This window comes from uncultured Fluviicola sp. (assembly GCF_902168135.1).
Lineage (GTDB): Bacteria > Bacteroidota > Bacteroidia > Flavobacteriales_D > Crocinitomicaceae > Fluviicola.
Genome location: NZ_CABHOL010000024.1, coordinates 1 through 230686 on the forward strand (window position 1 = coordinate 1; position 230686 = coordinate 230686).

The following is a 230686-nucleotide window of genomic DNA, read 5'->3' on the forward strand; positions in this document are numbered from 1 at the left end:
GTGTAAACACGATCGATTGGGAATATTGGATATCCATATTGTGTACATTCGGAAGGTTTCCTACGCTTCCGGCAATGGCAACGTAACATTCGTTCTCGATAGCACGTGCCTGGGCACAATGCCTCACGCGGGAATATCCGTTCTGGGTATCTGTCAGGAAAGGAACAAACAAGATATCCATTCCGTCAGCGGCAAGCAAACGGCTCAATTCCGGGAATTCCACATCGTAACAGATCAAAATGCCGATCTTTCCGCAGTCTGTATCAAAAACCTGGAGATGACTTCCGCCTTCCATTCCCCAGATCTTCACTTCATCGGGGGTGACGTGAATTTTTTCAAAGCGTTCGATACGCCCGTCACGGTGGCACAAATACCCCACGTTATACAATCGGTCGTTCTGTATTTCAGGCATGCTTCCCGTAATGATATTGATGTTGTAACTGATTGCCAGTTTGGAGAAGTGCTGCGCGATTTCCTGTGTGTATTTCGCCAGTTCGCGGATAGCCTGCGGTTCCGACAAATGATTGTTTTCCGCCATCAGCGGGGCATTGAAAAACTCCGGGAACAAGGCAAAATCCGAGCGGTACCCGGAAACAGCATCCACGAAATACTCTGCTTGCTGCATCAAATCATCAAGGTTGGAGTAGGGCCGCATCTGCCATTGAATCAATCCCAAACGGACAACGGTCTTAATCGCACTGGGAGCTTCGCTTTTTACTTCGTAATACAAGTTGTCCCATTCCAGCAAAACGGCGTAATCTTTTGAGTGTGAATCGCCTTCCAGGTAGTTTTTCAGGATCTTGGAAGGGTGAAAATCGTTCGACATCTGGAAATCAAGTACCGGATCGTGGATCTCTTTGCGCTTCACTTTTTCAATGTACTCACGCGGAGTCATTTCAGATGCATATTTGTGGTAATTCGGGATGCGTCCGCCAAAAGCAATGCCCTTGAGGTTCAGTTTTTCGCACAATTCCTTGCGGTAATCATACAAACGCCGTCCCAACCGCAAGCCACGGAATTCCCTTTTGATAAAGACATCGATTCCGTAAAGGATATTCCCGTCCGGACGGTGTGTTTTGAAAGTATAATTTCCTGTAATTTGTTTGTAAGTATGTAAATGCTCGTATTTGGAAGAATCCACAATAATGGAAAGCGCCACGCCGGCAATCTGTCCGTTTACTTTAATGGCAACCTGCCCTTCTGGGAATTGATTGATTAGCGTTTCTATCTGTTTGCGCGTCCAGTAAGGATTCGCCAAACCGGTATAAGATTCAACCATGGCTTCCTTCAGCGCTTCGTAATCGGTAATACTTAAATAGGTGAGCTCAATATTGTCAACGTCTTCCATTCAATCTGTTTTTCTTTGAAGATACCTAAAAATCAAAGATACCACTCACGTGTTTGCAGAGAATTAAGGAATTTTTAGAGAATTACGAATCTGTCATGCTATATTCCTCCAGTTCTCTTTCCAACCGCTTTACCCGTTTAGTTTTGCCCATTTTCTGTGAACATTCGATCATTTGCTTGTACAGGTTTCTTTCCCGGAGATGTCTTCCGGTTCCGCATGTCATGTAATAAAATCTTCGTTTGATCCGTGAAAGGTGGTAGTATTCTTTCCGGTAATTCTCTTTTTCATGGTAATATTCAACCAGTTTGTAGCTGAGATTCCGATAGCGTATGTTCTTGTTCGCTCCCTCTCTTGTTTTCCAAAAAATGTAGAAAGTCGGAAGCACCTTTTTGGACTCTTTAACCGCTAGTCCGTAGTCTTTCGCCTGGAATGCAGCGTAAGCAAGTTTATAATTCAAATGATATTCCCTTGCAATCTTTCTGTCAATCCTGATCAATTGCTGACATGCAATAACTACCGAATCGTACTTTTTCTCATCCTCGAAACGCTCATAAAGTTCCAGGTACTTTTTAGTTTCTGTCTGTTGGGCCAGGAAACTAAAAGGATAAAGAAAACAAACCAAAAACAGGTGTTTCATGTTAGACTTAGTTTTGTAAACGAAATTTACTAAAAAATACCATTGATTAAATAAAAGTTCTTGAATCCCGAAACTATGGGGAAGTGCCTTTTATCTGCGGTTTCAATTCGTAATTCGGCATTCGTAATTCGTAATTATGAAATATTGTTTACCTTTTCACTTTCCCGACATTAGCTTGAAAACGCCTCCATGATTGGAACCATCAATATGCAGCAGGAATTGAAACAGCTTTACAGGAAATGGCCGGATATCCGCCGTTACCTGAAGACTTTGGGCTGCGATCCGGTGAGCGGGGAGGATATTTTCCAGGAAGCCCTGCTGATCTATGTTCGTAAGCGCGAATCTTCGGATTTTGAATTGACTGTTGAACCTTTTTTCTATGTGCGGAATACCTGTAAACTGCTTTGGTACAATCAGGCCCGCAAGGAACAAAAACAAATTTCTACGGAATTACATGAAAACATCGAAGCAACGGAAGATGCCTGGTTCGAAAAAGAACTGAAGATCCGGGAAGTGGAATCAACACTGGCAAAACTGGGAGCCCAATGCCAGGAATTGCTGCAGTTGTTTTACGGATTGGGATGGAACATGGTGGATATTGCAAAGAAAATCGGCCTGCGGAACGATAAAGTCGCGAAAGCACAGAAATACAGATGCCTGCAGAAGGCAAAGGAATTGATTCAGGAACAGGAATTAGTAGTTGAACCGATTAAAGCTTAAGACATGGAAACGAATTGGAATCAACTCATAGAGCGTTACCTGCAGCATGAACTTTCGGAAGAGGGAAGAAGTGCTTTCGAACAGGAACTTGAGATCAATCCCGAACTCCGGGAAGAAATGGAAATGCACCAGCTTATCCGGTCGGCTGCCAAACGGGCTTCACAACGTGCGCTGATTCAGCAGACCGGGAAATTATACCTGCGGAATCTGCGTATCAAACAGTTTGCGCTCGGTATTGCAGGAACAGTAATTGTTGTTGCCGGAATTATTTACTGGATAAATTCCAAAAACAATCAAACGAAACAAATGACCGAAAATGCTTCTTTGAAATCTTCTCCGAAGAATCCTTCCGAATCAGCATTCCGGACGGATCAGATCAGCCAGCAATCAAACCAGCCAGGAGGCAAAAGTTCGCTTATTCAACCTACTGATTGGCATGAAACGGGTGAAACCAATCCGAAATACGCCGCTGCAGCCGCGAAATATAAGATGCATTCCCGGGATCATGCCTACTATGGTTTGGTGAAAAATTCCGCGGAAGCTTCAGCTGATACATTGCCGGCTCCAAGACCTACTGTGGCAGTTCTCGGCTATACGAATGAAAAGAAATTCGATGCGGATCCTGAAAATCAGGTGAATAATCAGACAGGTAGAAATGTACTTTGGGTACAGAAATACGACAGCGTAGGGAAATTCAACGATTTGTACTGCGGTTATGCCCTGGTTATGGATAACTCTAAATTTGGTTTCGTAGACCCGGATGGAAAAATCTTTATTCCTTTGATTTATGACCAGCTGGTGGTGACAACGAACATCAAATCTTCCAAGCAGAAAAATAAGCGCCAGAAGAAAAAAGTGCTGTACATTCCGAAACGTTCCGGAAAGGATGTCAAAGATTGTGATGAACAGATCAAGAAGGTTTCCTATGAAATTTATCCCGCAGAAAACAGTAAATAGCTTGTGAATCCCTACCAGGATTCTCCTTGATAATTAACAGCTGATAATCATTGTTGACCGACAAAAAAGATTTGTCTTTCTTCCTTTTCAATATTTTAGGAGGTTTTTAATCCATTCAAAATAATAAGGAGGGTGATTTTTGAAAAAAGAATCTAATCTTTTTTGGCTGATTACAATTAGTTGCCAAAACGCACAATTACACGGCCTGTAGAACTACAGCAGAATCTACCAATAATTACCCGTCCTTCAGATCTTTTGAAGAAACGGCAACCGGCCGATTTGGTTATCAATCCCGGAAAGTGCTAATTCTGTAGTGTTTGTAAAACAACTACAGAATTGCATTTTGGATCCTGATCCCGCCTTTTCGTGGATTGATCAAAATCGGCAGGTTGGCTGAAAGTTGTAATTGTGCAAAGGCATTTTTTGCCTACTTTTTTTGCCTCGGAAAAAAGTAGGAAGACAAAGTGGATTATTAGAGGGGGTGGAGATTTAATTGGATAATAATATGGTTGATAATCAGTTATTTGTGACACTCAATCACCACCGTTTTTTGATCCCCGGGTTTGGTTTGTTCTTCCATTTTAGGGCTTAGAACAGGAATTCCAAGGTTTGCTCCCCGGAGAATGATCATCAATCCGATGACGGACAAGATATAGGGGAATGCACTTGTAAGTTTTGCCCGGAAAGCCTGGTTGATCCGTTGGGCAAAAAATCCAACTCCGAGCAGTGCCGGAAGTGTTCCCAAACCGAATGCGGCCATAGCCGCGGCACTTCCGATCGGATTTGCGGCAAGTAAGGCATTTGCCAATGCCAGGAAAATCATTCCGCAGGGCAGAAGGCCGTTCAACAATCCGATTCCGAAGAGCTTAGAAGCACCTTTTTGACGAAGTAAAAGGCTCATTTTTTTTGAAATCCAGTTTTGAAATCCCGGTGTTCGAAGTTCTATGCGCTTGAGCCAGTGCTTCCTCCAGGCAATGAGTATCAGTCCGATTCCGAACAAGACACTTAGCACCTGGAAAATCCGGAATAATTGTATGGAATAACCAATACTACCGATCACGAATCCTAAAAGCATATAGGTAATGATCCGTCCCAGGTTTGCAGCCAGGATTCCCAGCAGCATGGTTCCGGAAGACTGCCTGTTCAACGGTAGTGCGAGCGCAATCGGCCCGCACATTCCGATGCAGTGAAACGAACCCGCAAGTCCCAGTATAAATGATCCAATCAGGAAAATCATCTGAATGTTACTTGCTGAGACATTTCATAGGGTTGGTCTTTTATTTTCCCGTTAATGGTGCAAGTGAAAACACCTTTTGGGAATTTCGCTGTTTGGATCACGATCCGGCTCAAAGGTTTTGCAGTCAGCACAAAGTCCAGGTTCTTATCATCCGGACGCTGTAAACTAATCGTTACATCATCTGTTTGAAAGACAGCAGGAAAATACAAGTACAGACTGTCTTTTCCGGTCTTCATACTGATCTTTTCATTGGCTGAAACATAGACTTTCTGTGCATTGATCTGCGTTTCATAATTCAATTCCTTTTTGTAGTAATCTTCTTCCACCAAATCAATTTTCTGGCGCATCATAATTACTACCATTGTAAGGATGAACCCCATAAAGAGTCCCATTCCCAGAATAATTCTTTTTCCCCAGTTCATAGCTCATAATTTATAATTGAAAATGGATAAAGTCTTTTCAATTTTACATTTTACATTTTCAATTTTTAAAAAGATGGTCCGATCAGTTTGATCTTCACCCGGTCTATTTCTTTTCCGTTCCCCATGACTATTACTTCCATTTTTTGTGTCCCATTTTGAATGACGGAATAGGGGAAGCGTGCCAAAAAGCGTTCACGTACCCGTTTTTCACCTTTCAATTCCAGTGAATCGTTGGCAAGTTCCAGTTTGACTTTCGGATCGGAAGGAATCAGTTTGACGTGAAAATTGTTCTTTGTTTTGTTAGTCAGATCAATCTCGAAAATATTGCTGATATCGTTTTCACGAGTTACCTGGAATGTCGAGCCGCGCTGACGGATAATGGTTGTGGAAAAATCATCCCTCATAACAAGCATAGTAGCCCAAACGGCAACCAGTATAACCAGTAGAACGGTATATGAAATAACGCGTCTTGTCCATTGAAAGCGGGTGCGGTTCTTTATCCCGTTTTCGGAAACAAAACGAATCAGGCCTTTTTCCAATCCAACGCCATCCATCATGGTGTCGCAGGCATCAATGCAGGCTGTACAATTCACGCATTCCAGCTGTGTCCCATTCCGGATGTCAATCCCTGTGGGGCATACGCGTACACATTGTGCGCAATCGATACAATCTCCTTTCTGGGCTGCCGGACGATCTTCTCCCTTACGGAATTTTGCCCGGCCTTCTCCACGAACATAATCATAGGCAACCACCATGGAGTTTGGATCGAGCAGCACACCCTGAAGCCTTCCATAAGGACAAATGGTAGTACAAACCTGCTCACGTAATCGGGAGAATACGAAATAAAAGATGGTTGTAAAGATCCCGATTGAAATCAATCCGCCGATATGCAGTTTAACCGGCTCCGTAATAATCTTCAACAGGGTATCGCTTCCAATGATGTAGGCCAGGAAGATATTGGCGATCACAAAGGAAACGAGCCAGAAAAGGGTGTGCTTCAGGATACGTTTGATCCACTTTTGTGCATTCCAGGCCTGTTTGTCGAGGGCAATTTGTTGCGGGCGGTCTCCGTCTATCCAATATTCGATCTGTCGAAAAACAAACTCCATGAATATTGTTTGCGGACAGAACCATCCGCAGAACAAGCGGCCGTAAATGATGGTAAACAAGATAACAAAGACGATCAGGATGACCAGCATCAAAGCGAAAAGGTACAAGTCCTGGGGCCAGAATGTAGCACCGAACAATGAAAATTTACGCTCAAGGATGTTTATTTCTATAAGCTGATCCCCGTTTATTTTAATAAATGGAGCGCTTAATAAGAAAAGCAGGAGGGAGTAACTTACCAATTTTCTGCGGTTGGTAAACTTTCCTTTTGGTTTCTTTGGATAGACCCAAACACGTTTTCCGTCTTCGTTAACGGTTGCGATATGGTCTCTGAATTCTTCTTCCATGATTGTTTTGTACAGAAAATGCCCGCTAAGCAGGCATTCTCGGGTTATTTTTTCGGATATTCTTTTCCCTGCGGTTCTTTGCCGGGTTTATATTTTAAGCTTAATACATAAGAAGCAACCTGCTGCAATTGAACCGGATTCAATTTGGAAGCATGTTCGGGCATTCCGTTAGGAGTACCGTTTTTAATGGTTCCGAATACATCTTTGATATCGTTTCCGTACAGCCAGTAATTGTCTGTTAAGTTCGGTCCGATATCACCGCTTCCGTCTTTGTGGCAAGCCGTACAGTTGGCTTCAAAGAGTGGTTTTCCTGCAGCAATTCCTTCAGGTTCAGTCAGCAATGTTACGTTTGTTTCGTCTACATTCATAGCTGCATCTTTCAAATAGGCATCAATCTCTTTTTGGGCACGGAGTACGGATATTTTGTATTCGGTTTCCTGATTGTTTCCATTGAATACATGGTAGTATAGAATGTAGGCAAAAGCGAAGAAAATAGTCAGGTAGAATCCCCAAACCCACCACGGTGGTAAATTGTTATCAAGCTCTCTGATACCATCGTATTCATGATCCATCAGAATGCTGTTTTCTTCCTCGACGGGAACGGCATCCGTTAAAATCTTTGCAGCACGTTTTTGTCTGGTTTTGGTCGCTTTTACTTTTCGTGGATAGACCATGTAATAGAAGTCGTTGAAAAGTCCGCGCAGGTAAATAACCACCAGCAACAAAACGATATCAATTGCAATAACGACATACAGGTCTGTTCTTGTAACTAATAACCACGGAAGATTCTCCTGTACCGTTTCTTCCGGAACAACGCTCATTCCGTAAGAATATCCGGGAATACAGAGCGCTCCGATACTGATAAGAAGAACTAGTATTTTGTTCATATTTTCCTGTTCTCTCAGCTTCTTTTTGAAAACATCGGATTTTACGAAAGTCAGGATAGAATTGCTCATCAGGATAATAGCAAGCAATAATACCAGCATCAATCCGCCCAGGGCATACATGATCTTTAGGTTTTCCTTGTAATTCGGGACAACTTTGACTTCTTTTTCTTCACCGGGATTTGTAACCCCTGGGGTTGTAACAGGAGGCGTGTAATTATCTATATAATCCAAAATCTGGTCAATTTCCTCATTACTTGCCTGCTGAGGCGGCATTTCCGAACCCGAGAAGTCTTTGATGGCCAGCGCCATTTTACTTTTCCCGCCCGCGATCAGTTTCGGGGAGTTTTTGACCCAGTCATAAATCAGTTCACCTTCTCCGGCATCTGTCCATTTTGTTTTTACACCCTTCAACAATGGACCTGTAGAGTTTTTGTCTACCATGTGACAGGTGTTGCACTTGGCCTTAAATAGCGCTTCTCCCTGGCCGTATGTAAGTGTTGTAAGGAATAATGAAGCAAAAGTAAGTATGTTCAAGATTTTCATGGTCGTTCATTTTGATGGATTGGCTCCTCAGAAAGAAGAGGAATGTTACTGAGTTCTTCGATAGAAGTTTTCTTCATTTTCCAGATTCGGATCAATACAACCAGGAAGAAGATCACAAAGACCATCAGGGAAAATATACCGTAGAATTCTACCCCGGACTCGGTTGCCAAATGATGTTTAATAAATCGTAACATAATTTCTTATTTAGCTTGTTTCACTTTGATATCTGTTCCCAATCGTTGTAAGTAGGCAATCAGGGCAATGATTTCTTTTTGCTTCAATTCGTCGATCTTGGCATTTTTATTCACCCCGTTCAATGCGATTTTCGGCATGTTATCTACGATATCAGTTGCAATTTCTTCTGCCTGTTTGTCCAGGTCTGCCTTCGCTTTTTGAGCGTATCCTTTCGGATATGGAACTCCAAGTGTCTGCATAGCTTCAATCTTTTTACTCAAAAGACTGGTATTCAGGTTGTCTTCTTTCAACCAGGAGTATGCGGGCATAATGGACCCTGGTGATAAAGCTTTCGGATCGATCATGTGTTTGTAATGCCACATGTTTCCGCGTAAACCTCCTTCCCGTGCAACGTCCGGACCGGTGCGTTTAGAACCCCAAAGGAATGGGTGGTCGTAAACATGTTCTCCGGCTTTCGTGTAACCGCCGCTTTCGGGAGTTGGTGCATAACGTGCTGTTTCAAAACGAAGCGGGCGTATCATTTGAGAGTGACAGTTGTTACAGCCTTCACGGATGTAAATGTCGCGGCCTTCCAATTCAAGCGGAGTATAAGGTTTCACACTGCTGATGGTCGGTACATTTGATTTCACTGCAATGGTTGGAATAATCTCTGCTAAACCACCGATTGCAACAACGATGATACTGATGACCATGAAGCGAACTGGTTTTCCTTCGATTCCACGATGCCAATACTCTTTTTTCGTAGAAACATGAGCTCTCTCAACAGCTACTTCAACCGTTTCGTCTGCCTGGAAAGATCCGGCTTTGACTGTTTTGTAAACGTTATACACGAGCATCAATGCACCTATGATGTAAAGAAGTCCTCCGATAGATCTTAGAATGTAGTAAGGTTTCATATCGATCACGATTTCCAGGAAGTCCTTGTAAGCTAATGTTCCGTCCGGATTAAATTGCTGCCAGTTCAATCCTTGTGCGAAACCTGCAATGTACATCGGAACAGCGTAAAGAATGATTCCCAGTGTAGCGATCCAGAAATGTCTGTTTGCCAGTTTGATGGAATAAAGCTGTGTTTTAAACATTTTAGGTATCAGCCAGTAAATCAAACCGAAAGTCATCATTCCGTTCCAGCCAAGTCCGCCAACATGTACGTGAGCAATGGTCCAGTCTGTAAAGTGTGAGATCATATTCACGGATTTCAGGGACAAAAGCGGACCTTCGAATGTTGCCATTCCATAACAGGTCAAAGCAACCACCATGAATTTCAGCATGACATCGTCACGAACGCGGTCCCAGGCTCCTCTCAAGGTTAACAGACCATTCAGCATTCCTCCCCATGACGGAGCAATCAGCATGACCGAAAACACGACTCCGAGACTTTGTGCCCAATCAGGCAGGGAACTATAGAGCAAATGGTGAGGTCCGGCCCAGATATAGATGAAAATAAGCGCCCAAAAGTGAATGATGGATAAGCGGTAGGAGTAAACCGGTCTGTTTGCTGCTTTCGGCACAAAATAGTACATCAAACCTAAATAAGGTGTTGTCAGGAAGAAAGCTACCGCATTATGCCCGTACCACCACTGAACCAATGCATCCTGAACCCCTGCATACCAGGAATAACTCTTCAGGAATGAGATCGGTAATTCAAAGGAGTTGAAAATGTGTAAAATGGCAACCGTTACGAATGTTGCAATGTAGAACCAGATAGCTACATACAAGTGTTTCACGCGTCTGTTCAGGATGGTAGCGAACATGTTCCAGCCGAATACTACCCAAATCAGTGCAATCAGGATATCGATCCACCATTCCAGCTCTGCATATTCTTTACTCGAAGTGATTCCGAAAGGAAGGGTTAAAACGGCACAGACAATGATGAACTGCCAGCCCCAAAAATTGAGGTAGCTCATTTTGTCACTCCACATCCGGGTTTTGAGAAGTCGCTGCAGGGAATAATAAACTCCCATGAAAATCCCGTTTCCAACAAATGCAAAGATTACTGCGTTGGTGTGTAATGGTCTGATCCGCCCGAACGAAATGTATCTGAAACTCAGATAATCGTTAAAGAATTCGGGAAAAGCCAGCTGCAGAGCGGCAATTAATCCGACCAGCATTCCAATGACTGCCCACAGGATGGTGGCAAATGCGAAATATTTGACAATTTTATTGTCGTACTTAACCGTTTGTATTTCCATTGTTGTTTTGATTTGATTCGTTCTGGTCTGGTTCGTCCTCGTAAAGGATCCGAACGCTGGGGGAGTAGTCGTCATCGTATTGTCCCGTTTTCGTCGCCCAAAGGAAAATTCCTAAGAAAAAGACGGCCAGACAAAGACTTACGATAAGCATTATGTAGATCATTCCCATGGTACAAAGAACAGGACGAAACAGAAGATAAAACATGACTTATGTAACTGAAAAAAGTGATTTATATCATGTTTTTGATGAACAATCAGGCATTCGTAATTCGTAATTCGCAATTCCCGAAGGGTAATGCTTACTTTTGTAGTATGAAGACAAATTCACCGATTAATCCGAAAATCTTAAGCCGCCTGGCGGAATTGGGTTTTACGAATCCAACACCCATCCAGGAACATGCATGGAAGCATTTGATCGAAAAGCACCAGGATTATGTAGGGCAGGCTCATACAGGGTCCGGGAAAACAATTGCTTACGGTGTTCCGCTTTTGCAGCGCATCGATGCAAAGGATAAAGATGTACAGGCAGTGGTTTTGGTTCCTACGCGTGAATTGGTTGTTCAAACCTCAAAAACCTTGTTCAAACTTTCCAAGAACATGGACAAATTCTTCATTCAATCGATTGTGAAAGGGGATGATCTTGAACAGCAGAAGCGGGATCTTCAGCGTCCCACCCAGGTATTGGTGGCAACTCCGGGAAGGTTACTGGAATTGATGCGCATGAAAGCTGTTTCTCTCAGAAGGGTAAAAACCATTGTACTGGATGAAGCGGATGAGCTGTATGCGAAAGGTTTTATGAAGGAAATCGATAAGATCCTGGGTGAAACCAACGATTTTCACAAGAAATGGCTTTTTTCTGCTACGATTCACGGTGAATTAACGAAATGGATCAGGCAAACCCTGCACATGGATGCTCCGAAGGCAGTTATTGCTACTAAAGAAGTGATGAATCCGCGGATTGAGCATCAATACGTAGAATGCCAGAAAGAAGACAAACCGATGCTGCTGCTTGAATTCCTGACAACCATGAAAAAAGGCCGCGGGATTATTTTTTGCAGAACAAAAGGGGATGTGGAACATGTGGCCCGGTTTCTAAGAGGACATGAGAAGAAAGTGACCGAAATTTATGGAGAAATGTTCCCTAAAGAACGCGAAAAAGCGATGCGGATGTTTTCGCAGGAACACACCCAGTATTTGGTAGCTTCCGATATTGCAGCCCGTGGAATGGATTTCCCGGACCTGGCCTTCGTGGTGCATTATCAATTGCCGGATGATCCGGATTATTACACACACCGCAGCGGAAGAACCGCAAGGGCAGGGAAGCGGGGAATTTCTTTAAGCCTGGTGGAATCGGTAGAACGCAAAAAGCTGCGTTACATCCAGGATTTGCTGCATGTGGATTTTATCCAGTTGTAATCTGTCAGCAGAAAAAGAGATTAAACAATCGTTTCCTGAAATGGAGGTAATTTCTTTCTTAAAGTAAGAAAAGTAGCCAACCCGACAACGGTAATGGAACTCAGCGGCATCAATATGGTTGCAACAAAAGGTGTTAATGCCCCGCTGACCGCAAAACCGACACCCGTGAGGTTGTACATCAATGAAAAAGCAAAACTAATCTTCAAAAAACCTTTTCCCTGCTGGATGTACCGAATATATTCCGGAAGGAATTGCAGGTTTTCGGCTTTCAAAATAGCGTCGGAGGAAGGTGTGAAGCGCACCAGGTCTTCGGATAGTGCTAATCCCACAAATGCGCTGTTGAGTGCTCCGGCATCATTCAGTCCGTCTCCGATCATCAATACACGCTCTCCGGATTCCTGCAGTTTATCGATGTATTTTTTCTTGGCTACAGGAGTTTGTTCGAAGTGAAAATCCGAACCTGAAGGGAAAAAAGGGCGGATCAGCTCCAAATCACGTCCCGTATCTCCGGAAACAACGGATAATTTGTGTGCGCAGCCTAAAGCTGTAACGGCATTCGAAACACCTTTTCTCAAACTGGACTTGAATACGAATTTCCCCAAAACATGTTCCTGTATGGCCAGGTAAGAACAGGATTCCAGATGTTTCGACTCATCCATTCCCACAAAGCTTGCTGAGCCGAGTTTCAATCCGTTTTCGGAAGCGATTCCCAATCCGGCATACTCAATAGCTTTTAAATCCATTTCTTTAGGGCGTAATGTCTGCCTGATCCATTGATGGATTGCCAAGGCATAAGGGTGTGTTGCGTGTTTGGTGATTGCATAGACTTCGTCCAGTTGCTCCAGTGTCAGCGGTTCACCGATGTATTCAACGGATTTGGTATCCTGTTCGGTCAAAGTACCGGTTTTATCGAAAACGATGTGTGTACACTGCTGGATACGTTCAATGATAGTGGTGTTGCGGAGATAGAATCCTTTTCTTCCGAGTTTACGCATCATATTTCCATAAGTAAACGGAACGGAAAGTGCCAATGCACAAGGACAAGCTACAATGAGAACTGCAGTAACAATTTCCGGGATTTGTACCGGATCAACGAAGCTCCATCCAATTGCCGCCCCGGTTGCAATCAATAGAACAGCTGCTATGAAATAGCGTGAAATGCGGTCCTGTCGCGATTGGAAACCATCGTTTTCCTGTTTGGAATGCTGTTCGTTCCAAAGCTGGGTAAGTTCGCTCCTGGAACTTGTTTTCAAAACGGAAAGTTCAACGGTTTCACCGCAGATCTTTCCTCCCGCATAGATCATGTCGCCCTGGTTCTTTTCTACCCAGTCGGATTCACCGGTAACAAAACTATAATCGATGGTGGCCTTTTCCGAAAGCAGTAAACTGTCGCAGGGAATGATTTCTTCGTTGCGGATCCGGACCTGGTCACCGACTTTTAGTTCGTCTATCGGGCAAAGTTCTGTTTGGTCTCCCTGTTTGCGGATGACTGCAATCGGGAAATAAGCTGTGAAATCGCGTTCGAAGGAAAGCCATTGATAGGTTTTATTCTGGAACCATTTCCCGATCAGGAGGAAAAAAATGAAAGCCGCAAAAGAGTCCATGTATCCGGGACCTTCATTGGAGAAGATGGCATAACAACTTCTCAGGTACAGCGCGATAATTCCTATTGTTATGGGAATATCAAGGTTCAAAGTTTTTGCTCGCAGTGCACCAAAGGCCGATTTGAAGAAATCCTGTGCGGAAAAGAACAGTACGGGCAAAGAAACCACAAAAGACAGGTAGGCGCTCAGATCACGGAAACCTTTGTAGGTTTGATCGATTCCCAAATATTCGGGAAAACTCCACAGCATAATACTTCCGAAAGCAAATCCTGCAAACCCCAGCTGAAAAAGCAAGCGTTTGTTTACCGTTGATTTACGTGCTTCGACTTTGGTGAAATTGGGTTCGTACCCGATCTTAGTAAGCAGGTGTGCTAATTCGGATAAAGCTATTTGGGACTCATCAACGATAATGGAGCACTGTCTTTTCGGGAAATTCACCAGCGAATGGATAACACCCGGATTGAGCTTTGATAAATGTTCCAATAAGTAAATGCAGCTCGCACAATGGATTTGCGGGAGATGCAGGGTGATTTTTACCGTGTTTCCTTCCTGGAAATCAATGTAGGATTGCCGGATTGCCGGATCATCCAGTATGTCGAATCTTTTTTTGGAGTATTTGTTCGGACGGATCCCGGTAAGTGTTTGGTCGGAATAATAAGCGCCCAAATCATGTTCGGAGAGCAATTGATAGACTTGTTTGCACCCGTTGCAGCAAAAATCGTGGGCTTCAAAACGAATGATTTCTTCCGTAGCCGGTTCATGGCAATGGAAGCAAATAACCGTGTCAGTTTGGGGGTTTTTCATCGTTTTCGGATTAAATCGTCATGCTGAAAGTTGGCTTCGAAGCAGGAATTTCCAGATATGGATCGAAAGCCATACAGACATTCCGTACAAATGGTTTTCCTTTTTCCGTAACGGTGATTTTCCGGATTGCAATTTCAACCAGTTTGTCCTTGATCATCGGTATAAGTTTATCTGTAATGTCTGTGATATCAATCTCTTCGTCTTCATGGATTTCCGTTCCAAAGTTGCACATGAGCTGATTGATGTGTTCTCTTCGTTCTAGGTCCGTTTCCGTCAGTTGATGTCCTTTTTCCCAGGCAAAGCTATTTTCTTCGATGCGTTTGAGGTAATTTTTCAGGTCTTTTTCGTTTTGTGCATAGCCAAACCAGGAATCGGATATGGCCGACATACCAAGTCCGATAAGTACTTTGGTATTATTGGTCGTATATCCCATAAAATTCCGGTGTAGTTTTTTTGAACGGTATGCCTGTGCCAATTTATCTTCTGCCAGTGCAAAATGGTCCATGGCTATTTCCTGGTAACCGGCCTGAAGGAACCGTTCTTTTGCCAACTCGTATAATTCTCTTTTCAATGAAGGAGAGGGAAGATCACTTTCGTCAAATCCGCGCTGTCCCGTACCTTTGATCCAGGGAACATGTGCATAGGAGTAAAGTGAAAGTCGTTCCGGTCTGAAAGCAATGGTTTGTTCTACCGTTTTTTGGAATCCTTTAAGTGTTTGTTTGGGCAGTCCAAATACCAGGTCGTGAGAAATACTTGTGTAGCCTATCCTTTGCGCCGCTCTGTGACATTTTTCAACCTGTTCTTTCGGTTGGATCCGGTGAATGGCCTGCTGTACAATTTTATTGTAATCCTGTATTCCAAAGCTGATGCGTCTAAAACCCAATTGGTAAAGTACCTGCAAGTGTTCCTCGGTAGTTGAATTCGGATGTGCTTCAAAACCAAACTCAAAGTCGTCGGAAACAGGAAATAGCTTTTTTAAACCCTCAATCAGGCGTTTTAATTCGCCGGGAGCGAAGAAAGTGGGAGTGCCTCCGCCCAAATGAATCTCGGCAATGCGTGTCTGGGGTGAAAGATGAGAAGCGATGTTGTTCCATTCCTTCAATACCGCATCAATATACCTGCTTTCAACCTGGTGATTGGTCGTTATATACTTGTGACATCCGCAAAAAGTGCAGAGAGAATCGCAGTACGGCAAGTGAACGTAAATCGAAATGTCCTGTCCATCGGGAAGCTGCTGCCCCTTTTTTAGTGTCTCAATCCAGTCGGCAGCATTCCAGCGGTCAATTTTCCAGAAAGGTACCGGTGGATAGGAAGTATACCTGGGTCCCGGTTGATTGTATTTTCGGATCAGTTCGTCTTTTCCCATGTTGCAATCCTTTTTGCAAAAGTAGAAGGGCTGTTTTCTTTAAAAAATGATGTGGATCAGTTTTCTGAAAATCGGTAAAAAGAGTACATTTGTCGAACAATCAGTAACGAGGAACTAATTTAATGATAGAGAAGTCACATAAACATGTGAATTGTGAAGCATGTGCTGTTCGCTCCAACAGTATTTTCGCTCATTTAACGGGTGAAGATGTGGCTAACCTGGATCATCACAAATCCTGTCAGTTCTACAAGAAAAATCAAACCATTTTTGTGGAGGGAAGCTATCCGCGCGGAGTTTACTGTGTAAATCATGGAAAGGTTAAGATTTATGCCCTGGGTGATGAAGGCAAAGAACAGATCGTTCACATTGCCAAAGCGGGCGAAGTTATTGGTTTTCGCGCCATGCTTAGCGGTGAATCTTACAAATTGTCTGCGTCTACACTGGAAGATTCCAATATCTGCTTTGTTTCCAAGGATGATTTCCTGAATATGATGGATACACTTCCGAGCCTGAGAAATTCATTGATCCAGGAGTTATCCAAAGAATTGGGCGAACGTGCTATTTTCATTACGAACCTGGCCCAGAAAACGGTTCGTGAGCGTTTGGCTTATTCCCTGATGATCCTGGCAGATATTTACGGTGATGAACCAATCAATCTCTCTCGTGAAGATTTGGCTAATTTCGTAGGAACAGCAACAGAAACTTTGATCCGTTTGCTCAAAGAGCTCAAAGAAGAAGGATTGATCGATACACAGACACGCAAGATATTTATCACTAAGAAAGAAGAATTGATCCAGCTTGCCGGCGGGCATCGTTAACCCTTTATTAGAGAATTCCAGTTTGCCTTTATGAATTCCTGTATCTCTTCCGGTAATTCGCTGAATACGCCTTTTGTACTTGCATCCCCGCCACGTTCTTCCTGGGTAGGTTGTTTATCTTCAATGTCTTCACCTGTTCCTTTGAAAAAATAGTGATTCTTAGGCGAAGCTTCTTCCGTGACATGATAAGTTGCAGTACTAACGTTTATATGATACCTGGTACTGCCAAAATCCCATGAAATACAACTGGTTGCCGTCACACAGGTTGCTAGTACGTCATCCCATTTTTTTTGTTTATCCTTTTTTGCTTTTTCTGCGTTCCAGTTTTTTTTGATTTCACCTTTTTCTGCACGGGTATAATCGGATGTTTCCAAAGCTTCTTCAAGATCTTCCAATGTATCGTAATCGACCCACATATCCAGTTCATCTTGATCTAATGCTCTTTGAATGACAACTTGTCTCTGAGTTACCGGGTTATTAATGCCATTCTGCAATTTTCGCTGCGCAACTGCCTCCGGACGGTTATCGACAAACTGGAAAGCGGATTCTTCGTTGTTCTTCTTTTGCGAATGTTTATTCGGGTGAGAATTGTCCGTGTTTTTGGAGGTTTTTTGTGAATATGTGTTCATAGTGTTTGGTTTCAGTTATTGCGGTTAAATAACTTGATACTGATGAAATTAACGATTACCATTAAATAACATGCCGTTTTTGACAAAAATAATTTCAGTTTGTTATTTCCTTTGAAACTAATGATAGTTTTCAACAATGGCGATGGGTACATCGATAAACTTCTAATTTTAAGGAAAAATTAGAATCACATGAAAAATGCCCCATATTCGGTAGAAGAGCGTTTTGTGCGCTATGTACAAATTGACACAACTGCAGACCCAAACTCCACTTCCTTTCCTTCCAGTGAAAAACAAAAAGACCTTTCACATTTATTGGTGAAAGAATTGAAGGAATTGGGTATCGAAGATGCAGAAGCTGATAAGTGGGGATATGTGTACGCAACCATTCCGGCAACATCATCTAAAGAAAATATTCCAACTATTTGTTTCTGCTCACATATGGACACAGCTCCGGATTGCTCGGGAACGAATGTAAAACCGATCATACACCGCAATTATACAGGCGCTCCGATCACGCTTCCGGATGATCCGACCCAGGTTATAACAACCGGGAAACATGCTTACCTGAAAGAGAAAATCGGGGATGACCTCATTACAGCTTCAGGTTTGACTTTGTTGGGAGCAGATGACAAAGCCGGCGTTGCCATTATCATGGATTTGGCTCAGCAGCTGATGAAGAAAAAAGAAATCCCGCATGGAAAGATCCGTATTCTATTTACGCCTGATGAAGAAGTTGGAAGAGGAGTGGAGCAGCTGGATATGGAAAAATTGGGTGCAGATTTCGGATATACGCTGGATTCAGGAGAATTGGGAGCTATTGAAGACGAATCTTTTTCTGCTGATGCCATGACTTTCGTGATTACGGGAGTAAGCGCGCATCCGGGATACGCAAAAGGAAAAATGGTACACGCTATGAAAGTTGCCAGTGCCTTTATTGACGCGTTGCCAAAAGATGAATGGTCGCCGGAAAGTACCAAAGACCGCGAAGGATTTGTTCACCCGACTTCCATTTCCGGTGGATTGGAAGAAGTAACGGTAAGTTTTATAATCCGCGATCACATTACAGCGAAATTAGCTGAGTACGAAACGCGCCTGGAAGGAATTCTGAAAGAGACAATCGCTCAATTCCCAGGAGCGACTTATACATCAAAAGTAACGGAGCAATACCGCAATATGAAGGAAATCATCAAAGATGTTCCTTTTGTGACTGATTATGCCATCGAGGCAATGAAAAAGGCAGGGATCACTCCAAAACCAACCATTATTCGTGGTGGAACGGATGGTTCACGCATGTCATTCATGGGCTTGCCTTGTCCGAATATCTTTACGGGAGAAATGGCCATTCACAGCCGTCACGAGTATGTGAGCATCCAGGATATGCAAAAAGCGGTAGACACGCTGGTGGAATTGGTGCAGATTTGGGAAAAACATTAATTGATTTACGAATTTGTCTTTTTTGGTAATGGAATAAAAAGATTATGGCAGTAGGGTCGGAAAATTTTCCGACCCTACCAATACGAAACCGGTATCAATATGGAAGAAAATAACATCCTTTACAGCAATCTAAAAGAAGCATTTCTGCTTCGTGAAGATATTACATTCTTAAACTTCGGTTCGTTCGGTGCAACTCCCAAACCGATTTTTGATGCTTATCAGCGTTTCCAGCGTGAACTGGAATATGAACCGGTGCAGTTTATCATCCATAAAGGGCCTGAATATTTGAAAGAAAGCCGGATACGTTTGGCTGAATTCCTTGGCTGTAAGTCTGATGATATGGTATATGTTCCAAATCCGACTTATGCCGTGAATATTGTTGCAAATGCCCTGGATTTAAAACCGGGAGATGAGGTTTTGAGTACGAACATCGAATATGGAGCCTGTGACCGGACCTGGGATTTTTATTGTAGTGAAAAAGGAGCAAAATACATCAAACAGGAAATAACACTGCCCATTGAATCAAAAGAAGCGTTTTTAGCTGATTTCTGGAAAGGTTTTAGTGAAAAGACGAGAATGGTGTTCATTTCGCAAATAACTTCCGCTACAGGCTTAATATTGCCTGTAAAAGAGATTTGTGAAGAAGCTAAGCGAAGAAACCTGCTGGTTTTTGTGGACGGAGCACATGTTCCGGCACATATTCACCTGAACCTGACAGCACTGAATGCGGATTTCTATACCGGAGCTTGTCATAAATGGATGATGACCCCGAAAGGCTCGAGTTTTCTTCATGTGAAACCGGAGCACCAGGAGCAGCTGGACCCATTGGTAATAAGTTGGGGGTACAAAGCAGATTTCCCGGGTGATTCACAATTCCTGGATTATCATCAATTTAATGGAACCCGCGATTTTTCGGCTTATCTGACCATTCCCGAAGCTATTGATTTTATGAAGTGGAATGATTGGTGGGGAGTAGCAGAAGACTGCAGAAAGCTGGTACAAAAATGGCTTCCTAAATTGTGTGACCTGGTTGGTTCCAAGCCTTTGGCACCGGTTACGGATGAATTCATCGGTCAATTGGGAAGCATTCCTGTTCGTTGCGAAAATCCGATAGAACTCAAACAGATACTTTACAACGAGTTCAAACTTGAAATTCCGGTAATGGTACAGAACGGGAAGGTTTATGTGCGCTATTCCATCAATGCTTTCAATTCGGAGGAAGATTTAGTCAAATTGGAAGCTGCCCTGAAAGAACTGAAGGAACGGAAACTGATTTTTTAATTTGACAACAGAAATCAATTGGCGTTCTTGGCGCTATTTGCGCGGTTAAAAATACAATTATGCAGAAACACATCTTTTTGATAGGCTTTATGGGAAGCGGTAAATCGACCGTTGGTGCTTTGCTTGCTGAACGCTTGAACCTTCCTTTTTTGGATTCTGATAAGGAGATCGAGAAGAGAGCAGGAAAAAGCATTACCGAGATCTTTTCACAGGATGGAGAAGCCGTTTTTCGTGAAATGGAAATGAATTTCCTCCGGGAATTAAAATCTATAGAACCTTCCATAGTTGCGGTAGGTGGAGGACTTCCAACCATAGAAAATGCACTTCCATTGATGCATGAAATGGGTTTGGTTATTTATTTAAATACCAGCTTGTTAACTTTGATTAAACGTTTAAGGGAAGAAAAGGAACAAAGACCTTTGCTGAGAGAATTGAGTGATTCGGAATTTCATCCTTTTGTAGAGGCTTTATTAAGTGAACGGGTTCATTTTTACAAGCAGGCAAAACTTATTATGCCGAACGAGCGAAATTCACCTAATGAATTAGTTTTAAAACTTGAAAAAGAATTAAATAAACTTAATTTTTAGTTTTAAATTCAATCCGTTCCCATTTTTCTAATCAAACTCTTCGTCGATTCCGAAAAAGTTGGTCTTTTCTCCGTTTAGTTCTTTGTTTAGAAAATAATAATGTAAACTGGAATGGCCAATAAACAGGAAAAAAGTGATTTTATCGAAAGTAGTGGTGTCGTGGTACCAATACGAAAAACCTAGTAGGAACCACATAGTTAGCAGGTACAATGCCCCACCTCCCCAGATGAAATAGATAAACCAGGGATGTTTCCGCCATTGAAGCACCAGTCCGATAAAAAGTCCGGCCCAGGAAACCAAAGCAACATTGTAGAAAGTAATCAGACTGTCCTGGAATTTTGTTCCGGTAAACCCAAGTGCCTGTCCGCGCTGTTCTATGAGGGTATGTACATTCAATCCTTTTTCCTGTTCAATCCATTCTGTGCTGGTTAATACGACGTATCCGAGAATTATCCATACTAAAAATATAGCCCAAATAAGTAATCCCAGGTAAAAACTTATTTGAGTATAGGTATCGGGAGATTCTTTTCCGAAAATCACATTGCGTAATCGGGATAATAGGGGAATCGGGCTTTCCAAATGAGCCTCAAATTCTTCGCGAAATGAATGTTTTTTATCAGAATCCGTCACTCAACGAATTTAGTTAATTTCGCAGAATGAACGCACAAAATACAGGGTTAAAATGGGAGCAATACCTGGCAGAAACTCCACAAATGGATTATTCAAGCCGGGAGGTACAACAGTTTATCCAAACAATTCCTGTTCATACTGAACGGGTTAAACAGGCAATATCTATTTATGAAATTGTGCGTGATTCCTTTTTATATGACCCGTATCACCTGGATTTGCGTCCGGAATTCCTGAAAGCGAGTGTGATTGCATCAAAAAAACGCGCATGGTGTGTAGAGAAATCTTTACTGGCTTGTACCTGTTTTCGCGCTTTTGGCTTTCCTGCTCGATTGGGATTTGGCATTGTGAAGAACCACATAGGAGTGGAAAAATTGAAAACATATTTGAAACGCGATGAAATTGTGTTTCATGGATATGTTGAGGTTTATCTTCAAGACAAATGGAGTAAATGTACTCCGGCTTTTGATCCGCGCATTTGCAAACTAAGCGGTGTTCCGCTGCTGGAATGGGACGGAAGTGAAGATTCACTTTTCCAGGCTTTTGTGGAAAATCAGCAGTTCATGGAATACCTGCATTTTTATGGTGAGTTTGAAGATGTTCCGTTTGAACTCATGCACCGGGAAATGGCTGCCTACTATCCGGATCTGTTCGAAAATCCGGTTGACACAAGGGCATTTTCGTTTCATTTTGATTCGAAGTTGGTATCCATTTGATTCCCGGTTGAGAATTTTCAAATTTTAGAATTTATAAATTCATGTCTTCATAAATTTGTGAACAGATTTGCTGTTAAGAATTTGTTTTTCAGCAACTTAATTTTTAAACTATTTAATTAGTCTGTTTGATTTTGGCAATCAAACACCCGCTTTCTCATTTGAGATCGGAACTTCAACTTTCAGGTTTCTCGTACGCACAAACTTGGGTTCTAAAATCATAAACGTGCAATCATCTGTTTGTTCACGTTCTCCCTTCCAGAATGAAAATTGGTTCATCAGTCGGTTGTACAGCACACTGCTGTTTTGATTGGAAGAACGGGACAATAAATAACGCAGCTGTTTTTTTCCAAATTTTTTATTTGATTCCATACCAAACTGGTCCACCATTCCATCTGTAAAAACGATCAGTTTGTCGTCCTCTTCGAGGATGAGTCCCTGAGACATGAATTCCAGGTGATTCATATAGGTAAAACCTATCGGAACACGTTCTCCGTTGAGTTCAATGACTTCTGAGTTACGCAAGATCCACAGCGGCATTTGAGCACCTGAAAAGGACAATTCCCGTGTGCGTTTATCCAGGCAGAAAATGGCAATATCCATACCGTCCATACGTTGTTCTTCATCTGAGCTGATTCTTCTTAGAATAGTTCTGCGCAAAGCATCCAATAATTCGTTTGGCTTGCGGATTCCATCGGCGAACAATTCATCCAGGGTGTTCATTCCTAGTACGCTTAATAACGCTCCGGGAACGCCATGTCCGGTACAGTCAGCAAGTGCGAAAAGGATTTTCTCGGAGCCATTTTCACGAAAACTTTTCATCCAGTAGAAATCACCTCCCACCAGATTTTTCGGAGTATAGTGAATATGTGCCTGTTCGAAATGCAGGGCAAGCTGTTTTCGTGATACTAGCAATGATTCCTGTAGTTTTTGAGCATAGCGCAGACTGTCCATCATCTCCGAATGCTGTTTTTCCAATTGAAGGTTTTTCTCGTGAAGCGCGGTTGTTCGTCTTAAAACACGGTCTTCCAGTAAATGCACATCCCATTTGATCTTGCGAGCCATTTTCAGGAACTGAATACTGATCTGCCCGATTTCGTTTTTTGGAAGCTGGTGTGAAATGCTTTCATATGCCTGGTAATTGGAAGAAATAAACTCGTTCATACTGCGTTGAAGCCGGCTTACCTGGATGGTGATGTTGCGTACAATGTAAACACTTCCGAAGATTAATGCTAAAAACGCGATTCCCGAAATGATGTACTGCATTTTTAGTGAATCATTTGACAAAGCATATGACTCCCGGATAAATTCGCCCCTGATTCTGCGCAGATTGGATTGAATACTGGACATGCTTAATGACCAGCTAGCATAGTGATTCCTGTTGGGGACTACAAACAGAAGTTGCAAGCGGTTTTTTACCGAATCAAAATATTGAAGGTATTTGGACAACTCTACCGGGCAATTTCCGCGAGCCTGCCAGCTCTCAATTTCTTGATGGAGCAATTCTGCATAGTTTTCATCGTTCCGCATGATGTAATCCTTTTCATGCCTGCGCAGACTTAGGATTTGTTCATCAAACTGTGGGAATTTTTCCTCGACCTCATGAATAACTTCCCGCATTTTTCCGATATAACCGAATTCCTTGAACCCAATCTTTGCAATATCATTTAAAATACGGTCTTCTGTCAGAAGAATATCATCTAAGGTAACCAGCAGCTCTTTTTCTATATTTTTATCGCTGGCAAAAACATCCATCAGGTCCTGGTGGATCAATTCATGGGTAAAGCTGTTCTTCCGGCGGTATTCCTGTTCGTTACTGGCGATCGAGTCGTACCAAAACCGCTGATTGGTTAAATGTTCCATCCAATCTTTGTGATCTTGTATCTTGGTAGAGAGATTATCCAGTTTTACGAGCAGGGCTTGTTTTTCGTGCATTTTCTGATTAAAGTACCAGGACATCGAAGCGAAAACCAACAACACCAAGCCAAATCCTCCCAGGACTACCACTAACGATTTTTTCATGGTGCAAAATTCAGTTCTTCCTTTTGCTACAATATAAATTGCATGTCAAATTGCTGTTAACAAGGATTAGAAAATGATGAATTTCTTTTGAAACAACTATATTTGGCTAAATTAAAATCGAGCAATGAGATCAGCATTACTAGCAATATCACTCAGCCTTGCAGGAATCATCCATGCGCAGAAAATCCAATATGCGCTGCGAATGACCAAGCCGCAGAATCATTATTTTGAAGTTGAAATGGAAGTTTCCGAGTTTAAAGCGGGAGATTTAACTGTTAAAATGCCTGTTTGGGCACCAGGATCCTACCTGGTAAGGGAATTTTCCAAAAATGTGAACCTGGTTCGTGCTTACGATGAAAAAGGAGCGGAGCTGAAAGTAGGTAAGACTGCGAAAAATGCCTGGAAAGTAACTGCCGGAAAATCAAAGAAAGTACGTGTTCAGTACGAAGTATATGCTTTTGAATTGTCTGTAAGAACCAGTTTCCTGGATTTGACGCATGGCTTTGTTTCCAGTTCGGGAGTTTTCTGTTATTTGGATGGCCACAAAGACAAACCGGGAACCGTAACGGTTTATCCATATAAAGATTTTAAAGTGATTACTACGCCGCTGGAGAAAGCTTCTGAACAAAAGTCGGGTGAACGGTCAGAAACTTTCCAATTCCCCAATTACGATGTGTTGGTTGATTCACCTTTTGAAATTGGTAACCAGGAAGTATTTGATTTCACGGTTGCTGACACGAAACACAAGGTAGCTGTTTATGGGGCAGGAAACTACGATGTGGATGAATTGAAAGTGGATATGGCCCGCATTATTAAAGCTGAGAATGAAGTTTTTGCCGGTAAAAACCCGAATAAGAATTACACTTTTATCATTCATAATGTTGTAAATGGACAGGGTGGACTGGAACATGCAAATTCATGTGTTTTAAGCGTAAATCGCTGGACATATGGAGGAGGTTACAAAGATTTTCTGTCATTGGTTGCGCATGAGTATTTCCATTTGTGGAATGTAAAACGTATTCGTCCGATCCAGTTAGGGCCGTTTAACTACGATGAAGAAAATTACACTTCCTTGCTTTGGGTAATGGAAGGGTTTACTTCGTATTACGATGAATTACTATTGGTAAGAGCAGGATACTATACCAAAGAAGAATACCTGAGAAAACTGCAGGGAACATTGAACTACGTGGAAGGTTCGGTCGGATCCCGCGTTCAGCCGGTTGCTCATTCCAGTTATGACGCATGGATCAAAGGATACCGTCCAAATGAGAATAGTGCGAATACCGGGATGACTTATTATTCACGTGGAGCTGTTTTAGCTGCTTACCTGGATGCAGTGATCATTGATAAGTTCAACGGGGCAAAATGCCTGGATCATTTTATGCAGTACCTGTACGAAGAATTCTACCTCAAAAAAAACCGCGGATTTACGGAAATTGAATTCCAGGATGCTTTGGAAAAATTCCTGGGCCAGGATATGGACTATTTCTTTGATAAATATGTCAACGGAACGGAAATTCCGAATTACAAAGAAGTATTTGGCAAGATTGGGGTTGACGTGACCTATACTGGGAAAGCATCCACTTCATTCGGGGCATCTTTATCACAGGAAGGCGGGAATTGTATCGTAAAAGGAATACGCGCCGGAAGTGCTGCCGAAACTGCCGGGTTGAGTGTTGGCGATGAAATCATTGCAGCAGACGGAATTCGTGTTGACAATAGTTCGGTTGAAAGTTATGTAGGAAGTTTGGGTGAAGGTGAGACTTGTAGTTTATTGATTGCCCGTGATGAGGTAATGATGGAGTTAACCGTTCAAATGACCCTTTATGAAAGACCATCTTTCAAATTGGAACCGAACGGAACTGCAAAGAATAAATTGGATTATTGGTTAAGAACCACGAATTAATAGTTTCTTGAAATAGGAGAGACGGGGCATTCGAAAGTTTGTCCCGTTTTTGATTGAACCGCAAGGACGCAGAGATCGCTAAGATATTCACACTAAACTTTGCGCTCTTCCACTCTTTGCGGTTAACATATAGAAGAGCTATTCCGAAGTTGTAGATCGAATATAAAACTCATGTAATCTGCGTGATCAGCGGGCAACAAAAAAAGGTAAAGGATTTATCTTTTTCCGCGCGAATTTGATGATTTCTTTCCTCTAAAATTGCCCGATTTCCCGCTGTTTCCACCTGGCTTACTGCCAAAAGGACGCGATTTTTGTCCGTTGTTGTTCTTTTTTTGTTGAACAGGTGCTTTTTTCTTTGCAGGATTTGGGTTGTTTGCTTCTCCGGAAGAATCTTTCAGCAGGTCATGCATGATTTTCATTTCAGCATCGGTGAGTTCGCGCCATTCACCCAATGGAAGTCCTTTTAGTTCGATGTTCATAATACGCGTTCGTTCCAGTTTCGTCACGTTATAACCGAAGTACTCGCACATGCGGCGGATCTGGCGGTTTAATCCCTGGACCAGGATTATTTTGAAAACGTTGGATGAAAGCTGTTCTACAACGCATTTTTTAGTTACCACGCCCAGGATAGGAACTCCGGCTGCCATGCGTGCTACAAAGTCACCTGTAATTGGCTTGTCAACGGTAACAATGTATTCCTTTTGGTGCTGGTTTCCCGCGCGGAGGATTTTGTTTACGATATCTCCGTTTGTGGTCAGGAAAATAAGTCCCTGCGAGTCTTTGTCGAGCCTGCCGATCGGGAAAATCCGTCTTGGATGACCAATGTAATCGATGATGTTGTCTTCCACACCTTTTTCAGTGGTGGATGTAATACCTCTTGGTTTGTTCAGCGCGATGTACAATTCATCTTCCTGAACTTTTCGTTGAACAGTATGTCCATTTACAACAACAGTGTCTCCGGGACCTACCTGCGTACCTACTTTTGCCCGAACTCCGTTAATGAAAACAGATCCCTGTTCAATGTATTTGTCGGCTTCCCTGCGGGAACAGTAGCCGCTGTCACTGATGAATTTGTTTAACCGGATCGATTCGTGCATAACTCTATATTGAAACAAACTAGAAGGGTGCGAAGGTAGTTTATTCTATCCGATTCTGGGCTATATCTGGATACTGATGGTATATTGGTCCTTGTTTTCGCAGGATTTCAATTCCTTGTTCAGACTGTGCTGCATACAGTTGTTTACACATTCCATAATACTGTTTAGTTCTGTTTCAGATAATTCCTTTTTAGAATTGATTTGGTATACTTCATCTTGTGGTTGAGGTTGAAGTTTCAAAACCAATACAGAAAGTGTTTCCGCGCTTACTTTTTTGGAATAGGTCGCAAATCCGTCAACAGCAAATTCGATAACGATCTCTTTTTGATCGGTTGCGAACTCAAAGTCCAGATCCGGACCCAGTTCTTTTTCAAACAATTTTTTTCCTTTTGTATCTGAAATGACAACTAATCCGCTTTTCTTGTTCCCGCTGATTTTTCCGTTCAGTTTATTGATATTACCTCCCAAATGTGCAATTTCGATCGCATAATTCATGGGTTTTTGGTACTGGTCCAGAGAGAACCAATATTCGTGTGTTTTGTCCTCACGAACAGTTTGGTGCATGATCTGTCCGTGTATGAAGGAATAGCACGTGATTGCAAGAAGTGTAATGATAGCTTTCATAAGTTTTAATTTTCCGGTAGCACTGTAAAAGTAATGCCAAAATTTGGTTGAGCACAAAAAAGCCGTCAATCTTTATCAGACAGACGGCTTCAGTGATTGAATCTCTTCTTATTTAATAGCTCCTGCGCACAATTTCATGCGCAACACGCGTTTTGCCGCTGCATCTACAGTTGCTTTAAATGCAGCATCCGAGCGGTATTTTGCAAGGATTTCACCGTGCGATCTCATGCAGTCCAAAGGCATCAGTAAAATATCTACTCCGGCTTCAATGGCTTTTACGCTGTTTCCTTTTACAGCAGTTACTCCACCCATATTCATAGCATCGGTGACAACCAATCCTTTGAATCCAAGTTCTTTGCGTAGCAGATCGGTAACGATTACTTTCGAGCAGGTAGCAGGAAGTCCGTTGGTATTGTATTTCGGGTTATTTACAACTGCCAGGTGGCCGATCATAACGCTCAGTACTCCTTTTTCAATCAATTCCGGATATGTTTTTACTTCTTTCAATTCTCCGTCAATTGCCTGAAGGGCTTTGTGTGTATCACCTGAAACAAGTCCGTGTCCCGGGAAATGTTTGGCTGTAGCAATAATCCCGTTTTCCTGCATGCGAGCAATAAATGCATTTGACCAGGGAACATTGTTTGCTTCTACTTTGGCAAAACCTCTGTAACCCACAGTTCCATTTTTTGCCAAATCCACAACCGGTGCAAAATTGTAATTGATCCCGATAGCTTTTAAAGTAGCGGCAATGGTATCTGCGCATTGGTTTACTTCAGCGAGAGAGGTTATTTCATTTGCTTTTTTAACCGGGGAAGAACCGGAAATCTTACGGTTGAACAAACTTGGTTCGGCATCAGCACTGTATAGGAATCCCGGATTTCCGTTTTTCGTGTTCAGTTCATTGAATTCTTTGATCCAGGAAGTGAACTCGGTTTTCGTGCCGTTCAGCATCAATACTCCGCCAATTACGCGTTTGTTAATCAATGCTTTAATCGAATTCGGTGTGTTGCCAAGTCTGCCTGCAGCCGGCATGATCAATTGAGCTACGATAGCAGTATCGTCCAAAGTTTTGAAAAGTTCCTCTACATCCGTATCCAGGTCTTTGTTTTCGCTTAGATAATCTGCGAGCTTGAATGTGTGCTTGATTGGAGGCAGTTGAGGAACTTTACGTTCTTCTTTCGGAGTTTCAGTTTTTGTTCCTTCTGTGTTTTGTCCACAAGCCTGAAGTAATAATACCGAACAAGCGCAAATCGTAATCCAATGTTTCATTTCTACTTTTATCATAGTTCCTGCAAATGTAAGTCGAAAGTTCCTTTTGTTTGCTTTTTGAAGAGCCACTTATAAACAATTAACAGGTGAATTATGATGTATACAAAAACAAAATTGCCGATCCAAAAGTATGAACCGGCAATTAAGATCTCTTAATTTACTATTGTTTTATGACACGCAATACATGACCTTTGCCCGAATCCGTCCCAATAGTTAAGAAGTAAATTCCGGCAGGTAAAGTGCTCATGTATAGTTGTTTGTCCGAAAGGGAAACCAGTTGTTTTTTACCGTAGACATCAATCACATCAATCGAACGAATAGATTCTTCTGTACGGATAGTCAAAACATCTGTTACGGGATTAGGAGCGGCTGAAATAATTGCATTCTCAGTTTCCGTTAACCCCAAGGTAGAATAAGCAATGCAGGATGAAGTGTCCGTGCAGTTATTCATGGTAACAGCTACTGCATAAGAACCATCGGCAGTTGGTGCGAAAATTTGTCCTGTTGCTCCCGGAATGACAGCATTTCCGGCGTTACAGTCCAGCCATTGATATTGGCCCCCGCTCGCTGATGTGCTTAACAGCTGCCCGGAAATAGTTACGTTGTTGGTGATGCTTGATACCGAGAGAACTGTTGTAACAACACTGTCACATCCCATAGAAGCAGTTAGTGTGTCATTGAAAGTTCCGGGAGTTGTATGCGTGAATGAACCAACTGTAAAGCTTTCTCCATTGCAGATGGTAGCAGTTTGACTTGACGAGATCGCTGCCGGTTCTGTAAGCACCTGGTTTAGCAGAGCAGTACATCCGGTGGCATCGGTAATGGTACAGGTGTAATTTCCTGCCTCAACTGAATTCAGGTTTTGTGTAGTTGTAACAGGAGTTGTGTTCCAGGAGAAACTTAAGGGAGTTAACCCGGAAGGAGTGATCTGAATTGAACCATCATTGCTGCTATTACAGGTCAAATTCTGGAAACTCACAATACTGCTTAAACTTACAACCGGAGCTCCTGACACGGCAAAAATGGCAGTTTTCATTGTTGGATCAGGAGTTGTGTTGATGATCATAATCGATTGAATGAGCTTAGCCTGGTCTGTGCAGGATAGGTTTACATCCATCCGGTATAAATGAGGTGCAGATGTATTGAAATCCATGAAGTCATCCGGTCGGTATGTTCTGTCAAATCCGCTAAGAACTGCTCCCGTGCCGTTGTACCAATCGGGAAGGTTGTTATTTGGTATAACTGCTGCCGTTCCATCCGTAAATTTGATCACCAATAAGATAGTTCCATCGATTTCTGTTGATAATCCTAGTAAACTCAAGGAGGAATACGATGCCGGGGTGGTTAATACAAGCGAATCGGATTGACCGGTACGAAGTAATATGCAGTTTTCAGCTGTATACGGATTTAATTGGTAGCTGCTGCTTCCCGAAGTGATCAATCCGTTATCCGGCAAACCTGTGCCATTTCCTGATAAGTCATAACTTTGACTGTAAAGGACATTGTTAATATTATCCAGGGTTGAGTCTGTGGTTGATATTGCAGGAATTGTTTCTGCAATAACATCAGAGTTGTATCCTGTAACAGCAACTGGAGTGTGATTCTGGCCAAAGGATAATGAGGATGCAATTAAAAGCATCGAAAAAGTAAGCCTTTTCATAATGTGTTTGTTTTTAAGTTTATGAATAGATCCAGCTTTGATAGTGGTGTATTACATGTAAAGAGATAAGCTAGCGTTTGCATAACAAATTTAAATGGGGTGTTATGCAAAGCTATTTCAAACACTTGATTGGCCTGTTATGGAAAAGCCCTAAATACTTTTGAATTTGCTGCTGCTGCGTCTTTAACCGACTTATACCTGAAAGCCGTTCTTTGATACAACAAAGAACAGGAATTAATTTATTTGGGTTTCGTATTTCCGCGTCCGCTCGTTTTTGGAGCTGAATTTCGCGTAGAAGATTTGCTGGCTGTTTGTTTTTTGGGAGTTGTCTTTTTTGACACTGAGGTATATTTTTCCTTGTGGGTCTCATTTGCTTCTTCAATAGAATGAGAAGTTTGAAGCGGTTCATGTTTGTCGGACAATTCACTTAGCTTCTGATAGTATTTTTGAACGATCATCATTTCTTCTTCGGTCATGCTTTCAATGTCGACCAGGCGGTTACTGGATTTTTCACTGGAAGCCACCAGTTCATTCAATTTGAGCTGAATGGCAAGTGAATCCTTATTCTGCGATTTTTGGATAAGGAAAACCATCAGGAAGGTAATAATAGTGGTGCCTGTATTGATTACCAGCTGCCAGGTCTCAGAGAAGTCGAAAAACGGACCGCAGATTGCCCAAACAATGACGAGTGAAAGTGCAGTAACAAATGCATACGGACTTCCAACAGCTTTTGATGCTTTTGAAGCAAAGTTCTCAAAGAATTGTTTTTTAGATTTCTTACGTACCATACTACTAGTTTTAAATTAGTTTCCAACTATTTCGCCGCCATTTACATGAATGAACTGCCCGGTAATATAACTACTGTCAGAAGAAGCCAGGAAAACATAAGCCGGACCAACTTCTGAGGGTTGTCCTGCCCGTCCCATTGGTGTATCTTTCCCGAATTTTTCCAGTTTATCAAAACTTGAGACAATCAAAGGTGTCCAAATCGGGCCGGGGGCGACTCCATTCACACGGATCCCTTTTTTTGCAAGCATGGCAGACAGCGATTTGGTGAAAGTAGAAATGGCCCCTTTCGTGCTGGAGTAGTCCAGCAAATGATCGCTACCACGATATGCCGTAACAGAAGATGTGTTAATGATACAATCTCCCTTGGAAAGATGTGGAATAGCTTCATTTGTTAAATGAAACAGCGGGTATATGTTCGTTTCAAAAGTCTTTTTCAGGTTTTCCGAAGTAATTTCTGTCGGAGTATCCGCGTTGAAATGTGTTCCGGCATTATTCACCAGGATATTCAGTTTTTTGAATTCCTTTAAAACTTCCTTCACGCATTTCTTACAGAATTTTTCATCCGTAAGATCACCTTTGATCAGCAGGCATTTCCGGTTTTGCGCTTCCACCAGTTTTTTGGTTTCCTGTGCGTCTTTGCTTTCTGACAGGTAAACAATTGCTACATCAGCACCCTCATGAGCATAATGTACGGCCACACTTCTCCCGATTCCGCTATCACCACCGGTTATGAGGGCTACTTTATTAATAAGCTTTCCGCTCGCTTTGTATTTTTTGCTGATGTATTCCGGTTTCGGGGTCATTTTTGACTCGGAACCCGGCTTTTTCTGTTTTTGTGTTTTGAAATTTTTCGATTTCATGAATAGAAGTTTTACTGTTCTATTCTAAAAATTACTGGAAGCGGGTTTATTTTCCAAAAACTTTATCCCAATAAACGCTAAAGTTTATTTTACTGAAATCGCGCGTGCGGTTTGTAAATAATTTTTCAGGTTTACGATCCTTCAATTTGAAACCGTATCCCATTATGGGGGTAGTGATTGTTCCATTACTAATAGTTGTTGTGGTTCCGAAGCGCAGATCGTGTATGATTAAACTGTCTTTTCTTCGTTCCACAGCATAAAATCCGTTGGTGATATGTTCGATTTCTGCTATGCGGGAGTTTCCCTGCCAATTGACCTGTTTCAATAAGTGATGATTCTTCGGATGAATTTCAATCTGCCCGGGATCGAAAGGGGCAAAGAGCGATTTGTAGCCGATGTAATAATTCGAATCGTCCTCTGCGATCAAATCCCAGTAAAAAGAAGTTAATGGCATAGGAGTTACCATTGCTCTTTTGGGGGTAATGCCTGCCTGTTTAAAATAGGAATCCGTATTGCTGTAAACAAACAATTTAATGCAAACTCCCCATAGTAAGTATAAAGACGAATAGATAATCCCTGTCCAGTTCCAGATTCTTCTTCTTTTTGATCCCCGTTTCATTAACAAAGCACCGATTAGTAAAACCATAAACGGAACCGTGTAAAGCGGATCAATTACAAAAACAGAATTGAAAGTCAGGCGCCAATCGAAGGGCCAGAAAAACTGCGTTCCATAATTAGTGAAAATATCCAAAAGCGGATGTGTAACGATGGAAAGGAACCATAACAGAAACCAAGTTCTGAGGTCGTAGTTTTTCTTACTGAGCTTCATAGAGATTGCAGTTAAAACAACTCCGCCAAGAATTGCAAACAGCAGTGAGTGGGAAAATCCGCGGTGAACCAATGCGGCATCCAATGGATCATAAAAGAAATGCAAAAACACATCCAGATCAGGGATTGTTCCTCCGATTGCTCCCCAAAGCGCAGCTCTTCCGCCCATTTTTCTTCCTGCAACAGCTTCTCCAACTGCCGCCCCTAATACGATTTGAGTCAACGAATCCATGTTCTAAAAGTAAGAGTTATTCTTAGAAAAGCAGCGTTTATCTATCCTGATTAAAAAAGTGGATAAAATTGTTTAAAAAACTGGAATAATGAATTCTTTTCCCAAAACTATTTTTGTAACTTCATGGAAAATAGAAAACTATGCAAGTGCAAAAAACAACTATTCCCCACTGGTCAGAAGAAGACAGGCCACGTGAAAAAATGATCCTTAAAGGAAGAAATTCACTTTCAGACGCCGAGCTGTTGGCAATCCTGATTGGAACAGGATCAGGAAATAAATCTGCAGTTGATTTGGGTAGGGAAGTCCTTTTATTAGCTAAAGGAGATCTTTACGAATTCGGTAAGTTGAGACTTTCTCAGCTTTGTGAGGTCAAAGGCATTGGTCAGTCAAAAGCTATTTCTATTTTAGCAGCTTTAGAACTTGGTAGAAGAAGGAAAGGGACCAAGGTTCAAAAACGTCGAAAAATAACCAGTTCTGAGCGCGCTTTTGAAGAGTTGAAGCCTTATTTTACTGATTTGAGCCATGAAGAGTTCTTTGTGATGTATTTGAATCGTGCTAATGAACTTATACAGGTAAAACAATTATCCATTGGTGGTGTTTCAGGAACTTATGTGGATTCCAAAATCATTTTTAAGTACGGAATTGATATGGGGGCATCGGCAATTATACTTTCTCACAATCATCCCAGTAGAAATCTCAAACCCAGTGAAGCGGACCGAAAACTCACCAAAAAGATCCAGCAATTCGGGGAGCTGATCGAAATGCCTGTTTTGGATCACCTCATTATCGCGGATAATGGCTATTTTAGCTTTTCAGATCAAGAATTGCTCTAAAAAAATGTTGTTTTACGTTGATGAAATCTCCATAAGATTAATTTATACCCTGGATTTTGTATTCAAGGAACACGGGTTGGAATATCAGCTTACAAATGACAAACATGTTTTTGATTCGTTCAAAGGAACCAAACTTTCTTATTCTCGTTTCGAATTTGACCATTCCCCGGTTTTAACTCCTGCAAGTTTATTGTTTGAAGAAACTTTCCGGGTATCTGTTCTGACTGAAAAAGGAAGTTGGAATGGGGTAGAATGCCTGAAATTGGATTCGGTTGTTGATCCCCTGGCAGCTATATTCTATGTACTTTCCAGGTATGAAGAATACCATTCATCGTTTCCGGATGATCATGGGCGTTTTACTGCGAAGGAAAGCATTCAAAGCAAGCTGGGCTGGCTCCATCTTCAAATTGTGGAGCACTGGATCGAAGTTTTTCTAAAGACATACGCTCCGGAACTCCTGGAAAAACTGGAATTACAAAAACACGTCCGCGTTATTCCTTCGTTTGATATTGACAATACTTTTGCCTATAAATGGAAAGAAGGCTGGCGCTCCTGGCTGTCTAACGGAAAAGATACGCTGCAGAATAACAAGGAGCGTTTGAGAACCCGGAAACTGGTGCAAAAAGGAGAATTGGCTGATCCCTTTGATTCTTTTGAAACCATTCGTTCTGTTTTTCAAAACTACCCGGAAACGCGTGTTTTTTGGCAGTTGGGAAATTACGCTAAATACGATACCAATATTGCCTGGAATCATCCGCAGCACCAGGAGCTGATCTTCCAATTGAGTGAACAGGGAAACGTAGGTCTGCATCCAAGTTATGCAAGTAACCATTCGGATGAAAAATTGAACCAGGAAGTGCTCCGATTGGAGAAAATTACTTCAAAACCGGTTTTGGAATCCAGGCAGCATTTTTTGAAGTTAAATCTGCCGGGAACTTATCTTCGAATGATCGAACGGGGTTTTGAAAAAGACTTCACCATGGGATATGCCGATGATTACGGATTTAGGGCAGGAACAGCCTATGAGCATGCTTTTTTTGATTTGTTGTCCAATCGCTATTACCCCGAATACCGAATAGTACCTTTTGCGTATATGGACGGAACGCTGCTGGAATATAAGAAGCTGACTATTGACCAAAGTTTAGAAGCTGTAAAGCAATCAATTGATGAGGTGAAAAAGTACGGTGGAACTTTCTGTTTTATCTGGCACAACGAAACATTGGCTGAAGCCGGGAAGTGGAAAGGATGGAGAAAAGTGTTTGATTATACGTTAGATGAATTGAGAGTTTAGATTTGATTTAGTAAAAAACGATAGATCTTTAAAGCTAATTTTCGAATGTCTGCTTTATTGGTCGGATGAATGGTTTTTCCTTGTTTTAAAAGTTCAAAATACCTTTTGTAAAGTTCTTCAGTACGGAGATGTTTTTTGATGCCTATATTTTTGAAAATTAGTGCTTCAATGTTCAATGAATAATGACTCAAATCTATACTTAAATCATTTAGTCCGCTAATTAGTTTCATGTTCAAAATATCAGCTTCAATTAATTCTATAATTTCTTGCTTTTCCATGTGTCTAATGTGCATATTCTATTTCGAAAAACAGGTATTTGTTGCGATTTGACAACTTAAAGAATACATTTGTCATTAATAAGTTGACAAAATTATAATTAGCGACTTGATTGGTTAACTCAATAGTATGCTCATTTCCACAACCAGTTTAATCCAAAAAGATTTCCCGAAAATCCGGCACGGAGATTCCATTGTGCAATTGGGTTCCTGTTTTTCTACCAATATGACCTACTGGTTTAAAAGAGCTGGTTTCCGGGTGCTGGATAATCCGTTGGGCGTTATTTTTCATCCGGTTCCTTTGGCGAAGCAAATCTTATTGGCTTTCGGAAAAGCAGAACCTGGTGAGTTTGTTCAAAAAGAAGATGTGTTTGTAAGCTATGATGCGAGCAGTTCGCTTTACTCCATGAGTTCGGCAGGATTGGAGGAATTGATGAAGGACCAGCTGCAGGTTTTGAGAACTTCCTTGGAAGAAGCTAAATTGTTGATAGTGACACTCGGTTCAGCTCACGGTTATCGGTTGAAAGAATCCGGAAAATTGACTGCGAACTGCCACCAACAACCGCAAACTTTGTTCGATAAGGAACTAACTCCGGCAGAAGAAATGACTGCTGAATGGGATTTGGCTCTAAAAGAAATACGAAAGGTAAATCCGGAAATTCAAATTGTTTTTACTGTAAGCCCTGTGCGCTATATCCGTGATGGACTGATGGAGAACTCATTGTCTAAATCAGAGTTATTCCGCTTGGTTTCTCTGTTAAAGCGTAACTCAGTAAATTATTTCCCGGCCTTTGAATTAATCAATGATGTATTGAGAGATTACCGGTATTTTGAAACGGATGGTGTTCATCCTTCAGAACCTGCAACAGCATTCGTTTGGGATTTTCTCAAAGAGGAACTTTTCTCGATTCAAACACTTGAGCTAATAGACGAAGTGATGAAACTTCGCAAGATGGAAGAGCACCGTTTGTTGTACCCGGAATCTAAGAAAGCAGAGGAGTACTGCAATTTAGTGAAACAAAAAAGGGAAAGTTTCCTTTCCCAAAATCCAGTAGTAGCCTGGTAGAACTATCTTTATTTTAGTTATTCAGTAATACTATTGTTCCGTTATATACTTTCGGTTCACCCGGAAGTGGATTTTTCATCATTACTCTCCAAATGTATGTCGAGTTTACCTGGGCTAATGAACCAGTCTGCATATCTGTACCATCCCAACCATTAGAGGCGTCGTTTGTTTTGTAAAGTACACGCCCTGATTTCGCATCCAGGATTGTTAATTCAAACGCTGTATTTCGCTCAGTCAATGCGTATGGCATAAACCGGTTGTTGCGCGAATCGCTGGAGTTGATATTGAATGAGTTGGCTGCCTGTAAGTTGTATTCTTCCTTAATGGAGATTGTTTTGGTTTCCGAAACCGTACAGCCGTTCAAATCTTTGGAAGTTGCTTTTACGGTAATTTCTTTTCCGGTATAAGGATGAACGATCAGGTTTTCGTCCTGAATTTCACTGTGGTATTTTTCAACGCTCCACTGAACCGGATTCTCTGCCCCGGAAATAGCGAATTCTACAGAAGGCACACCATTGTTGTAAAGGATAGTCTGATCTGCGCTGATGTAAAGCTTATTATTTGGTTTGTTAACCGTGATTGTTTGGGAATTTTTCCCGGATACAACCTCAATTCCACCTTCTGAAGTGGCAGTGAAAGTTCTTTTTGAACCTCCTTTGATCAATTGTGTTCTGTTGTTCTGAATGACCGAAATTGTCAATGTTTCATTCGGATTCGTAATCTCTATCTCATCACCGATACACAAGTTTGTTTGTTCTAAGTGAACAGGCAGGTATGTGACTTTCGGATTGTTATTGTTTTCTTCTGTCGGAGTTTTTACTACGTATGGGATGCTTTGGTTGGAAGCATTCTTCTGAGAAGAGACCTCTTTTGAACTTTGAGTAATGTGATTTACTTCAGAATTCTGATAATTGGTGTGTTCAATTGGTGTTGACTGAGTAACGGCTTCCGCTTGTTTTTCAGCCTGTGGAGTGTTTGTCTGAGGGTTGGGATTATTTGTTGTGTTCAAACGGTCTTCATTGGATGAACCTGTTTGAGGAGTGGTCGTATTTTGACTAACTACCGGAGTGGTTTCCTTGGTCTTTTCGGTTGATTCCGATTGGGAATTCAAGGTGAAAAACAGGGCAGAACCAACCAGTACAGTACCAATTGAAGCTGCAACCCACCATTTACGATAGAATGGAGAAGGAGTAGAGCCGTCTAAACGCTTAGACAAGGATTCCCACGCTGCCTCATTGTAAGGCAATTCATGGTTCTCGAGTGACTCTTTTAATATCTGTTCAATGTTTTTCATTGAGCGATTTTTGTAAATTTCTGTTTCAAATAATTCTGAAGGTTCATTTTGGCTTTTGCCAGGTTCGACTTCGACGTTCCTTCACTGATTTCCAATATTTCCGCAATTTCTTTGTGCGTAAATTCTTCCATCACATACAAGTTGAATACTGCTTTGTAGGCCGGTGAAAGCTTGTTGATGGCTTCCATTGCTAATTCTGCCTTTAACGTGGTGATCTCCCAATCTTCCCCGAATTCATCTTCTTCGGGAATGTATTTGAAATCATTGTCGTTATCGCTCAGCATCCAGTCTTTTTTAGACTTTCGGATCGAATCAATGGCACAGTTCACTATGATTCTTCTCATCCAGCCTTCAAAGGACCCTTTCTTGTCGTAACCTTTAATATGTTCAAAGACCTTTATAAAACCTTCTTGTAAAACTTCCTGGGCCGAGTCTTTATCGCGAATATACCGTTGACAAACCACCAGCATTTTCCCGTAAAACCTCTTAAATAATTGTTCCTGAGCCCTCCTGTCGGATGACTTACAGCCTTCAATTATATCTTCTAATTCCCAATTCTGCTTCACTGTATCAACTCAATAACGAAGGATGGATTGCATGGTTGCCTTCCAATCGGGTTCAAATGTTGAAAAGTTCAAAAAAATTCCAAAATTTAAACCCTGCGCCGATGCTAAAGCTTTAGCGCAAGCATTTTGAACCTTTTGAACACATTTTGAACCTGTCTGTTTACAAATAACGTCATTTTACTGCTCAAAATTTGCAACACGGGCAAAGTTTTATTCTTAAATTCGTTGCGATTTATAGCAATTAGTTATCATTTTAATCATAAAACAATGAAAGTAACGGTAGTAGGTGCAGGAGCTGTTGGAGCAAGCTGTGCGGAATACATCGCAATGAAGAACTTCTGTTCGGAAGTAGTTTTGGTAGATATCAAAGAAGGATTTGCCGAAGGAAAAGCAATGGACTTAATGCAGACTGCATCTCTTAATGGGTTCGATACTAAAATTACAGGTACAACAGGAGATTACAGTAAAACTGCTGGTTCTCATGTAGCAGTTATCACTTCTGGTATTCCAAGAAAACCGGGAATGACTCGTGAGGAATTGATCGGAATTAACGCAGGTATCGTGAAGGATGTTACTGCGAACCTGGTAAAACATTCTCCGGAAGTAATTATTATCGTTGTTTCCAATCCGATGGATACAATGGCGTACCTGGTGCACAAAACTTCAGGTCTTCCTAAGAACAAGATCATCGGAATGGGTGGTGCATTGGATTCAGCACGTTTCAAATACAGATTGGCTGAGGCATTGGGAAGCCCTATTTCTGATGTAGACGGAATGGTAATCGCTGCACACAGTGATACAGGAATGCTTCCGTTATTGAGCAAAGCAACAAGAAACGGTGTTCCTGTAACAGAATTCTTATCTACCGAAAAGCAAAATTATGTAGTGGAAGAAACGAAGGTAGGTGGTGCTACATTGACTAAATTATTGGGTACTTCGGCTTGGTATGCACCGGGAGCGGCAGTTTCTGTAATGGTTCAGGCAATTGCTTGTGACCAGAAGAAAATGATTCCTTGCTCTTTGATGCTGGACGGTGAGTACGGACAAAGCGATATCTGCTTAGGTGTTCCTGCAATTATCGGGAAGAACGGAGTAGAGCAGATCGTAACCGTAACACTTACTGATGAAGAAAAAGTGAAGTTTGCTGAGGCTGCGAATGCTGTAAGAGAAATCAATGGAGATTTGAAATACTAATCAGATCAGATTATAAACGAAGGGGCGTATCGGTTTAACCGATACGCCCCTATTTGTTTGAATTACTAGTTGAATCAAGGTCCTTCAATAGCTCCTATATCCGGAGGAGAACCTCGAAAGACTCCATTAATATCTTGTGCAGTCGTATATGCAGGATTTGTATTTCCGGTGTTGTTTATACTTGAAGAACTTAGGAAATTGAAATCATCCCCGTTAGGATCCACAAAATTGGGGTTCGAATTGTTGCAGAAGATAAACATGGGATTGCTCAGGTTGTTCTTCAGGATAACCGAATTCCTAAACTTAAAATTCAGCACTAACCCGCCTGGCTGTATCGTATCGATAGCCAAATGTTCGCCGCTGCTTCCGTAGATCACACAGTTGTTGAAATTGGCATTGGGTATTTGTGCTACAAAAGTTCCTTGTGAGTTGCTGTAATAATTCGAGATTCCCACAGCCGGAGTAGTACCTTCACCCGTTCCATACCCCAGGAAATCACATTGGTTAAAGGTGAAATCCGCTCCTTGCAGTACTAATAAGGAATGAACACCGGTACTGTGAACGAGCACATTTTCCCCGTATACTTTTGGACCGTCAAACAGGAACAATCCATAACTGGCGGCATTGAAAATCTCCGTATTCGAAATCGTTAAGGTGTTTTGATTGAATGCCTGATCACGTGAATCCATATGAATACCTGCAATGGAGTTTTTAATGACTGCATTATCGATCATGGAAGGACGTGCCTGATGCATATAGATTCCATAGTATTGACCCGGAACATCTTTGTAAGAAGCTTCCAGGCGGTCTCCCTGGAAAGTTACTTTATTATTATAATCGCCGTCGATATTCAACGTTCCTTTATAATTGAAAAGCATCGCACCTTTGTGCAGGTAAACATTTGTTCCGCCTACGATGTTGAGTGTTTTTGCCGAATCTATATAAGCACGGTTGAAGATCACATGCGGCTTGTCATTTGGCCAGGTTCCTTCATTGATATCCAGGTTGCCCGGGGCGGAATAATGGTAGTACATATCTTGTCCCCAGACCACTAAATTCACATATTGATCTTCTCCGTTGGTAGTAAATCGTACGGAATCCTCTACGATCACCGGAAGGTTTTGACCGTTGACGCTCAATTTTACTTCCACAAAACAGAATAAACTGTCACCGGAAGGAATCTCTACATCTGTAAAAGTTGTTCCCTGAACTCCGTCGAGATTTAATTTGAACTTGGAAGCAGAACCGCCCATCAATTGAACGTTGCTGATTTTTAAAGCTTTGCTTTGAAAATTATAAATTTTGAAATACTTGGTAGTAGAGCCTATTGTTGTGAAAACAGTGTCAAAAACAACGGTGTCCCTGGAAAAGGCCAAATTGCCATCCCCGAACAGGTTTTTCTTTTTACACGAAGAATTGCTCAGCGAAAGAGCGGCTAAAATTGCGATTCCAAAAAAGAGATTGAGTAATTTCATCATGACAAAAATAACGAAAGTGCAATACATTTATTTTTTTTGTTGTGAATTAAAAAGTTTGATTATCTTTGCAAACCATTTTTGAATAAGAATAATTAAGATTAACAACATATGAAAGCAGGTATTCACCCGGAAGATTATAGATTAGTAGTGTTTAAGGACATGACGAATGAGTATGCATTTTTGTGTCATTCTTCTGCAAATACTTCAGAAACAATTACTTGGGAGGATGGAAATGAGTATCCATTGGTAAAATTAGATATCTCTCACAAGTCTCACCCGTTCTTTACAGGGATTGTTCAGTTCGTGGATACTGCAGGTCGTATCGATAAATTCAACAATCGTTACGCGAAATACAAAAAGTAATTTCACACTCGAAATAATAGCCCCGACATTTATCGTCGGGGTTTTTTTATGTCTTTTTTTTAGAATGCAGCAATTATTTGCGACAGATACGCTGCTGTTTTAAACCTTTTTTAAGGATTTAAGGCTCTTTTGGTATACCTTTAAATCGTTAGATGGTTATATTTGTATCATGAGTTCACTGCAGGTTAAAGTTTTAGTTCTATTTATTGTTTGTGCTTTTAATTACGTCCGTGCCGGTTCGATTGATGATGCATTTAAAGCCCTGAGCCAATTCAATTATTTCGAAGCGAAAAAGCAATTTGAAAAATCATTGAAGTCCAATGAATCTGCAGCAAACTATGGATTAGCAGTTATTTATTACCGTACAGATAATCCATTTCACCAGCTTGATTCTGCGTATGCAACAATTGTGCGTTCCGAAAAGGCTTATGGTGCCATGAAGGATAAGCAGAAGGAAGCGCTTAAAAAACACAACTTCGACTATGCGGCGATTGAAAACCTGCGTAAAGATATTTCCAGCGGACTTTATAAAGAGGTGTTGAAAAATCCTTCGGAAGAAGCATACGATTTGTACCAAAAAAACAATCCCTGGGCTGCCGAATACCAGAAAGCCGTCTTTTCCCGGGATTCAATAGGGTACGTAAAGGCTAAGAATGCCAACACCTCTGCTGCTTTTGACTTGTTCCTGAAAAAGTACCCGGAATCTGATTTTAAAAAAGAAGCACTCAATAATTTTTACCGTTTGCAGTATAAGGAAAATACAGATGGAAAGACAATTTCTTCTTTTTTAAGTTTTGAAAAACAATTTCCGGAGAATCCGTATGTTGCTGATGCACAGGATCAGGTCTATAACTTAAGTACCGCAAGGAACCAGGTGAAAGATTATGATCTGTTTATCAAAACGTTTCCGAAAAACAGGAACGTTGAAAATGCCTGGAGAAAATTATACCAGTTGTACATGTCCGATTATTCGATGGAGCGATTGGAGAAATTCCAAATGGAATACCCGAATTATCCCTACAAGGATGAGATTACGAAAGATAAGAAATTGGGATCTCAGCAAATCATTCCCTATAAAAATGCAGGACAGTTCGGTTGGATGGACCTGAACGGGAATATTGTTATTCCGGCCCAGTACAGTACCGTTGGTTTCTTCAAGGAAGGATTGGCATGGGCTGAGAAAAGCGGGAAATACGGATTCGTCAATAAAGCAAATGAAATCGTTATTCCTTTCAAATTTTCCAGTGCGAATGATTTTGATAAAGGAAGAGCGATTGTGCGGGTTGATGAATTGTTTGGAATTATCGATCGTTCGGGGGCTTACATTGTCGAACCGCAATACAAGGATATCGGTCAGTTCTCAGAAGGATTGATCTATGCTTTGAAAGACAGTTTATACGGTTATTTTGACGGTTTGGGGTATCCGCGGATTCCGGAGCAGTACGAAGAAGCTTTCTCTTTTTCCGGGGGAATGGCAAAGGTTACCTTTAAAGGGCTGGAAGGATATATTGATGCATTCGGTTCATTCAAAGTAAAACCTTTGTACGAATCTATCAATCTGTTTGGTGATTCTGCAATTGTTGTTGAAGGGGATGAGTCTGCAAAACTGGCTACTTTCCAGGGAAATGAGATCAAAACCATTCCGATTGAAGAAATCGGACCTCTGGTTTCTGACAGGGCGTTGGTGATTTCTGAAGACAAGATCGGTTATCTCGATAAAAGAGGTCAGACAATGATACCCGCTACTTTGGATTACTTTACGAATGCACGATCGGAAGGAGAATTCTCCGGAATGTATGCGAAAGCTTCGAAGGCTGGTAAGTTTGGGGTCATAGATCGATTCGGGAAACCGGTTATTCCGTTTACCTATTCCAAATTGGGAGCCGTTTCCAATTTAATTGCCTTCGAAAAAGCCGGAAAATGGGGGTTCATCGATTTACAGAACAAACCGGTTATTCCGCCAATGTATGAAGCAGCAGAAAGTTTCAAATCAGGACTTGGTGTTGTTCAAATGCTTACCCTCAAAGGAGCGATCAATGCCAAAGGAGAAACAGTTATTCCGGTTGAGCATACAACGATCAAACCACTGGACGATACTCATTTCATCGTTTCGTTGGGGGCTTTTTACGGAATCTACACCAATAAAGGAAAGTTGGTTGTTCCTCTGGAATATGTCAATATCCGAAAAGTACAGGACGATTTCTACATCCTGACAAAGGGTACGGAGCTGCATTATTTTTACGTTCCGGAAAATAAATTGATCAAACCAAACCTGGAATAAATGTCGGGGTTGAGGAACTTTATTCGCTCGCTGGTTCCGCAAAGGATTCTGAATGCTTATCGTGAAAGAAAGAAAGATAAGCAGCGTAAGCTGATCCGTGAACAGGAGTTGAAAGGAGAAGGATGGACGTTTACACAGTTGTTCCAACAAATTCAGGCTTGTGGGATAAAATCAGGAGATTCCGTGTTGGTTCACAGCAGTTTTTCAAAGATCGGTTTTGTAGCAGGCGGCCCGCGAATCATTGTTGATGCACTTTTGGAAGCCATTGGTGCGGAAGGCAACTTGCTCATGCCTAGTTCCCCTAATCCCGGATACCAATTGGATTATATCCGAAATTTAAACCAATTTGATGTTCTGAACGATCCGTCCAAAATGGGGGCGATCACCGAATATTTCAGGAAACTTCCCGGAGTGAGACGTTCCGAAAGTCCCACAGAACCGGTTTGCTGCTACGGACCGAAAGCGGAATGGTTTACGAGCGGACATTTGGGAGAAGAAACACCGTATACCAGGAACAGCCCTTTTGCACGATTAGCAGAAGCAAACGGCAAAATCCTATACATCGGAGTCACTTTGGACAATGCGGGAACATCCCTGCATGTATTGGAAGATGCCGTTCCTGATTTTAAATACCCGGTTTATTACCCGGAAGTATTTCATGTTTCGGTAAAGCGGGAAGACGGGGAAGTTGTTCCCGTTTCGGTGAAAGTCCACAACCCGGAACAATCGGCAAAGCGCAAGTGTGATGGATTATTGCCGATGTTTGAGGCAAAAGGAGTGATGAAGCGTGCAGTTATCGGAAATGCGCCGACCCTGGTATTTGATGCTTCCAAAATGCTGGAAACCATGATGGATGAATATCAGCAAAACGGAGTAACCATGTATACTCCCTCCGGATCATAAGATTTATTGATCTCTAATTCGCATCCCGATAATTATCGGGACGGCATTAGTAATTATATGCAGGCATTGCTATTTTTGTAAAACCAAAAACAAAAGAACATGTCAAACAGAAACTGGACAAGTATCAAGTCTTATACAGATATCAAATTCGAATTCTTTGAAGGAATCGGAAAAATCACGATTAACCGTCCGAAAGTGTACAATGCCTTCCGTCCGGAAACGAACATGGAGATGCTGGATGCGTTGGAAATTTGTCGTGAAAGACAAGATATCGGTGTGGTTGTTTTAACCGGAGAAGGCGATAAAGCATTTTGTTCCGGAGGTGATCAGAACGTGAAGGGAGTAGGAGGCTACATTTCTGAAAATGGAGTTCCGCGTTTGAACGTACTGGATGTACACAAATCAATCCGGGCTTTGCCAAAGCCGGTAATCGCTATGGTGAACGGTTATGCAATCGGAGGAGGTCACGTACTTCACGTAGTTTGTGATTTAACGATTGCTTCAGATAACGCACGATTCGGGCAGACGGGCCCTAAAGTAGGAAGTTTTGATGCCGGTTTCGGTTCGTCTTTCCTTGCAAGTCATGTCGGACAGAAGAAAGCGCGTGAGATTTGGTTCTTGTGTGAGCAGTATACGGCAGATGAAGCGGAAAAAATGGGAATGGTCAATAAGGTTGTTCCATTGAAAGATTTGGAAGATACAACTGTGCAGTGGTGCCAGACTATCATGAAGCGTTCTCCGTTGGCAGTGCGTATGATCAAAAGAGGTTTGAATGCGGAATTAGACGGACAGAGAGGTTTGATGGAATTCGCTGGAGATGCTACTTTGATGTACTATTTAATGGAAGAAGCACAGGAAGGAAAACGTGCATTCTTAGAAAAAAGAGAGCCGAATTTCCAGCAATTTCCTAAATTTCCTTAACAAGTTCAAACGATCAAAGAGTTCGAAAAGTTCAAAGAGTTCAATGGGTTTAACCTTTTCAACTTTTGAACATTTGAACCTTTAATAATGAAATTATTAAAGAATGGCACTTTTAGACATCGAAGCTGATTTTCAGCGCATTTTTGGATTTAGTTTAGCAGAAGGCAAGCAGTGGCTGGTGAAATCCGGAACGAACCTGATTTTCGCTGTGATTATCCTGTTGGCCGGTTTTTGGATTGCTAAGTGGGTTGGGCGTTTGGTGGTGAAAATACTGACGCGGGGGAAGGTAGATGCCGGTTTGGTAACCTTCCTGTCGAGCTTGTCCACCATTGTGTTGAAGATCCTGGTGATTGTGACGGCAATTACCCAGCTGGGAATCGAAATGACTTCTTTTGTAGCAATCCTTGGAGCTGCAGGTTTGGCAATCGGTATGGCGTTCTCGGGAACACTTTCCAATTTTGCCGGAGGAGTGATGATCTTGTTGTTCAAACCATTTAAGGTCGGTGATGTGATCTTAACCCAGACTCTGCAGGGAACTGTAAAGGAAATTCAGATTTTCTATACTTATCTGCATACTTCGGATAACAAGGTGATTGTAATCCCGAATGGTCCGATTGCAAACGGTCCGCTTACTAACTTTACGAAAGCCAATGTGCGAAGGGTTGACTGGTCCATTCCGATTTCATACGGAGATGATTTTGTAAAAGCACATCAATTAATCCTGAAATACTTGTCGGAGGATAAGCGCGTGAAGAAAGATCCGGCACCTTTTGTTGCTTTGGGAGAACTGGGGGCTTCTGTAATGATCACCGTTCGTGCCTGGGCCAAAACAAATGATTACTGGGATGTTTACTATGAGTTGAACAGAAGGGTTTACGAAGAGTTTTCCAAAGAAGGGTTGAATCTGACTTCCCCGCAGGAACACGTGGTTCAAATGCAACAAGCAAAAGCATGACAGATTTAAAGCAACATCCGATCATTCAGCAATATATCATCTGGAATCGCTTCGGAGATCTACTGGGGATGGATTTTGAAGTCGTCGAAAAGGGACATGTGATCTACAAAATGGCGATTACAAAGGATCATTTGGCGACCCCATTTGCTGCTCACGGCGGTTCTGTAGCGGCACTGATTGATGCTGCGCTTGGAGTAGCGTGTTTGACGGAAGTTTGTGAAGACATGAAAGTGGTTTCGACTGTTAATCTGACGATCTCTTATTTAAATCCGGCTCACAAAGATGATTTGCTGACTGCCGACGCAAAGGTCACAAAATCCGGGAAGCGTATTTTGTTCGTGGAAGGAAAAGTGAAAAACCATAAAGGAGAATTGGTAGCTACGGCTTCGGCTACTATGAACGCATATCCGGTTTCGAAGATCAGCGAGAAAGTGTTTTGAAAATTATGAATTATCAATAAAAAAGACTTGATAATTGAGTCATTTATAATTGATGATTTCCCAAAGTTTCACCGTCTCAACAGCTTCTTTCACATCGTGTACGCGCAGAATATCTGCTCCTTTATTGAGAGCAATGGTGTTTAAAACAGTGGTTCCGTTCAATGAATCCGCTGGATCTGTTTCAAGGGTCTTATAGATCATTGATTTCCGCGAGATACCAACTAAAATAGGACATTCGAACAGTTGAAAAGCTTCAAGGAATGAAAATAGTTCGAGATTTTGTTCGCTGTTCTTGGCAAAGCCAAAGCCAGGATCAATAATAATATCGTTAAGTCCGGCCGATCTTGCTCTTTCAAGCTGTGTTCCCAATTCAACGATTACATCACGAAGAATGTTGTCGTAGCGGTTCAATTTAGCCATGGTTTGCGGTGTTCCGCGCATGTGCATCAATACATACGGAGCCCTGTGTTCTGCTGTAATCGAAAATAACTCCGGGTTGATCAGTCCGCCGCTGATGTCATTGATCAGATGAATACCTTGTTCAAGGGCATAAGAAGCAACCCCGGATTGAAAAGTATCAACACTGATTTTTACTTCCGGGTAGGTTTCCAGCGCATAGGCTATTGCGAATTTAATCCGCTCAATTTCCCCCTGTTCGGAAATGTGCTCAGCACCCGGCCGGCTCGAGTAACCTCCTATATCTAACCAAGTTGCACCGTTCTTCACATGCAGGTCTATGAGTTTTTGCTGTTTTTCAATGGTCGTACTTCTGCTGTCCGGGTAGAAAGAATCCGGCGTACAATTGACGATTCCCATCACCTGCGGGGTGGAAATAGTGAATAACTTACCGCGGATGTTTAGAACCCGTTCTCGTGAAAAAGTTGTATTTTCAGACCTTAAAAATTCCATACTTGCATAGATGATACAAACATCGGAACAATATCAACACATCGTACAGGGTTGTAGAGAAATTTTCCTTAAAAAAACCATCGATTACGGAACTTCCTGGCGGATTGCGCGAGCGAGCAGTTTAACGGACCAGATCTTCATAAAGGCAAACCGAATCCGGACCATACAGGAAACAGGAGAGAATAAAGTAGGGGAAAGTATCGAAGGTGAATTCGGAGCAATGGTGAATTACTGTATCATGGCAATTATTCAGTCCCGTTCAACAGATAAAATGGGGCTTGAACTAAGTGCCGAGCAAGCGGAAATCTTGTACGACCAGGTTGCTTTGGAAGCTTTTCAGCTGATGGAGAAAAAGAACCACGATTACGGGGAGGCATGGAGGGATATGCGGGTAAGCTCGTTGACCGATATGATCCTTATGAAGCTGTTGCGAATCAAGCAGATTGAGGATAATGGAGGGAAAACGATCGCATCGGAGGGAATTGAATCGAACTATTTTGATATTCTGAACTATTCTATTTTTGCTTTAATACACCTCACCCTTTAAACTTTTGGTTTCTATGAAAACTACACGAACCATTTCAGGACATTCACTACCACTCAATGTCCTGTTTGTTATCTTAAACCTTGCCGGATTAACACTTACAACAATGGGCTTTCACGATCATTTTGAAGCTCAGAAATTGTTATTCGTAAGCATCGGTCTTGTCTTGATGCTGTTTTCTGCAGTAGCTTTGATCTTCTTCAAGGGGAAATTGATGATTGCTACTGTTTCCCGCGTTATTGTTGGAAGTTTGTTTCTCGTTTCCGGATTGATCAAGGCAAATGACCCGCTTGGATTTTCCTATAAGCTGGAAGAATATTTTGAAGACGGTGCATTGGCTTACCGGATCAAAGAGTTTTTTGGTACTCCCGGCTTCTCCCTGGAATATTTTATTCAGCATGCGCTGGTACTTTCGGTGATCATCTGCATTGCTGAGATCGTGTTGGGAGTTTTGGTATTGATAGGAGGGAAAATGCGCCTGGTGAGCTGGTCATTGGTGATCCTGATGCTGTTCTTTACATTCCTTACCTGGCACACGTCTACCTGTGATTCAAAAACGAAATTTACAGACCGCGATACCTATTCATTGGCTAATGCTAAAGAAGCATCACTTGCAGATACAAAAATCGAGGAAGCCAAAACGAATAAGGATATTAAGATCATTTCAAAGAATGCCAATGAAGTGGTCGTTGAGGAACTAAAAGCGCCTCAGTGTGTAACGGATTGCGGCTGTTTCGGAGATGCAATGAAAGGTTCCGTCGGAAGATCCTTAACTCCGAAAGAATCCCTCTGGAAAGACATCGTATTGCTTTACCTGGTTATCTGGATCTTTGTCGCTCAGGGAATCATCAAACCGAATAATGTGCGCCAAAACTGGATTTATGTTCCGGTTTCAATGCTGTTGATTGCCGCATTATCCTGGGTATTCGATTGGTATTTCCCGATAATCTTCTCATTGATAGCTATATTGGCTGCTTTATGGATTTACCGTTTCCGGAATAAACGGATCGGGAACCATTACAGCTCGGCACTGATTGTTACATGCTTATGCGGAATTTTCATTTGGTATGTCCTGAAATATGATCCGTTGCGCGATTACCGATCATACGCAGTTGGGAATTACCTGCCTGATTTGACTAAAAACGGAGATCCCGGTAAATACCAAAGCCTGCTGGTTTACAAAAACATCAAAACCGGCGAGAAAAAGGAGTACGACGGTTCTAGCAAAGAATTTATGGCTTCCAAGATTTGGGAAAAGACGAATGAATGGAAATACCTGGAAATGATCAACAAGGAAATCATCCCGATGAGGCTTCCTTCCATTGATACGGCGCAATTCAATCCGTCGAGAAGCATTAAAGCCTTGTCGGAAGACGAGCTGCAGCTGGATGCAGTGAAAAAACAACTGAAGAATACCCGAGTAACCGGACTTCGTTTGGAAGATAAAGTGACTATGGAACGAACAGAGATTCCGGAGATAGAATACAACGTGGAGTCCTATCCGCCTGATACCTATACAATCCTGGATACCATTGAGGTGGAAAACCCGGAATTGTCCGATGTAAGTATCCGTAAGTTCTTGTTTACCGCACCAAAAGTGATTGTTGTTTTCTCCAAAAACCTGAAAGAGTTTGATTTGGCGCATCTGAACGAAATCAAGTCTATAGCAGCGTCTGCTAAAAAAGCGGGTGTTCCTTTCGTAATGGTAGTTGGTTCGGGAGATGAGGAGATTGCCGCATTTAAAAAGAAACACAACCTGCATGTACCTTTCTTTATCAATGACGGAATAGAATTAAAAGCCGTTTCACGTGCAAACCCGGCATTGATGGTATTGAAACACGGACGTGTAAAAGGAAAATATACCGGTAATTCGTTACCGACATTTAATTGGATTCAAAGTAATTTATTAGCAAAATAACATGCGCTCAAAAATTGTAGCCGGAAATTGGAAGATGAATTTGTCTCAAAGCGAGGCAAAAGAATTGTGCAAAGAAGTAAACAACATGAACATTGGTTCGGAGATAGAAGTCTATATTTTTCCGCCGATGTTGTATGTGAGTGACTGTAAAGCACTTTCTACGAATATAAAAGTAGGAGCTCAGAATGCATACCCGAAAGATACCGGTGCTTTTACCGGTGAGGTAAGCATGTGGCAGTTGAAAGAAGCCGGTATTGAAGCGGTTTTGATAGGTCACTCCGAAAGAAGGGAATATTTCAACGAAGACCATGCATTTCTAAAACAAAAACTGGATGCGGCGTTGGTTCACGGCATCAGGCCTTTCTTTTGCTGTGGCGAACCTCTTGAAATCCGTGAAAACGGTTCTTTTTTGGACTATGTTAAAAAACAACTGGAAGAAAGCGTGTTCCACCTTTCCGCAGCTGATTTTGCAAAAGTAGTACTCGCATATGAACCTATCTGGGCAATTGGAACGGGTAAAACAGCAAGTACAGAGCAGGCAGAAGAAATGCATGCAGCTATTAGATCGTGGATCGAAGAGCGCTACGGAAAAGAAATTGCGGTTAATTCTGCTATTTTATACGGTGGAAGTTGTAACCCTGGCAATGCTCAGGCGTTATTTGCATGCGAAAATGTAGATGGAGGATTGATCGGAGGGGCGTCTTTGAAAGCTGCTGATTTTTCCGTTTTAGTAGCTGAAGGAACATGGACTATTTTGAATTAACAGTTAATATTGAACCCAGAGATCCCTGGTCGGATATTCTTGTAGCCGAGTTGGCCGAATTCGGATTTGAAAGTTTTGTGGAAACAGAAACCGGAATCCAGGCATATGCTCCTGTTCAAATTGGCGATGTTTCCTCCATTTTGGAAGAAACCTGTATCCATAACAATGCAGAAATTAAAGTCGACTGGAAATTGGAAGAAATTCCTCACCAAAACTGGAATGCAACCTGGGAAGAATCATTTGATCCGGTCCTGGTGGATTCGCGCCTGGCAATTATTGCACCTTTTCACGATGCGAAAGACTTTCCAAACAGGGAGTTGATCGTGATCCAGCCGCAAATGTCTTTTGGTACCGGACATCACCAAACTACTTACCTGATGTCACAATTCCTGCTTGATTTACACTTACTTCCTGAAAGAGTATTGGACATGGGAACAGGAACAGGGGTATTGGCGATTTTGGCAGAGAAACTGGGAGCGAAAGATATTTTGGCCGTTGATATAGAACCCTGGTCGGTGGAAAATACGCTTGAAAATGCCGAACGCAACGGCTGCAGTAAGATCCGCGGGCTTTTGGGTGATATCGATTCCATCGCTGAAAATGATTTTGGTGTGATCCTTGCTAACATCAACAAAAATGTTTTGAAAAGGCATTTATCGGATTACGCAAAACTATGTTCAGATAACGGTTTGCTTTATTTAAGCGGTTTCTTCACATCCGATGTGCCGGAGCTGGAAGATGCAGCCAAAAAAGCAGGTTTTGAATTAGTAGAAGTAAGAGATAAAGAAACGTGGGCTTCCATGAAACTTAAAAAAAAGTAGAACTATGAAAAAATGGGGATTCATTTTAATTGTACTGGTGTGCGCTGTAAATTCATTTTCTCAGTCCTATCCTGAAGACAGAGAGAAATTTGTAAAAACGATCAGTTCACTCACCAGTGATTATTTGGATAAAGAACAGAAGGACTTCCTGAAAGATGAGTTTTCTGTTGCGCTGCTTAAATCAACGGATTTTCCGGATCAGTATTTCACAAAGATGGTTGCAACAGCCAATCTAATGGAAAGCAAGCGTTTAAAAGTTTATCCGGAGATTTACAATTATGTGTTTTCCGTTTATTCATTCGTAAAGAACAAACAGCCCGAATCTTCATTTACTGCCTGGCACAGTTCGGTAGATAAGCTGCTGGATGCTAAGAATATTAATAAATTCAAGGATTTTATTGAGACATCTGCCGGATTTTTCTCCAAAGGAATGCTTGCAAGTTCGTCCAATGAAGAATGGTACTTCTACGGTTCCTATGTTTTTGAATTTACCGATAAACCGATTATTAAATTTACGAACGGACGCCTGGTTTGCGGTTTCCCGAATAGAGGAGCGAAAAGAGATGAACCCCGTTTTATAGACTCGCTGGTGGTTTACAATACCAACGGAACATATGATCCGGCGTTGAAAAAATGGATCGGACAGGGTGGAAAAATCGATTGGGTGAAAGTCGGGTTAAAAAGCAATGAAACCTTCGCTGAATTAGGAAATTACGACGCCTCGCTGAAATCTAATTTTATTAAAGCTGATACGGTTTCATTAACCAGTCCGTTCTTCCCCGGAAAAAAGGTAAAAGGAACTTTGAATGAACGTGCTTTCCGCGTCATCCGTGAAGCAGACCGCAATTATCCGCAATTTATTTCATTTGAGAAAAAGCTTTCCATTAATAATGTTCTTCCGGATATGGATTATGTGGGTGGTTTCTCCTTACAGGGAGCAAGTGTCGTAGGGCTTGGAAATGCTACCGAACTCGCGCAGCTGACCATTAAAAAAAACGGAAAGAAATTCATGGTGGCAAAAACACAATACATTGCCATTGAACCCGCGAGAATTGTTTCGAATATTACCCAAACGACCTTGTACGTCGGGGAAAAAGATTCGATTACGCACCCGGGAGTAGGATTCGTTTATACGAAAGATTCGAATATGGTGGAGTTATCGCGTGGGAAATCAGGCGTACTGCAATCTCCTTTTACGGATTCTTATCACCAATTGGAATGGTATGTTCAGAAAGTAGTGTGGAAGCGCACAGGAACAGATTTACTATTTACCTATGAATTCGGAACAAGCCAGGAACAACGGATTGCGCGTTTTGAATCCATGAATTTCTACGATGGAAGATTATATGATCGTCTTCAGGGAATGGAACAAGTGCATCCGCTTGCTTCTTTGTACAATTACTGTTATAAATACGATGAATTTACACTGACGGAAGGAAAAGCTGCAACTGCTCTCGGTAAGACTGTGGACCAGGTGAAAACACAGCTTCTGGATTTGGCATCTTATGGGTTTATCAGCTATGATACGGAAAATAAAATTGTTAAAGTCAACCAGAAAACAAAGGTGTTTATTGAGTCGCGGGCGGGTAAACGTGATTATGACAACCTGATCTTTGTTTCCGATATGCGTCCGAAACCGAAATTCTCACCGGAGCAGCTGAAAGATAACCCGGCGCTTCAGAAAGTTGCGTCACAGGATTCCGTTTTGGCAATCAAAAGAAGAACCATGCCGAATTTCGGTTCCATGAACCTGGGTACAATGGAAATTGCCCTGGAAGCAGTGGACCGCGTTACCATTTCGGATGCTCAGGGATCATTTGTTTTGCCGGATAGAGCACAGGTGAAAATCAATAAGAACAGAGACTTTAAGTTTTCCGGGTGGGCCTCGTCCGGTAAATTCGAGATCCATACCCTGGAGGCAAATTATGCATACGATGCGAATAAGATCAACCTGATCAGAACAGACAAAAGTTATTTCCGTGCAAAACCACTTTCCCAGGCAGACGGGAACAGATCAATTGCGTTGGGATCTGCATTAAATGGAATTGTGGGAGAAATTATTGTGGATGACCCGACGAACCGTTCCGGAATGAAAAAGGAAATCACGAAATACCCGATCTTAAAATCCACGAAACCGTCGAAAGTGTATTACAACCAGGAAGAATTGTTTAAAGGAGCTTACGATTCCGCACGCTTCTACTATACCTGTATTCCTTTTGAAATGGATAGTTTGGATAATTTCTCCGAAAAAGCGTTCCGTTTGAAAGGAGAATTGGTTTCCGCTGGCATTTTCCCGGTGATCAAGGAAGATTTGAAGATTATGCCGGATTACTCACTCGGATTCAGTACAGTAGCTCCCCCGGAAGGACATGTCTTCTACGGGACAAAAGCAATGTATAAGAACAAGATCGTTCTGTCCAATAACGGGTTACAGGGAGCCGGAGTCATTAATTTCGTTCATTCCATTTCCGATTCTAAAGCATTTACCTTCTTACCCGATTCAACCCTGGGTTATGCCAAGTTTGAGAACAAACCGGTGGAAGCAGGTGTCCAATTCCCGGATGTAAAATCTCCGGATGCATTTATTACCTATGTTCCAAGACAAAACGTATTGAAAGCTTCTTCTACGCAGGAAAACGAATTGGTTTTCTTTAACGGTGAAGCGAAAATGAAAGGAACAGCAATTGTTCAGCCTACCGGAATGACCGGGTACGGAATTATTTCCATGCAGAAAGCAAACCTGGGATCTGATAACTTTAAATTCAAGCGCTACGATATTGATTCGGATACTTCTGTCTTTCAGTTGAAAAACCCTTACCCGGAAGAGGGGGAAAGCCCGCTGGCATTCTCTTCCAACAATGTCAACGCTCACATTTCCTTCAAGGATAGAAAAGGGGACTTTAAATCGAATGACGGGGAAGAACTGAAAGTTTTCCCGGTAATCAAATACGCAGCGAAAGTAGATTTATTTACCTGGCTGATGGATCAGGACGAAATGGAATTGTCTAAAAAAGGCGGTGGAAACAGTTCAGGGGATATCAATATCAATACCGATCTGAATCTTGCACAGCCGAATATGTTCTCCATCCATCCGGACCAGGATTCCCTGCAGTTTGCAGCTCCGAAGGTGAAATTCTCCATGAAGAAAAAAGTATTGTATTGTTCCAATACAACTTTTATTGATGTAGCGGATGCACGTATTTACCCGGACAGCGCAAAAGTGACAATTCACAAGAATGCAGTGATGGATCCGCTTTTGAATTCGAAGATCGTAGCCAACTACGTAACGAAGTACCACACCTTCTTAAATGCAAATACGACCATTTCCGCACGTAGAAAATATACTTCGGAAGGAGATTACCCGTATTACGATGCAGATTCGGTTAAAACACTCATTCATATGGATAAGATTACCGTTGATTCAACATCACAGACAGTTGCAACAGGAACGGTAAAAAGTGAAGCCGGATTTAAGTTGAACAAGTATTTTGATTACTACGGGCCGATGAAGATTAAAGCGGCAAATCCATTGATCAGCTTTACCGGAGCAACTCGTATTAACCACAACTGTGAGAAATTTGCGAAGAGCTGGATGTCGTTCTCAGCAGAAATTGATCCGAAGAATATCCAGATCCCGGTTACACCGAATATGAAAACGTTGGACGGACAGGCAATTGCCGCGGGTATCGTTTGGAGAGACTCCCGTCAGAAAGACTCAATTCGTTTGTACCCGACATTCCTTTCTTCGCTGGAAGATCCGAATGATCCGATCTTTATTACAGCTACCGGTGTGCTTCAATACGATTTCACATCCAAAGAATTCCAGATCGGACCGAAGGAGAAGTTGTTGAACCGCAATGAGCCGGGGAATTTCATTTCCCTGCATACGGAAAGCTGCTCCATGAACGGGGAAGGAAAAATCAATATGGGAATGGATTACGGTGATGTCACGGTAGACGCCATCGGAACGGTTTCTTATAACCAGCAGAGCGGACAAACGGAAGTAAATGCTACATTGAAATTGAATTTGCCGATGGACAAGGGCGTTTGGGAAAGTGTAGGCCAGCGCATTGTGGATTACGAAGGATCAAAACCATTGTCGTTCGAAACAACCAACATCGAGCAGGCCCTGCTAATGTGGAGCGACCGTAAAACGGCAGATAAGATCAAATCCGATTATACCCTTTCCGAGGATAAGAAAGTGAAGCGTTTGCCGGATGAACTGGAAAAATCGATCGTGATTACGGGTGTTCGTTTGAAAAACATCCCGATGACTAAAGATGTGCGCGGTTTGATGTCGAGCCTGGAAGGAGCAGCAATTGTGAACTTCTACGGGAAACCGGTGATGAGACAAGTAGTATTCCGCGGTGCATTTGAGCAGATCTATTCTCAAAACGGTGACCATTTCACGATGATGATGCAGGTTCCGGGCGGACCGGATTACCTGTTTGATTACTCCATGTTGAAACGTGACGGTACCTTGAATATCATCACCAGTGATTCCGAATTGGCTAATTCGATCAATGCAATTAAAGAAGACAAGCGCAAATCAAAAGGATTCTTGTATCAAATCTCAACAAATAGCGTGTATTTAGGCAAACTAAATGCTATTTTTGAATAATGAACTGGACTGATTTTTTATGGGCTATACCTGCATATTTTTTAGGATCGATACCAACCGCAGTTTGGGTAGGTCGTGCAAAATATGATTTAGATGTAAGAGAACACGGAAGTAAGAATGCAGGAGCAACGAATACTTTTCGCGTACTTGGAAAAAAAGCAGGTAGAGTCGTTCTTACTATAGATATCTTAAAAGGAATGCTGGCAGTACTGTTACCATATTTTGTACTGCCAGTTGAATTTTCCGATCCGCATTTAACACACATTCAGCTGGTCGCTTCTTTCATGGCTGTTTTGGGGCATGTTTTTCCCGTTTTTGCAGGATTTAAGGGCGGAAAAGGGGTGGCAACTTCTTTGGGAGTGATCGTCGGGTTACAGCCTGCTGCCGCAGCTATCTGCCTGGTTGTTTTTTTAATTGTCTTTATTACATCTCACTATGTTTCTTTGGGATCAATCAGTGCAGCCATAGTCTTTTCAGGTTGTTTGTGGTTATTTCCCATAAATACGTACGCTTTGCCTATCTTTGGGTCATTGTTGGCGTTCATTGTGATTTTTGCCCATCGTAAAAATATCAAGCGATTATTGGATGGAACAGAAAGTAAAATGAACCTTTTTAAGAAATAAGCGTATTGCCTCTAAAACAATAAGTTGAGCTTGAAGTCATTTAAACGAATAAATGGTTGGATCCTACTATTACTGTTAATCCTGACAGCTCATCTTTCTTTTGCCCAGGAAGCCGAAGCCGATTTAAAGCTAAAAGCCGATAAACTCTTCGATGCAGAGCAATTTGTAGAAGCAACTCCGCAGTTTTTGCACCTCATTGCACTCAATCCAAGATCGCCCGAATACAATTACAAATACGGGACCTGTCTCTTATTCAATTCCTATAAAAAGCAGGATGCATTCAAATATTTGAATTATAGCATTACGGATCCGAACATTGCTCCGGAAGCTTATTTCTACCTGGGAAAAGCATTTCACTTAAATTTCCAGTTCAACGAAGCCATTAAGAACTATAACATCTACATTCAAAAAAGCGGCGGGAAACCGAATCCGAACTTTGATATCAATCACCAGATCGAGATGTGCCAGAATGGGAAAAAATTATTGACAACTATTACGGATTTGGTGGTGCTGGAAAAAAAGGAGATCGAGTATGCTTCTTTCTTCCGCTTGTATAACCTGGCAGATATCGGCGGTGTAATGCTGATTACTGCAGAATATCAGTCGAAGATCGACAAAAAGAAAAATCATACGCCTTTAATCCATTTCCCGGATCAGGCGCAAACAATCTATTATTCTTCTTACGGTGATTCGGAGAAAGGAAGCAAGGATATTTATTCAAGAAAACGGCTCCCGGATGGAAAATGGGGATTGCCGGCACCGGTTGCAGGGAATGTAAATACCACTTTTGATGAAGACTTTCCATACCTGAGTCCGAATGGAGAATACCTGTATTTCTGTTCCAAAGGCCACAATTCCATGGGTGGATTTGATGTCTTCCGTTCTAAGTTTGACCCGGAAAACAATTCCTTCGGTCAGCCGGAAAACATGGATTTTGCTATTTCTTCCCCGGACAATGATCTGTTCTACGTGGTGGATTCCCTGGAAAAGAACGCTTATTTTGCTTCGTCGCGCCAAAGCCAGAACGGGAAAATACATGTTTATAAAGTGCGTGTAGATCGTGTACCGCTTCAATTGGCAATTATCAAAGGAGAATTTGCTTCAACTGTAAAACCGGAAAACAAGAAAATTGCCATTAAAGTAACCGACTTTGCTTCCGGAAACGAGATAGGGACCTTTAAATCAAATGATAAGGGAAGTTATCTGATTACCCTTCCAAAAGGCGGAAAATACACCTATGAAATGACCGTTGATGGAGGCACAGAAGTATACAAAGCCCAGGTGAATGTTCCTTTCCTGAAAGAATTCAAGCCGCTGAAACAGAAGATCCAGGAGGAAGCTACCGGAACGGACGGAAAAGTGGTGCGTGTTGTGGACCAATTTAACGAGTTTGTAGACGATGCTGCGGGCATTTTGGCTGAAGTGATCCGTACGCGTGCAGAACTAAATGTGAATTCGGGGAATTTTGACATCCATGCATTGGATGCTCAGAAAGAGAACAAGAAAGTATTGGCCGATATCGGTTTGGAAGGTGCATCGAACCAGGAAATCATTACGAAGTTTGAGTCCATTCAGCAGAAACAGGAGCAAAAAACGGATGCATTAACACGTTTGGAAACCGGTTCGCTGGTTGCCATTGTGGAGAAAGCAGAACAGGTGGAAGCCCTGCAGGCAGAAGTGAAAAAAGACGTCGCAAAAGCAAATGCCGCCGGAACAAATACTGAAAAGAACGATATTTTATTGGCAGCCAATGATAAAGTGGCGAAGATCATTGAATTGAAAGAAGAAATTCAGCACATCAATGCCTTTGCTGACAGTATTTCCAAACTCATCCCCGAAGAACAGGAAAAATTGAAATCCATTACCGAACTGAAAGAAACGGTTAGTAAGTCCGTGGTGGAAGAAAAATACGATCAGTTGAAAGATGCTGTCATTGCAAAAGCTGAGCTTGTAAAAAACATTGAAAGCGAAAAGGAATCTCATCCGGTAGATCATTTGTTGGCACAGAACGAAAGTTTGGGAAAACAATCCGAACAGTTGAAGAAACAGCTTGATTCTTACAAGAAAAGTGAATTACAATTGGATCAGGAAATTAGTGCCCTTAAAGCCGAATTGGCAGCTGCGAAAGCCAAAGACCAACCGGCTGTTCAGTCTAAAATTGATTCCAAAGAATCCGAAAAACAACTGGTTTCCGAAGAAACGAAGCGTTTGGAAAGTAAAGCTGCCGACCTGGAAAAGAAAGAGCTTGGGAATACCAAACAAATCACTTTTATCAACAACCTGCAGCATACCAACGATAATAAAACGGCAACCAAAGCTGAGGCCGATGCGAAACTGGAAGCAATCAATACAAACAATGTACGCGCACTGGAAGCATATGTGAAGGAACAGCTTAAGAATATCGATACCACGCAAATCACAGCAAGAACCAATGATGCACTTGCCCAGGAATCCAAAATGCGGGTCGACGAGTTTGAGAAAGATTATGCTGTTTCCCAGGATGCTGTTGATAAGCAGACGAACCTGACCCACGAAGAAAAAGTGGCGCTGAAAGTAAAGAATAACGAACAGCTGGATAAAAAACTGGCCCAGGAATTAGCCAAAATCGATGAAGGACTGGCTAAGAATCCGGAAGACACGAAACTGGTTGAGCAGAAAAAAGAAGTGTTGGCGCTTAAAACGGAAAATGCGAAGAATAAAGAAACCATTCTGTCTGAATCGCAGCTTCCTGTTAATACCTCAACAACTCCCGAAAAAGAATTGGCAGTTTTGATGCCGAATTACGATACTGACCTGAAAAACGCCGGAAATAATTCAAATTTGGAAGAACGTCTGGCAGATCAGAATAAGGTAGACGAAGCTTTATTGGAACAGGTAGACCAGGAATTGGACAAGGTTTACGAATCATTGACCAAAGACCCTTTGGACCAAAAACTGCAGGACAAAAAAGATGCCCTGACCAGGCTTAAAAAAGATAAGGAAGCCGCTGTGAAAGACCGCCAGGAAAAACTGGATGAGATCGAAGCCGGCAGGAACGAACAGTTGGCTGCCGTGACCATTGAAAAGGAACTGTTGCAGGTTGCTCCGAATTACGAAGAAGAGAAGAAAGCCATCGGTGATAAGAACGGTTTGGGGGAGTTGAAAGCCCTGAACCAGCTGGAAAGCAATACCATTGATGCAATCGATAAGGAATTGACCACCTTAAATCCAAAGACAGATGCTTTAAGTACCAAGCGCAAAGAAGTATTGCTTGATCTAAAAAAACAGTTTGACGAGAACATAGCTTCCCGAAACGAAGAGATCAAAGCTTTGAGCAGTACCGCTATGGTTGATCCGAAGAATACGGAAACGGACCTGGTGAAAGAAATTAGTCCGACCTACGAAGAGAACTTAGCTAAGATTGAAGCCGGGAATACTTCTCCTTCGGAGAAAACCGAAGCACTGATTAACGAAGAAGCAAAACTGCTTTCGGTCATTAAAGACCAGCAGGATAAAACGAAGAAGATTATTGCAAAAAATCCGGCGGATTCAACCGCTATCAATAAGCTGATTAATCTGAATCGATTGGAAGCCATTCATGAAGCGAAATTGGAGGAACAGAAACAAACCGCTGTTTCGCAGGTAAAAGCAAAATTGAATGAGGAGCAGGTACGCCAGGAAATCATGCCGGAGTACCAGGTCTTGAATACAGATGAAATTCAGAACCTGGACAGGGAAGAAGCTGCCAGGAAACTAGAGCAGGAACTGAAATTGCAGACTGCGATCGGGAAACAAATTCAGGCTAACAACAAATCGATCGAAAAAGGTTTTTCAGCGGAGAAAATTGCAGAAAACCAGGTGCTGACCGATCTTTTGCAGCAATCCAAAGAAACGGAAGAAGAGTTGAAAGCTTCTGCCAATAAAACACCGATCGATACCAATCCTACCGCTGATGTAGCGAGTTTGGAAACGGTTTTAGGAAACGAATACAACTTCGCGATGACGCAGAAACCTTCCAGCAAGGAAGAAGCGGCTAAGCAAATTCAACTCCTGGATAAAACTTCTAAAACAATTGCTTCTAAAATAGCGGAGGAGAAAAATGCTGCGAATCCGGATGCGAAAAAGATTGGGAAACTGGAAAATCAGCTGGAAGACATCAGGATCCGAAAAGAAATTGTGGAAGTTGACCGCGTGTCGCTGGAAGCTTTAGCGGAGAGACAAACTCCGGTTGCTGTTACCAATACGACTCCGGAAGTTGCGAGCCTTGAAAAAGTATTGGGAAGCGAGTATGATTTTGCCATGACGCAGAAACCTTCCAGTAAGGAAGAAGCTGAGAAACAAACTCAGATCCTGAATGAGTTATCGGAAAGTATCGAATCCAGGATCGATGAAGAAAAACGTTCCGAATCTCCGGATGCGAAGAAAATCGACTTATTGGAGCAGCAGTTGCAGGAGATCCGCGAACGCAAAGGAGTGATTGAAGCAGACCGCGTGTCGCTAGAAGCTTTAGCGGAGAGACAAACTCCGGTTGCCGTTAAAACAGTTGTTTCCGGGAATCCGCAGGCAGACCTCGCTAAGCTGAAAGAAGAAGAGAGGCAGTTGAAAGAACAATTGAACACAGCGGCATCTGCGAAGGACAAAACGGAGATCGAAAATAAATTAACGGTAAACAAAGAAGCACAGCAAAAAGCAGAAACTGCAATCCAGGAGCGTACAGTCCTTGCTTTGGGAAATACCGCTGCCGAAAAGAAACAAACCCTGGAAGCCGTGTCGACTTCCGATCCGTTGAAAAACGTTGTAATTGAGCGTACTTCGGTGACTGCTCAAGCAACAGATCCGGTATTGGAAAAAACGAGCCAGGTTACTTTATTGGAAGCTGCAGCCGAATACCTGAACGGTCAGAAGATATTTGATGAAAGCAGGCAAATCGTTCAATCAGAAACAGCTTTAAAAGAACAGAAAAGACGCTTTTCCATTGAGATCGGGGAAATCGAAAGCCAGCTGAAAAGGGCAACAACCGACCCGAAACAGGCTGAAGATTTAAAGAAACAGGAACAGGTATTTGTCAACGCTGTTGCTAAGATCGATGAACAGCTAGCTGCGCTGAGTGCTGAAAAGAGGTATGATCTGATCAATGATCCGGCTTTGGCGAAAACCGTTTCCGTGGAAGAAGAACAGGCTATTGCTTCAAACAAGGACTACCCGCAATTGCGCGAGCAGCAGCAGGAGATCAACCGCTTAAAAGAAGCGGTGAACCAGCTGAAGACCCAATTGGAAGAGAAACGAAAAGAATATGTTACAGCGAAAGATCCGGTCGATCGCACTGAACTGCAAACACAGATACAGCAGTTGTCCAGTGAATTGACAGCTAAGAACCAGCAGATTACTGAGAAGGAAAGCATCCTGAATACAACCCTGAACACCGTAGAAGGAGACAAGCAGTCCTGGAAAAACGTCTTAACACGTGAAGTACAGCCGAAAGCAGCTGTTTCAACAACCATTGCTGCGGTTCTTGCTCCGGAAGTAGGAAGTGGATTTGAGATCAAAAAAGATCCGGAACTGGCACCTTCAGTGATTAAGAAAGCCATTCCGGTAGGAGTAAAGGCACCGACAGGATTGGTTTACCGTGTTCAGGTCGGGGCGTTCGCAAAACCAATTCCGGAAGCCTTGTTTAAGGAGTTCAGTCCGGTAACCGGGGAAAAACTCGATAACGGAATTACGCGCTATTTGGCTGGTTATTTCGGCAATCGTCAGAAAGTACTGGACGCACAAAAGGATATTCGTGCCCTGGGATATAACGACGCATTCGTAGTAGCTTATTGTGACGGAAAACGCATCAGCCTGGCGGAAGCGAGACAATTGGAGGAACAAGGTTTGTGTAAACCGATGCGCCAGGATTCGATCGTAATGGAAGTGATCCAGAATACGATTGCACAGCTTCCGGCAGATACCATTGCGAAATACAAACCGGAACCGAAAATCAGCGATTACAACAGGGCTCCGGGAGCCGTTGCTGCAATAGCGATAGAAGAGATCAAAGGATTATTCTATACCGTTCAGGTTGGGGTTTATAACCGTCCGGCAACCAAAGAACAATTGCACGATATCAATCCGCTGGTAACCCGCCGTTTGGAGAACGGGCAGATCCGCTATTCCACGGGAACTTTCCGTTCGATAGACGAAGCACGTCCGAAGAAAGCAGAAGCGGTTGAGAAAGGAGTTTCAGATGCTTTTATCACTGCTTATTTTAACGGAGAGCGCATTTCCTTACAGGAAGCGAAGAACCTGCTTGCAGAGCGAGGAGAAGAGATCTTGTTTAAAGAACAGGAACTACCGAGAGTGCCCGAAACACCTGTTAACGAGCAGGTAGCAAAAGAATATGCCAAGGAGAACCCGGTGATCGAAAAACCGGTATTGAACCAATATTCCCTGGCTTCCAGAGAAATATATTCCGAATATCCGCGTAAGCTGATGAACCAGCTGCGGGTTCAGGGCGATTTCTATTTCGATCAGACAGATTTGCGTATCAAATCCCAACCAGGCAGGGAATTACCGCGTTTGGTAAACAATACAGTGCTATTCGATACTTTGGTGCGTATTCCATCAAAACAACCGGAATCAGTTGCGGCGGATGAACTAAATAAAAAGTTAGTTGTAGGAGTATGGGACTTTAAGGATATTCCGGGTTCGTGGGCAAACTGGCTGCTGCGCTTGACGCTTCCTTACGAAATAAAGACCAACGCTTTCACCATCGAAATCTCGATGAACGTAAGCGGGGAAGAGGAGCGAAAGGAAGCAGAGGGCATTTTGACAACTCACGGAGCCCGGTTGAAGTCAGAATGAGAAACAGAAACAGAATGAGGATTTAATCATCATTCTCGCTCTCATTCTCCTTCTGCTATCTCAGAAAGTACTAACTTTGTAAAACAAACAAAACAGATGCAAACGCTTGAACAGAACGAAACGGAGGTCTTAGAATTACTCACAGAAAAGAAAGACCTGGTGGTATACAACGATGATTTCAATACCTTCGATCACGTGATCGAATCCTTGATCAAAGTATGTAAGCACGAAGTAGAACAGGCAGAACAATGTACCTGGATTATCCATTTTAATGGTAAATGCCAGGTAAAACGCGGCGACTATGAAAAATTAGAGCCGATGTGTACTGCGCTGTTAGAAAGAGGAATAACGGCTGAGATCCAATAAGAAATCACATTTTAAAGAAAAAAGCGCAAAGATTGCTTGCAAAAACGAAAAAAGCACCTATCTTTGCACCCGCAATACAGTAGTAATACCAACGCAAAAAAGGCCTCGTAGCTCAATTGAATAGAGCATCAGATTACGGCTCTGAAGGTTTCAGGTTTGACTCCTGACGAGGTCACAAAAAGAAAAAGGATAATGGCGATAGCTATTGTCCTTTTTCTTTTTACTTCATTCTCATTTTCATTCTGTCCTCATCCTGGATCCTTTTTCTTTCAGAGCGAGAGCGGAGAGTGAGAATTGAGGAAGGAATTATGCTAAGGAATCTAAATCTTCCACCTGGTTCGCTTTTTCTTTTTGCCCTCAAAACTCACGCTCACACTTTTGTGTAGCTTTGGATTACAAATATTTTCACGAAGAAGACCAAAACATGGCAATACCTAAGAAAAAATCAAGAATAATAACAATTGATGATATCCAATACAGATGGATTGTTGGACCAAATGATGGATACAATGTTTTTGTAGCTGAAAAAGAAAATGTAAAAGGTAGTAAAATTGAAGTGTTTTTTGAAACAGATATAAATAGTTATTGGGTTGAATTTCCAAATGTGGAAAGTTTGAATTTAAAGATATTGAAACCTAAAGATGCAGAGACCATCATTAAGCAAGCTATAAAGATGGGTTGGAATCCTGATGAAAAAGGAGCGTCATTAATATTTGATTGGATTGAAGAAAAATTAATTAAAAGAAGCCAGCAGGTAACATCAATTAAAAGCCACGGCTAAACAACCATATCCTTGAGGCCCGCGCCTCCCATTTGGAACACGTTATGCTTCAAATATTTTTGAAACTGTTCATTAATAGATCGCATCAAGTTGCAAAACCAACTCCAAATCCTCCCACAAAAAGTTTGACATTTCCGCGCTTGAGATAAAAAAAGGGAAACAGCAATGTTTCCCTTTTTTTATCTCAATAAGTTAAATCCCATATTTTTTCTAAAATTCTATCTTTGAAAGGAAGTGTAACAATATGGAAATCCCAATACGGCAAATTTCAGATACGAAGGAAAATCCAACAGATAGATTCAATATAAGAACGATTGAATCTTTGTTGAATGGGCATCCTATGGTACATGATTTACATAGACACACCTATTTTTTTATTCTTGCTGTCAAAAATGGTCGAGGAGAACACGAAATCGACTTTATAAATTATCCTGTTGGTGATTATTCGATCTTCATTCTTCGCCCGGGACAAGTACACAAGCTTCATTTGGATAAAGAGAGTGATGGTTTTTTGATGGAATTCAATTCAGAGTTTTATAGTCCAAAAGATAGCGACAGTAAACAACGGTTGAGAAGAGTTGCCTCTAAAAGTTTTTGTGCTGTTACTCGAGATCGATTTGAACGGTTATATAATACTCTAACAACTATTTATATGGAATATGCCAATAAGCAAATGGGATATGCCGATTTGATCAAAGCTAATCTTGAAATCTTTTTTATTGAGTATTTAAGACAAAGTCTTTCTCCTAGCCAAAATTCAACGATAGAACTTTCCTATGAGCAAGAACGTTTTGAAGAGTTTCAGGAATTGTTAGAATTGCATCTAACAGAGCATAAGACGGTAATTCAATATGCCGAGCTAATGGGCATTTCTGTATATCAACTGAATCGAATCACGAAAGAAGTGATGGGCAAAACGGTTTCTGACTTAATTAATGATCAATTGATCTTAGAATCAAAAAGACTTTTACTTGCAACATTGAACCAAGTAAAAGAGATTGCATATTCTCTCGGTTTCGAAGATGTGTCCTACTTTATTCGCTTTTTCAAAAAACATACTGGTTCTTCACCAGAAGCATTCCGACAAAACTTCAAATAAGGCCTATTCTTCTTGAAGCTTTTCCTCTTTTAAAGGATTGACCCTCAAATACTTTTGTAGTGTTTGATTTTTACACACTTCAAAAACGTATTGATATGAAAAGAGGTCATTTATTAATTGTTTTATCTTTTGCATTGTTCGCTGTGTCGCTGTTACGTGCTCAGGATGCTGCACGAATTTCCACTCCCAAATCGGTCACTGTAGAAGAAATGATCGGTGATCAACGGCAGTTCTTGCAACTCTTGGTAAACAAAACTATTACAGAAACAAAGAAAACAGGAATGTTATCCATTACGGCCTATGCAGCAGATTATAGCGATCTCAGTAATAATGAGTTTCAAAACACTACTCTTCTTTATCAGCGTTTATTCAAAGGTCTAAGCATCAACTCGGGAGTCAGTTTTACTTCTGTAGATGGAATGAAAAATTTTGTGGGCCTGCAATATGTATCAGACTAGATTATTTTCTGCGGTGTACCTGCCGAGTTACTATTTTTCTCATGGACAAAAGATCTCCAATACCGCACTAAGAATACAAGCCCGAAATCACTGAGAAATGGTCGTTGTATTCCCGTTTGCAGATTCACTACAATCATGATCTGGAAACTGGCAATCACTATAGAAGCTACGTATATAGTCGTTTGGGTTTAACCTACAAGCATTTCAGATTTGGACTTGCGACTTGCACATAATTACGACTGTTACGGAGCCACCAAACACACCAAAACAATTATGGGGTATTTCTAAAATTGACCCTGTAAACCACAGGGTTAAAAATTTCAAAACAATCCTATTGAACTTATTAATTGTCCTATAACAAAGGCTTTTGGGCAAGGTAATTTTACATTGTAACAATTTATACCATAAAAATGAATACAAAACAAAAAATCGTAATCGTTGGTGCAACAGGTACCATGGGGCAGTTTTTGGCCAACTTACTGGAAAAGGAAAATCACGAAGTAATCAGAGTAAGTCGTAATTCCGAAGATGTGAAAGTAGATACTTCATCCATCCAATCAATACAGGAAATGTTCGAAAAAATAGGCCCTTTTGATGCGTTGATTTCTACGGCAGGTCCAACGTTTGTTGGTCCATGGAAAAATCTCAATGATCAAACATTTAGAGCAGGTGTAGAAGGTAAAATGATGGGGCAAATCAATTTAGTGCTCATTGGTCAACATTATATCAATCCAAAAGGATCGTTTACATTGATAACTGGAGCTTTAACACATGAACCTCAAATCAATTTCGCAAATGCGTCTGCGGCAAACGGGGCAGTTGAAGGATTCGTTCGAGCTGCCGCAATTGAGCTCCAAAATGGAATCCGTATCAACGCGGTAAGTCCTACGGTAATTGAAGATTCTCCACAGTACTTCCCGTATTTCCCTGGTGAAATTCCTACAACTATGAGACAATTGGAATTTGGTTTCAAGAAAAGTTTGTTCGGAGCTATAACGGGACAAATTATTCAACCTTAAAACAAGAGTAATGAGCACAAAAACAAAAGTCATTCAAGCAATCAAAGTATGGATTGTGATCTATCCATCGATTACGCTCTTTAATCTATTGTTTGGGAGCTATTTGGTGAATCTTCCACTGCCAGTGAAGACACTCATTCTAACAATGGTGCTGGTTCCATGGATGGTATTTATCGGGTTACCGATTGTAAACAAGATTCAGCAAAAGATTTCTCAAAATGACAAACTTCAGTAGACGAAGATTTATTAAACAAACGGGGATCGTATCAACAGCTTTCTTCTTGCCGTTGCGCTTCAATCCTTTTTTTAAGGAAAAAGAAATGATGAATAAAAAACACGTTGAAGTAATCATTGTTGGAGGCAGTTATTCAGGACTTGCAGCCGCAATGGCATTAGGAAGGGCTTTGAGAAAAGTTTTGGTAATTGATAGTAAGAAACCCTGCAACAGACAAACTCCGTATTCACATAATTTTCTGACACAAGACGGAAAAACGCCAACGGAAATCTCAGAACTTGCAAAGCAACAAGTCTCTTCATACAATACCATTGAATTTTTCGATGGCATAGTCACGAAAGCGAGTAAAGCCGATAACTTTTTTGAGGTTCAAACAGCTTCAGGAAATGTCGTTTACGCAAATAAGCTCATTTTCGCAACTGGTATAAAAGACGTAATGCCAGATATAAAAGGGTTTTCAGAATGTTGGGGAATTTCCGTCTTGCATTGCCCATATTGTCATGGATACGAAGTAAAGAGCGAAATTACAGGTGTTTTGGGTAATGGTGAATATGGATTTGAATTTTCCAAACTCATTTCAAATTGGACAAAAGAGTTGACATTATTCACCAACGGGAAATCAACATTGACACCCGAACAAACAAAAATACTCGAAAGACACAGCATTCGTATTGAAGAGAAAGAAGTTCAGGAATTAGAACACGTCCACGGAAAACTTCAATCCATCATTTTTAATGACGGTACAAAGCAATCGCTTCAGGCAGTCTATTCACGACTTCCGTTTAATCAACATTGTACCTTACCAGAAGAATTAGGATGTGAGATAACGGTTGAAGGATACTTAAAAGCAGATGCTTTGCAGAGAACAACAATTGACGGTGTTTTTGCCTGTGGCGATAATGTGAATCGAATGCGAACTGTTGCGAGCGCTGTTGCGATGGGAACAACGGCTGGAATGACAGTAAATAAAGAACTTGTAGAAGAAAAATTTATCATAGAACGTAGATAAAATGAAAGCAGTTATTTATGAAAAATATGGTGACGCAGATGTTTTGAATCTAACTGACATCGAAAAGCCCGTTCCGAAAAAAGATGAAATTTTAATAAAGATCATCGCAACTTCTGTATCAGCAGCCGATTGGCGATTGAGAAAAGCAGACCCTTTTTTGGCAAGACTCTTTAATGGTTTGTTTAAACCCAGAAGAATAAAAGTCTTAGGCTACGAGTTAGCTGGAATTGTTGAAGAAGGCGGAAGCGATGTACGTGAGTTTAATGTGGGAGATCCCGTTTTTGCCTATTGCATGCTCAAATTTGGAGGATATGCTGAATACACCTGTTTAAAAGAAACTGACATTATATCACTCAAGCCAGAAAACATGTCTTTTGAAGAGGCAGCAACAACCCCTTTGGGTGCATTAACTGCTTTCTCTTTATTGAAAAAAGCGAAAGTGACCTCTGGTCAGAAAATATTGATTTACGGAGCTTCTGGAAGTGTAGGTACCTATGCAATACAGTTTGCCAAGTATTTTGGTGCCGAAGTTACGTCGGTATGCAGTAGTAAGAACATTGAACTCGTCAAATCACTCGGGTCTGATTACACCGTTGATTATACCCAGACAGAAATAACATCCTTGAACGCAACCTTCGATATTGTGTTTGATGCTGTTGGAAAAATAAGCAAGTCTACAATCAGAAAAATTATATCTCAAAATGGAAAGTTTGTGACAGTTAAGAGTCAAACCAAACCTAGTAAGAGAGAATTGCAGTTTGTCAAGGAATTGATCGAATCCAGAAATCTGATTTCAGTAATAGATAAGACTTACAAACTGAAGGATATCAGAGCTGCTCACATGTACGTCGAGCAATTCCGCAAGAGAGGCAATGTTGCAGTGCTAGTGCAAGAGGGATTGATCTGATTGTAATTGAATTTTCAAAAACAAAACTATGAATTTATTTAAGTTAACAACAAGTAGATTGAAGGGGCTGTCTCAAAAGAGACAGCCCCTTTTTTGGTTTTATGGATTTTAAGGCTCTGAAGGTTTCAGGCCCGGACGATGATGACAATTATCATCTTTTGACATCGGGAGCGTCATATGAAAGACCCCATTTTTTAGTGAACTTGTAAAAAAATAAGATCATGAAAGAAAAAATAAAGCAAAATGCACCCAATGGCGCTGTTTATGGTTTGGGAATGATCGGTGCAGCAGTTTACTATATCTCAACAGCAACAGGATTCTGGATGGGAGTGGTTGGTTTTCTAAAAGCCCTGGTTTGGCCTGCTTTTCTTGTTTATGAAATCCTGAAAGCGGTACACGCCGGATGAAAGCTGTAACACGCAGGTATCCAAATCCTCCATCAAAAAGTTTGACGTTTCCCCATAGGGGGTGACGGAGGGAAACATTTTTGTTTCCTTTTTTGTTTGAATATATTTTGGTTTCGTTTACTCAATAAAGGCTGCCCCCGGACAAATAAATATGAGGCTGTTTTTTAGAGTTACTCTGTAATTCAAGTTTTTTGAATCAACTCTGAAAAACAAAAATCATGAGTATATTCGCTAATAATGAAGTTGTATGTCATTTTAAAACAACAACGCAAAAAATGAAGTTGGATTATTACAACCCCAAAAACAACCTGTTAAAAAAGTATATAGAAGGTTATTACTTCATTTCAGAAGACAAAAAGTCGGAGCAGATTAAATACTATACGTTTCCCAATAACTTTTGTATTCTATCTATAAATCAAAAAGCAAAAGTAGAACTTAAAGAGAATTCATATTTGGTAACAAGTGCTAAAACAAATGAAATTTCAACTGACATTGTAATCAGGTATACCGAACCCATTGAAGTAGTTTACAAAAATGCGGTGGATGAAATCACCATTTATTTCAAACCACTTGGGGTCAACCATTTTATAGACAGTCCAACTATTTTTAAGCAACCATCCATGGTTAATGTTATTCCATTTGATGATTTTGAAGAGCAAATGCGAGTAGTTTTTAACCAATCGGACAGAGAAATTCAAATCGAATTATTGGAAAAATATTGGCTGTCAAAATTTGAAATGAAAAATCTGATGCTGATGGAACAAATTCTGGCCGATGTGGAATCCGACTTAAACATGGAAGACATCGCTCTGAAATACAGAGTTTCAAGAAAGCACATCAATAGCCTGTTTTTAAGACATATTGGTAAACCGCCATCAGAATACCGTAAAATTTACCGCTTTAGAAATGCGCTTTTAGAACATAAAAAGAGTAAAAATCTTACGGTACTTTCTCACTCAAGTCTATTTTATGACCAGTCACATTTTATCAAGGATTTTAAAACATTGACAAAAGTAAGCCCCGGTAAATTCTTTAAAACCGTAGATACGGATAAAGAAAATATTTGGCTTTTTGTTTAGTGGTTACATTTTTACAATTCCCAAAAGAAGAGCCTGTCTACTTTTGTATGCTAATAATTTGGATGGGTGATGAAAAAAAGTAGGTTATGCGTTATTATTTTGTTTTTTGGAAATTCTTTGTTCGCACAAAATAATTGCAATTGTGAAGTGGCTATCGAAAAACTAATTACTACAATAGAGAGTAATTATCCGGGATTTAAGGAAAAAACCGTGTTCAATACAGAACTATATAAAAATCACAAAACAGCAGCTCTTGAAAAGTCCGGGATATTTGATAATCAGGAATGTATAAAGGTGCTTAACGAATATGCTTCTTTTTTCAAAGACGAGCATATATACATTGAAGAAAAGGCTGAAAACAACCAGGATACCATTGAAATAGATTATCAAAAACAAGAGAAACCTGAGATTGAAGCAAAAAGGTTGGAGTCAAATATATTCTATATCAGGATTTCCAGTTTTAAATATGAAAATATTGCTCCGGTAAAAGAACTGATAGTCAAAAACAAAAAATACATTGAGAAATCAAAGGCACTGATTATTGATGTAAGGGATAATTTTGGTGGTACCGATGACGTTTACCAACCTTTACTACCTTATATTTTAACCAATCCGTTGCGGATTATGAATGTTGAATTTCTATCAACTCCTACGTTGATCAACGGCTTGCGGAACTATGCCTTGCAAAACGTACCTAAAGATTCGTTGAGAGCTGTACAACAAATCGAAGATGATCTGAAAGAATACAAAGAAAACCTTGGTGAATTTGTGTTATATGACGGTAAAAAAGTAACGGTGGATACCATTCAGCTCTACGTAAAAAGTCCGAAAGAAATTATTGTTTTAGCCAATAAGCATGTAGCCAGTGCAGGGGAAAATTTTTTGTTCTCCGTGCGTCAGAGCAAAAAAGTAAAGATATTGGGAACTCCGTCAATGGGAGTGTTGGACTATGGTTCTATCAGGGAATTTAAACTGGGATGCGACAATTATACGCTCTATCTTCCCACTTATCGCTCGGCAAGACTTCCGCATTATCCGATTGACAATATAGGCATTCAGCCGGATGTGTACTTAGATGATACAGTTGATGATTGGCTGGATTTTGCCATCAAATACATCAAGGGATAAAATTTTTAGAACCAATGATAAATCCGAATAAAAAAATGAAAATAAATCACCTGTTGCTTTTATGCATCAGCATGGTATTCATCACACCGCTGTTTGCCCAACATCAATTAGACGCTTATTTTGAGCATCTTTCTGCAAACCGTAAGTTTATGGGAAGCGTTGCCATTTTTTTTAACGACAGTATTATTTATACAAAATCTGTGGGCTTTGTCAATACCGATACCCAGGTAAAAATCAATAAGGACACCAAAATCAGGATAGGTTCAATAACCAAAACTTATACTGCGGTGCTGGTTTTGAAAGCTGTTGAAGAAGGGTTAATAAAGTTAGATGATAAACTTTGCTCCTTTTATCCTCAGGTAAAAAATGCTAAAAAAATAACCATAGAACAATTGCTGAAACACCGAAGCGGGGTTTTCAACTTTACTGAAATTCCCGACGAAAACCAGTGGGAACAAGCGTTTCATACCGAAGAAGATTTTATCGGTTATTTTGTAAACGAAAAAAGCAATTTTGAACCCGGTACCGATTATGAATACAGTAATACTAATTACGCTTTATTGGGTTTTATACTTCAAAAAATCTATGGGAAATCATTCGCGCAAATTCTGGATGAGAAAATCTGTCGTCCCCTTTATCTGAAAAACACTTATTTCTCAACGGAAACGGACGAAACAAAGAATGAAGCGTTGTCGTATAGCATTCAGGACAAATACATTCGAAATGCTAAAGTTAACTTTTCCAATCACCCTTCCAGCGGCGGAATGGTTTCTACCGCTGTTGAGTTAAATGTTTTTTTATCGGCTTTGTTCAATGGAAAATTGATTTCCAAAAAGAGTTTGGAACAGATGCTTCCCCCAAATAACGGTGAATATGGACTGGGAATTGAGAAACTTTATTTTAAAAGTCCGGAAGGTTACACACATGGAGGAAGGATTGAGAATTACTTTTCAGAGTACTGGTATTTCCCCAAAGAAAAATTAGGAATTGTAACGCTGTCAAATGCAATTAATATCTATACGGAAGACATCCAGACGACCCTGTTACAATTTGCTTACGGAAATGCCCCCGAATTACCCAATTTTAAAAGAACAAATGACCTTTCGGAAAAAGAGTTTGAAGCAATAGCCGGGACCTATATTGAAAAAGAAAAAGGCTACAATTTAACCATTTCTTCAGACGGTCAGAATGCGATGTTTCAGAACGCAGCATCAGGACAAATGTATTTCCCGATTGCCAATAAAGGAAATAATACCTTTGAGTATGAGGACATAAGACTGGAGTTTTTCCCTGTCACAAAAGAATTGAGTTTACAGCAGGGAGCTATTAAGGAACATTACGTAAAACTTGTTAAATGAATTCCATTATATCGGGATAAAACCACCCCGCTTTCTTGAGAAAATGAAACCTGTTTCCGATTATGGTAGCTGCTTAGATTTGGTTAATTCTTAGTGAAAATTTCCGAAGAGAAACGAGAAAAATAGGTGTCTTTAATGCTTTTGCAAGTATCTTTTTCACATAAAAATCTCATGACGAAATCTCCTGTTGATTAAATATTAAACCCTGATTGATCTTGAAAAACAGCTAAAAACAAAACAGAAAAAAATGAGCTGTTTGAAGAAATTAGAGATCGGGGAAACGATTCTGTAAAGTTGTCGGGGCAAAAGTTGCTGTAAATACACCAAAAGCAGAAAAGATCAGAAAATCGTATCGAAACAGCTCAATTCTGTTTATTTTCACGAAGAATCGGTAATCATTATGAAAGGATTCATCTTTTTAGTTCTTCTTATTTCGTTTCGGTTTAGTGTCAGTGGCGCCATCTTCTTGCAGGAAAACCCGCGTTATAACCAGGCGGATCCGGCAAACACTTTTTTGTATCAATTAAAGAAAGCCCGGCATACGCAACAAATTGATTCCTTAGAGGTTGTATTTTCTGCATTCATCAAGGAACAGCTGGCAGGGAATCGGCTGAAAGAAGGGCATGCCATTTTAAATCAGCTCATTGCTGATGTGAATACATCGGATACAATTCGAATACTCGCATACAAGAATAAAGCGATTCTTTACGGGCAGGAAGACCTTTCCAAGAAGCGTAAAGCTTTTGAAGATGCCATTCACTTGATTAAAGAAAAAAAAATAGTAAAATTTTTAATTCCCATTTATCAAGTTGAAATTTCAAAAACGTATTTATCTCAATCGAACTTTTCAAGAGCTACATTCTATTTAAACAAAGTAGATATAGCTAAAATCAGTGATCCCGAAAAAAAAGTAGAAATCCTTGGAGTGATTGGTATTCTGTATGCACAAATGGACGATACCATTCAAGCGGTTAAAGCATTATACGAGGCTGTTTTTCTCTCTGAAAAACACAAAGATTATTTCGGACTGGGAACCATTTACTCTTCACTGGGTAATGTTTATGCAACGAATTACAAGCAGCCTCAGCGGGCAATAGACTGTTTTCGGAAATCAATGAATGCCTTTCGGAAAGCCGGTTATGATCATTATGCATTGGGGAGTCAAACAGATATCGGGGTGACCTATTCGAATTCCGGGAAACTGGATTCGGGGCTGTATTATTTGCAAAAATCCTATCGGGAATCTATTGAAACAGGTTCTGTTTACGACCAGTCTATTTGTGCGAAAGAACTGGGAATCGTTTATAATCGACTGAATCAACCGGAACTGGCACTGAAAATGTGCCGGGAAGCAAAACAATTGATTTGGGATTACAGCAGTGACAAATTTCGCTATACTTGTGCTTCCTGCCTGTCGGAAGCTTATGAGTCCTTAAACGAATACGATTCGTCACTCTACTACTTCAAACTCTACCACGCTTATTTAGATAGTACACTAAACAAGGATGAAACGAAAGCCATTGCTAAGTTCAATGCCGAATTGGAGAAGCAGTCCTATATTGCCAAACAAGAAAAGATCAACCTGGAAAAGGATCATGATTTAGAACAAAGAAACACCGTTATTGCTTTTTTAAGCATCACCGCGTTACTCATTTTAGCCATGTTCCTGTTGATATTACGAGGGGCGAAAAACCGAAAAAAACGGGAACTCATTGCACAACAGGAGCAAGATCAACGCAAATTTTCACAAGACCTTCTTCAATCCCTGGAAGATGAACGCAAACGGGTTTCTATGGAACTGCACGATTCCGTAGGACAAATGCTCGTTGTGGCAGGAAGGAATGTACGTGACAAACAGCTCGATTCGGTAGAACCCATGCTTCAACATGCACTGAACGAAGTCCGATCCATTTCCCAGGGAATGCATCCGTACATCCTGGACAAATTAGGATTGGAAGATGCCATCCTGCACCTGATACAGACAACAGACCAGGGGAGCGATTTATTTATTGAAAGTGAAGTAGATCTTTCGGCAGTTCAGCTTAAAAAAGAGCAGGAAATTCATATTTACCGAATCTTGCAGGAATTGATTTCAAACGCGGTCAAACACTCAGAAAGCCCGTCGCTTTTTATTCAGGTTTTAGCTCGTCCAACAACATTGGAAATCCGGGTTAAGGACCGGGGAAAAGGATTCGATGTGAATCAACAGAAAGCATTGAAAAAACTTTCCTTGGGTTGGAAAACATTGCACGAGCGTGTGGCCCTGTTGCAAGGGTACATACAAATCACATCTACACCGAACCAGGGTACATTCGTTCACATTCAAATTTCTTTATCCACATGAAACTGCTGATTGCCGATGATTATCCACTAATTTTAGAAGGACTGGAGAAATTCCTTCGCGACTCCGGTTTTTCGGATATCCTTTTAGCTACCACCGGAACGGAAGCATTGACGCTTATCAACGACATGCAACCAGATATTGCGCTTTTGGACATGGAAATGCCGCACCTTTCCGGAATCCAGATTGCGCAGTTGTGCCAGCAGAATAAATCACGTACAAAAATTATTTTTTTAACCTATCGTTTAGATTCTTACCTGTTTCAAAAAGGAAAAGAAGCTGGTATTTTCGGATATATGCTGAAAGACGATCCGTTAGAGGAAGTGCTTAAATGCATCAAACAGGTTGAAGTGGGTGAAACTTATTTCAGCCCCAAAATCATACACACGACCGAAAATGATTCTGCAGATGAAGTGCATTATAAGTTATTGACTCCTTCCGAACAAAAAATACTAAAACTGATTGCCAGGGGAGCTTCTTCTGCTGAAATAGCTGATCAACTGTTCATCTCTTTTCGAACCGTTGAAAAACACCGGAGTAACATCATTCAAAAATTAAAAATCGATAGCAGCAGGCAAAAATTGAATGAATGGGTCCTCATTAACTCCCACTTGTTTGATTAAATAATACGTGTTACCACGTAGGTAATTACGTGTCGACTCCCATTTCATAACTCATGATGATGCCTGAACTTTGCGTTGTCTGAAATGATACAGTTATGAAAATGTTCCTTTGTTTTTGTTGTTCTTCTTCTGTTTATACCGAAAAACGGTTATTCGCAGGCAGGTTATCCCTCAAAACAATTCAGATCCATATTTCATCTCCCCAAATACCGTTTGCTTACATGCTGATGGGACTAATAATTCAGCAGATAGCAAAAAATAATTAATTAATACCAACAGGTCATTCATGAAAACAACTTTTTTAATAGTATTCTTTTCAATACATGCAGCCATTTATTCTTTCTCACAATTGGAAGGAAACGCATTGAATTTTAATTCCTCGAACGGATATTGTCAGGCCGATTTACCGACAGTATTCGACAATATTTCCTTAAATGATTTTACACTTGAGTGCTGGGTTAAGCAGGAATCCGGTTCAACCTCCAAACGCATATTCTTTGCTCAGAAAGATGCCAATAATTTTTGTTCAATTCTGGTGAATTCTGGTAATACGCTGTATTTTTTTCTAAACGATAACGGAATATCTTATAGCGTGAATACTCAGGTTAACCTTTCATCTTCGGTATGGACACATCTTGCATTTACCTGGGATGCAAGCAGCAACACCATTACATCCTATATCAATGGGATTCAAATAAACGGAATAAGCGGCGGAGTTTCTTCTGCCGGAACTGACGGAATTATGACAATAGGAGCCAGAACCGACGGGCAGCAAATTTACAAAGGTTCCATCGACGAGTTTCGGGTATGGGATGATATCCGCACCCCATGTGAAATAGTTGCCGGTATGAATAATACCTTTACAGCAGGGCAGCCTAATTTAATTGCGTCTTATGATTTTAATCAGGGAATAGCGGGGGGAACCAATTCGAGTGAAACAACCCTGAATGAACTAACTAATCTTTACGATGCTTCTCTTATAGATTTTACATTAAGCGGTACAACCTCCAATTGGGTAACATCAGGTATTGCTATTTCTCAAACAAATAATAACAGTGAAACGATACATACGATTGATGAAATAGAAACTTGTGATAGTCTGATCTGGGTTGACGGGAATACCTACTATACAAACAATTATACCGCAACACACAGTTATATTAGTACTGTTACGGGTTGTGACAGTATTGTGCACCTGAATCTGAATCTTCATTTTTCAACCACGGGTACAGATGTTCAAACAGCTTGTGACTCCTATACATGGATAGACAATATAACGTATTATGCCTCCAATACAACGGCTACGCATACAATTACAGGCGGAGCGGCAAGTGGCTGCGATTCGGTCGTAACATTACATTTAACACTGAACTCGTCCAGTTCCGGTACAGATGTTCAAACGGCTTGCGGGTCTTATACCTGGATAGATGGAAATACCTATTTTGCGAATAACGATACTTCTACGTTTACTTTAATAAACTCAACAGGTTGTGATAGTATTGTAACATTAAACTTAACTGTTAATTCTCCAAGTACAGGTACAGATATCCAGACGGCTTGCGGGTCATATACCTGGATGGATGGAAACACCTATTTTTCGGACAATGATACTTCCACGTTTACTTTAATGAACTCATTGGGTTGTGATAGTATTGTAACGTTGAACCTGACCATTCATCCTATTCCGGACGTATCAACCAGTATTTCAGGTATAACGATGACTGCTTCTGAAACAGGTTCGGCTTATCAGTGGATAACCTGTCCTGATCACATCCTGATATCAAATGCTATATCCCAAAGTTTTACAGCGGAAGTGAACGGGGAATATGCAGTAATTGTTGATAATGGAACTTGCAGAGATACTTCAGCTTGTATGGTAATCAATACGGTCGGGTTGAATGAATTCGCGAACACTGCTTTCGAACTGTATCCGAATCCAACGAAAAAAGATGTAACGATTAGGTTCAATGATCCGTCAGCCTTATTGGAAGTCCGCGATATAAAAGGAAAATTGTTTGTTTCCGCACAGATTTATCAGGAAAGTACCATTGATATGACTTCTTTTCAATCTGGTGTTTATTTGTTTACATTGAAAAGTATGAGCGGTTTCGAGGTTTTTCGAATAACAAAAGAGTAATACCAAATGGCAATCGAAACAAGAATTGAAAATGCAAAGGGGGTAGAAAACAGGTTGACTTGAATTCTTGAATTGGTCTGTTCTCAAATGATTAGCCTAACCACTCCAAGATCAGATACCCGATCTTGGAGATAATGCATGGCTTCTATTGAGAATATAACAGCGGACGCAAAATAAGAAAGTATGGTCAGGCATACTGTAACTGATACCATTACTTCGCTGATCGTATTAAAAGTACATTATAAGCTCCGGCGACTTCACCGTATATCTTCCGAAACAGGGTAAAAGTGCTAACCAGGCATATTGCCCGGCGCAGAGAATGGTCAGTGGAGAGGCATTCAGGCATGAAGATGTGATATCATTGCCTGGTATTGCAGTTGCTACAGATTGATTAAGTTTTTTTCTATAGCTTTTGAACAGAACACAGGGTCCTCTTACAGATCCTGTGTTCTGTTTAAATTAGTTACTCTTAACAGCAATTCTCAAAGAAAAAGCTAAGAAAATAAGTATCTTTAATGCTTTTACAAATATCTTTTTCACATAAAAAATCTCATGGCAAAATCTCCTATTGATTATATCTTAAGACCAGTTAACCGTTTTATTCATCGGGAGTATACCGGCGGTATTGTTTTGTTTGTCAGTGTTGTTATTGCTATTATTTGGGCGAATTCCTCCTGGGGAGAATCTTACCATGATTTGTGGGAAACTCATTTTGCAGTGAATTTTAACGGGCACGGTTTGGATCAGCCGTTGCACGTATGGATTAATGACGGTTTAATGGCCTTATTCTTCTTTGTCATTGGACTGGAGTTAAAGCGTGAGTTTATGGCAGGTGAACTGTCAACGGCTAAAAAGGCATCACTTCCGATGATTGCTGCTCTTGGGGGAATGATCGTTCCGGCGTTGATCTATTTATTGGTGAATATGGGATCAGACAGTACCAAAGGCTGGGGGATACCAACGGCAACAGATATTGCTTTTGCCCTGGGACTGCTTTCATTAGCCGGACGTCACATTCCGTCTTCGGTAAAAGTTTTTTTATCGGCTCTGGCAGTTGCCGACGACCTGGGCGCGGTTTTAGTCATTGCTTTTTTCTATACCGCTCAAATTGCATGGGCTCCGCTAATCGTTGCCGGAATTTTTTTAGTGGTTCTTGCGGTCGGTAATATTTTGGGAATACGGAGTATTTTTTTCTATTTGATAATCGGCATAGCAGTTTGGGTAGGATTTCTTTTTTCGGGTGTTCACGCTACCATTGCAGGCGTATTGGTTGCTTTTACGATTCCGGCAAGAACCAAAATTAATGAAAGCGAATTCGCTGAAAAAACAAAAATCCATTTGGAAGAATTTGAAGAGCAAATACCGTTGAACAGTTCGCTAACCACACCCGAACAGCACGATATTATTCAGTCTATTAAAGAAAGATGTTTGGATGCCGAAACTCCTTTGCAGAAAATTGAGGATAAACTGCACCCCTGGGTGGCATTTGTGATCATGCCATTGTTTGCCTTATCCAATGCCGGAATTATTATTCAGGGTGACTTTTTTTCATCCTTGGGAAATCCGGTGAGCATCGGTATCATCGCAGGCTTACTTGCAGGAAAGTTCATAGGTGTATTTTCCTTCACCTGGCTGGCAGTAAGGCTCAAACTATCGGAGCTGCCCGAAGGTGCTAACTGGATACATGTTACCGGCGTGGCGGTGTTGGCGGGTGTTGGATTTACCATGTCGCTATTTGTTACGGGACTTGCTTTTACCAATCCACTTTACACAGACCAGGCAAAATACGGTATTTTGACAGCATCATTTGTTGCAGGAGTTGCTGGAATTCTGTTACTTAAATTTTCTAAAAGGAGTAGATCACATATTTTGAAGGATTAATACAGCTGTATGGAAACAGAAAATAATCAGTTATTCAAAGTATTTAAACGAGCTGTTATTCAATGGTTCAATTTACGTCATGACCAGGCTGATGAAGAACAGGTCATAAACTCGATTACCCGGAACTCGGATTTCGTGGGAGCAAATCTCTGGACATTGATCTTTGCCATTTTGATAGCTTCCATCGGTTTGAATATGAATTCAACCGCAGTCGTTATCGGGGCAATGCTTATTTCCCCGCTCATGGGTCCTATCATGGGAGTTGGCCTTGGAATGGGGACCGAAGATTTTGATTTGGTAAAAAAAGGCATTCGTAACCTGCTCATAGCAACCGTTATCAGTATCATCACTTCAGCCATTTATTTTTGGATCACTCCTTTGCACGAAGCCAAAAGTGAATTATTGGCCAGAACAACTCCAACCTTGTGGGACGTACTCATTGCTTTCTTTGGCGGACTTGCCGGAGTTGTTGCCGCTACGCGTAACGAAAAAAGCAATGCAATACCGGGAGTTGCCATCGCAACCGCGTTAATGCCGCCTTTGTGTACTGCCGGTTATGGTTTGGCAACAGCGAATTATTATTATTTCCTGGGAGCATTGTACCTGTACTGCATCAATAGTATTTTCATTTGTATCAGTACCTTCCTGATTATCCGCTTGATGAAATTCAAACGAAGGTCATTTGAAGAGCACGTGCAAGGAAGAAAGGTTTCCCGGTACATTCTGCTTACAATATTTATAACCATTCTTCCAAGTATTTACCTGACATACAAGATTGTCAACAAGAGCCTTTTCGAAAGTAGGGCAAAACAATTTGTGGAAGAGCAGTTCCAATTCGATAATGCTCTTGTTGTATCCAAAAACTTCAGTTATGACGATAATCCTTCGAAAATCAATGTGCTCCTGATTGGAAAACGATTGCCTGAAACCTTGATCGATTCGATAAGACGCAATTTAAAGACTTACGATCTGGGTAATGCTGAGTTACTTGTACGACAAGGTCTTAATTCCAAACAGGAAATAGATATGGAACAGATTAGAGCGAGTATTCTCAACGACGTTTTCAGACATGATTCGCTAAAGGTCCAATCTGTGAACCAAACAAATAAGCTGCATGAAATTCCCGATTTAACAGAAGAATTGAAAGCACTTCTGCCGGGTTTTCGCTCGTATAGTGCGAGCAGGGTTGTTGAGAACTATACAGACAAGAGTACGGATACACTAATATTGGTGGTAATTGGTACAAATAAGCCTGTTAGAGCTTTGCAGCGCACGCAATTGAATACCTGGTTGATAGAAAGAACGAAATCGGATACCATTAAGCTGATCTTTGAATAACTAGTAGAGAAGCTAATTTTTCTAAAGGTTTGTGAAATTGTTTACTTTCAAATCCGGGTAATGAACAACTGCGGCCTGACAAAATTTTCTGACATTTGAAGGATGAATAACAACAATCGAAAAAGACTTTCACGGCTAACACATGTATACTATGAAACATAAAACAATACTTCTCGCACTAACCATTTTTACTTTAACAAGTAACAGTTCGATTGCACAGCAGACTTCCGGCGATGTGAAAATTGTCGGGGAGATGAAAAATGTTATGTGGAACGGACAACTTTCCGGGAACATAGATCTCGACACCCTAACGAACAAAATACATTTATACGGACTTGGACCGGTTGAATACCTGAGAGGCGAAATCTTAATTGTCGATGGTAAATCTTATAAATCCACGGTTGTTTCCGGGAAAACCATGAAAGTGGAAGAAACTTACGACATAAAAGCTCCTTTTTTTGGGTATGCAGTCATTTCAAAATGGACGGAACATGAGCTTCCCGACAGCGTTCAATCCATTCCGCAGCTTGAAACCTATTTGAATCAGACAACTAAAAATGCGCCACGCCCTTTTATGTTTAAACTCACCGGAACAGTCGAACAGGCAACCATACATGTGGTGAATTTGCCCGAAGGTTCAAAAGTAAGCTCGCCGGATGAAGCACATAAAGGACAGAAAAATTATGACCTCAAAAACGAGCAATCAGAAATAATCGGCTTCTTCTCAACGGGGCATAAGGCCATTTTTACACATCACGACACTTTCCTGCATATGCACTTAATAACAAAAGACCGCCTAAAAATGGGACATTTGGACAAAGTGGTATTCAAAAAGGGAACGGTAAAACTCTACTTGCCGACAGAGTGAAAAAACAACTTCCTGTTGACAATTAGAAAGCTGTTTTATTATCGTTGTTGTCTGATATGCTTTTTGAAAATCTAATTTCCAATCTTTGGTGAATTAATACTAGTTGCCAACACGCACAATTACACGACACTTAGAAACATTTCGAAGCTTTCTAATCACTACCCGTCCTTCTGGTCTTCTTAAAGAAACGACAACCAGCCGATTTGGTTATCAATCCCGGAAAGTGCTAATTCTGTAGTGTTTGTAAAACAACTACAGAATTGCATTTTGGATCCTGATCCCGCCTTTTCGTGGATTGATCCGGATCGGCTGGTTGGCCGAAAGCGGTAATTGTGCAAAGGCTACCTCGTATTACGTTTCAAAGAAACTATACTTCGTCTTCAATCCACTTCGTGGCTTTCTTTTGCCTACTTTTTGGGCCTGACAAAAAGTAGGGGGAGGCAAGGAGGATTGTTAGTAGGTGTTGAGAATTTAATGGCGTAACAATTATTTTTTATTTAAACGTATTAAGCCTGAGTGTCACAATGAAATTTCTTCCGGGCGCACTGATATTAGATGAAAACGTTCGGTAATTTTGATCCAATATATTTTCACAGGCAACCTGGGCAGATAATTTAGAACTGAACTGATACCCGATTCTTAAGTTGTAAGTGACCCAGGAGGGCATTCCATCCGCCGTTGCGTAAGCCAGGTTGTCTTCCCCGCTGTCGGAATAATCTGCTAACCTTTTCCAGGCGGAGTATTGACTGAAGAATTCTGCCCGGAACTTTTTCCAGGTAAATTGGAGAGATGTTTTTCCATAAAGAGGTGGTATATGGTCGAGCGGTTTTTCTCCATCCTCCGAATAAAGCCGTCCGTAGGTATAATTAATCGAAGAACTCAAACTCCAGTATTTCAGGAACTGTGCTTTAACACTTCCTTCGGCACCGTAAATAATGCCATAATTTGCATTTTGAGCGGCGTAAATATCTACGTAGTTTTCATTGTAAAAAGCAGTGTCGGAACCATTTAATGTGAAGGGAAGAACCGCAATGACATTTTCTATCCTGGAATAATATCCCAGAGCCGACACCTGGACCTGGTCCTTGTACCGGTAGCTTACCCCCAATTCACCGGTATACACTGTTTCAGGTTTTAAATTGGTGTTCGGAATCACCAGTTTTCCAGTGGTATTGCTTGTTTCTACAACCGACTCAAATACTTTGGCTAAATCGTCAATATTTGGTGCTCTAAACCCGGTTGATCCGCTCAATGAAATCCGGATACTTTTTACCGGTTGCAGAATGATTCCGATATTCCCATTAACTGCGCTATTGTTTTGTTTCGCTTCACTGTATGGGAATGGATAAAAGGTACGGTCATTGAATTTAGCATTTAACATCACGTAATTGGCACGTATCCCGCCGCTTAAAATAACCTTGTCCGAAATCTCTATGGCGTCTGTTAAGTATAAAGCACCGGTAAGCATTGAAGATCCTCCGTCCGGGTAACGGGTATCCAAAGAGCCGGAAGTATCCACTACAATGTTTTGCTTCTCTGCGTTTGATTGGACGCGATCGTATTTCGCAAACAGCCCGTATCTGATTTCATGTTTCCGGGCTTTTTTCTCCAAATCAAGCAGGAAAGTACTAACCATCACTTTTTCAGTCCTGCGATTTAAAAAATCAGATTTATAGGCTCTGTCATGACGGCTCTCCTTAATCCATTGCTGTGAAACATTTGCTTTCACCTGGTCATATAACTTCGATTTTTTTGTGATGGATAAATCATAACTGATTAACGATCTGAATTGAGGTCCGTAATACCATTCCGAAAAGCGGGGAAGGCCGTTCTTTGTCTGGGTAAGCCTGTCATATCGATCAATATCGGAAGAATTTGAAAGCTGTATGTTCAGTGTATGGACCACGAAATTATTTTGTTTGAATGCAATTTTTTGAAGAATGTCGTATTGTGAATAGGCTGATCCTACCTGTTTGTTTTTGTTCGGATTAACCATCATGGAGTCCGTATCATTGATTCGTTCTACATAAAATGTTCTTTCGCCAAAATCCGGGTACTTGCCGGTTCTTACTTTTCCCTGGGTCAGGTCTCCGAAATGAGAATACGTAAAACCGGTAACTGAAGACCAGCGTTTCCAGCCAAGGTTCAATGACGTGTGTCCCGAATAGCCGTTTGCAGCTGAAAAGTACCTTGCGTATGAATTCGTTTTGATCAGTAAGGTATCCGTTTCGGAGAACAGGGGTTTCATCGTGTGGAAATGCATGACTCCTCCAAGGGCATCAGATCCGTATACGACCGAGCCCGGCCCGTAAACAATTTCAACGCTTTCCAAAGATGCCGGATCGATTGTGAGGACATTCTGAAGGTGACCGCCCCTGTAAATGGCATTATTCAACGGAACACCGTCTACTACGAGTAGCACTTTATTGGTTTCAAATCCTCTGATTACGGGTGAACCACCTCCCAATTGGGATTTTTGAACGAAAACGGCTCCGCTGGATGCAAGTACATCGGCGCTGCTGGTTTGATTCATTTGTTGTAGGTCAGAACTCCTGATGGATTCGATGCGTTTCGGAACATCTGATTTCTTTTCTAAAAACCGGCTCGATGAAACGGTTACTTCATCCAGGTCCATATTTTTTTCAAACAGCGAAACAACAGTCAATTCCCGGTTGGAGATTTGGATAGTCATGCTCGCATAATTCGGATGCCGGACGATGACTTCCGAAGGAACAGTAATTCCCGTCAGATCCATTAATCCGGCAGCATTTGAGGTGTAAGTTTTTTGGTTTTGAACAGCAACAGCACCTACAATTGGTTGGTTGGTATAGTTATCGAGAACTTGGATTTTTTGGGAATGGGCAAAAGCGGAAACACAGACAGTAACGACCATTGCTGCAACTATTTTGAGCATAATTGGAAAGAGGTAATAAGGATTTTCACGCAGTAATTAACGATTTGAGTACTAAGTAATCTGTTTTTTTGACGCTGTCAAACAAAATCCTTGTGAAATAGTGTTGCATTCTTGGATTTGAATCGGACAGAAACCGGGAGGTATTAGATGAATCCCGGGTGATATTTAACTTTACGAAGGAATTTCTTTAATAGGTAACCATCTTTCATGAATAGCAATTAACTTTAAACTTCACATTCGGATAATCGTGAATTTGTTTAATTCGTTTTATTTTGCTTCCCGATAACAGATAACTATGATCATTGAGTATATAACAATTTGCTTTTTTTCACTGCTCGGTTCCGGGCTGACATTTTTTTCGGGATTTGGACTGGGAACGATACTTGTTCCTGTTTTTGCCATTTTCTTTCCGCTGGAAATAGCCATATCCCTGACCGCAATTGTTCATTTTCTGAATAATCTTTTCAAGCTTTTCCTGGTGGGGAGAAATGCAAGTAAGAGTGTTATCATTCGCTTCGGGATACCCGCCATTCTTTTTGCATTCCTGGGAGCTTACCTGTTAACCGTAATTTCCGGTGTTCAGCCGCTTTTTTCTTACTCTTTTCTAAATAAAACCGCTGATGTTACATGGGTAAAACTCATCATAGGATTATTGCTGGCATTTTTTGCCTTAGTGGATCTCATTCCATTTTTATCGAAAATAAACTTTAGTCAAAAATACATACCGCTCGGAGGCGTATTGAGCGGTTTTTTCGGTGGACTTTCCGGGAATCAGGGTGCTTTAAGATCCGCCTTTCTAATTCGGGCAAACTTATCTAAAGAGCAATTTATCGCTACCGGAGTAATCATAGCTGTTCTCATTGATCTTTCGCGATTGACTATTTACGCCGCCGATCTTTCAAAACAGTACGATAAACTGGACTATTTGCTCTTAACCCTGGCAGTTCTATCCGCATTCTTAGGAGCCTATGCCGGAAATAAGCTGTTGAAAAAAGTAACGATCGGATTTCTTCAAACCTTCGTCGCAATCATGCTTTTAGTGTTTTCCATGCTTTTAATGACCGGAATTTTGTAAGCAGGTTTTCACTCCTCATGCAGTCTGTCGGATCAATTGGAATTTTCTCTAAGGATCCGGATTAACCAAATAAAGCATTAATTTTTACTTCATTATTTGAATCCTAGATCGTTTTAGTTAAAATTATAACAGCTATAAATTTATTCACATGTATCTCATGGATACTGAATTGACCATTTTCTACATTCTTAAGACTTAAATTGAAGCAGGCTTTTTATTTTGGAAGGTTCGTTGTATGCCTTAATTTTTGGGAAAGGGGGAGTTTTTCGGGTAGAAATGAATCATCAAAAATCCGTTGGGTATGTTTGTAAACAAAATAAGCGGTTAAGTTGGAAATACAACATGCGAACAATTTTTGATGCATTTGTTATTTTTTCAATCTACGAAGGGAAGTTTATTAACTTTCGCTTCGAAAAAATGTTGTTTTTTAGACATTTGGAAAACAACTAAAATAAACCATAAAACTGTATACTTATGAATGGCAAACGGCAAATTGGAATACTACTAACATTCCTGCTCCTGTTTTGTATCAACTTCATCAGTCTCTCCCAGGACTCCGGAAAGAAATACAAACCCAGACAATTTCGAAAAGAACCCATTTGGATTGAAATGATGAATGATCCGAACGCGAACTATTATCTCACAATCAGAGCCTTTAGAGAATTTTGGAAGAGCAGGGTATTACCCGAAGAACCCTTTGAAAATCATGAACTGGACACATTCGAAAGAGAAGTGGGCTTAGAACAGGATGAAGAATCGGAGGAAGAACGCAAAAGGGAGCACGCCCGAAAAGAAAAAAAGCGAAAGCGAAAAGGCAAACCGGACGAAACAATGCTTTATGCGGCTGAGGTTCGCGCATTTAAAGGATGGATGAAAGCTGTAAAGCCCTGGGTTCGTGAGGATGGAAGTATCGTTTCTCCGGAGGAACAGCAAAAAATCATTGATGCTCAATCCGAAGAGCGAAAAAAGATAGAAGAACTCAATACTCCTAAAAAGTAATTTCCGATGAAAAAAATACTACTTATATGTGCAGTTCTGCTGAGTATCTGCTCGTATGCGCAATTAGCCAACTGGACACCGGTTCCGGGTGGGACGAATTTCCCCACAAATATTTCCGGACAAATACACGGTTTCTGCCGGATTAGTCAAATGAAGTTTCACGCTTCAGATACCAATAAATATTATGCGGTTACCGGGGAAGGCGGACTATTCTTCTCAAACGATCAGGGAGCAAACTGGACAGTGGCACCCGGAACAGATGTGCTGACGAATAACTGTGCTTCCATTTGTATCGATTATACCAATGATCAACACTTACTTTTGGGAACCGGAGATGCCAATTACTATTCCAATAGTTCTGCCGGATTAAGAAAATCAAACGATGGGGGAGTAACTTTTACTGCCACTAGCCTTACAAACTGTTTGGTGATCGAAATTATCCAAAATTCAACCAATTCTCTGGAATACATTGCTGCTACCAATAAAGGGATTTATAAGTCAACAGATGGAGGAAACAACTGGACGGCTTCTACCGCTACAAATATTCCTTTTTCAGACATGAAAATGAATACAGCAGCGAATTCCCAAATTGTTTATGCATGTACGGAGGAAGATGTCCCGCGTTTTTACAGATCCACCAATTTCGGTACCAGCTGGACACAAATAACCAGCGGAGTGATTGCTTCAACAGCAAATATCCAGTCGGGATCACGTATTGGTGTAACTCCTGCTAATCCGAATATTGTGTATTTATCCATTGTCGGAGGCGGGGGCATTATCCTCAAATCAGTGGATAGCGGTTTGACTTTCACCACCCAAAAAGCGGAAGGGAGTCCCTACATCACTTTTTACGATGATGATGTAACAGAAGGCGGACAGGGGAATTACAACCACGCCATCACGGTAGATTTGGTGGATCCCACTAAATTATGGCTGCAATCGCATTGTACCTGGTATTCCTCAAACAGCGGCGTTACCTGGACATTGTTAACCCACTGGTGGGAAAAATGCCACACGGATATGCATCAAATTGAGCAGGCACCGTTCAATCGAAACAAATTGTACAGCATGAACGACGGAGGTGTTTGGTTGAGTACCGACGGTGGGAATAACTGGACTCCGGTAAGTAACGGGCTTTATGCTTATGAGATCGGCAACAAGTGCGGGATCGGCAGTCAGGTCGACAAAGATTTTATCTCTATCGGAACACAGGATAACGGACGTGTTATCGCCAATGCAAATGGATGGTTCACTACCGGTGGTGGAGATGATTATGCCAAGCGTCAATGTGACTATAACGGCAATATTTATTTTGACGGTACGGAACGACAACTCAATCACACGGGAGCTACCGGAGATTATGGACTTCCGACAACCAACTGGAATGCATTCGGATTTAACCGCACGAACGTCAATTTAGGATTTGTCGGAGTAACGAATGTTTATAGAACCACGAATCTGACAGCAGGAACACCGACGTGGACCCAAATATCGACATTCAATCAAACAATCGTGGATATTCACAGTAGTATTGCAGATCCGAATCGCTTGTATGTATTGGTATCAAACGGCGATGTCTATGTGTCATCCAATGCTTTAGCTGCAAGTCCGACATTTGTATTGCGTACTCCGCCCGGATCAGCAACTTCCCTCGGAAGTGTTGCAGCCATAGCCAATAATGCGGATATCGTTTATGTATCTGAAAACAATGCGGTTTACAGGTCGGCGGATGCCGGTGCAACCTGGACCAATGTAACTTACAACCTCCCGAATGTGAACCACCGAAGAATTTTGGCAGAACAATTCGGGGGAACGGAAGAATTGGTGTTTATAGCAACAAATAATGCCGTTTATTACAAAAAAGCCGGGGCAGTAAGCTGGACGAATTACAGTACAAACCTGCCTTCGAGAAGATCTCCGACCGAATTTTCGATGTATGACGACGGAACCAATCAATCCCGGATCCGGTACGCGAGTTTTGGAAGAGCTATTTGGGAAAGCGGATTTGATAACCTGCGTCCGTTCAGTGCAAACATTATTGTTGGGGACAGCGTCATTGATTGTGATAACTCTTCGGTGCTTTATACTCAGGGGTGTGTTGGAGCTGTGAATACTCCGATTACCTATTCCTGGAGTTTCCCTGGAGGAACACCTTCCACATCCACGGCTGCAAGTGCAAATGTCACTTATCCGGCTACGGGAACCTATAACGTTACATTAACCGCAACGGATGCACTGAATAATACATCCACGAGAACCATTGCAGTATTTGTGCAGGTAAATACAGAGCTTGACTTGCCATTGACCGAAGGTTTTGTTGCGGCTGCATTCCCGCCTATGGGCTGGAGCCAGGTCAATATAGCTAACATTTCGGAGCAGTGGGAGCGCAACTCAGTTGTAGGATCACAGGGTTCGACAGAAAGTATGCAGTACCGCAATTATGATCACTACAATGGGAACCAGGATGAAATGAGAAGCAGTACTTACGATTTCACAGGAATGTCGAGTGCTACTTTAACTTTTGATGTGGCATTCAGAAGGTATTCTGGAGCCAATTCGGATTCCCTGGCGGTACTTGTTTCAACGGACTGTGGAGCATCATTTACAACGGTTTACTACAAAGGAGGAAACGCCTTGTCGACGGTTCCGGGAGATTATACCCCGGATGGATTCGTGCCTACACCTTCCCAATGGCGTACAGAAACGGTAGATATGACGCCTTATATCGGTAATCAGAGCGTGATGATCAGTTTTCAGAACAGAGGTCATTACGGACAAAATATCTATATCGATAACATTAATTTGACTGGCGTTATCGCGTCTCCCGGCCCTAATTTCGGTGCGGCACCGGCAGCTGTTTGTACAGGAGAAACAGTAACTGTAACAGATGCTTCCGTAGGAACTATTACATCCTGGGATTGGGATTTCGGACCCGGAGCTACACCAGCCACGGCAACGGGCATTGGTCCTCATTCCGTTTCTTATGCTTCGGCAGGAACAAAAACAATTACATTGACGGTTAACGGTGGCGGAACTGTAACACACGATGTGACAGTGACGGGAACACCGGCGGTACCAACCATTACAGCAGACGGACCTACAACATTCTGTGCAGGCAACAGTGTCACTTTGACATCATCTGCTGCAAGCGGTAATACATGGTCGAATGGAGAAACCACATCATCAATAACCGTTTCAAATGCGGGAACGTATACGGTAACAACCTCAAATGGAACTTGTTCTTCGGCGGCTTCTGCAGGGACTATAGTAGCAGTTAACCCGAATCCAACAGTTGCATTTGCTGCGATTGCAGATCTTTGCCTGAATGATCCGGCGTTCTCACTTAACCAGGGAACTCCGGCAGGTGGAACTTACAGCGGGGTAGGTGTCAGCGGCGGTCAATTCAATCCGGCTATTGCAGGAACCGGTGTATCAACCCTGACCTATTCGGTTACAGATGGGAATGGTTGTGCCGGGACAGCATCGATCGATGTACAGGTAGATGACTGTGCGGGAATAAAGGAAAGCGAACTTTCGTTTGTTTCCATTTACCCGAATCCGTCAAACGGATTGTTTACGGTTGATGCTGGGAAGTTGATCATTGAGCATATTGTAGTTTACGACAGCAAAGGAAGAGTCGTACGTGAACTCAAAGATTCCAAAAATACAACTGTAAAGATGAACATTTCAGACCTGGCAAACGGAGCATATACGATTAAAGTAATAGCTGCGGGTGCACGTCAGACAGTTCCGATAGTATTGGAAAAGTAACGATAACTTACAGGATGAAAGCCCCGGTTTTGTGTATGCAGAGCCGGGGTTTTGTTTTAGCTATCCGGTGAGAATAGTTGTCATCCTTTTAAAAGAATTATTCCATATACAAAGTTTAGTTGACAAATAGGATAGAACTTACTTATACTGACAAGTGAAAATGGTGCAGGATTACGAATCCATTTGGTTTGAAATGATGCTGTTGGCGATGAAGGGAGTAGATCTAAACCAGGAAGCGATCCGGAAGATTCCTATATGATGTGCTGCATCAAATTTTCAGCTGTTTTCAAGAAAACATTTGAATACAATCCTTCGGAGCTATAAAGAGAAAGGTACGGAAACAGGACTAAGTCACTTTGTTGTTTTCCCACGGATTCCTATCTTTCTACCGTATTTATAAATGTCACCCATTGGAAAAGCAACCCGAAAACAAGACCTGTTATTACCTCTTACTAAATCCCGATGCGGAATCCATGCAATTCCTGGTCGACCGGAAAGCAGCAGCTGCACGTGCAGGAATTCCCGAAAAGTACACGCAAACCTCGAAACCGCACATCACGCTGGTTTCCTGGGAAGATAAACCGGAGGCCGATGAATGGATGGTAAATGGAATTACTACTGTTCTTCAAAGTCATGAATTGTTGAATGTGCACCTGGGTAAAGCCAGCCTGGTAGGTCCGCAGTGGGGAAAACACCTGGTGATTGAAGCTAATGCTTCCGAGCCTCTTGCCAAACTGATCGCCGATCTGAAAACAGAAGTTCCGAAAGGCAGAAAAGGAAAATGGCATCTGACGCTTGCGTATAAAGTTCCGGGCGATAAAATCCCGCAAACGCTCGTCGTAGATCATTTCGATGTCAACCGCGAACTGGTTTTCGATCAGTTTACCTTATTGAAATACACCTCAGACAGGAAATACGTGGAACTCGGACAGTTTCAGCTAAAAAGAGGCGGTGAATAAAAACCACATAGTTATCATTCAATCCGATAAAACAATTCATTTCTGATTCGCGAAATTCGTGAGATCGCCAACGTTTATGCTTACGCCGGAGCTTGTGCCGCCGCTAAAGCTTTGGCGACATGCGGTCAGCATAGGCGCATAGCCAAGGCGTAAGCGTTCAGCGTGTAAAACAAAAAAGCTCTGTCCGCGGCGTGCAAATCTACCAAACCATTCTCCCTGTTCCAACGACTTCATAAATCACCTGTCTTCCCGTAAAGTTTATTCGATAAATACTTGTGTTACAAGGCATCACGAAACCAAAAAAACCGTATTTTCATCCTGATTTATAAAAACCTCTATTCATGGCAACAATTAAAAACCTGGAGCTCAAAGTAGCTCGCGGGAAAACGAAAAACCGCGCTAAAATTTCATTAAAGTTTGACGTATCATTTACTCAGGCCGAACGGGCACATAGACTTAAATTTGGTATGTATGCAGGAATCCATGAAATTGATTACTCGGAAGATTCCATACTAGCAATCCCGAACGGTTACGAAAGCCTCAGTATTCTGAATCTGAAATATACGGTCAATAAAAGCACCAACAGTGAGGATGATTTTGTGACCTGGCTGAAACCTCAGGTTATTTATCCCAATGGCAGGGCAAAAGTAAGTTATGAAATAGAGGAGGAAATACTCGTGAAGAACAGGGATGTATCCGAAGAAACGTTTAAAGCTTTTGTTTACGTAATTCCGGAGATCTTTGCCGGTTTCGGGTGGAGTGAAAAAGCAACTATTCCAAAAGAAGCTGCACCCGTTACCACACCAACTCCGAAGTCCGAAAGTGGGACAGGAGGGAAGGATGTTTTGGTCACGGAACAAAAAACTCCTCAGCCGGAAGTCAAGCCTAAGCCCGTGGTTGCAGCTAAACCCAAAGCTGTTAAAAAAGCGGCACCGAAAACGGTGAAACCAACGCAGTCGAAAGCATAAAAAAAATGGGGGAAGTCAACTTCCCCCATTTTTAGTTATTACCGGATTCATCAGATCTTGGACTTGATAGCATCGTAAACGGTTTGTCCTTCACCTTCGGTTTTGTAGGATATTTTTTCATGAACATAAATATCCGCATTGGTCAAACTCAATTCCTTCTTCAGTAAATTCACCAAATAGGCCACTGAGTCTGCCTGATCGGCAGGAACAGCATCCCAGGTTTTGGAAGATGCAGTATAAGCACCGACTACTTCAATTCCTATGGAATCTCCATTATATGGATATCTGTCCGGGTAGGATTTACCAAGCTCATGATTATGTACTTTTTCTACCCGATCTCCATAAGAAGTCTTTCCTTCCCAGATCTTTTTAATGGCTTTGCCGTCATCTGCGGAACAGGTTTTTTCCTGTTCACATCGGGAGCGAATCTTTCCGACATGTTGTGCTTTTCTGTCTGTTCCAACCGTTTGAATGATTTCGCCGTCTTTTCCCACTACAAAGTGAGCTGCTATTCCACTTTTAAATCCGCTTACAGTACCGGATGTACTGTTGTTTTCTGTTCGGTGTAATACAATTGCAACCGGTGTTATAGCACCTTTATCGGCTTCACTTACTTTTTGGATTTTTATTTTACTGTCGGTAAACCACCCTTTTGTAAGCGTACTTGTTCCGGCAGCTGCACCTTTCTTTGTGACAGGTATCTGAATCGTTTCATTCAAACCTGGTTCCCAGGAAGCTGATTTGCCATTTTTGGAAGCGGTCATTTCCACAAGCTCTTTTACCTGGTTTGCATTTGATTTATCAGAAGCCGGAAGCTTCCATTTACCACGAATAATGGACCACAAACTTTCTCCGGATTTCACCTTGTAAGTTTCCCAGTTATAATCCGTTGGATTTAAGCTCGCAGAACCCGGAGCGGAGGAACCTTTTTTGGTTGTCGGAATGTAAATGGGATCGTTTAATCCGGGCTGCCACCCATCTGATTTGCCATTTCTCGCAACAGTCATCTCGGCAAGTTCTTTTACCTGCTTCACATTGGATGCATCGGAAGCCGGAAGGTTCCATTTGCCGCGAATAATAGACCACAAGCTTTCACCGCTCTTAACCTTGTATATTTCCCAGGTGTAATCGTCCGGATTCAAACCGAAAGCATGCAGATAGCTTTTCCCTTCAGAGATCCCGTCCGGAGAATAAATAAAACTGTTCGCCCGGGTTTTCCAGCCTTTCAGGAATTGCTCCATTTGAGGTTTCTTTTCTACCAAACGTTCGTAATATTGGATTCTTTTTGCACGGAATGCGTTAAACAGTTGTTCACCATTTACTGCATTGATTGCATCCAATGTGTCCCTATCCATAATTCCTGTTACGGGAACCGGTTTGCCCAAACTGTTCAATACACGCTGCATGGTGCGAATGGCATTCGATCCGGCATTGATATAGAAATCAACGTATTGATAGGCAACCTGAACATCTTTTATTTCCTCACCCGATAATTTGTTCCAGTAAATCTGCTCGTAAATAAGCCCGGCTTGTTCATCAGTCAATTTTTTCAGGTTCTCCAAAGTTGGCTCGACTGCTAAAAGTGATTCACCGTATTTTTGGAAAGTTCCGATGGTGATTCCTTTATTCGTAGCACCACCCGGATCTGCCGGATTGTTTACAAATCCTCCTTCGTGCTTCAAAATAGTTGGTAAAAAGGCTTTGAATTTGGCGCTTTTAATATGAGGGAAAGGATCTGAAAATGATTTAGACTTTGATAATCTCACAGTTGTTTTAAATGTTAAGAACTCGTCCTCATAATTATTGACATCTCCGTAAACACCGTTTTCAAATAAATCATATTCTGCATTTCTACGCTTGAAAAGACCTCTTAATCTTCTGCCTCCTGAAGTAACAATATCCATTTCACGGGCAGCATCAGCGAATCGTCCTGCATTAAGATGCCTTCCAAAATTCCGCGATAAAGTGTTACCAACTCCGGCATTGTATACATAACTTACTGCGGCATCAAATTGATGTTGAGTTAATGTCGGTGTGACAGAATTATTTACTGCATTTTCGGCCCATGCCAGGTCACTTTGCAGCAAAGTTTCTGCCTGTGCTTCTGTAATTCCGCTTTGGAACCGATAGTTTCCTCTTCGGTAAGCCTCAATTTCCGTGTCTGTTAAGCGATGACCATGACCGATGGTTAGGAAACCTGTCCAGGTAGTTGGGTTTCGCACATTCGGGTTTACATCATCATAGACATGATCACGATAGCCTTCACAACGTTTCAGGAAGTCGATACCATTTTGGCTCATGCGCAAAGGAGGATTGGCTAACCCGTCGCTATAGTAGGATTGGCCTTTACTTGTTTTGTTAGTTAGTTGGACATAAGTTGTTCCTTCTATCAAAACACCTTTTTTCACCAATGCCAGTAACTGCCCTTCGCTGTACCCGAATGTCATTTGTAAATGTGGCTTATCCACGAGGTTTTTAAAATCTCCGCCCCATTCAAAGCCCATTGCTTTACCTTCCTTTCCAATTAAGCTCCAGCGGCTTTGGTCATACCCCTTTTCATAACCGAAATACGGTTTAATTTCTACCACGTCAATAGCCAATCCGTAATTGTGATAGCTTTCTCCTGCACGTGCATTGGTTACAATTTTTCCGGGTTTGGTTCTGCCTTGTGCATACAATTCGTCTTGTTCTTTAAAAGTACGGTATGGATTGCCTGTAACCCGCACTTTCATTCCGTGCTTGCTTTCCATCAGGTTGATATATTCCGCAACGGTTATTCGGATGTCGGGATGCAGTTCCAAAATTCTTTTATCGGTATGGGTGTCCCAGGTTTTCGGTATGCTTAAAGCCGACACACGTGCTTTTTGATAAGACAGGCTTAAAGATTGAGATCCTGACCGTGAGGTTACAATAGTTGCATTGTTCCGCACAAAACCAAGATGTCCGTGATCGTTATGTCCATTTTCTCGTGCCACATTGTTCAGATTACCACTATTTCCCTGGAAATTGAGGGTAAAACCGAATAATCGGGCAGTATCGTAAAGTGTCTGGTTATTTTCCTGGCTGAAATTAGGGCTGTTAAAAGCATTTGCAGCCTGGAAACTGGTTCCCTGGCGATTTAAATAGCGAAAATCAATATCTAAACCCGAACGGTTCCCGTTGTGGCCGTGTCCTGCATGATGTGGGAAACCGGCTTGCCACGGATCCCGGCCATTGGAGGAAGACATGTCTCCAAGAGATACCGTGAACTGGTGGTCGGCGTTCAGTCGTCGCATCAAACCGAATAATGCCGCAGCGGTAACAGGAAGTAAAAAATGATCCCCCGGACCGTAAACTACACCATTATCCGTTCCTCCGGCGTCAACAGTTCCATAACGTGCGAAACCGGTTCCTGTATCCGGAATCTGCACCAATCCGCTTGCATTGGCAACCAATGTATAGGAGGGCTGCTGGTTACCTTCGAAAAAGTAACGGTGCGTTGTATTCGTTCCGGCTGTATAAGTAATTGTCCCATTATTTGCGATCACATAATTATGAGGAGTACCTGTCTTTGCCATCGATAAATCTGACAAGGACCTTCCATAACCTAAGTTCTGAGGCAATTTCTTTTGAGCTCGTTCAATTTCAAGTAAAACATTTCTTTTTTGACGTTTCTTTATGAAATTTTCCATAATCTGAGTTTTATTAATTGTGAGTAGTGATTAATCTATTTGAAGGGTTTCAACAGCAATAAATTCAAGCTGTTTGGACTGCAGCAGCTGTTTTTCAGAAGGCAGATGCAAACGATGCAAAACACTGTTGACCGGTTTTTCGTTGAGTATTTTCTTCCATTCGGTATTTCCCTGACTTTCGTACGGCAAAATCGGCAGTTCGAATGCTCCGTCCTGACCTGCAACCAAAACCCTTGCTTTTGCTTGTGACAAACTATTTTTTACATCCATCGGATACGATACCATTAAAACAAAAGAACCTTTGCTGTCTGTTTTAGCTAAATCCACAACCGGTTTTACAGATACTCGTTTGTTTTGAACAAAGATTCCATCCAATTGCACGGACATTCGCGGAAGCGGGGTTTGTGATCCGTTGCGCACCAATTGTCCGACAATAAGCAGGTAAGCCGAAGTGGTATTTTCTCTGGATACCATTACCGGAAGTGAAGGTTGTTTTAATCCGCTTCCGTTGATCTGAAAACCCTCTTTTTGAGGCAGACTGAATCGCTGTACCCGGCTTTGAAGTTTCAGGAGTCTATTCATAATTCAGCTGATTCAGTTGTTTCCTCTTCTTCGACGATTTCGGCATCTTCATAGGCATCCCGTGTTTGGCTGCTTCTTCCGTTATCCGGACTTGATTCGGCCAATGATTCCATATACTCAAAATCTTCAGCCAATTCCATACCATCCAGAGTCATAGCAGCTTCAGTTACGACTTCTTCCAATTTTTGTTTTTTAGCCGTATTCTCATTCAACAAGTCGGCATCTGCACGATCAAAAATTTCTTCCAGGTGTACTTCACCTAATTGGAATGTTTGAAGACGGTTCATATCAAGCGCCAATTGTTCGAAAATAGCTTCGTCTTTCACCATTTTTTCTTCAACCTGTTGCGAAGCATTTTCAGCTGCCGGTTTGGCTTTCTCTTCTTTTAGATAGTCTTGATCAGCATATTCGGATAATTGCGCCAGGCTTTTCTTGCCTGAGAGCACGGCTTGTAAATCACGCGCAAACTGATCGTTGAATTCTTCGTCCTCGTCGGCTGAGTTATTTCCTGAATGCGAGTCTTCATTTTCGAATAAATGGTCATCAACCTGGAAAACATCCGAGAATGGATTGTTTCGATCTTCCGGTTCCTCTTTTGAGTTATTTGAATAATGAATATCATCATCATGATCGTCATCATAGGCTTTGGCAGTCGCATAGTTCTCTTCATCCGAACCATCATAATCATAAGCTTTTGCCATTACCATTTCTTCCTGGTCTTCACCGGAATCCTCAAAATATACAGGATCATTTTGGTCGTCATCTTCATCTGCTTCAAATGCCTGATGCGTATAATCGAAAGCATGAGATTGGATGCTCATTCCATGGTGATAGGACCGCTGGCTTTGCTTCTGGTCATTTTCGGTTACAATTAAGCCATCTTTAAACATCAATTTTATTGGTTTTTTATGATCATAATGGGCTTTTGAAGCTCTTTTATGCATTAATTTCTTAAATTCAGGTACCATAATTTTTTTGTTTTTTTATACCAGCTCATCTGGGTTTAGCAGTAACATTGAGGTTAAAAACCGTATGTTCATCCAGTTGAACAATCAACTGATTATCCTTTTTCGATGGTAATTCGGCCAATTCCAACACGATTTGATCTGCGCCGGCTTGAATAACTCTTGCTTCCTTGCTATTTAGCAATGCTTTGAGCTGATCCGAATTTTTAATGACGAGATTTTCCCCTTTGATTGCCAGGACATTTTTTCCCTGAACAGTTGCCAATTGAGCGGCAAATACTTTGGGAGGCTTCTGTCCCCGTTGAGCTTTATTAATTAAACCTGCTAATTTTTTAAAATCAATGGTGTTTCCGGTTCCTTCATTGGAAGCTCCGGGTTTGCTCACCTTGATATTTTGATTTTGGATTTTTTCGACCTCTTTGGCAGATCTTATTCCCATTCTGTTCAATTGAAGTTTCGTTTCCGGATCGATCTCTTCGATTTCATCCAGAGCAATATCGTCTGCTTCAATGGGTTTTTTAGCTGTTTCACGAATCTGACGATCTGTTATTGAACCCAACGACAGACTGATTTTAGAAGAACCTGATTCCCCCGAACCGGCTGTAACAAAGCGAACGTCTTTTCCATTGTATTCCGGAAATACATGCAGTTCCATTGAAACATCTTTTACAGCATAGGTTAGCGGACTGCTCAATCCCTTGATGGAAAGCGTTTCACGAGCCTTATCGAGCTCGTAAACCAGAGAATCGATAAAATCCTCTAATTGCCAGGATTTATTATTCTTGTTCGCCATTGAGATCTTCTAGTCTTACAATCGTTAATTTCAAATTCTGTATCGTCGGCATAAAACTCGTTTCAATATGTTGAGTCGGAGGAGCCGAACCTAGTGTAATTGTGTTGTCATCATTCACCAAAACATCTATTTCCAAAGGAAGATCAACCAAAATCCTGTCAACCTTCAATGTTTCCCAAAAATCAGATTCCGGGGCAGCATGAGTGATGGCCGACAATGATTCTATCAGTACCGAAAAGGGTTGAAGCTTTTCGTCAATCTGGTCATATATCTTATCCGTTGTTTTCAACTTTTTTTGATGAAATTTTGTAATCGATATCTACAGGAGTTGCGGTTACTTTTTTGTCAAAAATCACCTTCAATCCATCCAGCAATACGGTAGCGTCCTCTGTGCTGAATGCGCCGGAAAAAGACTGCGATGTCGGGAATAATGTTTGCTCTTTCATAGTTACTAATTAGAGGTTACACCTATAAAATGTGCTGAGGCGACAGCGGGGAAGTAAACCATTTCTTCCACCGTGTTTTCAATATTTCCATACTGATTTACAGCTCCCTGCTTTTGCAGGTAAACTTCTGTTGCCTGAACTTCCGGATATACCCAAAGTGCAGCCATTTCGCCGGCTTTTCCTTTATATTCAAGACCTGTCCTTGATGCTTTTTGCTGATTGACAATAAAATCTTCCGCTTCCACTGCAGCCAGCTGCTGATCGTTAAGCATTGGAAATTGCCCGATTGCGGGAAGCAACTGATTCAGTACGGTAGGACTGAGTATCAATCCGGATTTCATTTTGCCTTCCATTTTTCGGGGTCTTGCGGGAGACATCAGCTCAATGGTTTCCATTTGGGCATTTCTGGTCCTTCCGTGTTCCAATGCAAAATAATACTTGCATTCAAACTCATAACGTACTATGTCTTCTGTAAAATCAGACTGCCATACTTTATGCCAAAACGCCCGGTATTTATTGATGTCATTCAGTGGAACAGCTTCTTTGGATGCTCCGATTCTATCATAGAAATAACCCGAAGAAACCATGATCGGAAGATCCATGGAAGTCCCCAGCTTTTCACCGTTCTTCCCGCGCCAAAGTACTGCAATGTATACCTTGTATAGTTCACCCGGGATTAAATCATCCGCCAAATGGGCTGGTATTTCAGGTACAACAGACAAGACTCCCAGGTTTGATCCGTTATGCTCCAAACGGTGCTGGATCAGTGTCTCGCCGCTTTCCCGTCTTACGATCAATTGAACCATTCCTTTAGGAATATCTTTCGGTGCGTTGATCTTTAAAGGAAATCCCATAGCCCTGCCATATGAAAAGCAAAAACACGACTGATTTTTAAAGGGCAGGGGAGTTAATCCGTCGATTTTCAAACTGGCCAGAGTGCTGGTTTTGAATTTAACAGAAGGAAAAGGATACGTTTTTACTCCCATTTGGTTCAAAAGCCCCTGTACATCTTTATCTTCGACACCAGGATTGAATTTTGCCATTGCGTCCAGTTCGTCTTTGTTGATCTGTGCACCAATGGTTCCCAATTTTTGTAATCCGTCGGTAATGGCAGAAATCAGGGTCATAATTGTCATCGGGTCCATCATGGCTCCCGACCACTTATTTGACCGGGCATAACTTTTACCTTCACTTTTGGTTTCCTGGCCGGACGGGGTCAGTAATCCTTTCAGCAAATCCAACACCTTTTGCAGTTGTTCGGGATCGCTGATCAGTTTTAATAGTTGGTCCTGCATACCGGTTTTCCCTCCGCCTTTTTGATCCGGTTTCGATTTTCCACCGAGTAGACCTCCAATCATAGGAAGTGCTTTGGGTAAAAACTCCATCAATTTGTCCAAAAACAAGGCATTCGAAACGGGCTTTTCTTTGTATTGAAAAGCAACACTTCCAACAGTTTTTTCAAGTGCAGCCGGTGGAGTAGTACGTGCCGAAAAGGAAACCGAATTTTGCATGGGAGGGATATTTGTTAAACCGGGAATTACACGGACAATAGATGAAATAGCAATTCCATTCTCATCTTTGTCTTTGTATGAATACAACTGCACATAGGCATGTTCGCGAGTAATTAAATTTGCAGGAATCTCGAAGTGTATTCTACCGAAAGATGAATCCGGAATAGGTCCGTACAGCGGACTTGCGAACTTTTGATCCTTCATGAAAGGAACACCATAACGGCTGAATGTCTCGGCACCGCCAACAATGATCCGGAAATAACGGTTCTTACCAATATTCCCGGAAAACTGCTGATTGTTCCCGGAATTAACATCGTATTTTAAGATAGCAAGTGCCATAATAATCTATTATTTTCCTGTTCCGTTTGGTCCTCCTGCAGGATTTGAACGATTCGGATTAGTAGCTATTTCAGTATCACTCTCAATTTTGTAGAGATCCACAAACTTATCCAGCTTGAAATAATCTGTTGAAAACTGGAGTTCTACGTTTCCCGTTAACTTTGCTGCCAATTCATCATTCATGGAACTTTTTGCAGACGAAACGCTCACCGATGTTGATTGTCTGGAGTTACTGGTACCACCGGAAGGACCGCCAAATATCGAACCGATTAATCCACCGCTCGCCTTCATGTGGCTTCCTCCGGATGAACTGTTCTTGTTCATCGCCTTGTCCTGGAATGCAGCATCAGTTTTGGATTTGAAGTCGAATACAACACCTGCTTTAATCGTTCCTTTATCGATAACCATCCGTGTAACTCCGGCTAAAACAATTTGTTGAAGTGTTTTTCTGTGCTCTTTTGCCATTCTAAGCTTGGCGTCCATAATGGCAGCTTTGACTTCATTGTCCTCCATATCGACAGGTTCGCCTTCCTTGCTCGTCAATTTGGCACCCTCATCATCAAAGGATAAATTAAAATTGTCATTGGAATTGGCTAATTCGCCGAAAGCGTCTTCATCACTCACTTGTTTGACAAATTGAGCCACCGACTTGGATGCTTCTTTCATCAAACGGATGTAACTTTCGGTTTGTTCCTTCATTACGGCCATATTTGCGTCAAACACACCCTTCACAAGGTCTTTTACGAATAACGGAAAATCGACCGTATCAACCAACTCGTCAAAAGCTTCAACACCTCTTCCGATTTCATGTTTATGTCGGCTGTCTTTGATCAAATCACTGGCTCTGTCAGCCGTCTGAGATCCTCTCAATTTATCAATAAACCCATTGGCCTGCTGTTCAGTCAACCGTTTGGCATTGGCCAGTACCATGTCTTTGTACATAGACATTTGATCAGGTCTGGACATCACTTGAAATGCACTGCTCCTACTAAGGACTTCTTTTGCTTCGGAGCGCGCAAGATTTTTTATTTCTTCAGGAGTTAACTCTGGCATAATTGAATATTTTAAGTTTAATACTTGAACAAATCATAGATTGGTGTGATAAAAATTAATTATCCCAATCTTCAAATTCTTCTTCAACTGCTGCCAATTCACCTCTTGTGATTCCGCTGTTACCTGTCGTGCTTCCTTCCTGGCTCAGGGCAATGATGTATGACTCTGCCGATTGAATGAAACCGATAAACTGGTTGTTGTCGAATGCTGCATCGCTGAAATTGGAAACATACTGGAACAATTTGTAACCTTCAACCGCTGCAGTTTTGTACGCCGTAATGTTCGGTGCGGAACCGTAAGTTTCTTTGTGTAATACATCAATAACAGACCAAACGTTCTTGCTTCTTCCCGGAGCAATTTGATTGATAATTCCATCGTCTGCCAGAATTTCCATGGCGTCTTGCAAATGGTTGTACATTTCAGTAGCCTGAACATGAGCCATTCCCGTAAAGAACGATGTCAGGTTGTATTGAATTTCACGGATCAACTGTGTGATAGGCAAACGAGAAACAAAATCACGATTATTGGATGTTTCCGTTTTAGTAATGTATTCCACAATCTGATGCATTAATTCAGACCACAAGCGTGAGAACGATTCATTGACAATTGTTCCCTCCAATAAATTGGCATCACTCAAATTAAGTACGCGCTTGAACAACATGCTTCGTTCATCGTTATTCGCTCTTTCTTCAAGCAGCTTGTAGAAACGGTACAATTTTCCTTCGGTCGCAGGGTCAGAAACATATACGTTACCACGGGCCCACTTCAATATCAGGGCTTCTGCCAGGTTAAAACACTGAAGCTGCTCCCCAAGTACATAAGTATAGTACAATGCACCGGCACCTAAAATATTTCTGGGAACAATTCCTTGTTTTGCAGAACTTTCAAAAAGGTCCACGGAAAAATCCCAGGTATTCTGACTTCCCTTAATGCGATACAGATCAATAGGATCCACACCGCCGCTTTCAACACGCAATGCATAATCCAATGCCAATGCAAAATATTCATCAAATGAATGGTTGGTAACGGCAGCATCCAATCCGGCGATCGTTTGTGGAATAGACAATTTCATCGAGCTCATATAATCAACCATCGCATTGATTATCTTGTCGTTGAATTGATTCGGATCAACATCTCCCGAATAGGTAATGTACTGGCGCACAAAATAATTGATTGGCCCTAATTCTTTTACCTTGTAGTAAATGGCAACGATAATGTCCGCTGATTCACCGTTTGAAATTGGTACGTTAGACTGCAGTACCACGCTCAGCATCATTTCAGTAATCTGATCAGCTAAATCAGCATCTGCCGGTAAACTGATTCCTCTTAAAGTCAATACTTCATCAATCAGTTCTCTGTAGAAATCCTGAACCAGTTTCTGCAGACTGCGCATACAAGCCTGGTAGATTCCGTTTACATCCGTGTTATTTACATTTTCCACAAAAAATGCATAATCCAAACAGGTAGCATATAAAGCTGGAACAGAAATGATTTTTCGTTCAACCGCCGATAAATTAGCGTTATTAATTAAGCTGTTTACCTGATTGATAACGCCTGTTAATCCATTATCATTGATATGCTGGCGTACTTTGTCTTCAATATTCATTTTAATAATTTTAAAGTTGAATTACAGATTGTTTTTATTTAACCGGTTTATTTTGATGGAGTTGGATTCGGGGTCGGAGCTTTAATGACAAGGGTGTTTGCCTTGTACTTGTCCATTAGTTTTTGCATCGCCTGCACCGCAATTTTGTCCATTACGATATCTATCCCGTTCAATTTTAAGATATTCATTGAAGGTAAGTTAATGGATAACTGATTGGGGAATGCTGCACTGATAGAGGGCGTAAAACTTGTTGAAACCAGATCAAACTGGGAAAGATTAATTGTGTTCATACGTATTTAATTTATGTTTAGTTTATATTTTACCATTTGCAGGGCATCCTCCAGGTTCAGCATTCCATAGCCTGCTTTCATGTCTTTGAAACTTTTTCCCAGCTTATCGGAACTGTGTTTAAGGATGTATTTTACTTGTTGATCGTTTAATGATTTTCCCTTTTGTTTCGCATAAGATTTTAGCAAGGCAATACCGCCGGTAACAAAAGGTGTTGAATGAGATGTTCCACTCGAAAAGGCATATTTTCCCTCAATGTGGGTGCTGAAAATATCTGTTCCAGGAGCAACGAAATCTACCTGGTCGCCAAAAGTTGAAAAGGCCGCAGCTCCCATCATTTCTTTATCTAATGCACCCACTCCAATGACATGTGGGAGGGAAGAAGGGTAATATTTGGCGTTCTGGCCGTCATTTCCTGTTGCCGCAACAATGGTAACTCCTTTGTCTTTGGCATACTTTACGATTTCTTCGTGCGGCAGACCACCGCCTTCATGCACAATTCCAAGGCTCATATTGATAACCTGTGCACCCTGATCGACAGCCCATTTGATCCCGGAATTGATATTGTCGATCAGACCTGCACCAACGCGGTCTTCACCTCGTTTCATTGCGCCCAGTACTCTTACCGGAAGTATTTTGCAGTGGGGTACAACCCCGGGAGACATGTGGATTCCTTTGGCACCAATGATCCCGGCAACATGTGTTCCATGTCCCACTTCATCGTCAGGATCGGTATCATAGCCGAGGAAATCCCCGATAAATTCATTTGCTCCGGAAATAATATCCACAAAATCATAACCCGGTAAAAGGCAGTGTTGTAATTCCGGATGTTTCAGCTGGATTCCCGTATCCAAAACAGCAATTATCACCGAAGGGTCGCCCAAAGTTTCTTTCGCCACTTTATCCAGTCCGATCGATTTGCGTACATGGTCATACCGGTATGAATCCTTCTTTCCCAGAGACAAGGTTAATGCGGGAAGAGGTGTGCTTGCGATTCCGCCCACCTGAACGGATTCAATTTCAGGAAGTAATTCTAAACGGTTTATCAGAGAAGTTGGAATCCGGGTATCTTCTGAGAGAATGAACCTGTAAAACCGGTTTAACTCCGCTTTGATTTCATCTTCAGACCAAACCTCGTTCTTTTTAGGATATTCGGAAGTAACAACGTAGCCAAGATTATATTCTCTGAACACCTCTTCAACATTTGCTGAAAAGGATGAGTTCGCCCTTGCTTTTCCTAAGGCAACATCTCCCCAAAATGGGATATAGGGTAAATTAAAAGACGTAGTAGTCTTTAGAACTAAATGTGGTTTCATCCAGAAGTGTGAATAGGGTTATCTAACTAAAATCGGGTCAATAATAGAAAAAATATTTGGATTCAAAGTTTTTTGTGAAATTTTTATAAGAGTTGTTCTAATTTGACTTTTTTCACCTGTTTTTTGAAGGGTTTCAGGAGAATATCCTGCTGATTTTAAAGGAAAATCTTGCTGATAGTTGCGTGTAAATATTTGTGAATTGCGGGTATCAATGAGTCGTTGGTGATTCGATAACCGGATAAGTTTGATTGATAATCACTCTCACCTGCGAGAAAATCTGAAAGGGAAAATGGGGTTAAATCTTTTAAAGCTTAAGGGAAATGATTGTCTTAAGAGCGAGTTAAAACCAGTTTTTGCAATGCTTTAAAAAAGCATAATTCTGGGAATGCTAAGAAGCCATTAGTTAATTTTCCGTTTTAAAAGAGTTGTTTTAAAGCAGTAAGTCGTTTACATTTGTTTTAGGATTAACAGCATTTATGAAGCGAATAATTTCACTGATAGTAATGGTCTTATACCTTGTTCCGGCATTTGGAATAACGGTATCTGTGCATTATTGCGGTGGAAAATTAGCAGACGTTTCCGTTCTGGTACCAAACAAAAACAAGCCTTGTGCCTGCAGCGTTCCGGCCGAAAAAAACGAAACCATTGTTAGCGGAAAGTGTTGTGAGCAGCTTGTCTTTTCCCTCAAACTTGAAAATCAACAGCTCAAGGCATCAACAGTAAGTTGGAAATCCCTTGAAGTTGTACCTTTCAAAAGTGAACCTTTTGTTTTTGTGCCCAAAAATGAAAGGGTTGTTTCTACCGGTAAACAGCGCTCTGACTATCATCCTAATCGGCCGCCGGGCAGATTCAATGAACCCATCTACATTCAAAACGAATCATTCCTGATATAGAATTACCTCTTTTCAGACCGCCTTTTCACAAGGCTGAACTAATCCGTTTGTGGATTAGAAATTCGTTATTCATCAAAAAAAGAAATTATGAAAAAGATACAGCACCTCATGTTGGGAATGCTCTTGTTAGTAGCATTTACCAGCTGTGCATCACCGATTAAAAATGCAAAAACGGAAATCCTTAAAGTAGCCGGAAATTGCGAAATGTGCAAAAAAACAATTGAAACTGCAGCTAATAGGAAAGGGATTTCTTCCGCTGAATGGAACAAAGATTCCAAAATACTCACCCTGCAATACGATGCTGAGAAAACAACTTCGGATGAGGTGTTGAAACGCATTGCCTACGCAGGTTATGACAATGAGAAATTCCTGGCACCCGATGATGCTTATGCGAAGCTGGCAGAATGTTGTAAATACGAGCGCATGAAGAAAGATGTCGTAGTAAAAGAGCCGGTTGCGAAAGTGGAAAATACCACCGCGTCCGCACAAGAGCAAGCTGCAGAAACCAACCTGCTGGAAAAAGTTTACACGGCCTATTTCGCGTTGAAAGATGCTTTGGTTAAAGACAACGAGGCGGCGGCTTCAGCAAAGTCAACAGATTTGGCAAAAGCAATTAAAGCAGTTGATATGTCTAAAATGAGCGCTCCGGAACACACGGTTTGGATGAAAGTTGAAAAAGACCTATTGATGCATGCCGGGCGTATCGGAGAGGCGAAGGATATCAATTCCCAACGCGAACATTTTTCATTGCTTTCGAAAGAAATGTATGACCTGGTGAAAGTTTTCAAAGCAGATCAAACAATGTACCTGCAGCATTGTCCCATGTACAATGATGGCGCCGGAGCAGATTGGCTGAGTCTTGAAAACGCAGTGAAAAATCCGTATTACGGCAGTTCCATGCTCACTTGTGGTAAAACAACCGAAACCATTAAGTAACAGATGGTAATCTATGTAAAGAATATGGTTTGCAACCGCTGTAAAATGGTGGTGAAGTCCGAGCTTGAAAAACTCGGATTTCATCCACTTGCGGTTGAACTGGGAGAAGTGGAATTAAAAGATACACCTGCCGAAGAGGATTTGGAGAAGATCGCAAAGCGCTTTGCCGAAATCGGATTCGAACTGATCGATGATAAACGGAGCCGGTTAATTGAACGCGTGAAAACCCTCATTGTTGAATTGGTGCACCATTCGGATGAAACCATACAGGTCAATGTTTCCGATTACCTGGTACAGCATATTCCGATGGAATACAAGTACCTGAGTACCCTGTTTTCAGAAATAGAAGGAACAACCATTGAGAAGTTTTACATTTCTCAACGGATTGAGCGGGTGAAAGAATTATTGGTTTACGATGAATGGTCGTTAAGCCAGATTGCTGATCAGATGGGATACAGCAGTGTGGCCTATTTGAGTACACAATTTAAAAAAGTAACAGGCCTTACTCCAAGCCATTTCAAGTCGATCAAAGAGTCTAAACGCAAACCTTTGGACCAGTTGTAAATGTTATAACTCAATCAGAAAATATCATAAGTCTTTTCCTGCGTTTCCTTCTGAACTTTGTAGCATATAAATGGAAATTATGGAAACAACAGATCAAGACTTGCTTTTTATCCCCCTGGAGGGAGTTGAAAGTGAGCATTGTGCACTTATAGTGGACGGTGGTTTGAAAAAGCTGGAAGGCGTTACGCTTCATAAAGTGGAGCTGAACAATAACCGGGCGATCATCAATGAAACAAAAGCATTTAATATTTTACCCGGAGCTGTAAAAACCATTCGGGATTTGGGGTATGGAGTAACTACCGTGAAAAAGAACTTCCCGGTTTTGAATATGACCTGTGCTTCTTGTGCTATCAGTGCTCAGACCATTCTTGAAAGTGTAAAGGGTGTGGCCGCAGTCTCGGTAAATTACGCCAATAACCTGGCATCGGTGGAGTACATTCCGTCAATAACAGGTCCAAAGGAGCTCCAGACTGCTATGCGCTCAATCGGGTATGACTTAATGATTGATGAAACCGAAACTGCTAAAGACACACTGGAAGAATTGCACCGGCAGAAATTTCGAAAACTGAAAAATAAAACGATCGGTGCCATTCTTTTTTCGATTCCGGTAGTTGCAATCGGTATGTTCTTTATGCATATTCCGTATGCAAACTATATCATGTGGATACTTTCTACGCCGGTGATTGTTTGGTTGGGTAAGGATTTCTTCATCAATGCCTGGAAACAGGCGAAGCATCGTTCTGCAAATATGGATACATTGGTTGCTCTGAGTACCGGTATCGCTTATTTATTCAGTGTTTTTAATACGCTGTTTATGGAAGTGTGGCATAAACAGGGGCTGCATGCGCATGTTTATTTTGAAGCCGCAACGGTAGTAATAGCTTTTATTTTGCTTGGAAAATTACTCGAAGAAAAAGCGAAGGGAAATACATCTTCGGCACTCAAAAAACTGATTGGTTTGCAGCCTAAAACAGTTACGATTCTGAATAAGCAGGGAGAGTCTGAAGAAATTCCGATTATCCATGTTCAGATCGGTGATACCATTGTGGTAAAACCAGGTGAAAAGATTGCTGTAGACGGAACTGTTATCTCCGGGAAATCCTTTGTGGACGAAAGTATGTTGAGCGGTGAACCACTGGCTGTTGAGAAGATCGAAAACGCGAAAGTTTTTGCCGGAACGATCAATCAAAAAGGCAGTTTCCATTTTAAAACCGAAAAAGTAGGTGATGCAACCATGCTGGGACAGATCATTAAAATGGTCCAGGACGCTCAGGGTAGTAAAGCTCCGGTTCAAAAACTCGTAGATAAAATTGCGGGAATTTTCGTGCCTGTGGTTTTAGGGATTTCCATACTAACGCTAATCCTTTGGGTAATCCTGGGCGGTGAAAACGGGCTCACGCAAGGAATTTTGTCCCTTGTAACAGTTCTTGTAATTGCTTGTCCGTGTGCTTTGGGACTCGCTACGCCAACGGCAATTATGGTTGGAGTGGGTAAAGGTGCTGAAAACGGTATCCTGATAAAAGATGCAGAAAGCCTGGAACTGGGACGTAAGGTAAACGCAGTGGTGCTCGATAAAACAGGAACGATTACCGAAGGAAAACCCAAGGTTACAGGAATTGAATGGTTAAACAAAGACACCGGTTTGCAAGCTGTTCTATACAGTATTGAAAAACAATCGGAGCACCCGTTGGCTGAATCAGTGGTCCATTATTTTAACGAAACGGAAACCCGCCACGTGCATCATTTTGAAAGCATTACCGGATTCGGAGCTAAAGCGGAAGTTGACGGACACACGTATTTCGTTGGAAATAAGGCATTGCTGGACCAAAATAAAATCAGTATTGACAGCGGCTTGAGTTCCATTTCAGAGACCTGGCTATCCGATGCGAAAACAGTCATTTTCTTTGCAGATACCAAAAAGGCGTTAGCTGTAATAGCCATTTCGGATGAACTAAAAGAAACTTCCATTGAAGCCGTCCGCCAACTCCGGGAATCCGGAATTGAAGTATACATGCTCACCGGTGATAACAGACAAACGGCAAAAGCCATCGCCGATAAAGCAGGAATCGGGCACTATAAAGCAGAAGTACTGCCCGCAGATAAATCGGAATTCATCAGGCAGCTGCAGGCTGAAGGGAAAATAGTAGCCATGGTCGGAGACGGTATCAATGACAGCAACGCGCTCACCCAGGCAGATGTGAGTATTGCAATGGGACAGGGGAGTGATATTGCCATGGACGTTGCCCGCATGGTAATCATTTCTTCAGATCTGATGAAAATCCCGGTTGCCTTTCAGCTTTCAAGGCAGACGGTTTCTGCCATTAAACAAAATTTGTTCTGGGCGTTTATTTATAATGTAATCGGTATTCCAATTGCAGCCGGAGCCCTTTATCCGGTTAATGGGTTCTTATTGAATCCAATGATTGCCGGAGCAGCCATGACACTCAGTTCATTGAGTGTTGTAAGCAATAGTTTGCTGCTGAAATTCAGACGCCTGAATAAATCGTAAAAATCATAAATCGTTCGGAAAAAATCATAAGTATAAAGCCCCTGAGAAAGCGAATCTTTGCAGGGTATTAAAAGTAAATAATCATGGAAAAGAAACAGTTCAAAACAACCATTAAATGTACAGGATGCCTGGAAAAAGTATCCCCTTTCTTAAATGAAAAACTATCCCCGTCTGAGTGGAATGTAGATATTCTTACACCGGCAAAGATCCTGACCGTTACCTCAGATAAAGTAAGCGCTGAAGAAATTGAAGAACAGGTGAAATCTGCAGGATTCCAAATCGAGCGGATCGAAGCATAATAGGAAGTTTATGCTCCTTCTGTGAGGTGAAAAAGGTAGTAATGATGTAAATTGATAGTAATGAAAAGAATAGTATTGGTTATAGGAATGATTTGGATGCAGCTTTTGGCTTTTGCCCAGAAAAATGTGCGGTACGATCTATACATTCGGGATACAACGGTGAATTTTACCGGGAAAGAACGCCATGCCTATTCCGTCAACGGAAGTATTCCAATGCCTGAGTTACACTTCACGGAAGGAGATACCGCTGAAATTTGGATCCATAATGAATTGAATACGGAAACATCCATCCACTGGCACGGGTTAATATTACCCAATGAGCAAGATGGAGTTCCTTATTTGACAACAGCGCCTATCAAGGCCGGAAAGACACATCTTTACAAATTTCCAATTGTTCAAAACGGTACCTATTGGTACCACTCACATACCGGTTTGCAGGAACAGGGTGGAATGTACGGTGCATTTATTATTCACAAGCGAGATGAAAAACCGATGCAGGAATACACACTTATTCTCAGTGACTGGACGGATATGAAACCGGAGCAGGTACACCGCCGGCTGCACATGGCCAATGACTGGTCGGCCATTAAGAAAGCATCCGTTCAAAAAGGAGCAGTGCAGAGTTATGGCGATGCAATTCTTTCCGGAAGGCTGAAAACAAAGCTTGGAAACGAATGGAAACGCATGCTGGCAATGGATGTGAGTGATGTGTATTACAACACATTCCTGTCGAATGGTAAGCCGGAAATACAAGCTCCGACATTCAGGGCAGGAGATAAAGTCCGGGTTCGGATTATCAATGGTAGTTCATCCACGTATTTCTGGATGCGCTGGTCGGGCGGTAAAATGGATGTGATAGCCAGTGACGGTTCGGATGTGGTCCCGGTTGCAGTAGACCGATTCATCATTGCTGTTTCGGAAACGTACGATATAGTCGTGACAATTCCTTCCGATAGTACAGCTTTTGAGTTGCAAGCCACGTCGGAAGACCGGATCAGAAGTACTTCTTTGTGGTTGGGAGATGGTGTCAAACAACTTGTTTCCCCGCTTCAGCCTTTAAAATATTTTGAAGGAATGCAGATGATGAACGACATGATCCGGATGAATGGAAACCTGGACGACATGGGCATGAATATGAGCCTGCAGCAAATGGATATGAATGTCGTTATGTATCCTGAAATAACCGGAGCTCTTCCGAAAAAGAAAAAAAGCCATAACCATATGGATATGACAAACAGTGATCAATACAAAAGCAACGATCTGTCTGATATTGTGACCTTGAATTACAACATGCTTCGCTCACCTGTTAAGACAACACTTCCGGATGTAAAAACGACTGTTTACCAGTTTGAACTAACCGGAAATATGAACCGTTATGTATGGAGCATTAACAACAAAACGGTTTCGGAAGCGGATAAGATCCTGATCCGGAAAGGTGAAAACGTTCGGATCATCCTTTACAATAATTCCATGATGCGCCACCCGATGCACCTGCATGGTCATTTTTTCAGAGTGGTTAATGGGGCCGGCGATTATTCACCCTTGAAAAACGTACTGGATATTATGCCGATGGAAACAGATACGATAGAGTTTGCTGCCACAGAAAGCGGTGATTGGTTTTTCCATTGTCACATCCTTTATCACATGATGAGCGGAATGGGACGAATTTTTACCTATGAAAACTCACCTCCCAATCCACAGCTGCCAAATCCGGAAAAAGCCTTGAAAAAGCTTTACGCTGACGACCGGGAATTCCACTTTATGTTCCAGAACGACTTTGCTACTAACGGGAACGACGGAGAAATGATGTACATGAATACCCGCTGGAACCTGCAGGCAGAATGGCGGCTCGGATACGATAAAATGATGGGGTGGGAGACCGAAACACATCTGGGCAGGTATATCGGTAAGATGCAATGGCTTTACCCGTATGTCGGATTTGATTACCGCTACCGCAAAATGGAAATGGGCGAAACTGAACGGAATCTTTTCGGTCAGGTAAACACCAAAGATCAGCGTGCGGCCTTGTGTTTTGGTATCCAATACACCTTACCGATGCTGATAATAGCAGACTTTCGGATTGATACGGATGGAAAACTACGCCTTCAATTCATGCGGGAAGACATTCCGCTGACAAAAAGATTGCGGCTGGGGCTGATGTATAATTCCGATTTTGAGTACATGGGCAGCCTGAAATATGTCCTCAATCAATCGTTTTCCCTTTCGGCGCATTACGACAGCGATATGGGATTTGGAGGCGGATTTACCTTTACCTATTGAATGCTCCTTCCGGAAAATTTGACAGAATGAGAATGAGAATGAGAATGAGAATGAGAATGAGAATGAGAATGAGAATTTAGTTTACATACACTCTCTTTCATCTTTACTATCTTTGGGAAGTTACGATCATGGAGAAAGTATTAAAACTCAAAATTCAATGAAAATAATCTTATTAATAGCATGCTTATTCGCCGTTCAATTAGCGACGGGACAAAAAGCTCCGGCCAAACAGACAATCACCGTTAAAACACCCAATACCTGTGACCATTGCAAAGTATGCGAAACCTGCGGTGGAAAACTGGAAGGCCAACTAGGGCTGGCTAAAGGAGTGCAGTCGGTGACATACAACGAAGCAGACCAAACGACCACTGTAGTCTATTGGACAAAAAAAACAACACCGGAAAAGATCCGCAAAGAGATTTCACTGCTTGGTTTTGATGCCGATGAGGTGAAAGCAGATCCGAACGGGTATAAAGAGCGGGATAACTGCTGCAAAGAAAAATAACAGCATTCCGGAGGAACGACAAAGCGGTTAACAGCCGCTTTCTTTTTTTGTAATTTAGCTCCCCAAAATCAAACGGAAGTTGAAATTGAATTCTTTAAACAGGCAAATCCATTTTACAGCATCGGGGAAACGGCGTGCGTTGATCGGGCTTATTTTGGCTGTTTACCTGTGCTTCATAATCATTGTGCTGCAGCCTTTTGATACCAGTCAGTTTGACGCGGAATATAAAACACTGCTTCTTTCCGGTTATGGTATTTTTGCCGGTATTCTGTTTATAATCCAGGCCGGAATTGAGAATACACTTTATGCTGCCAGAGGTAAGGTCTGGACCGTTTTTCACGAAATCAGCTCGGTATTGGTTTTTTGTTTCATCTCCGGTACAGTGCTTTATTTCTATAATCGGTCAATCGTTAACAATTTCAAAGATTATACCTGGTGGACCTATTGGCGCTTTTTAAGTGTAACAGTTGTCTGCATGATCCCGGTTTTTGTTCCCCTGATGGTTTACTTCAGGCAGAAACTGGGTGAACGGATTGTTCCGCCTGCTGCCAGTTCCTTCGTTTTGATCGGGGAGAATAAGAACGAAGTGCTGCACCTGGAAAAAGAACAGCTCTTGTTTATCAAAGCCGTAGAAAACTATGTAGAGATCTGTTTTACGGATGAAGACCAAAAAGTAGTTTCCCTTACATTCCGGCAAACATTGTCGAATGTTTCCAAACAACTTCCTTTTTTGGAGCAATGCCACCGGTCTTATCTGGTAAATACAAAATCCATCCGAAAAATTATAGGGAATTCCCAGGGAGCAAAACTGGTGTTCAAAACAAGTGATAAAGAAATTCCGCTGTCGAAGACCTATTATAAGGAAGTGAAATCAAAACTTGGGTAATTATCAAGGAGGAAACTCACTTGATAATTCATCATTTGAGCATTGATAATTTAGAAGTTGGTCTTTTCGTCAAAAAAACGTATCATTTCATCACTTTTTCAGCAACAGTAAGGGTTTTCATGTTTCCTTTGAGGACTTCATTAAATCCTGTTTACATATGCACAACAACACAAAAATGAAATTCATAGGGTTGAGTTTCGGATTGATTTTCGGATTGATTTTTCTTTTGAATACTTCCTTTGCACAGAATGGCACTGATCGCTTTAAGAGTGAAATTGACCTGGGCGGCGGAACAGTTATCACCACCTTTTTAGATTTCAGGTTAGCTGAAAACGAGTTTAAAATGACTTCACCCAAAAATGCAGATGTCCGGATTATGGGCGGGAAAGCAAGATTGGGTCGAGTGATGGGGAAAGCTCCCAAAAAAGGAACCATTGTAACAATTAAGGGAACAAAACAGGCGGATAGTCTGATCGGTCAGACAGCAATTCCGATGTTCGGAAAATTGGGTTTCAAAGGAATAGTAAAAGCAGGAACACTCAGCGGAGAATTAGTAAATAACGCAGGAGAAGCAGTTGGAACCGTAAAGGGAACGAGTTCCAAAGAAGAACGGATGAATTACAGTGAGCTTTATCCGAAAGTGATCAATACCATCAAAGAGAATATTTATTCAAAAGAAGTTCTCCAAACCGGGGAATGGAAGAAATTCGAGAAAAAATTAGAAAAACTCTTTCACAAGTCGCACGACGATATCGAATTGTTTTTCGGGTTCAGCATCCTGAGCCAGAAACTTCCTTTCACGCATTTGAATTTCCTGATCACACAAGATACTTCCGATAATATGGGAACAGAAGTTCCTGCCAAATCGGTTTTCTTCGAAGAAAAAGATCCCGAAACGGCTTACCTTCAGATCAAAAACTTCAGTACTTCGGCAGATGAACTGACTGAGATTTTACCGAAAATAGTGGGAAATCCCGCTTATAAAAACCTGATTATCGATCTGAGAAACAATGGCGGCGGCGGAATTGATGCTGCGTTTGCATTTGCAAAATACATTGTAGCGGAAGACCTGGAAGTAGGGTACTTTCCAACCAATAAGCTCGCTTATTCCGGTTACCAGCCCGAACTGTTCAGTAAACTTCCGGAAATGCAGCCAAAAACAACGGATGAATTCGGGAATGAGCTCAAAACAACGCCGGGAGTGAAACTGGTTTTCAAAAAACCTTCGAACCCGGTATTTACCGGAAAGATCTACATTTTGACCAACGGAAATACGGCAAGTACCTGCGAACCCATCGTTTATGCACTGAAAAGCGACAAAAGAGCTACCATTATCGGTGAAAGAACACGAGGCGCTATGCTGTCCGCATCCCCTTTTGTAGTGTCGGGAAAATACCTGTTGATGCTGCCTGTCGGAGATTTCTATACACATGACGGAGTGCGGTTGGACAAAGCAGGAGTGGCTCCGGATATCGAAGTGAAATCAGAGGAAGCATTGACTAAAGCATTGGAACTTATTCAAGCAAAATGAAAATGAGGGCGAGAATGAGAATGAAGAATCAAATTCTCATTCTCATTTCGCTACCGCTATAGCTTGTGCCATCGCTAAAGCTATTGGTGACATGCGATTAGCGAACGCGGTCTGTTTTTCATTCTGTAAAATGCATCCTATATTCCGACTTTTGACTACTTCCAACTTTCCCTTATTCCGGTTCTTTGCATCATTACTTTTAAATAAGACACATGAATGCAACATTAATTACCGGGGCATCGGACGGAATCGGAAAAGCAATTGCCCGTGAATTTGCTTCCCTCAAACACAACCTGGTGCTGGTAGCCCGTAACAAAGAACGATTAGCGACACTTTGTGAGGAGTTAAAATCAAAGTATCAGATCCGGGCTCACTATATCGTAGCAGATTTAACCAAACCGGAAGCGCCCGGAGCCCTTTTTGAGGAATGCCGTCAGAGAAGTATTTCGGTGGATGTGTTGATTAATAATGCCGGAAAAGGTTCCAGCGGAGAGTTTTTTCAAAATGACCTGGAGGCAGAATTGGAAATAATCCGGCTCAACAATTCGAGCCTGGTTGCGTTGACCCATTTGTTCCTGCCCGAAATGATCCGGAACAAAAAAGGATTTATCATCAATGTAGCTTCCATGATCGCATTTTTTCCGAGCCCGTACATGGCTGTTTATGCCGGGTCCAAGCATTTTGTAAAAGCTTTTACCTATTCAATTACGGAAGAATGCAGACCTTATGGCGTGAATGTTCTATTGTTCAGTCCCGGGCTCACTACTTCCAATTTTATGAATACGAAAGCAAACAACAACGATTGGGGGAAAGTACTGGTTCAGGGAAGTAACACACAAACGCCGGAGCAGGTTGCCAAAGAACTCGTATCAGCTTATAAAAGAAACAAAACTTTTCACGTATCGGGTTCGCGGAACAGGGTATTTGCTATCTTGGCAGCTCATCTTTCACCCGGTTTTATTGCGCGAAGTTTTGCAAAACAGAAAAGAAAACAAATAGGATGGAAACAATTCATGTAAAATCGATTGCTCAAAGCCATCAGTTGCTGAAGCTGGAAAAACCAAAACATCCTTTATTCAGCATTATGCGCTTTGAAGAAATGCCGCACACCGAGGTTCCGGATAAAACCAAACTGATCTTTGATTATTACCAGATCGTATTCAAAAAAAACTGTCCGAGCAAATTGCAATACGGGCAGACCATCTATGATTTTGATGAAGGAGTGATGTCTTATTTTGCCCCGAAACAAGTAAGTATTGTTGATCCCGGAGCATTGTTTCCTGTTTCCGGGTGGGTCATTCAGCTGCATCCTGATTTTTTGCGGGGGTATGAGCTGGATAAAAAGATCAAAGAGTATGGTTTCTTTGAATATGCGGCCAATGAAGCCCTCATTCTTTCTGAAGACGAAGAGAAAACAATGGAACAGATCCTGCAGCAGCTTCATAAAGAATACCATCTGCCCATCGATAAATTCAGTCAGGATGTGGTAGTTGCCAACCTGGAATTAGTGCTGACCTACAGCAATCGGTACTACAACCGGCAATTCATTGTAAGAAAGGTAGTTAACGACACGCTGCTCGGTAATTCGAGCAATTGCTGAACCGGTATTTCGGAGATAAACAAAGGGAAAGAGCGTTGCCCGCTGTCAACTATTTTGCGGCACAGTTGAATTTGTCGGATAAGTATTTTTCCGATTTGCTCAAACAGCAGACCGGATTATCCGCATTGCAGCACATCCATGAAAAGATTATTGAGAGAGCAAAAGAAAAATTAGCTGCTACCGACTTAACCGTGAGTGAAATAGCATATGAATTGGGCTTTGAGCATCCGCAGTCTTTTAGTAAGTTATTCAAGGCCAAAACAAACCTTTCACCCTTAGAGTTCCGGCGGTTGTTTAATTAACTTTCCATGCTGTAAGTTTCCTGCGCCAGACTTTTCCGGGAATAGCAAAAAGGACGATTGGTTGCTCTGGATAAAACAAATGTGTTAGTTTTAAGCCTTAAGAAAGTGAAACAAATCGCTGTGTATCACTATTATTTTTTATATTGGTAACTAAAACTATTCACGCCATGAAGAACATATTTTCAGATGCGATCTCATTCGATGATTTGGAAATGGCTGAAAAAGTGGCTCAGGGAAACCTGAAGACTTTTTTGGAAGTGTTTAACTCCAGTCCTGCCTGTATGTCTATTACTACACTTGAAAGAAGATATATCCGTGTAAACAAACGATTTGTAGAAATTTACGGTTTTGAGGAAGCAGAAGTCGTGGGGCGAAATGCCCGCGAACTTGGAATTCTCGATCCGGAGGAACATGAACGGGTTTCGAACCTTATTCTGGAAAAGGGACGGATAAAAAACGAAACAATCAAATGCAGGGGAAAGGACGGAAGAATCATTTATGCCATAAGCTCCATTGAAAACCTGGAAATCAACGGCGAAAGGTTCCTGGTCTCATCCTTTTTGGATATCTCACCAATCTTGCAGCAGCAGCAGTTGATTGAACAGCAGAATAAAGAAATGCTGGAGAGTATCCGCTATGCAAAACTCATTCAGAAAGCCATATTTCCTACAAAAGCTCAGTTAGATGCCATTCTTACGGATTCATTCGTACTGCTTAAGCCCAAGCACATCGTGAGTGGAGATTTTTACTGGATCAAAGAACACCGGGATAAAATTTTCATAGCAGCCTGTGACTGCACCGGTCATGGAGTTCCGGGAGCATTTATCAGTATTATCGGGAACAACCTGCTGAGTAAATGCATTACCGATTACGGACAGACAAATCCGGCCGATATCTTGAACCAGCTGAACAATGAGTTTCAGAGTGCGAATCAGAAAATCATTGACCGCAGCTATGAAATAAAAGACGGAATGGACATTGCATTGTGCGTGATCGACAAATCAAACAGGATCATGGAATACGCCGGGGCTTACAACCCGATCTACCAGGTGAAAAACGGCGTACTCACCAAGCTGGCAACCGACAAAATTCCTATTCACCTCTTTTCCAAAAACACCGATAAGCAGTTCACAAGTTACCAGATCAATATAGAATCCGGAGACAGCTACTACCTGTTTAGCGATGGGTACGCAGACCAGTTTGGCGGGGAAGAAGGAAAGAAATTCACTTACCGGAATTTCAAGGAATTGATCCTCTCCATGCAGGACCTCACTATGAAAGAACAGCGTGACGTGTTCAATCAGACCATTGAAGAATGGAAAATCCAATCCGATGAAGAGCAGACAGACGATATTTTGATCGTTGGATTCAGAGTACCGTGACACCATCTTACTTTTTTCCAAAGCAAAAAAAGTAAGTAAAAATGCTTTGCCCGCTTGCCGTTCAAGCAGAATCCCATTTCGGACCGATTAGCGGAAAGAAGGGATCAGGATCCCAAATGCAAACCACAGCAGTTTTACAAACGCTGCGGTTTTTAGCACTTTCCGAGATCGGTTTCCGAAATGGAAATCCTTAGTCTTCGACCGGCCAATAATCGTTGGAAAATAATTTTTAGTTCTAATTATGATACGGGAATCCGCAATCGGGTGGAGGTTCACTGTGATAAATTGGTATTAATAATTCAAATTCTTGTTCTGTGAAGAGGTTTTCAACCTTAAGATAGAGTTGAATAGATTACCTCATTCTCCCTACTAATTCTGCCCAATGTTCTGATGTCCTTACGCCATCCACGTATGAGATTTTGTTCCGGATATTCCCATAAAAAAACAGGTTCGTTCAGTAGTGATTCTGTTTTAGTTTACCCCTCAAAAACAGCCGTGTAATCAATCAGACCATTTATGAAATCCGTGAAAGAAGCCGCCAGGAATTCCAGCTCTACCTCCGAATAATGGACGTAGATGTTTCCGTACGAATTTTCGTCCAGTGACATGGCCAGGTAGCCGGTCCCCGTTCTGCCGATCGCCAGGTGCTTTTCAGGCAGGTAATCCCTGCGTTCAACCAGGAGCGTATCCCCGTGCTTGATCGGGTAGAAGCCCAGCAGGTTGATCCCGTCATCCGGAAGACCGAAGAACAGGTAGATACTCACCACCGCACCGCCATTGTAAGTGAGCATATGTGCTTTGTAATCTTCAGGAAGTACCAATCCGGTAGCAGTTTCAAACCCCTTCAGTTCTTCGACAGAAATAGCCGGGTTTTCCGATGTGAAAAGATCGGGCCTCCGGGCATCATTTGTCAGCCAGCTGTTTCGAATGAATTGTTTCATAGTGTTTTAATCCGTATTGATGGGTTGAATGGGGAACAAAAGTAAACCATTCAAAGTGCCTGAAAACCCTCAAAACCGGGTGAATTTATATTAGGGGAGATTTAATTGACAGGTGTATAGAAAGGAAATATATTTGTTTGACCGAATTTACTATATTCGAAAAACTATTCACACCCGTATGCAGACGCAGGAAAAGAAGACCCAACAGCAAAAAGCAGCATTCACCCGGGATACCGGAAAACAAAACAACCCCGGACTGAGTTTAACGGATAACCGCCCGGAAGCACTCATTCAACGCAAGATTCAGGAAGCTGCAGATAACAGTCCGCAGGCAAAGAACAATTCATTGGTACAAGCTATGGCAGAGCAGCCCGTTCAAGGAAAAGTCGTTACACAGCTGGCACGTACCAAAAGAGAGAAAAAGGGAACCGTGAGCGGACACGGCGGATTGCGGCGCAATAAAAAAACAGGAGCATTGATCGGATACAAGGTCCCGAAAGGGAAAAAGATCGTGATCACAGCACCGCCGGGAGCAACCCTCGGAGATATTTCCCTGGTGTTGAACACCACAGACAACCCGGATTACAAAAAGATCCGGAAAATGATGAAGATCAGTACCAACAAAGATCTTTGGAAAAATAGTACGGTAATCTCCATTGTTCGGGGCAACAAGCAAATAGGAAAAACGGACCTGCAGGCAAAACTGCTGAAAAAGCTTGACACCGGCAAGCTGACCTTCAACGACCTGAAGGGAAACGAAAAAGGATCACTTGCAGCATTGGAACGCAGCCCCGAATTTGAAGAATGGGCAGAATCCTACGTAACCCCCGAAACATTCCAGGTGAAAAACGAAGGAGAAGAAATGGACGACATGGTCCTGGAGCCATTTGAAGATGAATTACGCAGTGACGACGTTGATACAGCCAACCAAAACGACTACATCGAAAAGAAGCAAATGCTTTCTACCTACGTGAAAAACAACCCCGACCTCACCCAAATCACTATCAATGCCTGCAGCGCCGATGAGCATTCAGACTTCACCGGCTTCCAGATTGATAAAAAATAAAAGAGGATCTTAATTTCCCCCTTTTATCCCTCCCGACAGGAACTCGTCGGGAGGGATAAAAGGGGGAGGATAAACCCTCATCTAACCATGCAACCTTCCGCATCTTCAGTTGTATTACCCGCATACACACAACAAAAAAAAGAACTATGAATAACTTACGCAAGACACTATTCGCGGCGGTCATGCTTTTAGTTGCAACCGGCACTTACGGCCAGTTAACCTACATCGGATCGCCTGCCCAGGACCTCTCCTGGATGAGCAACCCATTGATGAAATTAAAACAAGATACCTTGTTCGTACCCACGCAAAACGGGTTGTTTAAAAAATCACTTCAATCTGGCGGCACTACCTGGATCGCGGCCGGGTTTCAGGGATTGAAGATCAATGATTTTGTACTCATAGGGCAGGATACAATTGTCTGCGTGGCAGACAGCACAGCAGGAAATACCATTTTCACCTCTGTCAATAACGGGAACTCTTTCGTCAATACAACCAATGGTTTCGGCGCTACAGGCATTGACTTCCAGCCGGGAACAAGAATAGACGTAAATCCAAACAACCACCAGGAGCTTATTGCCATGAGCGGATCATGTGTGGCACGCTCCACGGATTTTTCCGCAAGCTGGTCGCCCATTTATTTAGATTGGGGTTATTCGGTTTACCAGCCAAGCGTACTTCGCTACCATCCTTTAAACCCTGCCTACATCTATTCCGGTGGTGAGTTGTCACTTTTCGATTCCTACCTGGCTTATTCCCTGGATGCAGGAGCAAACTGGGCCGTTTCTGCCGTTGAAACCAACCAGGCAGTCAACGGAATTGCATTTCATCCAACGAATACCGATACCCTATTTATCGGGAAGGAGGGAAGCATACACCGCTCTGTCAACAAAGGAGCTTCCTGGAGCAATGTCTTCACCACTCCGAATTACGAATACATCTATTCTGTTGTGTACGACCCGAACAACTCCAATATCCTGTATGCAGCCGGAGCTATCAACGGAGAAAACGATACCGTACGCATTTTCAGAAGTACAAATGGCGGCTCCAACTGGAGCGAATGGTACCAGGAATCCTTCCCTGGCAGCGATAAACAGGTGATCAACATGGTCATGTACAACACCACACTATGTCTGCTCACCCGTGATCATTCCTCAAACCTCACCGGAGTGTACAAACTCGACGCATCAACGGCATCCGTTCCGCATCTGGTGCAAGAAAACCTTCACATCTTCCCGAACCCGTTTTCCGGTGAAACCACCATCCGTGCAGAGAAACCTTTCACAAATGCCGAGCTCTCCATTGTCAACAGCCTGGGCGAACCCGTGAAGCATATTCATCACATTTCCGGCCCGGAAATTAAAATCGCCCGCGAAACACTCCCGAGTGGTGTATACGTGGTGCGCATAACAGGCGAAACAGAAAGCTATACGCAGAAGATGGTAGTGAGAGATTAGGTTTTTTTATTTCACAGCAAAGAAGAGCCAGCTGTGGCTGGTGAAGACGGAGTGCAGTCTGAAAGACACGGCACGAAGGTAAAAGAGCGCAAAGGGCATGAAGAAAAACTTTGTGCCTTCGCTGAAGCTATGGTGCAGGCCTTGCGTCCTTATTCTCTTTGCGGTTTATTTATTCAGATATCTTACTAAGAACCCCGTCTTATTCATTCCGGATTTTTGTTAATTTAGAGAAAGATCGAATCAGGTAGTATGGATGTAGATGTTAAGTTTGAATTGATCATAGGAGCAAAGCTGCTTTTTGCCCTGGTGTTGGGCGGACTTATCGGCTTTGAGAGGGAACAGCACAGCAAGTTTGCCGGTGTGCGCACCTTCGGCGCGATAGCCGTGTCTGCGTGTATTTTCGTAGCCATTGCAGAGCACCTCACTAACGATACCTCGGCCATTGCGCGGATCCTGGCGGCCATTGCAACCGGTATCGGGTTCATTGGAGCCGGACTCATTTTCAAAGACGGGAACCACATGCACGGATTAACCACCTCCGCGTCACTTTGGGCCACCGCCGGTATCGGTTCGGCTGTTGCATTGAACATGTTTATCATTGCCAGCCTGGCCACAGCAATCGTTTATTTCCTGCTGCACGTGAAACGCTTCGGCTGGTATAAAAAAATGATCGAAGACGAAGATGAAAAAGGCAATTCGAAGGAGAAGTAGGATAACATGTTTTTACTTTTTGCTTGTCCAAAAAGTAACAAAAAGGACCTTTTCCCCGCTTGCTGGTCAAGCAGCCTTCCGTTTCGGAGCGCTTCACGGAAAGGAGGGATCAGGATCCCAAATGACAAGCACTTTCCGGAACCGCTTCGCCGAAACGGAAGTCCTTATTCTTCGACCGGTCATTCCTGGTTTGAAAATCAATTGGTGCGTTGATATGCGATCGGAGAATCCGCAATCGGGAGATCATGCTTCGCTGTAACAAGTTTTTTAAGAAGCACAAATTATAGCTCTGAAGAAAAATCAATAAACGGCTTAAGCCGTTAGGGAAATCCGATGAATGGCCTTACGTACATCGCGTAGAAGAACAAACGAAATGGAGCGCAGCCGAACCCCTGTTTGAGCTCAGCCATCGGATTCTTTGAAAAAGAATTCGTTTATGGTGTGGTGAGTTTGGGGTGCAGGCAGTGGGATGACGTGTAGTTCTCAAACGAGGGATGTACCGCCTTGACCTTTTTGCTTCTTTTTGTGTCAAGACAAAAAGAAGGGGAGCAAACCTGCTTCACCACCTGATTCATTTCAGTGAGAATCCACATGCTTCAGCATATATTCCAGTTTCTTATCCATGAAGTAATTCGGGTCCAGATTATAAAATGCATCTGTTAGGGTTGTCCATGTTTCATCAGCCGGATTTTCTTCCGGCAATGATTCCATGATTTGTCTGCATGCTTCCAGGTCTTGAGGAATCTCAGCAGCCGGAAAAGCATCAACAGCCTGTTTGAAAATCTCGTACACTTCGGTCATTCCCAGTTTTTGAAAGGCATCCAATCCCGCAGTGGTATACTTGTCAGCGTTATTGAAAAAATAGGTGTTGATTCCGCCGCCATTGATCGAATCCTCAATGATCTGTGAAATGATCAGAGGTTTTTCAAATTCATTCAGCTCTTGCAGCGCAAATCCATCGTTGCATTTATCCCAAAGTTCATCCATGATTTGCCCATAAATGTTGTCCTTGTTATCTGCTGTCAGGTTTGTTAAGTGTTGTTTCATGTTCTGATTAAAGAACTTAAAATTAGAAAAAGATTTTAGGTCTCCTACTTGGAGTGATCTTAAACATCCTCCCCCTTTCGTTCCCTCTGACGGAGTCTTACACTCGTCTGAGTCGTCACGACCTCCAAAGGGGGAATTGATAGTGCTTCGAAAATAAAAAAATCGAAACCTGGAGTGATTTCCGGATCATTAAGACTATCTATAAAAAGAAGGAGAATTTGTCAGGACAAATAAAGTGGGAGGAACTTGTAAAGAGAGAGAAAAGTCTGACCCACAGAAATTGTTGGCTTTTTATTTCTGTTTACTTTTGGAATGATCAGACATCTCCCTGTATGAATACTCGCTTTTATCTTTTTATGTCCCTTTGGGTGGTGTCTTTTTTTGCTGCGGGACAACAATCAACTCACCAGGTAGTTTATTTCCGAACAGACAGTTATCAGCTGGACGAGCATAGCTGCCAAACGATCGATAGTATCTCCGGGCAATTAAAAAACGGTGGAGATTATGCCATTCAATTAGTCGGGCACACCGATAATGTAGGTACAAATGAGTACAACCATGAATTGGCGAAAAACCGCGCTATAGCAGTGCAGAACCGGTTTGTTTCAAAGAATATTCCCCCGGAGAAAATAGCAATCAGTCAATTTGGCGAACTACAGCCCGTAAAAGACAATGAATCATCCTTCCAGCGGTCACAAAACAGGAGGGTTGAAATCCGGGTTATTATTCAAACGGTTGCTCCGGCTATTCCAACCGAAGAACCCGTTCTTCAAAAAGCACCCGATTGGCCGCCCACAGATGCCATTGTGGTGGATTACAACCAGCAAACCTATCAATTGCCCGGTGATAAACCAGGAAATACGATCGACATAGATGTGATTACCAATACTGCTCAAATGGAATTTTCGAATTTCACAACCATTACAAATAACCAGGAATTGTTGACCTCCAACCTCATGTTTTGCTATAAACCTTCCGGCAGGACCACGAATTGCATTCCGGCAAAACCGGTGAAAGTATATATTCCAACAAACAATAGAGCATACTGTGAACCTGTAAAAGCGTTTTTGTACGATGCAGTTGTAGATAGCATTTCGGGGAGAACTGTTTGGAAAAGAATCCCGTCTGATTTCACCATTGAGGAACACAACAGGGTCAGGTACTTCGTCATTTATTTGACCAATCTGTGTGGTCCCTGTAAAAATTTTGATTGCAAAATGCCTCATTCCACCCCTGTAAGAGTAAAATTAAAATCCCGGCGCTTTGAACTAACCAAAGTCTCTGCCGCTTACCCGGAAACAAACGGACTTTTACCTGGTCAGGCGTATGCTAGAAACAAATACCTCATTTTGTCTTACGACCCGGAAGTACAGGAAGTGCCGTTTATCAGTGTCAAAGGCAAAACAAAAACAGACAAATACTTTGGATTAAAGGTGAAATTGACTGCTTTAAAACGGGACAAAAACGGTATTTACATCCTAACGAAAAAGCTCATCCGCAAAAGCAAACCGCGAAAATTAACCCCGGAAGAGCGCATAAAACAAGCAGAGAACCCGGTAGGTGAAGCGCCTGTGAAGGAGTAAGGAGTTTTTAACATCCTACCCCTTGCGTTCCCTTTAACGGAGTCTGACACTCGTCTGAGTCGTCACCACCTCCAAAGGGGAAACCCGATCCGGCTCCTAAGCTGGAAACTATTAGCAAATTAGTTTAATCTTTTTTTGAACTTCAATTTTGAACTCAAAGGAGATTCAATCTCTTTCTTTAAGGAGAGATTTTCGTTCTGAAGCGGATCTTAGGTTTTCCCTCCTTGAGGAGGGGTTAGGGGAGGTGGCGGCGTTATCGATAGCAGAACTCCTATTTCCCAACCTCCTTCAAAACCTTATTCATCTCCCGAATAGTCAGCCCCGTTAATTTGCGGATCTCTTCTGCCGACGTGGTATTTTTTTTACCGCAAAGAACGCGGAGAGCGCAAAGGGTATGAAGAAAACTTTGCGTCCTCATTTTCTTTGCGGTTAAATCAAAAAAGCTGTACCGCAGGTGCAGATTTCATTCAGCTATATCCCTTGTGCTCCTGGCGTGCTTCGTGGTTCAAAAAACTGTGCATGCGGAGATTTCTTAAACGGCCGCATTTTAACGTTCCTTCAAATTTAGTTGGCTGTTTTTTCCTTAACTTGAGATTCATAAAGATTGAGCATATGGCAACGAAGAAATTACATACTGTTCGATTCGCGGCGAATAAAAGAAACAGTTTTCACAATACGCTAATGGAGCGTATCAACAGATATTTTGAACAAAAAGGAATTTCCCGCTACGCGAACACCAAAATGTGGGTAAAAACAACAGTCATGCTTTCGCTTTACTTCGTTCCATACGTGTTTATGGTAACGGGTTTCGGGACCGGCAACGGGTGGCTGTTTTTCGGCTTCTGGGTGTTAATGGCCTTCGGAATGATCGGGATAGGTACCTCGGTCATGCATGATGCGAATCACGGAACGTATTCCCCTAATCGAAAAGTGAACCGTTTCATAGGTTCGATCCTGGAGGTGATTGGGGGCTACTCCGTAACTTGGAAAATACAGCACAACCAGCTGCATCACACGTATACCAATATTGCAGGTTTGGATGATGACCTGGATAGTATTAAATATTTACGGTTCTCACCGCGGCAGCCCCATTATTGGTTTCACAGGTACCAATACCTGTATGCCTGGTTCTTTTATTCCATGATGACGCTGTTCTGGATGACTGCGAAAGATTATATTCAAATTGTGCGGTACAAACAGCATGACCTGCTGGTAAGGCATCATGTTTCCATGGGACAGGCAATTTTCAGAGTCACTTTATACAAGTTGTTTTATTACGGCTACATCGTGGTATTGCCGATCTTTTTTTCAGGAATGCCTTGGTATTATGTGGTCGGCGGATTCATGGTAATGCATATCATTGCCGGTTTGGTACTGTCCTGCATTTTTCAGCCGTCGCATATCGTGGAAACTTCCACGTTTGAGTTACCCGTGGGAGCAGAAACCGGCGGGAAGGAAATGGAAGATCCCTGGGCTATCCATGAGGTAGAAAACACAACGGACTTTGCACCCGGAAAGGGATTTTTGACCTGGTTCATAGGTGGATTGAATTACCAGATCGAGCATCACTTATTTACCGGGATCTGCCATGTCCATTACCCGGACCTTGCACCGATAGTTAAAAAAACGGCTGATCAGTTCGGTGTTATCTATCACGTAGAGCCTACATTTTGGAAAGCACTTCGCGGACATGTCAAAATGCTGAAGAAATTGGGAAGGAAATGATTTATTCACCAATGATTAATCGATCCTGTTCCGGGCAATTAAATCCAGGAAGATCCATTGTGAGTTTCAGGGGATAATTCCTTCTCCGGGTTCTTTGCATCTCCCGGTTCAATTAAAAAGCTGCGCCGCAGGTTCAGACATCGTCCAGCCATCCAACCCATTAGTAACATCTGCGAAATCTGTGAGATCAGCGGGAACAACAAACAGCTCTGCCGCAGGCGCCGCAGGTGCAGATTTCATTCAGCTATATCCCTTGTGCTCCTGGCGCGCTTTGTGGTACAATTAAAAATCTGCCGCAGGCGGAGGAATACGAACCATAAAATCCGGATTCCTCTGCGCGAAAAACACAAAGACAATCAAAAGGATGTGGTCTACTGTGTGCTATGTGGTTAATTAAGACGTTGGCTTCCCGTCCAGGATCTTACTCGTCGCAGCGCTCGCAGCGGCCGTATCTACCGAATAGATCATATTCACCCCCTGAGTAGTTGCCGCCTGTGCAATGATGTTCATGTTTTGCTGAGCCGCTACAGCGTTTTCCATAAGAAGTCCCAAACTATGCGCCATTGTTTGATACAAACTGCCCATAGCCATTGCCGGGGCATCAGCCATTACTTTTACGTTGCTTTGTGTTACAGAATCTGTGATCTGCGAATTGACCGTATCTGCCATAATGAAAGTGATTTAAAGGATAAAAAATAAACGATTAATGGTTGTTCACCAGCTTCAGTGCTTTTTCAGCTTCCACAGCCAGTTCCCGGATCATCGTGATATAACTCGAAGAAGATTCCTGGATTGCTTTCAGTACCACTTCCAGATTCTGCATCACAGGGACCTCACGGGAATTTTGGGGATCGGTAATTTCAGCCACCGCTTTGGCAGTTGATGCCGTCAGGATCTGCTGCAAAGCATGTTGATTGGCAACCATTTGCTCCATGAGCAGATTTACATTGAAAACGAATCCGGCCAGTAATGTTTGTTCCAATACTTCAGAAGCATTCGACGAAACCGGACCCGGAGTTGGGGGAGTGTGTGTTGTCATAGTGGTATTTTAAAGTGCACCAAAGTAATCAATACCGATCATTTCTCCTACTTTTTTCAAACCAAATAACCGTGGCCACGCGATTAATCGCGTAGCCACAGTAAATCATTGCCAGGAAACAAAAAACCGCCGCGGTGGGCGGAGACTATATCCTACAACCTCTCCATGCTCCTTGTACACAACGAGAACAAGCGTGAAGATTTGATACCCCACGCTCGTGCTGTTTTTCCTTATTGGTTTAAGTTCCAGGAAGCAACTACCGCATTTAACTGGGTTGGCTTAGTAACATTGAGATCTGTGTAAGTGCAGTTGAGTGTCACCGTGCCGGTTTGGATCGGGCTTGGGAGCTGCAACTGCATCGACCCGCTTTGGATCACGAAGTCACCGATCTTTAATCCGTCAGGAAGACTTTGAAGCGGTGCTGCTTGAATCAGTGTCAGGGAATAGACCTTGGTGGGTCCCGAATAAAAATCACAGCGTGCCGTGTAATAATCAGGTGAAATCGTAACCTGGATGTAAGATGTTGCGTCCAGCATATAAGCCGGAAGTGTAAGTGGTAATGCCATAACAGACGTTTTAAAAGTGAATACTGGTATGTGACAAATATATCTTTTAAAACGACTACGAACCATAAAATCTGCGTGATCAGCTTGCAAAAAGGAAAAACTCCGCGTCCTTTGCTTCTTTGTTCCTTCGCTGTCCTTGCTTTGCTGAAGCTATGCGTAGGCAAGAGCTATGGCGCAAGCGTAGCGGTTCAACCAAAAAAGCTGTACCGCAGGTGCAGATTACACATAAAGAGGCATCCGGTAGGTGCCTCCAACTATTTGTGCATTTGTGGGGAAAAGAAAAAAAGCTCTGCCGCAGGCGGAGATTTCATTCAGCTAATATCCCTTGTGCTCCTGGTGTGCTTCGTGTTCCATATTCGCGCGTTTAGCAGTCCGAATCCACCACTTATTTCGAAGCTTTTGAAAATAAATTAGGATGCTGTGTTTATTAGATGTACATTTGACACAATTCAATAGAAGATTGTTATCTCAATCAGACTGTAAAGTCACTTTTACACTCCAATTAATTTAAACATTTTTTCTTAAAAGCCGCTCGGTGTTCGATCGGTCGAGAATTATTATACTAATTGTTCCGCTAAGAACGGAACGCAATGCAAAAGAATATGAATAAAGGAACAGTAAAATTTTTCAACGACGCAAAAGGCTTCGGATTTATTACAGGAGAAAACGGTCAGGAAATATTTGTTCACGTATCCGGGTTGAACCAGGATATCCGTGAAAACGACACAGTATCTTACGATACAGAAAACGGAACTAAAGGTTTAAACGCTGTAAATGTGAGCGTGGTTAACTAAAAGACTTATATGTTTTTAAGGGGTTGGACGATGATTCGTTCAACCCTTTTTGGTTTAAATAACCCCGGTAACGGTAATCCTCCGCGGGCAAAATAAAAAGCTCCGTCGCAGGCGGAGATTTCATTCAGCTAATATCCCTTGTGCTCCTAGCGCGCTTCGTGGTCCAATAAAAAAGCTCTGTCCGCCGCGGCGGGTGCAGATCGAATCGGTCCATATCCCTTGTGTTCCTTGTGTGCTTGGTGGTCCAAAACCCGCCGCAGGCGGAGCTTTCATCAATTACCCTTCCTTGCGTTCTTCGAGCATCTCCCGGTTCGCTCATTCTCCAAAGATTTCCTACATTTATAAGCACAAAAAACCAATGCGATGAAATACACCCTGACTCTTTTGTTTACCGCTCTTACGATTTTCACCTACGCACAGAAAACAAAATCCAAACTGGTCGCAGAAACAGCCAAACCCTTCGTACTCGGAGTGATCGACGAAATCCAGTCCAAAGAAATGGGGGAGAAGCGCATCGTAAATATCTACCTGCCGCAAGGATACAATCCCGCCGATTCTGTCAAATACCCGGTCATTTACCTCGTAGACGGCTCAGCCGACGAAGACTTTATCCATGTTGCCGGATTGCTCCAATTCTACAATTTCGAGTGGATCAACCAGGTGCCGAAATCTATTTTGGTGGGCATTGCAACCGTCGACAGACAGCGCGACCTTTCATTCCCAAGCACCCACGAAGACCAGGTGAAACGTTTTCCCACAACCGGGCATTCCGATAAATTCATTGCATTTATTGAAAAAGAACTGCAGCCTTTCATGGCATCCAAATACAAAGCAAGTGCAGACAGAACCCTGATCGGGCAATCGTTCGGCGGATTATTCGCAACAACCGTCCTGTTAAACAAACCTGAACTATTCAACCGTTACATCATCATCAGTCCCAGCTTGTGGTGGGACTACGGTTCCCTGCTAAATGTGGATTCCAAACTTCTTTCGGAAAACTACGACAAGCCCACAGATATTTACGTGGGTGTCGGAAAAGAAGGATTGACACCAACCGATCCTGCACGGGTCATGGAAGTAGATGCTAACCTTTTGGCTGATAAATTAAAAGGAGCAAAGAACCCGCATGTGAAAGTACATTTCGATTACCTGCCGCTGGAAAATCATGCAACGATCATGCACCAGGCAGTTATGAATGCATTTAAGCTGTTGTACCCGGCACCGAAAGAATAAGCGGGTATGAACGTTCTCAAATCCAAAAAATGGAACAATTAATCATACGTCCGGCTTCTATTAGTGACTTGGGCTTAGTACAGCAAATCGGAAGAGAAACTTTTTACGAAACCTTTGCCGACAGCAACTCGGAAGCAGATATGCAGGAATACCTGGACAAAAGCTTTAACGCTGAGAAGATTGCCTCGGAACTCACGAATCCCGATTCCCATTTCTTCCTGGCAATGGAAAATGAAACACCGATCGGGTATATGAAATTGAATACCGGTGCTGCGCAAACAGAAATCCGGGATGCTGTCTCGATAGAGATTGAGCGGATCTATGTGAAAAGCGATTTTCACGGCAAAAAAGTAGGACAACTCCTTTACGACAAAGCATTGGAAACCGCCCTTGAGCTGGAAAAGGAATACATCTGGCTCGGAGTATGGGAAGAAAACCCGAAAGCCATCCGCTTTTATGAAAAGAACGGTTTCGAAGCCTTTGATAAGCACGTTTTCGTTGTTGGAACAGACGAACAGATCGATATTCTGATGAAAAAAATGGTATAATTACGTCCGTCAGCTGACCGAACGAATTACAAATTAGTTTCAATCCTCATTCCCGCTCTCATTCTCATTCTGTTAATTCATAAACCGAGTTCAATTCCGGTATTATGCTGTCGTAATCGTAAACTTCTTTTAGTTTGTCTTTTAAAGCAAGGGCACCTTCCGGTTCGCCGTGCACAATGAAGATTTTCTCCGGTTTTTTATCCAGGCCACCGGCCCATTGGATCAATTCGTTTTGATCGGCATGCGCAGATAAGCCTTCTACCTGCGTACAAGTTGCATTTACCGTCCAATATTTCCCCCGCATTTTAATCTCCCGGGTGCCTTCCAGCAATGCTCTTCCACGCGTGCCTTCTCCCTGGTATCCTACCATCAGGATCGTTGCTGATTTTTGACCGAGGTAATGCTCAAAATAGGTGAGAACCCTTCCACCGGTTGCCATGCCTGATGCGGCAAGGATGATTTTGGGTGTTTCATTCGCCGCCAGCTGAAGCGTTTCCTGCTGCTTGCTCACCACCTTTATTTCACGGAGGATAGCTTTCAATTCGCGCGGAGCTAACTTATGCCAGGGATGGTATTTGGAAAAGATCTGCAGCACACTTTTCCCCATGGGACTGTCCATGTAAACGGGTAAATCCGGGATCAGTCCTTCCTGTTTTAATTTCCATAAATAGAACATGAGAAGCTGTGCGCGTTCTACAGCAAAAACAGGCACAATGATCGTTCCGTGTTTGCTGGCGGCTTCCCGGATAATAGTGGAAAGCTGTACCTCCGGATTCGAAGGATGGAGACGTCCGCCATAAGTGGATTCAATAAAGAGAATGTCTGCTGACTCCGGTCTGTGTGTGGGAAACAGCAGAGGATCTTCCTGCCTTCCGATATCTCCTGAAAACACCATTAATTTACCGGCAGCCTTCAGTTCTATAAAGGTGGCACCGAGAATATGCCCGTTGTACCGGAAACGAAAAGTAAATGCATCGGAAACGCGGATCCATTTATCAAGTGGTTCACTCTGAAACAAAGGAAACACAGCTTCCGCTTCCGCAGTTGTATAAAGCGGCTTGGCAGGACTGTGCTTACTGTAGCCGAATCGGTTGGCACGTTCTGCATCTTCTTCCTGGATCTTGGCACTGTCGAGCAAAATTAAACGGGCAATTTCAATGGTAGGCTCCGTGGCAAAAATGGTTCCTTTGAATCCCTGTTTGACCAGTAACGGAAGGTAACCCACATGGTCCAGGTGTCCGTGGCTGAGAACCACACCGTCCAGGGATGAAACATCAAAAGGCAAAGACTGCCAGTTGAGTAAGCGCAGTTCTTTCAACCCCTGGAACAATCCGCAATCGATCAGCAGTTTATTTCCGGAATATTCTACCAGGTATTTGGAGCCTGTAACGGTTGAAGCAGCTCCGAAAAATTGGACTTTCAAATTGTTTTTCATGGTTTTCGTGTGTTAACAGGTGAGTGGATAAGTGGTTTGCAAAGGTCTTCAGCTTCTCTCAATATACGAGCGGTCCGTGTCGGTTTCATACCCATGGATTTCAGCAACTCGGGTCTTTTCAATAAGTTGCTGCACAAGATCACATCTTTTTCCAGCAGTTTTTGCTTTTCCGCCGCGGAAAGCGTTGTCAGACAGGTTACCGGGTAAAGCCCGTGTTTGTCAATACGGTCTTTCAATCCATTTTTGAAGGGGTGGTTCCATCCCAGCAGGTTCAATCCGGAACAGCCTGCATATTGCAGCGCATCAGCCGAAAACCGGGTATTGGTAATGATAAGTCCTTTCAGCTGTTTGGAGTTTTTGTTTTTGCTTTCCCGGAATGCCAGGATATCGTTAAAGCGTGCGTGGATGTATAGCGGGATCTTTACATTGCAGGAGATTCCCTGCTGATTGTGGTATTTACATTCTACCACCAGCTGCTCGTTATCTTTTTCTCCCACGACATCAATTTCGTGTGTTACACATTTTCCCTGAAAGAACTGATTGGTTTTTGTGGCATATCCTTCTGTCTTTAGTAATTCGGCCATGTATTTTTCAAAAGGAAATCCGGAAGGTCCCAGTTCCATAATGGCAAATTTCAAATGGTAACGTGCCGCCTGGTTCCTTGATGCAGATTTTAACAGTGAAAATGCTATTTTATAGATCGACCGTGTGGTCATTCCTTCGTGAAGGTGTTTGTATACTTCATCAATGATTAGATCGATTTGCTTCTCATCTGCTCCTGAGCTGCGTAGTGATGCCCTGACTTTTTCTTCGGAAAAGACGCTTTTCTCACCGGAAGCTTTGATAATTGAGATCGGATTTTTCATGAATTTATCGGTTGTGTTTAAGATTGGAAAGAAGCAGGTAGCAGCTGATTAAGGCTAAAATAAGGATAAACCACGTAAATTCCGAAGGAGTATTCTTGCCGTGTTCTCTGAGGAAAAGCATCAATACCACAATTGTTGCCTGCATCAATGCCGAAAAGGTAAGTATAACGGGTGCCAGGAAATATCCCAGTTTATGGTTCCTGATCAATAAAATACCACCGATGAAAATCCCCGGTAGCACCATGGAAAGGTCCAGTACATGGACGGGGTTGGTGGGAAGCATTTCAAGATCCTTCGGTGCATGTTTGAATAAAATGGCCGGAAGGATATCTGCGAGCCATAAACCGGCAAAAAGTAATGAAATGAAGATAAAATAACCGCCCGTTAACTGGTGGTGGAAAGTATGTGTTTTCGGAGGAGTGTATTTTCCGCGGTAGGAATAGAGAAAAAAGATCACTGAAAAACAAGTTAGCGCCAGAATACCCACGTAAAAAAGGAACAGTCGGTTGAACCGGATATCAAAACAGTATATGAGGAAGACGTAGATGAAATAACAGCTGATCCCGGTCCAGATCAGGCCGAAATAGTTTTCTCTACTGCTGATTAGCAGGGAACTCAGGAGATAGAACGGAATGATATACAGATTGATCAGGTCTTGTCCCTGGGCCTGGGCCGTCCAAAGTTCAGTTTCTCCGTCATACACCCCCGATGAAAACAGACCCTGCCAGCTCGTCAAACAGATCAGTACTGTAATGAGCAGGGAGAATATCTTTAGTGTTCTTAACTGTTTCATTCTGATAGGGTTATTGGTGCTGAATAAAGCTGAATTGAGTATAGAGAATTTCTTTCAATCCCTGTCCTGGTAATATTCCGGCTCATCCGGTTCGATGCTTTTGCTCAGGAATTCGCCCTCCGAATTTTGTTCCGCCAGCGTCCAGTTATCCGTTAAGATTGTTTCCAGCCAAAGCTTCCCCGATTTACGGAATATCTGTACGCCAAGTCCCAGTTTCGTCCAAAGAAGTTCTTCCAGTTCGGAAACTTTCATATCCGGGGTGATGTACAATTCCTCGGTGTAGTGTGTATTTCGACACTCTTTGAGCGTAGTTTCCTTCGGGACCAGGAAATTCAGCGAAGAAGCTTCACCCGGCTGATGTCGTTTCGAAAAGAATTCGATTTTTAAAAAAGGAAAAAGGGTATTGAAAGAATTTCGAATGTCTGAAATGCTTTGCTGGTCATTGAGAGTTATTTTCATGGAATGTGAATTAAAAATTATTCGTGTAAGATTAATAAAGGAACCTGGCTGTGGAAGGTCATTGCCTTGGTAATCGGTTCACGGAAAATACGTCCGATCAGGGAATGTTTCCTGGAAACAATTGCTACCATATCGATCCCTTGCTTTGTGACAAATTGATTGATTCCCTGTACCACATCCGGGTGTCGGACTTCAAAAAAAGTATGGTGGATTTGTTTAAGAGCTTTTTCCAGTCTGAAACTTTCTGCCATTTGCCCGAAAGTGGGCATGGTTTCGGCTTCACTGAAAATATTCAGGATGCAAACGTGGGACTTAAATTTTCGTGCCAGTTGTTTCAGAGGTTTCAGGACCACCTGGTCATCTGTTTCGGAAAAATCTACTGCAAGTACCACTTTTTCCGGTATCCTGAAACGGATGTCTTTTCCAATGACCATTACCGGGACCCCGGTTTTCCGGATCAGTGCTGAAGCAGTACTGCCAAGTATTCGCTCCTGGATATAACCGATCCCCTGTGATCCTGCTACGATTAAGTCAATCTTATGGGTATCGGCATATGTGCCGATAGCAGAGGCGGTGTCTCCGGTAAGTGCTTCACAAGTTATTTTCAGCTCCGGGTTTGTGCGCTCAATAAGACTTTTCAGTTCTTCCAGGTTTTGGAGAACATCCTCTTTAAGCAGTTCTTCTACAGGAACAATCGGGGAATCTGCTGTAAATACCGGAACAGTATAAATGTGTATCAACTCCATTTCTGCACCTAAATGTTTCGCCAGTTCAATGGCATAGTTCAATGCATTTCCGGATTGCTTCGAAAAATCTGTCGGAACGAGTATTTTTTTCATGTTTCAATGATGAATGAATAAATGATCAAGCGTAAAAAAGTGCCATTCCAGCGGGGTCAGTAATAGGAGCAAGAGCAGTGCTAGCCTCGGAAATACATGGCGTGTGTCCCAAAGCGGCAGGTTCATCCCAAAACCGATCCCGGTAATAATCAGGTTGAGCCCAAGCAGGTAAAGCGAAAAGAATTCGAACATCCCGAAAATCAGCAGAAATCCGCATAGCAATGCTGTGAAAGAGGTAAACTGAGCGGTTAGTGCGGTTAGGAATCTCGGAATGCCTTTCGGACCGAATTTTTCCTGGTACGTATCAGTTACCTGTTTCAAACCGATCTTAAATACCGCATCGTAACCCTGGAAAAAGAACAAGAATCCCAGGAATATCCGTGCAACACTGGTACCAATCGCGAAATGATAATTTTCAAAAAGTTCCATGACTTTGATTTTGAACAAAAGTAGCGGAAACAGCCCGGGAGGGAAATGAGGCTTATCAACAAGGAATGTGATCTATATCAGTGTTGGTTTTCAATAGAGAAAAGGTCTGTTGTTCCCGATTGGATGTATTTTAGGCAGGAACATGATCAGTGTCATTAAAAATGATGACGAAAATCATCTTTTCCGGAATGCCCGGTTTTTACTTTTGATCTCTTGTCAAAATGTGTATATTCGTTATGGACTATGAACTGAGAAGAATGGAAAGCAAAGAAGGGATTGATGCCCTGTTTTTACATGCTACTGAAGGGATCCTGGTAACGGATTCCGAAGGGCGGATAACACGCATTAATCCAAGTGCCGAAAAGTTATTCGGGTACGAAGGGGGTGAACTTACCGGAAAGAAGATCGAAACACTGGTGCCTTCCAGGTTTAATCATCAGCACCAAAAAAACCGTGCTGATTATGCAGCACATCCGCATGCAAGAGCTATGGGAGCAGGCATGGATCTGTTCGCGTTGAAAAAAGACGGCTCGGAATTCCCGGTGGAAATAAGTTTAAGTCCTTACAGCAGTGAAGAAGGAAATTTTGTCATAGCATTTATCGTGGATATTTCCCAGCGGAAAGAGGCGGAAATCAGGCTCAGGAACTACTCCGAAGACCTGGAAAAACAAGTGAAGAACCGCACCCTTGTCCTCGAAGAAGCTATTAAGGAATTGGAAAGGACCAAAAAAGAACTGGATGCTTCCCTGGTAAAAGAAAAGGAACTCAATGAAATGAAGTCCAGGTTTGTATCCATGGCTTCACATGAATTCCGCACACCGCTTACAACCATGATGTCTTCGCTTTCGCTGGTGAGTAAGTACAACGAGCGTAATGACGGTGAAAACCACTCGAAACACGTGGATAAGATTAAAAAGTCTATTGTTAACCTGACAGATATTCTAAATGATTTCCTGTCTGTTTCCAAACTCGAGGAAGGAAAAGTTGAAAATGTTCCGGAAGAAATGGACCTGGAGCAGTTCCTGCTGGATATCAGTTCGGAAATGCAGGGTATGTTGACAGAAACACAAACCATTAAGCTGGTATATTCCGGAGAACGAAAAGTTTGGCTTGATCCTAAACTACTGCGTAATATCCTGTTCAATTTAATTTCAAATGCCATCAAGTTCTCTCCCGGCGAGGCTGAAGTAGAATTGGATGTTCGGGTGAGCGGTCAGGAATTATCGCTTTCCGTAAAAGATCAGGGGATAGGTATCAGTGAGGAAGATCAGCGCCACCTCTTTGAACGCTTCTTCCGTGGCGGAAATGCTACTCATATACAAGGAACCGGGCTTGGGTTAAACATTGTTTCCAAATATGTCGAATTGATGAATGGAAAAGTAGCCATCCAAAGTGCTCAGAATGAAGGAACAACCGTTACATTAACAATACCTTTTTAAAGACAGGCTATGAAAAAAATACTTCTTATCGAAGACAACCGGGATATTCGGGAAAACACTGCGGAAATATTGGAACTTGCACAATACACCGTGTTTACCGCCGAAAATGGAAAAGAAGGAGTGCAGACTGCCTTAAAAGAACTTCCCGACCTGATTATCTGTGATATTATGATGCCGGTACTGGACGGATACGGAGTACTGCACCTGCTTTCCAAGAACGAAATAACAGCAGGCATTCCCTTTATCTTCCTGACGGCAAAAGCGGATCGGGGGGATGTCCGCAAAGGAATGTCGCTCGGAGCGGATGATTATTTGACAAAACCTTTTAACGACCAGGAACTGCTGAGTGCTATCGAAACCCGTTTAAATAAAAACGAGCTGCTTAGAAAACAATTCTCCCAAAGTATGGAAGGTGTCAATCATTTTTTGAATGAAGCCAAAGGTTTTGATTCCTTAAAACAATTATCCGAATCGAGAGAACTGAGGTTGTTCCGAAAAAAAGAGGTGATCTTTCACGAAGGAACTTACCCGCGGGGCATTTATTTTATCGAAAAGGGTAAGGTGAAGATCTATCAAAAGAATGACCAGGGAAAGGAATTGATCAGTACACTGCACAAGGCCGGTGATTTTTTTGGTTTTCTTTCCTTGTTAAAAGATGAACCTTATATCCATTCCGCAGGTGCATTGGAAGATACGGAACTCTACATGATCCCGCGGGATGATTTTTTCGCATTGATATACCGGAATGCCGAAGTTGCCAGGAAATTTATAGAACTGCTCTCAAACAATCTGCTGGAGAATGAACAGCAATTGATGAACCTGGCCTACAATTCAGTACGTAAGCGGGTAGCAGAAGCTTTGGTAAAATTGTCAGATACCTACAAGCATGAAAACGATCAGCAGTTCAGTATGCCTGTTTCGCGGGAAGACCTGTCAAACCTGGTTGGTACGGCTAAGGAAACGGTAATCCGCACCCTGAGTGATTTTAAAGAAGAAAAGTACATCGAAATTTCAGGAAGCACCATCACTATTCTGGATTACAACAAATTGGTCGGTATGAAAAATTGATCCTGCCTGAAGTATAGTAACTGAACAAGAAGTAAAAGACGCAATGATACAGGGAGCATCCATTTGGATGCTCTTTTTTTTTGTTGCAAAATAAGTGGTATAACCACTGAGCGGATAAGGAATATACCTCTTTCAGGGTTCACTAATCCCTCCTGAGAGCGATTGCCCTCTTTTTTCCTTTGAAGCAACTTTGTTTCATGATAACTGAAATTATTCACTAACAAATGAAATCATGAAACAAGTTGAAATTAAGCAGGGGGATTGGGCGATGGCCAATGATCCGTTAATGGAATTTGAAAATGACTTTGGCGTATTTCCCGAAACCTGGTCCGGAAATTCGGTTGAGGCGATAGCACCGGAAAGCGCCAACTGGGAGGAAACTGTTTCGATGCAGGACATTGAGAACCACATCGAAGAAAGTTTGGAATTGACAAGAAGTATTTGTGGCGGTGATGAACGCATGCGCGTAGATCCAAGAATTAATCCGCATCGTTTTATCTGCCGGCTGATCATAACTGCTAAAAACGGGATGAAATATTTTGGTTCCGGGTTCTTCATTTCACCACGTTGCGTAATTACAAGTGGTCATTGTGTTCACTTTGATCCTGTAAACGGAGGACGAAATTACGACTGGGCACGCAGTATCCTGGTCATTCCGGGGGCGGATGGGGATCTGGCACCATTCGGGTCGCAGATAAGTACCATGTTCAGGACCGTAAGCGGGTGGTCGGTTGATCGTAATTCTGACTTCGATCATGGAGCAGTCATTCTTCCCGACGATACTTTGTACCGGCGTATAAACGGATTCTTCGGAGTGAAAGAGCTCAAAGAAAGAGAACTACTCATAAATATCGGGTATCCGGGAGATAAAGGCGGCGAACTACGCGGGACGGCCTGGGGAGCAGCTGGTCCGGTTGCCACTATAGCTGAAAACAAAATATTCTACATGCTGGATACTTACGGAGGAAACAGCGGAAGTCCTGTCTTTGTGAAAGACGGCGATTCTTTTAATGTTGTCGGTGTGCACGGTTATGGCGGCTGCCCGAATCATTGTGTAAAAGTCCGGGATGCGGTATTGCAGCGCTGGAACGAATGGAGCCAACTCTAAATAGTTATCAATTAAATACATCATATCATGAAAACAATTTTATTAATCTTATTTCTCGTGGTGATTCAAGGAGTATATGGACAATCTACGAGAGCGGTAATTGAAAGTCCAAGGTGTAAGGAGGGCAGCATTTACTTCAATGAAAAGCTGGAAATGAGCTTTAGCCCGGGAAAAACACCGTTCATTAACACTAATAATGAGGAGATCATTAGTGTTAAAAAGACGAAAGATCAAATGAGAGCCAATAAGCGGACATTCATGGTTTACGTAAAGGCCTATAATCCCTTAAATTATTCTTTCAATAGTTCCAGTAAAGTGGTTGTAGATTCTGTTAATTACCGTCTGAATGAAGCAATAGGGGAAATGATTAAAACATTCGATGCTTATAAAAAAAGTCTACCGGCAGATCCTGAATCAAGTACCGGGAATGAAGAGAGTGCAAATTTAATAGAAGGAGAGGAAACAAATGAAGCCACAGGGTGTCCCTATGATAAAGATTTGAATGATGGGTTATCGGGTGTTTTGAATCTTCTTCGCAAAGAACAAAGCCGCTCAAAAGAGTATATAGAATGGTCTAAAAAATTGATTTCGCTTCCTTTTCTTAATGATGAAGAAACAAAAAAGGATCTTGGTCAAATGGAATCGGATTTGAAAAATGCCAGGAAATACTATGATGAACTTTATTTTGAGTTGGATTCCATAAAAAAAGAGATCTTAAAAAAGTTGGATGACGACAAAAATAAAATAGAATGTACCCTTTCACTCGAAGTATGGCTGACTAAAGCGAATAGAATCAAGGGTTTGATTGATGATCAGAAAAAATACCTGAACAATTTTGAACAGTTACTTCAGAAAGTCCAAAAAGAAATGGACAAATGGAAATTACACGGAGCTCCATTAATGGTTAATAATATCTGGTTTTTTTCAGCAGAAACGGGAGTTGTTTCAAGGGATTCAAGTGTGGTAGTAAATCTCAAAATGACAAAACACCTAACAAGTATTGATGAAAAAGGAAATATAAAACAAGCTGATCCGGAAGAGGTCGCTTCTAAATCTGTTCAATTCATGTGGTACAGGGCATTTATACCTGAAGTGAGTGCCGGGGTTTATTATTCCTTACAAAGCCAGGACTCATATAGTATGGCTGATGACGGATCGGGAGGAGGAACCATTGTTCAAATCGGACAAAGAACTTTTGAAGGAATAGCCTTTTCATCCATGCTGAATTTTTACATGAACATTCAAGATTCCAAGGTGTTGCCTTTCTGGCAGGTTGGGCTGGGATTGCAAAAGGAAATGCCGTTGTTCATGTGCGGGTTAGGTACTCGTTTTGGATTGAAAGATCGGGTGTTTTCTTTATCATGTGGTATTTCCATCACGGCTATCAAAGGATTGAATAGTTTGAATGTAGGGGATGCGGTTAAAGATGAATCTGAAATTAAAAGTGATTTACGTTATCAGTTTGCCGGACCTAAATTCTATTTCGGGGTTCAATTCCATTTCTAAATTAATTACTTGATAAAAACAAATAAATAACACCATGAAAACAACAACTATCATTATAGGAGTATTGATGGCTGCAGTTGTAGCATTGAGCGTCATTCTTGTCCGTACACTTGCCGAAAAGAAAGAGACCTCAGCGAAAGAGCTGCTTCAATCCGATTCCGGGAACAGTGAAAAATCTTCGGATACCATATCGGAAAGTTCTTCTGCAGAGCTGGATGAAAAATTGCGTAAATTGCTCTGTGAGACCATGCTGATTGCAAATGATGGAGAAGAAATTACATCACAAACCGCTGAGCAGGAGATACGTGCATTTGAAGATCTGTATGCAACAGATAACGTAAAAGCATTCCACATGGGACTGATTAAATTGGAAGAGATGCTCACTAAAGCAAAACAGTATAACAATTCACAGGCCGGTACTCAAAATCCAATCATCGGTTTTAGGTTTTACAGGGCGATTTCAACACGGACCTTGAGCGGCGGGCTTCAGATCAATAACAAATTTGACATGGTCATTTATCCCACGCTGAGCATAGATGAGGATCTGGCATCCGGGCCAATCTACGGACACACACGTCCATGCCCGAAACTCTGTTCCGAATAAGTTTTTAACAAGTAACAGGATGTGTGAATGGATTAGTTACTTTCAAAACATTCGAAAACTTAAACTACAATTCATGAAAACAAAAAATCTAATTATCGGTGTACTTTCCGTTGCGCTAGTTGTGTTAGGAATTCTTTATTACAATAAATCCCGGGAAACAGCTGCGTATCGATCTATAAGCGAAGATTTATATAAAAGAAAATGTATTCCTGCGAATGAATTTTGCAGTACAATAAAAAGTGAGTGCGGCCTTGGAATAGGAAAGGATTCTGTTTATTATGTCAGAGAATTGATTGAAAGAAGAAAAAGCATAGTGAATGTGGTGTATGGTTATCAAATAGATCTGAAACATATTGATGAGATGTATAAAGCAATTCAAAATTATAATGCTGATATCAAGTCTCGTAAAGGCAATTACAAAGATATGATTCAGGGACTTCGTTTTTATGAAGCTAAATCTAGAAGGCTCGTTGATAATGAGTATAAAATGGAGCCTGATCTGGTAATGATTCCTTATTTAAAATCGTGTCAGGATATCTACCTGGTTGATAACAAGAGGTTAACTCAATATGGTGTAAAGATGTATTCTCACTTCAGACCCTGTCCAAGATTATGCGGAAAAGAACCGTTTTACATCCATCAATAAAAAGAAGCCCGGTTTCGGGCTTCTTTTTATTGAAAATCTTACATTTAGCATGTGACGCTCAGGGAAATAACGATACTGCTTGCTGATTGGTCGGATTACCTGGTAATTCCGGTGGCCGTGTTTTCTTTGGTGGTCATTAGAAGGAATAACTATTTTAAAATCCTGAGCGTTTATCTGTTTTGCCTGGTTCCCTGGATGATCGCATCTAAAGTAACAGCGGATTACAAAATCAGTAATTACTACCTCTATCACATAATCGGCCTGGTAGAACTGGTATTTACTTTTTTGCTGTATCGAAGCCTGGGATTAAAGAATTATTGGAACGCCATTTTTGCAATCCTGCTTGTAGCTTATTTGGTAGATTCCACTTATTTGTTCGTACTTGGAAAAGAAGAGATCAACAGTGTCGGGTTGTCATTCTGTATGTTGTTCATGATCGTATTGGGTCTTAATTTCATCTGGAAGTTGTACCAGGAGGAAAAGGTCGAATACCTGGGCTTCTACCCGTATTTTTATATCAGCGGGGGATTGACTGTTTTTGCCTCGGGAGCCTTTTTTGGTTACCTGTTAATTGCCAGGATGACGGATGAGGTAGTTCCGGAGGAAAACTTTGATTACTCCTGGCTGATCATTTCCGGGTTTACGTATATTAAATTCATTTTGATTGTGTTAGGAATTTTTGTAGAGAAGAAATATGCAAAGTGATTTAACCATTGTATTGATTGGAACAACGGCTATGGTCTTGGTAGTGGTGAGTTTGTTTGTGTTTACTTTTTTGTATCAGCGCAAGATGCGAAAAAGACGGAATGAGCTCCGGGAAATTGAAAAGCTCCTCAAAGCAGAAGAACTCCATGCGGCTTACGCTTTGCTAGAAGGACAGGATAAAGAACGTGAACGGATAGCGCAGGATTTGCACGATCGTTTGGGAGGACAGCTCTCGACAGTACAGATTTACCTGGATTTATTGGAAAAAAGCCCGATCACACCCGAACAGGAAGCGTTGCTTGAGATCCTTCAGCGCGAAATGAAAACATCTATTCAGGAAATGCGGGCTATCGCACACAATCTTGGAAATTCTACCCTAAGTTACTACGGATTGAGCAAGGCGCTGGAGCATTTGTGTCGGGTCATTAGTGATTCTAAAAAGATTGACATGGCTTGCTACATCACTTTGGAAAGTACTATCACCCAGGAACTGGCCAAAGATGTGTATCAAATGATTCAGGAATTAATCACCAATACACTGCGTCATGCACATGCATCCAAAATACGACTGGAAGTAACGGGAATCCAGGAAGAATTGACCATTATTTATGAGGACAATGGTGCCGGTTTTGATCCGGGACAGGTTTCACCCGGAATGGGCCTGAAAAGCATTCAAACACGCTGTCAAAAACATCAGGGAACTTTTCACATGGAATCCTTGAATAAAGGTGCTACATTTATTATTGAAATACCACTGCATGGAGACTCGTAAAACCAATATTCTAATTGCTGACGACCACTCAATTGTGGCTGGCGGAATCGCTGCTATTCTCAATACGGCTGATCATTTGAACGTAATCGGAATTGTGGATGACGGACAAAAAGTACTGGATACGGTGGCTGGAAATGCAGTTGACCTGGTATTGCTGGATATCAACATGCCGGTTATGAACGGTATCGAATGTACCAAGCGGCTAAAGGCACACTACCCGAATATAAAAGTAATCGTTATTACGATGTATAATCGCAAGCAATTCATCCGTGAATTGTTCGAAGTACAAGCTGACGGATGTATTTTAAAGAGTAATTCGGGAAAAGAGCTGTTAACGGCCATTGAACGGGTGATTTCGGGAAAGACCTATTTCGATCAGTTGAATGATTTTATAGATGCTCCCCGGGAATTTAAAGAATTCCGTCTCAGTGAAAGGGAAATTGAGATCATTGAGCTGATTGCAGAAGGATATACCAGTAAAGACATCGGAACCCGTCTTTTCATTTCCGAGCATACGGTAAAAACACATCGTAAAAATATTTTTCAAAAAACGAGTGTGGGAGATTCGGATGAACTCATCAAATGGGCAATGAATAATAAATTAATCAGATAGTTTTTCCCTTCATTTTTAATGCGTAAATTAGGAAGTAATCCTTTTAGTACGATGAATAAGCTTACAAAAAATGTGGTGCAGCTGTTGCTGAAAGAGCGGGGGACTTTTTCCTCGAAAACAGACCATGGTCATGCACTCCTGATAGCAGGAAAAAGCGGCATGATGGGAACTGCGGTCATTGCTTCAAAAGCAGCACTTCGAGCAGGTGCTGGTTTGGTTACAACCTGTGTGCCGGGGGAAGAAAGATTTATTTTGCAAGCCTCCGTTCCGGAAGCCATGCTCCTTGTTCGCGAAGAAGCACACTTCCATTTGGAACGGTTTTCAGCTATCGGAGCAGGGCCGGGTATCGGTACGGATGAGGCTTCCGAAGAAATGCTTGTTTTGGTAATGGTTCAGGCCAAAGCTCCGTTATTGCTGGATGCGGATGCACTCACCATCGTTTCACGCAGCAAAAAACTCCTGGATTGTTTGCCCGAAGGAACTATTCTAACACCACACGCGGGGGAGTTTGACAGGCTTTTCGGGACTCATACTACTAATGAAGAACGCATTCAAACAGCCAAGGAAAAATCCGCCGAACATGATGTCATCATTGTTTTGAAAGGTCATCATACTGCAGTTATAAACCGGGAAGAAGTTGTTTATAACATGACAGGAAATGCCGGACTGGCAAAAGGTGGAGCTGGAGATGCCCTCACAGGAATAATTACTTCTTTTTTGGCACAGGGATATAAACCTTTCGATGCGGCAAAATTGGGTGTCCACCTTCACGGGCTTGCAGCGGATATTACTTTGTCGGAACAAAGCCCTGAAAGCATGCTGATATCGGATGTCATTGACAATCTTGGGAAAGCGTTTACTCTTATCAGGAACTAATTTTTCAGTCTTTTATGAGTTTATTTCTGATTAAAGCATATAGTTTCTGATCCGTGTTCAATTTGAGAACGCATCGATATTGTGAAGAGAGCAAACTTTTAAAGCTGGTTTGGAACAAAAAAGTTAGTTTAGCACCAAAATGAAACCGATGCGCCTTATTGGATGGTTGATCCTATGGAGTTCTTTATTACCGCTGTCTTCTTGGGGAAAACCAGGAACAAACGGAAAGCACGACGAATTGCTTCAAAAAATGCGGACCACTAAAAATACAAGGGAAAAAATCCACCTGTACGAAGAGTTGTTTGATGCTTACATGGAGTTTGATCGCAAACGCGCATTTCGATCCCTGGAAGAATTAACTGAATTTGCTGAAAAAAAACATTCCCGGGAAGGAATGGCGAAAGCCGAAGAACTAAAAGGATTGTATTTTTTGGATTTCCAGCAGGCGGATTCTGCTATTTTTCATTTCAGGAAACAATTGAGTTACCTGTCACCCAGGCAACCGGAGAACCGGGCAAAGATCTATGGAAACATCGGATTGATGTTCAATGCAAAGAACCAACCTGATTCAGCTATTATTTACTTCAATAAAGCATTGAATATTTGCAGAACAACAGATTGTGGAAGTGCTTATTGCGGAGTATTGAACAACCTTGGAATGACTGTTTTTAACCTTGGGAATACCAAAAAAAGTGAGCAGTATTTCCGGGAAGCCTATCATTGTTCGATAGAGCAGGGGGAAACGGGGAATCTGCCGACTATTATGAACAACCTGATCATTGCAAGTATTTCGAACGGAAAATCAAATAATCCCGACAGGTTGTTTTTTGATTTCCTGGAAAATCCGGGATTTGAGATCTCCAATGAAGTGAAAGCCACTGTTTACATGAATCTGGGTTCTTTTTATTTTCGAAACAGTCAATGGGGAAACGCTAAAAAGTACTTTTTGATAGCTGATTCCATTTTCCGGAAAACAGGAAAACGCAATCCGGAAATTATTCATTTCCTGGGGAATATTTACCTGCAGGAAAAGCAATACCCGGAAGCTTTGGGCGCATTCAGGGAAGTTATCCGTTTATTTCCGCATTACAATCAGTCCGGGAAATTATACCGCGAGATTGCCAATACCTACGCCGCTGAGAAGGAATTGGATAGTGCTCGTTTTTACTATGAATTGGCATTGAAAACAGCCGATTCCCTGAAAATACAGTCGGTTTCTGCAGCTTTGGAACAAACAAAACACAACCTGGATTTTTTGCGCAAGGAAAGCGAGATACGTGAATTGACATGGAAGCAGAAAGTCAAAGAAAGCAATGAGCTCCGAATCCGGTTTATAGGAATCGGGATTATAGTAGTTTTAGTGCTCCTGGTAATCATTGCAGTTTTGTTTTTTAGAAAAGAACGCGGAAAAAGACGTTTGAATGAGGCCCTGATCCAACGCAAAAATGAACGTATCCGGGAATTCGCTGATAAGGTAGAAAGTCGTAACCGGGCTATCGCGGAAATCGAGCAGAAGTTTTCGGAATACCGGGATAAACAGGATATGCAGGAGCAGTTGAAGGAAGATGTCATTGAATCCTTGTTTTTGGACGGAGATAAGGAAGTCTTCGGGTATTACTTCGAGGATCAGCACAAAGGATTTTACGAAGCCTTGAAACGCGTTGCACCATCACTGACTAATAATGACCTGCGCTTATGTTCACTTACCCGCATGCGTCTGAGCCTGAAAGAGACAGCAGATATCTTAAATCTTTCAGTGGATGCCGTCAAATCCGGCCGGTACAGGGTGCGAAAAAAACTGGATTTGGAAGCAGATGTAAACCTTTCTGATTTTCTGAATGACTTGAAATGACTGGTTTTACTGGGATGTCACCTTTTCAATACCTCTTTTTTTATGAAAAGTGAACCGAAGCACTAATCTTTGGAGCATCATAAAACAAACAATGAAAAAACTACTTTTAATGGGCTTGCTTATCAGCCCGATTCACCAATTATTCGGTCAGCAGCTGGAATTTGCGCGCACACAAAACGAGAATGGAACCGAGGCTTCGATAAAAGTCATTTATGACCATTCCAATCAGTTTATTGTAACCGGATACACACAAATTATTTCTGGCGGAGGCGGAACGAACGGAGCATCCAATACCTGGGTCAAAAAATACGGTTCTAATGGAGTCCTGCTCTGGTCGGTACAAACCAATTATACAGGCACAATCAACCAGGAAGGTGCAGAGGTAAGCGGCATTTCGGTGGATAGTGAAAATAACATTTACATTACAGGGACTTTCCAATCGGAATCTGTAACACTTGGCGGGATTACTTATTCTGTTCCCGCAGATGGTTATTTGAACTTGTTCTACGCGAAAATAAATCCTTCCGGAATTGTTCAATGGGTGAAAGGAGTGGAAGAGTCTCACTTTCCCCTGAATACCGTTATGGGGTCCACTATTTCAGTAACTCCGGATGATCACCTGATCCTTACAGGCGGTTACTTCAAAGGAATGATTATCGGCAATGATACTTTGGCCGGAGATCCGGCAGCAACAGCCGGTATGACTCCTTTTGGATTTTATGCGAAATTGGATCATGACGGAATTCCGGTCTGGGCAAGGCGCTTTGAAAACCTGGTGACCGGAGCTTATAATTCGTTCAGTGGTATAGCTTCAACAGAAATTGATGATGACGGAAATCTGTTCTTCATGATGGGCTTGGATAGTGCAGTTGTGATGGGAAATGATACGATTTCATCGTCCTATTTAACAGCAGTTGTAAAAACCGATCCTTCCGGGGAGTTTATCCGGGCGGTGATTCCGCAGGCAAGTTATGATATTACGCGCCAAATTACATTGGATAAATGTGGAAACGTATTATTGTTGGGAGAATTCCTGAATGCCATCCAAATTGAAAGTACTATACTTACGGCCGGTTCAACATCAGCCAGAGCTGTATTTGTAGCGAAAATGGATAATGACTTGGATTTGATGTGGATGAAGCAGTTCCATAGTTCCGGGGCAGACTTGTCTGGCGGGATTGCCTGCAACGATCGCAACGATGTTTTTTTTACCGTTGAGTTTTGGGGAGAGATCAATTACGACGGCCCATTTACGCCTTCACCCCTTGGAATGATGGATGCATTACTCATCAAACTGGACGAAGACGGGAATTTTATTTGGCATAAACACTCTGCAGGTTCAGGAAATACTTCCGTTTCAGGTGTTTCCGTTTCTCCTTCCAACCAGATAGTCATAGCCGGAAGATACCAGGGACAGGAGAATTTTGACGGAACAATCATTAACAGTACACCAACAAACCTTCCGGATGTCTGGCTCGCAGCATTTGAAGATACCACTTTGGCGCTTCTTCCTGCAGATTGTTTGGAAGACCTGGGATTAAATTCATTCACCAAACAAACAGAGATGCTTATATATCCGAATCCTGCTCAGGAAAAAGTGTCCATTACTTTTCACGGAGTTGTGGATCAGGCAGAGCTTACCATCACGGATCTTTCGGGAAGAATAATGCACACCGTAATTCTGGAAGCAAAAACACCTTTGATCTCAACGGCAGACTTTCCGGAAGGAATGTATTTAGTCCGTTTAAAACAGGCGGATGGCATTATCAGCACCGGAAAGTTCGTTGTGAAAAGATAATTCATAAGCTGGTATAATTGATCGAAGTATTACAAATAAAAAGGCCGCTCGATAAGAACGGCCTTGATTTTTTACAAAAGTATCAGCGGACATCAAATTGTACTCTTCGGTTTTCAGCACGACCTTCAACAGTTGTAAGTGAGCTTTTTAGCCTGGTCTCTCCAAAACCTTCCGTTGTTAATCGATCTCCGGAAATTCCTTGTGAAATCAGGTAATTCTTTGCCGCATCGGCACGTTCCTTTGACAGGGCCATGTTGTGTTCTTCTGATGCACGGTCATCTGCGTGTCCCAGGATGTGAAGTTTGTAGGAAGGATTGTCCTTCATGACTTTTGCAATTGCTTTGAGCAGCTGTTGAAAGGAAGGAGATAAATCAGCTTTATCCGTTTCAAATTTCACTTCACTTTGTTCGATCATGGTAATGACTTCCTGACTGTTATTAGGGCCGGTAAGACTTCCGGATCGTTCGGGACAACCTTTCATTGCGGCAGAACCTTTTTCAAACGGACAATCATCCACGTCATCCGGGATATTATCACCGTCACTGTCGCGAGGTGCAAGTGTTCTCCCTTTCGTATCAACTATCGTTCCGGCAGGAGTTCCGGGTTCTTCATCCAGCCAGTTTACAACGCCGTCTCCATCATCATCACGCTGCTGGTTTTCCAGTTTTTCGATACGTTGTCTCAGGTTTTCGATCTGCTCATTTTTACCTGGGATCATAACCCAGTCAGCATGCGGTTTCCGTCCGAAATTGTACTGAACTCCCAGGGAAAGATTGATCAGATAACCATCAATTCCGCGGCCGTTCCATGTTGTCCGGAGATCATAGGTGTAATTCTGGTAAATATTGGCCAGAACAGAACCGTCGATGTTGATACTGAAGCGCTCCGACAGTTTAATTTGTGGAGTGAATCCTATAATTCCATGTAAGATATGGTTAGGGGAAATCGATCCCCCATTCAGAGCAGAATAACCCGCCCCCATGTGAAAGAGCAATCCAATGTGTTTGGTCCATTCTTTAAAATCCATGATATTTCCCAGATTGGCAACTCCTTCCAAAGAAACGCGATAATATTCTGATGAAAAGTCAGGTGTTCCGGCACGTTCCCTGAAATTATCATATCCGCCGCTAAGACGTACGCCGAATTTAGTATTAATGGAATACCTGAATCCAAGACCGACGTGCCATAAATTGAGCGTCGCAGCATCATAACCTCCGGTCATGGGATAGATCGGATTGTTCAGCCCGAATTCCGCATCCACAGAGAAATGATTATAGGTTGTATCCTGGCAGTAAGAGGTGAAGGTGTAGCTTAAAAATAAAATAACAATCCGTTTCATACTATTAGTTTTTTTAGAGAGTCTCAATTTAGCGCGGATTGAACAAGACTTTATTACACTTAAATGGTTGTTATTTATATAATTCCTATGTGAAAAATTGTTTACATAGTTAATAATAGGTCTATCTGTGAATTATGCAATTTTCTTCAATGAGATGTAACATGGATTGACCGGACAGTTTGGAACTTTATAAGAATAACATCAATAATTAAAAATTAAGTATATGAGAACAACATTACTAAGATCAGGATTTCTGCTTCTTATACTGACGGCAATATCCTCGGGAAGATTATTGGCATTTACGGCCGTAACTGACGGCAATTGGACCGATCCGGCAACTTGGGGAGGTGCAGCACCTTCTTCAAGTGTGAGTAACCAGGATATTATTATTCCTTCCGGCATTGAGGTGAATATGGATACGGATGTAAGTTTTTCCGGTCTGTTGAACAATTTTACAGTCGACGGAACACTTACCAGTTCCACCAACAGCGAATTATCGATTGATTTGGGAACTTTTAACGGGAACGGTGATATCGATATCCAGCGCATTGAATTTACGGGGGTTTTGGTTTCTTTTTCCTTCTCCGGGAATTTAACGGTTAATACTTTTGCGAATATGGGATCGGTTCTTGCGATTACCTCCCAGGTTACTGTTACTGATTCGTTGTACCTGGATGACGGCTCTTTTACCCTGAATACCGGATCGAATTTAATGCTGGATGCAGATGCAAAAGTGGTTCGTAACGATGGATCACTTGCAACTTCCGGTGGAGTATTTAATTCGGGCGGGGCTTACCATGTACACTATATAGGTGGTTCCAAAACAACAGGTATTGAGATCAATTCTGTAAATATGGAAAACGCCGATATCACTTTGGATGACAATACGGTAGTTTTAACATTGGGAAGCGACTTGATTATCCATGGAGACCTGAAATTAAACACCGGAATTTTGAACGTAGGAGCTAACGATCTGGAACTCCAGGGGAATTTGGACATCCAAAGCGGGGCTATGTTTACAACTACTTCCGCATCCAACATGAGAATAGAAACTTCAAGTTCATTGAACTCAGGATTGATGTTTACTTCGGGATCTTCTGTTGATCAGTTTTCCGTTGATTATACCGGGAGTTCCGGAAATGTAATGCTTGAGAGTTCACTGGATATTGCCGGAGAATTACAGTTGCATAATGGCACAGTGAGTATCGAAAGCGGTTCCGTGTTGACTATGAATGCCGGAAGTTTAGTGCAGGTTATAAATGGAAGCCTGGAAAGTAACGGCGGAACTTTTACCGGAACAGCTTCTTATGATGTGGAATACATGGGAGATTCAACCGTTACTACCGGGGTGGAAATTACTGGTTCGGGATTGAACGACGTAGAAGTAAACATCGGACAAGGTGAAGTAATGATGGATAATGATGCAACTGTTGGGGGAGAACTGGAGCTGGTAAACGGAAGGTTGAACCTGAACGGAAATAACCTGGTTGTGAATGGAACACTGACGCAGGATATACTGACCCCTATTATGGGAAATTCAAATTCCGACCTTCATTTGAATATTACATCGGTAGCAGACGATACGCTTTATTTTGACGGTTCCGAAAATGATTTGGAGCAACTGATTGTGAACATTACCGGTGGGGGAGACCTGGTACTTGGAACCGAACTTCACATCCATGATGAGCTCACCATGACAAGCGGAAGCATTATGCTGATGAACGAAGATTTGATCATTGAAGAGAATGCAGATATTACAGGTTACAGCGATACGCGCTATATCATGACTCCATACATGGGGATGCTTCAGATGCATATTGCTGCTTCTGATCCGTATAAAGTATTTCCGGTTGGAACAACTTCCAGTTACTCACCGGCGAGTATCCAGCAGGCATCCGGATCTGCTTCCGGGAACTTCATGGTAAAAACCTTTAGCGGAGTATTTACAGGGGGAACTGAAAATTCGGGATTCAACAGTGCAGGTTCAGGAAGTGTGGTTAACAGAACGTGGTTGGTGGAATCGGACGCATCTTCCATAGATATGAACCTGAAACTAGGGTGGATGGCAGCATCGGAGGTCAACGGTTTCGACCGCAATAATGCTTATATCACTCATTATACCGGCGGAGCATGGGATTCCCAAACAACTGCCAGCGCAGTTTCAGGAGCAAACGGAACCTATGAGATCACACGTACGGGTCTTACGGGGTTAAGTCCTTTTGCTGTTGCTGATGAAGATGCAGAATTGATTGTCGATGAGAATGAATTGCTGACAATTAACCTGTACCCGAATCCTTGTACGGATGTGATGAATATCAGTTATGAGGGAGCGGATCAATACAGCTACCAGATAACAGATGTTGCCGGACGAATCTACGATATTGCGGATAACGGAACAAACCAAATGGATGTATCCGGGTTAAGCAAAGGAACTTACATTTTAAAAATAACGAATACACAAACGAATAAACTTTCAGTGAAACAGTTTATTAAAAAGTGATTTGTTTGCGTTCACACGTAAAATCCTTCCTGAATCTTTCGGGAGGGATTTTTTTTGAAATAAGGATCTTAATATAAAGGATTTGGTTCTTTCATTGAATTAGTTTTATATTCGAAAGAACTATTTGCTGTTCGATACATGTATACCAGGAAAACCATAAGTAAGGGGAAAAACCAATCTGATAAGGATGCATTTGGCCGGAAAAAAACGAACAGTACACCTCTCTTTGAAGATAATCGACCGGAAGCTCTTCAGCTAAAGAAAATACAGGAAAGCATTACTTCAGGTGAGAATCCCGTACAGTTTAATAGCAACTCGAACGCTCCGATACAGCGCATGCCTGATTGGCTGGCCAACTTGTTAAGCCAGGTCGGAGAAAATAAGTTAGAATCTTTTGCTTTGGCTGCAACAGCAGGATTTGCCGGAATACTGCTTTATTATTATTTCAAAGGAAAACCGGCAACTAAAGCCCGTATCGAAAAGACAAAAAAAGAAAAAGAACCGCCGGATTTCAGCACGCTGGCAGGTTTGGCAAGAACTATTGGAGTAGACCCTCAAAAATTGGAGTGGCAGCTGGAAGAAGCACCGGAAATTGATCCCTCATTATCACTTGAGGAAATAGAAAATCTTGTAACTATCAATGATCTTTACAGCAAAGGATTCAATCCGGAAACAACTGTAGCGACGGGTGCCGTTCCTCCCAGTTTACTGAAAGATCTCCCGGATAATGATACGGATAAATTAGAAGTGTTGTTTGACAGGTTTAACAATCTTGCTTTTAGCTATACTGGAAAACAGGCCAACGGAGCGTCCGGGTTCCTCAGCCGGTATGGAGACTGTTCAACACTGGTTTTGATGTTCAAACTTGCTACTCAGGCATGCGGAATAAATGACGTTGAAATAGAAACAGATACGGTACCAATGCTGGTTCCTTCTGCGCGGGTCCATGGAAGAGACTCACTGGGAAATGTAGATGGAGTGCCTTGCTGGGCTTTTTATGAGCATTATTGGTGCACATATCACGGGAAAAAGTATGACCTGTTGTTTATGAACTCCGGTCCTGGTGAAGTTATTCACCGGGAAAATACCGAATATATTCACAAAGGAATCTCGTACTATGTTTTTGAGGATGAAAGGGCGATTATCTATAAGGACATGTTTAATAGTCTTACAGTTCCTTTAACCGAAGGAAATGAAGGGCGTGTTTTTTATAATGCGGATGAGACTGAACAGTTCATTGACAAGTACAAGAAGGAAAAGTAAGAAAAAGGCTTTATGAAAACAACCGTTTGTTTTCAAATGCAAGTTTTGCGAGTTGAAAGCTCATTGATGATTCCACAGCCAGGTTCTCAATTTCCGGTACTTCGAAGAACATCGGGTTTTTTCCCAGTTTTTGCTTGCCTTGTGCGTCGAATGTCCTACGGTTAAAGATATTTAGGATCGTATCTTCAAAAATCACATAATGTGGATCGTTTCGCAGTGTGATTACCGTGTAATTGTGCATTTGGTACAAACGCTTCTCAACGCGTGAAAGGCTAATCACCGAATCAAATTGTTGGTATTTTTCATTGATAACGTAGTCATAATAAGTTTCAATAGCATTTTCGATCGTTTGCACGGAAAGCAGCGGATTGATGCATTGCACCTGCATAAAATGTTCTCCGGTTGATTTTTTTAATGCATGCGTGGTAAACCAATCGGAAGTGGGCATGTCTTCCAGGATACGCTCTGAAGAATTTTCGCTGGAAAGCGTAGTCGGATCTGGCAAAGGGATCACTGAAATTTTAGCATTGTTTCCATATATCTTTTTGACTTTGTCGGAATCTGTTGTAACCACAATTTTGTCGATAGCTTTAACATTGAGCAGTTTATCAATCATTAATTGAAACAAAGGGTTCCCGCCGAAATCTTTAACGTGGGCATCGGGAAGGTTCGAATTGACAGTGTTGTGAGTTTCCTGAACGGTAATCAATGCAGTGATAGCTGGTTTATTCATGTGAACGCAAGTTTAGGCAACAAGAATAGGGATTTTTCTGGAAAGGACCGTGTCCAATAGTAGGAATTATGTAAATAGTTTTTAGAAAGTTACAAAGTCATTGGTTTTGATAAATTTAATTTAGATGTGGATTTGAAAGTTGGTATGTAGCAGAACCAAATGAGTTAGGTTTAAGGGGGACGAAAGTCCCCTTTTTTAGTTTTAATTCCTTGGTAGTCCGGTATGTGTGGAAGAGCCTACACCGTTTTCCATTCTGCTCCCCCTTTCTTCTGCAATCATCTTCTCACGGTCATCTCTGGTGATGATTTTGTCTTTGGGGAAAATGATGGGGGAGATGAGGTAGTACCAAAGCACAGGGGCCAGGAAATTTATAAGGATATTGATTGCTTTTTGAGACCTCGAAAGTGTAATACTTTGGCTGATCTTTACGCTGGTAAAAATGCTAAAGCTTAGGTAGGCTGTGAGAAATATGAATGGGAAGATCATTTATTATTCTGATTCGTGATTTAGGAGTTACCCCGAAGGATTTTTTCCATCTTTTTTCCTTTTGCTAATTCGTCGATCAATTTATCCAGGTAACGGGCTTTCTTGGTCAAAGGGGTTTTAATTTCTTCGATCCGGTAGCCGCAGATCAGTCCTGTAATAAGTTCTGCATTCGGGTTGAGGGTTGCGCGGTCAAAAAATTCTTCGAAAGTTACCTTTTCATCAATAAGTTCCTGAAGTTTTTTGACATCAAATCCGGTTAACCATTCGATGACTTCGTGAAGCTCATGGATCGTTCGCCCTTTTGTTTCAACCTTTTTGACGTAATGTGGATAAACCGATGCAAAGGTCAGTCTGGCAATTTTTTGATCGTGTTCCGGAGTTGTACTCATAGACTATAGATTTTATTCAAAAATATGAAATTCTATTCTTTGAGAATTCGCTTGTTCGAGTGTTCGCAAAGATGCGAACAGATTTGAGGTTAATATCTTTATTTTCAATGATTTGAGTTTTTATTTTAACAAGTTAGTCCAATGAGATTTATTCGCTTCTGTCAACCTTGTAAATAGCTTTCAAATCGTCATAAATCTCACTGAATATATCTGCTCCCCGGAATTCGAAATCTGGTCGATCATAATGTTCCAGTGCATTTTTTGCTGCTTTTTTAGCAGTTTCTCTTAAAACAAGGTCAATTTCATAACGGTACAGGTAAATGAGCACTTCTTCCAATTGCAATGGAGTGGATCTTAGAATCTTCGCCAGGATATTTGCCTTGAAAGCGTCTTTCTCTGCAAGAATTGCATGTTCTTTTTGCAGCAAGATTAAAAATTCCTCCGTACTTGCCCTGCAGATCCTTGCCCGTTTGTTTTTATTCATGAAAATAGTTCAAAAGTTCAAAAAGTTCAAATCTCATCCGCTGCGGTTGGTAGGAATCAAAGGTTCAAAAGTTCAAGTTTATTAAATTCCTTGAACTTTTTTGAACCCTTTGAACAATTCGTAATTTGCAATTAGTTAAATTCCCGGGAACCGTATTAAATCTCCGAATATAAAACAGGAAGTCCTTCAGCTGTTTATTAATTCTATTCCGCTTAAATCAGCTTTTCCGTTTTTTAGGAATTCATAAGTCATGCGATCTGCTTTACAGTTTACAAACCGTAATTGTTTTAGACTTCTATTCTTAAAAAAAGTATTTGTGAGAATTGCATTTTGGAAGGTAACACGTTTGAAGGCGCATTGTTCAAAATAACAGTCTTCGACCAATCCTTCAATCACCAGGTCGGCGAGGTACATCTCCCGGAAAGAAACGCTGTTCCAATAAACATTTTCAAGCGAGTTTTTCTCAAAACCACCCGATTTAAATACTGCTCCGCTGAAATCAGCTCCGGTGAAATCACACCCCGAAATAAAACTTCCGGAGAATTCGGTTGCTTTCAAAAGGCAATCTTTGAACAGATCTTTGGTCATGTGAGAACTTTTTAACCGGCTGTTACTTAGATCGGAACCGGAAAAATCGCACTCCAGTACATAATTGTCATTTAGTTGCAATCCGGATAGATCCGAATTGATAAACTTACAGTTCTTCATGTGCGAAGAGCTGAATTTCTCGTGCAGGTTTTTTAAGCCTGAGAAATCGGCATCCGCCCAGCTTCCTTTCGACATGTCCCAATGGATTTTTTTTGCCGGCTCTTTCGGTTTCGAAGGAATAGCTGTGCTTACAGGATCATGTGTGTTTTTTTCATCATTCGTTCCGGAAGGGAAATTCCCTGAAAAGTAGTTGAGGTCAACTTCCAGGATTTCAGCCAGCCTGTTTAATGTAATAATGTCCGGCAGGGATTCCCCGCGTTCCCATTTTCCAACTGCCTGAGGACTGATGAATAAAAGTTCAGCAAGTCCGGCTTGTGAAACTGATTTTTTCTTTCTTGCTTCGGTAATTCTTTCACCGATCATTTTTGTGCTTAACATAACATTCGCTTTAATTGATTTGATGAAGCAAAGGTATTTCGGGGTATTTCCGGAATTGCTAAAAATACAACTACTTCTGGTTGTGTTTGCGCTATTATTCGTTGTTTTTGACAACTATTAGTTGTGTTTGATGCTTTTTTAAGCAATAAAGTGCCATAAAATATAGCCTTTATTAACAAAAGCCGGTTTTGTTTCGAAACCAAAGAGCAGTAACTTCTTCTTCCAAAACGATGAATTATGATGTTACAAGCCTTGAAAGACGAATTTGAGCACGAAGTAGAAAGCACCCGGAAATTGCTTCAGGCAGTTCCGGCAAGTCACGTGAAGTATAAACCATCACCCACTTCCTGGTCGATGGGGGAATTGGCCCAGCACATTGCAACGATCTATTATTGGTATGTCGGCACTTTTACGCAGGATGAGTATGACATGGCCTCCGATCGTCTGGAGCGCGGATCTCCGGAAGATATTCATGCTACGCGCGAGCTTTTTGAGCAGAATGTGGAAAAAGCCAGGGAAGCATTAAATGCTATTACGGAAGAAGATCTGCAGAGTCCGTGGGTGATGAAAGCGGGAGAGAAAACGATCATGGGACCTTTTCCAAGGGGAACAGTGGCACGTGGCTTTTTGTTCAATCACATCTACCATCACCGCGGAGAAATGATTATCTATCTTCGGGCTACGGGAAATCCGGTGCCGGGACTTTATGGTCCAACGTATGAGGAAAGCAGAAAAGAATAAGCACACTATTCCGTCATTTACAATCAACATGAGTGACGGATTTTTGTTCCATACAGAAATTGGACTGAATTATTCCTTACATTCGGAAATACTATTCACAATTCCGAAAAATGCACACCCAAGTTCAAAAACAAGAGAATACAAAGTTCGTAGAAGATAAACAACTTTCCCGTAAGAACCCTTCCGTAGAAGATGCTGGATTTCAATTGACAGACAAACGGGCTGAAGCATCGCAGTTGCAGCACATGCAGACAAGTGCAGAGAAAGCACCATTTGCACAAGATTTGGTTCAGTTGAAAGAACTGGCGGATGAACATGCCGATAAACAACGGCAATCATTTGTTACAGCTAATAATGCTGATGCTCCTTTCCAATTACTGAAAATAGACGGCAAAAAGATTACCAAATCCGGTGAAACAGGTAGATGGTTGCAGGGAGAACTGAAAAAATTCCTACTGGATAACGGGATGTCACCACATGGTTTTGTTTCATATTTCAAAAATAAAATAGTACCCTTAGACGATGACGTGTCATTTGAAGATTTCTTGGTAAAATTTAAATCAATGGCCGAAGAGGAATTAGAAAGAGTTGAAAATTTAAAACAGACTAGGAAGAAGGGAGATGCAAGAATAAAAAGCTGGACCAGGGTATTGAAATTAAACAGGCCGGCTTGGACAGAAGATCATAAGGAAATGAGTGAGTCGGGCCAGGATATCCGTCACATCGTTAGAAACGCCACCATTAAAAATGCAATATATGGAGAGTATCAGTTTCAAAAGCAAAACGAAAATGAAGGGGTATTTAATCAAATAGCAAAAATTTTAGATGTTGATAAGGGGGATCATCCATGGATTGCTATGAAAAACATTTACAACAAAGCTTATCTCAATCAATTGAATTTATTTTCAGGAGGAGGAGGTGTAAATAGGGTAATCGGTTTGACAGCTGATGCGCTTATTGAGTATGGAAATGGAGTTGCAAAAAACAAAATCATGGATGAAAATATGATTACGGAAATATACCTCCATACGGATAAATTAATCCAGAATCAAATTACTGCTACTTCTGAACAAGGTAATAAACTGGTGAAAGGCAAAGAAAAATTCCAGGAGGGAATGGAGGAGTTTTACGAAATTATAACGGATTACCTGGATGGTTTATATGATCAATGGTTGGGAGAATTTAATGATGAAGAAGATGATCTGGAATTAATGATCTCAGGTGAAATTATAGATATCGGTTTGAACTTCGGGTTTGATCTGCCTGAGGAATCCAATCCAGAACAAATTAAAATGCTGATTAAGGTAGAAGAGTCCTTGGGAGATCATAAACCCGGAAATCCGGAGAGACTTGCAGATACTTTATATCTTTTTCTAACAGGAGAAGAAGCATCTTTTGACCTTGAAACAGGTGAAAAAATTCCGGATGATACCATTCTTTATTATCGATCCGGATTGATGACAGGCCCAGTGAAAATCCATAAAAAATTATCAGAAAATGCTTTCATAGTAGATTTGGGAAATAACGAATATTCGTACGCTGAAAGAGATTTAAATGACGGGAAGTTGTATGCTCCTGAGCCTGAAGAAGAGGATGTTTATTAAAACTGAGTAAACTTTTTCAATGGGTTAAAAAAACAAATCGTAGACAAATTCCCCAACTTGTGGAATTATTCCCCAATAACAAAAATCACTAAATCGGTAAAATCTTGATTTTCAACGGATATTTTACAGTGGTACGGATGTTGAAAATGTTGGTATGGAAATTCAAAGCTTTACAACATGCCCTCAGATAAACACACCAACAAAAAAGTAACTTACAGTTACTATCCGAAAAGCCCTGGTAGAGTACAAGATTTCGTAATTCTTTTGGGAGCAATTTTAGTAATGGTCGGAGCCGCTTTCGTGGTTTATATCATGCAGCCGTATTTCGGGGAACTTCATCTGGAACGTATGAATAATTCCTGGGGAATTGCACTTATCGTGGTGGGAACGGCCTTATTGATCTTCAAGATTTGTTTTTTAAGTTATATCTTGTTTTTATACCTGCGTTACAGGTCCGTTAAGTCTGTATCTGACGACCGCTTACCGATTTCAACCGTAATCGTACCGGCTTACAACGAGGGAGAATTGGTATATCGAACATTAATGAGCCTTGCACAAAGCAATTATCCGCATGAAAAACTACAGCTGATTTCCATCGATGACGGAAGTAAAGACGATACCTGGGAATGGATGCAGAAAGCCAAAGCAGAATTGGGTGAAAGGCTGGCGATATACCAACAGCCTCACAACCAGGGAAAGAGACATGCCTTGTACCGCGGTTTCAATTTGGCAATAGGAGATGTTTTCGTCACCGTTGACAGTGATTCTATTGTGAAAAGAGACACCTTGCGGAACCTGGTAAGTCCATTCGTCCTGGATGAAAAATGCGGTGCAGTGGCCGGGAATGTACGCGTTCTGAATACCAGGAACGCCATGATCCCGCGGATGTTGAACGTTAGTTTTACCTTCAGTTTTGAATTTATACGTTCAGCTCAAAGCAAATTGGGATCCGTGCTGTGTACGCCCGGCGCACTGGCCGCTTATCGTAAGGATGTTGTAATGGTTTGTCTGCCCGACTGGATGAACCAAACATTTATGGGGCAGTTGAGTGATATCGGTGAAGACCGGGCAATGACCAATATGATCCTGAAACAGGGGTATCATGTATTGTTCCAGAGAAACGCATACGTTTATACAAATATTCCCGAGAAATATAAAAGCCTTTACAAGATGTTTATCCGCTGGGAGCGAAGCAACATCCGCGAGAATATTGCTATGAGTAAGTTTGCTTTCGGAAAGTTCCGTGAAGAATCAAGAATCGGTCCGCGGATCCTTTTATTGGACCAATGGTTGAAGGTATTTGTGGCTTACCCGGGAATGCTGTTGATGTTCTTCCTGATTTGCACGCATCCTGTTCTATTCCTGAGTTCCGCATTTTTAAGCATGTTTATCTTCTCAAGCATCCAGGTATTCTTTTACACAAAGAGGCACAATCTGCCCGAATCACTTTGGGCATATCCATACAGCATTTTTTACACGTTCACATTGTTTTGGATCACACCGTACGCTATTGCAACTGCTAGCAGGAAAGGATGGCTTACACGTGATCTTCCGTCTGACAGGTAAAGATATTAAAGATCATAAGTAGTGTATAATGGTTAGGTTTAGGTGAAAAATCCCCGTTCGTTCATTTCGGTGAACGGGCGGGATTTTTTTTATTTGGCAGGTTTTGAGCACATTATTTTTCAAAAAGATGGAAAAAATGCTATATTTCTTCTATGAAACGGTTATTTCTAATCGCATGTGCACTGATCAAACTACTGTCTGCAGAAGCTCAGACAACGATCTCAGGTTCTTTTGTTCACGGGGGGATTACTCGGACTTATTCATTTTACGTTCCGGCCTCGTACACTCCCGGAACTCCGGTTCCGCTGGTAATCGGTTTGCACGGATTGAGTTCGAGTGGAGCCGAATTTGCTCAAAACAGGGATTTCCGGCCGATAGCAGATACAGCAAACTTCATCATGGTGCATCCGGACGGGTCAACCATGTTGGGGGTGAAATTCTGGAATTATGGAAGTGTGCTCGGGTCAACGGTTGACGACGTAGGTTTCCTGGAAGCACTCATCGACACCATTTCCGCGGATTACAGCATCAACCCGCAGCGGATTTACTGTACAGGAATGTCAAACGGAAGTTTTATGGCTTATTACCTGGCATGTCAAAGCAGTCGTTTTGCAGCGATCGGAACGGTAACCGGTTCGATGTCCGTAGATATGTACGATGAATGTGTGCCAGCGCACCCGATTCCGGTTTTGCATATTCACGGTACGGATGATAATACGAATCCTTATGCAGGAACTTCAACCATGAAAGGAATTGATGATACGAATTTGTTTTGGGTCGACCTGAACGACTGCAATCCAACCCCGACCGTAATTGCAATCCCGGATATCAATACTTCAGATAATGCTTCAGCCGTTAGGTACCTCTATACCGGCGGAACAAATGGGAATACCGTTGAATTGTTCAAAGTTACAGGTGGTGGGCATTCCTGGCCAGGCTGGCCTGTAGCGGGCTCTTCGGAACCTACTTGTATGGATTTTGATGCCTGCAAAGAAATCTGGCGTTTTTTCAGTCAATTCGAATCAACGGCTTCGGTAAGTGAAAATGAACCGTTAGAAATTCATATTTCGCCCAATCCGGCGTCGGAAGATATTGTAATCGATACGCCTCCGGGATATATCATTACGGAAGTTACCGTTCGGGATGCAAACGGGCGCTTGGTAGAACGCAAAAAAGGAGAGGAAATTGATTCCCTGGATGTCTATCACCTGAGAGCAGGAAGCTATATACTCGAAATCTCAGGGAAAGGATTTGCTGTTTCCAAAAAGCTGATAATCTCCTCTCCGGCAACTGATTAGTCAGGACTAATTTTGTTGTTATTTGTTGCAGGTATTTCGTTTTTTTTATACTTTAAACCTGCGATTGGAAGCGCTATTAATTAAACACTCATTCATTGAAAAGATCACGACTAAACTTAAGTATTCTTGACAGTCTGCTGGAAGGATTCCAGGTAATCGGCTATGACTGGAAATACCTCTACGTAAATACGACTGTTGCGAGCCAGGGCCAAAGTTCCGTTGATAGGTTGTTGGGTAAAACCATGATGGAATGTTATCCCGGGATCGAAAACACCTTTATGTTCAGCCAGTTGCAGAAATGCATGGAGGAACGGGTGACACTTCAGTTTGAAAATGAATTTATTTATAATAACGGTACTAAAAACTGGTTTGAGCTTCGTATTGAACCCATACCGGAAGGCATTTTCATACTTTCAACAAACATCACGAACCGTAAAAAGGCCGAAGAGGAATTGATTCAGCTGAAAAATGACCTGGAGAATAAGGTAAAGAAACGTACCGCTGAATTGGAAAAGCTCAATAACGAGAAAGATGTTATCCTGAAAGAAATGCATCACCGGGTGAAAAATAACCTGCAGATTATTTCCAGTTTAATCCGTCTCCAAATGGAAGAAGGAGATAATAATTTCAACGGTGTACTCGATAAAACCCAATCTCGCATAGAAACAATTGCCAGTATTCACGAGTCGCTTTACAAGCACAAGGACCTGGCGTTGATCAATGTGGCCAGTTATTGGAAAAAGCTATTCAAAGACTGCCTGAACTCATTGGTCAGTGAACCGGATAATTTTAAATTGAACCTGGATATCGACTACCTGGAACTTCCGGTAGATAAAATGATTCCGCTTGGTCTGCTGATCAACGAATGGATAACCAATTCCATTCTTCATGGTTTTAGAGGAAGGAACCACGGAGAGATTTACCTGGGACTCCGCTTGAAAGACGGTAAATACCTTCTGACCTATAAAGACGATGGTGCCGGATTTTCGGAGCAAAAAGAAGATGACGGCGAACATCACTTCGGGCATTTTTTAATAGATGGATTTGCTGACCAGCTAAATGGAACAGTCCAAAGAAAAAGAAGCAGTGAAGGAGTTTCTTTTGAACTGGAGTTTGAGTAATCTGTGGTTTTGGATTTTCAAAGGGAATAAGTGACGAATGAACTTTCCTTATTGTTCTGCGAGCTCTAGTCAAAGCTGCTTGGGTTTCTAATTTTTTTTTCAGAAAACTTGTGTAGTTAAATGACTTCATATATATTTGTAGTCAAATAGCTACATAATGAAACGGAGCTTTATGGAGTTCCATTCGACGAATAACAAATAAAAACAATCGAATGAATTTAAGAAGAGATGTATTCCAGGCAATAGCCGATCCGACGAGAAGAGCCATTTTACTGCTCGTGGCTTCCCAATCGATGACTGCAGGAGCAATTGCTTCTAATTTTGATACCGCACGACCAACTGTCTCAAAGCATTTACAAATCCTGACCGAATGCGAATTGCTTCATCAAACCCAAAACGGGCGGGAAGTCTATTATCACATCAATGCAAAGAGTATGAAAGAAGTGGCCGACTTTATAGAGCCGTTCCGCCAACTATGGGATGAACGATTCAACAAACTCGAAGAAATCATGAAACAATTCAAAAACAAATAATTAGCACAGAAGAGCGGGAAGGCATGATTAAATGCAATAAAATTTTCTGCGTTCCTCAGCGCTCTTCTGCGGGAAAAAGAGAAGAAATGGAAAGAAAAACAAACATTCATGCCGAAGACGGCAAACAGGAATTGATCATCACCCGCGAGTTTGATCTGCCTTTGGAATTGTTATTCAAAGCATACGAAGAATCAGATATTGTGGAACAGTGGATGGGAACAAAAGTGCTGAAACTGGAAAATAAAAAGCATGGAAGCTACCGGTTTGAAACAACCGATCCGATGGGAAACAAGCACGGTTTCAACGGAGTTATTCACGATTTTATCCCGAATGAAAAGATTGTCCGGACCTTTGAAATGGAGAATGCTCCTTTTGGTGCCCAGCTGGAGTTTTTGGAATTTGAGAAATTATCTGAAGATAAAAGCAAGCTGATTATGCATGTGATTTATCGTTCGCCCGAGATCCGCGATCAGATACTGAAACTTCCGTTTGCACAGGGAATCAATATGGCACATAACCGCATTCAGGAAATACTAAATGATCAATTATGAATGGCAGAATGATCAAGAGCATGACTCTTGAAAAGTCTTGATAATTGATCATTTCAAAATTGATAATTTTATGAATAGAGCAACAAAAATTAGCTATTGGATCGCCACTATCTGGCTTTCACTGGGAATGCTTTCAACAGGCATCGTGCAGCTGCTTCAAATGGAACAGGATGTAAAACGTATGGCCGCGCTGCAATACCCGGTTTACCTGTTAACCCTGTTGGGAATCTGGAAAATACTGGGAGTAATTGCTGTTTTGATTCCGAAATTCCCGATCTTGAAGGAATGGGCCTACGCCGGATTTTTCTTCGCCATGTCGGGAGCTGTTTTTTCGCACATTGCCTCCGGAAGTCCGTTGAGCGAAATCTTTCCTTCCATCTTGCTTTTAGTACTAACTGTTGTATCTTGGTATTTCAGACCGGCTGAACGAAGAATAACACAAACAAATTGAGCACATGAACCCGAAAGTCGATTGGTTTTTCGAGAAAGAAGAAAAGTGGAAAAGTGAGGTGAAGGAATTGCGGAAAATCTTACTGGAATGCCATCTGACAGAAGATCTGAAATGGGGCTGTCCTTGTTATACCTACGAAAAAAAGAATATTGTGTTGATCCATGTATTCAAAGAATACTGTGCATTCCTGTTCTTTAAAGGTGCGCTGATGAAGGACCCGAAAAAGATTCTTATTCAGCAGACGGAAAATGTACAGTCGGCAAGACAAGTGCGTTTTACCGGCTTAAAAGAAATAAAATCACTGGAGGCCGATTTGAAAGCATACATTTTTCAGGCAGTAGAGGTGGAGGAATCCGGGAAGAAAGTGGAGCTGAAAAAGACCAAAGAGTACCCGGTTCCCGAAGAATTAACAGCGAAGTTTCAAGAAAATCCCGCTTTGAAAAAAGCTTTCGGATCATTGACTCCTGGTCGGCAAAGAGCGTATATTTTGCATTTTTCACAACCCAAACAAGCGAAAACGCGCGAATCACGCATTGAAAAATGCACTCCCGATATTTTGGAAGGAAAAGGATTGAATGACGTGAATGAATATTTGATACAGAAAAAAGCATCGAAAAATGAGTAAGCAATTATCAGCAGAAGCGGCAAAGGAATTATTGAACGTACTGAAAAAGCGATTTGAAAAACACATGGACCGCCATAAAGGAATGGATTGGGCGAAAATACAAGCTAAATTGGAAGCAAATCCAAAGAAATTGTGGTCATTGGATGAAATGGAAGCCACTGATGGTGAACCGGACGTAATCGCTTACGATCAACAAAAAGACGAATACCTGTTTTGCGATTGTTCGCCTGAAAGCCCGAAGGGACGGCGGAGTTTGTGCTATGACCAGGAGGCCTGGAATTCACGAAAAGAACATAAACCGTCGGGTAGTGTACTGGAACGCGCAGCTGAAATGGGAATTGAGCTTCTAACAGAAGAACAATACCGCGAATTACAACAGCTGGGAAATTTCGATACCAAAACTTCCAGCTGGGTGCAAACTCCTGCAGCCATCCGCAAACTGGGAGGTGCCATTTTCTGCGACCGCCGCTACGGAACCGTTTTTATGTACCACAATGGTGCAGAATCTTATTACGCTGCCCGTGGGTTTAGAGGAATACTAAAAGTTTAAAAGTTCAAAAGTTTAAAAAGTTCCATGAGAATTTTTAGTTGAACCCTTTGAACAATTTTTAATTAGGAATTAGTATGCAAGAACTTCAAACAACTGCAACCTTTCAAATACCTCTCGCTTTGGTATGGGAAGCGTGGACGGATCCGGAAAAAATCATTCACTGGTGGGGACCGGACGGATTTTCAACAACCATTCACGAAATGGATTTTCGGGAAGAAGGATTGTGGAAATTGACACTTCACGGACCTGATGGAACTAACTATCCCAACAGGAGTATTTACAAAGAGATCATTCCGTTGAAGAAAATTGTATTTGAGCACTTTAATCCGCATTTTATAACGACCGTTTTATTCGAATCCGTTGAAAACGGCACCGAAATGCATTGGAACATGCTGTTCGATTCCGAAGAACAATACCAGGTTATTGTAAAAGCGCATAAAGCCGATGAAGGACAAAAACAGAATATAGAACGTTTGAACAATTACCTGCTGCAATTAATCGATGAAGGTAAATTCCGTGACTGAAGGTGAGGAGTAGGATGTTGTTTTGCAGTATTGTCACTATTCATGATTGGTAATTCCAAGTGTAAATTAATGTAAATTACAGTCGGAACGCTTCCTGTTCAGTGCGTATTCACGTAGATTTGCAGTACGATGCCCGGAAAATTGAAAATCATCACTTACATCTTGCTTCAGCTGCTTTTTAGCGGAACAATCGGTTATGCTCAAACACCGAAAGAAGAAAAGCACCTGTTGGTTTCACTGCGAATGGTCGGACATCAGGTCTTGTTGAGTTCCGGTGACAGTACTTCACGTGTATTTCCCATCGAAAAAGAAGGTGAAAGCTATAAAATCCAATTCGGGACGGCATTTGCTTTTAATCCGGGAGATTTAGCTTCAATAATTAACCGGGTAATCCTGGAAATGAAAGCCGCAAGTAGTTACATTGTGGAAGTAAAACGCTGCGAAAATGATGAAGTCGTTTACAGTTACGAAAAAAGTGATTCGATCAATCCGGAATTGATACCCTGCGGACCGCGTTATCAACCGAAAGCGTGCTATGTAATCTTCTTTACAGTCTTGAAAAGGTACAGTCTGAATACCGGATCGCTTTACCACACATCCCCGATGCAGCCATTACTTATGGAAAACCAGCCGGTATCGTCACCTTCTCTTCCGGTAAGAAAAACTGTTAAATCAGAACGATCTCTCCCGGTTGTTAAGAAAAGATCTTCTTATTCCCTGATTGCACTGCCCATCGGATCGATTTGTGCTTTTATAGGAGTATTGATTTATTTCAGGAGGAAAAGAGCCGCTGTGGTTCCGATTGTTGATGCTAGTGATCCGGATATTGTAAGAATAGGTGATACTTTGTTTGATCAGAAAAACATGACACTCCTCCATTCAAACGAAAAGACAGAATTATCCAGTAAAGAATCCGATTTGCTTTCCCTGCTCTATGAAAATAAGAACCAATCTATCGAACGGGAACATATCCTGAAAATCGTTTGGGGGGACGAAGGAGATTACATCGGAAGAACGCTTGACGTATTTGTTTCTAAACTGCGTAAGAAACTGGAACCCGACCAACGTATCAAAATCGTAAACATCCGCGGAATAGGCTATAAGTTTATCGTGAACTAGCTATTGGGATTTCGCATAGCTTTAACCAACGAGATCTATTTTTCTCCCTCATTCTCATTTTTTTCTCATTCTGTTTTCACCCACTGCCATAGGGTTGTCAGTAGTGCCTTGTAAGTTTGTTGAAATAGAATTCAAAAAGAAATGGTTCGACTTGCTTTATTGATCAATTGGTTTACTGTATTGGTGGCTTACCTGGAGTATGTGCTGTTTGGAACACTTTGGTTTGCAGTGTTTTTCAAAAAACAACTCTTCGTTTAAGAAGAGAGATAGAAATTTATAATTAGTTTAATGGAAAATGAATAAAAAAGAGATCCCCATTTTTTATCCCGAGAGCCGTATGGAATGGCGCCGGTGGCTGGAAGAAAACCACGTAGAAGAACAAGCTGCCTGGGTCGTTTTTTATACCAAAGCTTCCGGAAAGCCAACACTGACCTGGAGTGAAGCGGTAGATGAAGCGCTGTGTTTCGGTTGGATAGACAGCAAGAAAATTGCTATTGATTCCGAAAAATCGCACCAGTTTTTCAGTAAACGAAAAGCCAAAAGCACCTGGTCGAAGATCAATAAAGAAAAGATTGAACGCCTGATCAATGAAGGATTGATGACCAGGGCCGGACTTAAATGCGTTGAAATCGCCAAACAAAACGGATCGTGGACCATACTCGATGAAGTGGAAGAACTGGTTGTTCCCAAAGATTTTGAAGCTGCATTAGACCAGTATGAAGGAGCAACAGACTATTTTTTAGGTTTGAGCAAATCTGTAAAGAAAATGATGCTGTATTGGCTCATGAGTGCCAAACGACCGGAAACTCGACAGAAACGGTTGGATGAATTGGTAGAACACGCTTCCCGGAAAACCAAACCAAAGCAGTTCTAGTATAAATTGCTGTAATTCAACGAACAAAACTCAAATTCCATTATCTTAGCCTTTAAATGCATCAGGCTATGGAACAGTGTCCGATTTGCTATCACGAACTGGAAGTACGCGAGTGTGCTCCGTGCGATGATTGTGGCTGGGATCCGAAAGAAATAAACCATCTGAAACAGGGAATTCATACTTACAGCATCTATGAGGTCTATCAGGGGCTTCGACTGACTCTTTGTAACTTTTGCGATGTAGATTTTGGCTCATACCGGCCTGAGTATTTCGGTTTTACTGACAGAAAACGAATCGGTTTTCAGCATTTCGAATTGGTGAAAGAATTAGAAAATCCGCAGGTAGTAAAAGATAAATTTTGTCCGCAGTGTTCACGCAGGTTGACGTTTTTGACGTTTTTGAATGAAGTCAGGAGTTTGAATTCCAAAAGAAAAGCTTAGTTTTAAGTAACCTGAATTGAAAATGCTATGAGAAAATTAACCTGCCTTCTGAGCGTCATTCTTTTAATTGTTTCCTGTAAAAAAGAAGAAGAACCCACTAAAAACAACTGTCCCGGGAATGTGTACATTACTTCTGCAGATCTCTTAAACTGTCAATACCGCACCGGAAGTTATTGGGTGAGCATTGATTCAGTGACCATGCAGACAGACAGTGTTTACATCCACACCTTTGCCTATGGATTTAAGGGAGATTTCTGTACAACTTATGAGAATCATGAGTTCCTGACCATATCAAATCCCTGGGAGGTCAGGAGTTACATTGTTCTTCCGGATGGACTTTTCAGAGGTTTTGAAGGCACCGTAAATTCGGCGGTACCAATTTATGACGGCTACAACGGTTCTTTAGCGCAAAATGAAACCCGCTATGATTCCCTGTTCGTTTACGATCAGTTCTACTACCAGGTCCTAAGAACAGAAATTACAAATGATCCAACCGCAGGAGGTAAACACAGTTTTTATTACGTGAATTCGGATTACGGCTTTCTGAAACATGAAGTTTATGACGGATCAACACTCATTTCCAATAAAATACTGATGGGCAAAAACATCGTAAGGTGAAAAACGAGTTGCTGCTTTTGGTGATGTTGTTTCCTGATTTCTCGTCGAAGGTCCTCAAGAAAATAGGCATCATTTATTTATTCTTTCTTTTTTGCCGGATAATGAAATAAAGCGAAAGCAGCAAAGCAAATCCGCTGGTTGGTAAAATATACCACAAAATGGAAGTTTCCGTTTCCGGATCGATTACTTCAGCTGCTAAAATCAGAAAACTGTATTTCATCGGAATGCCTTTAAATCAGGGGATAATCAAACTCCTGAAGATGTTTCTTTCAATGAATTTACAAAAAAAATCCGGAAAAAATTTGCGAAACCGATCAGTTGCGTATATATTTGTGAAACCGATTGGTTTCGGATTTTAAAATTCAATGACATGAGAAGAGATGTTTTTCAAGCAATAGCAGATCCGACCCGCAGAGCAATTATCCTGCTGGTGGCTGTTCAATCCATGACGCCGAATGCCCTGGCCGAGCATTTCGATACCACACGTCAGGCAGTTTCAAAACACCTGCGCATTCTCACCGAATGTGAATTACTGCAGCAGAACCAATCGGGAAGAGAGATTTATTATCAACTCAACGGCGATAAAATGAAAGAGATCGATCATTGGCTGCAACAGTTCAAAAAGATCTGGGAAAGCCGCTTCAATCAATTAGATGATGTTTTAGCAACTTTAAAAACACAAAAAAAATGAATTCAAATCTGCTTTTTGACTTTTCCGTAAACAAGGAAAACAACACTATTCACGTAACACGCGATTTCGCAGCAAACCGCTCATTGGTTTGGGATGCGTGGACTAAACCGGAACTCCTGGACCTTTGGTGGGCACCGAAACCTTTCCTTACACAGACCAAGTCTATGGATTTCAGAGAGGGTGGTATGTGGCATTATGCAATGATTTCTCCGGAGAATGAAGTCCACTGGTGTAAACTGGATTACCAAACCATCGAAAATCAGAAGTCCTATTCCGGGTTGGATGGTTTTTGCGACGAACATGGAACGCTCAATGAAGCCTTCCCGCGTTCACAATGGAACAATGTGTTTTCCGATAACGGTGAAAATACAACAGTGAATATCACGATCAAATACGAAACCCTGGAAGATTTGGAAAAAATCATTTCGTATGGTTTTAAAGAAGGATTCTCGATGGCAATGGAGAACCTGGACCAGTACATCGAGATGAAATTTAAACTGCGTAATGAATTAAAGCCAAACCGGTTTCCGCGCGTTTGTACTTATTTGAATTTCCCGGGAAATACGGAAGAAGCATTCTTATTCTACCAGTCCGTTTTCAAAACCGAATTTTCGGGAAAAGGAATTCAGCGCTTCGGAGATATCCCGGCAGACGGAAATCACCCGCCGGTAGCAGAATCGGTCAAAAAAATGATTTTGCACGTCGAATTACCAATTACCGGACATCACGTATTGATGGGAACAGATGCTCCGAAAGAAATGGGATTTGAGCTGAATTCCGGGAACAATATGCATATTTCCATTGAGCCGGAAACCCGGGAAGAAGCGAAACGCATTTTCGACGAACTTTCAGCGGGAGGAAGGGTGACCATGCCGCTCGAGGATATGTTCTTCGGAGCATATTACGGTTCTTTCACGGATAAATTCGGAGTTAACTGGATGGTCAACCACACCAATTGAAAGTGAAAAGGCAAAAGTGAAAAATGTTTAACTTTTTGGATACCCTTTTTGGAAGCTTTAACTTGTTCGGAGTTACGTGTGAAAGTTACGAATCCAGTGAATTGTTAAAGGAGAAGGGAAATTTTAATCCTAAAAAATAGAGACGATGAAACACAATTTAGCACTTGATTTTTCTGTAGATAAAGACAACAGAACAATCACCGTAAAAAGAGAATTTGCGGCAGACAAATCCCTTGTTTGGGATGCATACACCAAAAGCGAGATCCTGGACCAGTGGTGGGGACCAAAACCTTGGAATGCACAGACGAAAACCATGGATTTCAGAGACGGCGGAACCTGGTTGTACGCCATGATTGGTCCGGATGGGCAGGAACATTGGTCGATCGTGAATTACACAAAGATCCGTCCGGAGGATTCTTTTGCCGGCCTGGATGCATTTACGGATAGCAACGGAAAAGTTAATGAAGATATGCCGCGTTCCAAATGGGAAGTTTCCTTTGAGAGCAAAGGAGATCTGACGGAAGTAACAATCCATATTTCATACGATGACCTTGCCCAGCTGGAAGAAACCATCAAAATGGGCTTCAAAGAAGGTTTATCTATGGGAATGGAGCAGCTGGACGAATTATTACCAAAACTTAAAAAGTAAAAGATGAAAAATAAGATTTTGTTTGTTGTCAGCCTGCTTTTCGGGTTGATGTTCATCAACTCGGGACTCAACAAGATTTTCCAATACATGCCGATGCCAAAAGATATGCCTGAAAATATGGTAAAACTGGTAGAGGCTTTTGCTGCAATTACCTGGTTGATGCCATTGATTGTGGTAGTAGAGGTCATCGGGGGTGTTTTGGTGATTATCCCTAAATACCGTGCGCTGGGAGCAATTATGATCCTTCCGGTTATGGTGGGAATTTTGCTCACACATATTTTTAATGCGCCATCCGGTTTGCCGATTGCACTTATTTTAACAGCAGTTTTAACCTGGATAATGATTGATAACCGGGCAAAATACGCCGCTTTATTCAGATAAATAACTATCTAATTACGAATTACGAATTACGAATTACGAATTACGAATTACGAATTACGAATGATTAATTGCAGTAGTGGCGAAAAATTTTTCGCCACTTTACACATAAAGTAATTGGTATCTGGCTCGTTCCAGCCGATTTTTTCAATTTTAAAAGTCTGTTTATGGAATTAAGATTGGAAGTGAATCTCTGAGTTGTAACTTTTAAATAGACAATTCATTGATTACCTTTAAAATCTAAATGCCCGAATGATTAAGAATAGTATATATTGCCTCTTTTTTTTGTTTGTTATTGTCCAAACTTTCAATTCTTTTAGTCAGGAAGAGGCGCGATTCAAGATTATAGAAAACAATAAATTCGGTTATATTGACCAAACAGGAAAGGTTATCATTCCTCCGGTTTTTCTTAATGCTGGAGAATTTTCCGATGGACTTGCAGCTGTACGGGTGAATGGGAGGTATGGATATATTGATATTCAGGGGAAGTTCATAATTCCGGCAGCATTTGACTATGCAGATGCATTTAATTTCGGTTTCGCAAGTGTTTATATCAATGGGAATGTAAAGCTGATAGACAAGAAAGGGAAAGAGGTCATAAATAATAGGCATTACAGAAATATCAGGTTGATTAGCTCGAATAAAGCAATTGTAAATGATAAAAAGGATTTTGTCAAATTAATTGATATTCATTCCCAAAAACTATTATCTCCGTATTCTTTAGAACGAGTTTTTGATTTTACCGATGGAGTCGCTATTGTATCCCGATTGAAGAGAGACAAAAAAGAAAGTTACGATTACGAGGTTGGATTGATGGATACAAATGGACGTATGGTAGTTGATTTTGGTAGATACATCCAGATCAAAACTTTTGCAAATGGATTTGCTCTTGTTAAATCCGGATATGAAAAAGATGACTTTGAAGGATATATTGATACGAAAGGGAGGTTGATTTTTAAAAGGCAATTAGAAGACCAGAGTTATTTGTACAAAGATCTCAATAGTGGGATGACAATTATCAACTTTAAGAACTATTGGGATCCAGTAAAAAAAGAATATACAGCTTTCCAAAAACAGTATACAGCTTATATCAATCTGAAGGGTGAAATTCTATTGAATGATACACTAAATTGGCACTTAGAGGAATTCTCAGATGGAAGAGTATTCATTAAGGAAAAGGAGCGATACCATCTCTATGATACGCAACTGAAAAGGATCGGGAATGAATCCTATGGCTTTGTTAAAGGAACATTCCATAATGGAATTGCACGAGTGATGAAAAAAGGGCTCTGGGGAATCATTGATACAAATGGAAGATACTTGTTCGAGCCAAAATTTGATGAAATCGTTCAAATTGATTATCAAGCTAAACTACTGATTTATGAAAGTTCGGATTCGTTAGATCAGTCTATTTATGGCATTGCCAATTTAAAAGGAGAACTAATTGGACTCCCGATTATTCAGGATTTTGACTCGAGACTTTTTCAAAATGATTTACTCAGAGTGTTGATTAATGATCGTTTAAGTTACCTCAACAAAGAAGGTGTGGTTGTTTGGGAAGAAAGTGATCTGTCTGTAACTGAACTTCCTTCATTTGATACGGAATATATGATAAGTGGTTACTTTACAGCGATTTCAGATGGAGATGAAGCAGATTTGGGAGGTTTTGGGAAATCCAGGAATTCGGCTAAACAAATTACGGATAGTTTTCCTTTCGAAACGAATAAATTAAGTGTTTGGGTAAATGAAATAGCCGATACATCTTTTTCAGAATATAAAGGGTTTCGGGTTTATGTTGCGAATAAGACCGCAGATACGATTCGTTTTGGTGCGCAGGATAGCCGCCTATATATGAATGTGCAGGCTAAAAATAAGCATGGAAAATGGGCGGACATTGAGCATTTGCCAAGTAGTTGGTGCGGAAATAGTTATCATAGATTAAAATTAATGCCCAATGAATACTGGCCTTTTGTAACCCCTGCTTATGAGGGAGAATACAAGACTAAGCTCAGGATCAAGCTGGAATATTCTGATAAAGGTAAAAATGGAAAAGAAGAACTTCAGATTATTTACAGTAATGAATACGATGGCAGTGTAAATCCCGGACAATTTTGGAACAAAGACCACCATATCCCAGCTGGAATTATGGATCCATATTCTTATTGATTTCCGGAAGTTTCGGATTGGCCGTCTAATGATTCGTAATTAGGCATTTGTAATTCGTAATTAGATAGTGTTACTTTTTCAACCCCTTGTATTATAGGAGTATGAAATCGATACTTCCACTTTTGTTACTCTTTCTTGGGATCGGAAAGACAACTATTGCACAAGTCTATATCAGAGAAAATTTCCGTTTTCGCGATACGCTGAAAGTCGCGAAGTACCGGCCGCTTGAAAACGGGTACAGTGTTGCCAGGATCCGGATGACTCCCGGCGAGCACACCATCCTGAATCCGGAAGATGTGAAAGCATTGAAAGACCAAACCATTATTCGTGTCGATCTGGTCTATTCCGATTATCCTTATGGTAAGGATTTCACGGAGCTGAACCGCCGGCGCATTTTGGAATTGTACATCCTGCTTCCGGAAGCTTTCAACAGCAGTATTATCGACTGGAATATTGTCAAACAAACCGGTGTGGAGTCACAGCGCGACATGCACACGTATTTCCATGGCTTTGAAATTTATTACCGGAAGATGCCGACTTACCAGGAAGAGCACAAAATCATCCAGGATATTGTAGAACAAAAAACACCTCCGCAGGATTCTAGCTTGTTGAAAGTTTTCGAGCGCCAGCCGACCTGGAAAAATATGCTGGTTGTCACGGACGTCACCGGAAGTATGGCTCCGTACACCTCACAGCTGCTGCTTTGGATCAAAGCCAATCAGAAACTAAAGACTTTCAAACAGATTGTCTTTTTCAATGACGATGAAGAAAACAGCAATACGCAGACCGGTACATTGGACCCAACCGGGCTTTGGACCATCGAATCATCGAATGCGGATAAAGTCATTGAACTGGCATACACTGCCATGGAAAAGGGAAATCACATCGAAAATGACTTGGAAGCCGTTTGCTATGCCATTAAAAAATACCCGGAGAACAAGAACAATGTGGTCCTGATTGCCGATAACTGGGAAGATCCCTGCGACATGAAACTCGTGGAATTTCTCAAACAGCAAAAAGTACCGCTGAAGATTGTGGTCTGCGGAGTAAAAGACCGCATGAATACTTTGTATCTCGACCTTGCTTATGCTACAGGCGGGAGCGTACACACCATGGAGGAAGACCTCACGAATATCGCTCAAATGGGGAACGGGAAAACGTTTAAACTGAATGGAATGAAATTCATGATGAGTGCCGGCAGGTTCATACAAATCGATAATTAGATCGAAAGGAAGAGTGATTCGTCATTAGTTTCGTTAAATTTGGCGGAGACAATTCAAATGATATGAAGAACTATGTGCTTGGTCTTTTATTAGTGGCCGCTTTCAATGTGTTTTCCCAGGATAAATCTTATGTGGAATATTATAAGCTGGTAAACAAGGCTGAAGAAGAATTTGTACTTAAAATGGATTCGAGCTGTTTTATGTATTACGACCGCGCATTTGCTCTTAACAAACCTTTTTTGAAAGATCCTTACATTGCCGCTCAAATTGCGCTTTACCTGAATGATAGTTTGCGTTTCAGAAATTATCTAGCCATCGCTTTCAAAAACGGAATGCCTTTGAAATCGGTTACTGCAAGCAAATTTATCCAGGAACGGTATTATCCGGAGTTGTACAAAACAGTTGCACGCTTGTATAAGCAATTCGGCCGACAGCCAAACGTAGATAAAGCATTGTTGGAACAGATCTGCGTCATGTGTTACCAGTCGGATAGTTTGAAGCTGAAAACAGGCGGGGATAGCCAGCAGTTCCATCAGAATGAGAATAAGACCCGGGAATTTTTGATAGAACTGCTAAACAAAGGTGTTTTCCCCAATGAGCACCTGCTGGGAATTAAAACCACCGAAATGTGGACTGAATTTTACAAAAAAACAGGACGAAAAGATCTGTATGCTGATATGCCGATGACTGATACTCAGTATTCCGAAGAATGTGAATTGCGTTTGAAATGCCCGATGAATATCGTACTCCACTCACAATGTTTTTTCCAGCAAAATAAACGGGCACTGTTTAAAGCGGTCGAAATGGGATACCTGCATCCGAAAGATTACGGGATTTTGGAAGAAAAATCGATCCTGTGGTTCAAGGAAAAATCAACAAATCCTGCCGAAACGTGCCAATTTCCGAAGGAAATAGTTTCCTACAATATTTTTGGGTTTGACCCGCAAAGTAAGGTTCAGACCTATGATGTGACGGCTGAAGGTATTCAGCGGGCAGATGCCAACCGCGCAAAAATTCACATGCAGAAATTCAGTGTCGATAAACGCAAGAAGGAATTGGAAGAAAAATACGGATTCGCTTTCTTTTTTGATTTTGTGGACCGGCCGTAACAAATAGGAAAAGGCAAGCTTTGATTGAACTTCCGATGCTTCTGCTTCACTCGTTGATGCTTTTGTAACCACATTTGCATCCTTCTGATTGACTTTCACACGCTTTTGCACGACGATCACGCGTCTTTGATTGAGCTTCCAATGCTTCTGATTAACGATCACGCGCCTTTGTTTTAGCTTTCGACGCTTTTGTTTTAGCTTCCCGCGTCTTTGTTTTAGTTTCCGATGCTTCTGATTGACATTCCCACGTCTTTGCACGACGATCCCACGTCTTTGTTTGAACTTCCGCTGCTTCTGATTCACGTTCACGCGCCTTTGATCAAGCTTCCGATGCTTTAGTATCAAAAATCAGGAGCTTTATCCGAACAGCTGAAAAACAAATACCCCCGACCGGTTATTACTGATCGGGGATACCTGATTATTTGGATGTATTAATCGACTTTGAAACGTCCCATGAGTGGGGCAGAAGCGCCGGTAACCGCTTTTAGGAGATAAATTCCGCTGCTCAATGCAGGTAGTTGGATTTCGCTTTTTCCATTTGCAGATGAAACTGATTCCGGAAGTATGTTTTTCCCATCCAATGTTTGAATGATATAGCTGTCTGCGGTAGTGTTTACGGTGAGTTTTTCCCCGGTTTTCAAAGGATTCGGATAGATCTCCAGATTATTCGTACTGAATTCTGATATCCCCAATTGATCAATAATCACACAGTTACTGGTATCCGAACAACCATTATGGCTTGCAATTACGGCATACGTTCCGTTTGATACGGGGGTAAATGTAAATCCACCGGTACCGTCAGCCAGAGTTCCGTCCAAACAATTGATCCATACCAGGCTGGTTGCTGTTGGGGCATCAACTGTAATGGAGGTCACGTTATCAGTTATGGAGTTAATGATCGGATCCAGAATAGTTACCACTGTTACCACCGTACTGTCATCTCCGTTGATATCCTGGAATACATCGAAATACGTTCCGTCTGCGGAGTAAGTATTTGTTCCGACCGTAATCGAATCTCCGTGGCATAAAATAGCGGTCTGCTGGGTTACATTGCTGGTGAACCCGATAGTGATCGGGCCGTTTGCCGGTAAATTCCCGAAACTGGAAAGTTCACCGCTGGCAGCTCCGTTGCACAACCCCGAAGTACCTGAAGCGGCAAAGGCCCATTTTGTTCCGTCCCAAACCGTCAGTGAGATGTCTGCGCAATCCGTAAGTCCGCTTTGTGAAGCATTGTTCCAGCCCACGGTTACGCCAGGATAGTCAGTGGGATTCGAATTGGTGAAATCCCAGTATTCCAGGGCACTAACGCTTTGCATGGGAGCTTCAACAGGTGTCAGAGAGCTGTATGGAGTATTTTTATAACCTACTTTTACGATTGAATTTACGGAAGCAGGAGGAGTAATTGTTAACGGACGGTAACGGTCAGGAACCATTCCAACCGGAAAAGTAAACGGATCGTCTCCGGTTTTTTCCACATAACCGTCAATAAAAGTAGAATCCGTTGATCCGGTCAAAAGATAGATGTTGTCAACTAATTTGACTAATTTCCCGGGGGCGCAGACAATGATTCCGTCATTCAGTTGGAGTTCATTATTGATGGTGATGTTTGTGTTTAGAGAGATTCCGTAACCGCCGTCAGCAGGGCCGTTTGCCTGGTTTCTGACCTCAAATCCATGCAACACAAGATTATTCGAAGCATGATTGATACTTTGGTTTTTTGTTCCGTTTAGAATTAACCGATTGCTGTTGTGATTGAAAGAACCAAGGATATCCATGTTTCCGCTGATGCGCAATTCAATCGGGAAAATGTGAACCAGGGATTTTCCGGAAGGAACAGTGACATTTCCAAATTGATAAACAGCAGTTCCGGATCCGTTCGTATTCCCGTTCAGCAGGGTGTTTCCGGATTGAAACATAGAATTGCTGGTCCCAAATACTACTCCGTCATTGATCCAGTTTGGTGCATTCAGATCTTTCCAGACAGCGCTGTCTGCCAATACAATCGAATCTCCAACCAATAGCTGAACACTTGTTCCCGAATTTTCCAATACGGCAGAAGAGCCATTCAATTCCAGGTGCATTCCCATGGTACTGGTCGGATCATTCCCGATTGTACCGGTAACTTTTACAGTTCCTCCGTTTGAGCGGAAATAACCTTTTCCGGCACCCGGAGCGGCACCAAGCCAAAGCAATGAGCCATTAATATTCAGTATTCCTCCATTCTGTTCAAAAGCAGGGTAGTAAACACCGGCTTCGTTCTCAAAACCAAATTCTGCATTGGTGGTGATCGTTCCGCCATTTTGTACCAGTTTACTGGAACCTAAAGCGCTTCCGTCTACGAGTGCAATGGTTTCTCCAACGGTTACCGTTCCTGCATGAATGGTTCCTGTTGCCCCCAATTCAAAAAGCAGGCGTTGTCCGCTGGATAAACTTCCGCCGTTCATTTCCAGGTGTGCATCATCTACGAAAATCAAACGTGCATTGTTCCCGCCTCCGATCAATGAAAAAGCCCCGGAATTGGTAATAATTACCTGTGTTCCGCTTCCCATAATTTCCACACGATCTGTGGTATTCAGAGTTGCAGAAATGGTTAATTGTGCACCGTTTTGTACGAGCATTTCTGCCGGAGTGAAATTTGAGTTGACATTCACAACAGGCTCTGCCATGGCGCCCGTATAGTTTGCCGGATCAATCACAATATTGTCACCGTTTGAAGGCGCTGTGGACCAGTTAGAAGGGTTGTTCCAGTCGGAATTGACGGCCCCGGTCCAATTCTGCCCGAATAGGGAACCTGTTGAACAATAAAAGCTTAAAATTAAAAGTATTTGTTTCATGTTATTTTGTTTATTGAGCGTATTAAAAAGATAAATTTTGAATTCACATTATTCCCCACTGTTCTTTAATTTCATTAACAGGGTATAGGCATTTTTAGTCACTATTCCGGAAGCGGGAAGCCGGGATTTGATTTGCGTAAACCCCTCATTTGAAATTCCTGTCTCGACAGGGAGCATCTTGTAAATACCTGTTTGTTCTGTTATAAAAAGATACTCCTTATTTTCCCATTTTACAAGTGCATCGGAGGGAACACAGGTAACCGGTGCATCATGGAGCTCTATTTCCGCACTGACAAAAGTACCCGGCATCAGATCAGAAGATTTCTCCGCTAGTTTGGCATGTACTTGTGTACTTCTGTCTGCTTCTATATTTGGAGAAATTAATTCAACAACTGCCTTGTATTCATTTTCAGGTTTGCTGTTTATTTTAATTTTTACAGATTGCCCGATTGCAATCTCCGGGACATTGTCCTCAAAAACGGTAAGACTCACACAGACGTCTTCCGGGTTGATTAATTCGAAAAGTACATCAGAAGGAGTCACATATTTTCCCACATGGACATTGACTTTGGTGACATAACCTGAAATAGGGGAGTGGATGGCCACACTTCGGGAAAGATTCGTTTCGGTTAGCTTTTCCGGGACCAGGCCGATCAATCGTAATTGTTCTGCCAATGAACGCAGCAGGATCCGCTGATTGGAATAGTCGCTTTGTACCTGCTGAAAGGATTTATCGCTGGTTGCCTTCGTTTCGTTCAGTCCTTTTTGACGTTTATAATCGGCTTCCAGGTAGAGCAGTTTGTTTTTTGCTGTCAGGTAATCCTGCTGGATTTGAATGAACTGCTGATCTTCCAAAACGGCTAGGACGCTTCCTTTCGCTACTTTTTTACCTGGAATCAAATCCGTTTTTTTGAGATATCCTCCCAGCGGAGCACTCACAGAAACGCTATTACCGGGATGCACATCAATGACTCCGTTTACCTGCAAAGAGAGATGCATGTTACGGACCGTAGCAGCTCCGATTGTGATATCTGCATTTTTGATTTGTTTTTGGTCCAGGTGAATGAGCATATTATCGGTCACCGGAGCTGTTTCTTCGTTCGATTCATCCTTATTACTGCTGCACGCCGCAATAAGAAAACCGGTAAATAGAATATAGATAATTGATTTCATGATCTGATTGTTATTTGTTAAGAGGACTGATTCGTTCGATTTCGAATGCGGCCTCGTTTAATTGTTGAATAGCCAGGAAGTAATCGCTTTTCGTCTGCATGGCCTGGTTGACCAAAACCACCCAGTCGATGTAACCGATTTCTCCGGAATGTAGTTTCTCCGTAGCAGACTTTATCACCGTTTCCGAATTGGGAAGCATGGAATTGTCAAATGATTCCAGTAAACGGATGGTCCGGTCGTATGTTTTGAGGGCGCTTATAAATTGCATTTTTAACTGTTGGTCAATGGCTTTTAACTCCTGTTCTTTTTGCAGCATGAAGACATTGGCTGCCTGTACTTTTCGCTTTTGAGATCCCCAAAAGAGTGGTATTCCAATTCCTGCGCTGAAAGAAGAAAACCGATCGGAAGCATTGAAGTAAAGATCTTTTGGATCCGCATAAGGGGTCTGCCAGCCGATAATGGTTGCACTGCTGAAACCTGCGCTTAAAGAAGGCAGGAGTTTGCTCTTTTCCAAACGGATTTGCTGTCGGGAAAAAAGTAGTTCCTGTTCTCCCAGCAATTTCACGGGGTTTTTATCAATGGAATTCGTGTCAGGTATCTGAAGAAGTACATATTTTGAATCCGTGTTCATGAGATCTGGAAGGTAAGTTTGCTGCGTATTCAGCAGGATGTTGAAGCGCAGGACCAGTAGGTCAGATCCTGTTTCCAGCTGGTTCAATTGATTTGCTACCTGAATCCGCTGATTATCCGCTGCCGCTTTTTCAAGTATATCCAGATCGCCGTTTTCAAAGCGTTGTGTCAGTTTTTGCTGCAAACCGGAAAACATGCTGTCGGCCTGCAGGAGTAGTTTCCGTCGTTCTTCCAGCAGGAGAAACTCATAAAATACCCTTTTGAGTTCTATTTCCAGGTTCAGGACATTTTGATCAAACCTGATCTCGCTCATTCGGATGGTTGTTTGGACCAATCGTTCCTGATTCCGGTAAACGGTGGGGAACTGAATGGTTTGAGAAATCAGCCATTTATTGTCGAGGTTTTTACTATTGAACTGGCCGTATTCAAATCCTACCTCGGTCTGTGGAATATCGAAGCCGCTTTTTGTCAATGCCTGGGCATATTTCACCTGCATTTCGGAAACTTTCAGGTAATTGTTGTTCTTTACGGCAGAGTCAATGGCAGCCTGCAGAGTAATGGATTGCTGTGCATGGGTATACAAACCTCCGAAAATAAAAAGAAGGGCGATCATTTTTGGGGCCTGGTTCCCGGATTTGAAATAGGAGAACCCTTTTTCAGCAATGATGTATAGAACGGGTAATACGAACAAAGTCAACATGGTTGAGATGATCAACCCGCCGATCACAACAGTTGCCAATGGTTTTTGTACTTCACCTCCGGCCCCGGTACTGATTGCCATCGGGATGAACCCCAGTGAAGGCACGAGGGCTGTCATCAATACGGCACGAAGCTTGGATTTGGTAGCATGGATCACAATACGTTTAACATCTTTCCAGCCTTCTTTCTTCAGGCGGTTGAATTCACTCACCAATAGAATACCGTTCAGCACAGCAACTCCAAATAACGCAATGAAACCAACGCCGGCAGAAATACTGAAAGGCATATCCCGGAGCCAAAGCGCAATGATTCCTCCGATGGCGGATAAAGGAATGGCCGTATAGATCAGCAATCCTTGTTTCACAGAATTAAATGCGAAGAACAGTAAGAGGAAAATCAGTAAAAGGGCAATGGGAACCACAATCGAAAGTCGTGCTTTTGCTGCAGTCATGTTTTCGAAAGAACCCCCGTAAACAATCGAGTATTCCTTCGATAAATTCAGTTTTTTAGATACTTTCTGCTGTAATTCCTGTACAATCGACTGAACATCCCTTCCGCTGACATTGAAACCGACGATAATTCGTCTTTTCGTGTTTTCGCGCTGGATCTGATTGACTCCTTCGACTTCTTCGATCTTTGCTACATAGGATAAGGGGATTTGCGTATTGTTGGAAGTTTGAACCATCAGGTTTTGGATGTCCGAAATATTATCCCGTTGTTTTCCGTCCAATCGAACCACCAGGTCAAAGCGTTTTTCGCCTTCATAAACCTGTCCGGCTGTTTGTCCTGCAAACGCGGCATTAACGATCCTGTTTACTTCCCCGACATTCAACCCGTATTTGGCCATACCTTGTCTGTTGTAAGTAATCACAACCTGGGGCATTCCGGTCATTTTCTCTTCATAGATCGTGATTGCTCCTTTCACCGTTCCGATAATTTGAGCCAGCCGGTGTGCGTATTGTGTCAGCGAATCCAGGTTTTCCCCATAGATTTTACAAACGACATCCTGGCGTGCGCCGGTCATGAGTTCATTGAATCGCATTTGCACCGGGAACTGGAATCCAACGGTAATTCCGGGAACTTCTTCCAGTGCTTTGGTCATTTTTTCGCTTAATTCAGGAAATGAAGCGGCTGATGTCCATTCTTTTTTGTCTTTCAAAATGACCATCATATCCCCGGCCTCAAAAGGCATCGGATCTGTGGGCACTTCCGCACTTCCGATCTTTGTGACAATTTTCGTAACTTCCGGAAAACGCTCCAATAAAATTTTAGAAGCTTTTTGAGTCGACTCAATCGTATTATTCAGATTACTGCCGGTAAGAAGCCGGGTTTCCACTGCGAAATCTCCTTCTTCCAATTGCGGGATGAACTCACCGCCCATTTGCAGTAAAAGATAAACGGCCAAACCGAAAATGAGGAATGTGGTGGCAAGAATCGTTTTCGGAAACCGCAGCAAACGATTTAAAGCAGGCTGGTACTTTCTTTCCAGCCAAATCATTAAACGGTCCGTGATGTTTTTCTTGTGTGCTATTTTCTTGTTCAGGAACAAGGCCGACATCATCGGAACGTAAGTAACAGACAATAAAAATGCCCCTAAAATGGCAAAGACAATGGTTAAAGCCATCGGTTTGAACATTTTTCCTTCAATTCCCTGAAGTGACAGGATCGGCAGATAAACAATCAATATAATGATCTGGCTGAATACAGCAGACTTAATCATCGAACCGGTGGATTTAGTGACTTCATGATCCATTTGAGTTTGATCGATCCGCTGAATGTGTTTGAATTGTTTGGAATGAGAAAAGCGGTGGAGAATCACTTCCACAACGATGACCGAGCCGTCAACGATCAGTCCGAAATCGATGGCTCCCAGTGACATCAGGTTTCCGCCAACTCCAAACAAATTCATCAGGATAATAGCAAAAAGCATGGAAAGCGGTATGACTGACGAAACAATGAGTCCGGCACGCAGGTTTCCAAGGAAAAACACCAGTACAAAGATCACAATCAATGCGCCTTCCATCAGGTTGGTTTCTACCGTTCGAATGGCATTATTCACCATTTTTGTACGGTCCAGGAATGGTTCTATTACAACGCCTTCCGGCAGCATTTTTTGAATTTCCTCAATGCGTTTCTTAACACGTTTCACCACATTGGAAGAGTTTTCACCTTTTAGCATCATGACTACAGCTCCGGCAACCTCTCCTTTGGTATTGAAAGTCATGGCTCCATAGCGGATAGCGCTTCCGAATCGCACTTCAGCCACATCACGTATTAATAACGGTGTTCCATTATCCAGGTTCTTTAGTACAATTTGTTGAATGTCCGAAATGTTCCGGGTCAGTCCCTCGCTGCGGATGTATAGAACGGTAGGCCCTTTCTCGATGTAGGCACCTCCTGTATTTTCATTGTTTCGTTCCAGAGCATCGAATAAATCGGTAATACTCAGATTGTGAGCTTTTAATTGTTCTTGCCTGACAGCGATCTCGTATTGTTTGAGTTTTCCGCCGAAACTGGAAACTTCCGCAACGCCGGGAGTTCCCAATAATTGTCTGCGTACAGTCCAGTCCTGGATGGTTCGTAATTCCATCGGACCATACTGGTCTTCATAACCTTCTTTGGGGCGAATAACGTACTGATAAATTTCACCTAATCCTGTGGAAAGCGGTGCTAATTCAGGGGAGCCGATCCCATTGGGAAGTTCCTGCTTGACTTTTTGAAGCTGCTCACTGATTTGTTGTCTGGCAAGATGAATGTCCGTTTCGTCCGTAAAGACCAGCGTCACTAAAGACAGTCCAAACCGTGAAAAACTCCGGACCTGTTTTAATCCGGCTATATTACTGCAGGATTGTTCGATGGGGAACGTAATCAAACGTTCGATATCCGTTGCTCCCAGGGAAGGGGAAACGGTTATTACTTGTACCTGATTGTCTGTGATGTCAGGCAGGGCATCTATCGGTAATTGGGTTACTTCATAACTTCCCCAGGAAATGAGGGCGATGATGAATAATCCAATCACCAACTTTTTCCTAACGGAAAAGTCAATGATTTTCTGAAGCATAATTCGAAGATTTTAAGAAATAATCTGCTCGTATTTAGAGCGATAAGCATTGCTTATAATAAAACTATGCCCGGCAGGGAGGTCTGAACAAAGACGCTAAAGCAGGATCTTTAGGACGGTTGGTCTTAAAAAGAATAGGGAGATAGGTGTCAATGACTACAACCCGGTTTTCGGGAACGAATTTGGTGTTTGAAAAAACGGCCAGTTGAAAAGAAAAGGGGAAAGCTACTTTTTTGAACGGCAGCTGCATGTCTTTGTCCTGATCGTTATCATTTTTATCATGCCCCATGTAATGCATCCAGATGAAGTCCCCAATCCCGATACTTTCATCCTGGGTCTGGTGTTCTGAGAGGTGAATGAGAAATTTAGGCAGCTTGAATAATTCTCCCAGCGAACTGTTAAACATAAAAATGGGTAAGAGTATGTATACAAATGCCTTTCTCACGATTACAAAGGTATTAAATTGTAGAGTAACCTGACTGTTTTTATGGAAAAATATGAATGATAAATACCTATATTTGACACTGTTAAATCACGAAACAATCAACTATGAACAAATTTTTGACATTATCTGTCATTTTATTGACTACGATTCCCCTGAGTCATGCTCAATTAAAAGGAGCCTTGAAGAGTGCTAAGGAAAAAACCGAAAAAGCGGTAGAGAGCGTTCCTTCCACTTCCGGTTCTTCATCCAATTCATCCGGAACAAAACCGGCAGGAAGTATTAACGGAGAGCCGGCGTATGATCCTGAAAGTCCTACTTACCGCGCATACAGTATCGTACGTGACGAGATTAATTCTACAAAGAATATCCTGGGTGATGATCATTGGAATAAAAATGTAGAAGGCCGTAACGAAGATGCTACACGTTATCTTGCGAAAGCAAAAGAAAACCTGACAAAATTGCAAAACGACCCGGTTGAGTCCAAAAAACCATATGTGAAAAACCTTGCTGCAAGCTGGGATGAGGTAGAAGCTACCCGCAAACAGAAATTTGAAGTATACACTTTGAATAAAGAATACAGCGAGAAATTAGATCAGTATCACCGTTTCGCTACAAGCGGGTGGGAGATCAGCGATAAAAGCCTGGAGCCATCTTATACGGGATATCACAAATTCAAGTCTGAGTTTGAAACAAAAAGACCGGATTATGTAAAAGACGGTTACGTTCAAAAACGTTTTGCGGATATCGATAACTATTTCAACGTGGAAGTATATAAAGTAGTTCCGGAATTGAATGCACAGGTAGACGCCGTGATTAAGCGTATTCATGAGAAAAATTCCGACGGAGAAGAAAGTTATTTATTGAATGCTAAAAGCTATCAGAAAGAATTTGAACAACCGCTTGCCGATATTCTTTACAACAAACAGTATTTATTGGAGAATAAAACAGATATCAATGCTGTTCAGGCAAAATTGGAGAAAGAGAAAGCAGTGCTGGATGAATACGTGAGCAGCGGGAAATGTGATGCCCACAGAGCAAAATACCACCAGAAAATGGTTGATGCTGTTCGCCTGGCACCTAAGAAAATGTCAAATCCAAAGTACGAAGGAATGGCGTTGGCTGGTGTTGAAAAAGGAAAAGCAACGCGGGCAGTAATTACTTCGGACATCTGGTTGGTAAAGAAAAACGAATGGGGACTACCATTGTATAAGTACTTGCCGGTAGATATCGCCGTAACAATCGATGGAAAATGCTGGTTAGCTTATGGGCAGATCAGAAAAGATTACGAAGGTGGCGGACAATACGGAGGTGAGTATTTTAATTACTGGGGATCTCAGGAAGAAATGAACTGTGCAAATACGATGAAATAATTGAAATTGCCCTCATTTTAAAATCAGGTTTTACTTCGGTAGAACCTGATTTTTTTTTGACTTTGCTTCTTTAATTCGTAATTCGCAATTCGACATTCGGAATTAGTCAGTACATTTACCCAACGTTCTTTCATTGATTAATGCCCGGAAAAAGGTTCCAGTCTGCTGTGGTGGATGGAATAATCGGGAATCGTGTGAAAATCACGAACTGTCGCGCAACTGTAATTTCGCTCCTTTCAAGGCGTCGGAAAAGTCAGATACCGGCCTTTTTCTAACCTGCCCGTCAGCTGACGGACGGAATTGACCATGCTTTCGCGGTTTGAAGCTATATGTCAAGGTTGTTTTTTTGATTCCTTTTTTGAAGGAGTAAACTGCCTCTACATTCTTATCCCGAAAGCCAGAACATAAAATAGAAGTACTTATGAGTGATCATGAACAAGTCTTGTGCCCGCGCTGTAATTCCTCCTTCCAATGTAAAGCGGGATCGATCTCGCTTTGTCAATGTACCGGTGTGAATTTAAGCGTTGATGAAAGCCAGTATATCTGCGATCATTACGAGGAATGTTTATGTGCGCCCTGCATGCTGGAGATGAAGAAAGAATATAACACCAAGATATTAGAGCAGAAGTTTAGCCAAATTTCCACACTTTTTAAGAAGACTAAAAATGAATGATCAATTATGAATTCTTTAATTATGAAGCCGTTTTTTAGTCTTGATAATTAATCATTCCGAATTATAGAATATGACATTAGAACAACGCATTGAACAAGCGGAAACGCGCATTTTTAAAGCAGTTTTCCCAAGTACGACCAATCATTATGATACCTTGTTCGGAGGAACGGCCATGCAGTTGATGGATGAGGTGGCATTTATCGCCGCAACCCGCTTCAGCCGACAGCGTATGGTAACTGTGAGCAGTGACAAGATCGATTTCAAAAAGCCGATTCCGGCAGGAACGATCGTAGAACTGATCGGAAAGGTAACATACCTGGGAAGTACCAGCCTGAAAATACGGGTAGACATTTTTGTGGAACAAATGTATTCGGATGTTCGTGAAAAAGCTGTGACGGGTGATTTTACCTTTGTGGCCATTGACGAAAATAAGCATCCTGTAAAGATCCTGAGAGATTAAAAGCATTCGATTCATAGCTCTTACCAGTCTTAACATTGTTTTCATTCAGCCTTTTGACTTTTATATTATTTTTAGGGGAATGAATAAAATGTTGCGTGTTATTTCAGTACTAGTTTACGGTGCTCTCCTGCATATTGTGTCTTCCTGTGAAAGCACTGGTAACAAACAGATATTTGCCGGTGAAAACCAGGATGAGATGGTTATGGACTCTTCTCACAATCTGCCCTTCACGTGCATTATTGACACCCCCTTTTGTTCGGATTCTGCCTGCAGTGGAATGTATCGCGGGGTTGAGTTTGTTTCGGAGCGGTATATTGATCGCCTGGATTTGAACGGTACTGATGTGGCACACCAATATTCGAACAAAATGTGTGAATATGTGGGGAAGAAATTGAAGCAATTGTATCGTGATAGTTTGTACAGTAAAGTGGACTTTAATCGGATCCGTATTTCTACCAAAGGAATGAATGGTGATTCGAATTACGTAGAGTATAAAGTATACATTCCTTTTAAACGGGTTCCCAAAAGTCAGGCAATGACCGCGTTCGATCATTGCGGAGGGTGGGGACACAAGCCAGCGCTGAAAAAGAGGAAGTATGACCTGTTGTCAAGTCCAAGTAAAATTGTCAAGAACAAAAGGCTTTGGATCAGCCGTTTATTCCGCACGAAAGAAGGATTGCAGGAGTATTGGATTCAGTGGCAGCATTCGGATTATTCCCGGTGAAATTTGCCGGTTCAATTATTGATAAATCAAGAAACAGAAACTTAACTTTTTGATCCAAAAAAGTTAAGTTTTTATCTATTATTGGAATCCAAGTTTTCTTCAAAATTGAACCTAAAATAGGCTGTTAAATGAATTATAATTGTGTTTGTATTTAAACATGCCAAAGACTTATGAAGAAAATTTACCTAATGCTGGGCTGTTCGCTATTATTGCAGCTAACAAATAAACTTTCAGCCCAGGTTCTTGTTTCAGAGGATTTTAGTTCTGCGACCGGAATAATACCTCCCACTAACTGGACCAATAATGACATCGAGGGAGGGGGAAATGTGTGGAGGTTCAATAATCCCGGGGGACGCACCCTGACACTGCCTATTTCAGATCCTGCTGCTATTTTTGACAGTGATGAATATGGAAGTGACGCCATTGTAGAAGATGCTGCATTGGAAACCCCGCTGTTTGATGCAAGCGTGATTACAAATCCGATCTTCCTTTCCTTTGACCAATATTTTGATGCAGACTTCGGAGGTGCGATTTTCGTAGAAGTTTGGGACGGAAGTTCATGGGTAGAAGTTTATTCTTCTTTTTCGACATCCAATAATGATCCGGAACACATACAGCTTGACATTACGGCAGACCTGAACGGAGCTTCCGATGCCCAGGTCCGTTTTCGATGGATGGGAGATTATTCCATGTACTGGATTTTGGATAATGTGCAGATTGAAGCTGTTACATGTACTCCGATTTCTGATTTGATGATAGATGCCACAGGAACGAATTCATTTGATCTTTCATGGACAATTAATGGGTCTGAAACTGCCTGGGATATCGAATATGGAGCACCTGGCTTTGTGCCCGGAACCGGAACGGAACTGGGAACAGAATCTGCAGGCAGCAACATGTTTACTCTAAATGGATTAAATCCGGGAATGCCATATGATATTTATGTTCGTGCAAACTGCGGGGGCGGAGATGAGTCTTTCTGGACTTTGGTTTCAGGAGTAACCGATTGCGCTCCGATTACCTCTCTTCCGTGGACAGAAGATTTTGAATCGATGACAGACCTTGGTTACGGGTATTTCCAAACTTGCTGGTCTTCTACCGAAAATATCTGGTTCTCCGACTATGACGGATCGTTTGAAATCGGTGTTCCTGCATATTCAGGAGAAAACTACATGGCTATGTATTCCTGGAACGGTGCAGATACTTTGTGGACACCCGAATTTCAGTTAACGGCAGGACGAAAATACGAGTTCAAGTTCTATTTTGCTACAGAAGGAGATTACGACGGATGGAATGCAGAAGTGGTTTCACTGAATACACAAAGTGGTGTTGTCGGGACACTTCCAACAGGAGTGTTTATAACCCCTACGGAAGTTCCGGACAATAATTTTACAAGCCATATCACTTGTTTTACACCGGCAGTTTCGGGAATTTATAAATTCGGAGTAAGTGCTGATTCCGATGGTAATCCGTATTACCTGCAGTTGGATGACTTCAGTTTGATAGAAAGAGGAGTGACTGCAGGAACAAATGGTTCTTTAACTGTCTGCCAGACCGAAGGAACAGTTGACCTGAACGACATCATTGTCAAAGATGATGAGATGGGATCATGGACTTTTGCGCCAAATCCGTCTGCTATTGTAAATGATTCGATGTTCGCCCCGGAGTTTGTACCGGCTGGAGTTATGACGGTGAATTACATTACCGAAGGATGTCTTCAGGATACTGCTTCAGCAATTATTACCATTTATCCGGCTTCAAGCGCAGGACTTGACGGAAACATTTCGGCTTGTAAAAATAACCCTATCGATTTATATTCAGGATTGGGAGGAACAGTTGATTTCGGAGGTGACTGGTATGATCCGATGCATAATTTATTGCCGGGATCACAGATTATGACCGGAAATTTCCCGGGACAGTTCAACTTTGAATATATTACCGGAAACGGTGTTTGCCCGGATGATACGGCAGGTATTGTAGTAACTGTTTCTTTTTGTGACTGGTTGTCTGTAGAAGAAACGGCATTCCAGGAAATGAATCTATATCCGAATCCTTCAACGGGTATTGTATTTATTGAATCTGCTTTCACGGAAGGAACTTTCAAGCTGGAGATTACAGATGTGAACGGAAGAATAATTGAAAGCGGGGATAATACCATTTCAGCCGGAACAAACAGCGTGGATTTAAGTCGTGTTGAAAAAGGTACTTACTTCTTCAAATTATCTACTGAAAACGCTGAAAAAATATACCGCGTAGTTATTCAATAAGAGAAAGCAAAGCGTTCGATAAAATCAGCCATGGCTGATGATTGATAAAGCTAATTGTTGATTATAGAAATTGAAATCCTGGGTTCCAAAAATTAGTTGGGACTCAGGGTTTCGGAAAAAGATTTAAAGGTTGAGAAATCAAAAACCTTGAGAATAATGGATAAAAAACATACCAATACTATGAAGAAAATTTATTTATTGTTAGGCGTCATGCTATTACTGCCATGGTCTAACAATCTATTCGGTCAGTGTACTGACGTGAGTAATTTAACCATCGACGGTGTAAGCCTTACTTCTGTTGATATTTCCTGGACAGCCGGTGGAACCGAAACCGATTGGAATATCGAATACGGAGTAAGCGGATTTACTCCCGGTACGGGAACTATGGGAACAGCAAGCGGAACACCGGATTTTACAGCTTCGGTAACTTCAAATACCGAGTATGAATTTTACGTACAGGCAGATTGCGGGGGTGGAGACCTAAGCGGTTGGTTCGGACCTATAAGCGCTTATAGCGGTTATTGTGAATTCGAAGGACTTGATCCGGATTACTACATCAACAACTTTTCCACAACCGGTGGAGCAACAAATATCTCAAATTTAACTTCAGGGTTTTCGCCAACCGGTTATGAAGATGCCACTTCCATGACCGTTTCAAACTTTGCCGGTGCTCCGGATATCAACTTTACGGTTGATTTTGGACTGGAAACCTGGTATACCTTTGGATTTAGTATTTGGGTAGATTGGAACAATGACCTGGTATTTGATTCCGGTGAACAAATGTTCCAGTCATCACAATATGAAAGTAATTTTTCGGGATCATTCGGAATTCCATTGGGCACACCTGTAGGAAACTACAGAATGCGTATTATGGCTGATTATAATTCTTCACAACCAACCGATCCGTGCGGATTGGCTTTTGGACAAGGTGAGGCGGAAGATTATACGCTTGAGGTAACAACGCCGCCATCGTGTTTGCCGGTAACAGGTATTACATTAGACGGAATTACAGCTACTTCAGTTGATATCTCCTGGACAGCGCAAGGCTCAGAGACCGATTGGAATATCGAATATGGTCCTGAAGGATTTACTCCCGGATCAGGGACAATGGGAACAGCAAGCGGAACAGCGGCATTTACTGCAACACCATTAACTGCTGAAACGTATTACGATTTTTATGTACAGGCAGATTGCGGTGGCGGCGACGAAAGTATGTGGATCGGACCGTTTACAGCTTATACTGGATACTGTGAATTTGAAGGCATTGATTCCGATTATTTCATTGAAAACTTCTCTACTACAGGAGGAACAACTTCCAATATCTCTAACCTGGGATCAGGTTATGGTGCGAATGGGTATGAAGATGCGACAGCAATGGTTGTTTCAAGTTTTGCAGGTGGCCCGGATGTCAACTTTACTGTTGATCATGGCTTTGGCTACTACCTGGGATTTAGTATTTGGGTGGATTGGAATGATAACCTGATTTTTGAGCCAACCGAGCAGATGTATACATCCGGATCGTACGAGGAGACTTTCTCAGGTTCATTTGGTGTACCTTCAGGAACTCCGGCCGGCACATACAGAATGCGTTTGCAGGTAGATAGTGATAATAGTTCTCCGAATGATCCGTGCGCTGCTGCAAATGGATATGGTGAAGTGGAAGATTACACATTTGAGGTAACACCGACACCAAGCTGTTTGCCAATAGATGACCTGACCTTTGAGGGAGCTTCATCAAGCACCATTGATATTTCATGGACAGTATTAGGAACAGAAACAGACTGGAATATCGAATACGGGCCGGTTGGGTTTACTCCTGGAACAGGAATGACCGGAACAGCAACCGGAACACCGAACTTTACGGCAACCTTATTATCAGCAGATACGGAATATGATTTTTACGTACAGGCAGATTGCGGCGGCGGCGATCAAAGTACATGGACAGGTCCGGTTACAGGATACACCGGATTCTGTGAGTTCGGAACGTCTAACCCGGATTATTACATCAATAATTTTAAAACAACCGGCGGAGCAACATCCAATATTTCGAACCTGAATTCCGGAATCGGACCAAATGGTTATACGGATGCTACTGTGATGACTGTTTCTCAGTTTGAAGGTGGACCGGATGTGAATTTCACCGCAGATTTCGGAATAGAGGACTGGTATACCTTCGGATTGGGAATCTGGGTAGACTGGAATAACAACATGATTTTTGAATCAGGTGAGCAGGTATTCCAATCATTCGGATACCAGGACTTTTTCTCAGGATCTTTCAACGTTCCGATGGGAACTGCAGTAGGATCTTACAGAATGCGGGTTCTTACCGACTATTATAATGATTCACCTACAGATGCGTGTACCTTGAATTCCGGTGAAGGTGAGGCAGAAGATTACACCTTTGTAGTTGTTCCGATTCCAAGTTGTTTACCTGTATCGGATCTTGAGGCAGATAATGAAACAACAAACTCGATTGATATTTCCTGGATTCCGGGTGATACCGAAACAGACTGGAATATCGAGTGGGGAGCACCTGGTTTTGTGCCCGGAACAGGAAACGGAATAGATTCGGCCCAACAGACTTCATCAGCATCATTTACCGTAGGAGGATTAAATTCAGCTACAACTTATGACATCTACGTTCAGGCGGTTTGTAGTGCAACGGATTCATCTTACTGGACACTTGTAAGTGCAACAACACTTTGCGCTCCGATTACGGCTATTCCATGGTCGGAAGACTTTGAATCCATGCCGGCAGTTGATTACGCTTTATACCCGATTTGCTGGGCAAGTGAATACGATGAATGGTTCTCTGATGATTCCGGAAATTCGGGTGCGTCTGCTAATTCAGGGACGAATTTTGTAGGAGTTTTCGGTGGATCAGATGATGCATTGTGGACACCGGAATTCCAATTGATCGCAGGAAAAAATTATGAATTCAGCTTTATGTGGGCTGGAGATGGTAACAGCGGGTGGAACGGAGAAGTGTTTGTAAATGATGTGCAATCCTCCAGTGGAGCAACTTCATTGGGTGAGTTTGTGACTTCTGTGGATGTAACTGATGAAAATTACAAAAGAGCGTTCTTCTGTTTTACTCCAACTACTTCCGGTATTTATGTATTCGGAACACAGGTATCCAGCTTCTTTTTCAATGACGCCCTTGTAGTGGATGATTTCAGCTTAATTGAGCGTGGAAACACTGCGGGATCAAATGGAACAATGGATGTATGCCAGACTACCGGCCTGGTAGACTTGAACAACGGCGCTGCAATTACAGATCCATTCGGTAATTGGACTTTTGCTCCGAACCAGGCAACAATTGTAAATGATTCCATGTTCAATCCACAGTTCGTACCTGCCGGAGTGGTAACTGTAAACTATATTACAGAAGGATGCTTAGAGGATACGATATCAGCAGTGCTTACGATTTATCCTGCTCCAAATGCAGGAACAGGAAGCGCTATTACAGCATGTATGAATGAACCGATTGATTTGTATTCCGGATTGACCGGAACAGTTGATATGGGTGGAGACTGGTATAATCCGTCTAACAGCCTTATGCCGAATTCCCAGATAATGACCGGTAATGCTGCAGGAAGTTTTAACTACAAGTACATCAGTGAAAACGGTGTTTGTCCGAATGATACCGCAAATGTGGTTATTACGGTTGTCACTACCTGTGACTGGTTATCAGTGGATGAAAATGCACTTGAAGCGGTTAACTTGTATCCGAACCCGTCAACAGGGTTGGTTTATATCGAATCTGATTTGAGCGCTGAGCCATTCAATTTGGAAGTAACGGATGTGAACGGGCGTCTGGTTGAAACAGGAACGAACGCCATTACAAATGGAGTGAATGCAATCAACCTTAGTCATGTTCAAAGAGGAACCTACTTCTTTAAATTATCGAACGAAAATGCTGAAAAAGTATATCGTGTGGTGATTCAGTAAGAGAAAAGGAATAAATAGGAAGTCCCGGTCTCGCAATGCGTGATCGGGGCTTTTCTTTTTTGCTAACTTTGGCGCATGAATTTTGAAAAGCAATTAAATCTTCGCAGCGGAGAAAAATGTGAGTTAAGTGGGGTAACTAATGATTTGCAGGTTTACCAGGTACAACCCTCAGAAGGTAACTCGGTGGACGATTTCATCCTGATCAGTCAAAACCTCAAAGATCAATTGGAAGGGAAGAAAGAATTGGTTCCCAACGATTGGAGGTGTCTGAATGATTCCATGTGGAGTGAAGTTTCTGCTGTGAAAGTGGCGGCTTACCGCATGCTCGATCAATTAAAAGCAGAAGGCTGGCCGAACGATTTGCTTGAAATGATCTATTTGACAGAGGAAGAACTGAGCTGGGCGAAATCCGGAATGGAAGATGAAGACGCTGTAAAGCATATCGATTCCAACGGAGCTGTTTTACAGGCAGGGGATACGGTTGTTTTGATCAAGGATCTGGATGTGAAAGGCTCTACAATTACAGCAAAACGCGGAACTGCCGTGCGGAATATTCGTTTGGTCCACAATGATCCGACCTTAATTGAAGGAAAAGTAGAAGGACAAACGATTTACATCCTGACACAATACGTGAAAAAGTAGACTGAGCGGAGTCGAAGTCTACTTTTATTTTTTCCCTTCGCTAAAGGATACTGAGTCCCGAAGTTTCGGGAAAGTATCAATCATAGTACGTCGTGGTATTCCGGAGTCTTATCAAAGACACTTTTTGCGAAAGGACATAAAGGAATGATTTTGATACCCGCTTTGCGCGCAAATTCTACGGCTGCCTGCACCATTAAATTCCCGACGCTTCTTCCTCTGAATTCGCCGTTTACTTCTGTATGGTCGATAATGATCCGGTCATCGTTCACCCATGCATAAGTCATTCTTCCGGCTTCTTTACCGTCTTCCGTTGCTTTGAAAAAACCTTTGTTTTCTCTGTCAAATTGGTTTACTTCTATCATAATTTTATTTAGAAATGTTCAAATGTTCAAATGTTCAAATGTTCAAATGTTCAAATGTTCAAATGTTCAAATGGCTTTTTTAAACCTTTTCAACTGTTGAACATCTTTGAACTTTTGTTAAAACTTGGGTTCCGGCAGCGGAACGAACCCGGTTTCTCCTTCAATTTTAGGGAAAGTCTGTTCGGTCCAGGCTTTTTTAGCCTCTTCGATGCGCTCTTTACGTGAGGAAACAAAGTTCCAAAAAATGAACCGCTCTTCCGGAAATGCTTCCCCTCCGAAAATATAAACAGTCGAGTTTTCCGCCATTTCAAACGAACACAATTCGGTGTTCTTAGCGATTAATATTTGTTTCGGGCCAAATGTTTCTTCACCTTCTTTGATACTGCCTTCCAGGATGTATAAAGCACTTTCTCCGAATAATTGATCTCCAATGCTGATCGTTGCTGCTTCTTTGGTTTTGATTTCCAGGAAGTAAAGCGGGCTGTAAACCGGGACCGGAGATTTCTTTCCAAATGCTTCACCGGCAACCAGTTTGTAATGAACCCCGTTTTCTGTCCATTCCGGGATTTCATTCGCTTCAATATGCGTAAATGAAGGTTCCATTTCTTCCAATTCTTTCGGAAGAGCAACCCAGATTTGCAATCCATGCAGGCTTTTTTCGGAATGACGCAGGTATTCAGGCGTTCTTTCCGAATGAACTACTCCTTTTCCGGATGTCATCCAATTGACAGCTCCCGGTTGGATTTCTACCATTGACCCGATACTGTCGCGATGCATGATTGCACCCTCAAACAAATAAGTGAGAGTCGATAATCCGATATGCGGATGCGGCCCGACATCCAGATTCTGGTGATCACTTAACTTTGCCGGCCCCATGTGGTCAATAAATACAAATGGTCCCACAGCCCGTTTCTGGCGAAAAGGCAATAAGCGTCCAACCAGGAAATTACCAATATCTGCTGCGCGTTCTTCGATTATAAGCTGAATGTTTGACATGAGAATTTTAGTTCTAAGGAATTTTAAAAATAAGAACTTATTGCCTGGTTTTTATCACAAGAATCAATTTTTCCTCGGATTGCTATTCCTTCGTCCGATCATGAGTTCATGATAAAATTGGGATTAATTGGCAATTAAATTTCGGAAAACCTAAATCTGGTTCCGGTTTCTTTTCGTATCTTGAAAAGGCTGAGTCTTTGACTGCAACCGGAACACCCAATGAAAATTACTAAAATACTGAACGAATGAAAAGAGCAATTTGGAACAATACCGTCATAGCAGAAAGTGAGAAAACGGTAGTTATAGAAGGAAATCATTACTTCCCGGAGGAAACAATCAAAAAGGAATATTTTAAAGATTCAGATACGCACACAACTTGTCCGTGGAAAGGAGTAGCTTCTTATTATTCGCTGGAAATGGATGGACAGACAAACAAAGATGCTGCCTGGTATTATCCGAAAACTTCGGAGCTGGCCAAGAGTATTGAAGGAAAAGTGGCTTTTTGGAAAGGTGTTCAGGTTGTTGAGGATTAATTGGATTTTATGCATTTGAAAGAAAAATATTTAGAAGTAAGAAATAGAACAGAGGCATTATGCAAGCCCTTACAGATCGAAGATTATGTTCCGCAGCCTGTTGCATTTGCGAGTCCTCCAAAATGGCATTTAGCTCATTCTACCTGGTTTTTTGAAGAAATGATCCTGAAGAGAAACCTGGATACATACAGGGAATTCCACCCGGATTTCGGTTTTTTATTCAACTCTTATTACAATACGATCGGTGAGCGAACTTTTCGTGCGGACCGGGGGAATATTACACGTCCGGGAGTTTCTGAAGTCTACGCTTACCGCGCATATGTTGACGGTGGAATGATGGAATTACTCTCGAAAGAGATTTCTAACGAATTAAGGGAATTGATCGAACTGGGGTTGAACCACGAACAGCAGCACCAGGAATTATTGATCACAGATTTAAAATACACACTTGGTCATAATCCGATTTTCCCGGTTTACGATGAATCGTTCAATTTATTGGCAGATTCCAACACTTCTTATGGCTGGCTCGCAATGGAGGAGGGAGTTTACGAAATAGGACACGATGGTGGTGCTTTTTGCTTTGACAATGAGTTGAACAGGCACCGGGTGTATTTGCATGAATTCGAGATCTCGCATGCACTTGTTACCAATGGTGAATACATGGAGTTTATGGAGGCAGGCGGTTATTCCCGTTTTGAATGCTGGCTGGATGAAGGCTGGTCGTGGTTAAACGAGAATCAGATTACAAGTCCGCTTTATTGGCATAAGATCAATGGGAAGTGGCATTATTTCACACTTGCGGGTTTAAAAGAAGTAGATCCGGATGCCATATTGGGACATGTTTCTTATTACGAAGCTCAAGCCTACGCAAGTTGGCGGGGATTACGCTTACCAACTGAATTTGAATGGGAAGCAGCTTCCGAAAACCTGGATTGGGGGAAACGCTGGGAATGGACCAACAGTGCTTATTTGGCGTACCCCGGATTCAAAACCGCAGCAGGCGCCGTTGGCGAATACAACGGAAAATTTATGATCAATCAAATGGTATTGCGCGGAGCTTCCGTGGCAACCGCACCTAATCACAGCAGAAAAACCTACCGGAACTTTTTCCACCCACATTTTCAATGGCAATATTCAGGAATCAGATTAGCAAAGTAAGATGATATTAGAACAATTTAAACAAGACGTCAGGTTGGGACTTTCTCAAAATCCCAAGCAAATTCCCTCCAAGTATTTTTACGATAAACGCGGTGACGAATTATTCGTGCAGATCATGAATATGCCCGAGTATTATCTGACACGATCAGAAATGGAGATCTTCCAACAGCAGTCAACAGCTATCATTTCAAGCTTTGATATTCAAAAAGGGGAAGAAATAGAGGTGGTAGAACTGGGTGCAGGTGACGGAACAAAAACCATTCACCTCTTATTCGAATTGATTCGTGCCCGTGTTACTTTCAAGTACATTCCAATTGATATTTCTTCCAATGCATTGAACGGATTGGAAAACCGGATGAAAGAGGAAATTCCGGAACTTGCCATCAACAGTCTGCATGGTGATTATTTCCAAATGTTGAGCGATCTGAAAAAATCTCCCAACAGGAAGATCATTTTGTTCCTGGGATCGAATATCGGGAATATGCCGGATGAACAGGCAAAAAGCTTTATCGCCTCTCTCAGTAAGAACCTGAACAAAGGAGATAAGATTGTTCTGGGGGTTGATCTGATCAAGGAAAAAGAAGTTGTTCTGCCTGCATACGATGATGCAGCGGGCATTACACGAGATTTCAACCTGAACTTATTAGAGCGGATGAATCGGGAACTGCATGCAAATTTTGACCTCGATGGTTTTGTGCATGATCCCGAATACCACGAGTCTGAAGGGATTGCCAAAAGTTTCCTGAAGAGTACCAAAAAACAGGTGGTGGAAGTTAAAGCAATCAATCAATCGTTTTCATTTGAAGAGAACGAGCGAATTCATACGGAAATCTCCAGGAAATACAACGATCAGATCCTGTCGAAGATCATTGATCAATCCCCCTTATCGGTTCAGCAGCGTTTCACAGACCAAAAGACCTGGTTCGGGGATTACATCATTAACAGAGTTTAAGTTCTTTGCGTTCTTTGCTCCTTCGCTGACCTTGTTTTGCCGAAACGCTTATGCTGTAGCTTGTGCCGCCGCTAAAGCTTTGGCGACATGCGGTCAGCGAAGGCACAGTGGCTTCACAAAGGCAAGGGCTACGGCGTAAGCATTCACTCTTAGCGGTTAAAATAAGACAGGATTTATAAACCGCAAAGAAGAGCCAGCTGTGGCTGGTGAAGACGGAGTGCAGTCTGAAAGACGCGGCACGAAGGTAAAAGAGCGCAAAGATTTGAATATTTGTCTTGTCAAAGCAGCCTATTAAGTTTCGATCTTCGTTACTTTTTATGTCACCGGTTTTAAATGGATAACTCCCGCCGGTAGACTCATTCTAATCAGGTATTTGTGGTAAAAGAAATAAATGAGATTTAAATTCGTGGAGCTTATTTGTTAAGCTTTTACTAAAAAGGGAAATACGAATGGTTGTTTCTATTATTTTAGGGGGATAAAATCGCGTTATGACAACTACCGGCATAGAGAAACAAGGGTTTGTGAACAAACAGCTCCCAATGATCATCAAAGGATTAATGGCATTTATGTTCCTGCTTTCGGCAGTAGCAAAATTGTATCCGTCTCCCAATCTGGCTTTGCCGACATTTGAGGTGAAACAACTGATCCCTATGGGATTCAGTGAAACAAGCGCGGCTTATTTCTCGCGTATTTTGATCGGATGTGAATTGGCCCTGGGGATTCTCCTGCTTCAGAAGAATTATTTCAAAAGATTGGTCATTCCGATGTCGTTCCTAATGCTGCTGATCTTTAGCATTCATTTGAGCTATGAAATTGCGTCAACCGGAAACAGCGGGAACTGCGGATGTTTTGGTTCTTTGCTTCCTATGACACCGGTTCAGGCTTTGATCAAGAATATCATCGGTATGGGATTGCTGGTTATTCTTTACCAAAAAACGTCGAAGCAAAATGATAAATTGAACTTCTCGTTCCTGGCAGCAATTACTTTCGCTTCCATTCTTGCGGTATTTATGGTTGGACCGATCCAGCGTAAATCCAATGATGAGCTTGCTGCCGAGATGATGGCGGAAATGAATATGGAAGAGGAGGAAGAGACTGTTTCCGAAACCCCCGGATCAGATACGCCAAAAACCGAAAAATCCGAAACTGGAAAAACGGTTCCTGCAAATCCGAAAGAAGTGAAAGCGGGTGAAAAGGAAACGAAAACCGAAGAAAAACCGGTTGCTGATGAACCGAAAGCAAAAAGATCAGGATTTGCTTCTCAATATGCTGACATCGATAAAGGAAGAAAAATTCTGTGTTTTTTCGCACCGGGATGTGATCACTGTAAAGAAACGGCAAAAGCACTCACCGAAATGGCTGCCAAAGATCCGGATTTCCCGGAAATGAAAATTGTATTCATGGATGAAGAAGCGGAATTAATCCCCGACTTTTTTGCCTTTGCAGGGAAAAAATATCCGTTCAAGATTTTAGATGTGGCTTCTTTCTGGACAGTGCTTGGAGGAACAAAAGATACTCCGGGAGTCTTTTACCTGTGGAACGGGAATATCGTAAAAGAATACGACGGAATCAACGAACGTGCCTTTAAAAAAGACGAATTCAAAAAGATCGTTCAGAAGAAGTGGTCGGAGTTGAAGTAATTGCAAACAAAATTATAAATCAAATTCTATTTTTAACCGCAAAGAGTGAAAGAACGCAAAGGTTTAATTATCTTCATGATTCATTCTGAGCTTATGAAAAACTTGTTTGTCATTCTTTTTTGTCTTTTAAGCTTCTTTTCCGAAGCTCAAAAAAGCCGTTCTTTTAATGAAGATAAGTTCTATTCGGAATTAGAAGTTTTAGCTCAGAAGAAAAACTTTTTTGAGGTTAAAAACCTGCTTATCACCAATAAATCCCAAATAGATAAGGAAGTTTATTTTTACTACTGGAGTTTGGTTGAAAATGCATTTTCCCACTTCAGGGAGTCGAACGAGGCTATTGAGGAATTCCTGGAAGGAGCAGGAAGGATGAATAACGATTCACTTTTCAAAGAAATTTTGATGGTCAAGCAGTTGAACCTGGTAAATTTATTTGAGTACAAAGATGCTTATTTGACCAATCAATACATTCTGAACAATTTCAGTCATGTATGCACGGAAGATGAAATTGCGGACCTTACCAACACCGGAACCATTTGGAAAGGGTTGGAAAATTCAGGTAAACAGGTGATTCACCACACTTCGGATGTAACTATTCAGCTAACACGAGACAATGCTAAATTGGCGAACATTCCGGTAACTGTCTCCGGAAACACTAAAAATTTCATCTTTGATACAGGGGCCAATTTTTCAGTAATACAGCGTTCTGTAGCTCTTGAAATGGGGTGTGAGATTATTCCGATCCAGTTTAACGTTTCTGCAATTACCGGCGCAAAAGTGAAAAGCGACCTGGCAGTTGTCAAAGAACTGAAGATCGGAGATCCTGAAGGATCCGGACAAGTGATCACCTGTGAAAACGTAGTGTTCCTGGTTTTTGATGATAAAGACCTCACTTTCGCAGAAGCAAATTATACAATACTTGGTATTATCGGATTCCCCGTAATCCGCAACCTGGATGAAATACACATTACCAAAGATGATCAGTTGATGGTTCCTAAAACTGCCAAAATGTTTCCCGTAAGCAATATGATCCTGAATGGATTTGTGCCGGTGGTCCAGGTGGTGAAAAGTTCGGATACGCTTCAGTTTACTTTTGATACCGGTGCGGTTGAAACGTCATTGAACAGTAAATATTACCTGAAATACCAAAAAGAGGTTAAAAGAAAAGGAAAGAAAAAGACTCTTCAAACCGGAGGAGCAGGAGGGATGGTAACGTTTGAAGGATATGTACTTCCAAAACTCACCATTGCCGTGGATTCTTCCAAAGCCACATTACAAAATCTCCAGGTCAGGACAGATAATATGGAAAATGTCAGTGGTGATTTTGAAGGAAATCTCGGGCAGGACTTTATCAAGCAGTTTGATGAAATGATCATCAGCTTTAAATATTCTGCTATTCAATTCAAGTAGAAATTGTTCAAATAGTTCAAGGGGTTCAACTTTTGAACTATTTGAACTTGTTGAACTATTTGAACTTGTTGAACTTTTATTAGTTGCTTCCTGCGCCTATCGGTTTCTTTTCAGAAGTTTTTGCCTGGGCAGGTTCGGTTGGAGCTCCGTTTTCTGTCTTTTTCGGAACCTGTACCATTACTACTTCATTGGCTGCGGTTCTGACTTGTGCAAACAGCCAGTCATACATTTCATCGGTGCGGAAAATACGTTCCAATGCTCCGTGATTTGCGCCTGCGATTTCTGTATAGATCAGGTTTTTCCCGTTGTTACAATTCTTAATTGCCGCAACCATTTCCCGTGAATAACGAACCGGAACTGCTTCATCCCTGTTTCCATGCTGGATCCACATCGGGATACTTGCCAGGTTGCAGGCATCTTTCGGGTTTCCTCCGCCGCAAAGTGCAACGGCAGCCGTAATTTTGTCCGCATGTTTTCCCGCAAAATGCATGGTTCCATAACCGCCAAGGCTCATCCCGCAAACATACACGCGATTGGTGTCTGTTTTGTATTGTTTTTGTACGTATTCCAAAACTTCCAGGACTTTGTCCGGATTCCACGATCCGTTAGCAACCTGTGGCGCAATGACAATTGCAGGAACTTTTCGTCCCTTTTCAATTTCGTGGATAACCCCGTATTTTTTAACACGATTCAAATCTGTTCCGCTTAAACTTTTTCCATGAAGAAAGATCAGGATCGGAGGATTGTTGTTCAGAGTAGCTGAATCCGGAAGGTTCAGCCAAAAATTGTAGGATGTTTTTCCTCTTACAGCACTCAATTGCGCGAATGATTGAAAACCGACAACCAGACAAATTATGACAAGAATGTTTTTCATATATTTTTCTCTCTTTTGTTCCGTTTTTAGCAACTGCAATGCAGATTCTTTTTGAGTCGGCTAATATAGGGATTTCACAGGAACGGAGTGTTTAATTTTCCGTTAAATCGGGTTTGTTGTCGTTTAAAAGAGAGGGTATGTTATGGTAAACGTGATAATGTTTAATTGGTTACAGTTAAAACCAGTAGGGCCATCTCGGTTTAACCGAGACGGCCCTACTGGTTTATTTATGAGTTTTGTTATTACTGTCTGGCAGCATCGAGCATTTGCTTGTATTTTGCTTCTTTCTCAGTGTTTTTTACAGCACGTGCAATTTTCACCAAACTGTTCAAAACATCTACATCTTTTGGAGAAAGTGCAATATACTTCTCTAAAGGATCCAATGCAAAACCGTAGAACTCTAAACTTTTTGAAAGCAATTCATCCGATTCTTTTTTCGCATTCGGAGGAAGACTTCCTGCCTTTTGACGCAATTCAAATCCTTTACTTGAAAAGTAACTTCCAAGGTTGTAATAGGCATCGGCATAATTCGGATCAATTTCCACAGCTTTATTCAGGTTTTCCAAAACGGTTTGGTCATCGTTCATTTCCATCGCGATAGTTCCCAGAGCAAAGTACAAATGTTTGTCTTTCGGGGATTTAGTAATTGCCTGCTTTAAGAAGTCAACTGCTTTATCGTTTTGTCCGGCTTTGATGTAAGCCATAGCTGTTGCACGGTAAATTTCGTTTGGCTTGTAATTCGCATCAGCTGCTTTTTTGTAGTATTCAGCAGCCTGAACGTAATTGGAATCATTTTCTGACGCGATACCAGCGTAGTAAATAGCGGTTGTATCCAATTGGTTCAGAATTCCGGTGTAATCATTAACCGTTCCGAAGGCCATGGTCGCTTCTTTGAATTTTTTTGCATCAAATGCAGCAGAACCTGTAGCGTAAAGCATTTGTTTGATCGTGTTCACACTGTTCTGAATATCCGAATCGTATTTATTGGAAAGATCATAAGCTTCTTTGTAAGCTTTGATAGAAATTTCCTTTGCATTTTCAGGAACATTCTTGTTGAATTCTGCATCTCCAAGCATTTTTAATAAAAGCATGGAGGTATAGATTTCTCCTTTCAGGAACAACGTTTTCGGACTTTTTTCTGTTTCAGCATTCGTTGAGGCGATATCAATAGACTCTTTAGCTTTTAACAGTTGTTTTTTACTCTCGACCATGTCTCCGGCCATTTGAGCTTTCTCAAAATTCTGGAATGCCAAAGCAGCATCCGTTTCTACCTTTTTTTGAGCAAAAGAAAGTGATGAAATCATTACGATTCCTGCCATCAATGCTCCTTTAGTAAGTTTCAAATAATTCATACCTAATTAAATTTTTATTATCTGCGATAACGCTTGATCGATCCTGTTTCCAACTTTTATGCCATTATCGACTCTAAAGATGCAAACAAAATACAATTTCCATATTATTCCTCCGAATTTGTTTCTGTTGTTTCTTCAGAAGCACCATCTGAAGATCCGTCAATGATCGTTCCGTCTTCATCTTCGAATTCTTCTTCCTCATCAGAACGCGGTACTCTTGCTACTGCAGCAATTGCAGCATTTCCTTTTAAGTTGATCAAACGAACTCCCTGAGCGGCACGTCCCATAACACGGATTGTATCAATGTGCATACGAATGGTAACACCTGCTTTGGTGATGATCATTAAATCGTCTTCGTCAGCAACTGTTTTGATTGCCAAAAGTGGTCCGGTTTTATCCGTGATCGAAATGGTTTTCACTCCTTTTCCTCCACGGTTGGTAATGCGGTAAACCGGCTCACCGTCTTCCGGATCGTTCAGGAAGGAACGTTTTCCGTATCCTTTCTCGGAAACAACCATGATTGTTTCAGCATTATCCTTCACACAGATCATTCCAACCACTTCATCTTTTTCATTCTGAAGCGTTACGGCACGAACTCCGGAAGCATTTCTTCCCATCGGACGAACTTTTTCTTCATTGAAACGGATAGCGCGGCCTGCTTTTGTTGCAAGTACCATCTCATTTGTTCCGTCTGTCAATCGAGCCTCTAGTAATTCATCGTTCTCACGGATTGTGATCGCGTTAATACCGTTTGCTCTCGGACGGGAATATGCTTCCAGTGATGTTTTCTTAATGATACCTTGTTTCGTACACATTACGATGAAGTTGTTCTCTACGTATTCTTTGTCGGTCAAATCTTTGACTTTCACATACGCTTTGATCTTATCATCCTGCTCAATGTTCAACAAGTTTTGGATGGCTCTTCCTTTTGCGGTTTTATTTCCTTCCGGAATTTCAAACACCCGCATCCAGAAACAACGTCCTTTTTCTGTGAAGATTAATAGGTAATTGTGGTTAGTTGCCACAAATAAATGCTCTAAGAAATCTTTATCACGAGTAGTAGAACCTTTCGATCCCATTCCTCCGCGGCTCTGAACTTTGAATTCATCCAGGTTCGTACGTTTTATATATCCTGCATGAGAAATCGTAATAACCACTTCTTCATCCGGGATCAAATCTTCGATTTTCATTTCTGAAGCCGAGTACTCAATCTGTGAACGGCGCGCATCACCATATTTTGCGCGAACTTCGATCAATTCGTCTTTGATGATCTGCATTCTGCGCTCTTCACGATCCAGGATATCCTTCAAGTCAGTGATCAAAGCCATCAGGTCAGCATATTCGGCACGTAATTTATCCTGCTCCAGTCCTGTTAATTGACGCAGACGCATTTCAACGATAGCACGGGATTGGATATCAGATAAAGCAAAACGCTCCATCAAACGCTCACGGGCTTCCTCCGGACTTTTTGATGAGCGGATCATAGCGATCACTTCATCAATATTGTCTGAAGCAATAATCAAACCTTCTAAGATATGAGCACGCTCTTCTGCTTTGCGCAATTCATACCTGGTTCTGCGTACAACGACTTCATGTCTGAATTTCACGAATTCAGCAATCATTTCTTTCAGGTTCAACAAACGAGGTCTTCCGTCAACCAAACAAATGTTGTTAATAGAGAAGGAACTTTGAAGAGCTGTGTATTTATAAAGTTTGTTTAGAACAACGTTTGGAATGGCTTCACGCTTTAATTCAAAAACGATACGCATACCATTTCTGTCAGATTCGTCACGAATGTCCGAAATGCCCTCGATCTTTTTGTCATTTACCAGTTCAGCAGTTTTTTTGATCATTTCTGCTTTATTCACCTGGTAAGGAATTTCCGTAACGATGATCTGTTCACGGCCACCATATTCTTCAATCTCGGCTTTTCCGCGGATTACTACGCGGCCACGTCCTGTCAATAGTGCTTCGCGCGCTCCGTCAACACCATAAATAATACCTCCGGTAGGGAAGTCAGGTGCTTTTACGTAGTGAAGTAATTCTTCCTCTTCGATATCCTTATTGTCAACATAGCCGATAATAGCGTCGACAACTTCTCCTAAATTGTGCGGCGCCATATTTGTTGCCATACCAACTGCAATACCGCTTGCTCCGTTCACCAGCAGGTTTGGGATTTTTGAAGGTAAAACAGTAGGCTCCTGTAATGAGTCGTCAAAGTTCGGAGCAAAATCAACCGTCTCTTTGTCCAAATCATCCAGCATCTCTTCAGCGATCTTACGCAGACGTGCCTCGGTATAACGCATTGCTGCCGGACTGTCACCATCAACCGATCCGAAGTTTCCTTGTCCGTCAACCAACGGGTAGCGCAAAGACCAATCCTGTGCCATACGCACCATGGTGTCGTAAACGGAACTGTCACCGTGCGGGTGATACTTACCCAAAACCTCTCCAACAATACGAGCTGACTTTTTGTACGGTCGATTCGAGTAAACCCCCAAATCTTGCATACCATATAATACACGGCGGTGTACCGGTTTAAATCCGTCACGCACATCAGGAAGTGCACGGGATACGATTACGGACATCGAATAATCGATGTACGCCGATTTCATTTCATCTTCGATGTTAATCTGGATTATCTTTTCTCCATCTGCCATCTTGTCATAGTTTTAAATTATGCACGAAATTTGCGTGCTAAAAGCAAGTTCCGAAATTAGTATTTTTATAGCTGCGAAAAAGAGGGGTAAAAGGATTTTTACTAACAAAAAGTGGTGAAAAAATGCTATTTCGAGGTACTTATTAACATTTAATGTGTTTGTATATTTGTATGGTGCACTTGTTGTACCTGAATCTTAAATTAAGAGAGTTATGGAAGCGAAATTTTCACCCCGGGTAAAAGACGTACTCAGCTTTAGTCGAGAAGAAGCATTGCGTTTGGGGAACGACTTTATTGGGGTAGAACATTTCTTGCTTGGAATCTTGCGTGAAGGAGAGGGGAACGCTGTGCGGATCCTGACCGGATTCAACCTGGATCTACAAAAGTTAAAAGCAGAATTAGAAAAACCATTACTGGAGGCATCTAAATCGAATTCGCCTGTCGGTGCGAATATCCCTCTGGTAAAACAAGCAGAACGTTTGTTAAAAATTACGTATTTGGAAGCTAAATTGTTCAAGAGTCCTATGATTGGAACCGAACATTTGTTACTTTCGATGCTAAAGGATGAAGATTCCGTAGTTTGCAGGGTGCTAAACCGCTACGGAGTAAATTATAATACAGTTCACGAGGAATTAGAGAATATGGTCGACGAAAATAAATTACCAAGAGCAGAAATGTCTTCTTCGGAAGACGATGATCAAACATTTGGAGCAAGCCAGCGCAAAGCAAGCGACCCTAAGTCTAAAACTCCTGTTTTAGATAATTTCGGGCGTGACCTTACGAAAATGGCAGAAGCAGGAAAACTGGACCCAATTGTTGGACGTGAAAAAGAAATTGAGCGAGTGTCTCAAATCCTATCACGCAGAAAGAAAAATAACCCGATTTTGATCGGAGAACCCGGAGTAGGGAAAAGTGCTATCGCCGAAGGATTGGCATTGCGAATCGTGCAGCGAAAAGTTTCCCGCGTTCTCTTTAATAAACGCATTATTTCATTGGATCTGGCTTCAATGGTTGCGGGAACAAAATACCGCGGTCAGTTCGAAGAAAGAATGAAGGCTGTAATGTCTGAGATCGAGAAGAATCCGGATATTATCTTGTTTATTGATGAGATTCACACGATTATCGGTGCAGGAGGCGCAAGTGGGTCACTGGATGCTTCCAACATGTTCAAGCCGGCTTTGGCCCGTGGAGAAATGCAGGCAATCGGTGCAACGACATTGGATGAGTACAGGCAATACATCGAGAAGGATGGGGCTTTGGAGCGCCGCTTCCAAAAAGTATTGATCGAACCTACGAGTATCGAGGAAACAATCCAGATCCTGAACAACATTAAGGAACGTTACGAAGATCATCACATGGTGACTTACACGGACGAAGCACTTGCTGCATGTGTGAAATTGACAGAACGTTATATCACAGACCGTCATTTGCCGGATAAGGCTATTGATGCTTTGGATGAAGTAGGTTCACGCGTGCACATCACGAACATCAATGTTCCGCAGGATATCATCGATATCGAACAGGAAATTGAAGAGCTGAAAGATCAAAAGAACGAAGTAATTAAATCTCAGCAATACGAAAAAGCAGCTGAATTACGTGATTCTGAGCGCAAGCTTCAGGACCGTTTGGAAGAGGCGAAAAAGCGTTGGGAAGAAGATTCCAAAGCAAAACGAGTTGTTGTGACTGAAGAAGATGTTGCTGAAGTGGTTTCCATGATGTGTGGAATTCCTGTAACACGTGTTGCTCAAACCGAAATGGGTAAATTGGCTACCATGGCTGATGAACTTCAGGGGAAAGTAATTGGTCAGGATGAAGCTGTTGAAAAGGTAGTAAAAGCTATTCAGCGAAACAGAGCAGGATTGAAGGATCCGAACAAGCCGATCGGTTCGTTCTTCTTCTTAGGACCAACCGGTGTGGGTAAAACGCAATTAGCGAAAGTATTGGCGAAATACTTATTCGATACGGAAGATGCATTGATCCGAATAGATATGTCGGAATACATGGAGAAATTCTCTATCTCCCGATTAGTCGGAGCGCCTCCGGGATACGTTGGTTACGAAGAAGGTGGTCAATTGACGGAGAAAGTAAGACGAAAGCCTTACTCCATCATTTTGCTGGATGAGATTGAGAAAGCACACCCGGATGTATTCAACTTGCTATTGCAGGCGCTGGATGACGGACACATGACTGATGGTCTGGGTCGTAAGATCGACTTCAAGAACACGATTTTGATTATGACTTCAAACATTGGAGCACGTCAGTTGGCTGATTTTGGAACAGGGGTTGGTTTTGGTACAAAATCCCAAACCGATCAGCGCGATGAGAATGCGAAAACGGTTATCCAGAACGCATTGAGAAAAGCATTCGCACCGGAATTCCTGAACCGTATCGATGATATGATCATTTTCCACTCATTAACAAGAGAAAGTATTCACAAGATCATCGATCTGGAATTGGTGAAATTGTTCGATCGCATCGCTGCATTGGGCTACCATGCTTCCATGACTGAAAAAGCGAAAGATTTCATTGTAGACAAAGGATATGATGAGAAGTTCGGTGCCAGACCGTTGAAAAGAGCGATTCAAAAATACATTGAAGATCCGCTGGCAGAAGAGATTATCAAAGCAAATCTGCACGAAGGAGACGCAATTGTGTTGGATATTGATGAAGCAAATACAGCCCTGAAGATTTCCATTGAAAAAGGGAAAACGAAAGCTGCTAAAAAATAAGAGAAAGCACTGCTTTCATATATTAAACAAAGTAGGGGTGCGATTAATCGCACCCCTACTGGTTTTTGGTCATATTTTTTATATTTGAGTAATGAAATTGAAATTAACAGCCTTATTGCTTTTTGGTTTTTACCTAACCGGATTCAGTTACGTAGAAATGACACGCGTCGACGCAAAGATCTTCATTGCCAATCCTGAAACTGATTTTTCTAAAATCCAGGTAAGAAATGAAGCTTTAAAAGCTAAGATGGTAGAGTTCTTGTTCATGAATGATATGATCGACCATATCGGTACTTTAGCTTATGATCCGGAGGCTTTGTTTGTAAACTATTACAAGCAATTTGCTTCTTTGTATCAGTTAATTGACCTGAATAATGACAAGGTTCCGGAGCTAGTTTTCAACGGATATCCTACGGAAGAAAGAGAAAAAGAACGGCTGCAGATCTTTACGACTATCAAAGGAAAACCTGTTTCCATTTACAACGAAATGGGACATTTATTGGCTTACAAAATTCATCCGAACACCCGGGAGATCCTCCTGTACCATCATCAATATCCTTGTTGTGAAAATGCTTCGCATAATCTAAACCGCCTGAGATTGATCGACCATAAAATGACTTTGGTAAAACGTTATTTCCTGGGTAGGGACAGAGGGATGCTGGGTAAGTTTTTTCCGGAGAAGTCAACTTTCACCGGGAAATTTTACTTCACCGAATCTAAAACCACACTTTACTGGTCACCCGAAGAAATCACCGAATCAGCATGGCCCGGAAGATCTAAAAAGAATATCATTACCACTTATGCAGATTCGACAGCCTATTCAGTTTTGGCAGAAAAGGGAAAATGGAGGTTTGTGATTATGCATGGCGCTCCCGTAATAGAAGAAAATAGGGTGATCAATCCGGCGAATTTCTCCAATACATGGATTTACGGTTGGATCAGGGATTAATTATCAACGATTAATTGCACAATTATCAAGTTGGACACCCTTGATAATTTCAACTCTTGATAATTGATAATTCAATTCGTGTCCGTAAGTCTCCAATTCCGAACCAGCTCATGGTGCTTATTTTGGAAAATAGCCATCAATTTGTCCGAATCGGAGTCTTTTCCCGGCCGGCGTTTTTCAATCGATCGGAATGTTTGTTGAATGATCTCTAAAATATCAGACTCCATTAGTATTTCCGAAGTGCTTGTATCGAACCCGTAGCTCCGGTAAACTTCAATAATCTTATTGCGGTCACTCAGCTCATGTGGAAGCAGGGCGCTCTTTTTAGATAATTCATTGAAAAAAGGCAGCAATTTTGCACTTAATTCAATAAAATGCCTCAAAACAATGGTAGCTTCATTAATTTGCTGAATTGCAGAGGTCTGAATAAAGCGTTTTTTAGCGAGTTTGTTTTCCATGACATTTTGTTTTTGTCGTTTCTTCTTTAAAGACGACCCCGATTCCAAATAGTTGGATTTCAAAATAAGTCTTTGATTAAACCCCCAATCTCGTTGATTAAAATGGGGTTTTGTGTGATTATTTCATTGTTAAATCAATTATTGTTGATAAAATTTCACAATCCAGCTTATTTTCAATCAAAATTTATCGCCTACTAAATCGATGTAAGCCGTATATTTGCACAAAACTTTTCAACATGCAGATATTAAGTGGTAAGGATGTTTCCGAAATCATCAAAAAGGAACTGGCAGTTCAGGTTTCCGAACGTAAAGCGGCAGGAAAGAAAATTCCGCATTTGGCAGCAATTCTTGTCGGAAGAGACGGAGGTTCAGTTACTTATGTCAATAACAAATTGAAAGCATGTGAAGAGATTGGTTTTGAAAGCACCTTAATCCGTTACGATGATTCTATTACGGAAGAAACGCTTTTGAAGAAGATCCAGACTCTGAATGAGGATAAAAGCATTGACGGATACATTGTACAGCTTCCGCTTCCTGCTCACATTGATGAAATGAAGGTAACTTTATCCATTGATCCGAAAAAAGATGTGGATGGTTTTCATCCGATCAACGTAGGGAATATGATGCTGAATATTCCGGGATTCGTTCCTGCTACACCTGCAGGAATTGTGGAATTGATGCGCCGTTATAAAATTCAGACCGCCGGAAAGAATTGTGTAGTGGTAGGAAGAAGTAATATCGTAGGAACACCTTTGAGTTTGCTTCTCGGGAAGAATACAGATCCCGGAAATTGTACCGTTACATTGGTTCACTCCAAATCAGAAAATATCAAAGAAATCTGCTCTCAGGCGGATATTTTGGTTGCTGCAGTCGGAATTCCCGGGTTTATTACTGCTGACATGGTAAAAGAAGGAGCGGTGGTAATCGACGTAGGAACAACGCGCATTGAAGACGCATCGAGAGAAAGAGGCTGGAGATTGGCAGGTGACGTCGACTTCAAGGAAGTAGCTCCGAAAACTTCAGCAATCACGCCTGTACCGGGTGGAGTAGGACCGATGACCATTGCATCTTTGATGATCAATACCCTGAAGGCGATGGAATTGAAAGGAAAGTAATATTAATGTATAAAACAGTAGGCATGTGATTAATCGCATGCCTACTGTTTTATAATCGTTCCAAAGGTGTTTTCACGCCGTCAACCAGGGAGTAGCAAGCCAATTTGTCTTTGAATACCGAAGATTTAAACAAGGAACGGTTTAAGAGCATTCTCACACATTCCTGGATTCCTTCTGCAATGGAAGGATGCGGATGAACCAATTCTGCAATCACGTGGATCGGAAGCCCGAGTTTCATGATTAATCCGATTGTTTGGATAGCGGTCGAAGCATGTTCTCCTACGGCGCGCATCCCAAGGACTTTCATTTCACTATCGTTGGTAACAATAATCTTGAAGAATCCTTCGGTTTTTCGCATAGCAATTGCACGTGCAATGACGGAGTAATCAATCTTGACAACTTTTACAGGAATATTCTTTTCAATGCATTGAGCTTCGTTAATTCCTACTGCGGCCACTTCCGGCTGGAGGAACATGATAGTGCATACGTTATCATAGCTCAGGCGCTCACGGATCGTTCCGAAAGCTCTTTCAACCGCATGGCGCGCTTCGATTTCCCCCATATTTACCAGGGCAATTCGTCCGGAGACATCGCCAACGGCGTAGATGTGCGGAACGTTGGTTACCGTATCATCATCTCCGATGTGCAGTCCGCGTTTCGACATTAAAACACCTGCATTTTCAATTTTAAGGTTTTCAATATTGGGAACGCGTCCGATGGAAAGGAGTGCTTTTTCAACGCGGATCACTTCCCGGGATCCATCCGGGTAGCTTAATTCATATTCTACCTCGTTACCCAGGTTTTCCAGGCGTTCCAATTGTGCATTATGGTGGATTGTTACTCCTTTTTCTTCCAGGTTCTCGCTGACGATTGTTGAAATATCCGTGTCTTCAAACGGGAGAATGCGGTCGGCACGATCAATCAGGTATACTTTTGTTTTCCCGAAGTTGGAGAAGATCGTAGCGTATTCACAACCGATAACTCCGGCTCCGACAATTACAAGACTTTTGGGGTAATCCGAGAGATTTTCGATACCGTCGCTGGTTAAAATAGTTTTTTCGTCAACGTTTACGTCCTTCATTTTGCGTGGGCGACTTCCACTTGCGATAATAATGTTTTCCCCGTAAACCACAGAGCGGTCTCCGTCATGCTGGACGATTTCTATTTCGTGATCATTGATAAAACTGGCTGTTCCCCGTTCATAGGTCAGCAGTTTGTCCATGGTTTCTGTTTGAAGTAACTTTAAATGGCAGGAATACTGGAATTTACGTTCAAAAACAGCCTCGTCCACCGTTGCATCAACATCTTGCCAGGAAAGGTAAAACTTCTCTCTTCCTTTACCTCCGATAGTATCATTTACCGAAGCAATTTTTTGGGAAATTTCCCACAAGGTTTTCGACGACAATGCCCCGTTATAAACGCCGGCACCTCCAACACGGTCTTTTTCAATCAGGCAAACACGCTTTCCGTAATCGATTGCGCGCATCGCTGCTGCATAACCAGCCGGACCACCGCCTATAATAACCAAATCAAATTTTTTCATAAGTTCCCGGACTAAAATTAAAACAATACTTTAGAATTCGGCATCTGTTTCTATTAATTTTGTCAGATGAATTTGAAAGAACTAACCGATTACGGAAAGGCGGAGAAGGAATTTTATACCAAATGGATCAAGAAGGCTAAAAAGGCTAATAACCGCACCTTGGATGAACAATTCCATACTTTACACAACGAAGCGTTTCGGAAAATCGATTGTTTGGAGTGCGCAAATTGTTGTAAAACTACCAGTCCTATTTTTAGAGATGTGGATATCAAGCGCTTATCGAAACGCATGCGCATGTCTGAAAGCAAATTCATAGATGCGTATTTAAAAATAGATGAAGACCAGGATTATGTGCTTCAAACAGCTCCATGCCCGTTTTTGGGAGATGACAACTATTGTTCCGTATACGAAGACAGACCTTTGGCTTGCAGGGAATATCCTCACACCGACCGGAAGAATATGTACCAGATTTTACCGTTGACCAGAAAGAATATGGAAGTATGCCCGGCAGTGAGTTATATTATGAAGGAAATATCTAAAAAAATATAACAAAAATTACAACCTTTTGTATAATTTGGCGTCTCTTAAAGGAACTAGTTACTCAAAAATTAACACCATGAGGCCTGTTATACTCTCCATATTACTACTCTTAATAACCACTTCTTTATTCAGCCAGAAAGCTAAGAATGGTGATTATACGGTCACAGCAGCCGGAACAGTTTTGAATGCTTACACAAATGTGACAGCCAATATCAGTGCGGGAGCAACTTCATTAACAGTAGCTTCGAGTGCTTTGACCAATGCTACAAACCTTACAACTCCGCTTGGGGCAGGCGATTTGATTTTAATCATTCAAATGCAGGGAGCAGATCTGAATATTAATATCACACCAACTTTCAATTGGGGAGGAAATTATACGGTTTCAAACGAAGCAATGAATGCAGGTGATTTTAATAATTATCGTGCAGAATTCGGAACCGTTACCAACTACAATAATTCCGGTAAATACGAATATGCAGAAGTACTTTCCGTTCCAAATGCAACAACAATTAATGTAAGATGTGCCTTAAAAAACGCATATACATCATCTGGTCATGTTCAGGTTGTTCGTGTCCCCAGGTTTGGAAATTTGACTCTTAATGCAAATGCCACGATCATTCCGGGGTATTGGAACGGAACAACAGTTGCACCAGGTGGTTGGGATGGAGCCACAGGCGGTATTGTTGCTTTGGAAGTAAATGGAATCATGAGTTTTGGAACAAATTCGAGAGTCATTGCTTCCGGTTATGGATTTAGAGGAGGTGCTGTTGACAATACTTCTAATGGGCCTGGAAATGCAGCTGATGTGGGAAAACCCGGATATTCTGCAGCTTCAGAAGGGGCTGAAAAAGGAGAGGGAATCGGAGGTGCTGCGACTGCTACTGGCGAATTAACAGTTAATCACTATTCAAGATATGGAATGGGAGCAGCTGCCAATGGCGGCGGCGGCGGAAATTACAAAAATGCGGGCGGTGGTGGTGGAGCCAACGTTGGAACAGGAACTTATACAGGAACTGGGGTTTTAAATCCGACTTATGCAGCCTTTTATGCTTTAGAGTCTTTATCAGCGAATAGTTCAGGAGGAGGAAGAGGTGGATATTCCGGTGCACAAAACAATCAGAATGAAGCAACTGTTGGGCCTAATAATTCAGCATGGCAGGCTGATAGCAGAAGAAAAGAAGGTGGATTGGGAGGACATCCCTTAACATATGACGTAACCCGTGTATTCATGGGCGGCGGCGGCGGCGCAGGTGAAATGGATAATAACCAGGGAGGAAGTGGCGGAGCCGGCGGAGGAATTGTCTTTTTGCAATCTTATGGAAGTATTACAGGAACCGGAATTATTGAAGCAAACGGTGCAAATGGGCAAAATTCGAATCCATCAAATGCACCGAATCCGGGAAGTTTTTCTAACGCTAAGTTAGGAGTTGACGGAGCTGGTGGTGCCGGTGGAGGTGGTGCGATCATCATTTCAAATGGAACAGCACTTCCTGCAACTTTGACATTGAGTGCAACTGGAGGAAATGGCGGAAATAATGCCTTGTCTTTCGGTGCATTAGCATCAGGAGTAGAAGCTGATGGTCCGGGCGGCGGCGGCGGCGGCGGTATGATTGCCTACACTTCCGGTTCTCCGGTTCAAAATGTTTCCGGAGGATTAAATGGTACGGTAACTACTGTTGGAACAACAAATATTGTTGCAAACTTTCCTCCGAATGGTGCCACTAACGGTGCATCTGGTGTGAGTTCTATTACTCAGCCATTTTATAACCTAATCGCAAACAACGCATCTATCTGCAGCGGAAATACAGCAAATTTATCGGTGACGGTTCAGGGAACTTTACCTGCTCCAATCACCAATGCAAATATCACCTGGTATACTTCCTATACCGGAAATACTTCTGTTGGGACAGGGTTGACTTTCACGACACCGGTTTTAGCAGCAACAACAACTTATTATGTCGGATTTTGTCCGAACGGAACATTCAGAGTTCCTGTAACGGTTACTGTAGGCGGACCAACTATTTCAGGAACAGCTGTTGTAACGGATGCAACCTGTTCTACGGGAGGCTCTATTACCGGTTTAACAACTTCCGGTGGAACACCGACTGTCACAATTACCTGGAATGGTGTTACAACTCCGGGAATGAATTTAAGCAATGCAGCAGCCGGATCTTATACGGTATTAGTAACCGATGGTATCGGTTGTACGGCAACTTCCGGACCTTATACAATTAACGGTACTGGCGGTCCTTCAATTAATTCTACTAACATGCTGGTTACGAACGCTTCCTGTTTGGGTGGAGGCGGCTCAATCACCGGAATTACTGCAACCGGAACAGGTTTAACTTATAATTGGAATTCAGGCGCTTATTCAACATTGGATATTACAGGTTTGAATGCCGGGAATTACAACCTGGTAGTTACAGATAATAACGGCTGTACAGCTTCTCTTGGACCAATTAACGTTGGTCAAAATCCGGGACCTGTAGTGAATACTACTAACATGGTTGTGACCGGAACTACCTGCGGATTGAACAACGGAAGCATCGTAGGAATTACTGCAACCGGAACAGGTTTGACCTATAACTGGAATGCGGGAGCTTATGCTACTTTAGATATTACAGGTTTACCGGGCGGGAATTACGATTTGGTGGTCACAGACAATATCGGGTGTACAGCTGCTGCCGGACCAATTACAATAGGAGCATCAAGCGCTCCTGTGATTAATGCAGCTTCCGTTTCAATTACAGATGCACACTGCGGACAATCGAACGGAGCAATTTCAGGATTAAGTGTTTCAGGCGGACAGCCGGCTTACACTTACAATTGGAATTCAGGAGCATACGCTACATTGAATCTCACGAATATCCCGGCAGGAAATTACACTTTGCAGGTTACAGATAACCTGGGATGTCTTGCAAATGCAGGTCCGTTTACCGTAAACGATATTGCAGGTCCGGTAATTAATACGGCAAGTATGGTCATTTCGGATGAAACCTGCGCCGGAAATGACGGAGCGATAACAGGCATAACAGCGACCGGAACAGGAACATTGACTTACAATTGGAATCTGGCGGTTAGTCCTTCTTTAGACCATACGAATATTCCGGGCGGAACATATGGTTTGTTGGTTTCTGATGCATTCGGATGTAATGCTGTTGCAGGTCCTTTCACTGTAGGTTTGTCTCCGGGCCCTTCTGTTAATACCACCAATATGGTCGTTACAGGAACTACTTGTGGGTTGAACAACGGAAGCATTACAGGAATTACCGCAAGTGGAACCGGCTTGACCTATGAATGGAATGGGGTTAGTTCACCGACTCCGGACCAAAACGGACTCGCATCCGGTAACTACACCCTGGTTGTAACAGACGCAAATAATTGTACGGCAACAGTCGGTCCTTTATCAATCGGGGCTTCCAATTCACTGACATTAAATACCGCAAATGCTTTGGCAACACACGAAACATGTGCTTTAAATGACGGAACGATTTCCGGATTAACAACAACTGGAACAGGAACATTAACCTATACCTGGAATGGTGTGCCAAGTGCGACTTTAAATCAGACAGGGTTATCACCAGGAGTATATAACGTGGTGGTTTCGAACGGAGCAGGTTGTACAGTGAGCGGAGGACCTTTTACGGTAAACGCTGTTATTCCGCTGAGCCTTGATCAAAGTTCCTTGTTGATTACTCCAACCGGATGTACCGGAAATACCGGTGCAATTCACGGATTACAGATAGTGGGAGGTGTAAGCCCGACTGTTTCATGGGCACCGAATGGTCAGACAACTTTAAGTATCGGTGGTTTGGCGGCAGGAAATTATACGATTACTATCACAGATGATCAAAACTGTTCAGTTCAGGAAACATTTACAGTTCCGACGACCTCCGGTCTTACTATAGAAACAAATAATGCAGTGATTTCAAACGACAATTGTGCAGTTGGTTCCGGATCAGTTGCGGGAGTAACCGTTTCAGGTGGAACGGCGCCCTATTCTTATTCCTGGAATAGCTCTCCGGCTCAAAATACCCTGGATGCATCTAATCTGACTACAGGAAATTATACTTTGACAGTTACCGATAATGCCGGTTGCCAGGCAACAGAAAACTTCTTTGTAGGAGTTGTTCCTCCGCCGGTAATTGATTTGGGATCAATGATTGTTATGAACGAAACTTGTTTGGGGAATAATGGTTCTATTACAGGGATCCAGGTTACAGGAAACGGCCCGTTTGTATATACTTGGGATGGTACTTCTTTAACTTCATTGGATATTTCAAACCTGGATGCGGGAATGTACACCTTGTCTGTATTAGATGTAAATGGCTGTGTGACGAGTGGAGCACTGGTAGTGGTAGGTTCGGATCCTTCTCCGGGTGCAGACTTCTCCATTTCAAATCCGGTTGCATCTCCGGGAGAAGTAATTACGTTCACCAACACAAGTTCTGGAGGTCCCTTCCAAAGTTACAGCTGGACCGTTTCAGGAGTTGGTTTGATCGGTACGGGTTCTTCCGCAACATTCAACTCGATGGAAGAAACAACTTATAATATGACATTGGTTATAGAAACGGTTGACGGTTGTATCGACTCGATAACAAAACCTTTCGAGATTTTGGGAGAGCTCAAAATTCCGAACATCGTAACTGCTAACGGAGATCATGTAAATGATGAATTCTATATTACGAATTTGAAACCGAATTCGAAACTAGTTATTCAGAACCGTTGGGGGAACGTAGTATTTGAATCGGACAACTATAAAAATAATTGGGGAGGTATTGATATTACAGGCGAAAAATTGGATGATGGCGTTTATTTCTACCAATTAATAACTGCGGATGGTAAAATGTGGCAGGGAAATGTTCATTTGCTCATTGATTAAGATAAGTTCTTTTTTGCTTTGCTATATTTACGGACTATTAACAGTTGATGCAACCTGGTACGCTTCACATAGAACCCAAAATGATATTGGCCTCTTGGATTCAAGATGTTAAAGATGCGCATTTCAATTCTGTTCAGGTAGCTCACTTCGGTCCGTTAAACCAGGATTTAGTGAATAGTTTCACACTCACCACCGAGGATTTCATGATTTCTGCAGGAGATAAAAAACCATTGGTGAAACGTGTTTTTTCAATCTTGATCGAAGGGTTGCAAAATATTCTGATCCATGGCAGAAAATGGGACCACGAACAGCAGGCGCTCATTATCGTTGCTTTCAATAATCAGGCTTATCGGATAGCATTGGGGAATCTCACAGAAATTTCCGAAAAGGAAAAATTGTCTTCTTACCTGGATCGTTTGAACAAAATGAGCGAAGAAGAAGTCAAAGAATTTTACCTGGAAACGCTAAACAACGGATTGATTTCAGACAAAGGAGGTGCTGGGCTTGGCTTTATCACCATGAGAATGAAGTCCAAAAGTCTGCTGAATTATCAATTTATTCCTGTAAACGACGAATTAATGCTCTTTACGATTTCTACCGATGTAGAAAGAGCGTAGTAATATCATGTCCTTTTTCGTAGCGTATCATCCTTCTTACATTCATTCTGTTCCAAGCACACATCGTTTTCCAATGGAGAAATACGGATTGCTGTATCAGCAAATTCAATACGAAGGAATACTGGAAGAAACAGAATTTTTAAGTCCCGCTTTGATAGACCTGGATATTGTCCGCCAAACCCATTCGGAAGAATATTTGAATAAATTACTCAAGCTGGAGTGTACACCAAGAGAACAGCGCGTCAGTGGATTTGTGCATACGAATGACCTGATCAACCGGGAATTGAGAATCATGGAAGGTACCAGGCTGTGTGCAGAAATGGTTGCGAACGGAGGCGTGGCCTTAAATATTGCAGGTGGAACGCACCATGCATTTACAAACAGGGGAGAAGGTTTTTGTTTGTTAAACGACCAGGCAATTGCAGCTCAATGGCTTCTGAATAAAAAATTGTTTAAGCGGATCCTGATTGTAGACCTGGATGTTCACCAGGGAAACGGAACAGCAGAAATTTTTCAACAGGTTCAGGAGGTATTTACCTTTAGTATGCACGGTGGTGCTAATTATCCCATTCACAAAGAAAAATCAGATAAAGACGTTCATTTGGAAACTTCCCTGGACGATAAAACTTATTTAACCATTTTAAGGCAGGAGTTGACAGCTGTCGTTGAATCGTTTGATCCGGATTTCATGTTCTATCAGTGTGGTGTCGATATTTTGGAAACCGATAAACTGGGGAAATTAAAAGTTACTCAAAATGGAATTCGCTCCAGGGATGAGTTTGTACTGAATATTGCCAGGGAACGGAATATTCCGGTTGTATGCAGCATGGGCGGTGGCTACAGCAAGGATGTAAGAGACATTGTGAATGCACACATGTATGTTTTCCGACTGGCGCATCAGTTGTTTTCTAAATAATGGAGGTTCAAATGTTCAAAAAGTTAAAATGTTCAATTATTGAAACTTTTGAACCCTCTGAACTTTGGAACCTTTGAACTGTTAAAGTCAAAATAATTACTAACAATTCTTGATATTCCAATTTCTCCGTTTATCTTTGTCTGGAATTAGTCTAAATAAAGATGGTTAAAAAAGAAGTTTCCTCTCAGCAACCTATTTTACCTCTGTTCACTTGCAGTAACTGCTCTTGCGATAAAAAGAAAGATTGCTGCAAAAAATATAAAAGAAAAGGATACCACTGTAAAAAGTGCCCAAAACTTTAGTTTTAGCTGAAGCATTCGGTTATTTTTGAAGCATGTTCGGAAAACTTGCTTTGTGGTTGTTAGTGGTTATTCCTTTCTACGGAAAAGCACAGGATTCTGCAGTATATGCGGCCGGGGTGGATTTTCAATACCATCCACAGGATTTCTTTTTCCATGTCCGGGGTCAGTTCATCAAAAAAAAACTGGCACACGAAGTATTTATTGGATTCGGAATAACCAATACCATCCTTCAGGGACAACCCAAACCAAGTATCGGTTACGATATTTCATACCGCTCCAAACTTATTGACTGGATTGTCATTTCCCCGGTAATTCGACTCTCTTACTCGTTTTTAAGTACCAAAATCCCCCAAAAGCATCCGTTTATTCACTTGACGGAAAGTTTTCTCGGATGCCGCCTGGATATTGGACTCCGGAACCGGGTTGCATTTACGGGAGGAATAGGGCCGGCTATCGAGTGGAAATACGACGCTTACAACGGAAGAAAGAATCAGTTCTTCCTATGGAATTATTTTGTAGAAATCGGGTATTATCATGAGTTTTAGAGGGGTCATTGGAATTGTTGTCCTGTTTCTTGTTTCGTGTAAGAAACACAAAGACCTGTATCCGGATACCAGCATCGGCGGACATGCTTGTGCCGGACTTCATATTTCCGGCAGTAATTATCACGACAACAGTCTTGAAGCTTACAGGTATGCCCGCAGTTTCGAAAAGGTGTTGATGGTAGAGGTGGATGTACAAGTATCACTCGACGGTACACCGTGGTTATTTCATGACCCTGAATTAAGTGTAGAATCAACCGGATCCGGATTTATTCCTCAAAAAGAAGATAGTTATTTGTCAGGGTTGAAATACCATTCGCTGGAAAAGGAGCGGGTGATCCGATTATTAGACCTGCCTGCTGATCTGAAAGGAGTTCGTCTTGTATTGGACCTGAAAGAATCAGACGGAACTGAAACGGGAGTTTTGGATTCTGCTTCGGTAATTGATGCATTGAAACAGGCAAAGCAGTATTTTTACAACGGAGATCTGGCAATTGTGACTAATTCGAGGAGATTTGTACCAACAATCAAAGGACTTGGTTACTTTGTTTATTACAACGCGGTAAATGCGAGTCAGTTTTTGAGTTATCCGGATAAGACCATTTCTGACGGTGCCGCTTTCAGGAATTCCGAGATTGCAATATCAGATGTGACTGCTGTAAAATCGCTTGGAAAAGAGGTTGTAATTTACGATGTTCGATCTCCGAAGGGAATTCGATCTGCACTGGAAAAATCTCCGGATTATCTGCTGACAGATGATATTAAAGCAACATTAATTGAAAAGTACAAATGAGCAAAAAAAATAACAAAGAACGGGTGAACATTGTTTATTCTACCAACCCGGATTTCTCCTATGATTTCCAAGAAAACGAAGAAGCTGAAACACTTGAACCCTCTAAGCAATTGCTTTATGTGTCATTGGACAAGAAACAACGTGCCGGAAAAGAAGTAACCCTGATCGAAGGATTTGTCGGCAGTGACAATGACCTGAAAGAATTGGGAAAAATGCTGAAGTCAAAATGCGGTGTAGGAGGAACTGCGAAAGACGGTGAAATTATCATCCAGGGATCTTTTCGTGATAAAGTCATTGAATTGTTGACAAAAGAAGGATATAAAACCAAGCGGAAAGGGGGATAATAAGGAATTCAGATGCCGGATTTACGTTTCAAAATTTATAACCAATAACCAACCCTATGAAAAAGTAAATATCTTCCGACATCCAAAATTCCAAATTAAATATCAAAATAGAAAAATGTGAAAATTCTTTCGATCCTGTGTTCAAAAGTACATTAAGTTTTTTTTAAATCAATAAAAAAAGAGTAAAATATTTACTTTATTGATTGAACGGTAAAAAATTGATTTTTAATCTTTTCAAATCGGCAGCAACCATTAAAAAACGATTTAGTTCGAATGCAGAAAATCGAAAAAAAGATTGATGAATCGAATCCTTTTGCTAAATTTGTCTCAATGGAAAAGCAAGTCATTTTAGATGAACAGCAGGTTCAGTTAACCATGAACCGTCTTGCTTATCAATTAATCGAAAATCACGACGATTTCTCAAATACCGTACTAATCGGCTTGCAGCCGAGAGGGATTTTTGTGCTTGAAAGGCTGAAAGAAATCCTGGAAAACGTAAGGGGAGAAAAGGTTACCTGCGGTCAGCTGGATATTACTTTTTACCGGGATGATTTCCGGAGAAGAGAAAAACCTTTGATCCCTAGCACTACCAACATCGATTTTACAATTGAAGGAAAGAACGTGGTCTTAATCGATGATGTGCTTTACACCGGACGGACTATCCGTTCGGGATTGGATGCCTTAATGGCTTTCGGACGACCGCTTCGTGTTGAATTGATGGTGCTGATCGACCGAAGATTCCAGCGCGATTTGCCTATCCAGGCAGATTATGTTGGGAAAGCTGTAGATACGCTGGATTCCGAGCGTGTAACTGTAGAGTGGAAGAGCAGTGAAGGAAAAGATAAAATTGTATTGTATACACCCGAATAATGGAGCATTTAAGTGTTGATCATTTAGTTGGAATTCGAGACTTGACTCGTCAGGATATCGAATTGATCTTTAAAACTGCAGATAGTTTTAAGGAAGTTATTAATCGACCGATCAAAAAAGTTCCTTCTCTTCGAGATATTACGATAGCCAACCTGTTTTTTGAGAACTCTACCAGAACAAGGCTTTCTTTCGAATTAGCTGAAAAAAGACTTTCTGCAGATGTAGTGAACTTTTCTGCAAGTTCCAGTTCCGTAAAAAAAGGGGAAACATTGATTGATACGGTGAACAATATCCTTTCCATGAAAGTGGATATGGTCGTCATGCGTCATCCGAACCCGGGAGCAGCAAAATTCCTGTCCGAGAGAACCAATACCTGTGTGATTAACGCCGGTGACGGAACGCACGAACACCCAACGCAGGGTTTGCTGGATGCCTTTTCTATTCGTGAGAGATTGGGATCTGTGGAAGGAAAAAAAGTGGTGATTGTAGGTGATATCCTGCATTCTCGCGTAGCTTTATCCAATATTTATACACTTCAAAAATTGGGTGCAGAGGTGATGGTTTGCGGACCAACAACCCTGATCCCGAAATACATTCATACTTTAGGAATTCAGGTAGAACACAATCTCAGAAGGGCTTTGGAATGGTGCGATGTAGCAAATATGCTGCGCATTCAATTGGAAAGACAGGACATTCAGTACTTCCCGAGTTTGAGAGAATATTCCATGCAGTACGGTCTGAATAAAGAAATCCTCGACAGCCTGGATAAAGAAATTATTGTGATGCATCCCGGACCTATCAACCGCGGTGTGGAAATTACTTCTGATGTAGCTGACTCGAAGCAATCCATTATTCTTCAGCAAGTTGAGAATGGTGTAGCTGTGCGAATGGCGGTGATTTATTTGCTGGCTGCAAAGATCGGACGCTAAAGTCTTTTCGTTTTCAGGGGGCTGTGAAAGAATATTTTGTTACATTTGATAAACACTGTGGCAACATGAATTTTATTATTGCACAAGATACAAACTTTACTGTCATTCAGTCATCTGTTGAAAAACTGGATGCTTCTAATGCTCCTGATCTGAAAAGTGAATTACTTCTTCTAAGTAAAAACGGGGTAAACTGCATTATTTTAGATCTTTCCAAAACAAGATATTGTGATTCTTCCGGCTTGTCTGCTGTTCTGACTGCTAATCGTTTGTGTAAAGACACTAACGGACAATTTATTTTGTGCGGATTGCAGGAAAATGTTGCAAAAATGATCCGTATTGCTCAATTGGATAAGGTATTGAATATTTCCGAAACACTGGCTGAAGCGAAATCAGTCCTGATTTAGCCTATGAACTTTGAAGTAACCATATTAGGTTCAGGCGCTGCTTTGCCAACTTCAAACAGGAATCCAACTTCACAATACGTTTATTGCAATGACCGCCATATCCTGATAGATTGCGGGGAAGGCACACAGGTCCAGCTACGCAAATACCATGTGCATATTCAGAAAATCAATCACATCTTAATTTCTCATCTTCACGGAGATCATTTCTTCGGATTGGTAGGGCTTTTGAGCTCACTGCACCTGCTTGGAAGAGATAAAGGACTGACTATTTACGGTCCGCAGGAATTGGAACAAATTATCCGTCTGCAGCTTGAGGTTGGCGGAGCAAAGCTGGGATTCGATCTTCATTTCGTTCATCTCAATGGAAAAGAACACCGCCTGCTTTTTGAAGACAGGATGATTGAGATCTGGACATTTCCTTTGAGTCACCGCATTCCGACGAATGGTTTCCTGATTAAGGAAAAGCCGAAAGAACGAAAACTGAATGCCGAACGCTTTGAGGAAGCCGGCTTGTCCTTAACGCTTATTCCGAAACTGAAACAAGGATTGGATGTGGAACTGGAGTCTGGGGAAATGATTTATTCCGAAGAATATACTTATCCTGCGAAATCAAGCAAATCTTACGCTTACTGTTCGGATACGATCTTTGATGAACGCATTGTTGATTACGTCAGGAATGTTAATGTGCTGTACCACGAAGCGACCTTTTTACAGGATAAACTAGATCGTGCGCAGCAAACCTTCCATACAACAGCTCAGCAGGCTGCTACAATTGCCAAACAGGCAGAAGTCGGGAAGTTGTTGCTCGGACACCTGAGTGCACGCTATGAAAACGGGTTGAAACACCTGGAAGAAGCTTCAGCGGTTTTTGAAAATGTAAGCGTGGTGGAAGACGGGGAAACCTACCTGATTTGAAAAGTGCGTTTCGACTCCGCTCAACGACCTTTTCAAATTAAATTCGATTCAAGAACTCAAAGTAACTGTATGTCATTGTTTTAATAACTATCAGAAGGTGACTGAGCGAAGTCGAAGTCAACCTTGTGTGATTCTCCTCAAATAATTGATCTGCCCCAAATGATATCCCAAATGGCTTGCTAACTTCATAATCATGTGTCCTGTCGTCATTGGATAACCGTAAGGCTCAAGCGGGTATTTCTTTTGAAAGTCTTCTTCTGTCAGCAAATCAATCACTTTATCCAGCATTTCGGCTGTTTCTGTCAGCTTACCGATCATTTCCTGTTTGGAAAGATAGCGCTCTGAAAACTCTGCATCGCGGTTACGAACGTATCCCGTTTCTCCCAACGTTGCACCGATAAAGTGGTTCAGGTTCCCGATCAGGTGCTGCGTCAGATTCCCGATGGAATTGGTGATTCCTGGAAGGACAATCCAAAGTGTTTCTTCTTCACAAAGTGCTATTTCCTTCGCTAAAGAATCCAAATCTTTTGTAAAGCAGCGGGCAAATTCGTGATTCATCTTTTCAATAAGTTAAATGGCGTTCCTTTTTATCCTGGTAAACATCAGCAATCGTTACCAAAATACCTGTCTCCTCCACATTCCCGAAATCAGGGTTTACAGCTGTTCCAAAGGTTTTCATCGTTGGAGAAAGGTGCATGTAAATATTCACCAGGGGAGGAACGTTTTCGCCATGCTTACGAACAAAAGAATTCAGTACTTTGAACCCGTCTTTGAAATCCAGTCCTTTCAATTGTTCTTCCACAAAGGTGGTGTCGTACTCCGTCTTTAAAGGGTGATATGGTACCATCAGCTTTTCGGTATCCGGAAAATAATGATGCATGAAATGTAAGAGAAAATCACGAGCTTCCCGGTTATAATTCGGGTACATAGTTACTTTACCGAAGAAATACTTCATCTCCGGATAAGTGATGGTCAAAGCTCCCAGGCCATCCCAGATATTGTCCAGTGCAAATAAGCCTTTTCGCGGGTTTTGTGCCGGTTGATAATCCGGATGAACCCAGCTGCGCCCCAATTCACAGGTCGTTGGCATATATTCCTTAATGAAGCGTTCGCTAAAGTCAAAATAATGGGTGGTCGACAAATGGATCTCTCCGTGCTCATCAATGGCGTCCTTACATAAAATGAACCGGTACCCGCCAATGATTACTTCATCTTCCGGATCCCATACGATCAATTGATTGTAACAGATTTCATCGGTATCGTATTCATCCAGGTCTAACTCTTCGCCTGTACCGCCTCCGGCAAAACGAAAAGTTACTTCACGCAGACGTCCGATTTCACGGACAATATTGGGTGCTGTGTGACAATTCACGAAATAGATCTCATTATCACCTTTGCGGGTAGTTCTTATCAGACCAACTTCAGCAAGTTCTTTTTTGATAAGCTCTTTGTCAACAGCAGGTATTATTGGCTTCATGTGTTTTAGTTCAATGTATAGACGTGATTTCTGAACCATTCGGCCCATTCCACGTCTGAAATTTTTGTATCTAATGTTTTGGCTTCAATGGGTTTTCCAACTGTAAATTGGATGTGTTTACCCTTTTGACGGAACATTTCATCAGCCAGGTAAAGCATTTCTATATTTGCTTTTATACCGAGAAATTTACGAAAATTTGCCAAACGGTAAAAAAAGTTAGACAATTCTCCGTCAATATGCACCGGAATAATAATTTGGTCATTGATCCGGGCTTGTTTTACAAATGCTTTTTTCCATTCCAGGTCTTTCACGACTCCTTTTTTCTTACGGCTCACCAATCCGGCAGGGAATACACAAACCAGCTGATCTGATGAAAATAAGGTGTTGACCTGAAGCAGGGAACTGCTTTTTGTCTTTCCATGTTTATTGATTCCCACAAAGATGTCCTTCAATGGTTCCAGGTTCAAAAGCAGATCATTAACAATGAATTTGATATCTGTGCGGTGATGGCGCAATCCGTCGACCAATGCCATGGCATCCATTCCTCCGAGCGGATGGTTCATAACAATGACGCACTTTCCTGTTTTCGGAATGTTTTCTATACCTGAAATAGAGTAAGAAACACCGATTTCAGCCAGTACATCCCTGCAAAAATCCTGGTTTTTAGTGTCGTGTGTATTCAGGAAATGATTGATTTCCTCCTGGTGAAGAATCCGCTCTAAATAACGGATAATGAATCCCGGAATCCATTTGATTAAACGCGGATTCTTGCTTTGGATCAATCTCCGTACATTAATGAAATCTTCTTTTTGTTTCATGCTGCAAAGTTAATAGGTATCTGCAAGTTGAACGTTAAAATTGTTAAAATGAAAATAACAACCGATAGTTCAAAACGTTTAAA

At 41.9% G+C, this 230686-nt stretch carries 202 protein-coding genes, 1 tRNA gene and 1 riboswitch; of the genes, 133 read left to right on the forward strand and 70 right to left on the reverse strand.

Going from position 1 to position 230686, the window contains the following annotated elements:
* Together QZT69_RS09400 and QZT69_RS09405 are read right to left on the reverse strand one after the other, a co-directional pair.
* Positions 1-1348 (reverse strand): carbon-nitrogen hydrolase family protein (locus tag QZT69_RS09400; RefSeq protein WP_294673408.1); only part of this gene is annotated, 1348 nt, incomplete at its 3' end.
* A gap of 82 nt (positions 1349-1430) precedes the next feature.
* Positions 1431-1985: a hypothetical protein gene (locus QZT69_RS09405; protein ID WP_294673410.1), complete on the reverse strand. Its 555-nt coding sequence runs from the start codon at positions 1983-1985 to the stop codon at positions 1431-1433.
* Positions 1986-2174: 189 nt separating this feature from the next.
* On the opposite strand from QZT69_RS09405, the gene QZT69_RS09410 reads away from it, so the two are divergent.
* Both QZT69_RS09410 and QZT69_RS09415 read left to right on the forward strand, forming a co-directional pair.
* Complete coding sequence (locus QZT69_RS09410; RefSeq protein ID WP_294673413.1) at positions 2175-2705, forward strand: sigma-70 family RNA polymerase sigma factor; 531 nt, start codon at positions 2175-2177, stop codon at positions 2703-2705.
* A gap of 3 nt (positions 2706-2708) precedes the next feature.
* Positions 2709-3662, forward strand: a complete 954-nt coding sequence (locus tag QZT69_RS09415) for a hypothetical protein (RefSeq protein WP_294673415.1) — start codon at positions 2709-2711, stop codon at positions 3660-3662.
* A gap of 520 nt (positions 3663-4182) precedes the next feature.
* Here QZT69_RS09415 and QZT69_RS09420 read toward each other — a convergent pair.
* From QZT69_RS09420 to ccoS, 7 genes are all read right to left on the reverse strand, one after another.
* Positions 4183-4899: a sulfite exporter TauE/SafE family protein gene (locus tag QZT69_RS09420; RefSeq protein ID WP_294673417.1), complete on the reverse strand. Its 717-nt coding sequence runs from the start codon at positions 4897-4899 to the stop codon at positions 4183-4185.
* Positions 4896-5321: a FixH family protein gene (locus QZT69_RS09425; RefSeq protein ID WP_294673419.1), complete on the reverse strand. Its 426-nt coding sequence runs from the start codon at positions 5319-5321 to the stop codon at positions 4896-4898. The genes QZT69_RS09420 and QZT69_RS09425 overlap by 4 nt, the downstream gene beginning before the upstream one ends.
* Positions 5322-5386: 65 nt before the next feature.
* A complete protein-coding gene (gene ccoG / locus QZT69_RS09430) occupies positions 5387-6775 on the reverse strand; it encodes a cytochrome c oxidase accessory protein CcoG (protein ID WP_294673421.1) in 1389 nt (462 codons plus the stop codon).
* A gap of 44 nt (positions 6776-6819) precedes the next feature.
* Entirely contained in the window at positions 6820-8205 is a 1386-nt protein-coding gene (locus tag QZT69_RS09435) for a c-type cytochrome (RefSeq protein ID WP_294673423.1), read from the reverse strand.
* Complete coding sequence (locus QZT69_RS09440) at positions 8202-8399, reverse strand: cbb3-type cytochrome c oxidase subunit 3 (RefSeq protein WP_294673425.1); 198 nt, start codon at positions 8397-8399, stop codon at positions 8202-8204. Before QZT69_RS09440 ends, QZT69_RS09435 begins: the two co-directional genes overlap by 4 nt.
* A 6-nt stretch (positions 8400-8405) precedes the next feature.
* A complete protein-coding gene (gene ccoN / locus QZT69_RS09445; RefSeq protein ID WP_294673427.1) occupies positions 8406-10589 on the reverse strand; it encodes a cytochrome-c oxidase, cbb3-type subunit I in 2184 nt (727 codons plus the stop codon).
* Positions 10570-10794 (reverse strand): cbb3-type cytochrome oxidase assembly protein CcoS, encoded by a 225-nt coding sequence (gene ccoS / locus QZT69_RS09450; RefSeq protein WP_367242128.1) that lies wholly within the window; start codon positions 10792-10794, stop codon positions 10570-10572. The genes ccoN and ccoS overlap by 20 nt, the downstream gene beginning before the upstream one ends.
* Positions 10795-10901: 107 nt before the next feature.
* Between ccoS and QZT69_RS09455 the strand changes: the two genes are divergently transcribed.
* Positions 10902-12005, forward strand: a complete 1104-nt coding sequence (locus QZT69_RS09455; RefSeq protein ID WP_294673429.1) for a DEAD/DEAH box helicase — start codon at positions 10902-10904, stop codon at positions 12003-12005.
* A 20-nt stretch (positions 12006-12025) separates the two neighbouring features.
* On the opposite strand, the gene QZT69_RS09460 is transcribed toward QZT69_RS09455, so the two are convergent.
* Both QZT69_RS09460 and hemN read right to left on the reverse strand, forming a co-directional pair.
* Positions 12026-14413, reverse strand: coding sequence for a heavy metal translocating P-type ATPase metal-binding domain-containing protein (locus QZT69_RS09460; RefSeq protein ID WP_294673431.1), 2388 nt, complete (start codon positions 14411-14413; stop codon positions 12026-12028).
* A 10-nt stretch (positions 14414-14423) separates the two neighbouring features.
* On the reverse strand, positions 14424-15779 hold the full coding sequence (gene hemN, locus QZT69_RS09465; protein WP_294673433.1) for an oxygen-independent coproporphyrinogen III oxidase: 1356 nt from the start codon (positions 15777-15779) through the stop codon (positions 14424-14426).
* Positions 15780-15901: 122 nt separating this feature from the next.
* On the opposite strand from hemN, the gene QZT69_RS09470 reads away from it, so the two are divergent.
* On the forward strand, positions 15902-16597 hold the full coding sequence (locus tag QZT69_RS09470) for a Crp/Fnr family transcriptional regulator (protein ID WP_294673434.1): 696 nt from the start codon (positions 15902-15904) through the stop codon (positions 16595-16597).
* Here the strand turns inward: QZT69_RS09470 and QZT69_RS09475 are convergent.
* Positions 16594-17226: a hypothetical protein gene (locus tag QZT69_RS09475; protein ID WP_294673437.1), complete on the reverse strand. Its 633-nt coding sequence runs from the start codon at positions 17224-17226 to the stop codon at positions 16594-16596. The two genes, QZT69_RS09470 and QZT69_RS09475, sit on opposite strands and share 4 nt — an antisense overlap.
* A 189-nt stretch (positions 17227-17415) precedes the next feature.
* Between QZT69_RS09475 and pepT the strand changes: the two genes are divergently transcribed.
* The 3 genes from pepT (at position 17416) to QZT69_RS09490 (ending at position 20528) form a co-directional block, all read left to right on the forward strand.
* Positions 17416-18660 (forward strand): peptidase T, encoded by a 1245-nt coding sequence (gene pepT, locus QZT69_RS09480; RefSeq protein ID WP_294673439.1) that lies wholly within the window; start codon positions 17416-17418, stop codon positions 18658-18660.
* Between the two features lie 99 nt (positions 18661-18759).
* Complete coding sequence (locus tag QZT69_RS09485; protein ID WP_294673441.1) at positions 18760-19941, forward strand: aminotransferase class V-fold PLP-dependent enzyme; 1182 nt, start codon at positions 18760-18762, stop codon at positions 19939-19941.
* A 59-nt stretch (positions 19942-20000) separates the two neighbouring features.
* Positions 20001-20528: a shikimate kinase gene (locus QZT69_RS09490; RefSeq protein ID WP_294673443.1), complete on the forward strand. Its 528-nt coding sequence runs from the start codon at positions 20001-20003 to the stop codon at positions 20526-20528.
* 27 nt (positions 20529-20555) lie between these two features.
* On the opposite strand, the gene QZT69_RS09495 is transcribed toward QZT69_RS09490, so the two are convergent.
* The gene (locus QZT69_RS09495; protein WP_294673445.1) at positions 20556-21158 is read right to left on the reverse strand and encodes a hypothetical protein; all 603 of its coding nucleotides are present in this window, start codon (positions 21156-21158) and stop codon (positions 20556-20558) included.
* 26 nt (positions 21159-21184) lie between these two features.
* On the opposite strand from QZT69_RS09495, the gene QZT69_RS09500 reads away from it, so the two are divergent.
* Complete coding sequence (locus QZT69_RS09500; protein WP_294673447.1) at positions 21185-21871, forward strand: transglutaminase family protein; 687 nt, start codon at positions 21185-21187, stop codon at positions 21869-21871.
* Positions 21872-22009: 138 nt separating this feature from the next.
* Here QZT69_RS09500 and QZT69_RS09505 read toward each other — a convergent pair whose 3' ends face one another.
* Positions 22010-23890: a SpoIIE family protein phosphatase gene (locus tag QZT69_RS09505; protein ID WP_294673449.1), complete on the reverse strand. Its 1881-nt coding sequence runs from the start codon at positions 23888-23890 to the stop codon at positions 22010-22012.
* A 124-nt stretch (positions 23891-24014) separates the two neighbouring features.
* Here QZT69_RS09505 and QZT69_RS09510 point away from each other — a divergent pair, with 124 nt between their 5' ends.
* Positions 24015-25796, forward strand: coding sequence for a M61 family metallopeptidase (locus tag QZT69_RS09510; protein WP_294673451.1), 1782 nt, complete (start codon positions 24015-24017; stop codon positions 25794-25796).
* Between the two features lie 215 nt (positions 25797-26011).
* Here QZT69_RS09510 and rluF read toward each other — a convergent pair whose 3' ends face one another.
* The 7 genes from rluF to QZT69_RS09545 form a co-directional block, all read right to left on the reverse strand.
* On the reverse strand, positions 26012-26893 hold the full coding sequence (gene rluF, locus QZT69_RS09515; protein WP_294673453.1) for a 23S rRNA pseudouridine(2604) synthase RluF: 882 nt from the start codon (positions 26891-26893) through the stop codon (positions 26012-26014).
* A gap of 60 nt (positions 26894-26953) precedes the next feature.
* Positions 26954-27517, reverse strand: a complete 564-nt coding sequence (locus tag QZT69_RS09520; RefSeq protein ID WP_294673455.1) for a hypothetical protein — start codon at positions 27515-27517, stop codon at positions 26954-26956.
* 108 nt (positions 27518-27625) lie between these two features.
* Positions 27626-28786 carry a glycoside hydrolase family 3 N-terminal domain-containing protein gene (locus QZT69_RS09525; protein WP_294673458.1) on the reverse strand — a complete coding sequence of 387 codons (1161 nt, stop codon included), beginning with the start codon at positions 28784-28786 and terminating at the stop codon, positions 27626-27628.
* A gap of 160 nt (positions 28787-28946) precedes the next feature.
* The gene (locus QZT69_RS09530) at positions 28947-30446 is read right to left on the reverse strand and encodes a T9SS type A sorting domain-containing protein (protein WP_294673460.1); all 1500 of its coding nucleotides are present in this window, start codon (positions 30444-30446) and stop codon (positions 28947-28949) included.
* A gap of 239 nt (positions 30447-30685) precedes the next feature.
* Complete coding sequence (locus tag QZT69_RS09535) at positions 30686-31234, reverse strand: low affinity iron permease family protein (RefSeq protein ID WP_294673462.1); 549 nt, start codon at positions 31232-31234, stop codon at positions 30686-30688.
* 15 nt (positions 31235-31249) lie between these two features.
* Complete coding sequence (locus tag QZT69_RS09540; protein WP_294673464.1) at positions 31250-32095, reverse strand: SDR family oxidoreductase; 846 nt, start codon at positions 32093-32095, stop codon at positions 31250-31252.
* Between the two features lie 46 nt (positions 32096-32141).
* Complete coding sequence (locus tag QZT69_RS09545; protein ID WP_294673466.1) at positions 32142-33155, reverse strand: metal-dependent hydrolase; 1014 nt, start codon at positions 33153-33155, stop codon at positions 32142-32144.
* Between the two features lie 140 nt (positions 33156-33295).
* Between QZT69_RS09545 and radC the strand changes: the two genes are divergently transcribed.
* A complete protein-coding gene (gene radC, locus QZT69_RS09550) occupies positions 33296-33988 on the forward strand; it encodes a DNA repair protein RadC (RefSeq protein WP_294673468.1) in 693 nt (230 codons plus the stop codon).
* Between the two features lie 4 nt (positions 33989-33992).
* The gene (locus QZT69_RS09555) at positions 33993-35279 is read left to right on the forward strand and encodes a polysaccharide deacetylase family protein (protein ID WP_294673470.1); all 1287 of its coding nucleotides are present in this window, start codon (positions 33993-33995) and stop codon (positions 35277-35279) included.
* On the opposite strand, the gene QZT69_RS09560 is transcribed toward QZT69_RS09555, so the two are convergent.
* Positions 35276-35557, reverse strand: a complete 282-nt coding sequence (locus tag QZT69_RS09560) for a hypothetical protein (protein ID WP_294673472.1) — start codon at positions 35555-35557, stop codon at positions 35276-35278. The genes QZT69_RS09555 and QZT69_RS09560 overlap by 4 nt on opposite strands.
* 127 nt (positions 35558-35684) lie before the next feature.
* Between QZT69_RS09560 and QZT69_RS09565 the strand changes: the two genes are divergently transcribed.
* Positions 35685-36620, forward strand: a complete 936-nt coding sequence (locus QZT69_RS09565) for a GSCFA domain-containing protein (RefSeq protein WP_294673474.1) — start codon at positions 35685-35687, stop codon at positions 36618-36620.
* 13 nt (positions 36621-36633) lie between these two features.
* On the opposite strand, the gene QZT69_RS09570 is transcribed toward QZT69_RS09565, so the two are convergent.
* Positions 36634-37914 carry a hypothetical protein gene (locus tag QZT69_RS09570; RefSeq protein ID WP_294673476.1) on the reverse strand — a complete coding sequence of 427 codons (1281 nt, stop codon included), beginning with the start codon at positions 37912-37914 and terminating at the stop codon, positions 36634-36636.
* Positions 37911-38480 carry an RNA polymerase sigma factor gene (locus tag QZT69_RS09575; RefSeq protein ID WP_294673478.1) on the reverse strand — a complete coding sequence of 190 codons (570 nt, stop codon included), beginning with the start codon at positions 38478-38480 and terminating at the stop codon, positions 37911-37913. The genes QZT69_RS09570 and QZT69_RS09575 overlap by 4 nt, the downstream gene beginning before the upstream one ends.
* A 267-nt stretch (positions 38481-38747) precedes the next feature.
* Here QZT69_RS09575 and QZT69_RS09580 point away from each other — a divergent pair, with 267 nt between their 5' ends.
* A complete protein-coding gene (locus tag QZT69_RS09580; protein ID WP_294673480.1) occupies positions 38748-39674 on the forward strand; it encodes a malate dehydrogenase in 927 nt (308 codons plus the stop codon).
* A gap of 74 nt (positions 39675-39748) precedes the next feature.
* Here the strand turns inward: QZT69_RS09580 and QZT69_RS09585 are convergent, their stop codons facing one another.
* Positions 39749-41152 carry a right-handed parallel beta-helix repeat-containing protein gene (locus QZT69_RS09585; protein WP_294673482.1) on the reverse strand — a complete coding sequence of 468 codons (1404 nt, stop codon included), beginning with the start codon at positions 41150-41152 and terminating at the stop codon, positions 39749-39751.
* Positions 41153-41260: 108 nt separating this feature from the next.
* On the opposite strand from QZT69_RS09585, the gene QZT69_RS09590 reads away from it, so the two are divergent.
* From QZT69_RS09590 to QZT69_RS09615, 6 genes are all read left to right on the forward strand, one after another.
* Positions 41261-41515, forward strand: a complete 255-nt coding sequence (locus QZT69_RS09590) for a type B 50S ribosomal protein L31 (protein ID WP_144334052.1) — start codon at positions 41261-41263, stop codon at positions 41513-41515.
* A gap of 169 nt (positions 41516-41684) precedes the next feature.
* Positions 41685-43796: a WG repeat-containing protein gene (locus QZT69_RS09595; protein ID WP_294673485.1), complete on the forward strand. Its 2112-nt coding sequence runs from the start codon at positions 41685-41687 to the stop codon at positions 43794-43796.
* Entirely contained in the window at positions 43797-44699 is a 903-nt protein-coding gene (locus QZT69_RS09600; RefSeq protein ID WP_294673487.1) for an AAC(3) family N-acetyltransferase, read from the forward strand.
* Between the two features lie 99 nt (positions 44700-44798).
* A complete protein-coding gene (menB, locus tag QZT69_RS09605; RefSeq protein ID WP_294673489.1) occupies positions 44799-45620 on the forward strand; it encodes a 1,4-dihydroxy-2-naphthoyl-CoA synthase in 822 nt (273 codons plus the stop codon).
* A gap of 103 nt (positions 45621-45723) precedes the next feature.
* The gene (locus QZT69_RS09610) at positions 45724-46575 is read left to right on the forward strand and encodes a mechanosensitive ion channel domain-containing protein (RefSeq protein WP_294673491.1); all 852 of its coding nucleotides are present in this window, start codon (positions 45724-45726) and stop codon (positions 46573-46575) included.
* A complete protein-coding gene (locus QZT69_RS09615) occupies positions 46572-47015 on the forward strand; it encodes a PaaI family thioesterase (protein ID WP_294673493.1) in 444 nt (147 codons plus the stop codon). Before QZT69_RS09610 ends, QZT69_RS09615 begins: the two co-directional genes overlap by 4 nt.
* Positions 47016-47054: 39 nt before the next feature.
* Here QZT69_RS09615 and folP read toward each other — a convergent pair whose 3' ends face one another.
* Positions 47055-47924 (reverse strand): dihydropteroate synthase, encoded by an 870-nt coding sequence (gene folP, locus QZT69_RS09620; protein WP_294673495.1) that lies wholly within the window; start codon positions 47922-47924, stop codon positions 47055-47057.
* Positions 47925-47934: 10 nt separating this feature from the next.
* Here folP and QZT69_RS09625 point away from each other — a divergent pair, with 10 nt between their 5' ends.
* From QZT69_RS09625 to QZT69_RS09750, 26 genes are all read left to right on the forward strand, one after another.
* Positions 47935-48471 carry a DUF1599 domain-containing protein gene (locus QZT69_RS09625; RefSeq protein ID WP_294673497.1) on the forward strand — a complete coding sequence of 179 codons (537 nt, stop codon included), beginning with the start codon at positions 47935-47937 and terminating at the stop codon, positions 48469-48471.
* Positions 48472-48484: 13 nt separating this feature from the next.
* A complete protein-coding gene (locus QZT69_RS19175) occupies positions 48485-50386 on the forward strand; it encodes a MauE/DoxX family redox-associated membrane protein (RefSeq protein WP_367242135.1) in 1902 nt (633 codons plus the stop codon).
* Position 50387: 1 nt separating this feature from the next.
* On the forward strand, positions 50388-51149 hold the full coding sequence (tpiA, locus tag QZT69_RS09635; RefSeq protein WP_294673499.1) for a triose-phosphate isomerase: 762 nt from the start codon (positions 50388-50390) through the stop codon (positions 51147-51149).
* A complete protein-coding gene (gene prmA, locus QZT69_RS09640; RefSeq protein WP_294673501.1) occupies positions 51131-51970 on the forward strand; it encodes a 50S ribosomal protein L11 methyltransferase in 840 nt (279 codons plus the stop codon). Before tpiA ends, prmA begins: the two co-directional genes overlap by 19 nt.
* Before the next feature lie 4 nt (positions 51971-51974).
* A complete protein-coding gene (locus QZT69_RS09645) occupies positions 51975-56591 on the forward strand; it encodes a hypothetical protein (RefSeq protein WP_294673503.1) in 4617 nt (1538 codons plus the stop codon).
* Positions 56591-57214 (forward strand): glycerol-3-phosphate 1-O-acyltransferase PlsY, encoded by a 624-nt coding sequence (gene plsY / locus QZT69_RS09650; RefSeq protein WP_294673505.1) that lies wholly within the window; start codon positions 56591-56593, stop codon positions 57212-57214. Before QZT69_RS09645 ends, plsY begins: the two co-directional genes overlap by 1 nt.
* A gap of 30 nt (positions 57215-57244) precedes the next feature.
* Complete coding sequence (locus tag QZT69_RS09655) at positions 57245-64036, forward strand: hypothetical protein (protein WP_294673508.1); 6792 nt, start codon at positions 57245-57247, stop codon at positions 64034-64036.
* A gap of 96 nt (positions 64037-64132) precedes the next feature.
* Positions 64133-64402 (forward strand): ATP-dependent Clp protease adaptor ClpS, encoded by a 270-nt coding sequence (locus tag QZT69_RS09660; protein ID WP_294673509.1) that lies wholly within the window; start codon positions 64133-64135, stop codon positions 64400-64402.
* A 101-nt stretch (positions 64403-64503) separates the two neighbouring features.
* Positions 64504-64577: transfer RNA gene (locus QZT69_RS09665), tRNA-Arg, on the forward strand.
* A 249-nt stretch (positions 64578-64826) separates the two neighbouring features.
* Complete coding sequence (locus QZT69_RS09670) at positions 64827-65183, forward strand: hypothetical protein (RefSeq protein ID WP_294673511.1); 357 nt, start codon at positions 64827-64829, stop codon at positions 65181-65183.
* A 244-nt stretch (positions 65184-65427) separates the two neighbouring features.
* The gene (locus tag QZT69_RS09675) at positions 65428-66282 is read left to right on the forward strand and encodes an AraC family transcriptional regulator (RefSeq protein WP_294673513.1); all 855 of its coding nucleotides are present in this window, start codon (positions 65428-65430) and stop codon (positions 66280-66282) included.
* A 95-nt stretch (positions 66283-66377) separates the two neighbouring features.
* Positions 66378-66740: a hypothetical protein gene (locus tag QZT69_RS09680; protein WP_294673515.1), complete on the forward strand. Its 363-nt coding sequence runs from the start codon at positions 66378-66380 to the stop codon at positions 66738-66740.
* Positions 66741-67150: 410 nt separating this feature from the next.
* Positions 67151-67759: a short chain dehydrogenase gene (locus tag QZT69_RS09685; RefSeq protein WP_294673517.1), complete on the forward strand. Its 609-nt coding sequence runs from the start codon at positions 67151-67153 to the stop codon at positions 67757-67759.
* Positions 67760-67769: 10 nt separating this feature from the next.
* The gene (locus QZT69_RS09690; protein WP_294673519.1) at positions 67770-67994 is read left to right on the forward strand and encodes a hypothetical protein; all 225 of its coding nucleotides are present in this window, start codon (positions 67770-67772) and stop codon (positions 67992-67994) included.
* Positions 67978-69003 carry an NAD(P)/FAD-dependent oxidoreductase gene (locus QZT69_RS09695; protein WP_294673521.1) on the forward strand — a complete coding sequence of 342 codons (1026 nt, stop codon included), beginning with the start codon at positions 67978-67980 and terminating at the stop codon, positions 69001-69003. The genes QZT69_RS09690 and QZT69_RS09695 overlap by 17 nt, the downstream gene beginning before the upstream one ends.
* A 1-nt stretch (position 69004) precedes the next feature.
* Positions 69005-69910: an NAD(P)-dependent alcohol dehydrogenase gene (locus tag QZT69_RS09700; RefSeq protein WP_294673523.1), complete on the forward strand. Its 906-nt coding sequence runs from the start codon at positions 69005-69007 to the stop codon at positions 69908-69910.
* 221 nt (positions 69911-70131) lie between these two features.
* The gene (locus QZT69_RS09705; RefSeq protein ID WP_294673525.1) at positions 70132-70317 is read left to right on the forward strand and encodes a hypothetical protein; all 186 of its coding nucleotides are present in this window, start codon (positions 70132-70134) and stop codon (positions 70315-70317) included.
* Positions 70318-70535: 218 nt separating this feature from the next.
* Complete coding sequence (locus QZT69_RS09710; RefSeq protein ID WP_294673526.1) at positions 70536-71396, forward strand: AraC family transcriptional regulator; 861 nt, start codon at positions 70536-70538, stop codon at positions 71394-71396.
* Positions 71397-71543: 147 nt separating this feature from the next.
* Entirely contained in the window at positions 71544-72524 is a 981-nt protein-coding gene (locus QZT69_RS09715) for a S41 family peptidase (protein ID WP_294673528.1), read from the forward strand.
* Between the two features lie 35 nt (positions 72525-72559).
* The gene (locus QZT69_RS09720; RefSeq protein WP_294673530.1) at positions 72560-73882 is read left to right on the forward strand and encodes a serine hydrolase; all 1323 of its coding nucleotides are present in this window, start codon (positions 72560-72562) and stop codon (positions 73880-73882) included.
* Between the two features lie 400 nt (positions 73883-74282).
* Complete coding sequence (locus tag QZT69_RS09725; protein WP_294673533.1) at positions 74283-76226, forward strand: sensor histidine kinase; 1944 nt, start codon at positions 74283-74285, stop codon at positions 76224-76226.
* A complete protein-coding gene (locus tag QZT69_RS09730; RefSeq protein ID WP_294673535.1) occupies positions 76223-76846 on the forward strand; it encodes a response regulator transcription factor in 624 nt (207 codons plus the stop codon). The genes QZT69_RS09725 and QZT69_RS09730 overlap by 4 nt, the downstream gene beginning before the upstream one ends.
* Before the next feature lie 286 nt (positions 76847-77132).
* Entirely contained in the window at positions 77133-78983 is a 1851-nt protein-coding gene (locus QZT69_RS09735) for a LamG-like jellyroll fold domain-containing protein (RefSeq protein WP_294673537.1), read from the forward strand.
* A 552-nt stretch (positions 78984-79535) separates the two neighbouring features.
* On the forward strand, positions 79536-80864 hold the full coding sequence (gene nhaA / locus QZT69_RS09740; RefSeq protein WP_294673538.1) for a Na+/H+ antiporter NhaA: 1329 nt from the start codon (positions 79536-79538) through the stop codon (positions 80862-80864).
* Between the two features lie 9 nt (positions 80865-80873).
* A complete protein-coding gene (locus QZT69_RS09745; protein ID WP_294673540.1) occupies positions 80874-82202 on the forward strand; it encodes a TIGR00341 family protein in 1329 nt (442 codons plus the stop codon).
* Positions 82203-82353: 151 nt separating this feature from the next.
* Positions 82354-83070 carry an acetolactate decarboxylase gene (locus QZT69_RS09750; protein WP_294673542.1) on the forward strand — a complete coding sequence of 239 codons (717 nt, stop codon included), beginning with the start codon at positions 82354-82356 and terminating at the stop codon, positions 83068-83070.
* A 493-nt stretch (positions 83071-83563) separates the two neighbouring features.
* Here the strand turns inward: QZT69_RS09750 and QZT69_RS09755 are convergent, their stop codons facing one another.
* On the reverse strand, positions 83564-85984 hold the full coding sequence (locus QZT69_RS09755; RefSeq protein ID WP_294673544.1) for a TonB-dependent receptor: 2421 nt from the start codon (positions 85982-85984) through the stop codon (positions 83564-83566).
* A 295-nt stretch (positions 85985-86279) separates the two neighbouring features.
* Between QZT69_RS09755 and QZT69_RS09760 the strand changes: the two genes are divergently transcribed.
* From QZT69_RS09760 to QZT69_RS09780, 5 genes are all read left to right on the forward strand, one after another.
* Complete coding sequence (locus QZT69_RS09760) at positions 86280-87059, forward strand: sulfite exporter TauE/SafE family protein (RefSeq protein WP_294673545.1); 780 nt, start codon at positions 86280-86282, stop codon at positions 87057-87059.
* Between the two features lie 474 nt (positions 87060-87533).
* Complete coding sequence (locus tag QZT69_RS09765) at positions 87534-88058, forward strand: hypothetical protein (protein WP_294673547.1); 525 nt, start codon at positions 87534-87536, stop codon at positions 88056-88058.
* 6 nt (positions 88059-88064) lie between these two features.
* Positions 88065-91829 carry a PKD domain-containing protein gene (locus QZT69_RS09770; RefSeq protein ID WP_294673549.1) on the forward strand — a complete coding sequence of 1255 codons (3765 nt, stop codon included), beginning with the start codon at positions 88065-88067 and terminating at the stop codon, positions 91827-91829.
* 410 nt (positions 91830-92239) lie between these two features.
* Positions 92240-92788 (forward strand): 2'-5' RNA ligase family protein, encoded by a 549-nt coding sequence (locus tag QZT69_RS09775; RefSeq protein ID WP_294673551.1) that lies wholly within the window; start codon positions 92240-92242, stop codon positions 92786-92788.
* Between the two features lie 341 nt (positions 92789-93129).
* Positions 93130-93756 (forward strand): hypothetical protein, encoded by a 627-nt coding sequence (locus QZT69_RS09780; RefSeq protein ID WP_294673553.1) that lies wholly within the window; start codon positions 93130-93132, stop codon positions 93754-93756.
* A 50-nt stretch (positions 93757-93806) separates the two neighbouring features.
* Here the strand turns inward: QZT69_RS09780 and QZT69_RS09785 are convergent, their stop codons facing one another.
* From QZT69_RS09785 to QZT69_RS09835, 11 genes are read right to left on the reverse strand one after another with little or no spacing between them, the layout of a single operon-like run.
* A complete protein-coding gene (locus QZT69_RS09785; RefSeq protein ID WP_294673555.1) occupies positions 93807-97427 on the reverse strand; it encodes a glycosyl hydrolase 108 family protein in 3621 nt (1206 codons plus the stop codon).
* A 30-nt stretch (positions 97428-97457) separates the two neighbouring features.
* A complete protein-coding gene (locus tag QZT69_RS09790; RefSeq protein ID WP_294673556.1) occupies positions 97458-98009 on the reverse strand; it encodes a hypothetical protein in 552 nt (183 codons plus the stop codon).
* Entirely contained in the window at positions 98006-98977 is a 972-nt protein-coding gene (locus QZT69_RS09795; protein WP_294673558.1) for a hypothetical protein, read from the reverse strand. Before QZT69_RS09795 ends, QZT69_RS09790 begins: the two co-directional genes overlap by 4 nt.
* Before the next feature lie 25 nt (positions 98978-99002).
* Positions 99003-99767, reverse strand: a complete 765-nt coding sequence (locus QZT69_RS09800; RefSeq protein ID WP_294673560.1) for a hypothetical protein — start codon at positions 99765-99767, stop codon at positions 99003-99005.
* Positions 99751-100056 (reverse strand): hypothetical protein, encoded by a 306-nt coding sequence (locus QZT69_RS09805; RefSeq protein ID WP_294673561.1) that lies wholly within the window; start codon positions 100054-100056, stop codon positions 99751-99753. Before QZT69_RS09805 ends, QZT69_RS09800 begins: the two co-directional genes overlap by 17 nt.
* Positions 100040-100213, reverse strand: coding sequence for a hypothetical protein (locus QZT69_RS09810; protein ID WP_294673563.1), 174 nt, complete (start codon positions 100211-100213; stop codon positions 100040-100042). Before QZT69_RS09810 ends, QZT69_RS09805 begins: the two co-directional genes overlap by 17 nt.
* 5 nt (positions 100214-100218) lie before the next feature.
* Positions 100219-102063 carry a hypothetical protein gene (locus tag QZT69_RS09815; RefSeq protein WP_294673564.1) on the reverse strand — a complete coding sequence of 615 codons (1845 nt, stop codon included), beginning with the start codon at positions 102061-102063 and terminating at the stop codon, positions 100219-100221.
* A 9-nt stretch (positions 102064-102072) separates the two neighbouring features.
* Positions 102073-103116, reverse strand: coding sequence for a hypothetical protein (locus tag QZT69_RS09820; protein ID WP_294673566.1), 1044 nt, complete (start codon positions 103114-103116; stop codon positions 102073-102075).
* A gap of 55 nt (positions 103117-103171) precedes the next feature.
* A complete protein-coding gene (locus QZT69_RS09825) occupies positions 103172-104722 on the reverse strand; it encodes a hypothetical protein (protein WP_294673568.1) in 1551 nt (516 codons plus the stop codon).
* 47 nt (positions 104723-104769) lie between these two features.
* On the reverse strand, positions 104770-105012 hold the full coding sequence (locus tag QZT69_RS09830; RefSeq protein ID WP_294673570.1) for a hypothetical protein: 243 nt from the start codon (positions 105010-105012) through the stop codon (positions 104770-104772).
* Positions 105013-105018: 6 nt separating this feature from the next.
* Entirely contained in the window at positions 105019-106326 is a 1308-nt protein-coding gene (locus QZT69_RS09835) for a S8 family serine peptidase (RefSeq protein WP_294673572.1), read from the reverse strand.
* A gap of 476 nt (positions 106327-106802) precedes the next feature.
* On the opposite strand from QZT69_RS09835, the gene QZT69_RS09840 reads away from it, so the two are divergent.
* The 13 genes from QZT69_RS09840 to QZT69_RS09900 all read left to right on the forward strand — a co-directional run bounded on the left by QZT69_RS09840 (position 106803) and on the right by QZT69_RS09900 (position 120013).
* Complete coding sequence (locus QZT69_RS09840) at positions 106803-107219, forward strand: hypothetical protein (protein ID WP_294673574.1); 417 nt, start codon at positions 106803-106805, stop codon at positions 107217-107219.
* Positions 107220-107306: 87 nt separating this feature from the next.
* Positions 107307-108155, forward strand: a complete 849-nt coding sequence (locus tag QZT69_RS09845; RefSeq protein WP_294673576.1) for a DUF3347 domain-containing protein — start codon at positions 107307-107309, stop codon at positions 108153-108155.
* Positions 108156-108158: 3 nt separating this feature from the next.
* A complete protein-coding gene (locus QZT69_RS09850) occupies positions 108159-108719 on the forward strand; it encodes an AraC family transcriptional regulator (RefSeq protein WP_294673578.1) in 561 nt (186 codons plus the stop codon).
* Positions 108720-108798: 79 nt separating this feature from the next.
* Entirely contained in the window at positions 108799-111228 is a 2430-nt protein-coding gene (locus tag QZT69_RS09855; RefSeq protein WP_294673580.1) for a heavy metal translocating P-type ATPase, read from the forward strand.
* A gap of 83 nt (positions 111229-111311) precedes the next feature.
* Positions 111312-111527 carry a hypothetical protein gene (locus QZT69_RS09860; RefSeq protein ID WP_294673582.1) on the forward strand — a complete coding sequence of 72 codons (216 nt, stop codon included), beginning with the start codon at positions 111312-111314 and terminating at the stop codon, positions 111525-111527.
* A 60-nt stretch (positions 111528-111587) separates the two neighbouring features.
* Positions 111588-113807: a multicopper oxidase domain-containing protein gene (locus tag QZT69_RS09865; RefSeq protein ID WP_294673584.1), complete on the forward strand. Its 2220-nt coding sequence runs from the start codon at positions 111588-111590 to the stop codon at positions 113805-113807.
* Between the two features lie 157 nt (positions 113808-113964).
* Positions 113965-114312 carry a heavy-metal-associated domain-containing protein gene (locus QZT69_RS09870; protein WP_294673585.1) on the forward strand — a complete coding sequence of 116 codons (348 nt, stop codon included), beginning with the start codon at positions 113965-113967 and terminating at the stop codon, positions 114310-114312.
* Between the two features lie 79 nt (positions 114313-114391).
* A complete protein-coding gene (locus QZT69_RS09875; protein WP_294673588.1) occupies positions 114392-115198 on the forward strand; it encodes a LytTR family DNA-binding domain-containing protein in 807 nt (268 codons plus the stop codon).
* A gap of 175 nt (positions 115199-115373) precedes the next feature.
* The gene (locus tag QZT69_RS09880) at positions 115374-116729 is read left to right on the forward strand and encodes a S41 family peptidase (RefSeq protein ID WP_294673590.1); all 1356 of its coding nucleotides are present in this window, start codon (positions 115374-115376) and stop codon (positions 116727-116729) included.
* Between the two features lie 212 nt (positions 116730-116941).
* On the forward strand, positions 116942-117748 hold the full coding sequence (locus tag QZT69_RS09885; protein WP_294673592.1) for an SDR family oxidoreductase: 807 nt from the start codon (positions 116942-116944) through the stop codon (positions 117746-117748).
* Positions 117730-118329 (forward strand): hypothetical protein, encoded by a 600-nt coding sequence (locus tag QZT69_RS09890; RefSeq protein WP_294673594.1) that lies wholly within the window; start codon positions 117730-117732, stop codon positions 118327-118329. Before QZT69_RS09885 ends, QZT69_RS09890 begins: the two co-directional genes overlap by 19 nt.
* Entirely contained in the window at positions 118323-118631 is a 309-nt protein-coding gene (locus QZT69_RS09895; RefSeq protein WP_294673595.1) for an AraC family transcriptional regulator, read from the forward strand. Before QZT69_RS09890 ends, QZT69_RS09895 begins: the two co-directional genes overlap by 7 nt.
* Before the next feature lie 167 nt (positions 118632-118798).
* Entirely contained in the window at positions 118799-120013 is a 1215-nt protein-coding gene (locus QZT69_RS09900) for a SpoIIE family protein phosphatase (RefSeq protein ID WP_294673596.1), read from the forward strand.
* A gap of 476 nt (positions 120014-120489) precedes the next feature.
* On the opposite strand, the gene QZT69_RS09905 is transcribed toward QZT69_RS09900, so the two are convergent.
* Positions 120490-120954 (reverse strand): SMI1/KNR4 family protein, encoded by a 465-nt coding sequence (locus QZT69_RS09905; protein WP_294673598.1) that lies wholly within the window; start codon positions 120952-120954, stop codon positions 120490-120492.
* Between the two features lie 178 nt (positions 120955-121132).
* Here QZT69_RS09905 and QZT69_RS09910 point away from each other — a divergent pair, with 178 nt between their 5' ends.
* The 3 genes from QZT69_RS09910 to QZT69_RS09920 all read left to right on the forward strand — a co-directional run bounded on the left by QZT69_RS09910 (position 121133) and on the right by QZT69_RS09920 (position 124185).
* Positions 121133-122020 (forward strand): hypothetical protein, encoded by an 888-nt coding sequence (locus QZT69_RS09910; RefSeq protein ID WP_294673600.1) that lies wholly within the window; start codon positions 121133-121135, stop codon positions 122018-122020.
* A gap of 146 nt (positions 122021-122166) precedes the next feature.
* Complete coding sequence (locus QZT69_RS09915; protein WP_294673601.1) at positions 122167-123474, forward strand: T9SS type A sorting domain-containing protein; 1308 nt, start codon at positions 122167-122169, stop codon at positions 123472-123474.
* Positions 123475-123723: 249 nt separating this feature from the next.
* Positions 123724-124185 carry an MgtC/SapB family protein gene (locus QZT69_RS09920; protein ID WP_294673603.1) on the forward strand — a complete coding sequence of 154 codons (462 nt, stop codon included), beginning with the start codon at positions 123724-123726 and terminating at the stop codon, positions 124183-124185.
* A gap of 576 nt (positions 124186-124761) precedes the next feature.
* On the opposite strand, the gene QZT69_RS09925 is transcribed toward QZT69_RS09920, so the two are convergent.
* A complete protein-coding gene (locus QZT69_RS09925) occupies positions 124762-125232 on the reverse strand; it encodes a DUF4375 domain-containing protein (protein WP_294673605.1) in 471 nt (156 codons plus the stop codon).
* A gap of 332 nt (positions 125233-125564) precedes the next feature.
* Between QZT69_RS09925 and QZT69_RS09930 the strand changes: the two genes are divergently transcribed.
* Together QZT69_RS09930 and QZT69_RS09935 are read left to right on the forward strand one after the other, a co-directional pair.
* Positions 125565-126815, forward strand: coding sequence for an OmpA family protein (locus QZT69_RS09930; protein ID WP_294673607.1), 1251 nt, complete (start codon positions 125565-125567; stop codon positions 126813-126815).
* 612 nt (positions 126816-127427) lie between these two features.
* Positions 127428-128540: an acyl-CoA desaturase gene (locus QZT69_RS09935; protein ID WP_294673610.1), complete on the forward strand. Its 1113-nt coding sequence runs from the start codon at positions 127428-127430 to the stop codon at positions 128538-128540.
* A 393-nt stretch (positions 128541-128933) separates the two neighbouring features.
* On the opposite strand, the gene QZT69_RS09940 is transcribed toward QZT69_RS09935, so the two are convergent.
* The 3 genes from QZT69_RS09940 to QZT69_RS09950 all read right to left on the reverse strand — a co-directional run bounded on the left by QZT69_RS09940 (position 128934) and on the right by QZT69_RS09950 (position 130145).
* A complete protein-coding gene (locus tag QZT69_RS09940; RefSeq protein ID WP_294673612.1) occupies positions 128934-129209 on the reverse strand; it encodes a RebB family R body protein in 276 nt (91 codons plus the stop codon).
* A gap of 34 nt (positions 129210-129243) precedes the next feature.
* Positions 129244-129579: a hypothetical protein gene (locus tag QZT69_RS09945; protein ID WP_294673614.1), complete on the reverse strand. Its 336-nt coding sequence runs from the start codon at positions 129577-129579 to the stop codon at positions 129244-129246.
* A gap of 230 nt (positions 129580-129809) precedes the next feature.
* On the reverse strand, positions 129810-130145 hold the full coding sequence (locus tag QZT69_RS09950) for a hypothetical protein (RefSeq protein ID WP_294673616.1): 336 nt from the start codon (positions 130143-130145) through the stop codon (positions 129810-129812).
* A 602-nt stretch (positions 130146-130747) separates the two neighbouring features.
* On the opposite strand from QZT69_RS09950, the gene QZT69_RS09955 reads away from it, so the two are divergent.
* The 3 genes from QZT69_RS09955 (at position 130748) to QZT69_RS09965 (ending at position 132720) form a co-directional block, all read left to right on the forward strand.
* Complete coding sequence (locus QZT69_RS09955) at positions 130748-130939, forward strand: cold shock domain-containing protein (RefSeq protein ID WP_294673618.1); 192 nt, start codon at positions 130748-130750, stop codon at positions 130937-130939.
* 363 nt (positions 130940-131302) lie between these two features.
* The gene (locus QZT69_RS09960) at positions 131303-132172 is read left to right on the forward strand and encodes an alpha/beta hydrolase-fold protein (protein ID WP_294673620.1); all 870 of its coding nucleotides are present in this window, start codon (positions 131303-131305) and stop codon (positions 132170-132172) included.
* Positions 132173-132201: 29 nt separating this feature from the next.
* The gene (locus QZT69_RS09965) at positions 132202-132720 is read left to right on the forward strand and encodes a GNAT family N-acetyltransferase (RefSeq protein WP_294673622.1); all 519 of its coding nucleotides are present in this window, start codon (positions 132202-132204) and stop codon (positions 132718-132720) included.
* 64 nt (positions 132721-132784) lie between these two features.
* Here the strand turns inward: QZT69_RS09965 and QZT69_RS09970 are convergent, their stop codons facing one another.
* From QZT69_RS09970 to QZT69_RS09995, 6 genes are read right to left on the reverse strand one after another with little or no spacing between them, the layout of a single operon-like run.
* Positions 132785-134155 carry an MBL fold metallo-hydrolase RNA specificity domain-containing protein gene (locus QZT69_RS09970; RefSeq protein ID WP_294673623.1) on the reverse strand — a complete coding sequence of 457 codons (1371 nt, stop codon included), beginning with the start codon at positions 134153-134155 and terminating at the stop codon, positions 132785-132787.
* Positions 134152-135021 (reverse strand): restriction endonuclease, encoded by an 870-nt coding sequence (locus tag QZT69_RS09975; RefSeq protein WP_294673624.1) that lies wholly within the window; start codon positions 135019-135021, stop codon positions 134152-134154. Before QZT69_RS09975 ends, QZT69_RS09970 begins: the two co-directional genes overlap by 4 nt.
* 4 nt (positions 135022-135025) lie before the next feature.
* Entirely contained in the window at positions 135026-135814 is a 789-nt protein-coding gene (locus QZT69_RS09980; protein ID WP_294673626.1) for a hypothetical protein, read from the reverse strand.
* Between the two features lie 54 nt (positions 135815-135868).
* Positions 135869-136273, reverse strand: coding sequence for a hypothetical protein (locus QZT69_RS09985; protein ID WP_294673628.1), 405 nt, complete (start codon positions 136271-136273; stop codon positions 135869-135871).
* 17 nt (positions 136274-136290) lie between these two features.
* The gene (locus QZT69_RS09990; RefSeq protein ID WP_294673630.1) at positions 136291-137112 is read right to left on the reverse strand and encodes a universal stress protein; all 822 of its coding nucleotides are present in this window, start codon (positions 137110-137112) and stop codon (positions 136291-136293) included.
* Positions 137113-137115: 3 nt separating this feature from the next.
* Positions 137116-137541, reverse strand: coding sequence for a DoxX family membrane protein (locus QZT69_RS09995; RefSeq protein ID WP_294673632.1), 426 nt, complete (start codon positions 137539-137541; stop codon positions 137116-137118).
* A 257-nt stretch (positions 137542-137798) separates the two neighbouring features.
* Between QZT69_RS09995 and QZT69_RS10000 the strand changes: the two genes are divergently transcribed.
* From QZT69_RS10000 to QZT69_RS10055, 12 genes are all read left to right on the forward strand, one after another.
* Positions 137799-138980: a PAS domain-containing sensor histidine kinase gene (locus QZT69_RS10000; RefSeq protein ID WP_294673634.1), complete on the forward strand. Its 1182-nt coding sequence runs from the start codon at positions 137799-137801 to the stop codon at positions 138978-138980.
* A 9-nt stretch (positions 138981-138989) separates the two neighbouring features.
* Positions 138990-140048 (forward strand): response regulator, encoded by a 1059-nt coding sequence (locus QZT69_RS10005; RefSeq protein ID WP_294673636.1) that lies wholly within the window; start codon positions 138990-138992, stop codon positions 140046-140048.
* A gap of 232 nt (positions 140049-140280) precedes the next feature.
* Positions 140281-141156 (forward strand): serine protease, encoded by an 876-nt coding sequence (locus QZT69_RS10010; RefSeq protein WP_294673638.1) that lies wholly within the window; start codon positions 140281-140283, stop codon positions 141154-141156.
* 27 nt (positions 141157-141183) lie between these two features.
* Entirely contained in the window at positions 141184-142662 is a 1479-nt protein-coding gene (locus QZT69_RS10015; RefSeq protein WP_294673640.1) for a hypothetical protein, read from the forward strand.
* Between the two features lie 34 nt (positions 142663-142696).
* Entirely contained in the window at positions 142697-143266 is a 570-nt protein-coding gene (locus tag QZT69_RS10020; RefSeq protein ID WP_294673642.1) for a hypothetical protein, read from the forward strand.
* A gap of 73 nt (positions 143267-143339) precedes the next feature.
* Positions 143340-143912 carry a hypothetical protein gene (locus tag QZT69_RS10025; protein ID WP_294673644.1) on the forward strand — a complete coding sequence of 191 codons (573 nt, stop codon included), beginning with the start codon at positions 143340-143342 and terminating at the stop codon, positions 143910-143912.
* A gap of 51 nt (positions 143913-143963) precedes the next feature.
* The gene (locus QZT69_RS10030; protein WP_294673646.1) at positions 143964-144617 is read left to right on the forward strand and encodes a hypothetical protein; all 654 of its coding nucleotides are present in this window, start codon (positions 143964-143966) and stop codon (positions 144615-144617) included.
* Positions 144607-145389 carry an ATP-binding protein gene (locus QZT69_RS10035; RefSeq protein WP_294673647.1) on the forward strand — a complete coding sequence of 261 codons (783 nt, stop codon included), beginning with the start codon at positions 144607-144609 and terminating at the stop codon, positions 145387-145389. The genes QZT69_RS10030 and QZT69_RS10035 overlap by 11 nt, the downstream gene beginning before the upstream one ends.
* Entirely contained in the window at positions 145376-146002 is a 627-nt protein-coding gene (locus tag QZT69_RS10040) for a response regulator transcription factor (protein WP_294673649.1), read from the forward strand. The genes QZT69_RS10035 and QZT69_RS10040 overlap by 14 nt, the downstream gene beginning before the upstream one ends.
* Before the next feature lie 51 nt (positions 146003-146053).
* Positions 146054-146878: an NAD(P)H-hydrate dehydratase gene (locus QZT69_RS10045; RefSeq protein ID WP_294673651.1), complete on the forward strand. Its 825-nt coding sequence runs from the start codon at positions 146054-146056 to the stop codon at positions 146876-146878.
* A gap of 148 nt (positions 146879-147026) precedes the next feature.
* The gene (locus tag QZT69_RS10050; protein ID WP_294673652.1) at positions 147027-148730 is read left to right on the forward strand and encodes a tetratricopeptide repeat protein; all 1704 of its coding nucleotides are present in this window, start codon (positions 147027-147029) and stop codon (positions 148728-148730) included.
* A gap of 91 nt (positions 148731-148821) precedes the next feature.
* Positions 148822-150528 (forward strand): T9SS type A sorting domain-containing protein, encoded by a 1707-nt coding sequence (locus tag QZT69_RS10055; protein ID WP_294673654.1) that lies wholly within the window; start codon positions 148822-148824, stop codon positions 150526-150528.
* 82 nt (positions 150529-150610) lie between these two features.
* On the opposite strand, the gene QZT69_RS10060 is transcribed toward QZT69_RS10055, so the two are convergent.
* Positions 150611-151867: an OmpA family protein gene (locus QZT69_RS10060; RefSeq protein WP_294673656.1), complete on the reverse strand. Its 1257-nt coding sequence runs from the start codon at positions 151865-151867 to the stop codon at positions 150611-150613.
* Positions 151868-152090: 223 nt separating this feature from the next.
* On the opposite strand from QZT69_RS10060, the gene QZT69_RS10065 reads away from it, so the two are divergent.
* Together QZT69_RS10065 and QZT69_RS10070 are read left to right on the forward strand one after the other, a co-directional pair.
* Entirely contained in the window at positions 152091-154367 is a 2277-nt protein-coding gene (locus tag QZT69_RS10065; protein ID WP_294673658.1) for a T9SS type A sorting domain-containing protein, read from the forward strand.
* A 138-nt stretch (positions 154368-154505) separates the two neighbouring features.
* The gene (locus QZT69_RS10070) at positions 154506-155630 is read left to right on the forward strand and encodes a hypothetical protein (RefSeq protein WP_294673660.1); all 1125 of its coding nucleotides are present in this window, start codon (positions 154506-154508) and stop codon (positions 155628-155630) included.
* A 10-nt stretch (positions 155631-155640) separates the two neighbouring features.
* Here the strand turns inward: QZT69_RS10070 and QZT69_RS10075 are convergent, their stop codons facing one another.
* The 5 genes from QZT69_RS10075 to QZT69_RS10095 all read right to left on the reverse strand — a co-directional run bounded on the left by QZT69_RS10075 (position 155641) and on the right by QZT69_RS10095 (position 158808).
* A complete protein-coding gene (locus tag QZT69_RS10075; protein WP_294673662.1) occupies positions 155641-156363 on the reverse strand; it encodes a hypothetical protein in 723 nt (240 codons plus the stop codon).
* A 201-nt stretch (positions 156364-156564) separates the two neighbouring features.
* Positions 156565-156849, reverse strand: coding sequence for a hypothetical protein (locus QZT69_RS10080; RefSeq protein WP_294673664.1), 285 nt, complete (start codon positions 156847-156849; stop codon positions 156565-156567).
* A gap of 20 nt (positions 156850-156869) precedes the next feature.
* Positions 156870-157238, reverse strand: coding sequence for a DUF2200 domain-containing protein (locus QZT69_RS10085; RefSeq protein WP_294673667.1), 369 nt, complete (start codon positions 157236-157238; stop codon positions 156870-156872).
* A 148-nt stretch (positions 157239-157386) separates the two neighbouring features.
* Positions 157387-157722: a hypothetical protein gene (locus QZT69_RS10090; protein ID WP_294673669.1), complete on the reverse strand. Its 336-nt coding sequence runs from the start codon at positions 157720-157722 to the stop codon at positions 157387-157389.
* A gap of 186 nt (positions 157723-157908) precedes the next feature.
* The gene (locus tag QZT69_RS10095) at positions 157909-158808 is read right to left on the reverse strand and encodes a pentapeptide repeat-containing protein (RefSeq protein ID WP_294673671.1); all 900 of its coding nucleotides are present in this window, start codon (positions 158806-158808) and stop codon (positions 157909-157911) included.
* Between the two features lie 237 nt (positions 158809-159045).
* Between QZT69_RS10095 and QZT69_RS10100 the strand changes: the two genes are divergently transcribed.
* The 15 genes from QZT69_RS10100 to QZT69_RS10170 all read left to right on the forward strand — a co-directional run bounded on the left by QZT69_RS10100 (position 159046) and on the right by QZT69_RS10170 (position 171423).
* Entirely contained in the window at positions 159046-159549 is a 504-nt protein-coding gene (locus QZT69_RS10100) for a DinB family protein (protein WP_294673673.1), read from the forward strand.
* 110 nt (positions 159550-159659) lie between these two features.
* Entirely contained in the window at positions 159660-161153 is a 1494-nt protein-coding gene (locus QZT69_RS10105) for a hypothetical protein (protein WP_294673675.1), read from the forward strand.
* 177 nt (positions 161154-161330) lie between these two features.
* The gene (locus QZT69_RS10110; RefSeq protein WP_294673677.1) at positions 161331-162719 is read left to right on the forward strand and encodes a glycosyltransferase; all 1389 of its coding nucleotides are present in this window, start codon (positions 161331-161333) and stop codon (positions 162717-162719) included.
* Positions 162720-162871: 152 nt separating this feature from the next.
* Positions 162872-164017: a PHB depolymerase family esterase gene (locus QZT69_RS10115; protein ID WP_294673679.1), complete on the forward strand. Its 1146-nt coding sequence runs from the start codon at positions 162872-162874 to the stop codon at positions 164015-164017.
* A 95-nt stretch (positions 164018-164112) separates the two neighbouring features.
* Positions 164113-165138: a PAS domain-containing sensor histidine kinase gene (locus QZT69_RS10120; RefSeq protein ID WP_294673680.1), complete on the forward strand. Its 1026-nt coding sequence runs from the start codon at positions 164113-164115 to the stop codon at positions 165136-165138.
* A 212-nt stretch (positions 165139-165350) separates the two neighbouring features.
* Positions 165351-165671 carry a helix-turn-helix transcriptional regulator gene (locus tag QZT69_RS10125; RefSeq protein WP_294673682.1) on the forward strand — a complete coding sequence of 107 codons (321 nt, stop codon included), beginning with the start codon at positions 165351-165353 and terminating at the stop codon, positions 165669-165671.
* 86 nt (positions 165672-165757) lie between these two features.
* Entirely contained in the window at positions 165758-166222 is a 465-nt protein-coding gene (locus tag QZT69_RS10130; protein ID WP_294673684.1) for an SRPBCC domain-containing protein, read from the forward strand.
* A 70-nt stretch (positions 166223-166292) separates the two neighbouring features.
* Entirely contained in the window at positions 166293-166673 is a 381-nt protein-coding gene (locus QZT69_RS10135) for a DoxX family protein (RefSeq protein ID WP_294673686.1), read from the forward strand.
* A 4-nt stretch (positions 166674-166677) separates the two neighbouring features.
* Positions 166678-167298 (forward strand): DUF1801 domain-containing protein, encoded by a 621-nt coding sequence (locus tag QZT69_RS10140; RefSeq protein ID WP_294673688.1) that lies wholly within the window; start codon positions 166678-166680, stop codon positions 167296-167298.
* On the forward strand, positions 167291-167848 hold the full coding sequence (locus QZT69_RS10145; protein ID WP_294673690.1) for a DUF4256 domain-containing protein: 558 nt from the start codon (positions 167291-167293) through the stop codon (positions 167846-167848). Before QZT69_RS10140 ends, QZT69_RS10145 begins: the two co-directional genes overlap by 8 nt.
* A 74-nt stretch (positions 167849-167922) precedes the next feature.
* On the forward strand, positions 167923-168372 hold the full coding sequence (locus QZT69_RS10150) for an SRPBCC domain-containing protein (protein ID WP_294673692.1): 450 nt from the start codon (positions 167923-167925) through the stop codon (positions 168370-168372).
* A gap of 129 nt (positions 168373-168501) precedes the next feature.
* Positions 168502-169491, forward strand: a complete 990-nt coding sequence (locus QZT69_RS10155) for a winged helix-turn-helix domain-containing protein (RefSeq protein ID WP_294673694.1) — start codon at positions 168502-168504, stop codon at positions 169489-169491.
* A gap of 295 nt (positions 169492-169786) precedes the next feature.
* Positions 169787-170365 carry a YdeI family protein gene (locus QZT69_RS10160; protein WP_294673696.1) on the forward strand — a complete coding sequence of 193 codons (579 nt, stop codon included), beginning with the start codon at positions 169787-169789 and terminating at the stop codon, positions 170363-170365.
* Between the two features lie 68 nt (positions 170366-170433).
* Positions 170434-170805, forward strand: a complete 372-nt coding sequence (locus QZT69_RS10165) for a hypothetical protein (RefSeq protein ID WP_294673698.1) — start codon at positions 170434-170436, stop codon at positions 170803-170805.
* Positions 170806-170832: 27 nt separating this feature from the next.
* Positions 170833-171423, forward strand: coding sequence for a hypothetical protein (locus QZT69_RS10170; protein WP_294673700.1), 591 nt, complete (start codon positions 170833-170835; stop codon positions 171421-171423).
* 73 nt (positions 171424-171496) lie between these two features.
* Here the strand turns inward: QZT69_RS10170 and QZT69_RS10175 are convergent, their stop codons facing one another.
* Positions 171497-171643: a hypothetical protein gene (locus tag QZT69_RS10175; RefSeq protein WP_294673702.1), complete on the reverse strand. Its 147-nt coding sequence runs from the start codon at positions 171641-171643 to the stop codon at positions 171497-171499.
* 150 nt (positions 171644-171793) lie between these two features.
* Here QZT69_RS10175 and QZT69_RS10180 point away from each other — a divergent pair, with 150 nt between their 5' ends.
* From QZT69_RS10180 to QZT69_RS10215, 7 genes are all read left to right on the forward strand, one after another.
* Positions 171794-172114 carry a helix-turn-helix transcriptional regulator gene (locus QZT69_RS10180; RefSeq protein WP_294673704.1) on the forward strand — a complete coding sequence of 107 codons (321 nt, stop codon included), beginning with the start codon at positions 171794-171796 and terminating at the stop codon, positions 172112-172114.
* The gene (locus QZT69_RS19180; protein ID WP_367242151.1) at positions 172111-173073 is read left to right on the forward strand and encodes an SRPBCC domain-containing protein; all 963 of its coding nucleotides are present in this window, start codon (positions 172111-172113) and stop codon (positions 173071-173073) included. The genes QZT69_RS10180 and QZT69_RS19180 overlap by 4 nt, the downstream gene beginning before the upstream one ends.
* A 145-nt stretch (positions 173074-173218) precedes the next feature.
* On the forward strand, positions 173219-173722 hold the full coding sequence (locus QZT69_RS10195; protein ID WP_294673706.1) for an SRPBCC domain-containing protein: 504 nt from the start codon (positions 173219-173221) through the stop codon (positions 173720-173722).
* 3 nt (positions 173723-173725) lie between these two features.
* The gene (locus QZT69_RS10200; protein ID WP_294673708.1) at positions 173726-174103 is read left to right on the forward strand and encodes a DoxX family membrane protein; all 378 of its coding nucleotides are present in this window, start codon (positions 173726-173728) and stop codon (positions 174101-174103) included.
* 249 nt (positions 174104-174352) lie between these two features.
* Positions 174353-176266, forward strand: coding sequence for a WG repeat-containing protein (locus QZT69_RS10205; protein ID WP_294673710.1), 1914 nt, complete (start codon positions 174353-174355; stop codon positions 176264-176266).
* Positions 176267-176367: 101 nt separating this feature from the next.
* Positions 176368-177489: a hypothetical protein gene (locus QZT69_RS10210; RefSeq protein ID WP_294673712.1), complete on the forward strand. Its 1122-nt coding sequence runs from the start codon at positions 176368-176370 to the stop codon at positions 177487-177489.
* A 62-nt stretch (positions 177490-177551) separates the two neighbouring features.
* A complete protein-coding gene (locus QZT69_RS10215) occupies positions 177552-178598 on the forward strand; it encodes a hypothetical protein (protein WP_294673714.1) in 1047 nt (348 codons plus the stop codon).
* A gap of 431 nt (positions 178599-179029) precedes the next feature.
* On the opposite strand, the gene QZT69_RS10220 is transcribed toward QZT69_RS10215, so the two are convergent.
* The 4 genes from QZT69_RS10220 to QZT69_RS10235 form a co-directional block, all read right to left on the reverse strand.
* Positions 179030-181432, reverse strand: coding sequence for a T9SS type A sorting domain-containing protein (locus tag QZT69_RS10220; protein ID WP_294673715.1), 2403 nt, complete (start codon positions 181430-181432; stop codon positions 179030-179032).
* A gap of 48 nt (positions 181433-181480) precedes the next feature.
* Positions 181481-182605, reverse strand: a complete 1125-nt coding sequence (locus QZT69_RS10225) for an efflux RND transporter periplasmic adaptor subunit (RefSeq protein WP_294673716.1) — start codon at positions 182603-182605, stop codon at positions 181481-181483.
* Positions 182606-182615: 10 nt separating this feature from the next.
* Entirely contained in the window at positions 182616-186995 is a 4380-nt protein-coding gene (locus QZT69_RS10230) for a CusA/CzcA family heavy metal efflux RND transporter (protein WP_294673718.1), read from the reverse strand.
* A gap of 64 nt (positions 186996-187059) precedes the next feature.
* Entirely contained in the window at positions 187060-187401 is a 342-nt protein-coding gene (locus QZT69_RS10235) for a hypothetical protein (protein ID WP_294673720.1), read from the reverse strand.
* Positions 187402-187544: 143 nt separating this feature from the next.
* Between QZT69_RS10235 and QZT69_RS10240 the strand changes: the two genes are divergently transcribed.
* The 7 genes from QZT69_RS10240 (at position 187545) to QZT69_RS10270 (ending at position 197527) form a co-directional block, all read left to right on the forward strand.
* Positions 187545-188810 carry a hypothetical protein gene (locus QZT69_RS10240; protein WP_294673722.1) on the forward strand — a complete coding sequence of 422 codons (1266 nt, stop codon included), beginning with the start codon at positions 187545-187547 and terminating at the stop codon, positions 188808-188810.
* A 135-nt stretch (positions 188811-188945) separates the two neighbouring features.
* Positions 188946-189094, forward strand: a riboswitch (cobalamin riboswitch).
* A 137-nt stretch (positions 189095-189231) separates the two neighbouring features.
* Positions 189232-189483, forward strand: a complete 252-nt coding sequence (locus QZT69_RS10245; protein WP_294673723.1) for a cysteine-rich CWC family protein — start codon at positions 189232-189234, stop codon at positions 189481-189483.
* A 70-nt stretch (positions 189484-189553) separates the two neighbouring features.
* Complete coding sequence (locus QZT69_RS10250; RefSeq protein WP_294673726.1) at positions 189554-189943, forward strand: acyl-CoA thioesterase; 390 nt, start codon at positions 189554-189556, stop codon at positions 189941-189943.
* Between the two features lie 79 nt (positions 189944-190022).
* Entirely contained in the window at positions 190023-190667 is a 645-nt protein-coding gene (locus tag QZT69_RS10255; RefSeq protein WP_294673727.1) for a hypothetical protein, read from the forward strand.
* A gap of 170 nt (positions 190668-190837) precedes the next feature.
* Positions 190838-192934, forward strand: a complete 2097-nt coding sequence (locus QZT69_RS10260) for a T9SS type A sorting domain-containing protein (protein ID WP_294673728.1) — start codon at positions 190838-190840, stop codon at positions 192932-192934.
* Positions 192935-193114: 180 nt separating this feature from the next.
* Complete coding sequence (locus tag QZT69_RS10265) at positions 193115-196885, forward strand: GEVED domain-containing protein (protein ID WP_294673729.1); 3771 nt, start codon at positions 193115-193117, stop codon at positions 196883-196885.
* Between the two features lie 75 nt (positions 196886-196960).
* Positions 196961-197527 (forward strand): alkylphosphonate utilization protein, encoded by a 567-nt coding sequence (locus QZT69_RS10270; RefSeq protein ID WP_294673731.1) that lies wholly within the window; start codon positions 196961-196963, stop codon positions 197525-197527.
* Positions 197528-197607: 80 nt separating this feature from the next.
* On the opposite strand, the gene QZT69_RS10275 is transcribed toward QZT69_RS10270, so the two are convergent.
* Both QZT69_RS10275 and QZT69_RS10280 read right to left on the reverse strand, forming a co-directional pair.
* Positions 197608-197889 (reverse strand): GNAT family N-acetyltransferase, encoded by a 282-nt coding sequence (locus QZT69_RS10275; protein WP_294673733.1) that lies wholly within the window; start codon positions 197887-197889, stop codon positions 197608-197610.
* Positions 197890-198006: 117 nt separating this feature from the next.
* Positions 198007-198885: a pirin family protein gene (locus QZT69_RS10280; protein WP_294673735.1), complete on the reverse strand. Its 879-nt coding sequence runs from the start codon at positions 198883-198885 to the stop codon at positions 198007-198009.
* A gap of 245 nt (positions 198886-199130) precedes the next feature.
* Here QZT69_RS10280 and QZT69_RS10285 point away from each other — a divergent pair, with 245 nt between their 5' ends.
* From QZT69_RS10285 to QZT69_RS10305, 5 genes are all read left to right on the forward strand, one after another.
* Positions 199131-199418, forward strand: coding sequence for a DUF427 domain-containing protein (locus QZT69_RS10285; protein WP_294673736.1), 288 nt, complete (start codon positions 199131-199133; stop codon positions 199416-199418).
* A gap of 9 nt (positions 199419-199427) precedes the next feature.
* Positions 199428-200576, forward strand: a complete 1149-nt coding sequence (gene egtB / locus QZT69_RS10290; RefSeq protein ID WP_294673738.1) for an ergothioneine biosynthesis protein EgtB — start codon at positions 199428-199430, stop codon at positions 200574-200576.
* Position 200577: 1 nt separating this feature from the next.
* Positions 200578-201528, forward strand: a complete 951-nt coding sequence (egtD, locus tag QZT69_RS10295; RefSeq protein WP_294673740.1) for an L-histidine N(alpha)-methyltransferase — start codon at positions 200578-200580, stop codon at positions 201526-201528.
* A 488-nt stretch (positions 201529-202016) separates the two neighbouring features.
* Positions 202017-203168 carry a MauE/DoxX family redox-associated membrane protein gene (locus QZT69_RS10300; RefSeq protein WP_294673742.1) on the forward strand — a complete coding sequence of 384 codons (1152 nt, stop codon included), beginning with the start codon at positions 202017-202019 and terminating at the stop codon, positions 203166-203168.
* A 93-nt stretch (positions 203169-203261) separates the two neighbouring features.
* A complete protein-coding gene (locus QZT69_RS10305; protein ID WP_294673744.1) occupies positions 203262-204575 on the forward strand; it encodes a retropepsin-like aspartic protease in 1314 nt (437 codons plus the stop codon).
* A 79-nt stretch (positions 204576-204654) separates the two neighbouring features.
* On the opposite strand, the gene QZT69_RS10310 is transcribed toward QZT69_RS10305, so the two are convergent.
* The 3 genes from QZT69_RS10310 to gyrA all read right to left on the reverse strand — a co-directional run bounded on the left by QZT69_RS10310 (position 204655) and on the right by gyrA (position 209461).
* Positions 204655-205449 carry a prolyl oligopeptidase family serine peptidase gene (locus QZT69_RS10310; RefSeq protein ID WP_294673747.1) on the reverse strand — a complete coding sequence of 265 codons (795 nt, stop codon included), beginning with the start codon at positions 205447-205449 and terminating at the stop codon, positions 204655-204657.
* A 242-nt stretch (positions 205450-205691) separates the two neighbouring features.
* On the reverse strand, positions 205692-206801 hold the full coding sequence (locus QZT69_RS10315) for a tetratricopeptide repeat protein (RefSeq protein ID WP_294673749.1): 1110 nt from the start codon (positions 206799-206801) through the stop codon (positions 205692-205694).
* Between the two features lie 104 nt (positions 206802-206905).
* Positions 206906-209461 carry a DNA gyrase subunit A gene (gene gyrA, locus QZT69_RS10320; protein WP_294673751.1) on the reverse strand — a complete coding sequence of 852 codons (2556 nt, stop codon included), beginning with the start codon at positions 209459-209461 and terminating at the stop codon, positions 206906-206908.
* Positions 209462-209672: 211 nt separating this feature from the next.
* On the opposite strand from gyrA, the gene QZT69_RS10325 reads away from it, so the two are divergent.
* A complete protein-coding gene (locus tag QZT69_RS10325) occupies positions 209673-212189 on the forward strand; it encodes an ATP-dependent Clp protease ATP-binding subunit (RefSeq protein WP_294673753.1) in 2517 nt (838 codons plus the stop codon).
* Positions 212190-212280: 91 nt separating this feature from the next.
* A complete protein-coding gene (locus QZT69_RS10330) occupies positions 212281-213138 on the forward strand; it encodes a hypothetical protein (RefSeq protein ID WP_294673755.1) in 858 nt (285 codons plus the stop codon).
* 71 nt (positions 213139-213209) lie between these two features.
* Here QZT69_RS10330 and QZT69_RS10335 read toward each other — a convergent pair whose 3' ends face one another.
* Positions 213210-213596 (reverse strand): hypothetical protein, encoded by a 387-nt coding sequence (locus tag QZT69_RS10335; RefSeq protein WP_294673756.1) that lies wholly within the window; start codon positions 213594-213596, stop codon positions 213210-213212.
* A gap of 236 nt (positions 213597-213832) precedes the next feature.
* Here QZT69_RS10335 and QZT69_RS10340 point away from each other — a divergent pair, with 236 nt between their 5' ends.
* Positions 213833-214711 (forward strand): bifunctional 5,10-methylenetetrahydrofolate dehydrogenase/5,10-methenyltetrahydrofolate cyclohydrolase, encoded by an 879-nt coding sequence (locus QZT69_RS10340; protein WP_294673757.1) that lies wholly within the window; start codon positions 213833-213835, stop codon positions 214709-214711.
* 49 nt (positions 214712-214760) lie between these two features.
* Here the strand turns inward: QZT69_RS10340 and QZT69_RS10345 are convergent, their stop codons facing one another.
* A complete protein-coding gene (locus tag QZT69_RS10345; RefSeq protein ID WP_294673758.1) occupies positions 214761-216254 on the reverse strand; it encodes an NAD(P)/FAD-dependent oxidoreductase in 1494 nt (497 codons plus the stop codon).
* Positions 216255-216320: 66 nt separating this feature from the next.
* Here QZT69_RS10345 and QZT69_RS10350 point away from each other — a divergent pair, with 66 nt between their 5' ends.
* From QZT69_RS10350 to QZT69_RS10400, 11 genes are all read left to right on the forward strand, one after another.
* The gene (locus tag QZT69_RS10350) at positions 216321-216803 is read left to right on the forward strand and encodes a YkgJ family cysteine cluster protein (RefSeq protein ID WP_294673760.1); all 483 of its coding nucleotides are present in this window, start codon (positions 216321-216323) and stop codon (positions 216801-216803) included.
* 67 nt (positions 216804-216870) lie between these two features.
* Entirely contained in the window at positions 216871-221676 is a 4806-nt protein-coding gene (locus QZT69_RS10355; RefSeq protein WP_294673762.1) for a gliding motility-associated C-terminal domain-containing protein, read from the forward strand.
* 80 nt (positions 221677-221756) lie between these two features.
* Positions 221757-222293, forward strand: coding sequence for a DUF6272 family protein (locus QZT69_RS10360; RefSeq protein ID WP_294673764.1), 537 nt, complete (start codon positions 221757-221759; stop codon positions 222291-222293).
* A gap of 7 nt (positions 222294-222300) precedes the next feature.
* The gene (locus tag QZT69_RS10365; RefSeq protein WP_294673765.1) at positions 222301-223209 is read left to right on the forward strand and encodes a histone deacetylase; all 909 of its coding nucleotides are present in this window, start codon (positions 222301-222303) and stop codon (positions 223207-223209) included.
* Positions 223210-223543: 334 nt separating this feature from the next.
* Positions 223544-224056, forward strand: a complete 513-nt coding sequence (locus QZT69_RS10370) for a hypothetical protein (RefSeq protein ID WP_294673767.1) — start codon at positions 223544-223546, stop codon at positions 224054-224056.
* Positions 224046-224846 carry a glycerophosphodiester phosphodiesterase family protein gene (locus QZT69_RS10375; RefSeq protein WP_294673769.1) on the forward strand — a complete coding sequence of 267 codons (801 nt, stop codon included), beginning with the start codon at positions 224046-224048 and terminating at the stop codon, positions 224844-224846. The genes QZT69_RS10370 and QZT69_RS10375 overlap by 11 nt, the downstream gene beginning before the upstream one ends.
* Positions 224843-225190 carry a translation initiation factor gene (locus tag QZT69_RS10380; protein WP_294673771.1) on the forward strand — a complete coding sequence of 116 codons (348 nt, stop codon included), beginning with the start codon at positions 224843-224845 and terminating at the stop codon, positions 225188-225190. The genes QZT69_RS10375 and QZT69_RS10380 overlap by 4 nt, the downstream gene beginning before the upstream one ends.
* 330 nt (positions 225191-225520) lie before the next feature.
* The gene (gene pyrR / locus QZT69_RS10385) at positions 225521-226060 is read left to right on the forward strand and encodes a bifunctional pyr operon transcriptional regulator/uracil phosphoribosyltransferase PyrR (protein ID WP_294673773.1); all 540 of its coding nucleotides are present in this window, start codon (positions 225521-225523) and stop codon (positions 226058-226060) included.
* The gene (locus QZT69_RS10390) at positions 226060-226989 is read left to right on the forward strand and encodes an aspartate carbamoyltransferase catalytic subunit (protein ID WP_294673776.1); all 930 of its coding nucleotides are present in this window, start codon (positions 226060-226062) and stop codon (positions 226987-226989) included. The genes pyrR and QZT69_RS10390 overlap by 1 nt, the downstream gene beginning before the upstream one ends.
* 65 nt (positions 226990-227054) lie before the next feature.
* Positions 227055-227393 (forward strand): STAS domain-containing protein, encoded by a 339-nt coding sequence (locus QZT69_RS10395; RefSeq protein ID WP_294673778.1) that lies wholly within the window; start codon positions 227055-227057, stop codon positions 227391-227393.
* A gap of 3 nt (positions 227394-227396) precedes the next feature.
* Positions 227397-228308, forward strand: coding sequence for a ribonuclease Z (locus tag QZT69_RS10400; RefSeq protein ID WP_294673781.1), 912 nt, complete (start codon positions 227397-227399; stop codon positions 228306-228308).
* 117 nt (positions 228309-228425) lie between these two features.
* On the opposite strand, the gene QZT69_RS10405 is transcribed toward QZT69_RS10400, so the two are convergent.
* The 3 genes from QZT69_RS10405 to QZT69_RS10415 are packed head-to-tail and all read right to left on the reverse strand — an operon-like array spanning position 228426 to position 230603.
* Positions 228426-228866 carry a DUF1572 family protein gene (locus QZT69_RS10405; RefSeq protein WP_294673783.1) on the reverse strand — a complete coding sequence of 147 codons (441 nt, stop codon included), beginning with the start codon at positions 228864-228866 and terminating at the stop codon, positions 228426-228428.
* A gap of 4 nt (positions 228867-228870) precedes the next feature.
* The gene (locus QZT69_RS10410; RefSeq protein WP_294673785.1) at positions 228871-229785 is read right to left on the reverse strand and encodes a GNAT family N-acetyltransferase; all 915 of its coding nucleotides are present in this window, start codon (positions 229783-229785) and stop codon (positions 228871-228873) included.
* A 5-nt stretch (positions 229786-229790) separates the two neighbouring features.
* A complete protein-coding gene (locus QZT69_RS10415) occupies positions 229791-230603 on the reverse strand; it encodes a 1-acyl-sn-glycerol-3-phosphate acyltransferase (RefSeq protein ID WP_294673788.1) in 813 nt (270 codons plus the stop codon).
* Positions 230604-230686 lie beyond the last annotated feature (83 nt).

What these genes read in the sequence shown, in the direction of transcription:
- QZT69_RS09405 (WP_294673410.1), bottom strand. Translation starts at nt 1,985, where the DNA reads ATGAAACACCTGTTTTTGGTTTGTTTTCTTTATCCTTTTAGTTTCCTG.
- QZT69_RS09410 (WP_294673413.1), top strand. Translation starts at nt 2,175, where the DNA reads ATGATTGGAACCATCAATATGCAGCAGGAATTGAAACAGCTTTACAGG.
- QZT69_RS09415 (WP_294673415.1), top strand. Translation starts at nt 2,709, where the DNA reads ATGGAAACGAATTGGAATCAACTCATAGAGCGTTACCTGCAGCATGAA.
- QZT69_RS09420 (WP_294673417.1), bottom strand. Translation starts at nt 4,899, where the DNA reads ATGATTTTCCTGATTGGATCATTTATACTGGGACTTGCGGGTTCGTTT.
- QZT69_RS09425 (WP_294673419.1), bottom strand. Translation starts at nt 5,321, where the DNA reads ATGAACTGGGGAAAAAGAATTATTCTGGGAATGGGACTCTTTATGGGG.
- ccoG (WP_294673421.1), bottom strand. Translation starts at nt 6,775, where the DNA reads ATGGAAGAAGAATTCAGAGACCATATCGCAACCGTTAACGAAGACGGA.
- QZT69_RS09435 (WP_294673423.1), bottom strand. Translation starts at nt 8,205, where the DNA reads ATGAAAATCTTGAACATACTTACTTTTGCTTCATTATTCCTTACAACA.
- QZT69_RS09440 (WP_294673425.1), bottom strand. Translation starts at nt 8,399, where the DNA reads ATGTTACGATTTATTAAACATCATTTGGCAACCGAGTCCGGGGTAGAA.
- ccoN (WP_294673427.1), bottom strand. Translation starts at nt 10,589, where the DNA reads ATGGAAATACAAACGGTTAAGTACGACAATAAAATTGTCAAATATTTC.
- ccoS (WP_367242128.1), bottom strand. Translation starts at nt 10,794, where the DNA reads ATGTTTTATCTTCTGTTTCGTCCTGTTCTTTGTACCATGGGAATGATC.
- QZT69_RS09455 (WP_294673429.1), top strand. Translation starts at nt 10,902, where the DNA reads ATGAAGACAAATTCACCGATTAATCCGAAAATCTTAAGCCGCCTGGCG.
- QZT69_RS09460 (WP_294673431.1), bottom strand. Translation starts at nt 14,413, where the DNA reads ATGAAAAACCCCCAAACTGACACGGTTATTTGCTTCCATTGCCATGAA.
- hemN (WP_294673433.1), bottom strand. Translation starts at nt 15,779, where the DNA reads ATGGGAAAAGACGAACTGATCCGAAAATACAATCAACCGGGACCCAGG.
- QZT69_RS09470 (WP_294673434.1), top strand. Translation starts at nt 15,902, where the DNA reads ATGATAGAGAAGTCACATAAACATGTGAATTGTGAAGCATGTGCTGTT.
- QZT69_RS09475 (WP_294673437.1), bottom strand. Translation starts at nt 17,226, where the DNA reads ATGAACACATATTCACAAAAAACCTCCAAAAACACGGACAATTCTCAC.
- pepT (WP_294673439.1), top strand. Translation starts at nt 17,416, where the DNA reads ATGAAAAATGCCCCATATTCGGTAGAAGAGCGTTTTGTGCGCTATGTA.
- QZT69_RS09485 (WP_294673441.1), top strand. Translation starts at nt 18,760, where the DNA reads ATGGAAGAAAATAACATCCTTTACAGCAATCTAAAAGAAGCATTTCTG.
- QZT69_RS09490 (WP_294673443.1), top strand. Translation starts at nt 20,001, where the DNA reads ATGCAGAAACACATCTTTTTGATAGGCTTTATGGGAAGCGGTAAATCG.
- QZT69_RS09500 (WP_294673447.1), top strand. Translation starts at nt 21,185, where the DNA reads ATGAACGCACAAAATACAGGGTTAAAATGGGAGCAATACCTGGCAGAA.
- QZT69_RS09505 (WP_294673449.1), bottom strand. Translation starts at nt 23,890, where the DNA reads ATGAAAAAATCGTTAGTGGTAGTCCTGGGAGGATTTGGCTTGGTGTTG.
- QZT69_RS09510 (WP_294673451.1), top strand. Translation starts at nt 24,015, where the DNA reads ATGAGATCAGCATTACTAGCAATATCACTCAGCCTTGCAGGAATCATC.
- rluF (WP_294673453.1), bottom strand. Translation starts at nt 26,893, where the DNA reads ATGCACGAATCGATCCGGTTAAACAAATTCATCAGTGACAGCGGCTAC.
- QZT69_RS09520 (WP_294673455.1), bottom strand. Translation starts at nt 27,517, where the DNA reads ATGAAAGCTATCATTACACTTCTTGCAATCACGTGCTATTCCTTCATA.
- QZT69_RS09525 (WP_294673458.1), bottom strand. Translation starts at nt 28,786, where the DNA reads ATGAAACATTGGATTACGATTTGCGCTTGTTCGGTATTATTACTTCAG.
- QZT69_RS09530 (WP_294673460.1), bottom strand. Translation starts at nt 30,446, where the DNA reads ATGAAAAGGCTTACTTTTTCGATGCTTTTAATTGCATCCTCATTATCC.
- QZT69_RS09535 (WP_294673462.1), bottom strand. Translation starts at nt 31,234, where the DNA reads ATGGTACGTAAGAAATCTAAAAAACAATTCTTTGAGAACTTTGCTTCA.
- QZT69_RS09540 (WP_294673464.1), bottom strand. Translation starts at nt 32,095, where the DNA reads ATGAAATCGAAAAATTTCAAAACACAAAAACAGAAAAAGCCGGGTTCC.
- QZT69_RS09545 (WP_294673466.1), bottom strand. Translation starts at nt 33,155, where the DNA reads ATGGATTCGTTGACTCAAATCGTATTAGGGGCGGCAGTTGGAGAAGCT.
- radC (WP_294673468.1), top strand. Translation starts at nt 33,296, where the DNA reads ATGCAAGTGCAAAAAACAACTATTCCCCACTGGTCAGAAGAAGACAGG.
- QZT69_RS09555 (WP_294673470.1), top strand. Translation starts at nt 33,993, where the DNA reads ATGTTGTTTTACGTTGATGAAATCTCCATAAGATTAATTTATACCCTG.
- QZT69_RS09560 (WP_294673472.1), bottom strand. Translation starts at nt 35,557, where the DNA reads ATGGAAAAGCAAGAAATTATAGAATTAATTGAAGCTGATATTTTGAAC.
- QZT69_RS09565 (WP_294673474.1), top strand. Translation starts at nt 35,685, where the DNA reads ATGCTCATTTCCACAACCAGTTTAATCCAAAAAGATTTCCCGAAAATC.
- QZT69_RS09570 (WP_294673476.1), bottom strand. Translation starts at nt 37,914, where the DNA reads ATGAAAAACATTGAACAGATATTAAAAGAGTCACTCGAGAACCATGAA.
- QZT69_RS09580 (WP_294673480.1), top strand. Translation starts at nt 38,748, where the DNA reads ATGAAAGTAACGGTAGTAGGTGCAGGAGCTGTTGGAGCAAGCTGTGCG.
- QZT69_RS09585 (WP_294673482.1), bottom strand. Translation starts at nt 41,152, where the DNA reads ATGATGAAATTACTCAATCTCTTTTTTGGAATCGCAATTTTAGCCGCT.
- QZT69_RS09590 (WP_144334052.1), top strand. Translation starts at nt 41,261, where the DNA reads ATGAAAGCAGGTATTCACCCGGAAGATTATAGATTAGTAGTGTTTAAG.
- QZT69_RS09595 (WP_294673485.1), top strand. Translation starts at nt 41,685, where the DNA reads ATGAGTTCACTGCAGGTTAAAGTTTTAGTTCTATTTATTGTTTGTGCT.
- QZT69_RS09600 (WP_294673487.1), top strand. Translation starts at nt 43,797, where the DNA reads ATGTCGGGGTTGAGGAACTTTATTCGCTCGCTGGTTCCGCAAAGGATT.
- menB (WP_294673489.1), top strand. Translation starts at nt 44,799, where the DNA reads ATGTCAAACAGAAACTGGACAAGTATCAAGTCTTATACAGATATCAAA.
- QZT69_RS09610 (WP_294673491.1), top strand. Translation starts at nt 45,724, where the DNA reads ATGGCACTTTTAGACATCGAAGCTGATTTTCAGCGCATTTTTGGATTT.
- QZT69_RS09615 (WP_294673493.1), top strand. Translation starts at nt 46,572, where the DNA reads ATGACAGATTTAAAGCAACATCCGATCATTCAGCAATATATCATCTGG.
- folP (WP_294673495.1), bottom strand. Translation starts at nt 47,924, where the DNA reads ATGGAATTTTTAAGGTCTGAAAATACAACTTTTTCACGAGAACGGGTT.
- QZT69_RS09625 (WP_294673497.1), top strand. Translation starts at nt 47,935, where the DNA reads ATGATACAAACATCGGAACAATATCAACACATCGTACAGGGTTGTAGA.
- QZT69_RS19175 (WP_367242135.1), top strand. Translation starts at nt 48,485, where the DNA reads ATGAAAACTACACGAACCATTTCAGGACATTCACTACCACTCAATGTC.
- tpiA (WP_294673499.1), top strand. Translation starts at nt 50,388, where the DNA reads ATGCGCTCAAAAATTGTAGCCGGAAATTGGAAGATGAATTTGTCTCAA.
- prmA (WP_294673501.1), top strand. Translation starts at nt 51,131, where the DNA reads ATGGACTATTTTGAATTAACAGTTAATATTGAACCCAGAGATCCCTGG.
- QZT69_RS09645 (WP_294673503.1), top strand. Translation starts at nt 51,975, where the DNA reads ATGAAAAAATGGGGATTCATTTTAATTGTACTGGTGTGCGCTGTAAAT.
- plsY (WP_294673505.1), top strand. Translation starts at nt 56,591, where the DNA reads ATGAACTGGACTGATTTTTTATGGGCTATACCTGCATATTTTTTAGGA.
- QZT69_RS09660 (WP_294673509.1), top strand. Translation starts at nt 64,133, where the DNA reads ATGCAAACGCTTGAACAGAACGAAACGGAGGTCTTAGAATTACTCACA.
- QZT69_RS09670 (WP_294673511.1), top strand. Translation starts at nt 64,827, where the DNA reads ATGGCAATACCTAAGAAAAAATCAAGAATAATAACAATTGATGATATC.
- QZT69_RS09675 (WP_294673513.1), top strand. Translation starts at nt 65,428, where the DNA reads ATGGAAATCCCAATACGGCAAATTTCAGATACGAAGGAAAATCCAACA.
- QZT69_RS09680 (WP_294673515.1), top strand. Translation starts at nt 66,378, where the DNA reads ATGAAAAGAGGTCATTTATTAATTGTTTTATCTTTTGCATTGTTCGCT.
- QZT69_RS09685 (WP_294673517.1), top strand. Translation starts at nt 67,151, where the DNA reads ATGAATACAAAACAAAAAATCGTAATCGTTGGTGCAACAGGTACCATG.
- QZT69_RS09690 (WP_294673519.1), top strand. Translation starts at nt 67,770, where the DNA reads ATGAGCACAAAAACAAAAGTCATTCAAGCAATCAAAGTATGGATTGTG.
- QZT69_RS09695 (WP_294673521.1), top strand. Translation starts at nt 67,978, where the DNA reads ATGACAAACTTCAGTAGACGAAGATTTATTAAACAAACGGGGATCGTA.
- QZT69_RS09700 (WP_294673523.1), top strand. Translation starts at nt 69,005, where the DNA reads ATGAAAGCAGTTATTTATGAAAAATATGGTGACGCAGATGTTTTGAAT.
- QZT69_RS09705 (WP_294673525.1), top strand. Translation starts at nt 70,132, where the DNA reads ATGAAAGAAAAAATAAAGCAAAATGCACCCAATGGCGCTGTTTATGGT.
- QZT69_RS09710 (WP_294673526.1), top strand. Translation starts at nt 70,536, where the DNA reads ATGAGTATATTCGCTAATAATGAAGTTGTATGTCATTTTAAAACAACA.
- QZT69_RS09720 (WP_294673530.1), top strand. Translation starts at nt 72,560, where the DNA reads ATGAAAATAAATCACCTGTTGCTTTTATGCATCAGCATGGTATTCATC.
- QZT69_RS09725 (WP_294673533.1), top strand. Translation starts at nt 74,283, where the DNA reads ATGAAAGGATTCATCTTTTTAGTTCTTCTTATTTCGTTTCGGTTTAGT.
- QZT69_RS09730 (WP_294673535.1), top strand. Translation starts at nt 76,223, where the DNA reads ATGAAACTGCTGATTGCCGATGATTATCCACTAATTTTAGAAGGACTG.
- QZT69_RS09735 (WP_294673537.1), top strand. Translation starts at nt 77,133, where the DNA reads ATGAAAACAACTTTTTTAATAGTATTCTTTTCAATACATGCAGCCATT.
- nhaA (WP_294673538.1), top strand. Translation starts at nt 79,536, where the DNA reads ATGGCAAAATCTCCTATTGATTATATCTTAAGACCAGTTAACCGTTTT.
- QZT69_RS09745 (WP_294673540.1), top strand. Translation starts at nt 80,874, where the DNA reads ATGGAAACAGAAAATAATCAGTTATTCAAAGTATTTAAACGAGCTGTT.
- QZT69_RS09750 (WP_294673542.1), top strand. Translation starts at nt 82,354, where the DNA reads ATGAAACATAAAACAATACTTCTCGCACTAACCATTTTTACTTTAACA.
- QZT69_RS09755 (WP_294673544.1), bottom strand. Translation starts at nt 85,984, where the DNA reads ATGCTCAAAATAGTTGCAGCAATGGTCGTTACTGTCTGTGTTTCCGCT.
- QZT69_RS09760 (WP_294673545.1), top strand. Translation starts at nt 86,280, where the DNA reads ATGATCATTGAGTATATAACAATTTGCTTTTTTTCACTGCTCGGTTCC.
- QZT69_RS09765 (WP_294673547.1), top strand. Translation starts at nt 87,534, where the DNA reads ATGAATGGCAAACGGCAAATTGGAATACTACTAACATTCCTGCTCCTG.
- QZT69_RS09770 (WP_294673549.1), top strand. Translation starts at nt 88,065, where the DNA reads ATGAAAAAAATACTACTTATATGTGCAGTTCTGCTGAGTATCTGCTCG.
- QZT69_RS09780 (WP_294673553.1), top strand. Translation starts at nt 93,130, where the DNA reads ATGGCAACAATTAAAAACCTGGAGCTCAAAGTAGCTCGCGGGAAAACG.
- QZT69_RS09785 (WP_294673555.1), bottom strand. Translation starts at nt 97,427, where the DNA reads ATGGAAAATTTCATAAAGAAACGTCAAAAAAGAAATGTTTTACTTGAA.
- QZT69_RS09790 (WP_294673556.1), bottom strand. Translation starts at nt 98,009, where the DNA reads ATGAATAGACTCCTGAAACTTCAAAGCCGGGTACAGCGATTCAGTCTG.
- QZT69_RS09795 (WP_294673558.1), bottom strand. Translation starts at nt 98,977, where the DNA reads ATGGTACCTGAATTTAAGAAATTAATGCATAAAAGAGCTTCAAAAGCC.
- QZT69_RS09800 (WP_294673560.1), bottom strand. Translation starts at nt 99,767, where the DNA reads ATGGCGAACAAGAATAATAAATCCTGGCAATTAGAGGATTTTATCGAT.
- QZT69_RS09810 (WP_294673563.1), bottom strand. Translation starts at nt 100,213, where the DNA reads ATGAAAGAGCAAACATTATTCCCGACATCGCAGTCTTTTTCCGGCGCA.
- QZT69_RS09815 (WP_294673564.1), bottom strand. Translation starts at nt 102,063, where the DNA reads ATGGCACTTGCTATCTTAAAATACGATGTTAATTCCGGGAACAATCAG.
- QZT69_RS09820 (WP_294673566.1), bottom strand. Translation starts at nt 103,116, where the DNA reads ATGCCAGAGTTAACTCCTGAAGAAATAAAAAATCTTGCGCGCTCCGAA.
- QZT69_RS09825 (WP_294673568.1), bottom strand. Translation starts at nt 104,722, where the DNA reads ATGAATATTGAAGACAAAGTACGCCAGCATATCAATGATAATGGATTA.
- QZT69_RS09830 (WP_294673570.1), bottom strand. Translation starts at nt 105,012, where the DNA reads ATGAACACAATTAATCTTTCCCAGTTTGATCTGGTTTCAACAAGTTTT.
- QZT69_RS09835 (WP_294673572.1), bottom strand. Translation starts at nt 106,326, where the DNA reads ATGAAACCACATTTAGTTCTAAAGACTACTACGTCTTTTAATTTACCC.
- QZT69_RS09840 (WP_294673574.1), top strand. Translation starts at nt 106,803, where the DNA reads ATGAAGCGAATAATTTCACTGATAGTAATGGTCTTATACCTTGTTCCG.
- QZT69_RS09845 (WP_294673576.1), top strand. Translation starts at nt 107,307, where the DNA reads ATGAAAAAGATACAGCACCTCATGTTGGGAATGCTCTTGTTAGTAGCA.
- QZT69_RS09850 (WP_294673578.1), top strand. Translation starts at nt 108,159, where the DNA reads ATGGTAATCTATGTAAAGAATATGGTTTGCAACCGCTGTAAAATGGTG.
- QZT69_RS09855 (WP_294673580.1), top strand. Translation starts at nt 108,799, where the DNA reads ATGGAAACAACAGATCAAGACTTGCTTTTTATCCCCCTGGAGGGAGTT.
- QZT69_RS09860 (WP_294673582.1), top strand. Translation starts at nt 111,312, where the DNA reads ATGGAAAAGAAACAGTTCAAAACAACCATTAAATGTACAGGATGCCTG.
- QZT69_RS09865 (WP_294673584.1), top strand. Translation starts at nt 111,588, where the DNA reads ATGAAAAGAATAGTATTGGTTATAGGAATGATTTGGATGCAGCTTTTG.
- QZT69_RS09870 (WP_294673585.1), top strand. Translation starts at nt 113,965, where the DNA reads ATGAAAATAATCTTATTAATAGCATGCTTATTCGCCGTTCAATTAGCG.
- QZT69_RS09880 (WP_294673590.1), top strand. Translation starts at nt 115,374, where the DNA reads ATGAAATTCATAGGGTTGAGTTTCGGATTGATTTTCGGATTGATTTTT.
- QZT69_RS09885 (WP_294673592.1), top strand. Translation starts at nt 116,942, where the DNA reads ATGAATGCAACATTAATTACCGGGGCATCGGACGGAATCGGAAAAGCA.
- QZT69_RS09890 (WP_294673594.1), top strand. Translation starts at nt 117,730, where the DNA reads ATGGAAACAATTCATGTAAAATCGATTGCTCAAAGCCATCAGTTGCTG.
- QZT69_RS09900 (WP_294673596.1), top strand. Translation starts at nt 118,799, where the DNA reads ATGAAGAACATATTTTCAGATGCGATCTCATTCGATGATTTGGAAATG.
- QZT69_RS09905 (WP_294673598.1), bottom strand. Translation starts at nt 120,954, where the DNA reads ATGAAACAATTCATTCGAAACAGCTGGCTGACAAATGATGCCCGGAGG.
- QZT69_RS09910 (WP_294673600.1), top strand. Translation starts at nt 121,133, where the DNA reads ATGCAGACGCAGGAAAAGAAGACCCAACAGCAAAAAGCAGCATTCACC.
- QZT69_RS09915 (WP_294673601.1), top strand. Translation starts at nt 122,167, where the DNA reads ATGAATAACTTACGCAAGACACTATTCGCGGCGGTCATGCTTTTAGTT.
- QZT69_RS09920 (WP_294673603.1), top strand. Translation starts at nt 123,724, where the DNA reads ATGGATGTAGATGTTAAGTTTGAATTGATCATAGGAGCAAAGCTGCTT.
- QZT69_RS09925 (WP_294673605.1), bottom strand. Translation starts at nt 125,232, where the DNA reads ATGAAACAACACTTAACAAACCTGACAGCAGATAACAAGGACAACATT.
- QZT69_RS09930 (WP_294673607.1), top strand. Translation starts at nt 125,565, where the DNA reads ATGAATACTCGCTTTTATCTTTTTATGTCCCTTTGGGTGGTGTCTTTT.
- QZT69_RS09935 (WP_294673610.1), top strand. Translation starts at nt 127,428, where the DNA reads ATGGCAACGAAGAAATTACATACTGTTCGATTCGCGGCGAATAAAAGA.
- QZT69_RS09940 (WP_294673612.1), bottom strand. Translation starts at nt 129,209, where the DNA reads ATGGCAGATACGGTCAATTCGCAGATCACAGATTCTGTAACACAAAGC.
- QZT69_RS09945 (WP_294673614.1), bottom strand. Translation starts at nt 129,579, where the DNA reads ATGACAACACACACTCCCCCAACTCCGGGTCCGGTTTCGTCGAATGCT.
- QZT69_RS09950 (WP_294673616.1), bottom strand. Translation starts at nt 130,145, where the DNA reads ATGGCATTACCACTTACACTTCCGGCTTATATGCTGGACGCAACATCT.
- QZT69_RS09955 (WP_294673618.1), top strand. Translation starts at nt 130,748, where the DNA reads ATGAATAAAGGAACAGTAAAATTTTTCAACGACGCAAAAGGCTTCGGA.
- QZT69_RS09960 (WP_294673620.1), top strand. Translation starts at nt 131,303, where the DNA reads ATGAAATACACCCTGACTCTTTTGTTTACCGCTCTTACGATTTTCACC.
- QZT69_RS09965 (WP_294673622.1), top strand. Translation starts at nt 132,202, where the DNA reads ATGGAACAATTAATCATACGTCCGGCTTCTATTAGTGACTTGGGCTTA.
- QZT69_RS09970 (WP_294673623.1), bottom strand. Translation starts at nt 134,155, where the DNA reads ATGAAAAACAATTTGAAAGTCCAATTTTTCGGAGCTGCTTCAACCGTT.
- QZT69_RS09975 (WP_294673624.1), bottom strand. Translation starts at nt 135,021, where the DNA reads ATGAAAAATCCGATCTCAATTATCAAAGCTTCCGGTGAGAAAAGCGTC.
- QZT69_RS09980 (WP_294673626.1), bottom strand. Translation starts at nt 135,814, where the DNA reads ATGAAACAGTTAAGAACACTAAAGATATTCTCCCTGCTCATTACAGTA.
- QZT69_RS09985 (WP_294673628.1), bottom strand. Translation starts at nt 136,273, where the DNA reads ATGAAAATAACTCTCAATGACCAGCAAAGCATTTCAGACATTCGAAAT.
- QZT69_RS09990 (WP_294673630.1), bottom strand. Translation starts at nt 137,112, where the DNA reads ATGAAAAAAATACTCGTTCCGACAGATTTTTCGAAGCAATCCGGAAAT.
- QZT69_RS09995 (WP_294673632.1), bottom strand. Translation starts at nt 137,541, where the DNA reads ATGGAACTTTTTGAAAATTATCATTTCGCGATTGGTACCAGTGTTGCA.
- QZT69_RS10000 (WP_294673634.1), top strand. Translation starts at nt 137,799, where the DNA reads ATGGAAAGCAAAGAAGGGATTGATGCCCTGTTTTTACATGCTACTGAA.
- QZT69_RS10005 (WP_294673636.1), top strand. Translation starts at nt 138,990, where the DNA reads ATGAAAAAAATACTTCTTATCGAAGACAACCGGGATATTCGGGAAAAC.
- QZT69_RS10010 (WP_294673638.1), top strand. Translation starts at nt 140,281, where the DNA reads ATGAAACAAGTTGAAATTAAGCAGGGGGATTGGGCGATGGCCAATGAT.
- QZT69_RS10015 (WP_294673640.1), top strand. Translation starts at nt 141,184, where the DNA reads ATGAAAACAATTTTATTAATCTTATTTCTCGTGGTGATTCAAGGAGTA.
- QZT69_RS10020 (WP_294673642.1), top strand. Translation starts at nt 142,697, where the DNA reads ATGAAAACAACAACTATCATTATAGGAGTATTGATGGCTGCAGTTGTA.
- QZT69_RS10025 (WP_294673644.1), top strand. Translation starts at nt 143,340, where the DNA reads ATGAAAACAAAAAATCTAATTATCGGTGTACTTTCCGTTGCGCTAGTT.
- QZT69_RS10035 (WP_294673647.1), top strand. Translation starts at nt 144,607, where the DNA reads ATGCAAAGTGATTTAACCATTGTATTGATTGGAACAACGGCTATGGTC.
- QZT69_RS10040 (WP_294673649.1), top strand. Translation starts at nt 145,376, where the DNA reads ATGGAGACTCGTAAAACCAATATTCTAATTGCTGACGACCACTCAATT.
- QZT69_RS10045 (WP_294673651.1), top strand. Translation starts at nt 146,054, where the DNA reads ATGAATAAGCTTACAAAAAATGTGGTGCAGCTGTTGCTGAAAGAGCGG.
- QZT69_RS10050 (WP_294673652.1), top strand. Translation starts at nt 147,027, where the DNA reads ATGCGCCTTATTGGATGGTTGATCCTATGGAGTTCTTTATTACCGCTG.
- QZT69_RS10055 (WP_294673654.1), top strand. Translation starts at nt 148,822, where the DNA reads ATGAAAAAACTACTTTTAATGGGCTTGCTTATCAGCCCGATTCACCAA.
- QZT69_RS10060 (WP_294673656.1), bottom strand. Translation starts at nt 151,867, where the DNA reads ATGAAACGGATTGTTATTTTATTTTTAAGCTACACCTTCACCTCTTAC.
- QZT69_RS10065 (WP_294673658.1), top strand. Translation starts at nt 152,091, where the DNA reads ATGAGAACAACATTACTAAGATCAGGATTTCTGCTTCTTATACTGACG.
- QZT69_RS10070 (WP_294673660.1), top strand. Translation starts at nt 154,506, where the DNA reads ATGTATACCAGGAAAACCATAAGTAAGGGGAAAAACCAATCTGATAAG.
- QZT69_RS10075 (WP_294673662.1), bottom strand. Translation starts at nt 156,363, where the DNA reads ATGAATAAACCAGCTATCACTGCATTGATTACCGTTCAGGAAACTCAC.
- QZT69_RS10080 (WP_294673664.1), bottom strand. Translation starts at nt 156,849, where the DNA reads ATGATCTTCCCATTCATATTTCTCACAGCCTACCTAAGCTTTAGCATT.
- QZT69_RS10085 (WP_294673667.1), bottom strand. Translation starts at nt 157,238, where the DNA reads ATGAGTACAACTCCGGAACACGATCAAAAAATTGCCAGACTGACCTTT.
- QZT69_RS10090 (WP_294673669.1), bottom strand. Translation starts at nt 157,722, where the DNA reads ATGAATAAAAACAAACGGGCAAGGATCTGCAGGGCAAGTACGGAGGAA.
- QZT69_RS10095 (WP_294673671.1), bottom strand. Translation starts at nt 158,808, where the DNA reads ATGTTAAGCACAAAAATGATCGGTGAAAGAATTACCGAAGCAAGAAAG.
- QZT69_RS10100 (WP_294673673.1), top strand. Translation starts at nt 159,046, where the DNA reads ATGATGTTACAAGCCTTGAAAGACGAATTTGAGCACGAAGTAGAAAGC.
- QZT69_RS10105 (WP_294673675.1), top strand. Translation starts at nt 159,660, where the DNA reads ATGCACACCCAAGTTCAAAAACAAGAGAATACAAAGTTCGTAGAAGAT.
- QZT69_RS10110 (WP_294673677.1), top strand. Translation starts at nt 161,331, where the DNA reads ATGCCCTCAGATAAACACACCAACAAAAAAGTAACTTACAGTTACTAT.
- QZT69_RS10115 (WP_294673679.1), top strand. Translation starts at nt 162,872, where the DNA reads ATGAAACGGTTATTTCTAATCGCATGTGCACTGATCAAACTACTGTCT.
- QZT69_RS10125 (WP_294673682.1), top strand. Translation starts at nt 165,351, where the DNA reads ATGAATTTAAGAAGAGATGTATTCCAGGCAATAGCCGATCCGACGAGA.
- QZT69_RS10130 (WP_294673684.1), top strand. Translation starts at nt 165,758, where the DNA reads ATGGAAAGAAAAACAAACATTCATGCCGAAGACGGCAAACAGGAATTG.
- QZT69_RS10135 (WP_294673686.1), top strand. Translation starts at nt 166,293, where the DNA reads ATGAATAGAGCAACAAAAATTAGCTATTGGATCGCCACTATCTGGCTT.
- QZT69_RS10140 (WP_294673688.1), top strand. Translation starts at nt 166,678, where the DNA reads ATGAACCCGAAAGTCGATTGGTTTTTCGAGAAAGAAGAAAAGTGGAAA.
- QZT69_RS10145 (WP_294673690.1), top strand. Translation starts at nt 167,291, where the DNA reads ATGAGTAAGCAATTATCAGCAGAAGCGGCAAAGGAATTATTGAACGTA.
- QZT69_RS10150 (WP_294673692.1), top strand. Translation starts at nt 167,923, where the DNA reads ATGCAAGAACTTCAAACAACTGCAACCTTTCAAATACCTCTCGCTTTG.
- QZT69_RS10155 (WP_294673694.1), top strand. Translation starts at nt 168,502, where the DNA reads ATGCCCGGAAAATTGAAAATCATCACTTACATCTTGCTTCAGCTGCTT.
- QZT69_RS10160 (WP_294673696.1), top strand. Translation starts at nt 169,787, where the DNA reads ATGAATAAAAAAGAGATCCCCATTTTTTATCCCGAGAGCCGTATGGAA.
- QZT69_RS10165 (WP_294673698.1), top strand. Translation starts at nt 170,434, where the DNA reads ATGGAACAGTGTCCGATTTGCTATCACGAACTGGAAGTACGCGAGTGT.
- QZT69_RS10170 (WP_294673700.1), top strand. Translation starts at nt 170,833, where the DNA reads ATGAGAAAATTAACCTGCCTTCTGAGCGTCATTCTTTTAATTGTTTCC.
- QZT69_RS10175 (WP_294673702.1), bottom strand. Translation starts at nt 171,643, where the DNA reads ATGAAATACAGTTTTCTGATTTTAGCAGCTGAAGTAATCGATCCGGAA.
- QZT69_RS10180 (WP_294673704.1), top strand. Translation starts at nt 171,794, where the DNA reads ATGAGAAGAGATGTTTTTCAAGCAATAGCAGATCCGACCCGCAGAGCA.
- QZT69_RS19180 (WP_367242151.1), top strand. Translation starts at nt 172,111, where the DNA reads ATGAATTCAAATCTGCTTTTTGACTTTTCCGTAAACAAGGAAAACAAC.
- QZT69_RS10195 (WP_294673706.1), top strand. Translation starts at nt 173,219, where the DNA reads ATGAAACACAATTTAGCACTTGATTTTTCTGTAGATAAAGACAACAGA.
- QZT69_RS10200 (WP_294673708.1), top strand. Translation starts at nt 173,726, where the DNA reads ATGAAAAATAAGATTTTGTTTGTTGTCAGCCTGCTTTTCGGGTTGATG.
- QZT69_RS10205 (WP_294673710.1), top strand. Translation starts at nt 174,353, where the DNA reads ATGATTAAGAATAGTATATATTGCCTCTTTTTTTTGTTTGTTATTGTC.
- QZT69_RS10210 (WP_294673712.1), top strand. Translation starts at nt 176,368, where the DNA reads ATGAAATCGATACTTCCACTTTTGTTACTCTTTCTTGGGATCGGAAAG.
- QZT69_RS10215 (WP_294673714.1), top strand. Translation starts at nt 177,552, where the DNA reads ATGAAGAACTATGTGCTTGGTCTTTTATTAGTGGCCGCTTTCAATGTG.
- QZT69_RS10220 (WP_294673715.1), bottom strand. Translation starts at nt 181,432, where the DNA reads ATGAAACAAATACTTTTAATTTTAAGCTTTTATTGTTCAACAGGTTCC.
- QZT69_RS10225 (WP_294673716.1), bottom strand. Translation starts at nt 182,605, where the DNA reads ATGAAATCAATTATCTATATTCTATTTACCGGTTTTCTTATTGCGGCG.
- QZT69_RS10230 (WP_294673718.1), bottom strand. Translation starts at nt 186,995, where the DNA reads ATGCTTCAGAAAATCATTGACTTTTCCGTTAGGAAAAAGTTGGTGATT.
- QZT69_RS10235 (WP_294673720.1), bottom strand. Translation starts at nt 187,401, where the DNA reads ATGTTTAACAGTTCGCTGGGAGAATTATTCAAGCTGCCTAAATTTCTC.
- QZT69_RS10240 (WP_294673722.1), top strand. Translation starts at nt 187,545, where the DNA reads ATGAACAAATTTTTGACATTATCTGTCATTTTATTGACTACGATTCCC.
- QZT69_RS10245 (WP_294673723.1), top strand. Translation starts at nt 189,232, where the DNA reads ATGAGTGATCATGAACAAGTCTTGTGCCCGCGCTGTAATTCCTCCTTC.
- QZT69_RS10250 (WP_294673726.1), top strand. Translation starts at nt 189,554, where the DNA reads ATGACATTAGAACAACGCATTGAACAAGCGGAAACGCGCATTTTTAAA.
- QZT69_RS10255 (WP_294673727.1), top strand. Translation starts at nt 190,023, where the DNA reads ATGAATAAAATGTTGCGTGTTATTTCAGTACTAGTTTACGGTGCTCTC.
- QZT69_RS10260 (WP_294673728.1), top strand. Translation starts at nt 190,838, where the DNA reads ATGAAGAAAATTTACCTAATGCTGGGCTGTTCGCTATTATTGCAGCTA.
- QZT69_RS10265 (WP_294673729.1), top strand. Translation starts at nt 193,115, where the DNA reads ATGAAGAAAATTTATTTATTGTTAGGCGTCATGCTATTACTGCCATGG.
- QZT69_RS10270 (WP_294673731.1), top strand. Translation starts at nt 196,961, where the DNA reads ATGAATTTTGAAAAGCAATTAAATCTTCGCAGCGGAGAAAAATGTGAG.
- QZT69_RS10275 (WP_294673733.1), bottom strand. Translation starts at nt 197,889, where the DNA reads ATGATAGAAGTAAACCAATTTGACAGAGAAAACAAAGGTTTTTTCAAA.
- QZT69_RS10280 (WP_294673735.1), bottom strand. Translation starts at nt 198,885, where the DNA reads ATGTCAAACATTCAGCTTATAATCGAAGAACGCGCAGCAGATATTGGT.
- QZT69_RS10285 (WP_294673736.1), top strand. Translation starts at nt 199,131, where the DNA reads ATGAAAAGAGCAATTTGGAACAATACCGTCATAGCAGAAAGTGAGAAA.
- egtB (WP_294673738.1), top strand. Translation starts at nt 199,428, where the DNA reads ATGCATTTGAAAGAAAAATATTTAGAAGTAAGAAATAGAACAGAGGCA.
- egtD (WP_294673740.1), top strand. Translation starts at nt 200,578, where the DNA reads ATGATATTAGAACAATTTAAACAAGACGTCAGGTTGGGACTTTCTCAA.
- QZT69_RS10300 (WP_294673742.1), top strand. Translation starts at nt 202,017, where the DNA reads ATGACAACTACCGGCATAGAGAAACAAGGGTTTGTGAACAAACAGCTC.
- QZT69_RS10305 (WP_294673744.1), top strand. Translation starts at nt 203,262, where the DNA reads ATGAAAAACTTGTTTGTCATTCTTTTTTGTCTTTTAAGCTTCTTTTCC.
- QZT69_RS10310 (WP_294673747.1), bottom strand. Translation starts at nt 205,449, where the DNA reads ATGAAAAACATTCTTGTCATAATTTGTCTGGTTGTCGGTTTTCAATCA.
- QZT69_RS10315 (WP_294673749.1), bottom strand. Translation starts at nt 206,801, where the DNA reads ATGAATTATTTGAAACTTACTAAAGGAGCATTGATGGCAGGAATCGTA.
- gyrA (WP_294673751.1), bottom strand. Translation starts at nt 209,461, where the DNA reads ATGGCAGATGGAGAAAAGATAATCCAGATTAACATCGAAGATGAAATG.
- QZT69_RS10325 (WP_294673753.1), top strand. Translation starts at nt 209,673, where the DNA reads ATGGAAGCGAAATTTTCACCCCGGGTAAAAGACGTACTCAGCTTTAGT.
- QZT69_RS10330 (WP_294673755.1), top strand. Translation starts at nt 212,281, where the DNA reads ATGAAATTGAAATTAACAGCCTTATTGCTTTTTGGTTTTTACCTAACC.
- QZT69_RS10335 (WP_294673756.1), bottom strand. Translation starts at nt 213,596, where the DNA reads ATGGAAAACAAACTCGCTAAAAAACGCTTTATTCAGACCTCTGCAATT.
- QZT69_RS10340 (WP_294673757.1), top strand. Translation starts at nt 213,833, where the DNA reads ATGCAGATATTAAGTGGTAAGGATGTTTCCGAAATCATCAAAAAGGAA.
- QZT69_RS10345 (WP_294673758.1), bottom strand. Translation starts at nt 216,254, where the DNA reads ATGAAAAAATTTGATTTGGTTATTATAGGCGGTGGTCCGGCTGGTTAT.
- QZT69_RS10350 (WP_294673760.1), top strand. Translation starts at nt 216,321, where the DNA reads ATGAATTTGAAAGAACTAACCGATTACGGAAAGGCGGAGAAGGAATTT.
- QZT69_RS10355 (WP_294673762.1), top strand. Translation starts at nt 216,871, where the DNA reads ATGAGGCCTGTTATACTCTCCATATTACTACTCTTAATAACCACTTCT.
- QZT69_RS10360 (WP_294673764.1), top strand. Translation starts at nt 221,757, where the DNA reads ATGATATTGGCCTCTTGGATTCAAGATGTTAAAGATGCGCATTTCAAT.
- QZT69_RS10365 (WP_294673765.1), top strand. Translation starts at nt 222,301, where the DNA reads ATGTCCTTTTTCGTAGCGTATCATCCTTCTTACATTCATTCTGTTCCA.
- QZT69_RS10370 (WP_294673767.1), top strand. Translation starts at nt 223,544, where the DNA reads ATGTTCGGAAAACTTGCTTTGTGGTTGTTAGTGGTTATTCCTTTCTAC.
- QZT69_RS10375 (WP_294673769.1), top strand. Translation starts at nt 224,046, where the DNA reads ATGAGTTTTAGAGGGGTCATTGGAATTGTTGTCCTGTTTCTTGTTTCG.
- QZT69_RS10380 (WP_294673771.1), top strand. Translation starts at nt 224,843, where the DNA reads ATGAGCAAAAAAAATAACAAAGAACGGGTGAACATTGTTTATTCTACC.
- pyrR (WP_294673773.1), top strand. Translation starts at nt 225,521, where the DNA reads ATGGAAAAGCAAGTCATTTTAGATGAACAGCAGGTTCAGTTAACCATG.
- QZT69_RS10390 (WP_294673776.1), top strand. Translation starts at nt 226,060, where the DNA reads ATGGAGCATTTAAGTGTTGATCATTTAGTTGGAATTCGAGACTTGACT.
- QZT69_RS10395 (WP_294673778.1), top strand. Translation starts at nt 227,055, where the DNA reads ATGAATTTTATTATTGCACAAGATACAAACTTTACTGTCATTCAGTCA.
- QZT69_RS10400 (WP_294673781.1), top strand. Translation starts at nt 227,397, where the DNA reads ATGAACTTTGAAGTAACCATATTAGGTTCAGGCGCTGCTTTGCCAACT.
- QZT69_RS10405 (WP_294673783.1), bottom strand. Translation starts at nt 228,866, where the DNA reads ATGAATCACGAATTTGCCCGCTGCTTTACAAAAGATTTGGATTCTTTA.
- QZT69_RS10410 (WP_294673785.1), bottom strand. Translation starts at nt 229,785, where the DNA reads ATGAAGCCAATAATACCTGCTGTTGACAAAGAGCTTATCAAAAAAGAA.
- QZT69_RS10415 (WP_294673788.1), bottom strand. Translation starts at nt 230,603, where the DNA reads ATGAAACAAAAAGAAGATTTCATTAATGTACGGAGATTGATCCAAAGC.